Origin of the sequence: Rhodanobacter sp. DHG33 (assembly GCF_014843005.1) — a bacterium.
In the GTDB taxonomy this organism is placed as follows: Bacteria; Pseudomonadota; Gammaproteobacteria; order Xanthomonadales; family Rhodanobacteraceae; genus Rhodanobacter_A.
This window is the reverse complement of record NZ_JACYXM010000004.1, coordinates 1-230,686: the sequence shown is the minus strand read 5'-3', so window position 1 is coordinate 230,686 and position 230,686 is coordinate 1. Positions and strand designations below refer to the sequence as shown.

General features: G+C 64.7%; 191 protein-coding genes, 3 tRNA genes and 5 pseudogenes (1 of these 199 cut by a window edge). 77 read left to right on the top strand and 122 right to left on the bottom strand.

Translation table 11 applies throughout. The features are described 5' to 3' along the window. Window positions 1-76: the end of a DUF4126 domain-containing protein gene (locus IHE46_RS08885; RefSeq protein ID WP_192164275.1), read on the top strand. It extends 533 nt beyond the left edge of the window; only the last 76 of its 609 coding nucleotides appear in the window; its start codon lies beyond the left edge, outside the window; the stop codon is at window positions 74-76. A 134-nt stretch (window positions 77-210) separates the two neighbouring features. Here IHE46_RS08885 and IHE46_RS08880 read toward each other — a convergent pair whose 3' ends face one another. The 5 genes from IHE46_RS08880 to IHE46_RS08860 all read right to left on the bottom strand — a co-directional run bounded on the left by IHE46_RS08880 (window position 211) and on the right by IHE46_RS08860 (window position 7,291). Continuing rightward, on the bottom strand, window positions 211-1,950 hold the full coding sequence (locus IHE46_RS08880) for a M1 family metallopeptidase (RefSeq protein WP_192164274.1): 1,740 nt from the start codon (window positions 1,948-1,950) through the stop codon (window positions 211-213). 241 nt (window positions 1,951-2,191) lie between these two features. After that, window positions 2,192-3,574: a leucyl aminopeptidase family protein gene (locus tag IHE46_RS08875; RefSeq protein WP_192164273.1), complete on the bottom strand. Its 1,383-nt coding sequence runs from the start codon at window positions 3,572-3,574 to the stop codon at window positions 2,192-2,194. Window positions 3,575-3,747: 173 nt separating this feature from the next. Next, on the bottom strand, window positions 3,748-4,449 hold the full coding sequence (locus IHE46_RS08870) for an HAD family hydrolase (RefSeq protein ID WP_192164272.1): 702 nt from the start codon (window positions 4,447-4,449) through the stop codon (window positions 3,748-3,750). A gap of 24 nt (window positions 4,450-4,473) precedes the next feature. Continuing rightward, on the bottom strand, window positions 4,474-5,688 hold the full coding sequence (locus IHE46_RS08865; protein WP_192164271.1) for a substrate-binding domain-containing protein: 1,215 nt from the start codon (window positions 5,686-5,688) through the stop codon (window positions 4,474-4,476). Window positions 5,689-5,902: 214 nt separating this feature from the next. After that, window positions 5,903-7,291, bottom strand: a complete 1,389-nt coding sequence (locus IHE46_RS08860) for a DegQ family serine endoprotease (RefSeq protein WP_192164270.1) — start codon at window positions 7,289-7,291, stop codon at window positions 5,903-5,905. A 262-nt stretch (window positions 7,292-7,553) separates the two neighbouring features. Here IHE46_RS08860 and IHE46_RS08855 point away from each other — a divergent pair, with 262 nt between their 5' ends. The 5 genes from IHE46_RS08855 (at window position 7,554) to IHE46_RS08835 (ending at window position 14,778) form a co-directional block, all read left to right on the top strand. Continuing rightward, window positions 7,554-9,716 (top strand): adenosylcobalamin-dependent ribonucleoside-diphosphate reductase, encoded by a 2,163-nt coding sequence (locus IHE46_RS08855; RefSeq protein WP_192164269.1) that lies wholly within the window; start codon window positions 7,554-7,556, stop codon window positions 9,714-9,716. A gap of 45 nt (window positions 9,717-9,761) precedes the next feature. Then, the gene (locus IHE46_RS08850; protein WP_192164268.1) at window positions 9,762-10,406 is read left to right on the top strand and encodes a hypothetical protein; all 645 of its coding nucleotides are present in this window, start codon (window positions 9,762-9,764) and stop codon (window positions 10,404-10,406) included. 97 nt (window positions 10,407-10,503) lie between these two features. After that, window positions 10,504-11,250: an NrdJb gene (locus tag IHE46_RS08845; RefSeq protein WP_192164267.1), complete on the top strand. Its 747-nt coding sequence runs from the start codon at window positions 10,504-10,506 to the stop codon at window positions 11,248-11,250. Between the two features lie 265 nt (window positions 11,251-11,515). Then, window positions 11,516-12,391, top strand: coding sequence for a LytTR family DNA-binding domain-containing protein (locus IHE46_RS08840; RefSeq protein ID WP_225562922.1), 876 nt, complete (start codon window positions 11,516-11,518; stop codon window positions 12,389-12,391). A gap of 149 nt (window positions 12,392-12,540) precedes the next feature. After that, the gene (locus IHE46_RS08835) at window positions 12,541-14,778 is read left to right on the top strand and encodes a CocE/NonD family hydrolase (protein ID WP_192164265.1); all 2,238 of its coding nucleotides are present in this window, start codon (window positions 12,541-12,543) and stop codon (window positions 14,776-14,778) included. A 296-nt stretch (window positions 14,779-15,074) separates the two neighbouring features. On the opposite strand, the gene IHE46_RS08830 is transcribed toward IHE46_RS08835, so the two are convergent. Then, window positions 15,075-15,698, bottom strand: a complete 624-nt coding sequence (locus tag IHE46_RS08830; protein ID WP_343230011.1) for a PadR family transcriptional regulator — start codon at window positions 15,696-15,698, stop codon at window positions 15,075-15,077. Window positions 15,699-15,794: 96 nt separating this feature from the next. Between IHE46_RS08830 and IHE46_RS08825 the strand changes: the two genes are divergently transcribed. From IHE46_RS08825 to IHE46_RS08815, 3 genes are all read left to right on the top strand, one after another. Further along, window positions 15,795-17,003 carry an FAD-dependent monooxygenase gene (locus IHE46_RS08825; protein WP_192164264.1) on the top strand — a complete coding sequence of 403 codons (1,209 nt, stop codon included), beginning with the start codon at window positions 15,795-15,797 and terminating at the stop codon, window positions 17,001-17,003. Between the two features lie 62 nt (window positions 17,004-17,065). Then, a complete protein-coding gene (locus IHE46_RS08820; RefSeq protein ID WP_192164263.1) occupies window positions 17,066-17,644 on the top strand; it encodes a TetR/AcrR family transcriptional regulator in 579 nt (192 codons plus the stop codon). Then, window positions 17,641-19,041 (top strand): nitrilase-related carbon-nitrogen hydrolase, encoded by a 1,401-nt coding sequence (locus tag IHE46_RS08815; protein WP_192164262.1) that lies wholly within the window; start codon window positions 17,641-17,643, stop codon window positions 19,039-19,041. Before IHE46_RS08820 ends, IHE46_RS08815 begins: the two co-directional genes overlap by 4 nt. A 138-nt stretch (window positions 19,042-19,179) precedes the next feature. Here IHE46_RS08815 and IHE46_RS08810 read toward each other — a convergent pair whose 3' ends face one another. Beyond that, window positions 19,180-19,479 (bottom strand): helix-turn-helix transcriptional regulator, encoded by a 300-nt coding sequence (locus tag IHE46_RS08810; RefSeq protein ID WP_192164261.1) that lies wholly within the window; start codon window positions 19,477-19,479, stop codon window positions 19,180-19,182. A gap of 227 nt (window positions 19,480-19,706) precedes the next feature. Further along, window positions 19,707-20,048, bottom strand: a complete 342-nt coding sequence (locus IHE46_RS08805; protein WP_192164260.1) for a helix-turn-helix transcriptional regulator — start codon at window positions 20,046-20,048, stop codon at window positions 19,707-19,709. Between the two features lie 253 nt (window positions 20,049-20,301). On the opposite strand from IHE46_RS08805, the gene IHE46_RS08800 reads away from it, so the two are divergent. Together IHE46_RS08800 and IHE46_RS08795 are read left to right on the top strand one after the other, a co-directional pair. After that, window positions 20,302-22,728, top strand: coding sequence for a TonB-dependent receptor (locus IHE46_RS08800; RefSeq protein ID WP_192164259.1), 2,427 nt, complete (start codon window positions 20,302-20,304; stop codon window positions 22,726-22,728). 237 nt (window positions 22,729-22,965) lie between these two features. Then, window positions 22,966-25,032: an Atxe2 family lasso peptide isopeptidase gene (locus IHE46_RS08795; protein ID WP_192164258.1), complete on the top strand. Its 2,067-nt coding sequence runs from the start codon at window positions 22,966-22,968 to the stop codon at window positions 25,030-25,032. Here the strand turns inward: IHE46_RS08795 and IHE46_RS08790 are convergent. From IHE46_RS08790 to IHE46_RS08760, 7 genes are all read right to left on the bottom strand, one after another. Continuing rightward, a complete protein-coding gene (locus IHE46_RS08790) occupies window positions 25,013-26,797 on the bottom strand; it encodes an asparagine synthase C-terminal domain-containing protein (protein WP_192164257.1) in 1,785 nt (594 codons plus the stop codon). The genes IHE46_RS08795 and IHE46_RS08790 overlap by 20 nt on opposite strands. Then, entirely contained in the window at window positions 26,797-27,462 is a 666-nt protein-coding gene (locus IHE46_RS08785; protein WP_192164256.1) for a lasso peptide biosynthesis B2 protein, read from the bottom strand. The genes IHE46_RS08790 and IHE46_RS08785 overlap by 1 nt, the downstream gene beginning before the upstream one ends. A 55-nt stretch (window positions 27,463-27,517) precedes the next feature. After that, a complete protein-coding gene (locus IHE46_RS08780) occupies window positions 27,518-27,658 on the bottom strand; it encodes a benenodin family lasso peptide (RefSeq protein WP_192164255.1) in 141 nt (46 codons plus the stop codon). Window positions 27,659-27,828: 170 nt separating this feature from the next. Beyond that, window positions 27,829-28,458 (bottom strand): GntR family transcriptional regulator, encoded by a 630-nt coding sequence (locus IHE46_RS08775; protein ID WP_192164254.1) that lies wholly within the window; start codon window positions 28,456-28,458, stop codon window positions 27,829-27,831. 179 nt (window positions 28,459-28,637) lie between these two features. Next, on the bottom strand, window positions 28,638-29,423 hold the full coding sequence (locus IHE46_RS08770) for a DoxX family protein (protein ID WP_192164253.1): 786 nt from the start codon (window positions 29,421-29,423) through the stop codon (window positions 28,638-28,640). Between the two features lie 40 nt (window positions 29,424-29,463). After that, a complete protein-coding gene (locus tag IHE46_RS08765; protein ID WP_192164252.1) occupies window positions 29,464-30,657 on the bottom strand; it encodes a serine hydrolase in 1,194 nt (397 codons plus the stop codon). Between the two features lie 107 nt (window positions 30,658-30,764). Continuing rightward, a complete protein-coding gene (locus IHE46_RS08760; RefSeq protein ID WP_192164251.1) occupies window positions 30,765-31,190 on the bottom strand; it encodes an acid-shock protein in 426 nt (141 codons plus the stop codon). Window positions 31,191-31,438: 248 nt separating this feature from the next. Between IHE46_RS08760 and IHE46_RS16990 the strand changes: the two genes are divergently transcribed. Next, window positions 31,439-32,119, top strand: a complete 681-nt coding sequence (locus tag IHE46_RS16990; protein ID WP_225562921.1) for a DoxX family protein — start codon at window positions 31,439-31,441, stop codon at window positions 32,117-32,119. A 6-nt stretch (window positions 32,120-32,125) separates the two neighbouring features. Here the strand turns inward: IHE46_RS16990 and IHE46_RS08750 are convergent, their stop codons facing one another. Beyond that, a complete protein-coding gene (locus IHE46_RS08750) occupies window positions 32,126-32,536 on the bottom strand; it encodes a GFA family protein (RefSeq protein WP_192164250.1) in 411 nt (136 codons plus the stop codon). A 615-nt stretch (window positions 32,537-33,151) separates the two neighbouring features. Here IHE46_RS08750 and lldD point away from each other — a divergent pair. Continuing rightward, complete coding sequence (gene lldD, locus IHE46_RS08745; protein WP_192164249.1) at window positions 33,152-34,288, top strand: FMN-dependent L-lactate dehydrogenase LldD; 1,137 nt, start codon at window positions 33,152-33,154, stop codon at window positions 34,286-34,288. Between the two features lie 202 nt (window positions 34,289-34,490). After that, window positions 34,491-35,189 carry a tRNA (adenosine(37)-N6)-threonylcarbamoyltransferase complex dimerization subunit type 1 TsaB gene (gene tsaB / locus IHE46_RS08740; RefSeq protein ID WP_192164248.1) on the top strand — a complete coding sequence of 233 codons (699 nt, stop codon included), beginning with the start codon at window positions 34,491-34,493 and terminating at the stop codon, window positions 35,187-35,189. Between the two features lie 77 nt (window positions 35,190-35,266). Here the strand turns inward: tsaB and IHE46_RS08735 are convergent. The 6 genes from IHE46_RS08735 to IHE46_RS08710 all read right to left on the bottom strand — a co-directional run bounded on the left by IHE46_RS08735 (window position 35,267) and on the right by IHE46_RS08710 (window position 45,485). Beyond that, a tRNA-Thr gene (locus IHE46_RS08735) sits at window positions 35,267-35,342 on the bottom strand. An 18-nt stretch (window positions 35,343-35,360) separates the two neighbouring features. Next, window positions 35,361-37,304, bottom strand: a complete 1,944-nt coding sequence (recD, locus tag IHE46_RS08730) for an exodeoxyribonuclease V subunit alpha (protein ID WP_225562920.1) — start codon at window positions 37,302-37,304, stop codon at window positions 35,361-35,363. 4 nt (window positions 37,305-37,308) lie between these two features. Beyond that, on the bottom strand, window positions 37,309-40,956 hold the full coding sequence (gene recB, locus IHE46_RS08725; protein ID WP_192164246.1) for an exodeoxyribonuclease V subunit beta: 3,648 nt from the start codon (window positions 40,954-40,956) through the stop codon (window positions 37,309-37,311). Continuing rightward, a complete protein-coding gene (gene recC, locus IHE46_RS08720; RefSeq protein ID WP_225562919.1) occupies window positions 40,953-44,459 on the bottom strand; it encodes an exodeoxyribonuclease V subunit gamma in 3,507 nt (1,168 codons plus the stop codon). The genes recB and recC overlap by 4 nt, the downstream gene beginning before the upstream one ends. Window positions 44,460-44,639: 180 nt before the next feature. Next, the gene (locus IHE46_RS08715; RefSeq protein ID WP_192164245.1) at window positions 44,640-45,008 is read right to left on the bottom strand and encodes a YXWGXW repeat-containing protein; all 369 of its coding nucleotides are present in this window, start codon (window positions 45,006-45,008) and stop codon (window positions 44,640-44,642) included. A gap of 138 nt (window positions 45,009-45,146) precedes the next feature. Beyond that, the gene (locus tag IHE46_RS08710; RefSeq protein ID WP_192164244.1) at window positions 45,147-45,485 is read right to left on the bottom strand and encodes a YXWGXW repeat-containing protein; all 339 of its coding nucleotides are present in this window, start codon (window positions 45,483-45,485) and stop codon (window positions 45,147-45,149) included. A gap of 205 nt (window positions 45,486-45,690) precedes the next feature. Here IHE46_RS08710 and IHE46_RS08705 point away from each other — a divergent pair, with 205 nt between their 5' ends. Both IHE46_RS08705 and IHE46_RS08700 read left to right on the top strand, forming a co-directional pair. After that, entirely contained in the window at window positions 45,691-46,293 is a 603-nt protein-coding gene (locus IHE46_RS08705) for a TetR/AcrR family transcriptional regulator (protein WP_192164243.1), read from the top strand. Between the two features lie 220 nt (window positions 46,294-46,513). After that, the gene (locus IHE46_RS08700) at window positions 46,514-47,431 is read left to right on the top strand and encodes an alpha/beta fold hydrolase (RefSeq protein WP_192164242.1); all 918 of its coding nucleotides are present in this window, start codon (window positions 46,514-46,516) and stop codon (window positions 47,429-47,431) included. Window positions 47,432-47,752: 321 nt separating this feature from the next. On the opposite strand, the gene IHE46_RS08695 is transcribed toward IHE46_RS08700, so the two are convergent. Then, window positions 47,753-49,225 carry a PLP-dependent aminotransferase family protein gene (locus tag IHE46_RS08695; protein ID WP_192164241.1) on the bottom strand — a complete coding sequence of 491 codons (1,473 nt, stop codon included), beginning with the start codon at window positions 49,223-49,225 and terminating at the stop codon, window positions 47,753-47,755. 91 nt (window positions 49,226-49,316) lie between these two features. Here IHE46_RS08695 and IHE46_RS08690 point away from each other — a divergent pair, with 91 nt between their 5' ends. From IHE46_RS08690 to IHE46_RS08675, 4 genes are all read left to right on the top strand, one after another. Next, window positions 49,317-50,306, top strand: coding sequence for a transporter (locus IHE46_RS08690; RefSeq protein ID WP_343230010.1), 990 nt, complete (start codon window positions 49,317-49,319; stop codon window positions 50,304-50,306). Between the two features lie 150 nt (window positions 50,307-50,456). Continuing rightward, a complete protein-coding gene (locus IHE46_RS08685) occupies window positions 50,457-51,518 on the top strand; it encodes a hypothetical protein (protein WP_192164240.1) in 1,062 nt (353 codons plus the stop codon). Between the two features lie 32 nt (window positions 51,519-51,550). Then, window positions 51,551-51,958: an SRPBCC family protein gene (locus IHE46_RS08680; RefSeq protein WP_192164239.1), complete on the top strand. Its 408-nt coding sequence runs from the start codon at window positions 51,551-51,553 to the stop codon at window positions 51,956-51,958. A 135-nt stretch (window positions 51,959-52,093) separates the two neighbouring features. Further along, window positions 52,094-52,321: a ChaB family protein gene (locus IHE46_RS08675; protein WP_192164238.1), complete on the top strand. Its 228-nt coding sequence runs from the start codon at window positions 52,094-52,096 to the stop codon at window positions 52,319-52,321. Between the two features lie 95 nt (window positions 52,322-52,416). Here the strand turns inward: IHE46_RS08675 and IHE46_RS08670 are convergent, their stop codons facing one another. Beyond that, complete coding sequence (locus IHE46_RS08670; RefSeq protein WP_192164237.1) at window positions 52,417-53,241, bottom strand: energy transducer TonB; 825 nt, start codon at window positions 53,239-53,241, stop codon at window positions 52,417-52,419. Window positions 53,242-53,299: 58 nt separating this feature from the next. Then, the gene (locus tag IHE46_RS08665) at window positions 53,300-54,136 is read right to left on the bottom strand and encodes an energy transducer TonB (protein WP_225562918.1); all 837 of its coding nucleotides are present in this window, start codon (window positions 54,134-54,136) and stop codon (window positions 53,300-53,302) included. Between the two features lie 341 nt (window positions 54,137-54,477). On the opposite strand from IHE46_RS08665, the gene IHE46_RS08660 reads away from it, so the two are divergent. From IHE46_RS08660 to IHE46_RS08650, 3 genes are all read left to right on the top strand, one after another. Beyond that, window positions 54,478-58,011 carry a methylmalonyl-CoA mutase family protein gene (locus tag IHE46_RS08660; RefSeq protein ID WP_192164235.1) on the top strand — a complete coding sequence of 1,178 codons (3,534 nt, stop codon included), beginning with the start codon at window positions 54,478-54,480 and terminating at the stop codon, window positions 58,009-58,011. A 67-nt stretch (window positions 58,012-58,078) separates the two neighbouring features. Next, complete coding sequence (locus IHE46_RS08655) at window positions 58,079-61,183, top strand: ATP-binding protein (RefSeq protein ID WP_192164234.1); 3,105 nt, start codon at window positions 58,079-58,081, stop codon at window positions 61,181-61,183. Next, window positions 61,183-61,659, top strand: coding sequence for a hypothetical protein (locus tag IHE46_RS08650; RefSeq protein WP_192164233.1), 477 nt, complete (start codon window positions 61,183-61,185; stop codon window positions 61,657-61,659). The genes IHE46_RS08655 and IHE46_RS08650 overlap by 1 nt, the downstream gene beginning before the upstream one ends. A gap of 279 nt (window positions 61,660-61,938) precedes the next feature. Here IHE46_RS08650 and IHE46_RS08645 read toward each other — a convergent pair whose 3' ends face one another. Beyond that, entirely contained in the window at window positions 61,939-62,229 is a 291-nt protein-coding gene (locus IHE46_RS08645) for a helix-turn-helix transcriptional regulator (protein WP_192164232.1), read from the bottom strand. Between the two features lie 115 nt (window positions 62,230-62,344). Here IHE46_RS08645 and IHE46_RS08640 point away from each other — a divergent pair, with 115 nt between their 5' ends. Continuing rightward, window positions 62,345-62,560 carry a hypothetical protein gene (locus IHE46_RS08640; RefSeq protein WP_192164231.1) on the top strand — a complete coding sequence of 72 codons (216 nt, stop codon included), beginning with the start codon at window positions 62,345-62,347 and terminating at the stop codon, window positions 62,558-62,560. Between the two features lie 175 nt (window positions 62,561-62,735). Here IHE46_RS08640 and IHE46_RS08635 read toward each other — a convergent pair whose 3' ends face one another. Both IHE46_RS08635 and IHE46_RS08630 read right to left on the bottom strand, forming a co-directional pair. Continuing rightward, a complete protein-coding gene (locus tag IHE46_RS08635) occupies window positions 62,736-64,241 on the bottom strand; it encodes an amidohydrolase family protein (RefSeq protein WP_192164230.1) in 1,506 nt (501 codons plus the stop codon). A gap of 109 nt (window positions 64,242-64,350) precedes the next feature. Beyond that, window positions 64,351-64,527: a hypothetical protein gene (locus tag IHE46_RS08630; RefSeq protein ID WP_192164229.1), complete on the bottom strand. Its 177-nt coding sequence runs from the start codon at window positions 64,525-64,527 to the stop codon at window positions 64,351-64,353. 252 nt (window positions 64,528-64,779) lie between these two features. Between IHE46_RS08630 and IHE46_RS08625 the strand changes: the two genes are divergently transcribed. Together IHE46_RS08625 and IHE46_RS08620 are read left to right on the top strand one after the other, a co-directional pair. Beyond that, on the top strand, window positions 64,780-66,546 hold the full coding sequence (locus tag IHE46_RS08625; RefSeq protein ID WP_343230009.1) for a DUF2339 domain-containing protein: 1,767 nt from the start codon (window positions 64,780-64,782) through the stop codon (window positions 66,544-66,546). Window positions 66,547-66,715: 169 nt separating this feature from the next. After that, window positions 66,716-67,717: an RDD family protein gene (locus tag IHE46_RS08620; RefSeq protein ID WP_192164227.1), complete on the top strand. Its 1,002-nt coding sequence runs from the start codon at window positions 66,716-66,718 to the stop codon at window positions 67,715-67,717. Between the two features lie 653 nt (window positions 67,718-68,370). Here the strand turns inward: IHE46_RS08620 and IHE46_RS08610 are convergent. Both IHE46_RS08610 and IHE46_RS08605 read right to left on the bottom strand, forming a co-directional pair. Further along, on the bottom strand, window positions 68,371-69,540 hold the full coding sequence (locus tag IHE46_RS08610) for an alpha/beta hydrolase (protein ID WP_225562917.1): 1,170 nt from the start codon (window positions 69,538-69,540) through the stop codon (window positions 68,371-68,373). A 442-nt stretch (window positions 69,541-69,982) separates the two neighbouring features. Beyond that, the gene (locus tag IHE46_RS08605; protein ID WP_192164225.1) at window positions 69,983-70,168 is read right to left on the bottom strand and encodes a hypothetical protein; all 186 of its coding nucleotides are present in this window, start codon (window positions 70,166-70,168) and stop codon (window positions 69,983-69,985) included. Window positions 70,169-70,326: 158 nt separating this feature from the next. Between IHE46_RS08605 and IHE46_RS08600 the strand changes: the two genes are divergently transcribed. From IHE46_RS08600 to IHE46_RS08590, 3 genes are all read left to right on the top strand, one after another. Next, window positions 70,327-70,926, top strand: coding sequence for a TetR/AcrR family transcriptional regulator (locus IHE46_RS08600; protein ID WP_192164224.1), 600 nt, complete (start codon window positions 70,327-70,329; stop codon window positions 70,924-70,926). Between the two features lie 178 nt (window positions 70,927-71,104). Continuing rightward, window positions 71,105-71,506 (top strand): VOC family protein, encoded by a 402-nt coding sequence (locus IHE46_RS08595; RefSeq protein ID WP_192164223.1) that lies wholly within the window; start codon window positions 71,105-71,107, stop codon window positions 71,504-71,506. A 292-nt stretch (window positions 71,507-71,798) separates the two neighbouring features. Then, window positions 71,799-72,635: a hypothetical protein gene (locus tag IHE46_RS08590; protein ID WP_192164222.1), complete on the top strand. Its 837-nt coding sequence runs from the start codon at window positions 71,799-71,801 to the stop codon at window positions 72,633-72,635. A 68-nt stretch (window positions 72,636-72,703) separates the two neighbouring features. Here IHE46_RS08590 and IHE46_RS08585 read toward each other — a convergent pair whose 3' ends face one another. The 7 genes from IHE46_RS08585 to IHE46_RS08555 form a co-directional block, all read right to left on the bottom strand. Next, window positions 72,704-73,279, bottom strand: a complete 576-nt coding sequence (locus IHE46_RS08585; protein ID WP_192164221.1) for a type 1 glutamine amidotransferase domain-containing protein — start codon at window positions 73,277-73,279, stop codon at window positions 72,704-72,706. Between the two features lie 263 nt (window positions 73,280-73,542). After that, a complete protein-coding gene (locus tag IHE46_RS08580) occupies window positions 73,543-75,624 on the bottom strand; it encodes a beta-L-arabinofuranosidase domain-containing protein (RefSeq protein WP_192164220.1) in 2,082 nt (693 codons plus the stop codon). Between the two features lie 330 nt (window positions 75,625-75,954). Next, a complete protein-coding gene (locus IHE46_RS08575) occupies window positions 75,955-76,812 on the bottom strand; it encodes a hypothetical protein (protein WP_192164219.1) in 858 nt (285 codons plus the stop codon). A 232-nt stretch (window positions 76,813-77,044) separates the two neighbouring features. Next, entirely contained in the window at window positions 77,045-77,890 is an 846-nt protein-coding gene (locus IHE46_RS08570; protein WP_225562916.1) for an MBL fold metallo-hydrolase, read from the bottom strand. Window positions 77,891-77,987: 97 nt separating this feature from the next. After that, window positions 77,988-78,632 (bottom strand): glutathione S-transferase family protein, encoded by a 645-nt coding sequence (locus IHE46_RS08565; RefSeq protein ID WP_192164218.1) that lies wholly within the window; start codon window positions 78,630-78,632, stop codon window positions 77,988-77,990. 275 nt (window positions 78,633-78,907) lie between these two features. After that, window positions 78,908-79,603 (bottom strand): hypothetical protein, encoded by a 696-nt coding sequence (locus IHE46_RS08560; RefSeq protein WP_192164217.1) that lies wholly within the window; start codon window positions 79,601-79,603, stop codon window positions 78,908-78,910. Window positions 79,604-79,808: 205 nt separating this feature from the next. Next, on the bottom strand, window positions 79,809-80,795 hold the full coding sequence (locus IHE46_RS08555) for a hypothetical protein (RefSeq protein WP_225562915.1): 987 nt from the start codon (window positions 80,793-80,795) through the stop codon (window positions 79,809-79,811). Between the two features lie 697 nt (window positions 80,796-81,492). On the opposite strand from IHE46_RS08555, the gene IHE46_RS08550 reads away from it, so the two are divergent. Further along, window positions 81,493-82,149: a hypothetical protein gene (locus tag IHE46_RS08550; protein ID WP_192164216.1), complete on the top strand. Its 657-nt coding sequence runs from the start codon at window positions 81,493-81,495 to the stop codon at window positions 82,147-82,149. A 643-nt stretch (window positions 82,150-82,792) separates the two neighbouring features. On the opposite strand, the gene IHE46_RS08545 is transcribed toward IHE46_RS08550, so the two are convergent. Further along, window positions 82,793-84,436: a hypothetical protein gene (locus IHE46_RS08545; RefSeq protein ID WP_192164215.1), complete on the bottom strand. Its 1,644-nt coding sequence runs from the start codon at window positions 84,434-84,436 to the stop codon at window positions 82,793-82,795. 294 nt (window positions 84,437-84,730) lie between these two features. Here IHE46_RS08545 and IHE46_RS08540 point away from each other — a divergent pair, with 294 nt between their 5' ends. The 3 genes from IHE46_RS08540 to IHE46_RS08530 all read left to right on the top strand — a co-directional run bounded on the left by IHE46_RS08540 (window position 84,731) and on the right by IHE46_RS08530 (window position 86,827). Further along, complete coding sequence (locus IHE46_RS08540) at window positions 84,731-85,399, top strand: glutathione S-transferase (protein WP_192164214.1); 669 nt, start codon at window positions 84,731-84,733, stop codon at window positions 85,397-85,399. A gap of 226 nt (window positions 85,400-85,625) precedes the next feature. Further along, the gene (locus IHE46_RS08535; protein WP_225562914.1) at window positions 85,626-86,345 is read left to right on the top strand and encodes a hypothetical protein; all 720 of its coding nucleotides are present in this window, start codon (window positions 85,626-85,628) and stop codon (window positions 86,343-86,345) included. Window positions 86,346-86,482: 137 nt separating this feature from the next. Continuing rightward, window positions 86,483-86,827, top strand: a complete 345-nt coding sequence (locus IHE46_RS08530; RefSeq protein ID WP_192164213.1) for a RidA family protein — start codon at window positions 86,483-86,485, stop codon at window positions 86,825-86,827. A 71-nt stretch (window positions 86,828-86,898) separates the two neighbouring features. On the opposite strand, the gene IHE46_RS08525 is transcribed toward IHE46_RS08530, so the two are convergent. Next, window positions 86,899-87,795 carry a hypothetical protein gene (locus IHE46_RS08525; protein ID WP_192164212.1) on the bottom strand — a complete coding sequence of 299 codons (897 nt, stop codon included), beginning with the start codon at window positions 87,793-87,795 and terminating at the stop codon, window positions 86,899-86,901. A gap of 225 nt (window positions 87,796-88,020) precedes the next feature. Here IHE46_RS08525 and IHE46_RS08520 point away from each other — a divergent pair, with 225 nt between their 5' ends. After that, window positions 88,021-89,055 carry a sensor domain-containing diguanylate cyclase gene (locus tag IHE46_RS08520; protein WP_225562913.1) on the top strand — a complete coding sequence of 345 codons (1,035 nt, stop codon included), beginning with the start codon at window positions 88,021-88,023 and terminating at the stop codon, window positions 89,053-89,055. 154 nt (window positions 89,056-89,209) lie between these two features. Here the strand turns inward: IHE46_RS08520 and IHE46_RS08515 are convergent, their stop codons facing one another. The 3 genes from IHE46_RS08515 to IHE46_RS08505 form a co-directional block, all read right to left on the bottom strand. Further along, window positions 89,210-91,141 (bottom strand): CocE/NonD family hydrolase, encoded by a 1,932-nt coding sequence (locus tag IHE46_RS08515; RefSeq protein ID WP_192164211.1) that lies wholly within the window; start codon window positions 91,139-91,141, stop codon window positions 89,210-89,212. Window positions 91,142-91,237: 96 nt separating this feature from the next. Continuing rightward, the gene (locus tag IHE46_RS08510) at window positions 91,238-91,642 is read right to left on the bottom strand and encodes a lysozyme inhibitor LprI family protein (protein WP_192164210.1); all 405 of its coding nucleotides are present in this window, start codon (window positions 91,640-91,642) and stop codon (window positions 91,238-91,240) included. A gap of 353 nt (window positions 91,643-91,995) precedes the next feature. Then, window positions 91,996-92,376, bottom strand: coding sequence for a DUF202 domain-containing protein (locus IHE46_RS08505; RefSeq protein WP_192164209.1), 381 nt, complete (start codon window positions 92,374-92,376; stop codon window positions 91,996-91,998). 164 nt (window positions 92,377-92,540) lie between these two features. On the opposite strand from IHE46_RS08505, the gene IHE46_RS08500 reads away from it, so the two are divergent. The 3 genes from IHE46_RS08500 to IHE46_RS08490 all read left to right on the top strand — a co-directional run bounded on the left by IHE46_RS08500 (window position 92,541) and on the right by IHE46_RS08490 (window position 94,522). Continuing rightward, the gene (locus IHE46_RS08500; protein WP_192164208.1) at window positions 92,541-93,023 is read left to right on the top strand and encodes a DUF3455 domain-containing protein; all 483 of its coding nucleotides are present in this window, start codon (window positions 92,541-92,543) and stop codon (window positions 93,021-93,023) included. 16 nt (window positions 93,024-93,039) lie between these two features. Then, entirely contained in the window at window positions 93,040-93,534 is a 495-nt protein-coding gene (locus IHE46_RS08495) for a gluconokinase, GntK/IdnK-type (RefSeq protein WP_343230008.1), read from the top strand. A gap of 292 nt (window positions 93,535-93,826) precedes the next feature. Further along, window positions 93,827-94,522 (top strand): alpha/beta hydrolase, encoded by a 696-nt coding sequence (locus IHE46_RS08490; RefSeq protein WP_192164589.1) that lies wholly within the window; start codon window positions 93,827-93,829, stop codon window positions 94,520-94,522. Window positions 94,523-94,961: 439 nt separating this feature from the next. On the opposite strand, the gene IHE46_RS08485 is transcribed toward IHE46_RS08490, so the two are convergent. Then, a complete protein-coding gene (locus IHE46_RS08485; RefSeq protein WP_192164206.1) occupies window positions 94,962-95,846 on the bottom strand; it encodes a LysR family transcriptional regulator in 885 nt (294 codons plus the stop codon). 117 nt (window positions 95,847-95,963) lie between these two features. On the opposite strand from IHE46_RS08485, the gene IHE46_RS08480 reads away from it, so the two are divergent. Together IHE46_RS08480 and IHE46_RS08475 are read left to right on the top strand one after the other, a co-directional pair. Next, window positions 95,964-96,341 carry an SgcJ/EcaC family oxidoreductase gene (locus IHE46_RS08480; protein ID WP_192164205.1) on the top strand — a complete coding sequence of 126 codons (378 nt, stop codon included), beginning with the start codon at window positions 95,964-95,966 and terminating at the stop codon, window positions 96,339-96,341. Between the two features lie 11 nt (window positions 96,342-96,352). Beyond that, window positions 96,353-97,339, top strand: coding sequence for a zinc-binding dehydrogenase (locus IHE46_RS08475; RefSeq protein ID WP_192164204.1), 987 nt, complete (start codon window positions 96,353-96,355; stop codon window positions 97,337-97,339). Between the two features lie 73 nt (window positions 97,340-97,412). Here IHE46_RS08475 and IHE46_RS08470 read toward each other — a convergent pair whose 3' ends face one another. From IHE46_RS08470 to IHE46_RS08460, 3 genes are all read right to left on the bottom strand, one after another. Then, window positions 97,413-98,813 (bottom strand): amino acid permease, encoded by a 1,401-nt coding sequence (locus tag IHE46_RS08470; protein ID WP_192164203.1) that lies wholly within the window; start codon window positions 98,811-98,813, stop codon window positions 97,413-97,415. 222 nt (window positions 98,814-99,035) lie between these two features. Continuing rightward, window positions 99,036-99,443, bottom strand: a complete 408-nt coding sequence (locus IHE46_RS08465) for a DUF4259 domain-containing protein (protein ID WP_192164202.1) — start codon at window positions 99,441-99,443, stop codon at window positions 99,036-99,038. 567 nt (window positions 99,444-100,010) lie between these two features. Continuing rightward, on the bottom strand, window positions 100,011-100,388 hold the full coding sequence (locus IHE46_RS08460; RefSeq protein WP_192164201.1) for a hypothetical protein: 378 nt from the start codon (window positions 100,386-100,388) through the stop codon (window positions 100,011-100,013). A 637-nt stretch (window positions 100,389-101,025) separates the two neighbouring features. Between IHE46_RS08460 and IHE46_RS08455 the strand changes: the two genes are divergently transcribed. Further along, window positions 101,026-101,382, top strand: a complete 357-nt coding sequence (locus IHE46_RS08455) for a hypothetical protein (RefSeq protein ID WP_192164200.1) — start codon at window positions 101,026-101,028, stop codon at window positions 101,380-101,382. 1,061 nt (window positions 101,383-102,443) lie between these two features. On the opposite strand, the gene IHE46_RS08450 is transcribed toward IHE46_RS08455, so the two are convergent. Further along, the gene (locus IHE46_RS08450; RefSeq protein ID WP_192164199.1) at window positions 102,444-102,878 is read right to left on the bottom strand and encodes a hypothetical protein; all 435 of its coding nucleotides are present in this window, start codon (window positions 102,876-102,878) and stop codon (window positions 102,444-102,446) included. 181 nt (window positions 102,879-103,059) lie between these two features. Further along, window positions 103,060-103,242 (bottom strand): hypothetical protein, encoded by a 183-nt coding sequence (locus IHE46_RS08445; RefSeq protein WP_192164198.1) that lies wholly within the window; start codon window positions 103,240-103,242, stop codon window positions 103,060-103,062. A 108-nt stretch (window positions 103,243-103,350) separates the two neighbouring features. Between IHE46_RS08445 and IHE46_RS08440 the strand changes: the two genes are divergently transcribed. Next, entirely contained in the window at window positions 103,351-104,400 is a 1,050-nt protein-coding gene (locus IHE46_RS08440) for a serine hydrolase domain-containing protein (RefSeq protein WP_192164197.1), read from the top strand. 94 nt (window positions 104,401-104,494) lie between these two features. Here the strand turns inward: IHE46_RS08440 and IHE46_RS08435 are convergent, their stop codons facing one another. Beyond that, a complete protein-coding gene (locus IHE46_RS08435) occupies window positions 104,495-104,854 on the bottom strand; it encodes a YciI family protein (protein ID WP_192164196.1) in 360 nt (119 codons plus the stop codon). Between the two features lie 111 nt (window positions 104,855-104,965). Next, a complete protein-coding gene (locus IHE46_RS08430) occupies window positions 104,966-106,132 on the bottom strand; it encodes an AAA family ATPase (protein WP_192164195.1) in 1,167 nt (388 codons plus the stop codon). A gap of 1,519 nt (window positions 106,133-107,651) precedes the next feature. Here IHE46_RS08430 and IHE46_RS08425 point away from each other — a divergent pair. Together IHE46_RS08425 and IHE46_RS08420 are read left to right on the top strand one after the other, a co-directional pair. Further along, entirely contained in the window at window positions 107,652-109,271 is a 1,620-nt protein-coding gene (locus tag IHE46_RS08425) for a DUF6531 domain-containing protein (protein ID WP_192164194.1), read from the top strand. Window positions 109,272-109,277: 6 nt separating this feature from the next. Then, entirely contained in the window at window positions 109,278-112,091 is a 2,814-nt protein-coding gene (locus IHE46_RS08420; protein ID WP_192164193.1) for an RHS repeat domain-containing protein, read from the top strand. Window positions 112,092-112,825: 734 nt separating this feature from the next. Here the strand turns inward: IHE46_RS08420 and IHE46_RS08415 are convergent. Then, a complete protein-coding gene (locus IHE46_RS08415; RefSeq protein ID WP_192164192.1) occupies window positions 112,826-113,278 on the bottom strand; it encodes a VOC family protein in 453 nt (150 codons plus the stop codon). Between the two features lie 118 nt (window positions 113,279-113,396). On the opposite strand from IHE46_RS08415, the gene IHE46_RS08410 reads away from it, so the two are divergent. After that, a complete protein-coding gene (locus tag IHE46_RS08410) occupies window positions 113,397-114,359 on the top strand; it encodes a GlxA family transcriptional regulator (protein ID WP_343230007.1) in 963 nt (320 codons plus the stop codon). Window positions 114,360-114,472: 113 nt separating this feature from the next. Further along, window positions 114,473-115,582 (top strand): VOC family protein, encoded by a 1,110-nt coding sequence (locus IHE46_RS08405; protein ID WP_225562954.1) that lies wholly within the window; start codon window positions 114,473-114,475, stop codon window positions 115,580-115,582. A 304-nt stretch (window positions 115,583-115,886) separates the two neighbouring features. Here the strand turns inward: IHE46_RS08405 and IHE46_RS08400 are convergent, their stop codons facing one another. The 9 genes from IHE46_RS08400 to IHE46_RS08360 form a co-directional block, all read right to left on the bottom strand. After that, window positions 115,887-117,005 carry a TraB/GumN family protein gene (locus IHE46_RS08400; RefSeq protein ID WP_192164190.1) on the bottom strand — a complete coding sequence of 373 codons (1,119 nt, stop codon included), beginning with the start codon at window positions 117,003-117,005 and terminating at the stop codon, window positions 115,887-115,889. Window positions 117,006-117,331: 326 nt separating this feature from the next. Further along, entirely contained in the window at window positions 117,332-118,564 is a 1,233-nt protein-coding gene (locus tag IHE46_RS08395; protein WP_192164189.1) for an FtsX-like permease family protein, read from the bottom strand. Between the two features lies 1 nt (window position 118,565). Continuing rightward, window positions 118,566-119,864 carry an ABC transporter permease gene (locus IHE46_RS08390; protein ID WP_192164188.1) on the bottom strand — a complete coding sequence of 433 codons (1,299 nt, stop codon included), beginning with the start codon at window positions 119,862-119,864 and terminating at the stop codon, window positions 118,566-118,568. A gap of 182 nt (window positions 119,865-120,046) precedes the next feature. After that, entirely contained in the window at window positions 120,047-120,787 is a 741-nt protein-coding gene (locus IHE46_RS08385) for a LytTR family DNA-binding domain-containing protein (protein WP_192164187.1), read from the bottom strand. Beyond that, entirely contained in the window at window positions 120,784-121,893 is a 1,110-nt protein-coding gene (locus IHE46_RS08380; protein ID WP_225562911.1) for a histidine kinase, read from the bottom strand. Before IHE46_RS08380 ends, IHE46_RS08385 begins: the two co-directional genes overlap by 4 nt. 262 nt (window positions 121,894-122,155) lie before the next feature. Next, the gene (locus tag IHE46_RS08375) at window positions 122,156-122,590 is read right to left on the bottom strand and encodes a hypothetical protein (protein ID WP_192164185.1); all 435 of its coding nucleotides are present in this window, start codon (window positions 122,588-122,590) and stop codon (window positions 122,156-122,158) included. 92 nt (window positions 122,591-122,682) lie between these two features. Beyond that, entirely contained in the window at window positions 122,683-123,060 is a 378-nt protein-coding gene (locus tag IHE46_RS08370; RefSeq protein WP_192164184.1) for a hypothetical protein, read from the bottom strand. A 115-nt stretch (window positions 123,061-123,175) separates the two neighbouring features. Next, a complete protein-coding gene (locus IHE46_RS08365) occupies window positions 123,176-123,556 on the bottom strand; it encodes a VOC family protein (protein WP_192164183.1) in 381 nt (126 codons plus the stop codon). A 60-nt stretch (window positions 123,557-123,616) separates the two neighbouring features. Next, a complete protein-coding gene (locus IHE46_RS08360; protein ID WP_192164182.1) occupies window positions 123,617-125,875 on the bottom strand; it encodes a glycoside hydrolase family 3 C-terminal domain-containing protein in 2,259 nt (752 codons plus the stop codon). Between the two features lie 161 nt (window positions 125,876-126,036). Here IHE46_RS08360 and IHE46_RS08355 point away from each other — a divergent pair, with 161 nt between their 5' ends. Continuing rightward, complete coding sequence (locus IHE46_RS08355) at window positions 126,037-127,839, top strand: peptide-N4-asparagine amidase (protein WP_225562910.1); 1,803 nt, start codon at window positions 126,037-126,039, stop codon at window positions 127,837-127,839. A gap of 137 nt (window positions 127,840-127,976) precedes the next feature. Here IHE46_RS08355 and IHE46_RS08350 read toward each other — a convergent pair whose 3' ends face one another. Together IHE46_RS08350 and IHE46_RS08345 are read right to left on the bottom strand one after the other, a co-directional pair. Then, entirely contained in the window at window positions 127,977-128,192 is a 216-nt protein-coding gene (locus IHE46_RS08350; RefSeq protein ID WP_192164181.1) for a hypothetical protein, read from the bottom strand. A gap of 240 nt (window positions 128,193-128,432) precedes the next feature. Next, on the bottom strand, window positions 128,433-129,620 hold the full coding sequence (locus IHE46_RS08345) for an amino acid deaminase (protein ID WP_225562909.1): 1,188 nt from the start codon (window positions 129,618-129,620) through the stop codon (window positions 128,433-128,435). Window positions 129,621-130,186: 566 nt separating this feature from the next. Between IHE46_RS08345 and IHE46_RS08340 the strand changes: the two genes are divergently transcribed. Further along, the gene (locus IHE46_RS08340; RefSeq protein ID WP_192164179.1) at window positions 130,187-131,770 is read left to right on the top strand and encodes a carbohydrate-binding protein; all 1,584 of its coding nucleotides are present in this window, start codon (window positions 130,187-130,189) and stop codon (window positions 131,768-131,770) included. Between the two features lie 51 nt (window positions 131,771-131,821). Here the strand turns inward: IHE46_RS08340 and pyrC are convergent, their stop codons facing one another. Continuing rightward, window positions 131,822-132,859 carry a dihydroorotase gene (pyrC, locus tag IHE46_RS08335; RefSeq protein ID WP_192164178.1) on the bottom strand — a complete coding sequence of 346 codons (1,038 nt, stop codon included), beginning with the start codon at window positions 132,857-132,859 and terminating at the stop codon, window positions 131,822-131,824. Window positions 132,860-133,018: 159 nt separating this feature from the next. Here pyrC and IHE46_RS08330 point away from each other — a divergent pair, with 159 nt between their 5' ends. The 5 genes from IHE46_RS08330 (at window position 133,019) to IHE46_RS08310 (ending at window position 136,808) form a co-directional block, all read left to right on the top strand. After that, window positions 133,019-133,609: a 2'-5' RNA ligase family protein gene (locus tag IHE46_RS08330; protein ID WP_192164177.1), complete on the top strand. Its 591-nt coding sequence runs from the start codon at window positions 133,019-133,021 to the stop codon at window positions 133,607-133,609. A gap of 80 nt (window positions 133,610-133,689) precedes the next feature. Continuing rightward, window positions 133,690-134,139, top strand: a complete 450-nt coding sequence (locus IHE46_RS08325; RefSeq protein ID WP_192164176.1) for a helix-turn-helix transcriptional regulator — start codon at window positions 133,690-133,692, stop codon at window positions 134,137-134,139. Window positions 134,140-134,168: 29 nt separating this feature from the next. Then, window positions 134,169-134,579, top strand: a complete 411-nt coding sequence (locus IHE46_RS08320; RefSeq protein WP_192164175.1) for a VOC family protein — start codon at window positions 134,169-134,171, stop codon at window positions 134,577-134,579. Window positions 134,580-134,627: 48 nt separating this feature from the next. Beyond that, complete coding sequence (locus IHE46_RS08315) at window positions 134,628-135,113, top strand: DUF1801 domain-containing protein (protein WP_225562908.1); 486 nt, start codon at window positions 134,628-134,630, stop codon at window positions 135,111-135,113. A gap of 99 nt (window positions 135,114-135,212) precedes the next feature. Beyond that, window positions 135,213-136,808, top strand: a complete 1,596-nt coding sequence (locus tag IHE46_RS08310; protein ID WP_192164174.1) for a carboxylesterase family protein — start codon at window positions 135,213-135,215, stop codon at window positions 136,806-136,808. A 394-nt stretch (window positions 136,809-137,202) separates the two neighbouring features. On the opposite strand, the gene cls is transcribed toward IHE46_RS08310, so the two are convergent. From cls to IHE46_RS08290, 4 genes are all read right to left on the bottom strand, one after another. Beyond that, window positions 137,203-138,582, bottom strand: a complete 1,380-nt coding sequence (gene cls, locus IHE46_RS08305; protein WP_192164173.1) for a cardiolipin synthase — start codon at window positions 138,580-138,582, stop codon at window positions 137,203-137,205. Between the two features lie 16 nt (window positions 138,583-138,598). Beyond that, the gene (locus IHE46_RS08300) at window positions 138,599-139,969 is read right to left on the bottom strand and encodes an FAD/NAD(P)-binding protein (RefSeq protein WP_192164172.1); all 1,371 of its coding nucleotides are present in this window, start codon (window positions 139,967-139,969) and stop codon (window positions 138,599-138,601) included. A 23-nt stretch (window positions 139,970-139,992) separates the two neighbouring features. Continuing rightward, window positions 139,993-140,565: a cysteine dioxygenase gene (locus IHE46_RS08295; protein ID WP_192164171.1), complete on the bottom strand. Its 573-nt coding sequence runs from the start codon at window positions 140,563-140,565 to the stop codon at window positions 139,993-139,995. A gap of 96 nt (window positions 140,566-140,661) precedes the next feature. Further along, window positions 140,662-141,321, bottom strand: coding sequence for an energy transducer TonB (locus tag IHE46_RS08290; protein ID WP_192164170.1), 660 nt, complete (start codon window positions 141,319-141,321; stop codon window positions 140,662-140,664). 204 nt (window positions 141,322-141,525) lie between these two features. Between IHE46_RS08290 and IHE46_RS08285 the strand changes: the two genes are divergently transcribed. Continuing rightward, window positions 141,526-142,191, top strand: a complete 666-nt coding sequence (locus IHE46_RS08285; protein ID WP_192164169.1) for a hemolysin III family protein — start codon at window positions 141,526-141,528, stop codon at window positions 142,189-142,191. Between the two features lie 10 nt (window positions 142,192-142,201). Here IHE46_RS08285 and IHE46_RS08280 read toward each other — a convergent pair whose 3' ends face one another. The 15 genes from IHE46_RS08280 to IHE46_RS08210 all read right to left on the bottom strand — a co-directional run bounded on the left by IHE46_RS08280 (window position 142,202) and on the right by IHE46_RS08210 (window position 155,925). Beyond that, on the bottom strand, window positions 142,202-142,690 hold the full coding sequence (locus tag IHE46_RS08280) for a DUF456 domain-containing protein (protein WP_192164168.1): 489 nt from the start codon (window positions 142,688-142,690) through the stop codon (window positions 142,202-142,204). Between the two features lie 229 nt (window positions 142,691-142,919). After that, a complete protein-coding gene (locus IHE46_RS08275; protein ID WP_192164167.1) occupies window positions 142,920-143,381 on the bottom strand; it encodes a DUF1456 family protein in 462 nt (153 codons plus the stop codon). Window positions 143,382-143,547: 166 nt separating this feature from the next. Continuing rightward, window positions 143,548-144,333, bottom strand: a complete 786-nt coding sequence (locus IHE46_RS08270) for a DUF2968 domain-containing protein (protein WP_192164166.1) — start codon at window positions 144,331-144,333, stop codon at window positions 143,548-143,550. A 138-nt stretch (window positions 144,334-144,471) separates the two neighbouring features. After that, a complete protein-coding gene (locus tag IHE46_RS08265; protein WP_192164165.1) occupies window positions 144,472-146,220 on the bottom strand; it encodes a pilus assembly protein TadG-related protein in 1,749 nt (582 codons plus the stop codon). A 3-nt stretch (window positions 146,221-146,223) separates the two neighbouring features. Further along, window positions 146,224-146,685, bottom strand: coding sequence for a DUF3613 domain-containing protein (locus IHE46_RS08260; RefSeq protein ID WP_192164164.1), 462 nt, complete (start codon window positions 146,683-146,685; stop codon window positions 146,224-146,226). Continuing rightward, complete coding sequence (locus IHE46_RS08255; RefSeq protein WP_192164163.1) at window positions 146,682-147,647, bottom strand: Flp pilus assembly protein TadD; 966 nt, start codon at window positions 147,645-147,647, stop codon at window positions 146,682-146,684. The genes IHE46_RS08260 and IHE46_RS08255 overlap by 4 nt, the downstream gene beginning before the upstream one ends. Window position 147,648: 1 nt before the next feature. Beyond that, window positions 147,649-148,599 carry a type II secretion system F family protein gene (locus tag IHE46_RS08250; RefSeq protein WP_192164162.1) on the bottom strand — a complete coding sequence of 317 codons (951 nt, stop codon included), beginning with the start codon at window positions 148,597-148,599 and terminating at the stop codon, window positions 147,649-147,651. Further along, complete coding sequence (locus IHE46_RS08245; RefSeq protein ID WP_192164161.1) at window positions 148,596-149,519, bottom strand: type II secretion system F family protein; 924 nt, start codon at window positions 149,517-149,519, stop codon at window positions 148,596-148,598. The genes IHE46_RS08250 and IHE46_RS08245 overlap by 4 nt, the downstream gene beginning before the upstream one ends. Then, window positions 149,516-150,871: a CpaF family protein gene (locus IHE46_RS08240; RefSeq protein ID WP_225562907.1), complete on the bottom strand. Its 1,356-nt coding sequence runs from the start codon at window positions 150,869-150,871 to the stop codon at window positions 149,516-149,518. Before IHE46_RS08240 ends, IHE46_RS08245 begins: the two co-directional genes overlap by 4 nt. Next, window positions 150,868-152,202 carry a fimbrial protein gene (locus IHE46_RS08235; protein WP_192164159.1) on the bottom strand — a complete coding sequence of 445 codons (1,335 nt, stop codon included), beginning with the start codon at window positions 152,200-152,202 and terminating at the stop codon, window positions 150,868-150,870. The genes IHE46_RS08240 and IHE46_RS08235 overlap by 4 nt, the downstream gene beginning before the upstream one ends. 14 nt (window positions 152,203-152,216) lie before the next feature. Next, window positions 152,217-153,533 carry a type II and III secretion system protein family protein gene (locus tag IHE46_RS08230; RefSeq protein ID WP_225562906.1) on the bottom strand — a complete coding sequence of 439 codons (1,317 nt, stop codon included), beginning with the start codon at window positions 153,531-153,533 and terminating at the stop codon, window positions 152,217-152,219. 17 nt (window positions 153,534-153,550) lie between these two features. Then, on the bottom strand, window positions 153,551-154,558 hold the full coding sequence (gene cpaB / locus IHE46_RS08225) for a Flp pilus assembly protein CpaB (protein WP_192164158.1): 1,008 nt from the start codon (window positions 154,556-154,558) through the stop codon (window positions 153,551-153,553). Window positions 154,559-154,596: 38 nt separating this feature from the next. Further along, the gene (locus tag IHE46_RS08220) at window positions 154,597-155,118 is read right to left on the bottom strand and encodes a TadE/TadG family type IV pilus assembly protein (RefSeq protein WP_192164157.1); all 522 of its coding nucleotides are present in this window, start codon (window positions 155,116-155,118) and stop codon (window positions 154,597-154,599) included. A 5-nt stretch (window positions 155,119-155,123) separates the two neighbouring features. Then, window positions 155,124-155,636 (bottom strand): prepilin peptidase, encoded by a 513-nt coding sequence (locus IHE46_RS08215; RefSeq protein ID WP_255430884.1) that lies wholly within the window; start codon window positions 155,634-155,636, stop codon window positions 155,124-155,126. A 103-nt stretch (window positions 155,637-155,739) separates the two neighbouring features. Continuing rightward, window positions 155,740-155,925 (bottom strand): Flp family type IVb pilin, encoded by a 186-nt coding sequence (locus tag IHE46_RS08210; protein ID WP_192164583.1) that lies wholly within the window; start codon window positions 155,923-155,925, stop codon window positions 155,740-155,742. A gap of 587 nt (window positions 155,926-156,512) precedes the next feature. On the opposite strand from IHE46_RS08210, the gene IHE46_RS08205 reads away from it, so the two are divergent. The 4 genes from IHE46_RS08205 (at window position 156,513) to IHE46_RS08190 (ending at window position 165,175) form a co-directional block, all read left to right on the top strand. Next, window positions 156,513-157,478: a helix-turn-helix domain-containing protein gene (locus tag IHE46_RS08205; protein WP_192164156.1), complete on the top strand. Its 966-nt coding sequence runs from the start codon at window positions 156,513-156,515 to the stop codon at window positions 157,476-157,478. Between the two features lie 29 nt (window positions 157,479-157,507). After that, window positions 157,508-157,780 carry a hypothetical protein gene (locus IHE46_RS08200; protein ID WP_192164155.1) on the top strand — a complete coding sequence of 91 codons (273 nt, stop codon included), beginning with the start codon at window positions 157,508-157,510 and terminating at the stop codon, window positions 157,778-157,780. Between the two features lie 106 nt (window positions 157,781-157,886). Beyond that, on the top strand, window positions 157,887-164,285 hold the full coding sequence (locus tag IHE46_RS08195; RefSeq protein ID WP_192164154.1) for an ESPR-type extended signal peptide-containing protein: 6,399 nt from the start codon (window positions 157,887-157,889) through the stop codon (window positions 164,283-164,285). Between the two features lie 47 nt (window positions 164,286-164,332). Next, on the top strand, window positions 164,333-165,175 hold the full coding sequence (locus IHE46_RS08190) for an OmpA family protein (protein WP_192164153.1): 843 nt from the start codon (window positions 164,333-164,335) through the stop codon (window positions 165,173-165,175). A 232-nt stretch (window positions 165,176-165,407) separates the two neighbouring features. Here the strand turns inward: IHE46_RS08190 and IHE46_RS08185 are convergent, their stop codons facing one another. The 3 genes from IHE46_RS08185 to pdhA all read right to left on the bottom strand — a co-directional run bounded on the left by IHE46_RS08185 (window position 165,408) and on the right by pdhA (window position 169,007). Further along, window positions 165,408-166,763 (bottom strand): dihydrolipoamide acetyltransferase family protein, encoded by a 1,356-nt coding sequence (locus tag IHE46_RS08185; RefSeq protein ID WP_192164152.1) that lies wholly within the window; start codon window positions 166,761-166,763, stop codon window positions 165,408-165,410. Between the two features lie 174 nt (window positions 166,764-166,937). Further along, complete coding sequence (locus IHE46_RS08180) at window positions 166,938-167,918, bottom strand: alpha-ketoacid dehydrogenase subunit beta (RefSeq protein WP_192164151.1); 981 nt, start codon at window positions 167,916-167,918, stop codon at window positions 166,938-166,940. Between the two features lie 3 nt (window positions 167,919-167,921). Next, a complete protein-coding gene (pdhA, locus tag IHE46_RS08175) occupies window positions 167,922-169,007 on the bottom strand; it encodes a pyruvate dehydrogenase (acetyl-transferring) E1 component subunit alpha (RefSeq protein WP_192164150.1) in 1,086 nt (361 codons plus the stop codon). Between the two features lie 245 nt (window positions 169,008-169,252). On the opposite strand from pdhA, the gene IHE46_RS08170 reads away from it, so the two are divergent. Next, window positions 169,253-170,104, top strand: a complete 852-nt coding sequence (locus tag IHE46_RS08170; RefSeq protein ID WP_192164149.1) for a tryptophan 2,3-dioxygenase family protein — start codon at window positions 169,253-169,255, stop codon at window positions 170,102-170,104. Window positions 170,105-170,257: 153 nt separating this feature from the next. Then, a complete protein-coding gene (locus tag IHE46_RS08165) occupies window positions 170,258-171,760 on the top strand; it encodes a peptide MFS transporter (protein WP_343230006.1) in 1,503 nt (500 codons plus the stop codon). A gap of 112 nt (window positions 171,761-171,872) precedes the next feature. Here the strand turns inward: IHE46_RS08165 and IHE46_RS08160 are convergent, their stop codons facing one another. After that, window positions 171,873-172,352, bottom strand: coding sequence for a MarR family winged helix-turn-helix transcriptional regulator (locus IHE46_RS08160; RefSeq protein ID WP_192164147.1), 480 nt, complete (start codon window positions 172,350-172,352; stop codon window positions 171,873-171,875). 320 nt (window positions 172,353-172,672) lie between these two features. Here IHE46_RS08160 and hppD point away from each other — a divergent pair, with 320 nt between their 5' ends. From hppD to IHE46_RS08140, 4 genes are all read left to right on the top strand, one after another. Then, window positions 172,673-173,767: a 4-hydroxyphenylpyruvate dioxygenase gene (hppD, locus tag IHE46_RS08155; protein WP_225562903.1), complete on the top strand. Its 1,095-nt coding sequence runs from the start codon at window positions 172,673-172,675 to the stop codon at window positions 173,765-173,767. A gap of 85 nt (window positions 173,768-173,852) precedes the next feature. Beyond that, window positions 173,853-175,142: a homogentisate 1,2-dioxygenase gene (hmgA, locus tag IHE46_RS08150; protein WP_192164146.1), complete on the top strand. Its 1,290-nt coding sequence runs from the start codon at window positions 173,853-173,855 to the stop codon at window positions 175,140-175,142. A gap of 19 nt (window positions 175,143-175,161) precedes the next feature. After that, entirely contained in the window at window positions 175,162-176,148 is a 987-nt protein-coding gene (locus tag IHE46_RS08145; protein ID WP_192164145.1) for a fumarylacetoacetate hydrolase family protein, read from the top strand. A gap of 70 nt (window positions 176,149-176,218) precedes the next feature. Continuing rightward, on the top strand, window positions 176,219-176,602 hold the full coding sequence (locus IHE46_RS08140; RefSeq protein ID WP_192164144.1) for a VOC family protein: 384 nt from the start codon (window positions 176,219-176,221) through the stop codon (window positions 176,600-176,602). Window positions 176,603-176,608: 6 nt separating this feature from the next. On the opposite strand, the gene IHE46_RS08135 is transcribed toward IHE46_RS08140, so the two are convergent. The 8 genes from IHE46_RS08135 to IHE46_RS08100 form a co-directional block, all read right to left on the bottom strand. After that, complete coding sequence (locus IHE46_RS08135) at window positions 176,609-177,250, bottom strand: DUF6348 family protein (RefSeq protein ID WP_192164143.1); 642 nt, start codon at window positions 177,248-177,250, stop codon at window positions 176,609-176,611. Window positions 177,251-177,277: 27 nt separating this feature from the next. Further along, entirely contained in the window at window positions 177,278-177,604 is a 327-nt protein-coding gene (locus IHE46_RS08130) for a hypothetical protein (RefSeq protein WP_192164142.1), read from the bottom strand. After that, complete coding sequence (locus IHE46_RS08125) at window positions 177,604-178,950, bottom strand: tryptophan--tRNA ligase (protein WP_192164141.1); 1,347 nt, start codon at window positions 178,948-178,950, stop codon at window positions 177,604-177,606. Before IHE46_RS08125 ends, IHE46_RS08130 begins: the two co-directional genes overlap by 1 nt. Before the next feature lie 25 nt (window positions 178,951-178,975). Then, window positions 178,976-179,890 (bottom strand): arginase, encoded by a 915-nt coding sequence (rocF, locus tag IHE46_RS08120; protein WP_192164140.1) that lies wholly within the window; start codon window positions 179,888-179,890, stop codon window positions 178,976-178,978. 59 nt (window positions 179,891-179,949) lie between these two features. Then, a tRNA-Thr gene (locus tag IHE46_RS08115) sits at window positions 179,950-180,025 on the bottom strand. 27 nt (window positions 180,026-180,052) lie between these two features. Beyond that, window positions 180,053-180,766 (bottom strand): SPOR domain-containing protein, encoded by a 714-nt coding sequence (locus IHE46_RS08110; protein WP_192164139.1) that lies wholly within the window; start codon window positions 180,764-180,766, stop codon window positions 180,053-180,055. Window positions 180,767-180,799: 33 nt separating this feature from the next. Then, window positions 180,800-181,537 (bottom strand): type III pantothenate kinase, encoded by a 738-nt coding sequence (locus IHE46_RS08105; RefSeq protein ID WP_192164138.1) that lies wholly within the window; start codon window positions 181,535-181,537, stop codon window positions 180,800-180,802. Next, a complete protein-coding gene (locus IHE46_RS08100) occupies window positions 181,534-182,523 on the bottom strand; it encodes a biotin--[acetyl-CoA-carboxylase] ligase (protein WP_192164137.1) in 990 nt (329 codons plus the stop codon). Before IHE46_RS08100 ends, IHE46_RS08105 begins: the two co-directional genes overlap by 4 nt. A 134-nt stretch (window positions 182,524-182,657) precedes the next feature. Here IHE46_RS08100 and IHE46_RS08095 point away from each other — a divergent pair, with 134 nt between their 5' ends. Continuing rightward, window positions 182,658-183,002 carry a hypothetical protein gene (locus IHE46_RS08095; protein WP_192164136.1) on the top strand — a complete coding sequence of 115 codons (345 nt, stop codon included), beginning with the start codon at window positions 182,658-182,660 and terminating at the stop codon, window positions 183,000-183,002. Between the two features lie 18 nt (window positions 183,003-183,020). Here IHE46_RS08095 and IHE46_RS08090 read toward each other — a convergent pair whose 3' ends face one another. The 6 genes from IHE46_RS08090 to IHE46_RS08065 form a co-directional block, all read right to left on the bottom strand. Continuing rightward, window positions 183,021-184,430 carry an ATP-binding protein gene (locus tag IHE46_RS08090; RefSeq protein ID WP_192164581.1) on the bottom strand — a complete coding sequence of 470 codons (1,410 nt, stop codon included), beginning with the start codon at window positions 184,428-184,430 and terminating at the stop codon, window positions 183,021-183,023. Then, window positions 184,399-185,088 (bottom strand): response regulator transcription factor, encoded by a 690-nt coding sequence (locus IHE46_RS08085; RefSeq protein WP_192164135.1) that lies wholly within the window; start codon window positions 185,086-185,088, stop codon window positions 184,399-184,401. The genes IHE46_RS08090 and IHE46_RS08085 overlap by 32 nt, the downstream gene beginning before the upstream one ends. Then, window positions 185,088-185,426 carry a hypothetical protein gene (locus IHE46_RS08080; protein ID WP_192164134.1) on the bottom strand — a complete coding sequence of 113 codons (339 nt, stop codon included), beginning with the start codon at window positions 185,424-185,426 and terminating at the stop codon, window positions 185,088-185,090. Before IHE46_RS08080 ends, IHE46_RS08085 begins: the two co-directional genes overlap by 1 nt. A gap of 76 nt (window positions 185,427-185,502) precedes the next feature. Then, window positions 185,503-186,483, bottom strand: coding sequence for a tRNA dihydrouridine(20/20a) synthase DusA (gene dusA / locus IHE46_RS08075; protein WP_192164133.1), 981 nt, complete (start codon window positions 186,481-186,483; stop codon window positions 185,503-185,505). A 97-nt stretch (window positions 186,484-186,580) separates the two neighbouring features. Further along, window positions 186,581-187,747 (bottom strand): M23 family metallopeptidase, encoded by a 1,167-nt coding sequence (locus IHE46_RS08070; RefSeq protein ID WP_192164132.1) that lies wholly within the window; start codon window positions 187,745-187,747, stop codon window positions 186,581-186,583. Between the two features lie 90 nt (window positions 187,748-187,837). Next, window positions 187,838-188,485 (bottom strand): TMEM175 family protein, encoded by a 648-nt coding sequence (locus IHE46_RS08065; protein ID WP_192164131.1) that lies wholly within the window; start codon window positions 188,483-188,485, stop codon window positions 187,838-187,840. 206 nt (window positions 188,486-188,691) lie between these two features. On the opposite strand from IHE46_RS08065, the gene IHE46_RS08060 reads away from it, so the two are divergent. Beyond that, window positions 188,692-189,468, top strand: coding sequence for a ferredoxin--NADP reductase (locus IHE46_RS08060; RefSeq protein WP_192164130.1), 777 nt, complete (start codon window positions 188,692-188,694; stop codon window positions 189,466-189,468). 53 nt (window positions 189,469-189,521) lie between these two features. Beyond that, window positions 189,522-190,022, top strand: coding sequence for a thiol peroxidase (tpx, locus tag IHE46_RS08055; protein ID WP_192164129.1), 501 nt, complete (start codon window positions 189,522-189,524; stop codon window positions 190,020-190,022). Window positions 190,023-190,821: 799 nt separating this feature from the next. Here the strand turns inward: tpx and IHE46_RS08050 are convergent. Both IHE46_RS08050 and IHE46_RS08045 read right to left on the bottom strand, forming a co-directional pair. Then, window positions 190,822-191,271, bottom strand: coding sequence for an FKBP-type peptidyl-prolyl cis-trans isomerase (locus tag IHE46_RS08050; RefSeq protein ID WP_192164128.1), 450 nt, complete (start codon window positions 191,269-191,271; stop codon window positions 190,822-190,824). 50 nt (window positions 191,272-191,321) lie between these two features. Further along, entirely contained in the window at window positions 191,322-192,059 is a 738-nt protein-coding gene (locus IHE46_RS08045) for a glutathione S-transferase family protein (RefSeq protein ID WP_192164127.1), read from the bottom strand. Between the two features lie 186 nt (window positions 192,060-192,245). Between IHE46_RS08045 and IHE46_RS08040 the strand changes: the two genes are divergently transcribed. The 6 genes from IHE46_RS08040 (at window position 192,246) to IHE46_RS08015 (ending at window position 199,993) form a co-directional block, all read left to right on the top strand. Continuing rightward, the gene (locus IHE46_RS08040; protein WP_192164126.1) at window positions 192,246-194,243 is read left to right on the top strand and encodes an oligopeptide transporter, OPT family; all 1,998 of its coding nucleotides are present in this window, start codon (window positions 192,246-192,248) and stop codon (window positions 194,241-194,243) included. A 75-nt stretch (window positions 194,244-194,318) separates the two neighbouring features. Then, the gene (gene mprF, locus IHE46_RS08035) at window positions 194,319-196,946 is read left to right on the top strand and encodes a bifunctional lysylphosphatidylglycerol flippase/synthetase MprF (RefSeq protein WP_343230005.1); all 2,628 of its coding nucleotides are present in this window, start codon (window positions 194,319-194,321) and stop codon (window positions 196,944-196,946) included. Continuing rightward, the gene (locus tag IHE46_RS08030; RefSeq protein WP_192164125.1) at window positions 196,943-197,761 is read left to right on the top strand and encodes an AcvB/VirJ family lysyl-phosphatidylglycerol hydrolase; all 819 of its coding nucleotides are present in this window, start codon (window positions 196,943-196,945) and stop codon (window positions 197,759-197,761) included. Before mprF ends, IHE46_RS08030 begins: the two co-directional genes overlap by 4 nt. Before the next feature lie 54 nt (window positions 197,762-197,815). Further along, entirely contained in the window at window positions 197,816-198,154 is a 339-nt protein-coding gene (locus IHE46_RS08025) for a carboxymuconolactone decarboxylase family protein (RefSeq protein ID WP_192164124.1), read from the top strand. A 52-nt stretch (window positions 198,155-198,206) separates the two neighbouring features. Beyond that, window positions 198,207-199,277 carry a methyltransferase gene (locus IHE46_RS08020; RefSeq protein WP_192164123.1) on the top strand — a complete coding sequence of 357 codons (1,071 nt, stop codon included), beginning with the start codon at window positions 198,207-198,209 and terminating at the stop codon, window positions 199,275-199,277. Then, entirely contained in the window at window positions 199,274-199,993 is a 720-nt protein-coding gene (locus tag IHE46_RS08015) for a pseudouridine synthase (protein WP_192164122.1), read from the top strand. Before IHE46_RS08020 ends, IHE46_RS08015 begins: the two co-directional genes overlap by 4 nt. A 42-nt stretch (window positions 199,994-200,035) precedes the next feature. On the opposite strand, the gene IHE46_RS08010 is transcribed toward IHE46_RS08015, so the two are convergent. Together IHE46_RS08010 and IHE46_RS08005 are read right to left on the bottom strand one after the other, a co-directional pair. Next, window positions 200,036-200,111, bottom strand: a tRNA-Ala gene (locus IHE46_RS08010). 57 nt (window positions 200,112-200,168) lie between these two features. Then, window positions 200,169-201,281 carry an HRDC domain-containing protein gene (locus IHE46_RS08005; RefSeq protein ID WP_192164121.1) on the bottom strand — a complete coding sequence of 371 codons (1,113 nt, stop codon included), beginning with the start codon at window positions 201,279-201,281 and terminating at the stop codon, window positions 200,169-200,171. A gap of 100 nt (window positions 201,282-201,381) precedes the next feature. On the opposite strand from IHE46_RS08005, the gene IHE46_RS08000 reads away from it, so the two are divergent. Beyond that, a complete protein-coding gene (locus IHE46_RS08000; RefSeq protein ID WP_192164120.1) occupies window positions 201,382-203,319 on the top strand; it encodes a formylglycine-generating enzyme family protein in 1,938 nt (645 codons plus the stop codon). A gap of 104 nt (window positions 203,320-203,423) precedes the next feature. Then, the gene (locus tag IHE46_RS07995; protein WP_192164119.1) at window positions 203,424-203,819 is read left to right on the top strand and encodes an HU family DNA-binding protein; all 396 of its coding nucleotides are present in this window, start codon (window positions 203,424-203,426) and stop codon (window positions 203,817-203,819) included. 423 nt (window positions 203,820-204,242) lie between these two features. Here the strand turns inward: IHE46_RS07995 and IHE46_RS07990 are convergent, their stop codons facing one another. From IHE46_RS07990 to IHE46_RS07950, 9 genes are all read right to left on the bottom strand, one after another. Beyond that, complete coding sequence (locus IHE46_RS07990) at window positions 204,243-205,079, bottom strand: sulfotransferase (RefSeq protein WP_192164118.1); 837 nt, start codon at window positions 205,077-205,079, stop codon at window positions 204,243-204,245. Between the two features lie 51 nt (window positions 205,080-205,130). Continuing rightward, the gene (locus IHE46_RS07985; RefSeq protein ID WP_192164117.1) at window positions 205,131-206,144 is read right to left on the bottom strand and encodes a LacI family DNA-binding transcriptional regulator; all 1,014 of its coding nucleotides are present in this window, start codon (window positions 206,142-206,144) and stop codon (window positions 205,131-205,133) included. A 16-nt stretch (window positions 206,145-206,160) separates the two neighbouring features. Continuing rightward, window positions 206,161-208,869: a sugar-binding domain-containing protein gene (locus IHE46_RS07980; RefSeq protein WP_225562902.1), complete on the bottom strand. Its 2,709-nt coding sequence runs from the start codon at window positions 208,867-208,869 to the stop codon at window positions 206,161-206,163. A 4-nt stretch (window positions 208,870-208,873) separates the two neighbouring features. Beyond that, on the bottom strand, window positions 208,874-210,262 hold the full coding sequence (locus IHE46_RS07975; RefSeq protein ID WP_192164116.1) for an APC family permease: 1,389 nt from the start codon (window positions 210,260-210,262) through the stop codon (window positions 208,874-208,876). Between the two features lie 181 nt (window positions 210,263-210,443). Next, on the bottom strand, window positions 210,444-213,644 hold the full coding sequence (locus IHE46_RS07970; RefSeq protein WP_192164115.1) for a TonB-dependent receptor: 3,201 nt from the start codon (window positions 213,642-213,644) through the stop codon (window positions 210,444-210,446). A 197-nt stretch (window positions 213,645-213,841) separates the two neighbouring features. Next, entirely contained in the window at window positions 213,842-216,208 is a 2,367-nt protein-coding gene (locus tag IHE46_RS07965) for a family 20 glycosylhydrolase (RefSeq protein ID WP_192164114.1), read from the bottom strand. Further along, window positions 216,205-217,248: a glucokinase gene (locus tag IHE46_RS07960; protein ID WP_343230004.1), complete on the bottom strand. Its 1,044-nt coding sequence runs from the start codon at window positions 217,246-217,248 to the stop codon at window positions 216,205-216,207. The genes IHE46_RS07965 and IHE46_RS07960 overlap by 4 nt, the downstream gene beginning before the upstream one ends. A gap of 290 nt (window positions 217,249-217,538) precedes the next feature. Then, window positions 217,539-218,345, bottom strand: coding sequence for a 2,5-didehydrogluconate reductase DkgB (gene dkgB / locus IHE46_RS07955; protein ID WP_192164112.1), 807 nt, complete (start codon window positions 218,343-218,345; stop codon window positions 217,539-217,541). 15 nt (window positions 218,346-218,360) lie between these two features. After that, entirely contained in the window at window positions 218,361-219,539 is a 1,179-nt protein-coding gene (locus tag IHE46_RS07950) for an MFS transporter (protein WP_192164111.1), read from the bottom strand. 75 nt (window positions 219,540-219,614) lie between these two features. Between IHE46_RS07950 and IHE46_RS07945 the strand changes: the two genes are divergently transcribed. Then, window positions 219,615-220,517 (top strand): LysR family transcriptional regulator, encoded by a 903-nt coding sequence (locus tag IHE46_RS07945; RefSeq protein ID WP_192164110.1) that lies wholly within the window; start codon window positions 219,615-219,617, stop codon window positions 220,515-220,517. Between the two features lie 413 nt (window positions 220,518-220,930). On the opposite strand, the gene IHE46_RS07940 is transcribed toward IHE46_RS07945, so the two are convergent. Further along, window positions 220,931-221,281 (bottom strand): hypothetical protein, encoded by a 351-nt coding sequence (locus IHE46_RS07940; protein ID WP_192164109.1) that lies wholly within the window; start codon window positions 221,279-221,281, stop codon window positions 220,931-220,933. A gap of 441 nt (window positions 221,282-221,722) precedes the next feature. Between IHE46_RS07940 and IHE46_RS07935 the strand changes: the two genes are divergently transcribed. After that, window positions 221,723-222,469 (top strand): 4'-phosphopantetheinyl transferase superfamily protein, encoded by a 747-nt coding sequence (locus IHE46_RS07935; RefSeq protein WP_192164108.1) that lies wholly within the window; start codon window positions 221,723-221,725, stop codon window positions 222,467-222,469. Window positions 222,470-222,478: 9 nt separating this feature from the next. On the opposite strand, the pseudogene IHE46_RS07930 reads toward IHE46_RS07935, so the two are convergent. Beyond that, window positions 222,479-223,480: pseudogene (locus tag IHE46_RS07930) on the bottom strand (IS1595 family transposase). A gap of 131 nt (window positions 223,481-223,611) precedes the next feature. On the opposite strand from IHE46_RS07930, the pseudogene IHE46_RS07925 reads away from it, so the two are divergent. Beyond that, window positions 223,612-224,705, top strand: a pseudogene (locus IHE46_RS07925) (transposase); the annotation flags it as partial. A gap of 50 nt (window positions 224,706-224,755) precedes the next feature. On the opposite strand, the gene IHE46_RS07920 reads toward IHE46_RS07925, so the two are convergent. The 7 genes and pseudogenes from IHE46_RS07920 to IHE46_RS07905 all read right to left on the bottom strand — a co-directional run bounded on the left by IHE46_RS07920 (window position 224,756) and on the right by IHE46_RS07905 (window position 230,675). Further along, complete coding sequence (locus IHE46_RS07920) at window positions 224,756-226,366, bottom strand: cyclic peptide export ABC transporter (RefSeq protein WP_192164107.1); 1,611 nt, start codon at window positions 226,364-226,366, stop codon at window positions 224,756-224,758. Window positions 226,367-226,530: 164 nt separating this feature from the next. Then, window positions 226,531-226,863 (bottom strand): annotated as a pseudogene (locus IHE46_RS16985) (transposase); the annotation flags it as partial. 3 nt (window positions 226,864-226,866) lie between these two features. Beyond that, entirely contained in the window at window positions 226,867-228,060 is a 1,194-nt protein-coding gene (locus tag IHE46_RS16980) for a thioesterase domain-containing protein (protein WP_343230003.1), read from the bottom strand. Between the two features lie 220 nt (window positions 228,061-228,280). Beyond that, window positions 228,281-228,568, bottom strand: a pseudogene (locus IHE46_RS17215) (hypothetical protein); the annotation flags it as partial. A gap of 527 nt (window positions 228,569-229,095) precedes the next feature. Further along, window positions 229,096-229,413 (bottom strand): hypothetical protein, encoded by a 318-nt coding sequence (locus IHE46_RS17210; protein WP_343230002.1) that lies wholly within the window; start codon window positions 229,411-229,413, stop codon window positions 229,096-229,098. 126 nt (window positions 229,414-229,539) lie between these two features. Further along, window positions 229,540-229,626: pseudogene (locus IHE46_RS17205) on the bottom strand (hypothetical protein); the annotation flags it as partial. Then, entirely contained in the window at window positions 229,596-230,675 is a 1,080-nt protein-coding gene (locus IHE46_RS07905; RefSeq protein WP_225562945.1) for an amino acid adenylation domain-containing protein, read from the bottom strand. The gene IHE46_RS07905 and the pseudogene IHE46_RS17205, both read right to left, overlap by 31 nt. Window positions 230,676-230,686: the final 11 nt, after the last annotated feature.

The following is a 230,686-nucleotide window of genomic DNA, read 5'->3' as shown; positions in this document are numbered from 1 at the left end:
GAAGCTGCTGCGCGGTCTGCGCACGTTGGGGCAGCGGCTGCGCCGGATCGGTGGTTTCCTCTCCGGCGCAGACTGATCGTTTGGCGGCTGCCGTTCCGCGCAGCCGCCCTTCAGCTCATCGCTGGTGTTCGGCGGGAATGCATCCGGCGTGCGTTCTCTCTGGCCTGCATGCGCCAGCGCATTCGTACCCCGGACGCGCTCCCCGCAGCATCACTGCTTCGCACCCTTGTGCTGCGCGCGCTGCTGCTTCATCCATTGCTGGAACTCGGTGATGCGCGGCTCGTCGCGCAGCAGCACCGAGTGCGGGTCGATCGTCACCAGTGCGCTGGCCGGCACGGCCAGGCTGCCGTGGCCACCGTCCATCGCCACGGTATGCACGGTGTCGTCCACTTGCACCTCCACCGGCATCGGGAACGGCAGCTTGTCCGGCGCCTGCCAAGTGAGGTCCAGCGTGTCGCCGTGGCGCTGCACGTCCAGCTTCGGCAGCGCGGCCTGGTACAGGTAGACCTTGAAGAACCAGTCGTAATTCTTGCCGGTGACCTGGTTCACGATGCGCATGAAGTCGGCGGTGGTGCGGTACTGCGGCTGGAAGTTGCCGGGCTTCGGATCGGGCCGGCCGTACACCAGCTCGCGGGTGCTGTCGTAAAAAGCCTTGTCGCCGATCAGGTGCTGCAGGGTCTGCAGCATCAGCGCGCCCTTGTTGTAGATGTCCTGGCCGGGGCCGCCGCGGCTTTCGTCGTACACCGCCTCCTCGGTGCGCTGCGTGCCGGACACCACCGGATAGCGGTTCGCGATCATCATGCGCAGGCGGTTGATCCAGGCGTAGTACTCGGCATCGCCGTCGAGGTATTGCGCATACAGCGGCTGCATCAGGGTGGCGAAGCCCTCGTGCAGCCACATGTCGTCCCAGTTGGCGTTGGTCATCTGGTTGCCGAACCACTCGTGCGAGAACTCGTGCTGCAGCAGCCAGTCGAAGCCGGTGCCGTCCTTCGCGTAGTTGTTGCCATAGGCGTTGATGGTCTGGTGCTCCATGCCCTCGTACGGGGTTTCCACCACGCCCATCTTCTCGTCGCCCCAGGGGTAGGGGCCGACCTTCGCCTCGAAGAATTCCAGCATACGCGGGAACTCGGCGAACAATGCCTTGGCCTGCTTCTCCTCGCCGCTCATGTACCAGTACTGCAACGGGATGGTGTTGCCGTAGCGGCTTTTGTACTCGCCGGTGAGCTCCTTGTACGGGCCCACGTTGATCGAGATGGCGTAGGTGGTGGGATGCTTCGCGCGCCAGTGGTAGGTGCTGGTGCTGCCCTCGTCGCTGACGCCGACCAGCACGCCGTTGCCCGGTGCCACCAGCGGCTTGGGCACGTTTACGTAGAGGTCGACGAGGTCCGGCTTGCCGTCGGGCTGGTCCACGCAGGGCCAGAACAGGTCGCAGCCTTCGCCTTCCACCGCGCTGCCGACCCAGGGCTGACCATCCTTGGTATGGCTCCACACGAAGCCGCCGTCCCACGGCGCCTTCTTCGCCACGTGCGGCTTGCCGCCGTAGGTGATGGTGGCGCTGACCTTGCTGCCCTTGGCCACGGCTTGCGGCAGCTGGATGCGCAGGCGGCCTTCCGGATTGCTCCATGCACTGGCGGCCAGCGCGTGGCCGTCCACGCTGATCGCACTTACCGGCAGGTTGCGGTCCAGGTCCACCATCAACACGTCGGTGGCTTCCAGCGCGCTGAAGGTGAGCGTGGCCTTGCCGTCGATGCTCTGCGTGTCGGGATGCACCGCGATGTGCAGCTCGGCGTGGTCGAAATGCACGCGCTTCTGTTCGGCCGGCTCCGGCGTGCCGGAGTCCTTGGTCAGCGCGGTGAGCGGCGGTTGCGACGGCGGCGTGGTGTCGGCGTGGGCGAAGGCCGTGCCGCCCAAGCCAAGGGCGAGGCCGAGCGCGAGCAGGGTGGGGCGCATGGGCGATTCCTCTGTGGGAGTTCAACCTCGCACCATGCCACTTTGCGCCTGGGTGTGACATCGCCGGAAGTCATGCGTCGGGCGGCTTTTTGTCGAATACCGTTGGCGAGCCACGGAGCGGTTTCGCCCGCCTGCCGGCGTCCGGGTCCGCGCGTGGCCTGAAACCAGTCCCAGGCCCGAGCCCAAGAGCTCAGGCAGTCACGCGCAAGCGCAACAGCGAAGGCGAGGAAGCCCCCGAGGCTCAGCGCTTCCCGTACCGCTGCTGCAGCAGCGCGAACAGCGCCCTCAGCCCCATCGCCTCGCCTCCGCGCGGCCGCCCGGGGCGGTCTCCATCGTTCCACGCATAGGTGTCCAGGTGCAGCCACGGCAGACCCTCGGGCACGAAGCGTTCGAGATAGAGCGCCGCGGTGATCGCACCGGCATGACGCGAGGGACCCGCGTTGGCGAAGTCGGCGAGATAGGAGTCCAGCATCTTGCGGTAAGGACGCCACAGCGGCAGCCGCCACAGCGGATCGCCCACGGCCTTGCCCGCGGCCAGTGCGGCATCGGCCAGCGTGTCGTCGTTGCCGAACAGCGCAGGCAGGTCTGGTCCGAGCGCCACGCGCGCGGCGCCGGTGAGCGTGGCGAAGTCGACGATGAGTTCGGGCTGCTGCTCGGCGCCGTAGGCCAGCGCGTCGCACAGCACCAGGCGGCCTTCGGCGTCGGTGTTGTCGATCTCTACGCTGTGGCCGGCGCGGGTGACGACGACTTCGCCGGGGCGCAGCGCGTTGCCGCTCACCGCGTTCTCCACCGCGGGCACCAGCAGGGTGAGGCGCACCGGCAGCTGCGCCTGCATCACCAGTCCGGCTAGCGCGATCGCATGCGCGGCGCCGCCCATGTCTTTCTTCATCCAGCGCATGCCGTCGGAAGGCTTGAGGTCGAGGCCGCCGGTATCGAAGCACACACCCTTGCCCACGATCACCAGCTTCGGGTGATCCGACTTGCCCCAGCTCAGCTCGATCAGCCGCGGTTCGCGATGGCTGGCGCGACCCACGGCATGGATGGTGGGGAAGTTCGCCTTCAGCAGTTCGTCGCCCACCCAGTCGCGCACCTTGGCCTTGTGCGCCTTGCCGAGGTGCTTGATCGCCTTGCCGAGCTGTTCGGGTCCCATGTCCTCGGTGGGCGTGTTGACCAGGTCGCGCACCAGCGCGGTGGCTTCGACCAGCGGCTGCACGACGGCCAGCGTGGCGGCGTCCACGGCCAGCGTGGCCGGCGCGCGTTTCGCCTTGCGGTAGCGGGTGAACTGGTAGGCGCCGAGCGCCCAGCCCAGTGCGGCGTGCACGGGATCCAGCGCCACGCCCTCGTCGGCCATCCGGTACGTACCTTCCGGCAATGCCATCGGCAGCGCGGCGAGCGCAGCCAGCGGATCGGCCGCGTCCACGCCGACCAGCACGCGCACGAACTTGCCCTGCGCGTCGGCGAGCAGCAGCGTGCTGCCGGGTTTCGCGTCGAAACCGTTCGCGTCCAGCCAGCGGCGCTGCGCTCCGTTCAACCGTTTCCGCGTGGCGGCGAGCCGGCGGCCGTCGGTGGCTTCGATGGCAACGAGGTTGCGGGGGACGGCAGAGCGGTCGAGCAGGGCGGACATGGGTGGCCTCGCGTGGCGTACGGATTGCGCAAACCCCAATGATGCGCCGATGCCGCCGTGCGGTCACGCCGTGGTGCGGTGCCGACAACGGAAATATCCGGAGTGGAGCGTTTCACCGCGGCGCGGCTGGCGGGCACGTGCGTCGTGCAATGCTCGCTTGAAGCGAGCGTCCGTTACCGCGCGGCCCCTTGGGCTTCCAGCCAGTCGGCCAGTTCGGACAGGTCGCGGAAGGCGAGCTCCGGCGCTTCGCCGAGTTCGGCGGGCCACGCTTCATCGTGGCGATTGATCCATGCCGCATGCAGGCCGGCGCGGCGTGCGCCGATCACGTCGAGGTGGGGATCGTCGCCCACGTGCAGCACTTCGTGCGCGGCCATGCCGAACTGCGCGACGGCGGCATGGAAGATGCGCGGATCGGGTTTGGCCGCACCCACGTCGCGCGAGCAGACATGGTGGGCGAAATGCATCTGCACGCCGGTGCGCGCGAGGTCGGCGTTGCCGTTGGTGAGGCTGGCCAGCGGCCAGCGTGCGGCGAGGCGCTGCAGCGCGGGGATGCTGTCGGGCCAGGGCTCCACCGCGTTGCGCGCGGCGAAGTAGATCTCCCACAGCGTGTCCAGCGGCGCATCGGCGATGCCGCAGGAGGCGAACACGTGCTGCTGGGTGAGCCGGCGCTGGGTAGTGAAGTCGTGGGCGAGGTCGGGCCGCGATTCGGCCACCTGTGCCCGCAGCTCGCGCATGGCCGGGATCGGCCATGCGCGGGCCACGTCGGGCCAGTGTTCGCGCAGGTAGTCGTCCACCGCCCGATCCGCGAGTTCCAGCGCCGGCAGCACCGGCCACAGGGTGTCGTCGAGATCGAGCGTGACAGCGCGGATCGGCACGATCGGAGCCTCTCGGGCTCGCGTTTAGTTGCTGCTGACCTTGAGTACCTGGCCCAACCGGATGTTGTCGTTCTTCAGGTCGTTCCAGCTGCGCAGGTTGGCCACTGTCACGCCGCGCTTGCTGGCGATGCCGGACAGGGTGTCGCCCTTGACCACGGTGTAGGTCTTGGATGTGTCGCTGGCGGCGGCGGTGATCTTGGCAGCGGTGGCCAGAGCCTCCGAAGGCGTTGCCGGCGCAGGGACCGGGGCGACGTCGGGCGGCAGGATCGGTGCGGCGGTCGGTGCCTTGGCGGTGCTGGCCATGGATTCGGCGTAGATCTTGTCGCGACGCTCCTGGTCCTTCGCCACCAGCGCGATGCCGTCCTGGAACGGCAGCACGGAGTGGCTGCGCAGGATTTCCTTGGCCTTGTCACCCTGCACGAAGTCGATGAATTCCCTCGCCGCCGCGATCCGCGGGCTGTTCGGGTTGCTCACCAGATACAGCGCGATGTACAGCGGGTAGCTGCCGTCGCTGACGGTGGCCAGGCTGGCCGACACGCCGTTGATCGGAATGGGGCGCAGCTTCGGGTTGCCGACCACGTTGGACAGCGTGGACAGGCCCAGGCCGTTCGGGTTGAGCGCGATGCCTTCCTGCAGCGCCTTGGTGTTGAGGTACAGGCGCGGCGCGGAGATCTGCTGGTCGCCGTGCCCGTACAGCAGGCTGCGCAGGCTGTATTCCACGCCGTCGTTGGGGCTGAACACCGAGTACAGGTCGATCGGCGCGTCGTTGCCGCCGACGTCTTTCCAGTTGGTGATCTTGCCGAAGTAGATCTCGTGCAGCTGGCGCAGGGTGAGGTTGTGCACCGGGTTGGCAGGGTTGGTGATCATCACCAGTGCGTCCCAGGCCACCGGCGTGAAGGTGAGGTGGCTGTCCTCGGGGCTGCCGTCGCTGCCGCGTGCGCTGCCGGCGAGGTCGGCGGTGCCGGCGGCGACCGCGTCGATGCCCGAAGCGGTGTTGAACGGCTGCGATTCGATGCGGGGATGGCCGCTGTGCTCCCATTCCTTTTCGATGTCGATCACCACCGCCTGTCCGGTGGTGACGTCGCCGCGCCAGATCAGCGCAGGCGTCTTGCTGCTCTTGCTGGTGGTCTTGTGGCGGGTGGTGTGGTGGGTCGTCGTCGTCGTCGCGGCGAAGGCGGGAGCGACGAGGAGGGCGCCAAGCAGCAGCGCGGGCAACAGGCGGACAGCACGAACGGACATGGTGACGGAATACCCCGGCGGGAATTGGGTGATGAAAGGATGTGGGTGGCGGCGCGTGATCCCGGCCGGCGCACAACGTGGACGATCGCTGGATATTTCAACGGCTTGGGCGGAAAACATCAAGCGCACGCCCGCGCCGGCGTGACGCACGGCCGTCCGCGGGGGTGCTCCCGTTCACGGATGTGGTCCATGCGTCGACGCATGGACGCAACGTTCACTGAACGATGACGTAGTGGAAGTGCGTGCCGTCGTCGTCGGCCACCGCCAGCGCCAGCTGCCGCGGCTGCACGCCGGCGAGCTCGCGCAGCATGTGCAGATCGGAGATACGCGCGTTGCCCACGCCGATCACCACGTCGCCGGCATGCAGCCCTGCGACGGCCGCGCGGCTGTTCGGCCGCACCGTGCCAACCGCGACGCCGTACATGCCCTGGCTGCGCAGGTTCTGGTCGAGCTGGGTGAAGGTGACGCCGGCGAGGCGCGGATCGAGCTTGGCGCCATCGATGCTGGCGAGCTGCTCCGGGCGCAGCGTGGCGCTGACTTCGCGCGGCTTGCCCTGGCGCAGCACGTCCAGCTTCACCGTGCTGCCCACCGGCAGCAGGCCTTCCGCGTTGCGCAGGTCGTTCACGTTCTGCAGCGGCTTGCCGTCGAGCGCGGTGAGCACGTCGCCGGGCTGCAGGCCGGCCTGTTCCGCGGGCGAGCCCGCGTCGACGCCGGTGACCACCACGCCCTTGTCCTGCGCGATGCCCAGCAGCTGCGCGATGCGCGGCGTGATGTCCTGCGACTGCACGCCCAGCGTGCCGCGCGCCACCTTGCCGTGCGCGATCAGTTGCTGCATCACGCCGGCGGCGAGGTTGCTGGGGATGGCGAAGCCGATGCCCACGTTGCCGCCCGAGGGCGAGAAGATCATGGTGTTGATGCCCACCAGTTCGCCGCGCAGGTTCACCAGCGCGCCGCCGGAGTTGCCGGGGTTGATCGAGGCATCGGTCTGGATGAAGTTCTGGTAGCCCGACTGGCTCAGCCCCGAACGACCCAGCGCGGAGACGATGCCCGAGGTCACCGTCTCGCTGAGCCCGAACGGTTCGCCCACCGCCACCACGAAGTCGCCCACGCGCAGCTTGGAGGAGTCGGCCAGCGGCAGCGCCTGCAGGTTCGGCGCGTTGATGCGGATCACCGCCACGTCGGTGTCGGGATCGGTGCCCACCAGGGTGGCCTTGTACGTGTGGCCGCCCTGCAACGTCACCGTGATGTCGTCGGCGCCGCCCACCACGTGGTTGTTGGTGAGGATGTAGCCCTTGGCCGCGTCCACGATCACACCCGAGCCCAGGCTCTGCTCCACCCGTTCGCGCGGCACCGCGGGCAGGCCGAAGAACTGGCGGAACACCGGGTCGTCCAGGTAGGGGTTGCGCACCTGCACGCGCGTCTTGCTGGATATGTTCACCACCGCCGGCGTCACGTGTTCCAGCATCGGCGCCAGCGAGGGCAGCGGCTGGCCGTCCACGGCCGGCGGCATCGTGGCGCGGCCGGCGCAGGGCAGGGCCACGCCGAGCAGCAGCGCGCAGGCGCCGGCGATCCGTAGCGGGAAACGTGGGTGACGGACTGACATGCGGGCTCCTCCTGCCGGGCGCGTGAACGGACGCGCCTTCGACTGCCGACGGTGGATCGTGGTTCCCGGGAGCAAAGCGATCCGGGGCTTCGATGTCACTTTACATCGGACCTTCGCGGCGGTACCTTGCCATTCGTTCGCAACCACAACATCTTGTGCCTGTTCACGGACGAGCAGACAAGCACTGGTGGGGCGAGCCGTCGTACAGGGGCTAAATACAACAACAAGGCCGCTAGGGCCGCACTGGGAGGTCAGGGAACCGATGAGCACAGCACGTGCGCCCGCCACGGGTTCGGAACTGCAACGCGACGCCGCCGCGGCGATTCCGCTGCAGCCTGCTTCGCAGGACATCTGGGACAAGAAATACCGCCTGCGCACCAAGTCGGGCGCGCCGGTGGACGCCGACATCGACGGCACCTGGCAGCGCGTCGCGCGCGCCTTGTCCGAAGTGGAAGCCACGCCCGAGCTGCGCGAGCAGTGGAACGAACGCTTCCTGTGGGCGCTGCGCCGCGGCGCGATCCCGGCCGGTCGCATCACCTCCAACGCCGGCGCGCTGGAACACAAGCCCGCCACCTCCACCATCAACTGCACCGTGTCCGGCACCATCCGCGATTCGATGGACGACATTCTGGAGAAGGTGCACGAAGCAGGCCTCACGCTGAAGGCTGGCTGCGGCATCGGCTACGAGTTCTCGACGCTGCGTCCGCGCGGCGCGTACGTGTCGGGCGCGGGTGCGTACACCAGCGGCCCGCTGTCCTTCATGGATATCTACGACAAGATGTGCTTCACCGTGTCGTCCGCCGGCGGCCGCCGCGGCGCGCAGATGGGCACGTTCGACGTCAGCCATCCCGACGTCAAGGAATTCATCCGCGCCAAGCGCGAGGACGGCCGCCTGCGCCAGTTCAACCTCAGCCTGCTCGTCACCGACGGCTTCATGCAGGCGGTGGAGCACGACCAGGACTGGCCGCTGGTGTTCCCCATCCACGTGAAGGAGCGCGACGAGCTCGACCTCGACGACGCCGCCAAGGTGGTGTGGCGCGAGTGGCCCACGCACGAGAACTACGTCGACCGCGAAGACGGCCTGGTCGCCTGCAAGATCTACGGCCACATCCGCGCGCGGCACCTGTGGGACATGATCATGGTCTCCACGTACGACTACGCGGAGCCCGGCTTCATCCTGATCGACAAGGTCAACGAGATGAACAACAACTGGTGGTGCGAGCACATCCGCGCCACCAACCCCTGCGGCGAGCAGCCGCTGCCGCCGTACGGCTCCTGCCTGCTCGGCTCGATCAACCTCACCACCTTCGTGCGCGACCCGTTCGGCCCCAAGGCGCGTTTCGACTGGGACGAATACCGCGAAGTGGTGAAGGTGTTCACCCGCATGCTCGACAACGTGGTGGAGATCAACGGCCTGCCGCTGGAGCAGCAGCGCAACGAGATCATGAGCAAGCGCCGCCACGGCATGGGGTACCTTGGCCTCGGCTCCACCATCGCCATGCTCAAGATGCGCTACGGCAGCACCGATGCGGTGTCCTTCACCGAGGACGTCTCGCGCGAAATGGCCGTGGCCGGTTGGGAAGTGGCGCTGGACCTGGCGAAGGAGAAGGGCACCGCGCCCGTGCTCGCCAAGGACTACACCGTCACCGGCGACATGCTGCGCCGCCGCCCGGAAATGGTGCGCGACGGCTGGACGATCGGTCAGAGCATCCCCGGTCGCGTGCTGCACGCCAAATACAGCCGCTACATGCAGCGCATCGCCGAAGTGGCGCCCAACCTGGTCGAGCAATTGGCCGAGACCGGCGCGCGCTTCACGCACCACAGCTCGATCGCGCCCACCGGCACCATCTCGCTGTCGCTGGCCAACAACGCCAGCAACGGCATCGAGCCCAGCTTCGCCCACCACTACTCGCGCAACGTGATCCGCGAAGGCCGCAAGACCAAGGAAAAGGTCGAGGTCTACAGCTACGAGCTGCTGGCCTACCGCGCGCTGATCAACGCGAACGCGATGCCGTTCACCGACGATGCGCAGGCCAAGCTGCCCGAGTATTTCGTGGCCGCCGACGACATCAGTCCGAAGCAGCACGTCGACATCCAGGCCGCCGCGCAGAAGTGGGTCGATTCGTCGATCTCCAAGACCGCGAACGTGCCGACGGATTACCCGTACGAAGACTTCAAGGACATCTACTTCTACGCATACAAGCAGGGGCTGAAAGGCTGCACCACCTTCCGCTTCAATCCCGCGGCTTTCCAGGGCGTGCTGGTGAAGGAATCCGACCTTGCCAGCACCCTCTACCACTTCGAGCTGGAAGACGGTAGCGTTGTCGAACTTCGCGGCAACGAAGAAGTGGAATACGACGGCGAGACGCACACCGCCGCCAACCTCTTCGATGCCTTGAAGGAAGGCTATTACGGCAAGTTCTGATCCACAGTCCACGACGCAACGATCACCGCACGAGGGAACACCAGCATGTCCATCGATACCGAAGTCGAAGTGCAAGAAAGTGTTTTGACGGTTGTTCCCGCGGCGCCGGTGATCGAGGCTCCGGCCGCCGCCGCGCCCGCACCGGCCGCCGCGCCGAAGAAGGCGGCAAAGAAAAAGGCTGCCAAGAAGGCTGCGCCGAAGAAGGCGGCAGCGAAGAAGGCTGCGAAGAAGGCCCCGGCCAAGAAGGCTGCCGCGAAGAAGGCAGTCAAGAAGGCCGCCGCCAAGAAAACGGCGAAGAAGGCCGTGAAGAAGGCCGCCGCCAAGAAGACGGCGAAGAAGGCCGTGAAGAAGGCCGCCGCCAAGAAGACGGCAAAGAAGGCCGTGAAGAAGGCAGCAGCCAAGAAGGCCGCGCCGAAGAAGGCCGCAAAGAAAGTCGCGAAGAAGTCCGCCGCCAAGAAGGCGGCGAAGAAGTCCGCGAAGAAGGTTGCCGGCAAGGCGAAGAAAGCCGCCAAGGCCGCAAAGAAGGTCAGCAGCAAGAAGACGGCAAAGAAAGCCGCTCCCAAGAAGACAGCCAAGAAGGCTGCCGTGAAGAAGGCCGCCAAGGCGGTCAAGAGGTCCACTGCCAGCAAGAAGGCGCGCGTCAAGTCGGCGAAGAAACCCGCCGCCAAGAAGGCCGCCCGCAAGAAGTAAGTCCAGAAACAGCCGGCCCGGCCACGCGCCGGGCCGGCTGTTTTTCTCTTAGCTGCTAGCTGCGTGCGCCGCCATCCAACCCAGGAAGACACACCCCATGGCGATCAAGATCGAAAAGAAGATCAAGGGCTACAACGTCGTCAAGCCCGAGGACAAGGCCGCGCCCGCCGCAGCACCCGTCACCGACATGGCCAAGGCGGAACCGCGCCAGGCCGAAGTCATCCAGATGCACGAGAGCCTGGAGCGCCCCGAGCAGCTCATCGGCTCCACCTTCAAGATCAAGTCGCCGCTGTTCGAGCACGCGCTGTACGTCACCATCAACGACATCGTGCTCAACGCCGGCACCAAGCACGAACAGCGCCGCCCCTTCGAGATTTTCATCAACTCGAAGAACATGGACCACTTCCAGTGGATCGTGGCGCTCACCCGCATCCTCTCCGCCGTGTTCCGCAAGGGCGGCGACGTCACCTTCCTGGTGGAGGAGATGAAGGCCGTGTTCGACCCGCGCGGCGGCTACTTCAAGGCCGGCGGCGTCTACATGCCCAGCATCGTGGCCGAGATCGGCGCGGTGATCGAGCAGCACATGAAGAACATCGGGCTTATCCACGACCCCGAGATGAGCGACAGCCAGCGTGCGCTGATCGCCGAGAAGCGCGCCGCCTACGAGGCGGCCACCGCTAAAAAAAACTCTGAAGTGAGCGCAGCCCCGGCGGTCGAGAGTACCGAATCCAACGGCAGCTTCCCGCCCGGCGCCACGCTGTGCCACAAGTGCAATACGCAGGCACTGGTGCTGATGGATGGGTGCCAGACCTGCTTGAATTGCGGGTACAGCAAATGCGGGTAAGCGGCGGCATTTGAGGATGATCGAACAAGAGCGGCAGCGATGCCGCTCTTGTTATTTGCGTTGCGTAAAAGTGGCTACGCCTCGATTGCGGTTGTACGGTTGAGCTGCTTGGGGGTGCTATGGCTGCCGAAGGGTTTAGCGGCTGTCCCGACGCGGCGTGTTCATATATATGCCCGGATGATGGTGGGCCTGACTCCGGGGCCTTGCCTGCCTTGCAAGCAGGCTTTCTTTTTCGATGGGCACTGAAGCAAAGGCTAGGCGGGGAATGAGGCAGCGCACTTTCGATGTCCTGGCGATCGTTGGCGTCTTCGCGGCCTATACGGTCACGATCCGGCTGGCCATGGGGCTCGATCTTGCGGGCTGCCTGCTGGGCGGCGCTGCCAATACGATACCCGTGGTCATCTTCGGGGTGGCGGTGCGCCGCATCGTCGCGCAGCGCCTGGTTGGGCGCTCAGCCGGAATCCAACTCGTCGCCCACTTGTTGCTGTGCGCCGCGTTCACGGCGCTCTCGTACCTGTTGCTGATCGTGCTGCTCGGCCTGTTCAGCGGTGCCGGTCCCGATGGTTTTGTGGTGCGTCCCTTCTCGCTCGGCGGAGCCGCCTGGCAGTCGCTGGAGAACGTGACGACCTACGCCTTGATCGCAGCCGTGTCCTACCTGCAGGTGCCGGACCGGGCCCAAGCCGCGCTGCGCCGTGGGCCGACCGACGATGGAGCGGCTATCGCAGCCGCGGCGCTCCCGGCCAGCGCCGCGGAGGAGGGGCTAGTCGTGGCGCCGGGCGCCCCCGCGGCGGAGCCCGAGGCGCGCGCCGAAGGCAGTCTCTCCCGTTATTTCGTCCGGATAGGCGACGAGCTCAGGCCGCTCGACATGGATACCGTGGTGAGCATCGGCGGCGCGGACGACTACGCCGAAGTGCGTACGCAGAACGGCAAGCACCTGGTCCGCGTGACGCTGGCGGAATTCGCCAAGTCGCTCGATCCGGCGAAATATGTCCGCGTCCATCGCTCGTGGATCGTGAACACCCATCGCATCGCCCGTGCCGAGCCGGCCGGCGGCGGGCGTCTGCTGCTGCACATGGAAAACGGCCAGACCATCTCGACCAGCCGCGATGGAGCGAAGCTGCTGCGCAACCGGGTCATCTGACCATCTCGCCGTTCCCGTTCGCCGTGGCGTAGTGTCCATTCGCCGATTTTCCGGCCTTTCCTTTCCGGATCCCGCGACCATCGCGCCGTCCTGGCCCCCTGGCCCGGGACGAACCGACCTTGGCTCGAATGATCCGGAGAAGGAACCACATGAAAGTCTTCGCACTGCCCATCCTGCTTGCCTGGGGCCTCGTCGCCACCGGTGCCCATGCCAGCACGGCCCCGTCCAAGGAGGCTGCGTTGCCCGGCATCGCGGCGACGCTGATCGCCAGCCATGCCGCGGCCGCGAAGCCGGCCGAACTGATCGTGCTCTACCGGCTGCAGCTCGCCGCCGGGCGCTATGTCGATGCCGAGGCGACCCTCGATCGACTGGCCGCCGCCTACCGGTCCAGCGAGCCCAGGCTGGTTCCCTCGGTCGTGCCCTGGCAGACCTATGCGCGTGCGAAAGCCTACGAGGCGAACGGGAGCGAGGCCTCTGCCGCCTTGCGCCGCGCGTTTTCCGAACTCTACGGCTCCCTCCCGGACGACCAGGCCGTGGACATCGGCCCCTGGTACGAAGTCGACCTGGACGCCGTGCGCGCCAATGTGGCGGAGCAGGAAAAGGCCTGCACCGGGATGCAGCTGGCGGATTGCCCTTCCGCCGCGAAGCTGATTGCGGCTCGCCAGGGATTGGCCGCCTGGACCTATCTGGTGCCCGCCTTGAAGCCGCTGCTCGAGGCCGATACGCAGCGCCGGTTCCTGGTCGACGACCAGATCCTGATCCCGACGCCGGATGGCGCGAAGATCGCCGCGATCCTCGTGCGTCCGCGCTCCGCCCAATCGACCAAGCTGACCGCTCTGCTGAATTTTACGATCTACGCCAATGATGACTGGAGCATGGACGATGCCAAGAAAATGGCCGCGCATGGCTATGCCGGCGTGGTCGCCTATACGCGAGGCAAGGGTCGCAGTCCCGGTGCCGTGGTGCCTTACGTCCATGATGGCGAAGACGCGTCGACGGTGATCGCATGGCTGGCACGCCAACCTTGGAGCGACGGTCGCGTCGGCATGTTCAGCGGCAGCTACAACGGCTTCACCCAATGGGCCGCCGCCAAACACCATCCGCCGGCGCTGAAGGCGATCGCCACCCACGCCACCAATGCCCCGGGTATCGATACGCCGATGCAGGGCAACGTGTTCCAGAGCTTCATCTACTACTGGCCGTTCTACACCACGGACACCAAGGGCCTCGACGACAAGGCCTTCGACGATCGCGCCCATTGGGCCGGGCTCGAGCGCCAGTGGTACGTCAGCGGCAAGCCCTATCGCGACCTGGACAAGATCGACGGCAGGCCAAACCCGATCTTCGATACCTGGCTGAAGCATCCGTCCTACGACGCCTACTGGCAGCGCCTGATTCCCTATGGCCGCGAGTTCGCCGACATCGACATTCCAGTCTTCGTCGAAACCGGTTATTACGACGGCGGCATGGTGGGCGCGCTGTACTACTTCCAGCAGCATCTCAAATATCGCCCGTCGGCCGACGACCGGATGCTGATCGGCCCTTACCATCACATCGCCATGCAGACCGGCGTGTTGCCCGAGATCGATGGCTACGTCGTCGACAAGGCAGCGCTGCTCGATCTTCAGGACGTGCGGCTGAAGTGGTTCGAGCACGTGTTCCGCGGCGCACCGCTGCCCGACCTGCTCAGCGACCGGGTCAACTTCGAAGTGATGGGAGCGAACACCTGGCGGCACGTGTCCACGCTTGCCGACATGGCTGCGAGCTACCGGCGCTTCTATCTCACCGGCCGTCGCGAAGCCGATCGGTTGTTGTTCGACGGCGCTTCGGACAAGCAGTCCCTTCCGCCCGAGCTCGTGGTGAATTTTGCCGACCGCAGCGATGCGGATTTCAGTCCACCAGCAGGCATGCCCGACACGCGCAACGCCTTGGTGTTCGAGACACAGAAGCTGACCAAAGCGCTGGAGATCGACGGCCTGTTTCAAGGACGATTCGAGATCGTCACCAACAAGCGCGACTTCGATCTGGCGGTCAACTTCTACGTGTTGACGCCTGACGGAAAATATCTCGACCTGGCCTCCTACCTCGGCCGAGCGAGCTACATGCAGGACCGCACCCGGCGGCATTTGCTACAGCCTGGCCAGCCGAACACCCTCGCATTCCAGAGCCAGGTGGTGACCGCGCGCCTGCTCCCGGCGGGAAGCCGCATCGTGGCCGTGGTTGGCGTGCCCAAGACTCCCCAGACTCAGATCAATTACGGCACGGGCCGCGACGTGAGCACCGAATCGATGGCCGACGCGGGCGACCCCTTGCGGATCCGCTGGCTGGCCGGCAGCTATCTCGAACTTGGTATGCGCGGAAGTTTTGAATTCGTGCGTGGCCGCTAACTTCATTTCTTAGCTGCCGCGGCTTTGCCGCAAGAACGGATGACAAGAGCTGCAGTCGGTTTCCGGTTGCGTCCACGGCAAGCATTCGATGTGTTGGCTTGCCGTGGACGCTGGAGCGCTGCCTGGGTCAGAGTTCTTTCGTTCAAGCTGAGCCGTTTCTTCGGTTGCGGGTGGCGTGCTGATCTGGGGGCCAATCCAGCATCTGAAGAAGATTGGACGTGAGGCGGCGGTTTACCGAGGAACGGGTTGCGGGCGTCGAATCGAACGCATTGCGCGATCGATCGTCGACAGGCGTATCAATCGGCCTTACCTGTTTCGAATTGCGCCGCCAATTGGCGCAGCCACTTTTCTGTCCAAGTCATTTCTCCGGATTCCAGCTCTGCAATCAATCCGTCTAGCCATTTGATCTCGGCCTTTAGCAATACTTGCTTGTACTCGTCATCCAGCAAGACCAACCGCGGCAAACCTCTCTTGAGGCATTCTTTGAAGTCGGACACGGACTCATCCAACTGCTGCTTGAGAGTCTGGCGTCGCCGTTGCAGTTGCACGGCCACCGCCTCGGGCGATAACGCCATCACCGTGGCCAGCGCGGCGGGGAATTCGTTGTATTCACGCCGCGGCTCGCCCAGCATGCCTTCCAGCCAGGCATAGAACGTCTTCTTGCCCAGCGGCGTAATCTCATAAACCACGCGTTCGGGGCGTCCTTCGTTCTGCTGCGTTTCGCGCACGCGTATGAGTTCTGCAGCCTGCAGCTGGGCAATCGCTTGATAGACGCTGTTGCGTTGCGCCACGTTGACGATCTTGTCCTTGCCGCGCTGCTTGATGAGCTCATGCATGCGGTAGGCATGCGAGGGGGTCTCCAGAACGAAGCCGAGAACCACCATCGCCAAAGGCGATCGTTGTCGTGGGCGAGTCTTCACGTGCGCATCCTGATGCCGGACCTAGGGTCATCTTGCATCCATAGTCATTCTATGTCTATATATAGTCATATTATGACTTATGAGAAGGGTGGACACATGGCAGCCGTAAAACATGCACTGGTAATCGGCGGCGGCATTGCCGGGCCGGCCGTAGCACTCGCACTCGGAAAAGCCGGTATTCGTTCGACGATCTACGAGTCGTATCCCGCAGCGGCGGACGGCGTAGGAGCCGGCATGATGCTGGCGCCCAATGGTCTCGAAGCGCTGAAGATCATCGGTATCGATACCGAGCTGCACGCGGTCAGCCGGCCGATTTCGCACATGGACATCGCAGACAGCCGCGGAAAAGTTCTATGCCGCTTCAGCGGCCTGGCAGGCATGCAACCTGGCAGGGTGGTGTGGCGTTCCGATCTCTACAAAGTACTCAGGAACGCGGTCGAGGCTGCCGCCATACCGATTGTCTACGGAAAGCGATTGGTTAGCGCTAGCGAGACGGCCGATGGCGTGTGCGTGCAATTCGCCGACGGCAGCCACGCCAGCGGCGATATCCTGATTGGAGCGGATGGCATCCGCTCCGCCGTGCGCGAATTGATCGATCCGAACGCCCCGGCACCCCAATACACGGGTCACCTGGGGTTTGGCGGTGGTGCGCCGTGCGGAACGGTGGAAGTGTCATCCGACACGATGACCTTTGTATTCGGCAAGCACGCTTTTCTAGGCTATTGGCTGGATCCAGACCTGGGCATCTGCTGGTTCACCGCCCTTCCGCACGATACGCCACTGACTTCGGCAGAGGTCCGCAAGGTACCTGCCTCCCAATGGCTGGATCGTCTGCGCGATCTTTGCCGGGACGACCATCCCGCCCAAACCCTGCTGCGACAGGCCGATGCGGACCAACTCATCGCCACGGGCGCAAGCGAGATGATGCCGCCCGTTCCTCGCTGGCACAGCGAAAGAATGGTGTTGGTCGGCGACGCCGTGCACGCGCCGTCATCCAGCTCCGGGCAGGGCGCTTCACTCGCGATAGAAAGCGCTATTCAGCTCGCGCGTTGCCTGCGTGACTTTCCGGAGCCTTGCCAGGCTTTCGCGTGTTACGAACAGCTACGCCGAGAGCGTGTCGAAGGAGTGGCTGCCAACGCCGCCCGATCCAACAGCAAGAAAGCCTCTGGGCCTTTGGCGAAAGCGGTGTCGCACATCCTGATGCCGATTGCACTGAAGACGTTTTTCAAGCCGGACAAGATGTTCGGCGGGCAACATGGTTACCGGATCGATTGGGCGGCATCGGCGCTTGAGAAGCCGCGCTAGGGCGGATTGATCAGGATAGGATCAGCTTGTGTACTTAGTACTCATTAGTGTACGGTGTACGCATGACCAAGGACCGCATACTCTCAGCCGCGAAAGCCGTGCTCGAATCCGCTGGTTTCGAGGGGCTGACCATCCGCAAGGTCGCCCAGCGGGCGGGCCTTTCGCCGATGGCGCTCTACCGCCATTTCAAGAACAAGGACGAACTGCTCAACGCCCTCATGCAGGACGGCATCTCCGCGTGGGAGGCGATCGTTGGCGGCATCCGAGCCCGGGACCCGGTGAAGTGGCTGGAGGCGCTTTCGGAGGCCTATCTCGATTTCGCTCTCGCGCAGCCACACAAGTTCGACGCGGCGTTCTTCCTGCCTGCTCCTGCGGCGCGCCGGTTCCCCGATGATTTCGCTGCAGGCCGCTCGCCGGCGATTGCGCTGGCGATGGCGCGCATCGATCAGGCGAAGGCCGATGGCCAGTTCCGCGACGAGCCCACGCTCGGGATCGCGGTGGCGCTCGCGGCCTACGGACAAGGATTCGTGTCGATGCACCGCGCCAAGCGTTTCGGCAGCGACAAACAATTCAAGGCGCTGTACCGCGCGGCGCAACACCAGTTTCTCGATTCCCTCAAACCGTCCGGGAAAAGCAAATGATCACCCTGCTGGCCGCCGTGCTGAGCGGCATCATGTTTTATCTATCCCAGGGATACGACCACGTCTGGGCCCTGATCTGGCTGGCGCCCGTGCCACTGTTGTGGCTCGCCTATGGCAATACGCGCACGTGGCAGGTGATGGGAGCCTGCGTCATCGCACTCCTCGGCGGCGCCGGCTATATCTTGCAATCCCCTTATCTCCACCTCATACCGCCGCTCGTCTTCGCGTCGGTGCTGGCGGTCGATATCGGACTGTTTTGCGTCGCGGTAGGGTTTGCGCGCTTCGTGCAGCGCCGGGCATCGCCGCTGCTCACGCTGTTTGCGTTTCCGGCGTGCTGGACGGCTTTCGAATTCCTGATTGAACTGCACTCCCCAAACGGCACCTATGGATCGCTCGCCTATAGCACGATGTCGGCGCCCATCCTGATTCAGGGCGCATCGCTCCTGGGCATGTATGCCGTCACGTTCCTGATCTGCCTCTTCGCCAATACCGTCGCCATGGCGCTGCGGTTCAAACGGAACACGGCTGCAGTCGGCCTCGGGCTGGCGATCTGTGCGGCCAATCTGGTGTTCGGCATCGTGCAGTTCGCGCACCCGCAGCCCGACGTGCTGCGGGTGGCCGGCATCGTCGATGAGACGGCCGTAGCGGATTCCTGGCGGGCGAAGACCGTGCCTGCCGCTCTCGCGGTGACCGAAACCTATGCGCGCGAGATCCGTGCAGCCGCCCAGGAAGGCGCCAGATTCGTGGTGACGCCGGAAGGCGGCATGGCATCGATCCCAGCCGGACAGAGCGCAATCGTCGCGCCGCTCGTTGCCGCCGCCAGGGATACGGGTGTGCAGATCATTGCCGGCTTTCACGCCGTGGCGCCGGCCACCGACTTCGCGCTGGCGATCACGCCCGATGGCAGGACTCGGCGCTACGACAAACGCCACCCGGTGCCGGGCCTCGAGGACAACCTCACACGGGGCCGTGTCTCGGGCTGGCTGGGCGATGGCCGTGCCGAGGAGATCTGCAAGGACATGGATTTCCCCGACACCATTCGTTCCGATGCCGCCAAGGGCGCCCGCCTAATGGGCGTGCCCGCGGGCGACATGGGCATCGATGGCTGGCAGCACGGCATCATGTCCGTGATGCGCGGCGTCGAAGGCGGATTTTCGATTGTGCGGGCTGCCAATGACGGCCTGGTATTCGCCAGCGACGCGCAAGGGCGTCTGATCGCGCTCAAGCAGGATGCGCCTACGGGCCTGACCATGATCGTCGCCGACCTGCCGCTAGGGCCCGGGCCAACGCTCTATACGCGGATCGGCAACGTCTTCCCGTGGCTCTGCGGGATCTTCGCTCTCGCGCTTGGTGCAGTGCTGCTGGCTAGGCGGCGGCTGCGAAGCGTCGCTCCTTAATCCTTGTTTGGTCGCTGCAGCTTGTAGGGGGCGTTTTCGTCGTCGACGACGGGGTGCGATTCCCAGTGCTGCAGATCCGTACCTTCAGTTTTGGGACGGGCAAGGGGCGAGCTAGAAGCTGGCCGCGCGTATGCCACTTCAACTGCGATCCCGTCGGCGCTTGCCCTTGCTTTGCCCTTTGAAGTCAGCAATCAGCTGCGCGAGTTCGTCATCTTCAGCGTAGAAGTAGGCCACCGGTAGCTTGAGGATCGCTGCAAGGCGTTGCATGGTCTGCAGATCTGGCTGGTGCACACCCTTTTCATAGCGGTTGACCCGCGTACTGGCGACGAATTCATCCAAGCCAGCCTCAATGCCCAGGGTGCGTTGCGAGATGTCACGGGCTTCGCGCGCCTCACGCAGCCGACGGCTATAGATGGGAAGCGATCCCTTGTCAGCCACGATTGCATGTGTCCCGAACTTCCATGCGTGGAAGCTTCCAGGTACACACATGGACGCGATACTACGTTAAACGTAGTTATGGGCGAATCGATGCAGCTCGGCTGAATCTGGGGCGAATTCGGGCAGCGGCGTGCTGCCAGCAATAGATAGAAAGCGAGAAAAGAGTGCTGGACGTCGTGCTTATCGGTTTGTACTCGAGGCAGAGGTAACGACCGAGTACGCCACGGTCACCGCTTTGTCCGGACGCGCCCCTTCCGCTTCCTCTTGTTCTTGATCTCAATCTGTCTTTGAACCGGTTTGTCGGAACGAGCTGAGTCCGCGATCAGCCGCGCCGCTTCGTTGTCCTCGGTATAGAAGTAGGTCAATGGCAATTCCAGGGTCCGTGCGAATCGCTTCTGCAACCCCGGTTTCGCTTGATGGACGCCGGTCTCGTAGCGACTGATGAGGGAACCCGCCCCGGACTCATCAAGCCCTACCGCTATCCCCAGGTCCGTCTGAGAGAAGCCGTAACTCTTCCGCGCCTCGCGTAGGCGGCGCCCGTAGATGGTGTTCGGTCGCTTCTCAGTCATGCGTGCATATCTGATTCCGATATGCAGAAGCTTCCGGATGGCTGCTTGACATCGATACTACGTAAAACGTAGTGTTAACATTGCTACGTTTATCGTAGTTGTGGGGGCTTTTTACTGGTGATTGGCGCAGGCGTATTCACGCCGAAGCTGGCTAAGGGGGAGACAACGGGCGGCTGCCAGGAAGTGCAGTCCGGATCGTTGGTCAAGCAGCTGCAGGCAAGGCGCCAACCAGGGGGACAACAAAGGACGCAGCATGAAGACAAGTACGTTACGTAAGGCCCTTCCCATCGCCTTGCTCGCTGCTGCCACCGGCGCAAGCGAGTGCTCCGTGGCTCAGGACGCCAAGCTGGACACGAGCACAAAGAGCAGGGCACCGGTGGCCAGTGCCGCGGCCAAGGGGAAGCCCAAGAATGCAGCCGACACATCGCCCGCGCCCGCGCCGGCGGTGACGAACCTGCAGAGCATGACCGTTACCGGCACGCGCATCCGCGGTGGAACCACGCCATCGCCGATCATCACTATCGGCAGCGAGCAGATCCAGCAGGAAGGTTTCACCGATCTCGGCGAGGTGGTCCGCAGCGTGCCGCAGAATTTCTCCGGCGGACAAAACCCCGGCGTGGCCGTCGGGGCGACCGCGGGCGCCGGTGGCATCGCCAACCAGAACGTTACCGGCGGCTCCTCCCTGAATCTGCGCGGCTTGGGTCCGGACGCGACCCTGACGCTGCTCAATGGTCGGCGGCTGGCCTACGGTGGCATTGCGCAGGCGGTCGATATCAGTGCGATACCTGTCGAGGCGGTAGACCGCGTCGAAATCGTTCCCGATGGCGCCTCGGCCATCTACGGCTCCGATGCCGTGGGCGGCGTAGGCAATGTGATCCTGAAGCGCGACTACGAAGGGGTGACGGTCGGCGCGCGCTATGGCGGTGCGACGGATGGGGGATTGGCGACGCACGAGTACAACGTTACCGCGGGTGGCCGATGGTCCACGGGCGGATTGATCGCGACCTACAAGGATGTTTCCACCGACCCCATCTACGCCCGCCAGCGCAGCTACACGGATTACATGTTCGATCCCACCACGCTCTATCCAGGGAGCGACCTGCAGAGTGCTCTGGTTAGCGTTCACCAGTCGATCGGGGATGCCGTGGAGCTGCAGATGGATGCATTGCAGACCCAGCGTCGGCAGTACATCTACCCATGGAACACGGGCCTTCAGCCTTATTACTACCGTGTCGCGCCGGACACCACGACCACCCTGATCTCGCCCGAATTGGAGATTTTTCTGGCAGATGACTGGACGCTTTCGATAGCCGGGAGCTGGGGCAGGGATAGACATATCCAGAACCAGTCGCAGGTGGATATGGCGACGGGCGCGCAGGCGACGCTGATCCGCGACTGCTATTGCAACGATGCCTATTCCTACGAGGTCAGTGCCGAAGGTCCATTGTTCACTATGGCCGGTGGCGATGCGCGGCTTGCAGTGGGCGCCGGCAGCAGGAGCAATACGTTCGATCAACGCAACTACCTCACTGGTACCAGGGAGGTTCACGGCGAGGAACGCAACCGGTTTGCGTATGCCGAGCTCAACCTTCCTCTCATCGGATCGGACGCGGGTGTCGCGGGTGTCCGTCGCCTGGATCTGACCGCCGCGGTGCGGGGTGAAAACTACGACAGCTTCGGCAGTGTCACGACGCCCAAGGTGGGGCTGATCTATGGCCCCAGCAGCGACGTCACCCTGAAGGCGTCCTGGGGCAAGTCGTTCAAGGCACCGACTTTGTTTCAGCTGTATCAGGCACAGACTGCCGAACTGGATCCGGCAAGCTTCTATGGCGGATCGGCTTATGGCCCCAAGGCGACAGTGCTTTCCGTCTGGGGAGGCAACCCGGACCTGGGTGCGGAGCACGCCACCACCTGGACCGTGTCGTCGGCGTTCCACCCCGAAGCGCTGCCGGCGCTCGAGGCGGAACTCACCTGGTTCGACATCGACTACACGAACCGCGTGGTGCAGCCGATCACCGATTATGCCCAGGCGCTGGTCAATCCAAACGACGCTCCCTTCATCGACTATGCGCCGACCGGGCAGAAGCTGGCGGCGGTGCTGGCATCCGCCAATGCCTTCTACAACTATGCGGGCAAACCCTATAACCCCAGCGATGTCGCGGCGATCCTGTATGCACAGTACGTCAATGTCGCCCGCCAGCACGCCAGGGGCCTTGATCTATCGTCGTCGTATCGATTCGATTTCGGGGCGGGGCATCTGGCGCTGCGCGGGTCGGCTACCTGGCTGGACAGCACGCAGCAGAACACACCTGCGCAAGATGGCTATGCGGTGGCCGGCACTCTATTCAATCCGGCCAAGGTGAAAGGCCGTTTCGGTGCGATATGGACGCAAGGGGGATTCACCGCATCCACCTTTGCCGATTACACGGCGGGAGTTACGGATCATGTGAACGGCCGGAAGACCGCATCGTTCACCACCATCGATGCCACCTTGCGCTATGCCACTGGAAAGGATGCTGGCGCTTTCTCCGGACTCGAGTTCGCGCTGTCCGCGCAGAACCTTCTGGATCGCAATCCGCCCGGTTACTTGCCGGCTACGCGCGATCAACCGCCCTATGACTCCACCAACTATTCGGCGATCGGCCGGTTCGTGAGTCTTTCGGTGTCGAAACACTGGTGATGCCGCCGCCAGATACATGGAGGCGGTCGAGTGGCATGCCGGCACACGCCCGGTAGGCGACGTGGACCGGGAGGATAGGGCGTGTGCTTGTGCCGAAGCGCAGGTCCATCGGCATCGGAGCAAATGCGGGATGAGGCCTTCTGCTGCCCATGGCGGCAGTGCATAACGACTGAAGAGGTGGCCGTGTACAGGAACAGGGCAAACACTGCAGGATTCGTGCGTGCTGCAGGATGGGCCGTGGCATGGGGCCTGATGGGGCAGGTGCCGTGCGCAGCATCGGCGGCGGCGCCGGACACGGCATCGGTCTCCATCCGGCAACTGGTGGAAGTGGTCGACTTTGACGGCGTGTCGGTTTCCCCGGATGGGCGGCTGGTGGCGTTCCGCACCGAGCAGGCGTCGGTCGAACGCAATACCTACGACACGTTCTGGTATGTGCAGCCGATCGATGGCTCGTCGTTGCCGAGGCGCCTTGGCGAAGGTGGTGCGCCGTTGCGGGACAGCGGCGGGGGCTCGGTGCCCGAGGTCGCGGCGTGGTCGCCGGACGGGCGCTGGATCTTCTATCGCACCGTGCTGGACGGCCGGGTGGAGGTGTGGCGCGCGGCGGTGGATGGATCGCGTACCGAGCCGGTGGTGCGCGATCCCGCCAATGTCCGCCGATTTTCAGTGGGCGCCGACGGCACGATGTTGGAATACAGCGTCGGCGCGACGCGCGAGGCCGTGGTCGATGCGGAGCAGGCCGAGTACGACCATGGGGTGCACATTGACCGCACGGTGCCGCTGGGAGACGACCTGTTTCGCTCGGGATATCACGAGGGGCGCCTGGCGACACAGCGCCTGGTCGACAACGAGCTGGAGCGCTTCCCGCTGCTCTCCCAGGCACCGGATCACTGGAAAGCGGTCGATGTGGCGACGGGAGCAGGCAAGGATCTTCCGTTGGACGAGGTGCCTGCGAAGCCGCTTGCGACAGCCGATCTTCCATCGGAGCTCGGGGTGGTCTCGCAGCTTTCAGTAGACCGCGGCAGCGGGCGCGTCGCCCTGCTCATTCGGCCGGACCGGCCGGATGACCGAGCCGGGCGGTCGGCGGTCGAGCTGGCCATGCTGCCAGGGCCGCGGGCTGGGCACCCCGTGAAGTGCGCGGCGGAGCCATGCGTGAACAAGGTGGTCACCGACATCGGGTGGCGACCGGGCAGCGACGAGATCGTTTTCACCGTGACTGCACCGGATAACGGTCAGTCGATTTTTCTATGGAACGTCGTCAATGGTGCCGTGCGCCCCGTGATCCAATCGCGCGGACAGATAGGTGGAGGCGGACGCTGGGAGCCGGGCCCGTGTGGCGTATCGCCCGATGCGTTGGTATGTGTGGCTGCGGATGCTGACCGTCCGCCGCGACTGGAGCGCATCGACCTTTCATCGGGGAGCCGTAGCGTCTTGTTCGATCCGAATGCCGCCTTGGCGCAAGACATGGCGCACTCCGTTTCCGTAAGTGAGATCCACTGGACCGACGTGCGGGGAGAGAGTTTCACGGGCGAGTTCTATCCTGCGGCAACCCAAGGCCACACGCCGCCCGCGCTTTTCATTGCCTATTACCGGTGCTCGGGCTTTCTGCGTGGAGGCATGGGAGACGAATGGCCGCTCGCCATGTTGGCCCTGAACGGCATTTCGGCGCTATGCATCAACGCGGCCCCCACCCAGGACGATGCCATTGCGCGCTACGAGCAGGGGCAGGCCGCCGTCGAGAGTGCGGTTGACCATTTGGCTTCGCATGGCGACATCGATCCGGCGCGCGTAGGGATGGGCGGGCTGAGTTTCGGCGCGGAAGTTGCCATGTGGGCCGCCATGCATTCCCGCGTTCCGCGTGCGGTATCGGTGAGCACGCCGGTGATTTCGCCATCGCTGCGCCTGTTGCTTGGCTTGTGGGGCGACGTCTACTTCTCGCGGCTGAAGCGATTCTGGCAATTGGGGTCTTTCGAAGAGACGCCGGAGCGCTGGAAGCGGATCTCGCCTTACTACCATGTCGAGCAGGTGAAGGTGCCTGTGCTGATGCAGATGTCGGAGCAGGAATACCGTTTGGCGCTCGACTATGCGGTGCCTTTGATCCGCGAACATCGTGCCGATGTCTACGTGTTTCCGAACGAGTCGCACCAGAAGTTTCAGCCGCGCCACAAGCTGGCCGTCTACGAACGCAACCTGGACTGGTTCCGGTTCTGGTTGTTGGGCGAGGAAGACAGGAACCCAGCCAAGGCCGGTCAGTACGCCCAGTGGCGTCGCATGAGGCAGGGCATGGTTAGTGGGCAGTCGAAGTAGGCGTGTGCTCTGCCGATGGCGACTGTTGGCGAATCCAGTTTTCGAGCGCGCACAGCTGGAATATCCGCATGAAGGAGCCTGCATTTCGCGGCACCTCGCCTCCGGCGAGCTGGCGTAGTGCGTCAGCGTCCAGGAGGCCGTGCGACTGCAACTCGCCGTCGAGAAGGAAGGCGAGCATCGCGTCAGCCTTTCGGCGATACAGGGCGCCCAGATAGGCGGTGAATGTGCCCTTGCTCTTTCGCGCCACTATGGCGGGCGGAAGAACATCCGCGAACGCTTGTCTGGCGACGGCGCGGTTGTGGCCGCCGGCGAACCACATCCAGCTGGGCACGCGCAGACAGGCTTCGATGACTGGTTGTGACAGCAACGGCATCCTGACGGGCCGGGTCAGGCTGCGGGGGCAGCTGTCGCGAAAGAACTGCGTTGCGCTGAGCTCAAAGATGCGTTGGCGGTCGCCAGGGAGGGCCGCTGCAGGTGGCGACAACCACGGATGAAGTTGTGCCTCGGGTAGAGAGAGGCGCGGAGAAAGCCATGAGCGGTCGACGCCGTACGATGCCCGCTCCGGCTGGAGCAGCTTGCGCAAGGTGAGCCGGCTGGCCTTCCAGTAGGTGCATTGGTGAAACATGGACAAGTCGTGGATCGCCCGTATCCCAGTCAAGAATCCGCCTTCGCGAAAGGCGTCGGCAGCGGGCGCGGCGCTGGTGAGATAGCCGAATATCGTGTCGCCGCCGGCGCCGGAGAAATAGCTTTTTGCACCACATCGCTCGGCGGTCGCCTGCATGATCCTGTCGACCGCGTACTGCAGGGGCCCGATGGCGGGAGTGATCAGCGCTTGCGCAACGGGAAACTCGAACAGTGCGTCGTCATAGCCAAGCTCCACCGCCTGAAGTTCGGTGCCGAGCATGGTGGCGATCAGTGCCCCATACTCTCGCTCGTCCGCACCTGGGACGGGCGTCGTCAACGTGCAGCACGCCACCCTGGCCTGTGACTGCGCAAGGGCGGCGCCCACGATGGAGGAATCCAGCCCTCCGGATAGCTCAAGCAACACGGACTCGTCGTGTTCTGCCCAGGCGCGGATGACCGATACGACGGCATGCTTGATCGTCGCGGCGGCCTCATGTGCATCGGAGTAGCGTTGGTCGATGCCGACGAAGTTCCAGGGATTCCATGCCTGGTCGACGTGAACAGTCGCGTGGCGAAACCGCAACGTGCAGCCTGGCAAGAGCTCGCTGACCCCCGTCATACCGGTGTGGCAGGTCTTCAGGTCTGGATAGATCAGGCGATGGGTGATGTAGTCGAAGTCGATACGTCTGCGATAGAGGCCGAGTCGTGCCGCGATGGAGATATCGGACGTTATGAAGCCGGTACCGCGGGTCAGCGAATAGAAGCATGGCAGGGCGCAGGTATGGGACGGGCTGCGCGTCACGCTGAACGTAGACGGGCCTTCCGCCCCCGGCAGAACAAGAATGTAGTCGCCCCAGAAATTCGCGAGGATATGGTGTTGTACGGTCGTGTTGGATGACATCCCAGCCAACGGGCCGACGTCACGGATGCGTTCGCCGCGATGAGAGTACAGATCTCCTGCGATGACGCCACCGCCAGGCAGCAATAATGTGGGTGTACCGCATGATGTGAAGACGTGAGTTGCTCCGAATGTCGCCCGGAGGTGCATGCCTCCGTTCTGCAACGCGGCGGTCAGATCGGCAGTGGGCCGGTCATCGGGCTGGTCAACACCGTCGACCAACAGAAAATAGTCATGGCTCATCAGATCACCCGGATGATGTTATAGGCCCGGGTGTTTCCGATCGTATCGTTCAGGACGATGCTGTCCGACTGGGCCCAGCAGTGCGCAGAAAATGGGTCGCCGGTGACGCCGAAGACGATGTTGGCCAGGAGGTTCCGTCTCGCGAGAAAGGTGGCGATCGACAGAGAGTCGAGAAGGCAGCACGTCTGTATGGGCACGAATTTGCGTGCCTTGAGGAAGACGAGGGCCTCGTTCAGGAGGTACGTTTCATTCCCGGCTTCCTGCGATGCCTTCCGGCGTCGAAACTCGGTGACGTCTTCCAGTATCGCTTTCAGCTTGCGTGTTTTTAGCTGGATCTGTGTCCAGAAGACCGTCGCGGCGGTCTCTGCCATGTCGCTGATGCCGCACGTTGCAGAAGTGGAAATCGACTCCAGTGCACTCCGGGAGGCGGCAGTGACCGCATCGGGGGCGATGCTCGGGTGCGGCGGTGCGTCCGTGAGGATGCGGCTTTCGATCAGCGGTGTGAAGCCGCCGGGAGCATCGTCGGCACCATCGACATAATCGAGGAACATCCGCTCCAGCGTGTCTGAGAGACGAAAGTATCGATCGTTCAGCGTATCCAGAAATATGGGTCGCCCGTCGATACGGCAGAAGGAAAGCCCGTCGTTCAATCGGTAATTTGGCATCTTTGCATCTCTCCAAAGTAACGAGGCGCACCTTGCGGTGCGCCTCGTGGTTCGGTTACTCGGAGATGCCGAGTTCGTTCTGACGGCCGATCGTTTCATTGAGGGGTACGCCGCTTCCCTTCGTCTCGACACTGGCGACGCCGAGCTCGACGATGTCTTCCGACGCATTGGTGCGGCTGTTCTCGTTCGTGTTCATTTCGCTCTCCTGCAGTGACGTCATGGCAGTCCCATGACGCGCGGAGCGTAGGAGGCGGAATTTTTGATTTTCCAATGATTATTGCGCTGTCATCCGGTGATTATTCCGGGAGCGTGATGGCCGTCCCGCTGTGTAGGGCTTGCCTGCTCCGACGCTCTGAAACTGGCGCGCTAATGCAAGTAGTCGCTGCGGTCATAGAGCAGCGCCACGATGCTCGGAACGAGCTGCTTCCGATGCTTGTGGTAGTCGCGCAGGGCGGACTTCAAGGCCGGCATGTCACGCGCCTGCCAATGCCGGTTCAGTTCCGAAAGCTCCTCGAAGCTGTGTTCGAGCAACCCTTGCTTGGCTTGGCGTATCGGTGCCAGCCGATCATTCGCCTGTTTCACGGCCTGATACAAGGGGTGGTGCGCCGTCGCGCGGGCGATCGCGTCGAAGAGTTGCCACGTCGCCTTGGCCATGTCGTCGTCACGGGAAGCAATCGTCAACGGCTCCGCCTTCTGAGTTGCCAGCGCTGCGCCCATGTCGCAGGCCATCAGCAACAGGCGTTCCATCCAGTCGTAGAGGTTGCGCATGGCGACTTCGGTAAGCAGCGGAACATGCAGTCCGCCGCGGGCATGATCCACGAGCAGGGATTCGCCGACCAGGCGATACAGGGCAAACCGAACGGGCGTGGGGCTGATGTGAAACTCGGCAGCGAGCGTGGCTGGATCGATCCGCTGCCCGGGTGCGTAGCGTCCGGATCGCAGGGCGCGCCGGACTTGTCCGTATACGAATGCACTTTTGGAGTGGATTGCATCCATAGCTGGACTCCATGTCTGCGGATGGTTGCCTCCTCGGCCGGATGGTACACGGACTGATTGCGTGCAAAAGTCGGATGCTCGGCGGTTTTGTACTCTCTCTCGTCGCGGCTGGAGTAGGTTTTTACCTACAGAAAGAAGGTCGTTGTTCCATGCAAGCGAGCGCTGCCGAGAGGCCTGCGCTATGGATGCAGGCGTGAGAACCAAGGCATCCCGCGATACGAGTCCGCCACCACCCACGCCGCCGCCGTCAGCACCCAGGTCGCATACGTCTCGCCCCAGTTGAAGGCGCTGATATGGCCGGCGGCAACCATGGGCAGCCAGATCAGCAGCAGGAACAGGCCCATCATCAAGGCCGAGAGCGTGGCGGCGAGACGTGCAAGCACGTTGAAGATGATCGCCACGCCGGCGGCGAGGTAGGCGCCACCAGTCAGGTAGGCCCAGAACACCGGTGCATGCAGCCAGTGGGGAATCAGCGGGGCGGTGAGGTTGAGATAGACGAAGTGCGAGAAGCCGAAGCCGATCAACGCCAGGCCGTAGAGCACGCGCGCCAGGCGCAGGCCCCGGTCGCCGACGGCGAAACCGAGCAGGCGGCGATCCGCATCGGTGGCAAACCACGCGTGCAGTACCCATGCGCCCGCCACGATCACCGCCATTTCGCTGCAGTATTGATACGAACCTTCGGTGAGCGGCGCCTTGGCGATCAGCGGCAACTTGAAAGCCAGCAGCCATGCCAGCGTGTAGAAAAACAGCACGCGCGCAGCCAGCGGAGTCGAGCGTGGCCAGAACAGGCCGAGGCCGCACGCCAGCGAAACCACGGCACAGAGATAGGCAAGGAACGTTGCAGCCGGCACGTGATCGAACACCGGTTGCCATATCACGGTGAAGCCGCCCTCGATCACGCCCAGAATGCCGAGGGCGATCAGGGTCGCCGCAAACACTGCATGCCCTACGCTGGCGATACGCATCGCTTGATCCTCCCGATGATGTCGTGGTGTCACCCAGGTACTAGTGCGCCAACTCTTCTTCCACCGCACTGAAGGTCGATTTGCCGCCGGTGCGCTGGTCCGGCATGCCCGTGGCGAACCACACTACGCCCGTACCGCTCTTGCGATCCATCCATAGCCCGGCCTGCAATCCGTAGGCGGAGCCGGAATGCCCCACGCGCGCCACGCCGTCGCCGAACGGATCGTCGTGACAGCCTTGCACCGGCGTGGCCAGCGTCTGCACGGCGAGGCCGTAGCGGCAGAAGAAGCCTTGGTCGACGTCGCCGCCATCTTCTTCGTAGGTGAGGCCATTGCCGGCATGGTATTGCCACTCCGGCGTGCTCATCGCCTGGATGGAGCTGGGCTTGAGCAGCCGCTTGCCGTCGATGCTGCCGTTGCCGAGCAGCAGTTCGCCGATACGCGCCAGGCCCCTGGCGGAAATGCGCAGGCCGCCTTGCGGCGAGAACAGCGCGCCGTTGGTGCCGGCACGCCAGCGCGACAGGTCGCAGCTGCCGTCGCTGGCCGGCGTCACCGGGCAGGCGGGTTTGCGGCCGTGGTTGTCGTCCTTCACCGCTTTGCCATCGGCGTCGTACAGCACCACAGCATGGGCGGCGGTGGCGTCGCTGCACAGTGCCCAGTTGAAGCAGGCGTCGATGCCCAGCGGGCGCAGTACCAGGCGCGCCATGAGTTGGTCGAAGCGCTCGCCGGTGGCGCGCTCCATGATCTGCGCCACCAGCGGGAAGTTGAGATTGGTGTAGTGGAAGTAGCTGCCCGGCGCGTGTTTCGTGTCCCAGGCGCGCGGATCCTTGAGGATGTCGCGCAGCTCGCCGCCCAGCGGCGTCTGCCAGTAGCCGGCGTCGTCGGTGAGGCTGGAGCGGTGCGACAGCAGCATGCGCAGGGTGATCGGCACCTGCGGAAACGCCGGGTTGCGCAGCCGCCAGCCGAGCAAGCCGGAGGCATCCGCATCGAGGTTCAGCTTGCCCGCTTCCACCAGGCGCATCACGCCCAGCGTGGTGACCATCTTGGAGATCGAGGCGATGCGCACCGGATCGTCCGCGCTGACTTCGCGGCCCGTGGCCTTGTCGGCATAGCCATGCACGCGGATGGCGGTGATGCCGTCGCGGTTGAAGGCGACGCGTACCGTGGCAACGGGGCCGCCGGCCCACGCGTCGGAGCTCAGCAACAGCAACAGGCAGACGATCCAGCGCACGGCCATGATCCACTTCCCCCGCGGCGACAAACGCCGGAGGGGATTAAGGCATACAGGAGCGGCGATGGGAACCCGAGGTTTGGCCATCTACTCCGCGATGACCCATGCAACGTTCAGTGCGCGCCGCCCGCGGAACTAGTGGAAGCCGGCGTGCTCGCCGGTGCGCTGGCGGCCGCCGGGGCGCTGGCAGGCGTCGTGTTCTTGTGCGACTTCTTGTGCTTCGATCCCGCCTTCGCCGCTTTGGTTTTTTGCTTGCTGGCCTTCGCCGCCTGCTTTTGCGCCTTGCTGGCCTGCTTGGCAGCCTTCCGCTTGGCTTTTTCGGCTTGCTTGTTGGCTTTCGCGGTCTGCTTGGCTGCCTTCCTGGCCGCTTTGTCAGCGGCCTTGTCGGCCTTGGAAGGAGTGGCATTCGATGCCGTTGTCGCTGCCGGTGCCGCGACAGGAGCGGGAGCGGATTGAGTCGGCTGGGTCTGGGCCAGCACCGGGCCGGAAAGAGCCACGCTTGCGGCAAGCAGGGAAGCGATTGCAAGGTTGCGAATCATGGGTATCGGTCTCGAGGTTTGAGTTGCCGCAGAGCTGGCTTGATAGGGAGGCAGGGGCAGCGTGCCCCATCCACAGTGCATGGGTGTCGGCATACTGCAACTGAACCGCTAACCAAAGGAAGCGCAAGGTTTTGCAGCAGGCGCGAAAGAGGGTCGCAGGTAATTGGATTCTTCTGTGAGCCAGGCCCGCATTAGTATCCCGGTAGCGCATGAGTCCAACGGAAGCGTTCCTACGCAGAGGCATCGGCATGACCGACACAGCAAGCTTTTTTGCGTCCCTTGTCGCGATTGTGCTGGTGGCCCTGGTCGGGCTTTCCGGTCGCCGCGAAGCTGCGTGGGTGAGCCGGTTCGTGTGCACGTTCGCCGTGTCCTGCGTTGCCGTCGCGGCGGTGGGCGTACTCGCTCTTGTCGGGCTGACTTTCCGTCTGCCGCCATCGGCAGCGTTCTATCGTGCGGTCATCGGTGGTGGCGCGGTCATCGGACAGCTTGTTGCGGGCGTGGCGGTTGCTGTGGCGCTGGCTGCGTGGCAGTTCAGCGATCGCCGGATGGCCATGACTTTCGCCGATTCACCGTGCCTGATGGCCGGGTTGGCGTGGTACGTGGCGCTTGCCTTTGCCGGCTTCGAGATCGGCAAGGCAGCGCATGATGCGGAGATGCGCCAGTTCTTCCTCGGCTCGGGTTACCCGGTGGCCTTCATGTATGCGGTGATGGCGGTGGAGATTGTCGGCGCGCTGGGATTGCTGGCCGCGCGCCTGCGCATCGCGGCCGCCGTGCTGCTGGGCCTGGTCATGCTCGGCGCCATCGCCACGCATGCGCGCAATGGCGATCCCTTTTCGGACTCGCTGGATGCCACGCGCATGCTTCTGCTGGCCGCGAGCATCGTCGCGCTCGGTGCGTATCAGCATGGCCGGCGTACCGTGGCTGCCTGAAGATTGCTACAGGTGCCGCGTCTCGGCAGGCCTCTCGCCCCAGTTGTCGTTGAGGCCGTCGTAGTACGCCACCGGCGCGCGCATCAGTTCGTCGATATCGAGGCCATCGAGGCACATGACGTTGATGTTGTAGTACTTGCTGCCGCTCATGTTCGGCATGTCGACCCATTCGAACGCCCGGACGCCACAGTGTTTGCAGAACGTGTGGTGCGCGACCGAGTTTCCGCGTCCGCGGTAATCAGTGAGATCGCTCTCGCCTGCCAGCAGGCGGAAGGCCTCCGGAAGGACATTGACCGACCACAGGCGCATCTTGGTGCAGATCGTGCAGTTGCACTTGCCGGTGCCGGCGCCGATATCGAGATCCGCCTCGAAGCGGACGGCGCCGCAGTGGCAGCTTCCGGTGTACGTCTTGAGCATGGAGTCCTCCCGATCTTCTTTTCGACATTGCACAACGGCCCGAACGGCCGTGGCATCACCTTTCGCATGATCCACTTCGCGTCAGGAGCGGCCGGCCGATGAGGTGGTCCAGCCGAAAAGGCAGTCTAGAGCGCTAGAACGGGTACGCAGAGTGCAATCTGCAACCTGGACCGCTGTCGCCTGTGGTGACCACGCGCCGGCTTAGTGAAGTGGTCGAGCCCTCAGTTTCCAGATACGGCGCGGCATGGCTGCTGTGCAGGACGTGTCGCCGAACGTGATTCCAACCTCCTCGACACAGCCTGCTCGTAGTTCCGGCAGATTGAGCCAGGCCATTTCTCTGGGTTACTTCTCTTGACTCCGGGCATCCTGCCCTCCGCCCTTCGGGCCAGCTTCGCTGTTTGCCACCGCTCCTGCGGTGGCGTGGGCCAGCAAAGAGAAGTAACTCGGGCGCCGGCAGGCGACCGAAACCGCTTTGAAACTTGCGACAAAGCCACAACCCACTTCAGTAAGTCGAAGCGAACTTCTCAAAGGAGGCGCGATTAAAGACGCCGCGCAGACTGGAAGATCGCCCCCCATCAAGGCACGATGACGCCTGACGCGCAGCCGAGTGCCCCCATGATCATCTCCTCCGCCCAGGACTACCGCGCGGCCGCGCAGCGCCGGTTGCCGCCCTTCCTGTTCCACTACATCGACGGCGGCGCCTACGACGAGCAGACCTTGCGCCGCAACGTAGATGACCTGCGTGGCCTCGCCTTGCGTCAGCGCGTATTGAAGGAAGTCGGCAACGTCGATCTTTCCACCGAGTTGTTCGGCGAAAAACTGAGCCTGCCCGTGGCGCTGGCGCCGGTGGGGCTCACCGGCATGTACGCGCGGCGCGGCGAAGTGCAGGCCGCGCGCGCCGCTGCGGCGAAGGGCGTGCCGTTCACCCTGTCCACGGTGTCGGTGTGCCCCATCGAGGAAGTGCAGGCGCAGGTGGCGCGCCCGATCTGGTTCCAGTTGTACGTGCTGCGCGACCGTGCCTTCATGCGCAACGCGCTGGATCGTGCCTGGGCCGCCGGCGTGCGCACCCTGGTGTTCACCGTGGACATGCCGGTGCCGGGCGCGCGCTACCGCGATGCGCATTCGGGCATGTCGGGGCCGCACGCCCCGACGCGCCGCATCTGGCAGGCGATGTGCCATCCGCGCTGGTCGTGGGACGTGGGCCTGCTGGGCCGGCCGCACGACCTCGGCAACGTGTCCGCCTACCTAGGCCATCGCATCGGGCTGGAGGATTACATCGGCTGGCTGGGCAATAACTTCGACCCGTCCATCGGCTGGCGCGACCTGGAATGGATACGCGAATCCTGGAAGGGTGCAATGCTCATCAAGGGCATCCTCGATCCGCAGGATGCCAAGGAGGCGGTGCGCTTCGGCGCCGACGGCATCGTGGTGTCGAACCACGGCGGTCGCCAGCTGGACGGCGTGCTGTCATCCGCGCGCGCCCTGCCGGCGATCGCCGATGCGGTGAAGGGCGAGCTGAAGATCCTCGCCGACTCCGGCGTGCGCAACGGCCTCGACGTGGTGCGCATGCTGGCACTGGGGGCCGATGGCGTGCTGCTGGGCCGCGCCTTCGTCTACGCGCTGGCCGCGAAGGGCGAGCAGGGCGTCGCTCATCTGCTGGATCTGATCGCCAGCGAGATGCGCGTGGCGATGACGCTGACCGGCGCGAAGTCGATCGCCGAAATCACCCGCGACAGCGTGGCCGCCGCGTAAAAGCCACGCACCGGCCCGCTCGTGGCCCGCATCTGCCCGCTGACGCGCTTCCCGGGCTGGTGTGATCCGTGCTCCGGTAACGAAGGAGCGCGATCATGATTGAACGTGGGAGAAAACCCGTGTGCGCCGCGGCACGCGAAAGCCGCACCATGAACGGCCCATGGGCATGGCGGGCGCGGGCAGCGGCTATCATGGTGAAACCATGAACCTGCTCGCCATCGAAACCGCCACCGAAGCCTGCTCCGTCGCCCTGGTCCACGGCGACGAAGTGATCGCCCGCAGCGAACTCGCGCCACGCCGCCACGCCGAGCGCGTGCTGCCGATGGCCGACGAACTGCTGGCCGAGGCCGGCCTCGCCCGCCATGCGCTCGACGCCATCGCGGTGGGCCGCGGTCCCGGTGCGTTCACCGGCGTGCGCCTCGCCGTGTCGCTGGCGCAGGGTATGGCGCTGGCGCTGGATCGCCCCGTGGTCACCGTGTCATCGCTCGCTGCGCTGGCACTGGAGGCGCCCGACGACGGCGATGACGACACCGCCATCCTCGCGGTCATCGATGCCCGCATGGGCGAGATCTATGCCGCCAGCTACCGCCGCGACGGCGCAGGCGGCCTGCTGTCGCTGGATCAGGAACGTGTCTGCACCGCCGACACATTGCTCCTGCCCGAAAGCCGCCACTGGCAAATAGTCGGCAGCGGCTGGGCCACCTACGAAACCGTGCTGCGCGAGCGGCTGGGCGCGGCGCCGCGCTTTGCGGACGGCGCGCGCTACCCGCAGGCCGTGCACGTCGCCGAGCTGGCCGCTCGCGAATTTCGGGCCGGCCGCGCGCAGTCGCCGGAGCAAGCGTTGCCGGTCTACCTGCGCGACAAGGTGGCGCTGACGCTGGTGGAGCAGGGCAAGGCCTGAAGCGGCCCGCTGCCTCGGACGGACACAAAAAAACGCCCAGCCGGGCGTTTTTTCGTGGGATGGCTCCCGTGAATCGATGGTGCCGGAAACAGGAGTCGAACCTGCGACCTACGCATTACGAATGCGCCGCTCTACCAACTGAGCTATTCCGGCGATGCCGAACGGCGGATTTTACGGGGCAGCCGGGTGGGGCGCAAGCCGAGCGGCCAGCCCGGAGTGGCGCCGGGTGCGCCGGGCGATGGTCTGCTCGACGATGGCGGCGCTGCCGGCCAGGCTGAAACGGCGGCGGGCGCGGGTGATCGCCGTGTAGAGCAGCTCGCGGCCGAGCACGCCGTTGGGGTCGGGCGGCAGCAGCAGGGCCGTGTGCTCGAACTCCGAGCCCTGCGACTTGTGCACGGTCAGCGCCCAGGCGGTTTCCGCGTCGGTCAGCCGCGAGGGCGGCACGAAGCGCAGCCGCGTGCCGCCCGCATGGCCCGTGGCGGCGGCGAGGAAGGCCACCATCGGCCGGGTGCCCCCGGCGCCGTCGGGCAGGCGCAGGCACAGGCCGATGTCGCCGTTCATCAGGCCCAGGCTGTAGTCGTTGCGGGTGAGCAGCACCGGGCGTCCTTCGTACCAGCCGAGCTCGCTGTCGATCAGCCCGCGTGCGCGCAGCCCTGCGGCGACCTGGCGGTTCACCCCGTCCACGCCGTGCGGGCCACGGCGCAGCGCGCACAGCAGTTGGAAGCGGTTGAAGGCTTCCAGCGCGCCGCGCGCCCAGTCCGCGTGCGCGGCCTCGCCGGCGTCGCCGCCCGGGCGATGCGCGTGCAGCCATTCGAGGTAGTGGCGATAGCCGGGCGTGTCGCCACCGTCCGGTGTTGCCGAGCCGTCGATGGCCAGGGCCGTGAGCGCAGCGGCATCGACATCGGGCTGCCAGGCAAGGTCGGGCGCGGGCGTCTGCAGCATCGTCAGTGCGGCGGGCGCATCGCCTGCGTTCACCGCCTGCGCCAAACGGCCGATGCCGCTGGCCGCACCGAAGCGATGGCTTTCACGCAGCATCGCGATGCGCTGGTCCAGCGGCTGCGCATCGGCCTGCACGAAGGCGGCGATGTCGTCGCCGGTGGTGGCAGCGATCCATTGCGCGGTGCCGCTGTCGTAGTGGCCGGCTTCTGCGCGCCGGCACAGGTCGCCGAGCACCGCACCGGCTTCCACCGAGGAGAGCTGGTCCTTGTCGCCGAGCAGGACCAGCCGCGCCGACGCCGGCAGCGCATCGAGCACGGCGGCCAGCATTTCCAGGTCGACCATCGACGCCTCGTCGATCACCAGCACGTCCAGGTGCAGCGGATTGCGGCGGTCGTGGCGGTAGCGGCGCGTGTCCGGCCGCGCGCCCAGCAGGCGATGCAGGGTGAGTACCTCGGAGGGAATGGCCGCGCGCACGGCATCGTCCACGTCGAGGCGGGCGAGCTGCGCGGCGATCGAGGCGTTGAGCCGCGCCGCGGCCTTGCCGGTGGGCGCGGCGAGGCGGATGCGCAGCGGTTGTCCCTGCTCTCGCAACTGCAGTGTCTGCAGCAGACCGAGCAGGCGCACCACGGTGGTGGTCTTGCCGGTGCCGGGGCCGCCGGTGATCACGCCGAAGGCGCCGCGCGCGGCGAGCGCGCAGGCGATGCGCTGCCAGTCGGGCGATGCGGCAGCGGGGAACAGCCGCGCGAGTTCGGCGGCGAAGTGTGCGGTCGGTGCTTCCGTGTGCGCCACGCGGTCGAGGATGCCCTGCGCCACGCTGCGCTCGTGGTTCCAGTAGCGACGCAGGTAGAGCCGCGTGCCGTCCAGCACCAGCGGCGCATCGGCCGGCATGCCATTGCTGTTGGCGGCAAGCAGTGGCGAGGCGGGTAGCTGCAGATGGCCGTCTTCATGCAGCGAATCGGCGAGTGCGTGCCAGTCCTCGGGCCAGTCCTGTTCTTGCGCCAGCGTGGGCAGCAAGGCCAGGTCGAGGCAGAGATGGCCGTCGGCCAGCTGCCGGCTGAGCAGGGCGGCCAGCCATGACAACGCGGGCTCGAGCTGCGCGTCGCGTTCGGCGAGGAAGTGCGCAAAGGCCACGTCCAGCGGACGCAGGCGCTGTTGTTCCAGGGCACGCTGGAGCAAGGCGTCATGCCGCATGGGCGGTGCCTCCCGTGGCGAACAGGCGGTCCAACGCATCGACCAGCGCGAACGGAAGGCGCTCGCCATGCACGCCGTGGCCTTCGCCGTCCACACCGCGCAGGTAGAGATAAAGCACGCCGCCCATGTGGCGTTCGTAGTCGTAGCCGGGCAGGCGGGCCTTGAGCTGGCGGTGCAGCGCCAGCGTGTAGATGGCGTACTGCAGGTCGTAGCGGCTCTGCAGCACCGAGTCGCGCATGGCCTCGGCGGTATAGGCGGCGGCATGGCCGCCCAGCCAGTTGGATTTGTAGTCGACCACGTACCAGCGCCCCTGGTGTTCGAACACCAGGTCGATGAAGCCCTTGAGCATGCCGTTCACGCGATGGGGCGGCAGCGGGGGGCGTGCCAGGCCGTCCAGTGTGTGCGCAGTGACGATGCGGTCCAGCGCGGCCGCATCGACGCGGTTGGCCTCGAACCAGAACTCCAGCTCGGCGCGGTAGCGCGCGGCATCGGCGAGCGCGGCCAAGGGCATGGCGCCGTCATCGGGCAGCGGCAGCGGCGTATGCAGCAGCGCAGGCAGCCATGCCGTCAGCGGCTTGATCCACGATTGCCAGCCGCGCGCCTGGCAGCGTCGCGCGATGGTGTCGCGCAGGCCGACGGAAGGTGCGGCGGCACGCGCGAAGCCTTCGTCGGCGCAGCTCTCCAGCAGGTCGTGCAGGAAAGTGCCGGCGTTGGCACCACGGTGGAAGGCGTGGATGCCGTGCGCGTCCGTGTCGGATGCTTCCGCGTTGCTCGAAGCGACGTTCTCGGCAAGCGTGGACTGGCCGGCGGTCTCGGGCGCGTGGCGTGGCGCGGCACTGTCGTCGCCATGCGCAAGTGCGCTGTAGCTGGCAATCCACCACGGCTCCGCCGGTTTCAGCGAAAAGCTGCGCGCAGGGCGGGTGAGCGCGGTCGATGTGATGTCGTGATGGCGATGCTCGTCGGCGAGATCGGCCAGTTCGACGACCTGGATAGGCGTGTCCTCGCCGGCGAGCGAGCGTACGTGCGCCAACAGTTCAGTAGGCGCAATGGGGGCGCCGCCCGCAAGCACGTAACCGAACGCGGACTTGTGCAGGTCGGAGTCCTTCCTGTTGCCGTGCTTGAGGTTGGCTACGCCCAGCCAGCAGGCATGGCGGGCACGGGTGAGCGCCACGTAGAGCAGGCGTAGGTCTTCCTGCAGGCGTTCGCGGTCGGCTTCGCGCAGGGCGTCCTCGTCCGGCTGCAGGTCGAGCTGCGCGCGGCCATGACTGTCGCGCGTCTGCACGGCATTGTCGGCATCCACTTCGCGGAAGCCGCAGGCGAAGGGCAGCAGCACCACGGGGTATTCCAGGCCCTTGGACTTGTGCACGGTCACCAGCTTGATCAATGCCGCTTCGCTTTCCAGCCGCACGAGCTGCGCCTCCGCGCTTTCGCCGCTGCCAGGGCTGGCAATCTGCGCGGCGAGGAAGCGGATCAGCGCGTGTTCGCCATCCAGTCCGGTGGCGGCCTGCTGTAGCAGTTCGGCCAGATGCAGCAGGTTGGTGAGTGCGCGTTCGCCGCCGTCGCGGGCGAGCAGGCGCGCGGGCAGGTCGAAACGGTGCAGCAGTTCGTGCAGCATCGCCAGCACGCCGTGGCGCTGCCACAGCGCGTGCGACTGGCGGAAGTGTTCGTCGCAGGCTTCGCGTTCGGTATCGTCGTCGAGGCTGGCCAGCTCGGCGAGGTTGCGCGCCATGCTGGGCGTGGCTAGTGCGGCGCGCATGGCGCGGTCGTTGCCGGGGCGGGCGCAGGCATGCAGCCAGCGCAGCAGGTCGGTGGCCTCGTCGCTGGCATATACCGATTGCTGGTCGGACAGATAGACATGGGCGAGGCCGCGCCGGTGCAGAGCGTCGGCCATCGCGGCGGCGTCGGTCCTGTCGCGCACCAGGATGGCGATGTCGCCGGGTCGCAGCGGCGCGAGCGCGCCGTCCTCCGCCATGAAGCCGGAGCGCCCGGCCTGCGCAGCCCCCAGCCATGCGACCAGTTGCGCGGCTGCATGGGCTGCCATGCTTTCGCGCCACGCACCCATGCTGGCGGGTTCGACGGACGGATGGACGGCCATCTGCATCGCGGGCAATGGTTCACCGTCGAGCTGAAAGACTTCGTTACGACCCTTGGCCTTCACCGCCACAAAGGGCAGCGCCGTGCCGAAGCAGAACGCACCTTGCGGGTAGGTGTCCGCATGCCCGAACACGCGGTTCACCGCAGCCACCAGCGCTTTGCTGGAACGGTGGTTGGTGTCCAGCGTCCAGTGCGGCCGCGCGGCGCTTTCGCGGGCGCGCAGGTAGGTATGGATGTCCGCGCCGCGGAAACCGTAGATCGCCTGCTTGGGGTCGCCGATCAGCAGCAGGGCCGTGTCTTCGCTCCCGCCGTAGATGCGTTGCAGGCTGCGCCACTGCAGCGGATCGGTGTCCTGAAATTCGTCCACCAGTGCCGCCGGGTATTGCACGGCGATGGTATGCGTCAGTGCATCGCCGTTGGCGCCGTGAAGAGCGGTGGCGAGGCGCTTCAGCATGTCGTCGTAGCCGAGCACGGCGCGCGAGCGGCGTGTTTCGTCGAGGCGCTGCGCGATCCAGGTGGCGGCATGGGCGAGCAACAGCGGTTGCAGCGTGTCGGTGCTGGCTTGCGTCGCCAGTACGGCGTCGATGGCCGCGAAGAACGCGTGCGTTGGAGTGGGCTGGTTCTTGCGCGTCGCGCTCTGCAGCTTGGTGGTGGAATGGCGTTCCAGCGTCTTGGTTTTGGCGAGTTCGGCGGTGCTGTTCCATGCGTCGAAAGCGGCATGGTCGGTAGCCAGCGTGGCGGTTTTGTAGCTGGCGGCATTGAGCGCGCCGCCCTCCACCGCATCGCGCATCAATTGCGCGATTTCCGTGCCGTGCTCGCGCCACAGTGTGCGCGCCTGCATTTCGGCGTCGCGCAGCGATGCGGTAGCCGCATCCAGCATGTCGGCAGGATCGGCGATGACCGGCACCGGCTGGCCGCCCAGTCGCAGCGTGTCGGGTGAGCCGGCAAGCAGCGGTTTGACCGCGCGGCGCAGGGCGTCGGGTTCCTTCCACAGTTGCGCGACCAGTCCGGCGGCCTCGCGATCCAGCGGAAAGAAGAACCGCCGCCAGTAGTCGCGCACGGCCTCGGCAAGCAGTTCGTTTTCGTCGGCGATGCCGTCCTCGCTGGCTGCCTCGCCGCTGTCGAAGGCGTGCTGGACGAGCATGCGCTGGCACCAGCTGTGGATGGTGAATACCGCGGCCTCGTCCATCCATTGCGAGGCGAGTTCCAGCTTGCGCGCGGCGGCCGTGCGCGCCTCGTCGTCCGGGTATTCGGCGATCAGCGCGTGCAGGAAATCGTCGGCCATGCGCTGGCCGCGGAAGGCACCAGCAGCCTCGGCAAGCCGCTCGCGGATGCGCTCGCGCAGTTCCGCGGTGGCGGCCTTGGTGAAGGTCATCACCAGGATCTGCGCGGGCAGCAGCGGCTCGGCGCGGCCGTGGCCAAGCACCAGGCGCAGATAGAGCGCGGCGATGGTCCAGGTCTTGCCGGTGCCGGCGCTGGCTTCGATGAGCTGCGTGCCGGCCAGCGGCAGGCGCAGCGGAGACAGCGGCTCGGGCGCGCTCATGCGGCGTCCTCGTCTTTTCGTGCGGCGGCGAGCAGCGGCCGGTACAGGTGCAGCCAGTGTTCGAAACCCGCGCTGAGCAGCGCATCGAAATCCGGCCATTCGCGCTGCAGGCAAAGGTCGTCCTGCACTTCGCCGTGGCCATGCTGATGCCCGGCCTGGTCGTAGTTCTGGCGTGCGGCGTTGGCGGGATGCTTCCGTTTGTCGTCCGGCAGGTTCTGGTTCGCGGCCTCGACCCGCAGCCAGGCGAAGGCGGTCTTGCGCGCGACGGGCAGCGGCGACTGCATGCCGGCGCGCAGCGCGGCGCACAGCTCGTCGAGCAGAACGGAAGCCTCGGCCGTGGCCAGCGACGGAAGCACCAGCGTGGCATCCGGACCGACGATGCGGCTGGTGAGCCGCAACGCATTGGCATTCGCGAGCAGGTGCACCACCCAGGCGTCGAGCAGCTTGTCGTGATGGATGCCGTCGTCCCTGGCCAGCGTGCTGGCCGTGGGGATCAGGCGCACGTGGCCGCCTTCGCCGTCGTCGCGCAGGTCGCCTAGCCAGTCCTCGATGCAGAGACCGTGCGCCTCGTGGCGCAGTTCGCGCATGCCGGTGGCGTGCGGCCAACGCGCATCCAGCGAATGCCATGCGGTGCCGGCGTCGCGTGCGGCCTGTTCGACCGGCTCCAGCGCCAGCGTGCCGAAGCTGCCGGGCGGCAAGCTGCCTTGTTCGCGCAGGCGTTGTGCAGCAGGGCCGAGCGTATCCGTGCCGGCGGCGATGGCGGTGCGCAGCAGGGCATCGGTGGCGAGGTGGCGTTGGAGACCGTCGAGCGCGAAGGCCTCCTGTTCCGCGTCGGCGTCGTCGAGCGCGTCGAAGCGCACGCCCAGGCGTTCGGCATAGAAGGTTTTCGCGGGCGACTTGAGGAATCGTTGCAGCAGGCCGGTGTCGAGCGCGCCCTCCGGTTGCCACGCGGACAACGAAACCTTCTTACCTAGAGAGAGGGACTGGCGCGCACGCTGCCATTCGCCGGCATAGGTGAACAGGCGCGCGTCGCCGGTGGCATCGAAATAGCGCTGGCTGAAGGCCTGCAACGGGTATTCGGTGGTGAGCGCAGCGAGCAGCTTTTCGGCGGATTTCGGGTCGTGGGCATCGTCGTCCGCGCGGCGCCAGCCGGCGGCAAGGTAGTCGCGCAGTTGGCCCACCAGCACCGAGGGCGGCAGCTCGGCGTTGTCGCGCGCGCTGCGGCCCACCCAGCTCACGTGCAGCGTGTCGCGGGCGGAGAGCAGGGCTTCGAGGAACAGGTAGCGGTCGTCCTCGCGGCGCGAGCGGTCGCCGGGTCGCTGCTGTTTCGGCAGGGCCATCAGGTCGAAGTCGGGCGCGTCGTGGCGGCGCGGGTAGTCGCCGTCGTTCATGCCGAGCAGGCAGACCACGCGGAACGGAATCGCGCGCATCGGCAGCAGGGTGCCGAAGCTCACCGCGCCGCCGAGGAAGCGCTGCGACAGGCGGCTTTGGTCGATGGCGGCGAGCCAGTGCTCGCGCACCACGCTCAGCGGCAGCGTACCGTCGAAGCCGGCCTCGAGGCAGGACTGTCCCCACTCGGCCAGCGCATCGTCGAGGCGCTGTAAGGCCAGCGCATCGTCGTCGTCGCGACCGGCGTCGAACATGTCGGCAAGCAAGTGGCGCAGGCGTTCGATCCATGGCGCGGGCGCAGTCGGCGTGGCAAGCAGGCGCCACCAGTGTTCCAGCCGTTCGAGCAGGGCGGCGAGCGGGCCGACCAGTGCGGCGTCGAGGCCGCCGACCTCGGCGTAGGGCGCGATGCCGTCCAGCGATGTGCCGTCACCCACGGCATAGCCCAGCAGCATGCGGCGCAGGCCGAAGCGCCAGCTGTTCTGTTCCTCGGGGGGCAGGCCCAGGGTTTCTTTCTGCGCCCCGTCCAGGCCCCAGCGGATGCCGGCACCTTCGATCCAGCGGCGCAGCACCGGCAAGTCGGCTTCATCCAGGTGGAAGCGGCGGCGCAGCGCGGGTGCGTCGAGCAGGTCGAGGATGTCGCCCGCGGCGAAGCGCGATTCGGGCAGACGCAGCAGCTGTTCCAGCGCCACCAGCAGCGGCGCGCTGCCGCGCGCGGGGCGGTCGGCGATGCTGCACGGCAGGTAGCGCGGATCGTCGGGCGAAATACGGCCGAACACTGCCTGCACATGCGGCGCGTAGGTCTGGATGTCCGGCACCATCACCATCACGTCGCGCGGCGCCAGCGATCGGCCTTCGCGTGCGGCGCGCTCGAACAAAGCCAGCAGCTCGTCGTGCAGGATCTCCACTTCGCGCTGCGGGTTGTGCGCCACGTGGAAGCGCAGCGATTCGTCGCCGTCCTTCCACGGCTGGCGCTGCGCGGGATCGGCAGGCAGCGGTTCGAGATCGAGGATGGCCTGCTGCACCTGGTGCAACAGGCTGTCGCGACCGGGGTCGGCGAACAGATCGATGTCGCGGTTCAGCGCGGCGAAACGCGCGCGGTAGATCTCCGGCGCGTCGAAGCCGTCGAGCAGGCGGATGTAGTCGCGACCCTGCTTGCCCCACGCGGCGAGCAACGGGTTGGCGTGCAGGTGCAGTTCTTCGTACTGCGGCGTTTCGGGTGCGCCGGGTTTGGCCGTCTGTCGGTGCCGCTCGGCCTTGAGCAGTTCGCGGTCCTCGATGATGTCGGCCCAGTAGTGCCGGCACGGGTTGGCCACCAGCAGGAACACCTGGCACACGCGGCCCAGCGCGGTGAGCGCTTCCAGCGTCTGCTGCGGCAGCGAAGAAATACCGAACACCACGATGCGCCGAGGCAACGCGGCAGGTCGAGTTTCCAGCGCCGAGGCACGCGCAAGGAAGGCGCGATGCACGCCGGCGCGATGGCTGTCGCGTTGCGCGGTGCCCACGTCGCGCAGCAGCGCGCGCCACAGTTGCGCCTGCCAGCGCTGCGTGGCGGGCAACGGCAAGCGTCGTCCGCGCGGGTCGTCGCGCAGCACGTCCCGGCCGTGTTCCCAGTCCTCCAACCAGTCGGCGCGGTAGACCTGGTACTGGTCGAACAGATCGGCGATCTGCTGCGCCAGCTGGAACAGCCTGGCCGGGTCGACGCGGCCTTCGCCGAGAAAATGGCGCAAAGGCGCAAAGGCCTCATCGCCCAACTGCGCGGGCAGCAGACGCATCAGGCGCCATGCGAGGCGCGACTTGTCGAACGGCGAATCCGCCGGCACGGCTTCGCGGCCCAGCACGGCGCGGTACGCACGCCACAGGAAGCGGCCGGGCAGTTGCATGTCCACCGCCGCGCTGATGCCCATGCCGCCCGCGTCGCGCGGCCGCGCCAGCGCCAGCTTCAGCCACTGCGCGATGCCGTTGCTCTGCACCAGCATCAACTCGTCTTCCAGTGGCGCCAGCGGCGCGCGCGCCAGCCATTCGACCAAGAGGTCGCGCAGGTCTTCCAGGCGGTTGCCGTGCACGACCATCAGGCCGGGCTGGATGTCTTCCGTGATGGGCGGGGGTGTCGGCATCCGTCGATTTTGCCGTCCTTTGGTCTCGCCGTCTGCGATGGCCTGGAGAGCGGGCACGAAAAGCCGGCGATCGCGAAAACGAAACGGCCCGGAATGCCCGGGCCGTTTCCTTGAACCATGCGGCCATGGATGGCCGCCCGCGTGATCTTCGCGATCAGGGATGATCGCAAAAAGACAGCCTCAGCCGGTCACCCACACGCCGGCGCTGAAATGCCAACCGTCGTTGCGCTGCACCCAGCGCGGATGCACATAGTGATAGCCGGGGCGCACCACTTCCCAATGACCGGGCACCGTGACATAGCGGCCGCCGTACCAGCGCCAGTAGCCACGCGCCCAGACGTAACCGGGACGCGGCGCCGGTATCACTTCCACCACGGGCGGCGGCGGGGGCTGCGGCGCGACCACTTCCACCACTTCCGGTTGCGGCGGCGGCGGTGGCGCGTAGTAGACCACCCGGTGCGGACGCGGCGGCGGTTCGACCACGCAGCCTGCGGCGGTAGCGGCGGCTGCGGTGACGATCAACAAACCCGCAAGGCGACGTAATGACATGAGGTTCCTCCCTCTGTTTGGTGTGATGGATCAAGATTGCGCGGCGTTGCCGTACCGCGAGGTGGCTGGAGTCTAGAGGCGATCAGTACGGCGGAAAGTGGCGCTGTGTCGCCGCTCTCGTCGCAGGTTGTTGCATGTTCAGCGCGCCCAGTAGCCGTTGTTGAAATGCCAGTTTCCGCGCGGTCCCTGCGACCAGCGCGGCGGCAGGTAGCGCCAGCCCGGACGCGAATGCATCCAGCGGCCGGACACCCACACGTGGCGGTGCATGCGCGGGCTCCACACCCAGTAGCCGGGTGCCCACACGTAGCCGTAGCGCGGCGGCGGCACACGTTCGAAGCGCGGCGCCGGCGGAGCTACGCCGATGCCCACGCCGACGCCGACCGATACCTGCGCCTGTGCGGCGGGCGTGGCGACGAAACCGATGCCGGCCAGCGCCAGGGTGGCGGAAAGAATCAGGGCAGAAGACTTGCGGCTCATCAGTGCTCTCCATGGTCGCCGCGAGTGGCGGCGTGCAGTACGGAAAACGCCGCTTGGCGAAAGCGTGTTGACGCAAGGTCGACGATGCATTCAGGAATGGGTGGGACTTCGTCTTTGACGAGGGTGCGATGGCGCGGAAGAGCCACCGGTAACGGCGCGCGAAAAGTGTTTGTAAAAGAACGAACGATCGTGCTATTTTCTGCCCATGGAAACCCTCGAATCCACCGGCAAGCGCGCCGCCACGCGCGGCACCATCCTCGATCACGCCTATGTGCTGGCGCGCCGCGACGGGCTGGAAGGCCTGTCCATCGGCGCGCTGGCGACCGGCGTGGGCATGTCCAAGAGCGGCGTGTTCGCGCACTTCGGTTCGCGCGAGGAGTTGCAGCTGGCCGTGCTCGAGCTGGGCGCACAGCGCTTCATGGCCAACGTGTTGCTGCCGGCGCTGAAGCAGCCACGCGGCCTGCCGCGCCTGCGCGCGATCGTGGCGAACTGGTTCGTCTGGGCGCGCAAGCACAAGAGCGGCTGCGTGCTGCTCTCCGCCGCCAGCGAGTACGACGGTCGCGACGGTGCGCTGCACGACGCCGTGGTGGCGCAGCAGGCGGGCTGGCGCGGCGAACTGGAGAAGGCGATCACGCAGGCCGTGGGCGAAGGCCACCTGCGCGCCGACACCGATGCCGACCAGCTTGCCTTCGAGGTCTACGCATTGCTGCTCGGCCTGCATCACGACGGCGGCCTGTTCGGTTACGACGAAGCCGAGCGCCACACCGCGGCCGCGTTCGAGCGCCTGTGGCGCAGCTGGCAATCATGAGAGCCTGCTTCATGCCTTTGCTCAGCTCGCGTTGCCAGTGGATGGCCGTACTGCGGCCATCCACTGGCAACCCTGCGGGCCGGGTTTGTTTGCGTGCTGGCCCGCGTCATCACTCGGTCGTGGACGGACGTCCACTCCTTCGTTCTTCCTTGGCCAGCGCGCAAACCATTCCCGGCGCGAGCCACGCGAAGGCATGAAACAGGCTCTGAGGAATTCCCCCATGTCCACGCATGCCGTTTCCGTTTCCGCCCGTCTGCGCCTCAATGCCTTGCGCGCCGGCTTCGTGCTGGGCGGCCGGCTGGCGCCGAAGCACACCGCCGACCGCGCCGCGCGCCTGTTCGCCACACCGTTCGCCAGCAGCCGCAGCCGTGCGCTGGCGACGCCGGACGACGCGGCGATGCAGCGCGGCGAACTGCACATCGGCGGCGAGCGCATCGCCACCTATGTCTGGGGCGATCCCGCCACGCAGCCATATGTCTTGCTCGCGCATGGCTGGTCCAGCTTCGGCCTGCGCTACCAGCCATGGGTGGAAGGATTGCGTGCACAAGGCTATGCGGTGGTGACCTTCGACCAGCCCGGTCACGGACGCAGCAGCGGCCGGCTGTGCACGCTGCCCGAGTTCGCCGCCACCATCCGTGCCGTGGGCCGTCATTACGGCGAAGCGGCGCTGGCGGTGGGGCATTCGCTGGGCGGCGCCGCGCTGGTGCTGGCGCAGGACGAAGACTGGCATGCGCAGCGCCTGGTCCTGGTGGCACCCGCCGCGGACATGCGCGACGCGGCCAGCCGCTACTTCCGTTTCGTGCGCCTGGGCGAACATCTGCGCCAGGCCTTCTACGACTGGCTGCTGCGCCGTACCGGCATCAGCGTCGAACAGCTCGAAGTGCATCGCTACCTGCCGGCGCTGGGCCAGCCCGCGCTGGTCGTGCACGACCTCGACGATGCCGACGTGCCGTGGAGCGAAGGCGAACGCTACGCACGCTACCTGCCCGGCGCGCGACTGCTCAGCACGCAGGGACTGGGGCACCGCCGCGTACTGGACGCACCCGCGGTCATCGCCGCGTCCCTGGCCTTCCTGCGCGGCGAGCGCGTGGGCGAGCGCGTGATCGGCACACCCAACCTGCCATTTGGCGTGGCCTGAGTACCTGTTCAAAATCTCCGCGCCGCCACACAGAGAGAGATAGCGAACTCGAAATCCCTCAGTTTCCAGATACGGCGAGGTGTGGCCGCTGTGCAGGACGTGTCGCCGAACGTAGTTCCAACATCCTCAACACCGCCTGCTCGTAGTCCCGGCGGATCACACCAGGCCCTTTCTCTGGGTTACTTCTCTTTGGGCCAGCAAAGAGAAGTAACTCGGGCGCCGGCAGGCGACCGAAACCGCTCTGCTCCTTGCGAAAACGCAGAGCGCCCACCCATCACAAATGTGAGCAGTAGGCGAGGGGTCGTGAGCAGACCTAGGTCGTCACAAGCAATCCCGTAGTCGACGCACCCCTTCGTCGATGGCCTGCGCATCCACGCTGCCGTAGCCCAGGATCAGCCCGCTGCACTTCACCGCACCGCGATAGCACGGCGACAGCGGCCGCACCGACACACCGGCCTGCGCCGCGCGCAGCGACACGGCGACATCGTCCGTTCCCTCAGGCAGCAGTGCGGTCAGCTGCATGCCCGCCTCCGCGCCCACCACCTGCAGCGTGTCGGAAACATGCCGCTGGATCGCCGCCTGCAGCGTCGCGCGCCGCGTCGCGTACAGCATGCGCATGCGGCGGATGTGCCGCGCGAAATGTCCCTCGCGGATGAAGTCGTGCAACGCGCGTTGCGGCAGCATCGGCGAGCAGGTGTCCAGCGCATCGCGCGCGGCGCGAAAGGCGGGCAGCAGATCCTTCGGCACCACCAGATAGCCGAGCCGCAGCGCAGGGAACAGCACCTTGCTGAAGGTGCCCACGTAGATCACCCGCGCGTCCGCATCCAGCCCTTGCAACGCGGCGATCGGCTTGCTGCCGTAGCGGTACTCGCTGTCGTAGTCGTCCTCCACGATCCAGCTGCCCGTGCGCGTCGCCCATTGCAGCAGTTCGATGCGCCGCGCCGCGCTCATCGTGGCGCCCAGCGGAAACTGATGCGAGGGTGTGACGTAGGCCAGTCGCGCCGCCGGCGCACGATGGATGCCTGCGGCCACATCCATGCCATCGCCGTCCACCGGCACCAGCACGGGCAACGCGCCCACGGCGCCCAGTGCCTGGTGTGCGCCGGGGTATCCGGGCTCCTCCACCCACGCGTGGTCGCCGGGATCGAGCAGGGCATGTGCGCAGATCTGCAGGCCATGCTGCGAGCCGCTGGTGACCAGGATCTGTTCGGCATCGGCATGCACCGCGCGCACCGTCGACAGATATTCGGCGATCGCCGCGCGCAACGGCGCGTGGCCCATGGTGTCGCCGTAGACCAATGCATCGGTGCCGACGTGGCGCGCATGCCGGCTCAGCAGGCGCGACCACACGCCGTGCGGAAAGTGGTCGAGCGCGGGCACGCCCACGCGGAACGCGGCCTGGCTTTCCAGCCAGGTCTGCGGCGGCGAGGCCATCGCCGCCACCCGCGCGGCGACCCGGCGCGGCGCGGGTGCGACGGATGCCGCCGGTGTGCGCTGCGCACGGCGGCGCGGGGCAGCCGCGCCTTCGTGGGGAATCGCTGCGGCCACGCAGGTGCCGGCGCCGGTGAAGCTCTCCAGATAGCCCTCGGCATGCAGCTGTTCGTAGGCGCCCAGCACCGGCAGGCGCGACACGCCGAGCTCGCCGGCCAGCGCCCGGGTGGAAGGCACGCGTTGGCCGGGGCGCAGCTGGCCCTCGGCGATGGCGCGGCGGAACCACTCCGCCAGTTGCAGGTAGATCGGACCGCCGCCTTCGAGTGCGATCGACGGTACCAGGCTGGCGGAAACGCGCTTCATGACGATCTCCCGAGTGGTCATGCCATTTAGTCGCAAGGTGGCTATTTGTTCAAGCCACTTGGCTGCCTAGTCTGCGCCCGACGAATGAACGGTGGGGGTATCGGTGGTCACACACGGGCGGGCGACCAAGGTACGGCGGCTGGGGCATGGCCTCGCGCTGCTGCTTGCCCTGCTGGCGGGCGCCGGCGCGGCTGCGGCGCAGGACGCCGAACCCGCGCGGCAATCGCTGGACGACGCCTGGTGGACCGGCCCGATGCTGGCGAATTCCGCCGAGACGCTGCCGCAAGGGCACATGCTGGTCGAACCCTATTTCTACGACGTCACCTCGAAGGGCTCGGACGCCTTCGGCTCGCGCGCCTACGTGCTCTACGGGCTGACCGACCGGCTCACCGTGGGCCTGATCCCGATCATCGGCTACAACCGCGTGAGCAACGGGCCGAGCAGCTCGGGCATCGGCTTCGGCGACCAGATTCTGCAGGCGCAATACCGGCTCACCCGTTTCCACGAAGGCAGCTGGCTGCCCACGCTCGCCGTTCAACTGCAGGAAACCTTGCCCACCGGCCGCTACGACCGGCTCGCGCGCGCCAGCGACGGCATGGGCGGCGGTGCCTGGGCCACCACGTTGGGCCTCAACGGGCAGAGCTATTTCTGGTTGCCGAACGGCCGCCTGCTGCGCGTGCGGCTCAACCTCACCCGCACCTTCAACGGCGATGCCGACGTGACCGGCGCCAGCGTCTACGGCACCGCGCCCGGCTTCCGCGGCACGGCGCGGCCGGGCGACGCGTTCTACATGGGCACCTCGTTCGAATACAGCGTCACCCGCCGCTGGGTGCTGGCACTCGACCTGTTCCGCAGCTACGGCGCGGCCACCCGCGTCGACGGCAGCACGGACCCGGTCGATGCCTTGCCCGTGCCGACGCACCTGCAGGCCGGTTCCAGCGACGTCTACGGCTACGCGCCTGCGGTCGAGTACAGCTTCAACTCGAGCCTCGGCGTGTTGCTCGGCGCGCGCGTGATCGTGGGCGGGCACAACGCGACGCGTTCGGTGACGCCGGCCATCGCGATCAACTACGTCCACTGATGCGTGTCGCGCAAGACCGGAAACCTTCCGGCTGAGAGCTGATGACAAATGCAGGGCGGCGTGCGATCGCGGCAGCCCTTGGAGTTTCGGCTATGGCGCAGGGACGGCACCGCGCGCCGGCATGTCTTCCCATCCAGGAGAGCGACCACGATGCATACAAAGATCCTTCTGCGAGCCAGCCTGCTTGCCCTGGTGTCGGTGATCGGGTGGCCGTCGCCATCGCTCGCAGGCACGGCGCAGGCCGGCGATCAGCAGCACGCCTTCGATTTCCACTTCGGTACGTGGAAGACCGAGATCATGAGCCGCGACGTCACGGCGTCGGGCGTCGGTGCCTGGGGCAAATTTACCGGCACCGTGATCGACCAGCCCCTGTGGAACGGGCACGCCAACATCGAGAAGATCGAAGCCTCCGGCTCTGGCGGCCACTTCCAGGGCGTCACGCTTTTTCTCTACAACCCTAAGTCGCAGCAATGGAGCGAGCAGTTCGCAGGCAGCGATGACGGCACCATGCAGGAGCCTTCGTACGGCGAGTTCAAGGACGGGGTCGGTGTGTTCCACGCCTGGACCGAGTCCGGCGGCAAGAAAGTTCTCCAGCGCGACATATGGTCGAACATCACGCCGGACTCCTACCATTACGAAATCGCCGTCTCGCTCGACGGCGGCAAGACCTGGACCGCGGACTTCGTCGCGCAGCTCACCCGAGTGAAGCAAGCGCCGGACTACGACGTGCACCACACTCAGGGCAGCGGGCCGGAGCACGGCTTCGACTTCAACATGGGGCAGTGGACGACGCGCATACGCGCCGTGCTGAATCCGCTGTCCTCACCCAACGCATGGAGCAACTTGAACGGCACGCATGCGGTGTATCGCCTGTGGGAGGACTGGGCCAACGTCGGGCAGCTCGAAGTCGACGGACCCGGCGGCCGCATCGAAGACCTGGCGCTTCGCTTGTACGACCGCAAGACGCAGCAATGGCGCGTCTACTTCGCCAACAGCAAGACCGGCACGCTGGCTGAGCCGATGATCGGCACGTTCGAGAACGGCGCGGGCACCTTCGTCGGCATGGACGAAGTCGACGGCAAGACCGTGCTGAACCGCAACGTCTGGTCGGGCATCGGCGCGAAAACCTGCCGGCAGGATTGGGCCATCTCGACCGATGGCGGCAAGACCTGGATACCCACCTGGACATCCACCGACACGCTGGGCGGCTGATTACGAGACGTCGCCTTCGACGAGGAAACACGATGGCTTCGATACACCGGGAAATACGGCTGGATGCAGACCCCGCGGACGTGTGGGCCGCCATCAGCGCCATCGGCGCGCCCCACGAACGCCTTGTGCCTGGCGTTCTGGTGGACACACAGATGGACGGCGACGCCAGGGTCGTCACGTTCGCCAACGGCCTGGTGGTGCGCGAGCTGATCGTCACGCTCGACCACGATGCGCGCCGCTTCGTCTATGCCTCCGTCGGCGGTCGGGCCACGCACCACAACGCATCCTTCCAGGTGTTTGCGGACGGCGCGCAACGCACGCGTCTGGTCTGGATCACCGATGTTTTGCCGGACGAACTGGCCGGTCCCATCGGCCAGAACGTGGAACTGGGCATCGCCGCCATCAAGCAGACGCTGGAAAGAAAGCCCGGCGCCTCATGAAGTCGGCCACGGTCTGCGCCGCTGTCGCGCAAACGACACCATCGTCACCCATGTGTACAGAGCCATCGCGCCCGCTTGACGGCCCCTTTATCACGCACCTCCCAGGCTGACAGTGCCGTCCCCGCGGAGCCTGTCATGCCCTATCAGAGCCTCAGCCAACTACCTCATGCGGTACGCGACAACCTGCCGAAGCACGCCCAGGAGATCTACAAGGAAGCCTTCAACCACGCCTGGGATGAATACGCCGACGAGGACAAGCGCCGCGGCGACGAATCCCGCGAAGAAACCGCCCGCAAAATGGCCTGGTCGGCGGTGAAACATGGCTACGCCAAGGGCGGCGACGAACACTGGCACGCGAAATAGACCGGCCGGCGCTGCCGTGTCTGCCTAGGTACTCAAGCGAATCGAGTACGGCGTAGCTCTGCAGGCATGACGCCTGCAGAGGACTTCACCGCTTGTCAGCCATGGTTGAGCAGGGTCGGTCCCGCACCATCCGTCCGCAGGCCGTCGTCGGCCAGGGCGTCGGCCGCATCCACGTCGGGCCTGTCGACCCAAGGGGCGGGTGTGTAAGGACCGGGGACGTAGGTTTGCCACACGTGGTTGGACTTGGGAGCCCCCACGACATTCAAGTTGTAGGTAACGGGCACATGCACCGTCCAGCTGTCGTCCTTGGACAGCTTTCCCGTCGTGGGAGGCAGGAAGGTCCACTTCTGAATCGTCGAGAGCGCCGAGTGCGCCAAGACTTCGCGGTAATGGGCGAGCACACCTTCCTGGCCCTGCACGCCGAGGTTGACCTGTTCGGCGACGGCCTGAGTCACGTGGCCACTGCGATCAACGTGCAAGGCCACGTATACCGTGCCCTGCACGCGGGCACGTATCGCGTCCTGCGGGTAGTGCGGAATGATCTTCTTGTCCGCGCGCAGCGTGCTGGTGTCGTTCGGGTCGGGGTCGCCGAACGTGACGCCCTTGATGCGCGCGCTGTAGTTGCCGTCGGGCTTCTGCGTCAGCACCACGCGGGCATGCATGCTGGCCTTGGCGACCACGGGCTGGCCATCCTGCAGCACGGGCTGGAAGTGCCACTGCAGCGCCGCGTTGCGCACCATGTCCGCGATGGGCTGGCCGTACTTGGCCGGGTCGTCGACGACCGCGGTCTGCACCGTGCCGTCCTTGGCCAGCACGATGGTGCCGTTCACGACCGCGGACGACTCGACGGCCGGTTTGGTAGCAGCCTGGGTGCCCATCGCTGCCATGGCGAGTAGGGCGCTGAGCATGACCTTCTTCATGCGATTTCCTTGGTTGGCATTGCAGTCAGTCGATTCGACGGTAATGCTGCTTAGTGTGTTAGCCGTGGTCGGATGCGGTGGGGATCAGGGTCGGCCCCGCGCCATCTATCCGCAGGCCATCGTCGGCGAGGGCGTCGACCGCATCCGCGTCAGGCTTGTCGACCCAAGGGGCTGGCGTGTACGGCCCGGGGACATAGGTTGTCCATACGGGCAGCGCGTCCGGGTTTGCCCCAGACAAGAATACGAACGGGACATGGACCGTCCAGCTGTCTTCCTTGGCCAGCTTGCCAGTCGTGGGGACCACGAACGTCATCTTGCGTGCTGCCGCAAGCGCCGGGCGTGCCATGAGCTGACGGTAATGCTCGAGCATCCCCTCCGTACCATCGATGCCATCAGCGTGGAGGTTCACCTGCTCGGCGGCGGCGTCGACCACACGGCCACTGCGATCCACGCGCAGCGACACGTAGACCGTTGCCTGCACGTGGGCAATGGCCGCGACCGCGGGGTACCCCGGCCGAATCTTCTTGTCGCGCTCGGCCTCATGCAGCGTGCCGGTGTCGCTCGGGTCGTCGTCGCCGAACGTGACGCCCTTGATGCGCGCGCTGTAGTTGCCGTCGGGTTTCTGCGAAAGCACCACGCGGGCATGCATGCGGGCCTTGGCGACCACGGGCTGGCCATCCTGCAGCACGGGCTGGAAGTGCCACTGCAGCGCCGCGTTGTGCACCATGTCCGCGATGGGCTGGCCGTACTTGGCCGGGTCATCGACGACCGCGGTCTGCACCGTGCCGTCCTTGGCCAGCACGATGGTGCCGTTCACGACTGCGGACGACTCGACGGCCTGGTAGGTCGCGGCTTGGGCGCCCATCGCTGCCATGGCGAGCAGGGCGCCAAGCATTGCTTTCTTCATGCGATTTCCCCTGAGTTGCGTTGAAGTCCATCAACCCCACCGAGGCAGGCAGAGAACCAGCTGTTCGCACGCGCCACGCTCGATGGCATCGTGTCTGGCATGGCGGCCATGTCCTGCTTTCGGATGGTTTGTCCCCTTGGCCGGCCCCGGATGGCGCCATGCCGTTGCCGCAGTATGTAGGCAATTCATGGCCGGCGTAAGCCGGTTCGGGGGCCAAATACGGTCCGAGGCCATCGCCCCATACGCCCCGGTACACGCGCTGCAGCAAGCTCTTGCGACCGATCCCCATTAAAATCGTCCGGTTCATCGCACACGATGTCGGAGTCGCCATGAGTTCCCCCGCCAAGCACGTCCCCGTCGGTTCCCCCCAGGCCGAGACCACCCCGCTGCGCTTTGTCACCGCGGCCAGCCTGTTCGATGGCCACGACGCGGCCATCAACATCATGCGCCGCATCATCCAGAGCCAGGGCGCCGAGGTGATCCACCTGGGCCACAACCGCTCGGTGGAGGACGTGGTGCGCGCCGCGCTGCAAGAGGACGCCGACGCCATCGCGCTGTCGTCCTACCAGGGCGGCCACGTCGAGTACTTCAAGTACATGGTCGACATGCTCAAGGAGCGCGGCGCCGCCCACGTCCGCGTGTTCGGCGGCGGTGGCGGCACCATCACGCCGGAGGAGATCAAGGAGCTGCAGGCCTACGGCGTGGAGCGCATCTACCACCCCAACGACGGCATGAAGCTCGGCCTCACCGAGATGATCGAGGACGTGATGCAGCGCGCCGGCCGCGCCGCCGCGCAGCGCGCGCCCGACACCGCCGAATCCAAGGTGGACGTGGACGACGAGATCTCCATCGGCCACATGCTCAGCGCCATCGAAGAGGGCAAGCTCTCCGCCACCGACCTCGACCACCTGCGCAAGCAGTGGAAGCTGGCCGGCAAGGCCACCCCTGTGCTCGGCCTCACCGGCACCGGCGGCGCGGGCAAATCCAGCGTGGTGGACGAGCTGCTGCTGCGCTTCCTGCACGCCTTCCCGCACATGCGCATCGCCGTGCTCGCCATCGACCCCACCCGCCGCCGTTCCGGTGGCGCGCTGCTCGGCGACCGTATCCGCATGAATGCGCTGCGCAGCCACCGCGTCTACATGCGCTCCATGGCCACGCGCCGCCAGCACGCCGCCACCAACGAAGTGCTGCACGACTGCATCGACTTCCTCAAGGCGCAGCCCTACGACCTGGTGATCGTGGAAACCGCCGGTATCGGCCAAAGTGACTCCGAGATCGTCGACCTGGTGGATTTCCCGGTCTACGTGATGACCAGCGACTACGGCGCGGCCAGCCAGCTGGAGAAGATCGACATGATCGACTTCGCCGACCTGGTGGTGCTCAACAAGTTCGACAAGCGCGGCGCGGAAGACGCCCTGCGCGATGTGCGCAAGCAGTGGAAGCGCAACCACACCGCCTTCGCCGTCAAGGACGAAGACGTGCCGGTGTACCCCTCCATCGCCAGCCAGTTCAACGACCCCGGCGTCACCTGGATGTTCGCCAACCTGTGCCGGCTGATGCGCGACAAGCTGCACCTGCCGGTGGACAAGTGGACACCGCAGATCGACACCACGCTCAAGGAGCCGCGCGCCACCGTGCTGATCCCCGGCAGCCGCGTGCGCTACCTCGCCGAGATCGCCGAGCAGGGCCGCGGCATCAACGCCGCCGTGCTCCACCAGGCCGAAGCCGCCAGCAAGGCGCAGCACTATTACGAATCGCTCAAGGAACTCGGCGACGACAAGCTGCCCAAGCCGCTGGAGCTCTACCACGCCGACGACCTGCACCCGCAGGACACGCACGCCGCCGACCGCACCCTGCTGCTGCTCCGCCAGCGCTACAACACCGCGCTCAAGGAACTCAGCCACGAGTCCATCCACCTGCTGCGCGACTGGCCCAAGCTGCGTGAGTCCGTGACCACGGACGTCAACGAATACAAAGTGCGCGACAAGACCATCCGCGTCGAGAACTACCGCGTCTCGCTCAGCCACCAGAAGATCCCCAAGGTGGCTCCGCCCAAGACCGAAAGCTGGGGCGACCAGCTCGTGTTCCTCGGCAAGGAAAACCTGCCCGGCTACTACCCCTACACCGGCGGCGTGTACCCGTATCGCCGCAGCGGTGAGGATCCCACCCGCATGTTCGCGGGCGAGGGCACGCCCGAGCGCACCAACCGCCGCTTCCACTACCTCAGCCAGGGCGGCGCGGCCACGCGCCTCTCCACCGCGTTCGACTCCGTCACCCTGTACGGTGAAGACCCGGCGCCGCGCCCCGACATCTACGGCAAGATCGGCAACTCCGGCGTCAACATCGCCACGCTGGACGACATGAAGAAGCTGTACTCCGGCTTCGACCTCAGCGCGCCCACCAGCTCCGTGTCGATGACCATCAACGGCCCCGCGCCCATCATCCTCGCGATGTTCATGAACACCGCGATCGACCAGAACATCGAGAAACACCTTAAGGAAGACCCCGCCCGCTGGGCCGCGGCGGAAAAGCAGATCGCCGCCATGTTCCCGAATGGCCGCCCGCAGTACTCCGGCGAGCTGCCCAAGGGCAACGAAGGTCTCGGCCTCGGCCTGCTCGGCGTCACCGGCGACCAGCTGGTGGACGCGGACACCTACGCCCGCATCAAGGCCGAAACCCTCAACACCGTGCGCGGCACCGTGCAGGCTGACATCCTCAAAGAGGACCAGGCGCAGAACACCTGCATCTTCTCCACCGAATTCGCCCTGCGCATGATGGGCGACATCCAGCAGTACTTCGTGGAGCACAAGGTTCGCAACTTCTACTCCGTCTCCATCTCCGGCTACCACATCGCCGAAGCCGGGGCCAACCCGATCAGCCAGCTCGCCTTCACCCTGAGCAATGGCTTCACCATCGTGGAGTACTACCTCGCGCGCGGCATGAAGATCGACGACTTCGCGCCCAACCTGTCGTTCTTCTTCTCCAACGGCATGGACCCGGAGTACACCGTGATCGGCCGCGTGGCCCGCCGCATCTGGGCCCGCGCCATGCGCGAGCGCTACGGCGCCAGCAGCCGCAGTCAGATGATGAAGTACCACATCCAGACCAGCGGCCGCTCCCTGCACGCGCAGGAAATCCAGTTCAACGACATCCGCACCACGCTGCAGGCCCTGTACGCGCTGTTCGACAACTGCAACAGCCTGCACACCAACGCCTACGACGAAGCCATCACCACGCCCACGGAAGAAAGCGTGCGCCGCGCCGTGGCGATCCAGATGATCATCAACAAAGAGCTGGGCCTCAACTTCAACGAAAACCCCTGGCAGGGGAGCTACATCGTCGAAGAGCTCACCGACCTGGTGGAAGAGGCCGTGTACAAGGAGTTCGAAGCCATCAGCGAGCGCGGCGGCGTGCTCGGCGCCATGGACACCATGTACCAGCGCGGCAAGATCCAGGAAGAGAGCCTGTACTACGAGCACAAGAAGCACGACGGCTCGCTGCCGCTGATCGGCGTCAACACCTTCCTGCCCAAGAACCACGGCGGCGAGATCGCCACCGAGATCGAGCTGATCCGCTCGACCGAGGAGGAGAAGGGGCAGCAGATTGCCAATGTGCAGGCCTACCAGAAGGCGCGCAACGCGCTGGCGCCTGCTGGCGAGACCTCACACGCGCACGGCACCGACTCCACCGACGCGCCTGTGACGCAGGTGCACGACAACCATGGGCTGGCCTACCTGCAAAACACCGCGCGTGATCGCAAGAATGTGTTCAATGCGCTGATGGAGGCGGTGAAGACGCATTCGCTGGGGCAGATCAGCCATGCGTTGTATGACGTGGGTGGGGAGTACCGGCGGAATATGTAATGCTCATGCTTTCAAGCGCTCAAGTATGGATTGAGCTAACTTTGCAGTTAAATAGGGGGAGGAAGGGATGTCAGATATTGCTTGGGGGCACTTGGAGAAGATGGCGTTGGGAGCAACTGAGCTTCCAAGTTTTCCACTCAATCTGCGTGAGGTTCGTGAGACTGTCGCTTTATTGTTGAATGAAGTGCGGCGGTATGGTTTCTTTGATGAATATACTGATCATAGCTTCGCTCACGTAGAAGGTATGCTTCGTACGGCTGAGTGGTTAATTCCGAGCGATGCCAGGTTGCTAATGACGCCTGCGGATTACCTTATGCTGGTACTTGGAATTTATTTTCATGACGTCGGACTCTTGATAAGTCGCGATGAGTTTTCTGCGCGCGCTTCTAATGCTGATTTTCAGAAATTTAAGAATGAGCCTGTCATATCGGCGACTCAGCAAGCAGAGTTGCGTGCTCGTTTAGAACTTCTCGATCCCAAGGAGGCTGATAGAATTTGGTATCAAGAATTTGTTAGGTTTCATCATGGTCAACGAATTCGAATATGGGTAGAAGGGGGAGCAAAAGATTCAAATGATTCATCGGCTCCGATTCGAAAAATTATATTTGGCTTATTTGAAAAATTAGGAATTACTTTCAGAAGGGATTTGGCTCTTCTTTGTGAGAGTCATACGCGTGATGACATAAATGACACAGCTAAATACAAGCTGTCTCAGCCATACGGCGATCTCGAGCAAGAGTCAGTCAACCTGCAGTACGTCGCAGCGATTCTTCGTACCGTAGACCTTCTGCAAATAACAAAGAAACGGGCTCCGTCAGTTCTTTATCAGATCATCAATCCCACTGACCCGCTTAGTCAGGTGGAATGGCAAAAGCAGAACGCCGTAAGAACCGTAAGGGCAAGGCCGGGCAGTGATCGTGACGGCAACGCTTCCTTGGAAGTTCAGCCGGACACGATTGAAGTGCACGCGGAATTTGAACATGCCGATGGATTTTTCGGATTGACTACATATTTGGCGTATGCTCAGCGTGAAATTCTAAGCTGCTTCAATGCAATCGCTAAGTCCGCAGGCAAGATTGCGCGCCCGCTCGTTTATCCTTGGCGATTTATTGATTCTTCCAATGTGGAGGCTGTCGGCTTTCTCACCCAGTCCTTCGGCTTCACTTTAGATCAGCAGAAGATACTTGATCTTCTCACTGGACACACCCTTTATAACGATACGACGGTCGTTCTGCGGGAGTTAACTCAGAATGCTCTAGACGCAGTTCGCTTGCAAAAAAATTCTGAAGCGAGCGAACTCTGTGATGAGGGCGAAATTAATATAGTTTGGCGCTCTGCTAGTAGAGAGCTGATTGTTAAGGATAACGGAACGGGAATGTCCCAGGAAGTTATTGTTAATCACCTCTTAAAGGTGGGCTCGTCGCGCTATCAAGATCCGCAATTCAAGGAAAAGCACCCGGGCTTTAGTTCTATCAGTCGCTTTGGCATCGGAGTGTTATCTGCGTTTATGGTTTCCGACGATGTCGAAATCACGACTTGCAGCCCCGACGATGATCAGGCGCGTCGAATTGCGCTGCGCTCTGTTCACGGAAAGTATTTAATTAAATTGCTGGATAAGATTAAAGATAAGGGGGAAATTCAAGTTTTTCCGCACGGAACATTGGTGCGGTTAGTTGTTCGGCCCACGGCGGCAATTGGGGATGTCTTGGATATAGCTAGGATGTGGCTCATGTTTCCAAGATGTCGTGTGACGGTTCAGATAGATGAGAATCCCCCCCAGATAATTGGCTACGCTTCACCGAAGGATGCAATCCAATCTTACTTGTCTACCTCAATGGCGGCTCGCGCTCGCGCTGGGGGGGAGTATGAGGTTCGGGAAGTGGAGGAAAATGGAGTTACTCTGGCATTTGCAGTTTCAAAGAATAAATTGTTCCGAGATTGGAGTTTCGTACAGGCCGATAGCGATTCGCGATCTACATCGCGATCTACATTGCGAAATGAGCGTCCGCCTATCGCTACTTGCATTGAGGGTGTCGGAGTGGAGTTTGCGACTCCTGGATTTAAGGGGGCCAGCATTTTGGCCATAGCTAACGCGACTGGGCCGAATGCTCCAAAAACTAACGTGGCGCGATCGGCTTTAGAGGATACAATTGAACAGCGGGAGATGATTTCCTGTATTTATCGCCTCTATGCTAGGCACGTTACAAATGAGATAGAAAGGCTTTCTAGCCAGGAGGGCTATTCACTCACGAGGGCAGTTGGTGAGGCGCCATTCATTGCGTCGAGTTTGATTCCTAGCAACGTGCCACCAGTGCGTTCGTCTGCGTTGCAGGAGGCTATTGCAGAGATTCCGATGCTGGTGGCTGAGTCAGGGGGAACTGGAAGAAGCAAAGTTTCCTTTAGAGATGTCGAGCGCGCTGAGGAATTTTGGACAGTCGAGTCGCCCCTGTCGAGATCGATTGAATACCTTGTTAGAGAGGCGCCAGAAAATGTGACTGCGCGTACGCTGCTTGGCGTAATTGGGCGTCAAGATTCTTACCCTGACGGACTGACTGTTTTAAATTTCGGAGCATCAGGATATATATCCGAAATGCTTGATGGTGGGTTTGAAATTTCGGAGGTCGTGGCTTCTGAAGCTTCTAGGCGAATCAGTTTGCGATGGAATAAGAAAGGGGAGTCATCGAGATGGTTGCGCTCGGCGGATATTTTACGCGCGGTATCGCAATTCGATAGAAGGTTTGTGGCGTTGCTGGCTGATGCGCGAGAGGCTACAAGAGTAGGGCGTTTGCGAGCCGGCACGGCGCGCGCTTTTATTCCAATTGGTAATATTAAGACCGCAGGCTTAGATGCGGCGACGGGATTTTCTTTCAACCAGGGTTTTTATTTTAAATCAGAAGAGCCTGTCGCGGCTTTCTTCAATGATCTATGGTCAGAACAAAACGATGATAATCTGAGAGGTTTGGCGCTTTACTTTATGATGTTGGAGGTATGGCTTGGTAGTGGTTGGAAACTTAAGGGTATGGATGAAGATAATATAAAACGTACCTTTGACGTGGCCGTATATCAGCACTTCGCTCCCTATCTCCAGAAGATGTCAGGTTTTCTGGCGGCTGCGCGGGGAAGTGATGTCACTTTCTTTAATCCTTACGCTTGGGATCGGAAGAGTGCCTAATGAATAAGAAGCAATGTGTTGATCAAGGTGGCGATTTTGCGCTGGAGCGTTATAAGTATGTACTGGAACAAAAGAAGTACTTAAATGGAGTGAGTTTTAAGATTGTGTCGATTTATCAAGCGGGCATGGCGCTGCTCCTTGGGGGGTGTTATAAGATTGTCGTCGCTACGCGGGGCGGCTCATTGAGTTGTGAGTCTGCTGACCTTTTTCTTCGTGGTTTGTTTCTATTATTTATAATTTTAACGATTTTCTCTATTTTAATGATTTCGTGCGGAATTTTGGCTTGGCTGGGGTATCGTCGGGACGAGTCTGATCTGGAGTCGGCTGTTGGCGTTGCAAGTAAGCCGTTGCCGCGTTTTCGCGATATGTTTCGGTGGTATGAGACTTATATTTTACTGGTCGTTGTGGTGGTAGCAATTTTATTTGGCTTCTACTTACATGGCGTTCAACTCGGCATAGCATTGTGCGCATCTTAATAAGAATTGGAGGCGGTAGCGAAGCGTCAGGGCCTGGCTTCTACCAAAACGGGGTCGGATTCACTTCTTGATTCATAGCAACGCGCACCGGATTACCCCGGCACGTTTTCGTTGAAAGACACGGGCAGGGGTATTCTGTAACTCAGAAAGCTGAACTCTGTCGCGCAAAACCGGGGCCAGAGTGGATTTTATGTATGTTAGTGCCCCGCGAATGGTGAGTTGCAGGCTGACCCAAGGCACTCTTAGCCGCATTTCGACTGATGTTGGAATAGAGCTGATTCACTTGATGAGACGGCCGTTTCGGTAGCTTCGAGTAGGTTTCGCTTGTTCCAACTCTTGTTCGAATTCATCGACGAACTTGGTCAGTGATTTGCCACATGCACTGCAGAATTCCTGCAGCTGCAGCAGATCCATTCGGCGTGAGCCTCGCTCGACATCGCTGACATAGGATTGAGGGCGCTGCAATGCTGCGCTTAACTCAGCTTGGGTCAGGCCGGCTGCTGTGCGTAGTGCACGTAGGTGACTCAGCAGCACCAAGTACTCGCTCTTATGTATGGACTTCGCGGGCATGGTGACGATCCGTGGAGATCGTCACGACGCTATATCTGCTTTTCAAATATCTGAAAAACGGATATTCTTGATGCGCGGATGACCGAGCCCGCGAGATCGCCAAAGGACGGACGCCATGACACACGATCACCTTATTTTCGGAGTCACCGTCGACCAGATCGACCGGCTCAACGCACTGCTCCGCACGATCACAGCCAATGGAGATGCAATCACGTTCTGCGACACGGAGCACCTGCAACCCCAAAGCGTGTCGACGCTGGGGGAGGCCATCTTTGACGCGGCTCTCGCCGTGCAAGATATCCTCGATCAGGTCGACGAGCAGAAGCTCTGAATAGCAACGGGTTGGCGGTGATGTCTTCCGTTGCCACCCGTGAGCAGCATTACTTCGGTGTGTGCTGTGCCATCCCCAGCGCCTGTATGGCCGCCTTCAAGAAACCGGGGGCGGGGTGCATTTTACTCTCAACAGGGACGCCCTGACGCCGGTTCTTGCTTCTGCGCGGGTGCCGTCAATACTCGCCGTACCGCCCCTGCACCGATTTCAGCAGCGCCTGCGTGTCGTAGCCAACGCCGTCCTTGAACACGGTTTCGACCTGTTCGATGTCGTCGATGTGTTGCGAAGGGTCGCCTTTCACGACCACCAGGTCGGCATCCTTGCCTGCGGCGATCGAGCCGATGCGGTTCTGCAGCCCGAGATACAGCGCGCCGTTGTAGCTGGCGATGTGGATCGCCTGCTCGGGCGTGAAGCCTTCCTCCACCAGCAGCTCCACTTCGCGCAGGTCACCGAAACCGGGCACCACGCCGCCGTTGCCGGTGGGGTCGGGGCCGGCCAGCAGCAGGCCGCCCGCGGCGACGAACTCGCGTTCCATCGCCATGCCGTGCTGAAACGTGAGGGCGTTGGTCTGCGCGCGGTCGGCCGGCAGCGCGTCGGTATACGCGCGCAGCAGCAGGTAGTCCTGCTTGGCCTGCGGGCTCAGCGTGGCCATGGCCTGCGGCCACAGCGGCGAGTGGTGCGGCACGTCCTGCTCGAACACCGGCAGCGTCGAGGTAACGGCCACATGGTGCGCCACGAGGTCGCGGATCAGGCTCTTGGCATCGCTGCCCTGCGGATCCATCGCCTGCAACGTGGCCATGCCGTCGGAGTCGGTGCACTTGTCCGGCGCCTTGCCGGGGTCGTGCTCGGTGTTGACGAAGAAGCCATGTTCGAGGTCGTCGATGCCGGCCTCGGCGGCTTCGCGATAGGTCACCGCGCACAGGTGGCCCGTGATCTTCAGCCCCAGGCTGTGCGCCTCGTCCACCGCGGCCTTCAGTTCGGCGCGCGTGATGTTCATGTAGGCCTTGAACGAGGTCACGCCCTGCTTGGCCCAGAACGCCACGGTTTCCTTCGCGTCTTCGGAATCGCGGAGGGGATGCATCTGGATGAAGTACGAACCCGGGCCTTCCAGGTACGGCCCGGTCACATCCATGTGCGGGCCGGGCAGGTCGCCGGCATCGATCGCATGCTTGAGGTTGATGTCGGTGTACGGCTCCACGCTGCCGGTGGTGCGCAAGGTGGTGACACCCATGGCGAGATAGAGCCGGGGGGCGGAGAACGCCATTTCCGGCACGATCAGCGGTTTGTCGGCGTGCAGTTTGCCGTTCTGCATGCCGAGGTTGGGCCGCGCCACGTAGAACAGGTGGTCGTGCATGCCCACCAGCCCCGGCAACACGGTGTGGCCGGAAAGATCGATGCGCTTGGCGTCGGCGGGTATCGGCATGCCATCGGCGCCCACGGCGGTGATCTCGCCGTGCTCGATCAGCAGGGTCTGGTCGGCACGCGCGGGGGCGCCGGTGCCGTCGATCACGCGCGCGTGGATCAGCGCGATCACGGGTGCACTCACCTGGACGAAGGGCTGCGTCGCTTTTCCAGGCGCCGCTGCCGGCGGCAACACGATGGGGGCAAGATCGCGCGTCGCGGCGCACGCCGCACCCGCACAGATCGACAAGACTGCCGCAACGGCCGTCATACGTCGCATGGGGTTCCCTCAGTCAGGTAGCGCCAAAAACGAGGTCAGGTTTATTTGACCCAAAAACGAATCCGATTCCGTTTCATAAGGCGAGGTGCGCGAAGCGTGCTTGCCGCGATCACCGAAGCGATGGGAATCCGATCAAGGCATAGATCACGTAAATCCACGACAGGAAGAAATCGATGATCGCCCAGAAGATCGAGTGGTTATGTGACCAACTGATCAGCACGGCCAGCAGGCTGCCCAGGGTGATGCCGGTGCCGGTGTAGCTGTAGTTATAGCTGTAGCGACTCATGGCGATGTCCTGTTCCTTGAAGAGGAGGCACTTGGACGTTTACGAACAAAACTGGGGTCAGAGTGTAATTTTCATGTCGATCGCGTGCATCGCTGGATAATCCGACGTTGCCGGCCGGATCGCCATCGCCGGGGGGGATTCATGGCGAGGAGCATAGGCAACCGTGGGGGCGAAGCCTCTACAGTGTGCTGCACGCAGGCTCTGTTTGCGGCAGCTTGATCGGCACTATCGTTGTGGAACAGGGGAGATGCCATGTCGACCGAGAGTGTGGAAGAACGGCTTGCGGCATTGGAAAGACGTCTGGCTCAGATCGAGGAGCGCCTTGATGTGCGCTTCGTCTGGCCGGAATCGTCGCGCACGATGCCGCCCCAGTCGGAATCGCCGTCAGTGCAGGCCCGGCAGGCATCACCGCCGCCCCTGCAGCCGCCGCGGGCCCAGCCAGCCGATCCACAGGCGTCTGTCGCGCCATCGCCGACTGCCCGAGCGGCCGTTGCGGCAAGAAGCGCATCTGCCCAGGGTGCGCCGACGCGCGCACACGCGGCCCCCGACAGCCCTTCGTTCGCCACGAGCATCCTGGGCTGGGGCGGTGCAGCGGCCTTCGTGCTGGCGGCGGCGTACCTGATCCGCCTGGGGGTCGACAGCGGGTGGCTGACGCCGCTGGTGCAGATCGCCGCGGCCGTGGCGGGTGGCCTGCTGCTGATCATCGCGGGCTTTCGGTTGCGCGGCTCCCACCCGCGTTACGCAGGCTACCTGCCGGCGTGCGGCATCGTGATTCTGTTCCTCGCGATCTATGGCGGCCACCTTTTCTACGCGTTGATTTCGGTGAAGACGGCGGCGTTGCTTGTCATAGGTGTATGTGGTTTGTCGCTATGGCTGTGCCGGGTCTTCGAAAGCGACCTGTATGCCTTGTTCGCGGTGGCGGGGTCGTATTCCGCGCCGTTCCTTCTTTCCGGCGTCGAGGCTTCCATAACCGACCTGGTGATCTATTACTCGGCCTGGAGCGTGGTGTTCAGCATCTACGCCGTGTGGTGCGGGCGGCGCTTGATCTACCTGCTCGCGCTTTACCTGGCGCTGATCGGGTTCGACGCGATCTGGCAGATACACGCCTCGAAGGAATGGATCGCGGCGCTTGCGTTCCAGACAGCACAGTTCGTGATTTTCGGTATCGCCACGGTGGTGTTCTCGGTGCGCCGGCAGCAACCGCTGGACGAGACCGTGGCGATGCTGCACTTGCCGCCGCTGCTGCTGTTCTACGCGCTGCAATACGTCGTGCTGGCCCAGCACGTGCCCGCCCTGGCGCCATGGATTTCGTTCGCCAGCGTGGCGGCGGTGGGGTTGCTCTACCTGATCGCGCGCCGGCTGACGCAGGAGCCGCTTCCGGGCGGCGAGTTGCTGCTGTGGTGCTATCTCTCCGTGGCGCTGCTGCATGCCGGCTACCTGGAAGCATGGCCGAGCGACTGGGCGCCATGGGCCAGCTTCATCCTGGTGCCCGTGGCGTTCTGGCTCACGCTCAGGCGCGCGGGCAGAGTAGGGCCGCTGTGGGCGTTGTGGGCGGCGGTGGGCGCCATCTTCCTGCTCAACTATGTCCGCGTCGTCGTCGGTTTCAAACTCGACGCCGTGCCGGGACACCAGATCCTGGCCATCGCCAATGCAGCGATGCTCTACCTCGGGTACGCCATGGTTTCGCGTAGAGAGGGCGGCCGCGAAACACGCATGCTGCTGGTCTACGCCGGCCATGTCAGTGCGATGGCGGCAGCCGTGCACTTGCTCGATGCGCCCATCATCGTTTCCACCGCCTGGGGATTGCTGGCGCTGGCATGCCTGGGCATCTCGATGTGGCGGAGCGACCGGATGCTCGGCCAGTCTTCGCTGCTGGTGTTCGGCGCCACCGCGGGCAAGGTGCTGCTCTATGACCTGAGCGGTGCACAGCCCCTGGCACGCATCATCAGCCTGGTGGTGTTGGGCGCGACGTTCTACATCGGCGGGATGTTCTATCAGCGATTGGCGGGAGCCCGCTGAGCGGGTTGGAGCGGCTTGCCCAATGGTGTCCGAACAGGGCAAGCCCCTGCCTTGATCAGAGCGGCCATCGCGCAGTAACGCGGTCGCAGTCAGGAGTGGCGCTGATACAGGCCACTCGCCGCGCGCCCCGTCTTTGCGGCACTATGCCCCCGGAATAGGGGAGACAACTATGGATACGTCTGTAACGGAAGGCAGGCAGGATCTCGTCATTGCCGGCTTTTGGCGCCGCCTTGGCGCCTTCGTCATCGATAACCTTATTCTCGCCGCCATCGGGCTGACCCTTGGCGCTCTGTGCTTCGATCCACTCGCGCGCATGGGCACGCCGACGGCACAACTGATCGGTTTCGCCATTGCGCTGGCGTATTTCGGTGTACTCAACAGTCGCCTCGGCAATGGGCAGACGCTGGCCAACCGCTGGCTTGGTATCCGTGTGGTGAATGCGCAGGGGCAGCCACTGTCGCTACCGCGTGCCCTGCTTCGCTACATCGTGTTGGACGGACTGTTCCTCTTGAACCTTCTGCCGATCCAGTCTGCGGTAGTGCAGCCAGCCAGTATCGGGGTGCTCATTGTCCAAGCGCTGCTCGCAGCACTGGTGATGGGTGGCAGCTTCGTCATCGTCTATCTCGCCATCTTCAACTGCCGCACGCGACAGTCCCTGCATGACCTGGTGGTGGGCTCCTACGTGGTGCGTGCGCAGCCGCAGACGGGGGAGGCGCATTTCGCGCATGTCTGGCGTGGTCACTTCGTGGTGGCGGCCCTGATCGCGCTGCTCTTCCTGGGCACGCCCTTCGCCATCAAGCGGTTCGCCCAGAACGAGTATGCAGAGTTGCTGCCGTTGGAACGAACGCTCCAGGCCCAACCGCATGCTATGGACGTACAAGTGATACGTGAGACGCGGTTCATCGCGCCCTCTGGCTACGGCCGTTCAACTTTCCGTTACCTGACGGCACAACTGCGCATCAATGCTCCGATGATTCACGATGCCGGCTATGCCCGCGGAGTCGCGGAGATACTGGCCAAGGGCGATCCGCATCTGGCTCAGGAAGACATGGTCACGGTGACCCTGATCTATGGCTACAACCTCGGCATCGCATCGTGGTCGAGCAAGCAGATCTATTCGTACAAGCCGAAAGAGTTGCTGGATGTGGGGAGTAGTGGGACTGGTACTTAAGGAAACATCAGTGTTAGGGGAGGCGAGTTTGAAGATGGCTTAACGGCCTTTGGCCTTTTTGCCAGAAACTCAAGCACAAGATTAGGTGAGTGTGCTTTCCGGTGAGTTGGGTGTGCAAACCACACCTCGACTACAGCCTGGATTTGGATAATTCAACGCGAGGGAGCTATGTTATTGCGACGCATCGGCATTGCGGGGGCGCTAATGCTATTGGCTGGTTGTGCGCCGGTGAAGCATGACCCTGTGATGGTTCCAGTAACCATTGTTAGTCGCACACAGGTGCATTACCCGATCCTGGCGATTCGGGAAGCTCATGAGGGGACGGCTGTTGTTCTTGTTCTGGTTGGTGCGAATGGGCAGAACATGGACATGCGAATAGACAAGAGCAGCGGATATCGTGAACTTGATAGAGCCGCCCTTGCTTGTGTGCACGAGTGGGTGTTCAGGCCAGAGACGGTCGACGGTGTGCCAACCCAATCTTACGCACGAATCCCGGTCAGGTTCGATTTCGGCGTGCAAAGGAAACAAATTCAATTGAATGCGGCTAATCGTCCAATACTTCAGTACTTTCCGAACTCCACCACGCCGCCTCCACCTCCACCTCAACATTAAGGTGGAGAAGGATTAATGGCGCATGGTCTCGGTTGCCCGCATTACTTCGATGCGGGCTGCACCATCTCCAGTGCCTGCACGACCGCCTTGACCACCGCATTCGGCTGATCGATCTGGATCTCATGCGAGGTATCCGCAACATGCACCAGCGTGCCACGGGAGGAGGTGGCGACGATCTGCGCTTGCGTGTGGGCCCGAGCTTCTTCCAGCCCTTTGCGGTCGCGCGGCAGCGCATCGGCATAGGTATTGGCGGCGGACAGCACGATCAGCGGCGTCGAGCCGTGCGTCTCCTGCTTTGACACCGGCGGCTTGAACACCGCGAGATTGTTTTGCAGCACCGACACCACGGTGCGCCAGTACGCAGGCTTCGACATCAGAGCCAGATTCACTGCATTGAGCTTGGCGCTGGCATTCGGATCGGGGCCGCCGAGACATTGGCTCAGTTCTTTGTTGGTGGTCGTCAGCTCGTGCTTTTCGGCGGCAGCCTCGCACTGGTGAAGAAACGCGAACCGCTGTCCCGAGAGCGTGTCCTCATCCTTCTGCCAGGCGGGGGCAAACCGGCCGATGTCCTGCGCGGGCGGATCGAGCAGCACCATCGCGCTCACGTCCGCCGGGTAGCGGCTCGCGTACTGCCGAACGATGTTGCTGCCCAGCGAATGCCCCACCATCACCAGCGGGGTCGCCAGGGCGGCGTGCTGGATCAGCGCGTGCAGATCCGCCACGTCGGCGTCGAGGTCGCGCGGCAACGGCCCCTCGCTGCTGAAGCCGAAGCCGGCCCGGTCGTATGCGCAGACGCGCGCGTGGGTGGCCAGGAGCGGCTGCACCTTGAACCACGTGGAGGAATCGGCAAGCGCGCCAGCCTCCAGCAAGACTGTCTGCGGGCCGCTGCCCGAACAACGCAGGTTGAGGACGCGGCCCTGGCCAAGGTCGATCAACTTCGCTGCTTGCGCATAGCTGTCCGGCATGCGCTGCTGCTTGGCGGCGTGGCTGGCATCGGTAGCCTGGGCCTGGCCGAACAGCATGACCAGCAAAAGGGCGCTGCCCGCTTTCAGGTGCATCGTGTTCAAGGCATGTCTCCCGCTGATGGCCCGGAGAGAGTGCCGGGCAGGCTTTTTCATCGACTGGAGGCGGCGCAGGAAGTTCAGGGGCTTCGGGCCACTTGGACAAAGCGAGCGGCACTTCGTGCAGTTGACCCGCGAAACTTCGGTCAAAGCGAGAACCAGGGTCAGCGTGAACTTTCCTACCTCGAAAGGGCCCCCTTGATCCGGCTTCTCCGAGCTCTGAGCTCCACGTGCCGAGCTTTTTTCTCCAACGACCGAGCTTTTTGCTCCACGCGCCGAGCAAAAAGCTCGGCGGCCCGAGTTCCAGAGCTCGGCCGTTGGACAAATTTTCAGCAACCGCCGAGCAAAAAGCTCGGGCGCCCAGGCTCGGAGCTCGGCGGCCCGAGCAAATGGCTGCATGTACCGAGCAAAAAGCTCGGCTCGCGGAGCAGATGATCTCGGTGGCCCGAGCTCATGACTCCACCGCCCGAGCTGCGAACTCGGCCAACGCCGCTCGAATCCCCAGCGATCGCGGGTCCTGGGCAAACGCTGCCGCTTACCGGCACACCGTCGCTCTTCAATAGCCCGCGGCCGGTGAGCCGCTGCCCGCCGATCAGCGGTGCGGGCTGCGCTTCTTATCCTTGGGGTTCTGCGGCGCCTGGCCCGTATGCGCGGGGTCGCGCGCAAACCGCTTCGTCGAGTGAAACTGCCCCGCATCCTCGGTCACAGCATTGACCTTCTTGCTGGAGTACACCGCGTGGATGTCCGCGATAGTCATAGCCTGGGGTGCTTTGCTCATGCTGGCCACACGGTGGAAGAGGAATGTCCAGCCACCATACTCTCAAACGGTTGTCTGCGTGACGGCAAGGGAGTGGCCTCTCCGCGCGGTGTCCGTGATGCGCAACGGATGCGGGTGTTGTGGGTTTTGATCCGCTTCGCTCGTAGAATTTCACGGGTATGAGTGAATCGCCGCCCTCGCTGCATCCGCGCAAGAAACCCGTGCAGCCACGTGCGGTCGAAACCTATGCCTGCATGCTCGAGGCGGCGGCGCAGGTCATCGAGCAGTATGGGGTAGGGGCTTTCAACACCAACGTGGTGGCCGAGCGGGCGGGCGTGAGCATCGGTTCGCTCTACCAGTATTTCCCCGGCAAGGATGCGTTGCTGATCGCGCTGATGCGGCGCGAAAAGGAGCGCTTCGGCAAAGACGCTGCGGCGGCGCTGGAGGCATCCGATGGCCGCGCCGCACTGGTGCATTTGGTGGGCGCAGCTGTTCGCCACCAGTTCGAGCGTCCGGAGCTGGCACGCCTGCTGGACGTGGAAGAGGCGCGGCCCGAAGCGGAGCGCGAGGTGAAGGCGGCCAGCAACTATCGCGAGCTGCTGCGCGCCACGCTGGATCGCCCGGATCTGCCGCCCCAGCCGGATCCGGAAGTCGCCACCGACCATCTCGCTGCGCTGGTACGTCTGCTGGTCGACGACGCCGGTGCGCGGGGCGAGTCGGACACGGCACGCCTTGAACGGCGCGTGCTGGGCGCGATGCTGGGTTACCTCAACGCGTAGCCCGGCATGGCGCGCGACGAAATGTGAGCAATGGCGTTGCGCGCAGGCGTGCGGTGCGGCTTCGCGCCTGTGCTGGCGCGGGTTGCGCGCGATGGGGTGTATGCGAGTTGGCCGACGCGGAGGCGTTCGACATCATGAAACCTCCCGAATCACCCGATTCGTCACGCCCGGAAATCCCATGTCTGACGCACTTTCCCCCATGAAGCTCAACCATCTCAGTTTCCCTTCCAGCGACCCGGCGCGCACGGCCGATTTCTTCAAGACCTACCTCGGATTCACGATAGCGCCGATGTCGGGGCACTGGATCCTGAAGCGCCCCGGTTTCGACGTGGTCATCGAGGATGTGGAAGCGGAGGCGCCGCAGTGGCCGAGCAGTTTCCACGTGGGCTTCGAGCTGCCGTCGCGCGCCGATGTCGAGTCGCTGTACACAAGGATGCTGGCCGATGGCGTGCCGATGGAAACGGCGGTCATCGACCACGAACGCGGCTCACGCTTTTTCTGCCGTGCACCCGGCGGAGTGATGTTCGAGTTGAACACCCGTGCGGATGCGGCGCCGGAATACCGCGGTACGTTCGACTGAGGCAAGGTCACGCGGGACGAAGGGTAGGGGAAGGACGGGTAGGGGAAGGTTCGCTTTCTTCCCGCGTGTACGTCACGCAACGTTCGATGGGTAGGCCGGACACTGACGAAACGTCGGGCCTAGGCTTCGACCACGGCACGAAAAATCATCGCAACAGGTCGCGTGTCGCGCGCTCTTCGGAACTGCATTGCGCGACGCCACTTCACGCCCCATCAACTTCCAGTTCACTGCGAGGCGACTCCCTGATCGCGATAGTCGGGTCCATGTGTTTCCCGACGACAGAGGATGGATCGTGGCGCTTCCCCAACACAACGCACGCACTTTCTCCCTGCTGGCCACGGCCGTGGCGCTCGGTGTGGCATCCACTGCCGCATCGGCCCAGCAGTCTCCCGCACTCGATCGCGTCAGTCTGTGGCTGGGCGGTTACTACTCCAACAACGACACCACGCTCACGGCCCAGGGGCGCAATGCGTTCACGGGTCTCGAAGGCAAGCTCAACTTCGAGAACGACCTGGGGCTGAAGAAGCGCAGCCTGGACCCGCGCATACGTGCGGATTTCCTGCTCGGCGACAGCCAGGGCTTTTCGTTCGACTATTACCAGATCCACCGCAGCCGCACTGCCGATTACAACGAGCCCATCCCTGTGCTGAATACGGACGTGGGCGCACACCTCAAGGGCATCGCCGATTACGACTTCGGTTCGGCGTCGTACAAGTGGTGGTTCGGCCACCAGAACGACGTGTTCGGCCTGGGCGTGGGCGCGGCCTACTACAAGGTGGATTTCAGGGTGAACGGCTCGGCGTACCTTGGCGACCTGAGCGGCTCGGCCTCGGCGGGCTACGACAAGAGCGAATGGGCGCCGATGCTCTCGCTGGGCTGGCGCCATGCGTTCAACGACCAGTGGCGCATGTATGCCGACGTGTCCGGCGTGAAGAAGAACGGCGGCGATCTCAGCGGACACATCTGGAATGGCGCGCTCGGCGTCGAATGGTTCCCGTGGCAGCACCTTGGCCTGGCGCTGGAATACTCGGCATCCCACCTGTACTTGAACAAGCGCTACCAGAACGCCACCGCCAAGCTGGATCTGCAGTCCGACGGCCCTGCGCTCTATCTGCGTGCACGCTTCTGATGTTGAACAAATGGCATCGCCATGCCTGAGGCTTGAGTTGGCTTTGAAGAGATAGCAGGCCTGAAGACCTAGGCTGCCTTGGCAAGCGCGCCGATGACGGCATCGGTGAACGCCGGGATATCCGCTGGTTTGCGGCTGGTTATCAACTGGCCATCGCGGACCACTTCGGTGTCCTGCCACTGCGCGCCTGCGTTTTCCAGATCCGCGCGCAGCGATGGCCACGAAGTCACCTTGTGCCCGCGGACCAAGCCTGCATCGATCAGTGTCCAGGGGCCGTGGCAGATCGCCGCGATCGGTTTGCGGGTGTTGCCAAATGCCTTGATCAAAGCGATGACGTTCGGCTCGAGCCGCAGCCTGTCGGGATTCATCACGCCACCAGGCAACACCAGTGCGTCATAGCGATCCATCATGGTATTTATGAGTTCGGGGTCTTTCTCGCTCCCCAGCACCACATCCACTGGCACGCGGCCGTACCAGTTTCCGTCGCGCCACCCACGGATCTCATTCGCGTTGCCAGGTGCGACTACGCTTGTCTGCGCTCCTGCCTGCTCCAGCAGTCGTTTTGGTTCCGTCAGTTCGGAATGTTCGAATCCGTCTGTAGCAAGGATCGCGATCCAACAACGCGCCAAGTTGGTCGAGGACATAGCATTCTCCTGCTCAAAAAAAGCAGGATCGACGCTTCCATGTGTGGGTGGCGTCACTCGCTAGTGAAAGGCGGCGTCACCTGATTAAAAGCAGCACGCGCGATGCTTATGAAGCCAATGCGCACGCATCCTTCGTCCTAGAGCGAAAAAGCCCGTGGGTCGCCCGCAGGAGGAAGCAGGCAAATACTCGCTGACACAGGCAAGCGCATTTGGGCTTGCGGACGCGATGGGAAGTTCTTGAACCTGAGACGCCGCTGCATGCCTCAGCTCACATGGTCATCCTTGGGATGCTCGTCGCTGCCCGGCGCTAGCAGCGGGAAGGCGGTGATACGGAGCTTGGGCGCGGCATAGGGCAACAGGGTGAGCATCTCCGGCGTGTCGGCCGCATCGGCCTGAGGGCGTCGCGGCACCGGATCGGCAGCACCTTCTTCGGCTTTCCAACTGGCCACTGCGCGACCTTGCACGCTGAGCGTCACCGGCGGTTGGTGGCGCGAGAACGGTATGGCGCCGACCGGTTGCTCGGTTCGGTGGAAGCTCGCGTTTTCCGGCAGGCCCATGTTCCAGCGCGAGGCTGGATACACCTGCCAGTCGGCGGTCAGCCCGCGCTGGCGCCACTTGATCCACGACTCCGCGATGGGCAGCGCGAACACCAGCGCACCGTCGCGCACGCTGACCGAGTCGTTGAAGCCCGGCACCGTTGTCGGCTTGCTCGCAAACGTCAGCGCGATCGTGTCGCCCGGCTGCCACGCGCGGTGCAGCGTGACGAAACGCCCGGCTTGCTCTGTTGCTTGCGCATGGCCATTCACGGTCAGGGTCGATGCGGTGGCCCAACCCGGGATGCGCAGCTTCAGCGCGAAGGCGGTGGCTTGCGCCGGATGCAGGGTGATTTCCACACGCGAGCGGAACGGGTAGTCGGTGTTCTGCTCGATGCGCAGTGGCACGCTCTGCACGGCGGTCTGCACGGTGCAGGGCGCATAGACCATCGCAGCGATGCCGCCGTCCGCCGTTGCCATCCACAGGCTGGCGGTGAGCTTGGGCCAGCCCTGGTGGAAGTTGGCGGTGCAGCAGCCGAAGTGCGGCTCCAGCCCGAACAGGTTGGCCTCCGGGCCGTTGCTGGTCCACGGGCGCCGATGCAGGCTGCATTCCACCTGGTTGGATTCCTGGTCGTACTGATGCGCCCACATGTCGTCGGTGAAGGTGCCGGGCAGTGCGTTGTAGGCAATCGTCTCCAGCCGGTCAGCCAGGGCCGCGTCGCCGGTGATGGCCAGCGCCACTTCCAGCGAAAACATCGTCTCCACCACCGTGCACAGTTCGGTGCCCTGCGATGGGTTGCGGCCGGCGAGGTGCTCGTCGGCCGAGAACATGCCGTTCGGCATGCCGTGGTAGGTGTCGAGCATTGCCAGTTGGTGATGCACGGCTTCGCGATCCTGCGCGCTGCCCGAGACCAGCGACCACACGGGCGAAGACTTGATCGACATGCCGATGTTGACGCCATGCACGCGCTGGCCGAGGTCTTTCATGAAGACCGCGTCGCCGCCCTTGGCTTCGAGCGCGGCCACATCGACTTTTTCCTTGAAGCGGAAGTCGGCGAACATGCCCTGCCAGTCGAAGCCCTGTTGGTGCAGCAGGTTTGCCAGTTGCAGCAGGCGCGCATCGCCGGTGCGGTCGTAGAGCCACAGCACGGAGAGCAGTTCGTCCTGCCAGCGCGAGCGGCCCCAGTCGCGCAGCGGCCGCTGCGGCAGCGCGCCCAGCTGGTAGGCGAAGTAGTTCGTCATCAGCGGTATCACCCGCGCATCGCCGGTGAGCTCGTGGTACTGCGTGAGCACCTTGAGCATGACCATGCGCGGCCACCAGTCGTCGTTGCTGCGCGGGCCGAACATGCCGTTGGGCCACGGATGCTCCAGCGTCCAGTCGATGAACTTCTGCGCTTTCGCCTTGAGCACGGGCGAATCCAACTGCCAGGCCAGCGGCAGCAAGCCGTCGAGGAAGTAGGGTCCGCGTTCCCAGGATTCGCCGGTGCCGCCCAGCCAGCCGCTGTTGGGGCCCACGTCGGCCCAGGTTTCGTCCAGGTGGCCGCCGAGCCCGGACGCCTGAATTTCGAGCTGGCGACGCAACCAGCCGGCAGGCTTGATGGCACCGGCGGGCAATCGACGGAAAGGTTGCTGCGCCAGCGGCGCGCGTGAGGGTAAGGGCGCACCCGCAGCGACGCCGGCATTAGCCTGCGGTGCCAGGCCGGGTGTGGAGCTCGCCGCACGCACGGCGCCGGGCAGCATCGCCGCCAGCCCCAGTGCGCCCGATGCGCGCAGAAAATCGCGTCTGCCTTGTAGCGGATCACGCTGGGTCATGCAGGGTCTCCGTGCTGAATCTGACGATTCTGCGGCGCGTGAGGAGAGCGCCTGTCATCGCCATGAAGCGCTTATCGACGGAGCGATAATAGTACGACAATTGGGTTTCTTGATTCCCCGAGTCCTCTTTGGGACCGAAGGGCACACGCATGGGTGCACCGAACTGAAAAAGGGACGGGGCCATCAAAAGCGCTTGATGACCCCGTCCCTATTGTCGCCGTGATGGCAGCAGCTCCATCCACCGGCTAGCGAGTTGAGCCAGGGCTCCCGGTTTGCCGCCGGAAGTGATCCTGGCCCGTTTTGATCCCGACTGGCGGCGGGTGCTGTCGCTTATTTGGAGGCCGAAGGCTGCACGGCCGAGCCTGCCGCCGCGGGCGGCGCGGCCGTGGTCGCGCCGGCAGGCTGTGCGCCTGCGGGGAATTGACCGACCTGCAGGGCGAACGGTGCCTGTTGCCCGGACGGCAGCGCCGTGGGGTCGGCGTACACCTCAATCGTATAGGTCGTCGCCGCGGTCGACGCTGGCGCGGACCAGGTGTTCGAGCCGGTCGTGCTGCTGTCGACCAACTGCTTCGGCGTCGCGTCCTGCACCTTGAAATGCACCTGCGGATTCTTCGAGACGAGATTGACCGAGACCGTCATGCCCGCCGCAATGGAAACGGTGAAGTCGTGTGCGGCGGCGCCGGCCGCCAGGCTACCGTCCTGTTCCGCCCAGGGCTTGTTGGGCTGGAAGGTCACGGCGGTCGTCGGGGGGCGCAGGTCTTCAGCGCCGTATTCCCCGATCTGCAGCGCGTATTTCGCGGTCTCCTCGCGCTTTACCGCATCAGGGTCCAGGTAGACCTGGATCGTGTACGTGCCGGCCGCCGCAATGGGCGTCGACCAGTTGGAGGCACCCGTCTTATGGGAGTCGACCATTTCCTGGCTGCTGCCCTGGTCGGTCACCTTGAAATACGCGTTCGCGTTGTTGCTGATGAGCTTGATCTGCAAGGTCTTGCCCGTCGCGACCGCCACCGCGTAATCGTACGAGCTGCCGTCATGGTCGAGTTTGCCGATTTCCTGCGCCCAGACGCTGTTTGCCGGAAAGGTCACCGTGTCCGGCGTGGCGGCAAAGGCCGGCAGCGCCATGCAGGCAGCGGCCATGCCGAGGCCCACGCTTAGGGCGGTGCTGCGGAGAAAAGGGGAGCGTGACATGGGTGGAATCCTCGAGTCGTTGGGTATGCGGTGATCAAACCGGGGAAAGGCGGCCATGACAATTTTTGATGACGGCTGGGGCTTGGAGCAAGAGCAGCAGGGGGTGGCGGCCATTAAACCGCCGTAACAGGGGCAGGTTCAGGGGTCTCGTGCCCTTTGCCTGGTGCCTTGTTCCGCCCCCATGCGTTGCTCCCCTGTTGACGGCCACCCGCACGGAGCGGTGATCCCGCCCTTACACCACAAACCGGAAAGCTGCGCCATCGCGAACCACGCGGCCAGCGGTTGGGGCAGCGAAATGGGTGCCGATGACCAGCACGGGCTGGTCGGCCCATTCGGCGAAGAGGCGCCAGCGGGTGTGAATGGCCGCTTCCGGGTCGCTGTCGCCGAACCGCCAGTCCGGATGCCCCAGCTGGCAAGGGTGGTGGGTCATGTCGCCGGTGATCACCGCACGCGCGCCCTCGGATTCGATCATCACGCTGACGTGCCCCGGCGTGTGGCCGAGGGAAGGCACGAGCCGGATCTCCGGCGATATCCCATGGTCCAGCTCCACCAGTTGCACGAGCCCGGCATCGAAGACCGGCTGGATGCTGTCGCCCATCATCGCCTGCTGCTCTTCGTCGTCGTGGTTGCGCCAGTAGTCGTATTCCTGCCGGCCGATGAGGTAGCGCGCCTTCGGGAAGGTGGGCACCCACTGGCCGTTCTCCAGCATCGTGTTCCAGCCCACGTGGTCGACGTGCAGGTGCGTGCATACCACGGCATCGACGCCTTCGCGCGACCAGCCTGCCTCGGCCAGGTGTTGCAGAAACGGCGTCGACAGCGGCTCGTCGCCGGTGATCTCGCGCGGCCGGTCGTTGCCGACGCAGGTATCGACGACCAGCTTCAGCCCGGGTGCCTCGACCAGCAGCGCATGGACGCTGAGATGCAGCGTGCTGTCGTCCTCGCTGACGAAATGCGGATACAGCCACGGCAACTTGCGCAGCTCTGCCGCCGTGGCCTGCGGCAAGCACGCGGCCGGCACCGGCAGATCCATCTCGACAACGCGGGTGATCTTCACGCGACCTACTTGCCAGCTCAGCATCGCACTCACCTCATCGCAAGGTTCGACTCCCGAACGGAGTCACGTTCACGGCTTGGCCTGGTACTCGAAACGGCGTGTCGGGACTGAAGAAGCGGAGTCATGGAACAGGTGTTCTGGCAAACCATGCCTTTCTGGATTGGCAGGTTTCCATGGCGCGCCGGTAGCCTTCGCGCGCGGTGGTGCGAGCCATATAGGATCGCTCTATTTCGCCAAGGACGACACCGGCGCCGTGCTGCGCCAGTTCCAGCGCGTAGGTGACCGAAATGTCGGCGGCCGTGAACCGCTCGCCGGCGAGATAGGGCGTGCGTGCCACCTGTCGCGTCACCAGACCGAGCCGGGTCTGGAAGACGTCCATGGCTTGGTCGGCACTCCAGTTCTGCCGTTCGGACTCCGGCGCAAAATTGCGTGCACCCACGACGAAGTAGATGGAGGCCGCGAGGCCGGCTTCGCCAAGGTGGAGGAACTGCTGGTAGGCGGGGAACGCAGGGTCGTGCGGGGCGGGCGCCAGCGGCGTGGGCCCGTAGCGGGCCATCAGATACTCCATGATCGCGATGGACTCGACCATGGTGACGTCGCCGTCCCGGATCGCGGGGATGAAACCGGCAGGGTTGATCGCCAGGAACTCCGGGTCTTTCTCGACGCCGGCTATGAGGTCCACCGGCCTCAACCGGTGCGCTAGCCCCATCTCTTCCAGCAGCCAGATGACCCGAAAGCCTCTACCTTCGCCATAGACCGTGATCATCGTCAGCCATCCTCCTGTGGTTCGGCCCTATCGGCCCTGTGACAGGAAGACGAACGGGGCCTTCGGAAATCGACATGGGCTGTTCGTCTGCTGCCCTGCGGTAGGGGGATTAAACAGAACAGGGGGCAACGAGGCTTTTTGAACAGCGGGTATAGGGGCGGGAGGGAATTAAACAAAACAAGAGGCGGGGCAGTCTTTTGAAGAGTTTGAGGAGGGCAGGCCGTCTCCCGCTCACCGCCCCGGCTTCCTTGGTGGCCCAAGCCTCGTCGGGCCGCCTATGTAAGCGCCTTGCTGAGCAAAGTCTCGTAAAGCTGAAGCCGCAGCCTTTCGCTGATTAGCCGCACGCTCGAGTAGTAGCCATAAACCAGCGCAAAAATCAGGACGATCTCTATCCAGCTGGGGTGGGGCGGCCAATGCATATCCTTGAACTGCAGATAGAGCGCGATAAGGACGGGTAGGGCACCCAGCTTTTCGATGCTGCCGGTGAATAGAGGGAGCTTCTCTTTCATGCGCGCATGCCGGTAGGTGACGAACTCGCCCAATGTCTTCCGTTGGTCGACTGGGAAGGTGCGCAACCACGTGACCAGCTCCATATGATGGGGCAGATCGAAATCCAGCTGCTCGGCGAACTCGCGCCGTTGCCTGGCGAATGTCGGCCACTTCTTTGGCAGATCGGAAAGGATGGCTACAACGACGCCTACAATCTCTACGAGTATGCCTATAGAGGCGAGAATGAATGTGTAGATTGCATTGCTCGGAAGCAACTTGACGCTGAGCAAGCCAACCAGTGCGCCGGTGGCTGCAGCTATGAATCCCCATTTGGGGTTGATCGGTAGGATCGTGGGCGTTTCTGGAAATTGGGGCAGTGCGTCGATCTTTGCGTTCAACGCAGCGAACGTGAGCGTCGGAGAATCCGCCACGTCGTAATGCACCGCCGCACCGGCGTCTTCGCCTTCCTTGTCCGTGGCCATGTCTCCCCCCCCCGAGCTTTGGCAGCCAGTGAGACATGACCCTGTGCGAAATCAGGAAGGTTTGCAACCGGTGCCGCAGGTACAGGGTTGCTGCCCGCACCCCCGACCTGCGGCTACCCGGCTGCAAGCCTTCCTGATCTCACACGGGTATCTATGACTGCCAAGACGCGCCGTGGTTCCCGCATGGAAAACGCAGGGAAGTGCATCAGTGCGAACTTGCGCTCGCGGCAGCCGCCGGCGCTGCCGACTCGGCGGCCGCGCGCTTGGCCGTATCCGCCGGACACCAGGTCTTGAGGCGCTTGCCGGCGCGGAACAGGTCGATGCATACGCGCATCTCGGCCTGGAAGGCCAGGTCGGGCGTATTGATCGGGCAGCCATCCGACAACGGCTTGCCGTCGTTGTATTCGGCAATGCAGCTCGCAAGCGGCGGTGCCTTGATCGCGTGCGTATCGCCGGCCAGCGGTGGCGGCGGCAGGTTGAGGCGCTCGTCGCGATCCTTGGGCGAGGGCGGCGGGGGAGTCACGCCGCACAGCAGGTTGGTGGCCGTGCTGCGCTTGGTGGGGTCGCACACGCTGTTGGCGATCGCATGGATCGCATCGCCGATATGGCGACCCACCGCGCCACCGGCGGTCTCGTTCGGTGGCGGGAAATACTTTTCGAAGCGAGTGGGCTTGTAGTGCATGTGGTTGCTGTCGTGCTGCATGATCTGCCGATCGTCCGCAGGCTTGGCCGGTTTGGCCGCGGCGCTCGTCGCCACCGGGATGTTGGTCAGCGAGGGCGGCAGCCGTATCGAGCCGTCCTTGGCGAACACGCTGCTGGCGGCTGGCGTGGTTGCGGAGGCCGCCGTCGCAGGGTGCGCTTCATGATTCTGCACGACCATGGCGTCGCGCCGCGGCTTCTCGTGCGACACGGGGCGAACGCGCGGGGGCGCCGCCGGTTGCGGCGATACCAAGGCGGGCAACGTGGGTGGCGCAGGCGGCGGTGCGGTGTGCGGCGTGCTGGCGTCATCCAGCAGGCGCACGACCAGCATCTGGTCCTCCTTGCCAGACGCCGTCGCCAGATCTTGCGGCTTGGGCTGCATCGCAGACCACAGCATCAGCGCGAACAGCACGTGCAGTGCCAATACCAAGGCCAGCACGAGCACCCGCGCCCCGCGCGTCAGCGCGGGCTGTCGCCAGCGCCGGAGGCTCAAGCTCTCGCGCGTGTCGCTGTCGAGCCACGCCAGGCCGCGCGCACGGTCCTCTTCCTGTTGATGTCGATCCTGCCCGAAACGTTCGATGACCCTGCCTCATTCAAACCCATGATCCGCGCAAACTTGCGCATGCCGTCAGCACGCGTTGTGCGCCAACCGCGCGTAGACAGGTTCTTTCATCAAGGGTTCCCTGGAAGCAGGACGACGAACGAGGGGCGGTTCACTTGGAGGTAGGCTCTGCAATACCAACCTGCTACCTTTCGAGAGGGATCGGAAGCATCAGCTTTCAACTCCAAAAGGGCTCTATGGGTTGTCGGTTGCGAGATCTAGTTATCAAAATTTTCCAATCTTCAGCGTGTTTGCGGTTCTAAGTGATCTTATGCTTTCTTTCTGCGCGAATTTTGTTCATTTGGACAAGGCTGAGTATTTTCGATAGGGGAAATTATCTTGTGGCTGCAGCAACCATTGTGATGGCTTCGTTCTTGATCTGCTTCCTTGTGTTTCATCTGATATGGTGCGTCGAAATGGATGAGCAGTTCATGACGCATTCGTATCTGTGAAGATAATTGCCAGTCGCAGGCGATTGCTTCGGATAGAAAAATCTAGTGTGACCGTGCGTTTCTCGCTGTTTCAATTGGCACTTCTTTTGTATAAAGCGCAAACCGATGCCCTGCGCCTCATCTGAGATATTTTAATCATGAATATAAAAGCAAAAATCCGAAAGCTTGAGCAACTCGCTTTGGGGGTGCTCCACGAGCCAGGTGTGGCAATGACGATCCCATCGTTCGCTTTGCATCCTAAACAATCGAATTGGGATGTTGGCATGCCATGGTGGAATCCGCGTGCCATTAAATACCTTAAGCGAAACTTGCCGTTGTCAGGAAATGTCTTCGAGTGGGGATCTGGTGGCTCAACTGTTTGGTTTTCGAACAGGGGGCTCACGGTGACTGCCATCGAATCTGAACGCGAATGGGCCGATAGGGTAAAGGGGCGGTGCCCCACTGCAGATGTTCGTTTCATTCCAGGTATGGCTGTTGGTGAATATCGTTCTGAGCCACAATTGCGGGATAAAGGTCAGCACTTCTTCGATGATTATATTGCAGCTATCGATGAGTTCCCCGATGACAGTCTCGACATTGTCGTAGTTGATGGAATTTGCAGGGTCGAGTGCGCCCGCCGCGCTGCCAAGAAAGTGAAGCCGGATGGCTTCGTAATCGTTGACGATACGAACTGGAAATTTCTACTTCCCCGTCCGGAGACTTTTAAAGGGTGGAAGTGTTTGACGTTTAGTGGCTTGAAGTCAAATAGTGGCCTTGAAATTTTCTCGACAACTTTTTTTCGTCGTCCGAAATGAATCGTGGAATGACAGAGAGTACATGCGTCGTCATTCGAAAATTGCATTGAGTTTATTCTCGTGTCGTATATTGGTGAGCCGATTATTCCAGACGATTTGTTGGGGGTCATCCGCTCGTTGAACAGCGAGCTTCACGTTGTACTGCGTGACCCGCAGCGCTTGGAGTTGGTTTTGACACGCGTTGTCTTGGCGGGCGTGGAAGGCTCTTATGTCATAAGCTTCGCGGCGCCTCGCGGCGCACGGGCAGCGGAGTGGGACTCTTCGTGTTCCCGATGGAACGACCGTCCCGAGCTTGCCAGTCCCGTCGCGGGCTGATCGCCGAGGCCTTTGTGAAGCCGGTTCCAGGCGGGTATGCGGTCAGCTTTTCGGATCGCAGTGACCCGTTGGTGCGATGGGGGTTTACTGCTGACGCCATCTCAATCCGCCCGTGGACTCAGGGCTGATCACTCATTTCTCGTGGGCGCGCCGGCAATTTGAAGATCCGCTTCCGATCCGAAGCGTACCGAGGCCGTCCGAAAGGGCGCTGTCACACCATTCTTTTGATGGGTGGCGATCAGTGGCCGCTTGGATGTTGGCGAAACGCAGGATCCTGGCTGCGACCGACCGTAGCGATCATTTCGCGCTTTGCCGCAACTTGTACACCTCAACGCACCCGCAGATAAGCGCGCAACGCCAAGTCGCCGGCGGCACCAGGCGCATCGAGCAGCTGATCCAGCGTGGCCATTTGCTGGGTGCACATGGCCGACCAATGCGCCTCGTCGGCCAGCTCGCCTTGCGAGGACCAATGCTCCGCCTGATGCTTGCGCAAGGCATCGATCAAGCTGGTGCGCCATGCCTGGTCCGGCAACTGGACGGTGTCGTTGCCGGAGAACAGGGCGAGGTAGCCGGGGGCGAGGGTGCCCTTGAATGCGCTCGCCTGGTTGCCGAGGCTGATGGCGACGCCGCTGGCGTAACGGCCGCAGGCCGACGGGGAAAGTCGCTGGCGCAGCATCGCCAGGGCCTGCCGCTCGCTCACTGCATAGCCGCGCACGTCCTGCGTCGATGCGCGCTCGAGCTGGTGCCTGCGTGCGTTGTCGAGGGCATGCCAGAAGTTGGTGTTGCGCTGTTTTGCCGCCGCGTCGAGCGGATGCCGCGGCACGGCCAGGTCGTTTTGCAGCCATTGCTGGTAGATCGTCGGCTGCACTACGGCAATCCGGTCGAATGCCTGCGCCAGACCACGGCTTTGCGGATCGCGGCGCAGTGCGTCCAGGAACTGTTCGCTCTGCCAGGCATCGGCTTGCCAGCGTTGTCCGTCGGCATCGACCGCATCGATGATGTGGTTCTTGAAAAGCTCGTCGCTGTCGGGGACGAATACGTCGCCCCCCTGTTTGGCGAACGCCAGCCGGATGAAGTCGGGGCTGGCCCCGAGCTCGCGCAATTCCTGCTTGAAGTCATCCTGCTGCGTGGTCACGTAGTCGGTCGAGAAGGCGTTGGCCAACAGCGAACGCATCTGGTGGAAACCGAACCACGACCGCGGCGTGGCCCAGCGTCGGGCGGCGCCGATGAAGGCGCGCGTGCACGAGCTGGCGCACAGGCCATCGGCCTCGATCGTGATGTCCGGATGGGTGTGCAGGAATTCGTAAAGTGCGGCGCCTTCGTTGACGCTGCCGCCGCGGCTGGTGATGCGCAGCATGTGGATGCCGGCATGGTCGGCGAAGGCTTGTTCGATCTGATCGGTGAAGCCCACGCCCATGGTGCCGGTGGCGGCGATGGCGCGGCCGTCCGGCGACACGCCGACATGGAAGTCATCCCAGGTCCGCTGTATGGCGACCGCGTGCGCCATGTCGGTCAGGACCCGGGCGTTGTTGAGCGTGGCGAAGCAGCTGCCGAGGCAGCCGATCACCACGAGGATGCGCGCGACCACACCCCAGCCGCTGCCGCTGCGTTCGGCAGCACGCCAGACACCGACGTATTGCCACGCTGCGATCAGCAGGCTGACCAGCACGGAGATCGCGGTGCAGGCGAAAGCCCAGGTCAACGGATGGCGCTGCCAGTCGAAGCCGCTCAACCCGACAAACAGGATGCGGACGACGATCGTCACCAGCACCAAGTTGACCCAATAGCTCAGCGCTAGCGAGAGATCGCCATGCCAGTGCGCCGCTATGTAGCCGCGTCGAATCGGCGTTGCCGGCCTGGTCGGCGGGTAGGGCGATGGCGGTCGGAGCGGAGGGGGCAGCGGCGGCGGTACATGCTGGCTCGGAGCCGCCGAGGGGATGCTGCCGTCAGCTTGGCCGTCCAGGGTATTCATCGCCGTCCGCTCCGCGATTCAAAGCATGGCCATGGCGGTATGGCGCGCAACGGAAACGGCGCCGGTAGAGATCGACGGTTCGTGCGCGATGCCAGCATGCATTCGATGCCTTGCGGCCGCCCCCGGACCGCGGCGGGCCACTCCCCCATGGCGTGACCGCGCGCCATTTCTAGCAGGAACGGGACCAGCCGCGCCAGTCGTGTCCACGGCGGCGGCAGGTGCCTTCGCCGCCCGTCACGGAGTCGCCCGTCACCCCATGCTAGCCTCCGTCATCCACCCCGCCGGCGACACGCCATGCTGACCGTCCACCACCTCAACAACTCCCGCTCCCAGCGTGTGCTGTGGCTGCTGGAGGAATTGGACGTCCCCTACGAGATCCGCAAGTACGAGCGCGATCCGAAGACATTGCTGGCGCCGCCGGAGCTGCGCGCCATTCACCCGCTGGGCAAGTCGCCGGTGATCGAGGACGACGGGCAGGTGATCGCGGAGTCGGGGGCGATCATCGACTACCTGGTCGACCGCTATGACACGGGGCGGCTGGCGCCGCCGCGCGGCACGCCGGAAAGGCTGCGTTTCAACTACTGGCTGCATTACGCCGAGGGCTCGGCCATGCCGCCGCTGCTGCTCAAGCTGGTGGCGTTGCGCATCGCCAACGCGCCGATGTCGTTCTTCGCCAAGCCGATTGCGCGGAAGATCGCCGGCAAGCTGCAGTCGACCTTCGTCGATCCGCAGCTGGCATTGCACCTGGGTTACGCCAACGACGCGCTGGCGAAGACGGGCTGGTTCGTGGGTGACGCGTTCGGCGCGGCGGACATCCAGATGAGCTTCCCCATGGAGGCGGCCATGGCGCGCAGCGGGTTGGCCGACAGGCTGCCGCATGTCGCCGCGTTCGTGCAGCGCATCCAGCAGCGGCCGGCGTACCGTCGCGCGTTGGAACGTGGCGGCCCTTACGCGCTGGGCTGATAGTGTCGGTTCGATAGCCGTACCTTTCGGGCTGGAACCGGGGACGGTGGCCTCGGCCGTCGAACGGGTGTTGGTCGTGGCCGCGGAGCCCCCTGCGCCGGCCTGTCGATTTCCCGCCACCCCGTTCGTCGTGGACGAGGATCGCGCACTGGCGCCTTGGGTTGGGCCGCCGTAGGGTGCGATCCGGATCGAGTCCAAGCTCAACCATCCGAAGGGGAGAACTGCGATGAAGCAAGCTACCGGTCGCTGGAAGTTCGGCGTGACACTGGGTGCGCTGTTGGCCATGGCCGCGACTTTGGCCCAGGGCGCGTCGGCCGAGAAACCGCCACACGCCTATCCGAGCATGGCGCCCCTGTCGCAATACCTGATCGCCGACCGCAACGCGGAAATCGCCCTGGCGCGCAGCGCGGCGCCCGTGTCCATTTCCGGGAAGGCCACGGTGCTGGTGCTCGGGCCGCATGGCTATATCACGGCGGTCAAGGGCAGCAACGGCTTTGTGTGCATGGTCGACCGCGGCTGGTCGGCGCAGTTCGATTTCACGGAGTTCTGGAACCCCAAGCTGCGCGGGCCCACCTGCTTCAACCCGCAGGCGGCGCGCTCGATCCTGCCCATCGTCTACAAGCGGACGGAGCTGGCGCTGGCCGGGCAGTCCAGGGAGCAGATCATGGCGGGCATCAAGGCCGCGCTCGCCAGCAAGGCGTTCCCGCCGCTGGAGCCGGGGGCAATGTGCTACATGATGTCGAAGCAGGCCTATCTGAACGACGACGCGGGCCACTGGATGCCGCACCTGATGTTCTACGTCCCATTCGGTACGGACTGGGGCGCCGACCTGCACGGCTCGCCGGTCATGCTGAACCCGCAGTTCCATGGCGTGCCGGAGCCGATCACCGTGTACATGGTCCCGGCCGGCCAGTGGTCCGACGGCACGCCCGCGCCGGCGATGTAGGAAGCCCCCAGTAGTGCGTGGCCCCGCAGCGCAGCCTTCCGGCTGCGCTTGCCGGCCAGTGCGCGGTGACCGATGCTCCGTGGGGGCGCCGGCGGATACGCGCCGGCGCTTGCCCATTCCCTGACGGAGCTTCCCGCATGATCCACCGCATCGACGCCGGCCCGCGCATGTCCGAGGCCACCCTCCACAACGGCATCGTCTATCTCGCCGGCCAGATTGCCGATGACGACACGGCGGACATCGAGGGGCAGACGCGCCAGGTGCTGGCGGCCATCGACGCGTTGCTGGCGCAGGCGGGCAGCGACAAGACGCGCATCCTGCGTGCGCAGATCTACCTGGCCGACATCGCCGATTTCCCGGGCATGAACCGCGTGTGGGACACCTGGGTGGTGCCCGGCCAGGGCCCCGCGCGCGCCACGGTGGAGGCCAAGCTGGCCCGGCCGGAGTGGAAGGTGGAGATCGTGGTGACGGCGGCGATCTGAAACGGAAAGGGCGCGGCCATTCGGTCGCGCCCTTTTTCACAGCCGCTCTTGCGCGGGCGTGATGGTGCGGGTCAGGCGATCAGCGGTGGCGGCATGGCGACTTCGCCATCGCCGCCGCATACGTCGCGCCACAGGAAGTACGACAGCCCGAACATTCCGGCGAACATCAGCAGGAAGAATACGGCATAGATCAGAATCGCCCCCACGATCATCAGCCAGAGGCCCAGGAGCTGAGCGAGCAGGGCAAGCACCATCATCCCGATGGCAAGGACGATGATCAGTACGACCGAGGCAATAAGGAAATTCAACGCAAGCACGAGCAGCGGAAGCACATTCTTCAATGCGCCGATGAGTCCCTCACCGATGGCGCTGAACACGCGACGCTGGTTCAGTACGACCTGGCCCAGGCTGACTGCGTAGCAACCCATCATCAGAAAGCAGAACGTCGTGATCAGTGTCAGGGTGGTCCAGAGACCACCGGGTAGCGCTGGCGGCAACTGGTGACTGGCCTGTGACGCCATCACCTGCGTGTACCAGTGGATAAGGCCTCTTCCCGTTGCTAGGACAATGGCGGCGGTTCCAGCGATGTAGATCACATGGGTCAACAACCCGAATCCGATCAACCGCAACGCTTCGCCTTGTCGATAGAGCTCGAAGATATCGGATGTGCGAACCGCCTGTTTCCGCTGGGCCGCGTCGAGCATCTGCAGGTAGCCCGCGTAGAGCGGAACGATCAGAAGCCCGAGCGGGATGGAGATCGCCATCCCGACGATAGTGATGGTTGTATTCGGGACACCCGCTTTCGTCGCAAAGAACTGCATCGGAAGCGTGATCAGCGACGGGAGCAGGCACGCCGCCACCATCCACGCAGCGCCACCGAAAAAGGGCTTGGGTTGGCTGAAAACCAGGCGGATGCCATCCATCAGCCAGCCGAACCCCGCGCCCGGCCCTCTCGCTCGTGTCGTCATGGTGTCGCTTCCCCGGTGATCGGCGCCCCCGCGCCGTGTGGACAGAGCATAGCGGCTGGCCGCGGCATTCAGCCAAGCATTTAGGGACGGTAAGGGGTGGCCGCCCCGCGGCGCTGTAGGATGCGCCCCAAGGAAGGGGACGTAACTGATGAGTGTGCTGGTCCTGTTTCCCCCGTTGCAGGGGGAAGGCAGGGTGGTGCGAGGTTTCCGGGCGGAGGGGCGGCGATGAATACCACGATGGCGGAGGCAGGCCTCCACGATTTCGTCGGCAAGATGGCCGAATCGCTGGCGCGCGCGGGCACGCTGGAGGAACTGGTGCGGCCGTTGCTGGAACTGCTGGAAACGGTGACCGGTCTGGAGTCGACCTACCTCACCACCATCGACAGCGAGGCCGGCCTGCAGCACGTGCTGTATGCGCGCAATTCGCGGCAGCTGCAGATCGCCGAGGGCCTGGTCGTGCCGTGGGGCGATACCTTGTGCCGCCGTGCGCTGGAAGAACGGCAACCGTATGCCGACGACGTGAGCACGCGCTGGGGCGATTCCGCAGCGGCGCGCGAGCTGGGCATCGCCACCTACGTGAGCACGCCGGTGCGCACCGGCGATGGCGGCCTGTATGGCACCCTGTGCGCGGCCAGCGACGAGCGCCGGCCGCAGACGCCGGCTGCCGCACCGGTGCTGGAAATGTTCTCGCGCCTGATCGCGCAGCAGATCGACCGCGAACGCATGGTGCATTCCCTGCGCCAGGCCAACGACGCGCTGACGGTGAGCGCGCACACGGATGCCACGACGCGTTTGCCCAACCGTCGCGCGCTGCTCGACGAGATGCAGCATCGCCTTGCTGCCGCATCGGATGACGACGCGCTGCTGGTGGCCTTCATCGACCTGGACGGCTTCAAGGCGATCAACGATACCCACGGGCACGATGCCGGCGACCGTTTCCTGATCGCCATCGGCGGGCGTCTGCAGGGTGCCCTGCGCGAGGGCGATTTCGTGGCGCGGCTGGGCGGCGACGAATTCGTCGTGCTGTCCGGCACGCGACGTAACGTGGCGTCGGAAGCGGCCGGCGCGGTCGCCATACGCCTGCAGGTGGCGACCAGCGGCCACTATGCGCTGGATGGCCTGGCGCTCGACTACGCCGGCCCCAGCATCGGCGTGGTGGTGACGGAAAAGCGCGAAGCCGATATCGAAGCATTGCTCGCCCGCGCCGATGCCGCGATGTATGCGGTGAAGCGCCAGCGCAAGAGCGGGCGCATGCACTGAAAGCGCTGGTTGCGCGCGCCGTTGCGTTGCCGGCGCGCACAGCGAAGAGGTGGCGGGTCTTTCCGCAAGAGACCCATAAAGAAAGCCCGGCCCGCGAAGTGTGGGCCGGGCTTTCTTGTTTTGCAGGCTTGTGCGATGCGGACCGGAATCTAGATCAGCGGCTGGTCACCGGCAGCAGCACCGCGCTGCGTCCATCCGCACCGTGTTCGATGGTCACCGTGGCCTTCTGGTAGTCGGACGGCTTGGCGAACAGGATGTTGGGCACATAGGTCTGCGGGTTGCGGTCGTAGAGCGGGAACAGGCTGGACTGGATCTGCACCATGATGCGGTGGCCGGGCTTGAACTCGTAGTTCACGGTGGGCAGGCGGAACTTGTATTCCTGCACCGTGTTTGCCGGGATGGCCTCCGGCTCGGCGAAACTCTTGCGGTAGCGGCCGCGGAAGATGTCCAGCGACACCGGCAGCTCGTAGCCGCTCATGTCGGGATCGATGGCATCGGTGCCGGGGTAGACGTCGATCAGCTTGACCACGAAATCGCCGTCGGTGCCGGTGGTGCTGGCGAACAGGTCGGCGATCGGCGCGCCCTGCACGGTCACCGTCTCGGTCAGCACGGGCGTGGTGTAGGACAGCACGTCGGAGCGATCGACCGCGAAGCGCTGGTCGTGCACCAGCCAGGTGCGCCAGCGGTCTTCGTCGTTGGCCTTGATCGGGCGCGGCAGGTAGGGCACGGGCTTGGCCGGGTCGGAAACGTAGCTGTCGCTGCCGCTGTCCGGCTTATCGAAGCCCAGCCCCATGTTCCCCTGCAGGTAGAGCGGGGTCAGCCGCTGCTCGCTGGCGGGCTTCCAGTTCGCGAAGCTGTCCCAGTGTTTCTCCACCGGGTTATAGATCATCGCCGCAGGCAGCGGCGTGGCCAGCGGCGTGCCGCGCAGGTAGTGGTTGAACCAGGGGATCATCACCTGCTGGCGGAACTCGGCCGTGGTGTCGCCCGGCCACTTGAGCGGCCCCATGTTCCAGCCCGAGCGGTTGATCTGGCTGTGCCACCACGGGCCCATCACCAGGTGGTTGTTGCTGCCGTGGCCGGCCTTGTCCAGCGCCTCCCACGCATGCACGGCGCCGTAGATGTCCTCCTGGTCCCACAGGCCCTGCAGCCACATCGTGGGCACGTCGGAAGGGTGCGCGGGCAGCAGCTTGTCCAGCGCCTGCAACTGCCAGAAGGTGTCGTAGGCGGGGTGGGCGGAGAAGCGGTTCCACCAGGGCAGCTGCTTGAAGCCGTTGGCGACGGCGTAGTCGCCGGCCGAGCCGCCTTGCAGGAAGTTGGTGTAGTCGTCGCCGCTCTCGCGCGGCACCGGCTCGCCCGAGCCCTTGGCGCTCATCTGCTCGGTGAAGTAGTCGAGGTTGATCTGGCGCAGGGCGCCGTAGTGGTACCAGTCGTCGCCCATCCAGCCGTCGATCATCGGGCTTTCCGGCGCGGCGACCTTGAGCGCGGGGTTCGGGTGGAGCAGGGCCATGGCCACGGTCCAGCCGTCGTAGGACGAGCCGATCATGCCGACCTTGCCGTTGGACTCCTGGACGTTCTTCACCAGCCAGTCGATGGTGTCCCAGGCGTCGGTGGTGTCGTCGGTGGTGGTGGGGTTGAGCGGCCCCATCGGCGGGCGCGTCATGATGTACTTGCCTTCCGAGCCGTACTTGCCGCGCACGTCCTGCCACACCAGGATGTAGCCGGCGTTGGCCCAGTCCTTGTCGCCCGACCACACCGCGTCGGCCATGTGCAGGCTGTTGCCTTCCAGGAAGCCGCTGGCGTTGTAGGGCGTGCGCTCCAGCAGCATCGGCCGGTCGTGTGCGTTCTTCGGAATCACGATCACCGTGTGCAGCTTCACGCCGTCGCGCATCGGGATCATCACGTCGCGCTTGATGTAGTCGAAGTCGCCCTGCGGCGTCTGCCAGTTGGCCGGGATGTCCGACGCGGTCTGGATCATGTCGGGCGTGACCTTGGACGCGTCCTGGCCCATCGAGGGTGTGGCGAACGCGGCGGCTGACAGCAGGCAGGCAAGCGAAAGCAGCGCCGGACGCAGAGCGGCAGTCTTCATGTGCGTGAAACCCTCTTGGTGATGATCGCGCTGAGCAACCTACCACGGTCGGACGACCCGCCGTCACTATTGGTTTCGCGCAATGGCCCGGAGGGCTCAGAACCCAAGCGTCTGGATCATTTGTTGCAGCACCTTGATGCGCCGCGAATAGGCGTCTTGCAGACAATCCTGTTCAACGTCTGCGCCAGCCGTACCCATCGTGAGATCCCCTTGCAGCTTGCAGTCCTCCGCAACCCAGGCGCGCCACTGCTTTTGATCATCTCTCAAGCGCACGGTGAACAAGTTGGGGGCCGTTCCGGGAGCCTTCCCGAAGCGCGCGTTCGCCGCCATCACATCATCGAATACGCGCTTGACTTCGAGTGACTTGAGCTGCGTTTGCTTGACCTCGCAGGCGATTTGGTCAGCGTGGCTGTTGAAGCTTTGGCTGTCGCAAACCTGCTGTGCGGAAACAAGGCCGCTGGCCGTGACGCCCCATAAAAGAATGACCACACGTTTGCGCATACGCTCCCCTCCGTTGCATATCCGCTGGTTATAGGCAAACCGGAACTACGTCGAAGGAAGTATGACGATGCCGGCTGGCAATGGAATGCCGACTTAAGGGCGGAAGCCTGCCCCTTGCCGCATCTGCCGCTACCCCGTCGAGCGTGGCCGCGGCAAACCGTTCTTTGTGGGTGCGCAGTCGCGGCTGCCTTGCAGTCGGCGATTTGATCGTCGGGGGCGCGATCAGGCTGGCGTACGCATCCTGCCCGATGGTGCGAAGCGCTCAATCGGTGGCGTATCGGGTTCGCTGTGCCGTATCTGGAAACCGAGGGCCCCCACCCCGGCATAGACGATGGGAGATCGCAAACCGGTAGTCAGCTCAGGCTGGTGAGCTGGTACCCCACGTACAGCACCAGGAACAGCGCCAACGCGACCAGCAGCGCCGTCAGCACGCGCTCGACCGCGGTGCCGTGGTAGGGCGCTTCGGCGTCGGCCTGGATCAGCCGGCCGTTGCGGTAGAAGCTGCGGGTGGCGAGCAGGATCAGCACGGCGCCGAGCAGGATCATGCCCAGGCCCAGCCATTCCGAGGCGCGCATGTGCAGGCCGTTGTTCAACACGGCGCCGCGCGTGGTGTAGACGAGGAACACGTCGAAGCGTTCGATCAGGAAGCCGAAGCCCATCAGCGACACCGCCGTGCGGATCCAGGCGAGGTAGGTGCGTTCGTTGGCGGAGAGGTCGCTGAAGTGGGGGATCATGGAGACTGCCCGCGCGGGAGGTGGCGGTCAGTCTAGCCCGCACGGTCGTGAGGGGAGCATTTTCGGGAGGGCTGTTTCATTGATGGCCGGCCGGGTGCATGCTTCGCCATCGAATGTGCCTCGCGGGTGCGACGAAGACATCGAAAGGCCACCGGAGACTTGCCATGCGGAATCCGTTGAAGTGCTGTGTCCTGATCGCGGCGATGCTTGCCGCCGCCGTGCATGCCCAGGGCGTGTCCCGGGCATCCGCCATCGAAGCGTTCGGCAAGGGCGTGCAGATCTATGCCTGCAAAGCGTCCGGCACCACCTATGCGTGGACGCTGAAGGCACCCGACGCCACCTTGTCCGACGCCAAGGGCAAAGTGCTGGGCAAGCACTTCGCCGGCCCCACCTGGCAGGCCAGTGACGGCAGCACCGTAGTGGGCGAGCTGCTGAACGCGTCGCCTTCGCCCGGTCCCGGCGCCATCCCCTGGCTGGTGCTGCGGGCCACCTCGCATACCGGCAACGGCGTGATGGCGTCCGTGCAATACATCCTTCGCACGCACACCGAAGGCGGCGTGGCGCCGGTCTCGGGTTGCGACGCGGGCCACGAGGGCGCCGAAGTGCGCGTGCCCTACAACGCGGTGTATGTGTTCTTCCGGCGGTGAGCCCTTGATGCCAGCGGTGCCGACCGTTGTGGTGATGGGTGTTTCCGGCAGCGGCAAGAGCCATCTCGGTGCTGGCCTGGCGCGTGCCTGCGGCGTGGACTTCGTGGAAGGCGACGACCTGCACCCACCCGCGAACATCGAGAAGATGCGTGCCGGCACGCCGCTGGACGATGCGGATCGCCAGCCGTGGCTGGATGCGATTGCCGCGGCGATCGTGGCGCATAGCGGGCAGGGCGTGGTGGTGGCCTGCTCGGCCTTGCGCCGCACCTATCGCGATCGTTTGCGCCGGGCGGATCCGGCGCTGCGACTGCTCTACCTGGGCGTGCCGCGCGACGAGCTGGCGCGCCGCATGCGCGAGCGCCGACACTTCATGCCGCCTGCCTTGCTCGACAGCCAGCTGGCGACGCTGGAGGAACCGGCTGCCGACGAACATGCCGTCGTGCTGGAGGCCGGTCCCGATCTGGCGGCCACGGTGGCGGCAGCCAGGCAGGCGCTGTCGTCGCCGGTGTGATCGGCCGGAGGTCGAGATCGGCGCAGGAAAGATTTTCCGGCGGGCCCGCTGCGGTAGGCGGAGGGTTTCCCAGCCTGGCGTTTCAGCATAGGACTCCGGTGTTCCGGTCAATCCGGTGTAAGGCGCCACGCCTAGATGGGTACCGCCCGTCACTGCCCATTTACCCGGACGAGCGGAGAGTACGCCTGCTTTGGAGCCGGCCTTCAGTGCGTTGTACGGGCAGGGCGTGACAAAGCAGCAAGCCGATCGGCCATCGACCTCCCTTCCACCTTATCGAGACGCGGAGAAGACCATGAGCAACAAACCTGCTGTCGTGCTGGTTCACGGATTCTGGGGCGGCGCCGCGCACTGGGCCAAAGTCATAGTCGAACTCAAGCGCCTGGGTTACGACGACCTGCATGCGGTCGAGATACCGCTGACGTCGCTGCCCGACGACGCGGAGCGCACGCGCAAGATGCTCGCCCAGATCCAGGGCCCCGTGGTGCTGGTGGGCCATTCGTACGGCGGCGCAGTGATCAGCGAAGCCGGCAACCAGCCCAATGTGCGCGCGCTGGTCTACATCGCCGCGTTTGCCCCGGATGCCGGCGAAAGCCCCGGTGGCATCACGCAGGAAAAGCTGCCGGAAGCCGCGCCGAATCTTGCCCCGGACAGCGACGGCTATCTCTGGCTGAAGCCGGACAAGTTCCACGAAAGCTTTTGCCAGGATCTGACCGCCGATGAAGGCCTGGTCATGGCGGTGACGCAGAAGGCGCCGCTGGCGGCCACGTTCGGCAACCCGGTGACCGACCCGGCTTGGCGGCACAAGCCTTCGTGGTACCAGGTTTCCAACCACGACCGGATGATCAACCCCGAAAACCAGAAGAAGATGTCCGAGCGGATGAAGGCCCGGAAGATCATCCACCTCGACGCGAGCCATGCGTCGCTGGCGTCGCAGCCGCGCGAAGTGGCCGCGCTGATCAACGATGCGGCATTGGGGACAGCCTCTTAAATCGGCGCTTCGCCGGTACGACTACTTCCGGAATGCCATGGTCGCCTTTGAACGGACCGGCCATGGCATCGTCATTTCCATGGGCGGCTAGTGCGGCTTAGATCGAAAGCGGAGACGTTCACGGAGACCGCGTTTCGAAGATGCCACCACGCGGCGCCGGCTAGCAGTCGCGCTATCCGATGCGATGGCCGCGGTCCGACCCTTCCGCGGCTCGTTGCGGGTCCGGCGCGAAGAAGATCGGACGCACTCCGATCGCGCTCGGCACGCTTCGGCGCCCTTGCGCGCATAAGGTCTGCCATGGGTCGAAAGCGGACGTCCTCAGCATGCGCGACGAACTGGCCGCTGAGCCCGGCCGCTACTTCAAGAATGTCGCCGTCGCGCACCCGTCGAAGTCCTGCGCTCGCGAGTTGGGCGCGGACGGGGCCGCCCGAAGCACGGACTACGGTGCGGCGTTCATCAACACGCGTACTTGCTCCTGAGAGAAGTCTAGGTACGCGCGGACGATGGCAGATGGATGCCGATGTGATGGATAAAGCAACTGCAAATTCTGCTCAGGCATCGGCTGCCCCGGCAATAGGGCGATCAATTCACCTGTGCGAAGCGCTCCATCCGCCAAGAATGGTGGCAACTCGGTGACGACCTCCCCGGCAAGTGCACGACTCCGCAAATGCGCATAGTCGTTGGTCGTTAGGATGCCGCGTGGCGAGATTGTGGTATCGCCCAGGCGCCAGCTGTTGGTGGCATTGCCTCCCGGCGACCAGACCGCACATGGGAATCGGTGGAGTGCATCCACCGATTCCGGCATACCCAAGCGTTCGACGAGCGCGCGACCAGCCACCAGCACATGACGATAGGAAAGCATGCGCCGGGCCACCATGGCTTCATGCACGATCGAACCAACGCGCAACGCAACGTCAATGCCGTCTTCGATGAGGTCGACGCGACGTTCCGTCGTATAGACGCACAGCTCGATATCCGGATAGCGCTGCTGAAACAGCGAGAGAAGTTCCCACCATGGCTCGAATGTCGGCGGCAAGGACAAGCGAAGGCGACCCTTGAGCCGCGCCTCGTCGCTGACCAACGCCTGCTCAGCCTCCTGCAATGCTTCAATGCCGCGGCCGGCGTGTTCGTACAGCCGCGTGCCCGCATCGGTAAGGCGCGTGCCGCGCACCGATCGCTCCAGCAATTGAACATTCAACTGCCGCTCCAAATCACGGATACGCCGGCTTACCGTTGGTAGCGGCAATCCGAGCCTTGCCGCCCCGGCCGACAGACTGCCGGCCTGGACTACGCCGACAAACATTTGGACAGCATTGAGGTCCATAAAGTCCTCTCATATTTGATAGAAATCATATCAAATATGCGCATTCTCTTGCTTAAACGATAGGTTCAAAGTGCGCTCCAGCCGCTCATTCCGACGGCATCAACCGGAGTCACCAGCATGTCTATCCAGTCTGTTCTGCAGTCCTACGAGAAGGCGCTCAACGCAAACGACACCGATGCCATTCTCGACCTTTACGGAAGCGAGCCGATTTTCATGCCACAGCATGCCTCGGCACTTGTCGGTCGCGACGCCGTGCGTGCTGGGTACGAGCACGTGTTCGCCACGATCAAGCTCGACATCCGATTCGAGATTCATGAAATCCAGGAGACAGGTGACTGGGCGTGGGCACGCACAAGCTCCGCCGGCCGCACAACCATCCTTGCGATGAACGCAGAGGTATCGGAAGGCAACAACGAGCTGTTCGTCTTCCGCCGCGAGAAAGGGGTTTGGAAGATTCACCGTTACCTGTTCGCCACCAACCAACCGCGCGCCTGAGGTCAACGATCATGCAAGCCTATGTGATCGAACGAGCGGGCGGCCCTGAAGTACTTGAGCTGCGTGACATTGATTCGCAAGAGCCCGGTAAAGACGAACTGCAAATTCGCGTGCGAGCCTTCGGCCTTAACCGCGCCGAGATCTATCGTCGCCTTGGCCGCATGGGCCCGATCTCAAGCCCGGTGGTGCCAGGAATCGAGGCCGTAGGTGAAGTGATCCACGATCCCGCAGGAGTGTTCCGCACTGGCGAATGCGTAGCAACGGCGATGGGAGGCCTACAGTTCAGTCGCAACGGCAGCTACGCAGAACAGGTCACCGTGCTGCGCCAGAATGTCGTGTCGCTGGACCAGGCCAGTCTGTCGTGGGAGGAACTCGCCGCGCTACCCGAGGCTTACCTCACCGTCTGGGGTGCTCTGGACCGAAGCCTTGCCATTGAGGCCGGCCAAACTCTATTGGTCCGGGGTGCTACGTCTTCAGTGGGCCTTGCCGCTGTGACGTACGCCAAAGCGCGGGGCCTGCGCGTCATCGCGACGACACGCTCATCGGCGAACAAGTTTCGTCTGCAAGACATGGGCGCCGACGAGGTTGTCATCGACAGCGGCGAGATTGCATCCACAGTGCGGGAAATCGTCCCGTCCGGTGTCGACGCCGTGCTGGAGGTGGTAGGCGCCTCGACCCTTCGCGACTCAGTGAAGACGGTGCGGCCATTCGGCGGAGTTTCGGTGATCGGCCTGTTGGGTGGTCCGCCCGTGGTCGAACAGTTGCATCTGATGCAGGACTTGCCCCACGCCGTACGTCTAAATTTCTTTCCCAGTGGTCTGCTGGGTACATCAGCCATGCCTCTGCAAGATTCACCGTTGAAGTGGGTTGCCCAACAGATTGCTGCTGGCCGCATGCCCTCGCTGCGCACTGCCACGTTCCGTTTCGACGACGTCCGTCACGCACACAGCCTGATTGAAAGCGACCGCGCGCTCGGCAAGTTCGTTGTTCGTCTTTAGTCCAACCGGAAAACTGGGGTCAGAGTGCACTTTTCAGGAGTTGGAAAGTGCACTCTGCTCTCGATTTATTCGATCAGCCAAGCACCTCGCTCTCAACCCCTCGCTCCCGCAACCATCCACGACGCCAAAAGCGGTAAGCGAGCGCAAGCAGCGCAAGGAACGGTACGCCGAACAACAAGGTCATGCGGAACTCGCGCGTGAAGATCGTCGTCAGGAGTGCGCCAAGCATGAGCCCCGCGCCCAGAAGCGGCGTTGCCGGGTAACCCCACATGCGAAATCCAAGAGCTTCGTCGCGATGGCGGCGACGGAAGAATAGGTGGGTGACGAAGATCATGAACCAGGTAAACATCGGGGCCACCATCGAGATCGCCAGCATCAGGATGAAGGACGTGTCCGGATGCAGTGCATTCACTACCGTAGCCAGCGCGATACCGGTGGCCGAGAGCAGGAGTGCCGCCACCGGCACGCCATGTCTGTTGAGTTGGCCAAAGCGCCGCGGAGCGTAGCCCGCTCGCGCAAGGCTGAACATCATGCGTGTCGAGGTGTAGAGCTGGCTGTTCATCGCCGAGAGTGCGGCCACGAGTATCACGAAGTTGATGACGCCGGGAGCGCCCGGTATATGCGTCGCAACCATGACTCTCACGAAGGGACTTTGTCCGGTTCCGGCTGCCGTCCAAGGCACAATGGCCAGCATCAACGCCAGGGTCAGCAGATAGAACAACACCAGGCGCAACACCGTTGCCCGGAACGCTCGAATAACGGCTTGTCGGGGCTCGCTGGCCTCGCCGGCCGCGACGGCAATCATCTCGATGCTCAGATAGCTGAAGATCGCGACGATCACGGCCACCCACATGCCCCAGACGCCTTTCGGAAAGAAGCCGCCATGCACGGTGTAGTTCGCCAGCCCGATGCCTGAACCCGAGGGCGCGCCAGCCACCATCCATGCACCTAGGACGATGAAGGCCACGATCGCCGCGATCTTGAGCATGGAGAACACGTATTCGACCGAGCCGAACACCTTGACGCTCACAGCGTTGACGCCAACGAGCGCACCCGAAAAACCGACGATCCAGTACCAGCCCGGAATGTCGGGTAACCAATATTTCATATAGACGGCAATGGCGGTCGCCTCGGTGCCTACGGCGATCACGATCGACGACCAGTACGCGTAGCGCACCATGAACCCGGCCCACGGCCCTATGTAGTACTCGGCGTACGCGCCAAAAGATCCGGAAGTGGGATGCGCAACCGTCATCTCCGCAAGGCATCCCATCAGCAACAGCGCGATCAGCGCGCCGATTGCGTAGCTCACAAGCACACTCGGGCCTGCGAAGCTGATCGCAAAGCCACTGCCAAGGAACAACCCGGTACCGATCGCGCCACCAATGGCAATCATCGAGAGCTGTGCCGTCGAAAGGCTGCGTCGCAAGCCTTTCTCTCGTTCGGCAATGACTTCGAAACTGTGCGGCTCCATGGTTGCCCCCTGTTTGCGCACACCAATGAAGTTGATCGCCTGAACCCATGGGCTTCGATCAGGGCGCTGACATCATGGTCAAGGCTACTACTACGAACGGTCACGTCTGCTTTGGGTCGAAAGCGGACCTTTCGATACGCCGCTCAGCCGTTCACCTCACAAGCGTCGTCGCGGTCAGAGCGGAGATAAGCGGCGGCGAAGCCGTCCGTCTTGAATGAGTTGTTAGGCTTGTAGCCTTGCACGCAAAGCCCCGACTTCTGCCCGCCAATCATTGAACTCATCTGACTCCTCCCACAACTCCCGAAGCTCTGAGTCCGGAGCGAGCACGCGATCGATGACTTGGACTGCTTGAGTCACGACCGCCACGTCCACGCACGGCTTAACGCGGGTCACCCACGCTGTGAGCTCTTCTTCAGATTGCGACGCGGCAGATGCGTGACCCAACACAAGCGCTACTACCTCGCAAGCTGCGATACCTTGTTGCGCCTCTGGTGCTTCCAAGTACCCTGCTGTGTCTTGTACACGCTCAATGGCGTCTTTGACGGGTGACAAGTCGGCCCCTTCGACAAGATTACCGATGAGGTCACCAGCATCGTCGTTGGCAAAAGAATGGAGTGCCCAAGTACCCATGCAATTTCTCCTACGGGCTTAACGTCCGGGTTGAGCGGCGGCGAAGCCATCCGCTTTGAACGAGGTGTTAGGTGCTCCGCGCAGAAGCTTTGCTGCGCAGGAACAACCTGGCACGAGAGATTGCCAGCACCGCAAAGGCGATAGAGGCAGCTTGGAAAAACCAAGGATGTTCTGGTGGTGTCGCCCCAAACGCCAGCCATAGGGTGCCGAGAGAGAACGCTATGAGAACGAATGAGCCCAGGACTTGGGCAGCCCGAACAGAGAAGAGCAAGACGAGGCATGGAGCTGCGAGCAGTAGAAGGGCACCACCGAGGGCATACACACTGGATCGGCCTACAACCACCGAGCCCGAAACTGCCATAGCCAGAGCGCCTGCGCCAACGAAGGCGAGAGCCAACCCGACAACGAACAAGATCACTTTGAGGATTTTGCCTGGCCGCATCCTTGAGTCCCCGATACCTTGTTTCGTGATTCTGGCGTGCATCGCGCCGCAACTGAAAGTGTCCGCTTTGGGTCGGAAGCGGACATTACGTGTCGCTCGAATCATGCCGGTCGCCGAGCTTCAACCTACTCGTTCTGTAACAACATCGAGCGCCCTGAAGACCACGGAACACCAGCCAACACAGAGAACACCCCTGCTATCACCACGCCCTTGAATGCTCCTATCAATGAGAGCAGAAATGGGGCGTAAAGGTGACTGCCGACGGCAAGAATCAATAGGGACAACAACCAGACGAGGCCGCTGGCTATACCTCCAACTACACAGAGCCCTGTGCCACTCACCGTGCGGCGAGCGCGGGCCGAGCGATAGAAGGGGTAGCCAATCACCCATGTGGCGACACTCGCGATCAAGAATTCAAAGAGATATATCGACCAGAGATCATCCAAGGGCAACCAGCGAGCGAGCCCACGCCCGCTGTCGAAGAACCGGTAGTAGACGGCCATCCAGAACCAGCTCAGGAGCGGAGCAGCCGCTGGCGCCAGCAGTGCCGCAACGACCGTTCTAACTGGAGATGGCTGACGATCCGGCAGCCCGCCTCTCGGAACCATATTGCCCCTCCTGGCCAAATGAGAGCCTGATTACAGAAACGTCTGCTTTGGGTCGAAAGCGGACCTACTCTAGCTTCTCATACGCCAAGACAGTCATGGCATGCTCGGCCGCACCTTCGAGGGTGACCGTGGAGTCCTTCGTTGCCTCTCGCTCCAGCTCTTCGTCGGCCAGCCACCTGTACGCACGACGATGGACAACGCTTAGGCCGGACGCTCGAAGCAAACGAAATCCAGGTTAGATTGGATTTTCAAAACATCAAACGAAAGTGCTCTTTGATCATCCCTTTGATTCCACCAAAACACGATTAACATATTCCCATTAATAGTCGATTGGAAGATGACAAAATAAAGTCTCATTCCTACAGATTTATTCCATTATCTGACAGATTTTCTTTTTCTCCCCACTTACTATGAAACCGCCAAGGTACCCTCGTCCTGGCTGGAGAAAACCCGCACCCTCAAACCAACGCGGGCCGCATGGGCTGTCACCCATACGACCCGCTGACCACAACCAACTAGATAGGAGTTGATCATGGCTAAGCCCGATCATACGGCAGCCGCACACGCCGCTGCGCCCCGCCCCACCAACCCGCTCTCACGCCCCTACTGGACCCGCGCCGAGGCCACTCCCGACGAGCACGACGCCGCCACCCTGGCCGGCCTCACCATCGCCATCCACGCCCTCGCCCGTGTGCTGACCAACAGCGAAGCGTTCCGCGACCAGCACGCCAACAGCCAAAGCGACACCCTCGACCCCGGCTGCAACCCCCTCGACGCCCCCACCACCGAAGGCCTCTTCGCCGCCTTGTACTTCCTCAGCGAACAAGCCGAACAACTCAGCCAGCCACTCCTGCCCCCGCAAACCCACCCGGGCGATCTGCCGTACTGACCGGCGGAGCTCACAGCTCCACCAGCCAGCCTCCGAACTCGGGCTGTCGAGCAAAAAGCTCGGCGGCCCGAGAAAAAAGCCCGGCGTGCCGAGTTCAACAGCTCGGATGCCCGAGCAAAAAGCTCGAACCGCCGAGTTCTGAGCTCGGCCAGCCGAGCAAAAAGCTCGACACGCCGAGTCCAGAGCTCCACCGGCCGAGCAAATAACTCGGCGCACCGAGTCCAGAGCTACATGCGCCGAGCAAATAACTCGAGGCGCCGAGCTTTTTTCTCCACCGGCCGAGCTTTTTGCTCCACCCACCGAGCTCAAAGCTCGGCGGGTACAGCCCAGAACTCGGCTCGCCAGGCTCTGCGGGTACCGCAGGCGATCCGCACCAGAAAAGAAAAAGCCACCTAAGCGAATCAATCGCTTAGGTGGCCGTGTTGGGGCGGCGTCTATCTAACAATCCGCTGCAAGCATTGTCCTACAACGATTTCCAGAGTTGGCATTGCGAAAATACCCGCAAACGTACCCGTTCCCGTACGCGACACCCCGTCAGCGCGACCACCAGGCAATGTCTGCTTTGGGTCGAAAGCGGACACTACTTGATCATATGGAAGGAGATGTTGCTAACGGATGTGACGTAAATGATACGTTGAGACCTGCTCACCTTAAGAACACCAACGAAATCTGCTTCGACAACTTTATCCGTGGTTCCTGGCACGCCTTGTCCATAAAGGATGTTGTCGATATCTGATAAAGCACCCTCGTCTCGAGATAGGTCAAAATCCAGGCCTCGTCTTGGGCAAGTTGGGTCCATAAGCCCCGAGCGCTCGATTCCGTCGCTCACAATGTGTGCGTGGAACCTGACCAGGGCCGTGTCGTATCTAGCAGGCTGGCTTACAAGATCGCAGAACTGAACTCGCGCAGGCACTTGCGTGCTGATAGTGCCACTACATCCGTACGCCAATACTGTCGTCAGCAACAGAAGACAAGTTAACTTCATATCTCCCCCGAAGGCAGCCACAAAGAACTCCTCAGGTGCCGCTATCCGTGTCCGCTATGGGTCGAAAGCGGACAGTTCAATGCTCGCTCGATACCTTCAGGAGAGCGGCCTTCAATGAGCCGTGTACCTCACTCCGAATATCTGAGATGCGCCAACCAAGCGCTGTTGGTCGCAAAAAATAGATCAGACGAACTCGTCCGCTACCCTCGGGCTTGCATGCCTTCCCCGGCACGCAAGGCCCAGTCATTTCGACCTTAACGATGTGCGGATCATCCGTGCCCCAAACGCTCACGTCGGAAAACCCCGAAGGATCCATGCTATCCCAGAGCGGATCGTAGCCAATCCAGCCGACGGCACAATCGCCCCCACACTTCCGGGATTTAAGCCATATGGCGACCAGATCACCGTTGAAATAATGATCAAGCGTGGCCTTTGGCGCATCGCCGATCCAAGGGTCAGGCCCAGCGATCATGACCGCCTCCCATGAGTAGTCATGATAGAGCCGTTTCACCGTGTCAGCCGCGTTTGGCGTAACCGAAGCGGCCCAGGAACTATTCATAAGCGCCATACAAGCCACAAGGAAGACCCCACGCGTTGGAAACCTCATAGCGTTTGCTTTCGCCTCCTCCAAGTAACTGTTTCATGGAGCCATCGAACAAGGTCTGCTTCGGGTCGAAAGCGGACAGTTCAGATCAGCCAATCCTATCGCCACAGGCTCGGTATTGGCTGATCTCCTCCTCCACTGGAGAGTCCAGTGTCGTCCCAGCAATCGCCGCCTTCCGCGATGGAAGATTGCTTTCGCCTATGGCGAACGGCGTTGTCGCAACCACCATCGCCCCATCGCCCGGATTAAACCCTTTCACGGCGGTGTGCATCAGACGCTCGATACGCAGTCGAGTGTGGCGCCATGTCGTGGCCACGCGGCGGCTTTGCGGTTTTTGCGAGACCCAGCAGATTCCTGGAAATCCATTCCGAGGTGAACCATGACGTTTGTTCGTAAGGGTATTCTTGCCGCCATTTTCTGGACCATCATCGGACCGTGCGCGGCGCACGCACAGTCGGCAACGATTGACCAACTTAACAGCTACCTTGACCAGGCCCACCAAGCGGGCCTGTTGAACGGAAACATCCTGATTGCGGATCACGGAAAGGTCGTTCTTCGCCGCGCAATCGGCTACGCGGACGCATCCCGCACGGTTCCCCTGAAGCTTTCGGACCGGTTCGACATCGGGTCGATCTCGAAGGAATTCGATGCCGTCGGTATCTTGATGCTTGCGCAAGAAGGGAAGCTTTCGCTGACCGATCCCGTGTCGAAGTTCTTGCCTGATCTGCCGCCCTGGGCGGCAACGGTGACGATCGACGACCTGATGCACTGCACGAGCGGATTGCCCGACATCGATTGGGACACCGTGCACAGTGACGCGGACGCCTACCGCAACCTCCGCGCGCTCAAGCAGCTCGACCATCCGGCCGGTACGCATTACGCCTACAACAATAACAACACGTTCCTGCGCCGACAGGTGATAGAGAAAATCAGCGGCATGAGCTTCGATGAGTTCATCACGAAGAAGGAATTTCCGAAGGCCGGCATCCGCGACGCCGCAATCGACCCGACGAACGCCACGCCGCGCATCGCCAAGAGTTTCGATGCGAATTTCAAGCAGGATCCGATGACGCTGGACATCAGTGGCTGGACGTCATTGACCGCGGACGACTTTTTCCGCTGGTCGAACTGCATGGCCAGCTTCTGCCTCATCACGCCCGATAGTACGCGCCAGCTCGGGATCGGTCGGCATCCCGGCTGGTCCACGGCGCTTGGGGAGTGGAGTGTGATTGGCAACCAATTGATGAAGCACGTGCACGATGGCAACAACCGCAACTTCGAAGCCCTGCTAACGATGGACGCTTCCAAGGGCCGGACGATCATTATCGAGACCAACCAGAACGATCACGTCTACGCCCTGGCCGATGCCATCAATGCCATCCTCGATGGCAAGCCCTACGTGGCCTTGAGTGCCGTGAAAGAGCACTGATATGCCAGCGCCGCATCGTGGAACCTGGGGTTAGAGCGCACTTTTCGGGAAGCGGCAAGTGCACTCTGACCCCCTGTTTTGTCCTGTTTTGTCATTACTCCGCGGCTCGCTGCGGGTCCGGCGCGAAGAAGATCGGACGCACTTCGATCGACGCGCGGCACGCCTCGGCGCCCTTGCGCGCCCACGCCAGCGCTTCGTCGAGATCGGCGGTTTCCAATATCCAGAAGCCGCCCACGTGCTCCTTGGTCTCCAGGTACGGCCCGTCGGTAATGAGCACCTTGCCGTTGGGCTGCGAGCGCACTGCCCGAGCCGGGCCCAGGCCGCAGGCGAACTTTCTGACACCGGCGGCGATCATTTCGCGATTGAGTGCGTGGATCGCTTCGATGGTCGCCTCGGTCTCGGTGGATGGATCGTAGTCGTCGGGGAGGTAACCGGAAACCAGGAACTGCGGCATTGTCTTCTCCTGAGGGTATTCAGCCGGGGCGGTTGCCCTGCCTTCATTACGACGACGAATGGCGAGGTCTGAATTCGACAGCCCGCCCGGAAAAATCCGGATTCGCCACGCTTACCTTTCCGGCCAGTACCACGCAGGCTCATCCAGCGGCCGCTGCCCCACGATGCGTGTCTGGCTGAAGTCCTTCTCCAGCGCAATCGTCTGACAGTCGGGAGCGGCCTCCAATGCGGCGATCAACCGCGGTGCATGCGACACCACCCACACCTGGCTGCGCGAAGAGGCGTGAATGATGAGGCGGGCGAGTGCCGGCAGTAGATCCGGATGCAGGCTGGTCTCGGGTTCGTTCAACACCATCAGTGGCGGCGGCCTGGGGGTGTGTAGTGCGGCGATCAGCAGCAGGTAGCGCAGCGTTCCATCGGACAGCTCCATGGCGGAGAGCGGCCGCAGCAGGTCATGCTGCGAAAACATGAGCGTGAAGCGACCACCGTCGCCAATGGAAATGCTTACCTTCGCTCCCGGGAAGGCATCCTCGACCGCCGCGTGGAGCGCTTCCGGGTTGCCGATCTCCTTGATGGTTTCCCAGGCCGCGGCGAGGTCCGCGCCATCGTGGCCCATCACCACCGTGCGCGTTCCCAATTGCGCCTGTCTCGCCGGCGCATCGCGGTCCGAGCGGAAGTGGTCGTAGAAGCGCCACGCCCGGATGGCTTCGCGCACGCGAATCGCCTCCGGCGCGCGCTCCGGATCGGCAACCTGGGTGAGCAGGCTCTCGAAGCCACTGAGATGGTCGGAAACGACCCGCCAGGCGCGCCCGTCCCGAACACGCGCCAGCGGCCCCCGGCGATCGATGAGCACGTTGGATGACCTCAGGAAGAGGCCGCTCCAGATCGCCTCGCGCTTGAACTCCGGATCGAGGGCGAAGGCCGGTGCAGTGGGCGGCGGCGGAAACCCGAGGTCCATGGCATAACCGAAATCCTCGCCGGCGAACCCCAGCTTCAAATTGACGGGCTCTTGCCGAACGACACCCTGGACCGGCACCTCGCCTCGCCGCATGCGTTCGGATACGTGCTCGGGACCGGCCCAAAGGGTGGAGGACAAACCGCCCTCGCGCGCCAACGCCCCGACCACACCACCGCAGGCCGCTTCCGCCAGCAGCCGCAACGCGCGATAGAGATTCGATTTGCCGCTGCCGTTCGGGCCGGTGATCAGGTTCAGCCGTCCAAGCGGGACGACCAGGGATCGTATCGAACGGTAGTTGGCGACAGCCAAGGTCTGCAGCATCGCATGCTCCCCAGAAGGTCCCGCACTGGAACATCGATCTCATGCTAGGAGCGGACAGTCTCTGTTTTCGAGACTGGGATGCAGGTAGCTGTCTGCTTGCTTGCGGGTTTGGTTAGGGGGGGCTGCTTTGGGTCGAAAGCGGGCGAAATCTAGGTTGCATCATGCCCGTTCTCGACTTTTCAGTTGGCCGAAAATGCCAATCTCGCAGGGCACTTCATGTCTGACTTTGCGACCAAAGGTGCGGCATGAACATGGTGCGAAAAGTCTTGGCTGTCGTCCTGGCCTTCAGCGCGGTCCATACATGCGCAGCCGTGGCTCAGTCTAACTTGTCGCCCAAGCCCGCCCCTGTCTGGCAATCCGATCCGCCACTTGAACAAGTGCCGCTATAGCCGATAGGTTTGGAGGTTGCGCGCCCACCGGTGACGGGTCCCGAGGTGATTGAAGGTCGCAACGTCGAAAATATCACTGCCCCGACGATGACCGTTTACCCGCCAAAAATCAGAGAAAACGGCACGGCCGTGTTTGTTTTTCCAGGTGGCGGATTCAATGTGCTGGCAATCGGCGACGAAGGTGTCGAAGTCCAATTGCACTCTTCGGCAACGAGAGCCCATGCGAAGCGTCGGTTGTATTGCCGCTACCTAGCCAGCTCGAGGACACCGGAGCCGACTACGCTCGAGTTGACATGAGCCTTGGCCGCCATCCGATGCGGCAGCTTCGTTCTCGCTTACGTGCGGCGCGTTGCCTGGACGGCCGAGCGCTGCGCGGTTGTCCGAACGGGAGCTGGGTGCGAGTCGCTGGATTGGTTGTCATGCGCCAGCGCCCTTCAACAACTAGTGGTGTGACCATCGTGTCCATGGAGAGCGGGCACGGCCTTATCAACTTGATTGTCTGGCGGGAGGTAGGCGAAACCTATCGTCAGATCTTTCTTACTTCGAATTTGCTCGTCGTGAAAGGCGAATGGTAGCAAGTGGATGGCAATGCGCCCGTTATCGTGCAGCACATGCGAGATCTCTCTGGGCTCTGGTCATCGCTTGAGGCAAAGTCGAGGGATTTTCGCTAGATCGGACATTGGCCTGAACTGACAGCTCCCACATCGAGTCAACCCTAGATCTCAGGGATGCTCCCTCGCATTCATTGCATAGATTTGCGCCTACAGCATCGAGCGCGGCGTCAGCTGAACATGCCGTTGTCCTGGCTGTCAGGCGACGCCGACGTGCACAAGTCAGGCGCAGGCCGGCGACCGGGACACTTCGGCCTCTGCAGCAAGGCAGAGAGGCACTCGCCAGTAAATGATCTGAACATCGGTAATCCGCTACTTTTCGCCAAGGTTCCGCCGAGTGCTCGGTACTGGGAGTGTCGGGCTTCTCACATCTGGGAATGTCGGGATTGACCTACAGCCCCCAAGGCAGAACCTGATAGATGGCGGCCGAGCGGTCGTGTAGAACTTGATCCAAGTATGTGCTCGGACCGCTGTCGCGAGCGTGAAGGAAGAGTTATCACAACCAAGGAAAGGGTAAGCATGAAACGCATCGCGTTCATTCTTTTTGCGCTGCTTGTCGCGTCGGTTGCGCACGCCGATGATCAGTATTACTACCTCATCACAGGTACAAACGGCGATGTGGCCGATGGGGTCCATTACCCCACTCCAGATGCGGCGTGCAGGGTCATGTATCCACAATTGGAGGCTGCCCTCACCCAGGAATTGGAGGGGCCTGACGAAACTGTCGCACCTTCGCCCTACACGTCACCGACATTGATTTATAGCGAACCACCTAACACGGCACTGTACGACTGCGAGGCAACAGCTACTGTCACATACCTAGTAGATGGGAGTACGCAAACTTTCACCAATGACGACACTATCTCGCAGGCTGGTGATAACTGCACGGATGCCCAGACCTATAACCCTAGTACTGGACTTTGCGAAGACCCCACAGACGATCAGAGCCGCAAAGAGTTGGGTGACTCCGATAGCGCCCAGGTGACAGGTGGTGCCATTGTCTGCAAGAGTGTCGGTGATCCGATCAATGCCGCCGTGGGCAATGTGTTTGAGTCCGAGACGGACTACCAGGATGCCGACGGCGAACTTCGGTTCGTTCGCTATTACAACTCGGGCCCGGGCTATTGGACACATAGCTACAGCACCCTTTTGGTTGCTGGAGATAATGTCCTGCAAATCTACTTCGATGACGGTCATTCCTCGCTGTTCAAAGTGAACAACAATGTGGCGACCGCCGAGCCAACCGAGTTGGGCCGCATAGATCAAGTCAACGGCCAATGGGTTTATACGTCACCGGCCAATGAGAAGTTCACCTTCAACACTTCCGGGCACTTGGTGAAGTACCAGCAAGCTAATGGATTGGCGCAGACGTTGGCCTATACGACCAATCCGGATAACAGCGGCAGCGTCACGGTCACCGATTCACGCGGTCACACGATGACGTGGAACACTTCGACGTACGGCCTGGCGACCCAGCTGGCAGCAGGTGACCTGACAGTGGCGTATACATGGAACGTCACGCCGCAGTACACCTATCAGCTCACCGGAGTCGCTAAAACTCGTGCCAACCATACCTCCACGCGTATCTATGCCTATGGTGATTCGAACAACGACGCCTTGCTGACTGGCGTCACCGACGAGCGCGGCATTGCCTATTCGTCCTGGTCCTACGATACGCAAGGTCGCGCCACCTCCAGCCAACATGCCGGTGGAGCCGATTTGACCACGGTGAGCTACAACAGTGATGGCACGAGCACTGTTACAAATGCGCTGGGGCATGGCGTTACCTTCACCTATCAGGTGATCCAAGGCGTCAAACGAGTCACTTCTATTGCCGGGCAGCCCACGGCCAGCTGCCCAGCCAGCAACTCATCCTTTGCCTATACGACCAGCGGGCAGGTGCAGACCCAGACCGATGCGCTGGGACATGTTACGGCCTATACCTATGACACCCTGGGGCGCGAAATCACGCGCGTGGAGGCACAGGGTACCCCCCAAGTCCGCACGATCACCACGACATGGAATCCCACTTGGCCCTACTTGCGCCAGACGGTGAGTACCTCGGATCGGACCACCACGTACGGCTACGACAGCCAAGGTCGCCCGACATCCACCACCGTGCACGACAACAAGGAGTAAGTCGCCATGAGGATGGCATCACGCACCTATCGCAACACGAAGCTCGCACTGAGTTTGGCCATGGTCTTTTGTGCCGATCTGGCACATGCCGCGGCATCAGAAAGCACATGGACACGTACCTATAACGCTCAAGGGTTGGTCGAAGCCATCGATGGTCCGCGTACCGACGTCACTGATGTCACACACTACACGTACGATGCACAGGGGCGCTTAGCCACCGTGACGGATGCCGTTGGTCACGTCACGACCTATGGCAGCTATGACAGCTTCGGTAACCCTGGCCAAATTACGGACCCCAATGGAGTTGTCACCACCATTACCTATACCCCACAGGAATGGCCGGCGACGACCACTCGTGACAGCACAGGCACACCATCTGCGGCCACGTTGACCTATGATGAGGCCGGTGATCTGACGCGGACGCAAGATGCTGATGGTGTCGTTCTGACGTACACCTACGACAACGCGCGACGCCTCACTGATATTACCGATGGGGCAGGGAATCACATCCACTACACCTTGGACGCGGCTGGCAATCGCACCAAAGAAGAAACGTTCGACCCATCGAACGCACTCACCAGCACGATTTCGCGCACCTTTACCAGTCTCAGCCAGCTACTAACCCTGACAGATGCGCTGGGTCATAAGCGACTCAGCTACAGCTATCCCGATGGTTATGATGCGGCGGGCCATCCAACTCATAGTGTAGACGCGGTGGGAGCACAGCACACCCAGCGTTATGACGCGTTGGAGCGAGTGATCAGCAGCGTCGACGACGCCAACGGTACAAATGCCGGAACGCAGAACACCACGACAGCCTTCGGCCATGATGCTAGCGACAATCTGACGAGCGTGACGGACCCGAGCAACCTAACGACCACGTACAGCTATGACGGCCTGGGTCACCGCACGGGCTTGCAAAGTCCTGATACTGGCGCAAGCGCTGATACCTACGACGCAGCCGGCAACCGACTGACCCATACCGATGCCAACGGCATCACCAGCACCACAACCTACGACGCGCTAAACCGCCCGACGGGTACCGCATATGTCGACACGACACTCAATGTTGGCTATGCCTATGATGAGGCCAACAGTGTTACCGGGTGCACCAGCAGCGCCCCCACCGGGCGTCTTACCCGCGTTGTGGAGAATGCTGTTACTACAGTCTATTGCTACGACGCTCTAGGCCATGTAATCCAGAAGCGGCAAATCATGATCGCCAACACCGATGTTACTAGCTATGCCTATACGCCAGGCGGTCGCTTGCGACAGATGACTGAGCCGGATAGCACCGTTGTCGCCAATACCTACAATTCTCTGGGCCAACTGACGAGTGTGCAGGTCACACCACCGAGCGGCGGTATACAAACCGTCGTCAGTGACATTACTTATCGGCCGTTCGGTCCCATCGCTAGCTACACCCTAGGAAACGGCCAGATGGTGACTCGCACCTATGACGCAACGTATGCGTTGACGGATATCACGAGTCCCGCACTGAACCTCCACTTCGCTCGTGACGCCATGGGACGCATTGCAGCCGAGGGCAACACAGTAGGCGCTTCCCCAGCAAATGAAACGTACCACTACGACGCACTGTCACGGCTGGTCGAAGTGGATGACTCCAACGGCAATCCAATCCAGACCTTAACCTACAACACAACCGGTGATCGGCTCAGTAAATCCGGCGGCATCTATGCAAACGGAGCCTATGGCTATACCTCCGATACCCATCAACTCAGCAGCGTGGGCAACAGTGTCAGGGTCAACGATGCCAATGGCAATACAACAGGTCTCAGCAACGCAGGCCTGTCTTTTGGGTATGGATACAACGGACGTAACCGGCTCACTTTGACGCAAGCCAACGGCAACACGGTTGGCACCTATATTTACAATGCGCTGGGCGAGCGCATCCAAAAGATGGCTACGCAGCTGGGCACCTCTGTGACAGAGCGCTTTGCCTATGACGAGCAAAATCACCTTGTCGGTGAGTATGGAAGCAACGCGCGCGACTACGTCTGGGCTGGTGACCTTCCGGTCGCAGTAGTCGACTCGTCCAGCGTAAGCACCACCGTCAATTATGTAACAGCTGACCATCTGGGTGCGCCTCGCGCGATCACCAACAGCGCGGGAATCCTCATCTGGCAGTGGATTTGGTTGAACAACCCTTTTGGCGAACAAGAACCAACCAGTTCAACAGGCTACACGTATAACTTGCGTTTCCCCGGCCAGTATTACGACGCGGAGACGGGGCTGTGGAGTAACGGATTCCGTGACTACGACTCGACGACTGGGCGATACATGGAAAGCGATCCATCGGGTATGTCGGGTGGTATCAATACATACGCTTACGTGGGCGGGGATCCTATCGACGCAGTTGATCCAGCTGGCCTGCGTTATGTCGATGTATACATTTGGCGGGCTCACGGTAGCAAGGTTGGGCATGTAATGGTTACTGAGGATAATTCGACGGAAGTAATTCTTAGCCAATTCCCAGCCAATGGCTTCATTTGGGGAAAAAACCAAAAGGAAGGCTTCGAAGATACCGAAAGGGATGAAGGTATGGCGCCATCCGAGATCTGGCGAATCTATGTCCCAGATGACCAAGCATTTGACCAAGCTGCAGCGCGTGAGCGGAGTCGCTATCTTTGGTCTTGGAATCCGTCAAGTTTCACCACGCAATGCTCCATCGCCGCATCACGAGCGTTGCAAGCTGGTGGCGTGGGGATCGATGCTCAAACCAACGGAGTTCTTCCGCCCGGATTTTTTGCCAACAATCTCTTGTTGCATAGTGGCCCCACCATTCAACGCATACACTAAAAACATAGTCGCAGATGGAGTTCTGAGAGATGAGGTACTTTGCAACCTTGTATTCAATAGTCTTCGGCGTTTTTGCGTCGTGGGCATGGATCACTGTCTTGATATACCACGGATCAACACAGGAGCATTTGCTTCCAAGCGTTTTGTTAGGCATCGTAACCTTGCCATCATCACTTTTGATGGGCAGCATTGTGTCAATGCATCCTAGTCTCTTGGATCACACGATCGCCATGTTGTCTATGTTGACGGCGTTTGGTCTAATCCAAGTGGCGCTCGTATGGATATTAGGTATCCTTATTAGACGCATGCGGGTACAGGCAAATCGAACCGGCCGGCCCTAAGCAGCTCAGGGTCTCTAAGCTGGGCGAACTAAGTTTTTACAGCAAGGGCGAAACGGTTCAGCACCCTTGCGCAAGCCGACCCACAATGTCAGGCGAGGGCCGATCTCCGGGGCCCATCAGCGCGGCACACGAATTGAGGAGCCGCGCAGCGCCTCCTCACGCTCCAGTCCCTCGGCGCAATCGATGGCCTCGCCGTCCAGGTCGCACGGTAAGGGCTTTGGCATGTGATCGGTGAGTTTGCTCTGAGGTGGCTGATCGGCGCTAGCAGGTCGGTTGCTCGAAGTCATTCAATTGGTCTCAGGATGCGAGCTATACGGCATTGTGTAGTGGGTGTCGCATAAGGTCCGCTTTGGGTCGAAAGCGAACATTGCGTCGTATGTATCACGGCCGCCGCTAGTGCTTAGACTCCCAGAGCTCGACCTTGTTTCCCTCAGGATCCAGGATCCACGCAAAACGCCCATTGGGATCGCTGTCGTCGCGCTTGAGCACCTTGACGCCCTTGGCTTGCAGCCGCGCAAGCAACGCATCCATGTCGTCGACGGCGTAGTCGATCATCAAACCACTCGTCGATGGTGCGAAGTACTTCGTCGAGGCGGGAAACGCATTCCACGCCAGCGCAGGCGGATGCTTGGGCGCGTCGTAGCGGAGCGCCGCGCCGCCCCAGGCTTCCACCGGCATGCCGAGGACATCGCGATACCAGGCTGCCAGCGCTTTGGGATCTTTTGCCTTGAAAAAGATGCCGCCGACACCGGTGATGTGCCCGGCCGGCGGTGTGGACGCAGCCGTTGCCAGGCCGGCAACGGAAAACACGGTCAGGCACAGCAGGAATATCGATCGCCGTTTCATCCCAGTCCTCCCCCGTTGGTTGGCCGGCTCATTCTGACATGCCGGCCCGTGCGCGCCGGGCCGAAAGAGGCCATCAGTCACCTTGACGCCCGCGCCACAGTTACGCCAATTTCCGGACATGGAATCTAGTCATGCGACGGCCGCCATGCGACGCGAAATCGCCATCGTCGTTTTCCCCGGGTTTCAGTTGCTGGATGCCGCCGGCCCGGTGGCCGTGTTCGAGATGGCGGAGCGCTTCCGGCCGGACAGTTATGCGATCCACGTGGTGGCTCCGGGTGGAGGCATCGTGCGCAGTTCGTCGGGCGTCTGCCTGGCCGCCGCGCCGATGGAATCGGGGCATTTCGATACGGTCATCGTGGCGGGCGGCAATCTGGCCCAGCTCGAGGAAAGCCAGGCCGGCATCGTGGCGTGGCTGGTCGGCGATGCGTGGCGCCGCGTGGCGGGCGTCTGCTCGGGCGCGTTCTTCCTTGCGGAGGCCGGGCTGCTGGACGATCGCCGCGCCACCACGCACTGGGCGGCGGCCGAAGGTTTCCGGTTGCGCTATCCCAACGTGCGGCTCGACGCCGACCGGATGTTCGTCAGGGACGGGGATGTGTGGACCTCGGCGGGCATTTCCGCGGGGATCGATCTGGCGCTGGCGCTGGTGGAAGACGACCTCGGCCCCGGCATTGCACGTCGCGCGGCCCAGCAGCTCGTCGTGCATCAGCGGCGGCACGTGGGTCAGTCGCAGTATTCGGTGCTGGTGGAGCAGGGCGGCAAGACCGGGCGGTTCGGTGACCTGATCCGCTGGATGCGCGCGCGCCTGGCCGAGCCCATGACGATCGAGCGGCTGGCCGAACGCGCGGCGATGAGTCCCCGGCATTTTGCACGCGCCTTCGCGGCGGACATCGGTGCGACGCCGGCGAAGGTCGTGGAAGGTCTGCGGCTGGAAGCCGCGCGCGTCGCGGTCGAGACGAGCCATCTCAACCTGGACCACATTGCCGCCTCGACCGGTTTCGGCGATGCGAGTCGCATGCGTCGCGCCTTCGTGCGTGCCTTCGGCGCGTCGCCCCAGTCGTTGCGGCGCAGTGCCGGAGCCTGACGGCGGCAACGGTCGGCAAGCCTTTTCTGCGTTGACTGTTTTTGTCCGGAAATTGTCCTTGCGGGCGGCGGTCCGAGCATCGATAAAAGAGCAGGGCGGCCGGCTTGCTTCGAATGCCCTGTTCACCGGGCGGCCGGTCGTCCGGCATCGATAGCTGTGGGCGCGAGCGTCATGAGGTTCGTGGCCGACGCAAGGAAACCGTTCTTCACGTGAGGATTCGCATGCGCCTGATTCCGCTTCTTTCCGCATGGCTTCTGTGTGCCGGCGCCGTGCAGGCCGCCACGACGGCACCTGCGCCGACGACTGCCGGTACACGGCTGGATCACATCCTGCTGTGGGGGCGGGGGATCGATCAGGTCACCTCGATCATGGCCGTCAAGCTGGGTTTCCAGGTTCGCCCGGGGCACGATCCCGGTGGCGTGGCCAATCGCTATATCCGGTTCTCGGACAGCAGCTTCATCGAGCTGCTCGGCATCACTCGTCCGGACCCCGCGTTCGATCCGGGCATGAAGCAGGATCAAGAGGCTCTGAAGGGTGGGCCTGGTTCGCGCACGTTCGGTTTCCGCACTTCGTCGCTGGATACCATCCACGCTTCGCTGCAGGCGCTGCATTACGCCGTCACGCCTTTCTTCTCCGGCCCGGACAGTGCGAAGCCGGGCTGGCGCCTGTTCGCGTTCGATCGCGCGCCGTTGTCCAGCAATACCTTCTTCATCGACTACGCCGCGGGCTACGCCCCCGATCAGTTCGATCCTGCCAATGCCGACGACTACCGCCTGACGCGCGAGCACCCCAACGGCGCGCGCGAGCTTTCGTCGATATGGCTGGTGTCTGGCGACGCCGATGCCGACCGCCAGCAGCTGGAAAAGATGGGCTTCGGCCACGCGGTGCCGGTGAAGTTGCCGCAGGTCGGCGCGAAGGGATACTGCATACCGGTCGGGCCAACCGCGCTGCTGGCGCTTCAGCCCGATGGCAATGGCCTCGCCGAGCGAGTCATGGCAGGCGGCCCGCGCATTCTGGGTGTCAGCTTCGGGGTGGTCGACCTCGAGCGCGCACGACGCTGGGTCGAGCGTGGTTACGAAGGCAAGCTGGCGACCTATCGCGGCCTGTCTGGCGAATCCTTCCTGGCGCCTACGCAGGACGACCTTGGTCTGTCCATCGAATTCCATGCAATGCAGGCGGGCCGTTTGCCCTGTGCCATGGCGACAGCGTCACGCGATAGGTGAAATGGCCGCGCCGATCGGACCATTGTCGTGAATTGCACGGGGTAGCCATTTGGCCTTCGGCTTGTGGCGCTGTGCGAAAGTCTCTAACGATGAAGCGGCGTCTGAACACGCTTCGTACAGTCTTCGATGAAAGCCCTGGCAACTGCGAAGCCCGCTTCGGGTCGAAAGCGGACATACTCGCTCTGAAGTAAAAGGGATCGACAGGTCCCATGCGGTGCAGGCGACGATGAGCGCCGCCAGAACCAAGGCGATCCTGTTTCCTGCAGGTGGAAGGTGTCAGCCTGCCCGGCAAACAGCGTGCTGGTCACTCACTCGGCGCCTGCACGCTATAACCATCGGAACGCAGTACGCTCAGATAACCATCTGGCGCAAGCAACTCATGCATAGGCAGCACTGCAAAAGTCCGCTGATTTTTATCGATCGCATGCTCCGCGCTATCGATCCAGTTTTCCCTGACGCGGCCTTCGATGTCGTTGATTCCGAGCGCCCTGGCGAATTGCGAGTCGTCCAGCGTCGACAGGCACGAGTCCTCCTGCGCTTGCGACATGATCGACCGAAGCATGCCGATATCGCCCGTCGCCCACGCATTCGCTCGTACCGTCGCCTGGGCAAGATCGTGATCGAGTGCGTCCAGTACGTCGCGCAGGCAGCGCTGATCGTTCAGCGATGTTTCGCTCAAGGTGCGGATGGTGTCGTGCGGGTCTTTCAGCAAAAGATGGTACGAGGTCTCGACGGCCTGGACTCTGTCGTGTGTGGCGATCTTGTAGACGATGTTCTCCACGCCGTAGTCATCGACCAGTCCGTAGTGCGTTAGCGCGGCCTCATAAAGTTCGTGCCCCGCCAGAATCGGCCGCAAGCGCTCCACGCGGCTGTCGCCTTTGAGATACCTGGTTTTCTGAGCCAACCAGTGCCGGTAGAGCTCCGGTGTCAGCACGTCCCGCAAGGTCTGATGATCGGGATTCGTTCCGAACTCCTGGGGCGGTGGCATGATCGAATTGTCGGTCGGCATCATCGAGTCGAGGTAGAAATTCGTTGGCACGCCGATCTTCAGGCTTGGCAGCTTCAACACCGCTTGCGATGCAGCAATCCGGCTCTCGACATCCGCCGACTTCCACTGCATGTTCTTTGGCACCGGCGACGTAAGGCCGAGCACCCACATGACGTGGTTTCCCTTGCTCACCTTCCACAGGGCGGGGCCGGGCAGGACACCGGTGACCACCACTGGCGCGAGTGTGACTGCCGTGCTCGATGTCGGCGCTGGTGCCGACGAGGATTGCACATCCGCCGCGCTGCTCAGGCAGACAACCAAGCCCGCCGCGAGGGAAAGGGCAAGGATGAATCGCTTTCGATTCGCGTGCAGATTGAGCCCAAGTCCCCCGAGCGTCATGGCGATTTCTTCATGGCCGCATCCGCCCGCCGACATGGGCATAAACCCTATTACCGACTTGGTCAGCAGGTCAAACTACCGCCGTTTTCATTTTAGCGGTGCCAGTCGCAAGCGACATCGGGGTGGACGTCTCGATATAAAAGTGTCCGCTTTGGGTCGAAAGTGGACACCTCGATCAGCCTATGCGACTGCTCTAGCCAACAAGCCGAATTAGCCAGTCACATTGAAAGTAGATCGGCTCAGCCACGGAGTCCGATCAGCCTGTACTTCGCGGGTGGGCCTGTCGCGACACGCGTGCTGTTGCACGATGCCTCTTCTTTCGTACCGGTCGCATGGCCTTCACCGGAGGGAAAGGGAACGGCTCACACGCTCCTCGTTGCCACTACAGGCGGTACGTGCGAAGCACGAAGCGCTGGGCCTAACACGGCGAGCTGGCCGATAGTCCATAGTGCCAGTGCGCCAACCGGCAAGTAGACGCCCGGCAGCCGCGGCAATTCGTAGTGCATCATCAATAGCAGGTTGATGCCGTAAGCCAGCGCCATGCCCAGCGCGATACCGATCGTCGCCAGCAGGAAGTTCTCGGTCTGGAAGTAATGCAGGATGTCGCTGCGCGTGGCGCCCAGCGCGCGACGCACGCCGATGGTGCGGCGGCGTTGTCCGACCCAGAAACTGGATAGTCCCGCGATGCCCAGCGCGGTGACGATGAGCAGCGCTATGATGACGCCTGCCAGCATGCCTGCCATGGCACGATCGTTCTCGAAGAACCCATGGCGCAGTTCGTCATAGGTGCGCTGCTCCAGCACGATGCGATCGGGGTCGAGTTGCTTGAGTGCGGCCAACGCGGATCTCAGCACACGTTCGCGATCCCCCGGAGCGGTGCGGATCACGTAGCTTCCCCCTTCCGTCGCGGTCAGGCGTATTGGCAGCACGACGCTGTACTGGGCGCCCATCTGCAGGTTGTCCGGCCGCGCCAGTGGCGCGCTCACGCCGATCACCTGCAGCGGTATGTCGTCGCCCACGTAGATCGTCTTCCCCAATGCGTTCTCGCCTGGCCACAGGCGCGCGGCGACCGCCTGGGCGACGATCACGGTGTGCGGCAGGTTTTTCATGTCGCCGCCGTGCAGCGCAGGCATCACGGCTTTCAGGTCGAGCAGTTCATCGGGCTGGAAATCGCGCCCCGAAATCAGCCGCACGCCCAGTGTGGGCAGCAGGTTCTGGCCGTAGTAGCTCGCCGCCTCCAGCGAATTCTGTTGCTGGTGCGGGTGCAGCTTGAGGCCGCTGCTGGACATGTCTTCGCCGCTCAGCGGCAGTTGGTTGGCCAGCGCCACCGACTGCACCCCGGCGACCTGCCGCAATGTCGCGAGATCGGTTTGCGCCTGCGCGTAGGCATCCGGCCGATCGCCGATGTACGCAAAGCGGATCTGCACGAGTTCGTGTTCGGCAACGCCGCTGGCGATGTCCATCTGCTGCAGGCGTTGATGGATCAGGAACACCGCGTTGCACACGATGGCGCAGGTCAGCGCGATCTGCAGCACCAGCAGGCAGGTGGTGATCCTGTGCCGGTTGAGGGTGGAGAGTATCGGTCGGATATCCATCTCAGGGACTCTTCAGTTGCAGGCCGGGGGCGATGCGACAGGCGCGCCAGGCTGGCAGGCCGCCAGCGAGCAGGCTGGCGCCTATCGCGAGAAGAAAGGTCATCAGCAGCATCGCGCCATCCAGATGCGCCAGCGGCGCGTAGTCCGTCGGTTGCCGGCGCACCAGCCACAGCCCCAGATACGCCAGCAGCAGGCCGCCCAGGCCACCGGCAACGCCGATCACGCCGGACTCCACCAGCAGCTGCATGAACAGCGCACGCCGCGATGCACCCAGTGCGCGGCGCACACCCAGTTCGGCGGAGCGGCGCAGGAACTTGGCCAGCATCAGGCCCACCGTGTTGACCAGGCAGACGAGCAGGAAACCCAGCGCCAGCCAGGTCTGCAGCTGCACGTCGCCGGGCACGACCTGTTCGTAATCCAGCCACTGCATCAGGTTGCGTAGGCGTACGTTCGGCGGGCGCTGGAAGCGGCCCAGCGATTTCTGCTCTTGCGAGTAGTGGATCAGGAACTGCCGGTACGTGGCGGTCTGCTCCGGCGTGTCCAGCTGCACCCAGAACTGCAGCCACACGCACGGTGCCGTGGGCGTGGCGTCGGCGCCGCCATTGCCCCAGCAATTGGCGCCTCCGAGATGCGCCAGATGCAAAGCCTGCGAGGTGGACAACGGCAGGTAGACGCCTTCGCTGCCGCCATAGTTCTTCACGTTGAGGTCGTAGAAATGCGGGTTCGGCCGCCAGTCGCCCAGCACGCCGATGATGCGCAAGGCGTGGCCCTCGACGCGCAGCATCCGTCCGCTGCTGTCGCTGCCGCCGAACAACTTGTCGTTGAGCTTGCTGCTGATTACCACCACGGCCGCGCTGTCCGCGTCTTCGGAGACGCCCCAGCCGTGGCCGTATTGGAACGGCACGCCGAACATGGGAAAGAAATCGGCCGTGGTGTAGCGCGCGGTTTCGTAGAACGGATCGAGCGCGGCCTGCGCCGGCTGGATGGCCACCGAGCCGCCGGTCATCAGTGCCTGATGGTCTGCCCGCTTCGCCTGCAACAGGTTCATGCCGTCGATCCAGGTGACCTGATCCGGCGGTTCGCCCTGTGCCTGATAGTCGCCCATGTCGCGCGGATCGAGCTGCGGCACATACAGCGTGCTACTGCGCCCCGGCAACGGGTTGCCGGACAGCACGTGCAAGACGGTCAGCGTGGTCATGCTGGCGCCGATGCCCAGCGCAATGGCCAGCACCATCAGCGCAGTGAGCACCTTGTTGCGCCGCAGGCTGTGCACGGCGAGGTCGAAGTAGTAGCCGAACATTCCTTTCCTCCTCGTATCGCTTCCGATGCCCCGGTCGGAGCTTGGCTAGCCCGCACGTTTCGCATCGCCGCCGATGGAAGCGGCGATGTGCGTGCCGGGCGACAGGCAGCAGCCTGATCCGCCCGCGATGAGTCGGCAGCAGATTGGGGGTGAGCGGAGACGGGGGCGTGGCGAAGCGGACGCTATCCGCCCATGCGGGCGAACAGCGCTTCGCGGTATCGGCGGCTGAGCCGGACCATGCGGCCGTTGTGCAGGTGGATTTCGTAGTCGCCCTTGAAGAGGGGCGTGAGCGATCCGATGGCGCCGAGGTTCACGGCAGCCGACTTGTGCACGCGCACGAAGCGCTGTTCGCCCAGCTGCGACAGCAGGTCCTGCAATGTCCTGCGCAGCAGATAGCTGCGCGCGGAAGTGTGGACGTGGACGTAGTTGTCGTCGGCTTCCAGCCATTCGACGGATGCCGCATCGATCAGCTGCAGCCGTTCGCCATCCGGTACGAGCAGACGCTCGCAAGTAGGCGCCTGGGCCCGTCCGATCGCCACCGCGGCGGCGCCGGACTCGTGAATGTCCAGACGTTCCCTGACACGCTGCACGGTGCGCGCGAAGCGGTCCCGGTCATAGGGCTTGAGCAGATAGTCGATTGCATTGAGGTCGAACGCATTCACCGCGTGTTCGTCGAACGCGGTCACGAACACGATCAGCGGCGCGCTCGACGGCTCGAGCTGCGCTGCGACCTGGAGCCCCGACAGCGTGGGCATCTGCACATCGAGAAAGGCCACATCCGGGCGAAGCCGTTCGATGCACTGCGCCGCGGACAGGCCGTCCTCGGCGGATCCCACCACGGTCATGCCCGGTTGCTCGGCGACCCAGCGTTCGAGCTTCTCGCGCGCCGGCGCCTCGTCGTCGGCGATCACGGCGCGGATCACGGAAGGCTCTCCGCGAGCGGCAGGGAGACGCGCGCGGCAACGCCGTCGCCCTCGTTGCGGACGAGCAGGGATGCCGCGTCGCCGTAGATGATGCCCAGCCGCTCTCGGCAGTTGCGGAATCCCACGCCGTCGCGGTGCTCCGGCGCCAGCGTGGAGCCTGAGTTGCTGACGACGATTTCCAGGGAGCCGTTGTCGCGGCGTGCGCCGATGAGGATGTGCACGGGCGCCACCGTGCGCTCGACGCCGTGCTTGAACGCATTCTCGAGCAAGGGCTGCAGCAGCAGCGCCGGAACGGGGATATCGAGAACGGTTGAGTCGATCTGCCAGTCCAGCGTCACGCGATCCCGGAACCGCTCGTGCATGATGCCCGCATACAGCTCGAGCGTGCGCAGCTCCTCGGCTAGCGGCGTCATGGCATGCTCATTGGAGCGGAGGCTGATGCGCAGCAGGTCGCCCAGCGCCGCGACCAGACGGTCGGCCCGCTCCACATTCGTATGCATCAGGGCCGAGACGGTATTGAGTGCGTTGAACAGAAAATGCGGCCGCAGTTGCCCCTGCAGCTGTGCAAGCTGCGCTTCGGCCAGCGCTTTCTGCGTGTGCAGCAAGCGGCGCCCTTGGAGCTGCCATTGCCCGTAGGAATCGATGCCGAACAGCACCCCTAGCCACAGTCCGGCGATGTACGTAATTTTGAGGCTCTCGTATACAACGACGAAGCCCCAGCTTGAGTGTTCGTAGGTACGGCCCAAGGCGGCGTAAACGCCGAACCGTATCGCGTACACGGCCGTGATCCACGTGACGAAGATCAACGGCAGCCAGCGCAGATAACTGGCAAACCAGAGCAAGGGCTTGTCCAGATACCGTGCATGGCGTCCACGGGCACGGACCGCAAGCCACATCCATCCGGTCGAGACCAGCGCCGAGCTCCCTTCTGTCAGGATGGGCTGCCACCACCGAGTAAGCGGATCGCGCAGCTGATCCTCGATGGCGGTGCCGATCATGAGCAGCCAGAAAGCCGCCCACAAGATCCACAGCGCAGCCATGCTTTTACGGGAGAACACCGCCTCGTGGTCGGCGTGGACACCCGGCGAAGATTGGCGAGGAAGCATGTTCATCGGGGCCGAGTGTAGCCGTGCCCGCGGCGACGGATGCCTTCCCTGTGGCAAGCGGGACCTGGGTGGGGCAAGACGGATATTGGGGAGGCATCGAACGTCGTTCGTCGGCGCTCTGATGGCTCAATGCCTTTCGCCGTTGCCAAGGGCAGTGGCCATTCCGAGTCGCGGGCGGTGGCGCCGCAAGTCATGAGCGCGCCAGTCCGCGCCCTGGGTCCATCGACTTCTCGGTCAGGGAGCAAGCCCGGCTTCGGCTCGATCAATGGTTTTGAAACCAGGCCGCCAATGTCTTTACGGCGTTGGCGTTCCCATCGAATGCGCAGCCAGTCACATCCAAGGAAAGCTTGGTGCCGTCGCTGCCCACTACCTCCAGCGTTTCGAAGACATCGTTGGGCGGAGGCGGGCAGGTCGAGGCTTGTTGCCTGGCCGCGTTGATCATTGCTTCCAGCTGAATCCATTCCTGATCCGACAGCTTGTAAGGAGCCATGGCCTTCGACCCTTCTTTCCGCACGATGCTGTGCGTCGCACGATCCGCCAGCCACTCCGAACCGCAGTTTTCGCCCGGTGGACACGGCCCCCATGCGCTGATGTAAGTGGCGCTCTTCCAGTTTGGATGTTCGTCGCCAGCAGCGTACCCGCTCGCCAACAGGGCAGAGGCGGCGGCGATAAATGGCAAAAGCCGGGAGGGGTTCATCCGATACTCTCCAAAAGCCGATGAGCCTCGAGGAAGGGTGGGCTTAGCGTCTGCCGATGGTGTTCGCCAATCTGAAATTTTTCTTCAAACGACTATAGGCGGTCTACGCTCTCAAGCGATATGTATCGCTCCGATCCTTTCACGGTAACAACGAGTGAAAATTGGACTAAGGAATCGCCGGCCAGGTAAGTCTGGCAGTCGATCGCCGCCAGTAACCCAGTGCTGCTTGTGGCCTCATTGTTGAAGTATTTGATGTCGATGTAAGACGGCAGGCGTTCTACGTTGTCCCACCCAGGCAATCTGTTGCAGAGATCGCTTTCGATGGCATCGGCTGGTGCTCTGCCATAAGCCAAGGCATAGCCAAAGCGTTCGGCGAGGACGGCAAAATCCCCTCGTTGTAGAAGCAGCGCGGCTTCTTTCGCGAACCGCTCGAGTGATTCCCGATCCGTTTCGGATGCCGATATGCGCATGCACCTTGCGTCCTATTTTTCGCTAGCGTCGAAGGTGGGTGTCTTGGGGATCAAGGAAAGGCTGCCAGCACCACGTAACTTGGACTCGATGTGCTTACCGACTGAGTAAAGAAATCTAATCCCAGCGATTGGCGTTCTTGGGAAACCCGGGCCGCTGCACGCGCACCACGCAGAACCGCTGCCCGGTGGGCGCCTGCATCACCACCCAACGCTCGAGGCGGTTGACGACCGTGGCGCCAAGCTTTTCCAGGCGAAGCACCTCCGCGGGGATGTCATCCGTCTCGATGTCGAGATGAACGCGGCTCTCGTGAGTGACGCGTTGAATCTGCACGATGGGCTCGTCGGGCGGCGTCTCCAGCATGCGGTAGTTGCCGCGCGTGCCGGGATGATCGGGATCGACGGCGCGCCCCAACGCCGCGGCCCAGAAGCCCGCGGCCTCATCGACATCGGGACTGTTGCAATCGATGAGCACGGCACAGAGTCGGGAGTGATGCATGGCCTGGACGCCTCTAGTTGGGAGCCGCCGCACCATCGCAATGGTGCGGCAGTACTCGTGTCATTGCGCGCCCGTGCAGGGTTGCGATGTGCCTGCCGGTGCCGCATCCGCGGCCCAGCTCGCCATGGGCAACGTCACCTTGCCGTCGCCCTGGAACGACGTCGCCGAATGCCCCAGCTGCAGCTGGTAGTCGCCCGCGGCCTGCTGCCAGTGCTGGCTCTTGCCGTCGAAGCTCACCAGCAGGCGCGGATCCGCAGCGACCGTGAGGTGTGCGGACTGGCCGGGCTTGAGGTTGATGCGACACCAGCCGGCCAGCCGCCGCACTTCGTTCGAGCCGGGCAGCGTCACATAGAGCTGCGGCACGTCCACACCTGCGCGCGTGCCGCGGTTGGTCACGGTGAACGAGGCGGTGACCTTGCCGTTCGCCACATGCGGTGCGAAACCGCTGTACTCGAAATGCGTATAGGTGAGGCCGTAGCCGAACGGGAACAGCGGTTCGAGATGCTTGCGCTGGTACCAGCGGTAACCCACGTCGGCGCCTTCGACGTCGTAGTCCACGTCCTGTGCCGGCTGACCCTGCGGGATCAGGCCGATGGAGGGGAGGCCGGCGCCGGGGATTTCCGGGCGCGGCAACTGCGATTCGTCGCGCGGCCAGGTCACCGGCAGGCGGCCGGAGGGATCGACCTCGCCGTACAGCAGCCGTGCGATGGCTTCGCCGCCACCGGCGCCGGGGTACCACGCTTCTAGCACGGCATCGACCTTGGCCAGCCACGGCATCGCGACCGGGCCGTTGTTTTCCAGCACCACGACGGTGTGCGGGTTGGCCTTGGCTACGGCCTCGACCAGCGCATCCTGGTTGCCCGGCAGGGCGAGGTGCGGCGCATCGAAACTTTCCGCCGCCCACTGTTCGACGAACACCACGGCGACCTTGGCCTGCGCGGCCAGTTTGGCGGCGGCGGCAATGTCGTCGCCGCTGATGTAGCTCACTGCGCCATGGGCGCGCTGCTTGATGGCGGCCAGCGGGGCGGAGGGTTGGTAGATGCGCGGCCCCGGCCATTCCGAGGGCGGCAGGCCCGGCACCGCGTTGCCCTGCGGCGACTGCACCGCCGAGGAACCGCCGCCGGTCAGCACGCCCTTGTCGGCATGGCCGCCGATCACCGCCATGGATTGCGCGGCGGACAGCGGCAGCAGCGCGTCCTGGTTGCGCAGCAGTACCGCACCGGCTTCCTCGGCGTGTTGCGCCACCTTGCGATCGGCGTCGAAGTCGATGGCCGACTGTGTGGCCGGATGGTCCATCACGCCGGTCGCGAACAGGCTGCGCAGGATGCGCCGGGCCATGTCGTCGATGCGCGCTTGCGGCACCTCGCCGGAGGCCACGGCGGCGCGCAGCGGCTTGTCGAAGTACACCTCCTTGTCGAAGGTTTCGCCGGCTGATTCCTGGTCCAGCCCGGCCAGTGCGGATTTCGCGGCGCTGTGCACCGCGCCCCAGTCCGACATCACGAAGCCGGGGTAGTGCCAGTCGCGTTTCAGCACATCGTTGAGCAGCCAGTCGTTCTCGCAGGCGTAGGTTGCGTTGATGCGGTTGTAGGAGCACATCACCGAGCCGGGGTGACCGGCCGCGATGGCGATCTCGAAGGCGAGCAGGTCGGACTCGCGTGCGGCGGTCTTGTCGATGTTCGAGCTCACCGCGTTGCGGTTGGTTTCGAGATCGTTGAGCGCGTAGTGCTTGATGGTGGAAACGAGGTGCTGGCTCTGGATGCCGGCGATGGCGTTGCCGGCGATCAGGCCCGCCAGCAGCGGGTCCTCGCCCGCGTATTCGAAATTGCGGCCGTTGCGCGGGTCGCGCACCAGGTCCACGCCGCCGGCCAGCATCACGTTGAAGCCGCGGCGGTGCGCCTCGCCGCCGATCATCGCGCCGCCGGCATAGGCCACCGCCGGATCGAAACTGGCTGCCGTCGACAAGCCCGAAGGCAGCGCGGTGGCGCCGATCTTCAGTGGTTTGGCCACGCCGAGGCCGGCGTCGCTTTCCTGGATGGCAGGGAGGCCCAGCCGCGCGATCGCCGGGCCGTAGCCGGCGGAACCCAGCGCGCCCGGCGCCATGACATGACCGTTCTCGGTGTCGCCGAAGTCGACGCGGATGAGGCGGAACTTCTCGTCCTGCGTCATCGCCTTCAGCACGAGTGCGGCGCGCTGGTCGGGCGTCAGTTTGGGGTTCATCCATGGGTGCGCATCGCTCCCTGTGGCGGCGGCACAGGTTCCGCCGAATGCCAGTAGGGCCATGCCGATGAAGGATGCGGTGCGAGTCTTGCGAAGTCTCATGACGTCCCCAGTCGTTTTGCCTGCCAGGACGCAAGCATGCGCACAGCATGCATGGGATGACAAGCGTGCCATGCCCGATCTTTGCGTTACCCTGCGGTGAAGTTGCTCGGGAGCAGGTGGTGATGAAGAGGCAGATGGAAAGCATGGGGCGCGGATGGTCGATGGCCGTCCTGATGGCGGCGTGTGCCGCTCCGCTGGCGGGATATGCGGCGACAGCGCAATACGAGATCGGCTCGCGCGTGGTGGCCACGGCCGAGCTGCCGGTATCGCGGCCTGCGGGCAAACCGTGCGTGGCGGCGCTGTTCTCGCACGAAGCCTTCGACGACCAGGGCGACGGTTCGTCGATGGAAGCCCGTCCGCATGCCTTCCATTTCGCGCCGCCCGCGGGATGCAGCGGCCCGTGGAGCAAGGTGGTGCTGGAGGCGGACTTCTCGGTGCCGGCCGGCCGCCAGTTCGACCGCACCGCGGCCCTGTGGCTGGGCGGCGTGAATCTCTACTTCGGCACCACCATCGAACCCGAGCCGGGCGTCGCGCAGCACTGGCATGTCGAGCGCGATCTCAGCGACTACGCCGCGCTGTTCCGACAGGCGCAGGCGGGGCAGATGATCCTCAATAACTGGATAAGCCCCGCGACCAGCCAGCCGATCTACCTGGACATGCGCCTGGTGTTCTATCCGGCGGCCGACGGGCAGCCGGCCGTGGCAGCCGCTGACCGCGTCTATCCGATGAGCGCCGATCCGCGTGGCCAGCAGGCCGCGCTCGACAATCCGCAGCAGAGCTTGTCGCGCGAAATCACTTTCCCGCGCAACGTGGAGCGCGCGTATCTCGACGTGATCGCGCAAAGCCAGGGATTCGACGAGCGCTGGTACATCTGCGTGGACAAGCCTTATCTGGAGAAGACGCGCGACTACTCGCTGGAGTCGTTCGAAGCCTGCGACGGCGGCAGCTTCCGCGGCGTGGAAGTGCTGGTGGATGGCCAGCCGGCCGGGCTGGCGCCGGTGTATCCCTGGATATTCACCGGCGGCATCGAGCCGCGCCTGTGGTTGCCCACGCCAGCCTTCCAGACGGCCAACTTCATTCCGACGCGGGTGGACCTGACGCCGTTCGCCGGCCTGTTCGACGATGGCAAGCCGCATGCGGTGGCGGTGCGCGTGCCGGGTGCACACCATTTCTTCAACGTGGCGGCGAACCTGCTGGTCTATCTCGATCCGAAGGCCAGCCAGTTGAGCGGCGAGGTGACGCAGAACACCCTGGCGGCGCAGCAACCCGCCGGGCTGGTGGTGCACGACACCCTGCATGCCGATGCCGCGGGCCGCACCGTGGGCACGATAGACACCGACCAGTCGCAATCCGGAACGATCGCCGGGCGCCTGCACACGCCGCACGGCGATCTGACCACCACCGTGCAGTACACCGGCGGCTTCCACAATCACATGAATTTTTCGCGGCCGGGCGACAAGCGTTACGACGAAACCGTCGACCAGGTAGGCACCATGAAAGTGGTCATGGAGCGCCGGCTGGATGGCAAGCATCTGGACGGCTATATGGTGGAACAGCGTGATCCGCTGTATCTCTCGGTGCAGAAGACCATGATCACCACGGGGCAGGACTTCACCGCCTTCGTGGCGATGAAGCAGGGCCATCGCATCGAGACCCGGCGCACGGACACGAAGGGCGCGGACTACCATGGGCTGCTGGACGAAAATCTCGCCACCCGCGACCACGCACCGGGCAAACCCATTCCCGATCCGCTGGACCATACCGACTTCGCGTACAACGAAGTGGGCGACGAGCAGGCGACGTTTACCGACTCGCTGGGCAGTTGCTACCGCACGGCCATCCAGTCGCGTGACGGGCGGCTGATCAAGGCGAGCGAAGGGGCTGGGTGCCCCGGCAACGCCAACCGCTTGGACGGCCGTTCGCGTCCCGACCATCCGTGGTTGATGCCGCTGGATCCGAAGTAGCCGGATCCAGCCCGAGGCTCCGCTTCGTGCCAAACGTGGAAATCGCGAAGGTTTGCAACCGGCGCCGCAGGCAGGGACTTGCCGCCCGCACATCCGGCCAGCGGCTGCCGGCTGCAAGCCATCGCGATCTCAGGGGATTACCGGCGCCGGTGGCGGGGCGGGGCGAACAGGCGGCGCTGGCCGAGGCACAGCACCAGATACAGCGACGACAGCGCGAGTCCGCGCCACGTTCCGGCATCGCTGCCGGCGCGCAGCATCAGTTCGGCGACGGAAAGCGCGAACAGCCCTATCGCGAGGGCGATGCCGGCGATGCGCCAGCCGAACCTGCGTGAATTGTGCGAGGCGATGTCCATGCGGGCATTGTCGAGGGGGCCTCGTAAAGATGCGATATCGCGCCGCTCAAGGTGCGTATAGATCGCATAAAGAAGCGCATCGTTGCGATCAAGGCTTGAAGGATCGGCCGCCCATCTGCATTCATCGTTGCACGGGTCTTGCCGTCCGCATCATGCGGATGGCGCATCGCGGCTCGAGCAGGGAGCTGCGGATCATCGCCGCGGATACTAAGACACCGTTTGCCTGAAGGTCGGCGGCCGCTAGAAAAAGGTGGGCATCGCTTCCAGCACCCGCAGTTCGTCATCGACGCGCAGGATCTGCCGCCATTTGTCGAACGTCAGGCAGGGGTGGGACGCGCCGAAGGAAAGGATGTCGCCGATGCGCAGGTCGAGGCCGTCGGGGATCACGAGCATGGTGTGCTGGTCCATCACCTTGCGCACGGCGCAGTGCCGCAGCGGTTGTGCGGGTTCGCCGGTACGGTGCCGTTGCAGCGGGATGGGCAAGTCGGGGTCGCAGGAGATGTCGCGTTTGCCCATCGCGATCACCGCTTGGCCGGGCTCGGGCAGCGACTGCACATGGGCGAACACCGCCAGCGCGGGTTGCAGGTTGCCTTCGAGTTCCGGATGCCGCGCCTTCACTTCGGCCAGCGCATCGAGGTACGAGCGATGGTCGTGGGCGACGTAGCAGCCGGGTCGCAGCACGGGCGTGCAGCGTTCGCGCAGGTCCGCCTGGTCGAACGCCTCGGCGATCAGGTCGAACCATTGCGAACCCGCCGCGGTGACGATCGGCTTGCGACCGGCAAACGCACGCGAATCCATGAGCGCGCGCAAGGTGGCGACGAGTTGCCCGGCGTAGGCGCGGACGCGATCGACGGCGTGCTCGCCGCCGATCAATCCTTCGTAGCCTTCGATGCCGCAGAGCGTGACGGCGGGCGCGGCCGCGATGGCATCGACCAGGGCGGCGAGGGCGGATGTGTCGCGCACTCCGCAGCGGCCGCCGGATACGCCGAATTCGATCAGCACCTGCACGGTCAAACAGCGTTTTCCGAAGAACTGATTCAGCGCCTCGACATTGGCCGCGCTGTCGACCAGGCAGCAGTAGTCCGCGCCGCGTTCGATCAGGCCGGCGACGATAGTCATGTTGGGTCCGCCGACGAGCTGGTTCGCCATCAGCAGGCGTGCGACGCCATGTTCGAAGGCCGCGGCGCACTGGGTCGCCGTGGCCAGCGTGATGCCCCAAGCACCGGCGTCGAGCTGGCGCCGGAACAGCGCCGGCGTCATCGTGGTCTTGCCGTGCGGCGCGAGTTGCGCGCCGTGATCGTCGGCGAAGCGCTGCATCCACGCGATGTTGTTGGCCAGCGCCGGTTCGGAGATTACTGCAGCCGGCAGGCTCACGCCTTCGAGCAGCGACTGGCCGGTAATGGTGCTGCCTTTTTCGAGCTGCGGCATGTGGGGAGCCATGGAATCGGTTCGATGATCTCGGGGAGTGCGCCAGTTTTGCCCCATGCGGAATGGCGCGCAATGGCCGCTGAGTGGCGCGATCCAAAAGCTTTGGGCTCGCGCTCTGGTCTGCGCGCGTCGCCGAATTGGCTGGTGCCGCCCGTGGGCAATGCCGTTTCAGTCACTTTCAGACAACGGTGTCACGAAAGTCCTCGACAAGTCGCATTGGACGTCCAAACGTCTGAATCGATCTAGTTGCGACGCACCATTGCGGTCATGCTGAAAATGCCGCTTTTCCGTCGGCATGGACGCTGCATCGCAGTAATTTTCACGCGATCTTCGAGCTAGGCAACTTCCATCGTCTGCGTTGCGTTTCCACGATGGCGATCACAGTTTGCGTCGTCCAATTTAGACAACGTTGTCATTACGAGACATCCAGGCGCCGCCGTTCCGGTTTCGGCAGGCCGTGGCGGGCAGGGTGTTCGAACAGGGGAGTACCGCCAGGGACCGCAAGCCGTTCGCCACGGAGAAGACCTTTCGCCTCAAGTAACGCAACTCAACCAGGAGACGCTTTCATGCACATGAAGAAGTCGGTTGTTTGGCTACGCACGGCACTCAACGCAGTCGGTACCACCGCAGGTGGCGCGATGGCGATGAGTTTGATGACGGTGGCACCCGTGCAGGCGGTGCATGCGCAAACCACGACGGCCTGTGCGGCAGCGTGGAATGCGAGCACCGCCTATAACGGTGGCGCCGTCGTCAGTGAGAACGGCACCAACTACGTCGCCAACTGGTGGACGCAGGGCAACGATCCGAGTACCAACAGCGGCGCGACCGGTTCGGGCGAGCCCTGGACCTCGCAGGGCGCGTGCGGCGGTTCGAGTTCCGGCTCCGGTTCGAGCGGCAGCGGCGGCTCCAGCGGCAGCGGCAGCGGCTCGGGAGGCACCTGCGCCGCCGCGTGGAATGCGGGCACGGCCTACAACGGTGGTGCCGTGGCCAGCGAGAACAGCATCAACTACGTCGCCAACTGGTGGACGCAGGGCAACGATCCGGCCACCAACAGCGGCGCGACCGGTTCGGGCGAGCCCTGGACTTCGCAGGGTGCGTGCAGCGGCGGCAGCTCTTCCGGTGGCGGTTCGAGCGGCGGCGGCAGCAGCGGCGGTGGCGGCACCACTGGCGGTGGCGGCACGGCGAATCCGCCGGGCACCGGCGCCAACCTGTTGTTCAGTCCGTACAAGGACGTGACGATCAACATGAACTGGAACACCGACACCATGCAGACCGACGCGGCGACCGGCTCGGCGATTCCGGTGGTCGGCGCGGGCAGCCTCTATTCGAACTATGTGTCCAACCTCAGCGCGATCACGCTGGCCTTCGCCACTGGCGAATGCGGCAGCGAGAACTGGGGCGGCGTGCCGGGCGCGAGTTTCGCCAGCGCCAATATCCCGGCACTGTCCAGCGCGGGGCTGCCCTATGTGGTCTCCACGGGCGGGCAGGCGGGCACCTTCACCTGCGGCAGCACGGCGAACTTCGCCACCTTCCTGTCGCGCTACATGTCGCCGCAGATGGTGGGCGTGGACTTCGACATCGAGGGCGGCCAGTCGCAGGCCGACATCAACAACCTGGTGGCGGCCGCGGTCTACGGCCAGTCGCTGTATCCCAACCTGCGTTTCTCGTTCACCGTGGCCACGCTGGGCGCGTCGGACGGCAGCTACGGCGGCGTGAACAGCCTGGGCGACGAGGTAGTAAAGGCGGTGAAGGCCTCCACGCTCAGCAACTACACCATCAACCTGATGACGATGGATTACGGCGCGGCCGGCTCCAGCGTGTGCGTGGTGTCGAACGGTTCGTGCGACATGGCGCAGACGGCGATCCAGGCGGCAGTGAACCTGGAGCACACCTACGGCATCTCGCCGAACAAGATCGAGCTGACCCCGATGATCGGCGTCAACGATGTCTCGAGCGAGAATTTCACCGTCGCCAACGCCGGCACACTGACCAGCTACGCCGTTTCCAATGGCCTGGCAGGCATCCACTTCTGGTCGCTGGACCGCGACACGCCGTGCAGCCAGACCACCGCGTCGCCGACCTGCAACTCCGTGTCGACCAGCACGCCGCTGCAGTACACCAAGAGCTTCCTTGGCGATCTGGGGCGGTAATCCAGGAAGGGTTCGTCACGGGCACTGCAGCAATGCAGTGCCCGTTTTCGATCAGGCGATCGACCAAGCCACGGTCTGCCCCGCGCGGAACGGCACGCATCGGCTTTCGCCGAAGGGGAAAGTATCGGGCACCGTCCACGGCTTGCGTTCCAGCACGATGGTGTCGGTGTTGCGCGGCAGGCGGTAGAAGTCCGGGCCGTGGAAGCTGGCGAAGGCTTCGAGCCTGTCCAGCTTGCCGGCCTGCTCGAAAGCCTCGGCGTACAGTTCGATGGCGGCGTGCGCGGTATAGATGCCGGCGCAGCCGCAGGCGGCTTCCTTGGCTTCCTGCGCATGTGGCGCGCTGTCGGTGCCGAGGAAGAAATGCGTGTCGCCGCCGGTGGCGGCTTCTACCAAGGCGGTGCGGTGCGTTTCGCGTTTCAGCACGGGCAGGCAGTAGTGGTGCGGACGGATGCCGCCCTCGAAGATCGCGTTGCGGTTCAGCAGCAGATGGTGCGCGGTGATGGTGGCGCCCACGTGCGCGGGTGCCTCGCGGATGAACTCCACGGCGGCGCGCGTGGTGATGTGCTCCAGCACCATGCGCAGGTTGGGGTAACGCTCGCGCAGCGGGATCAGGTGGCGCTCGATGAAGGCATGCTCGCGGTCGAAGATGTCCACGGTCGGGTCGGTGACTTCGCCGTGCATCAGCAGCGGCAGGCCCTGTTGTTCCATCGCCTCCAGCACGGGATACACGTGCGCCAGGTCGCGCACGCCAGCCTGCGAGTTGGTGGTGGCGCCGGCGGGGTAGTACTTCACCGCATGCACGATGCCGCTGGCCTTGGCGCGTGCGATTTCCTCCGGCGTGGTGGCTTCGGTGAGGTACAGCGTCATCAGCGGCTGGAAATGCGTATCCGCCGGCAGGCCGGCGAGGATGCGGCGGCGGTAGTCCTCGGCCTGGGTCACCGTGGTCACCGGCGGCTTGAGGTTGGGCATCACGATGGCGCGCGCGAACTGCCGCGCAGTATCGGCCACCACCGAACCCAGCGCGGCGCCATCGCGCAGGTGCAGGTGCCAGTCGTCGGGACGGGTGATTTCGAGGCGCGCGGACGACATGGCGGCAAAGCTCCGGGGATTCGGGAGAGGGTGGGCGGCAGCCTCAGGACGCGTTAGTGGGCGTACACCGCCGGGCGGGTGTGTATGGTATCGGAACGAGACCGAGGCGTCGCCGCCGGCCGCGGCGCATGGCTTTGCGCGCATGTGCGAAAGTGGCGCATGGACGATCTCTTCCCCACATCGTTGCAGCCGGATGCCGTCGACCTTGACGTCTTGCCGCATCAGGCGACCGTGTTCTTCGCGATTTATCCGTCGGCGGAGGATTTGCCACGTGTGACGGCCTGGCAGCGGCGCATCTGCGGGCGCACCGGTGTCGCGCTTCGGCCGCCCAGGTTGCTGCATGTCAGCGTTGCGCTCTGCGGTACTCCGCGGCGATTGCTGCAGCCCCTGCGCGAGGCTTTGCGCTTCGTTGCCGAACGATTCACCTCTTCAGCCTTCGAGCTCACGCTGGATACGGCGACGGGCGGCTTCGGCAAGGATGGGCGTGCCTTCGTCGCGCTGGCGGATGCGGCCGGTGCACGCGCCGTGCACGGCTTGCGCGTGGCCCTGGCCGAAGCGCAGCAGCACGTCGGCCTCGTGGCGACGCGTGGCATGAGCGAGGCGCACCTCACGCTCGGCTATGGCGACGGCCTGCCGGCCGAGCGCAGGTCGGTCGAGCCGCTGAGCTTCCGCGTCGCGGCGGTCGACCTGGTGGCCAGCTTTGAGGGTCGCTCGGAACACAGGCTTCTCGAGCGCTGGCCATTGAGATGAAGCATTTCCTGTACGGTGCGCATCCGTAGAACGGGCCCTGCCGCTTGAGGGTCGCCGGCCGGAGTGGGACGATTCCCCCGATGAGCGACAAGCCTGCTCCGCCTCAGCATCTGCGTGACCTCGCCCGATTGCGCCGCGTGCGCGACCGCATCGACCGCGAATACGCCCAGCCGCTGGACGTCGAGTCGCTGGCGAACGCCATCGGCATGTCGGCCGGGCATCTCAGCCGCCAGTTCAAGCTCGCCTTCGGCGAGTCGCCGTACAGCTATCTGATGACGCGGCGCATCGAGCGCGCGATGGCGCTGCTGCGCCGCGGCGACCTCAGCGTCACCGAGGTCTGCTTCACGGTGGGCTGTGCCTCGCTGGGCACCTTCAGCACCCGCTTCAACGAATTGGTCGGCATGTCGCCCGGCGTCTACCGGCGCGAGGCGGCGCGCGCGACGGCGGGGCTGCCGTCCTGCATCGCGCGGCAGGTGACGCGACCGATCAGGAATCGAGAAGCGCCGGCCACCGAACCGGACCTAGCATGACGTCTCCACCCACGCTCCCCAGGACAGTCATGGACATCAACATTCACGCCAGCTTTCTCCCGCACAGCGATCCGGATGCTTCGCTGGCGTTCTATCGCGACACGCTCGGCTTCGAGGTGCGCAACGACGTCGGCTACAACGGCATGCGCTGGATCACGGTCGGTCCCGTCGACCAGCCCGGCACCGCCATCGTGCTGTACCCGCCGGTCGCCAGCTCCGGCGTCACCGACGACGAGAAGCGCACCATCGCCGAGATGATGGCCAAGGGCACCTTCGCGATCATGCTGCTGGCCACGAAGGATCTCGACGCCGCGTTCGAGAAGATCCAGGCCAGCGGCGCCGAGATCGTCGAGGAGCCGACCATGCAGCCGTACGGCGTACGCGACTGCGCGATCCGCGATCCCGCAGGCAACCTGCTGCGCGTGCAGGAACGGCGCTGAGCCTTTCGATATCGACCACTCCGAATCGATCACTCCGAGGAATTTCCGATGAGCCCTGCTGCAAAGAAACCCGCAAAGAAAGCCCCATCCAAGACCGCCGCGGCATCCGGCAAGAAAGCCACCTTCAGCGCCGAGGAAAAGGCGGCGATGAAGGCCTATGCCCAGGAACTGAAGGCGCAGGCGCGCGCCGACAGGACCAGGGAGGACGGCGAGCGCGAAGTGCTGGCGGCGATCGCCAAGATGCCGCAGGCCGATCGCACCCTGGCTACACGGGTCCATGCCCTCGTCAAGGCCCATGCCCCGGCACTGGTGCCGAAGACCTGGTACGGCATGCCGGCGTATACCCTCGACGAGAAAGTCGTCTGCTTCTTCAAGGATGCGCTGAAGTTCAAGGACCGGTACGCCACCCTCGGCTTCAACGACAAGGCCAAGCTCGACGATGGCGCCATGTGGCCCACCGCATTCGCGCTCAAGACCATCAATGCCGACGTGGAGAAGCGCATCGCCGCGCTGCTGAAGAAGGCGTTGGGCTGAGCGGTCCATTCCCGGCCGACATGCGGGCGGCGGGATGTTTCCCGCTCGCCCGACGATCTCCTTAAGATGGGGCTTTGCTCCCGACCAAGGCAGCTCGCCATGCGCAAGGCTCTTCCGTGTTCGTACCGCGTCCTTCTGGGGCTGGCGCTCGCATCGCCCGCGCCATGGGCCGCAGCCGCCGATGCGGCACCCACGGTGCACATCGACACCGGCAGCCTGTCGGGCATCCACAACGCCAAGGCCGGACTGGACGAGTTCAAGGGCATCCCGTATGCCGCGCCGCCGGTGGGTGCATTGCGCTGGAAGCCGCCGCAGGCCGCAGCTGCGTGGAGCGGCGTGCGCGCGGCCGACCGCTTCGGCCCACGCTGCATGCAGCGGCCGCTGTACGGCGACATGGTGTTCCGCTCCAACGGCATGAGCGAGGATTGCCTCTACCTCAACGTGTGGACGCCCGCGCATCGGGAAAAAGGCAAGCTGCCGGTGCTGGTGTATTTCTACGGCGGCAGCCTGCTGGCGGGCGATGGATCGGAGCTGCGCTACGACGGGGCCAGCCTGGCGCAGCACGGCATCGTCACCGTCACGGTGAACTTCCGCCTCGATGTGTTCGGCCTGCTCGCCTTGCCCGCACTGGCGGCCGAGTCGCCGCAGCGCGCCACCGGCAACTACAGCCTGATGGACATGACGGCGGCACTGCGCTGGGTGCACGACAACATCGCCGCGTTCGGCGGCGACCCGGCACAGGTCACCATCGGCGGCGAATCGGCCGGTTCGATGGCGGTGTCGGCACTGATGGCCTCGCCGATGGCGAAGGGGCTGATGCAGCGCGCGATCGGCGAGAGCGGCGCGGTGCTCGGCAACCTCAAGCCGATGTCGCTGGCCGAAGCCGAGCAGAAGGGCACCGATTTCATGCGCAAGGTAGGCGCGCACTCGCTGGCGGACCTGCGCGCGATGCCGGCGGACGAACTGATGAAGGCGCTCGGCACCTCGGACAGCGGCGGCTTCGACATGACCATCGATGGCGCCGTGCTGCCGCGCTCGCCGGAAGACATCTACGCTGCGGGCGAGCAGGCGCACATCCCGCTGCTGGTCGGCTCGAACTCGCAGGAAGGTTTCTACGCGGGTCTGCTCGACCAGCAGGCGCCCACGCCGGCCAACTATCGCGCCGCCGTGCAGCAGCAGGTCGGAGCGGCCCATGTGGACGAGGCGCTTAAGCTCTACCCGGGCAACGACGAAGCCGAGGTGAAGGCCTCAGGCACCGCACTGTCGGGCGACCAGTTCATCGCCTTCTCCACCTGGCGCTGGATGGATTGGCAGTACCGCACCGGCGATGCGCCGGTCTATTACTACTACTTCGACCAGCCGCGTCCCGCGAAGCGCGATGGCAGCGCGGGCCCGGGCACCGGCGCGGTGCACAGCGGCGAGATCGAATATGCGCTGGGCAACCTCGCCGGCAACGATGTCTATGCGTGGACCGACACCGACCGCCGTGTCTCCGCCACGATGGAAGGCTACTGGGCCAACTTCATCAAGACCGGCGACCCCAACGGCGCAGGCCTGCCGCATTGGCCCGCCGTGGCTGCGAAGGACGGGGGCCTGCTGCGCCAGGCGATCGGTGCGGACACGCACAGCTTCGTCGACCACAAGGCGCCGCGGTACGAGTTCCTGCAGCGCGTGGAGCCGGATGCACATCTGTAGGATGCCGCCCAACAATCTCCTCGGATTCTTGCAGCAAAAGCTTTTTAGATCCGTTTGTCAGCGGCTCCGGTTCGCCTGGAGCCACGGGCGTTATGCCCTCAGTTTTCAGATACGGCGCGGAGTGGCCGCTGTGCAGGACGTGTCGCCGTGAGTGGTTCCAACCTCCTTGACACAGCCTGCTCGTAGTTCCGGCGGATTGAATCAGGCCATTTCTCTGGGTTACTTCTCTTTGGGCCAGCAAAGAGAAGTAACTCGGGCGCCGGCAGGCGACCGAAACCGCTCCGTTACTTGCGATAGCGCAGAACCTTCTGTCTGCAAATCGGCGAGCGTCGATCAATGCTAATGATGAGCAGGCCTTCACGAATCATGCCTGCCACCCGCCTCCGCAACGCGATCAGAGCACCGGATCGAACAGCCGCGCCACATGCATGGCCACGCGGCGCAGGTAGGAAGCGTCCGTGTATTCGCGCGCGTCCACCTCGCGCGACTGGGCGAAGTCGTTTTCCAGCATCGCCTCGACCTGCCCGGCGAAGTCGCGGTCCAGCACCAGCGCGCTGGCCTCGAAGTTGAGCCGGAACGAGCGCGTGTCGAGGTTGAGGCTGCCCACCGCCGCGCAGTCGTCGTCCACCAGCACCACCTTCTGATGCATGAAACCGGGCTGGTAGCGGAACATGCGCACACCCGCACGCAGCGCGTAGTAGGCGTGCAGGGTGGAAGCGAGGAACACGGTGCGGTGGTCGGGCCGCGACGGGATCAGCACGCGCACGTCCACGCCGCGCAGCACGGCCAGCTGCAATGCGGCACGCACCGAATGGTCGGGCACGAAGTAGGGCGTGGCGAGCCAGATGCGCCGCTGCGCCGCGTTGATCGCGGCGGTGATGAAGAGCGAGCCGGTTTCCTGCGGGTCGGCAGGCCCGCAGGCGACCACCAGCACGCGTGCGTCGCCATCCGTCGCCGGCGCCGGGTGCTGCGGCAACGGCGCACCGGTGATCCATTCCCAATCGTCGGCGAACAGTTGCCGCAAGTCGGCCACGGCGGGGCCCACCAGCTCCATGTGGGTGTCGCGCCACGGCGCCAGCGGCGGTTTCAGCCCGAGGTATTCGTCGCCTACGTTGAGGCCGCCGATGAAGGCGCGCTCGCCATCCACCACGACGATCTTGCGGTGGTTGCGGAAGTTGAGCTGGAAGCGGTTGCGCAGCCGGTGGGTGGCGAAGGGATGGATGGCCACGCCGCCCGCGCGCAGCGTTTCCACGTAGCGGCGCGGCAGGTCGTGGCTGCCTACGCCGTCGTACAGCACGCAGACGCGCACGCCGGCGGCAGCGCGTTCCAGCAGCGCCTGCTGCATGCGCCGGCCCAGGTCGTCGTCGTGGAAGATGAAGAACTGCACCAGCAGCGTATGCCGTGCCTCGGCGATGGCCGCGAAGATCGCCTCGAAGGTCGCGTCGCCGTCGATCAGCAGGCGCAGGCGATGGCTGGGGCGGAACGGGCGGCCAAGCAGCGCCACCAGGGCGGCGTAGCGTCCTTCCTCCTCGCCCGGCGGGTTGGCGAGCCGCTCGCGCGGCACGGTGCTGGGATGCCGCTTGAGATAACCGCGGAAGCGGCTCGCGCCCAGGAACAGGTAGGGCACCAGGGTCAGCTCGGGCAGCAGCAGCAGGCCCAGCACCCAGCCGATCGCGCCCTGCGGCGTGCGCGTGTGCATCAATGCGTGCGCGGCGGCGATCACGCCTAGCACTTGCAGCAGCAGGATGAGGGCGCCGATCAGGCTGAGGCTCATGCAGGTTGGGGCCGCGCTACTTCGCCAGCAACTGGTCGACCACGGTACGCGCCTGCTGGCGGATTTCCGGCATCGCCGTGGATTCCCACAGGGTACCGCGCAACAGGCTGCCGATGGCGAACAGGCGCGACCAGGTGCCGCCGTCGTGCAGCAGCCGCCCCTGCGGGGTGGCCTGGCAGCCTAGCCCTAATGGGTCGGGCAGCACGTGCCGGTTGATCACCAACTGGCGCATGAGGGGATGCGGCGTGTGCGCCACGTCGAAATCCATGCCCACCGATTGCACCACCAGATCGGCGTGCAGCGTCTGCATCTTCGACGCATCGCGGTCGTGCGGATGCAGTTCGAGGCGCAGGCCATCGCCATCGACCTCGACGCGATACAGCTGGCCGCGCTGGCGGTGCAGGCGGCCTTCGCGCTCCAGCGCGGCCAGGCTTTCGTGCACCGGCGGCGGCATGCGGTGGCGGGTGCGTTCCCACGCCCAGCGCACGTGGCGCTGGAAGCGTGCCCGTTGCTCCAGCGGGAGCGCCGCCCACAGCGCCTGCGTGTGCGGGCGCAGGCTGTCGATCACGCTGCGCCAGTCGTCTTCCTGCGCCACCGCCTCGCGCAGCAGGTGCAGCCATCGGCGCACATCGGGCTCGTCCAGCATGGCCTCGATCACTTGCGCGCTGTCCTCGGCGGGCAGCGAGGTGGTGTGCAGGTGCGGCTCGGGCAGCTGGCCATGGCGGGAGATCGCGGTGAAGCGGGTCTCGGGCCAGCGGGCGGAGAGTTCCAGCAGCACGTCGGCGGCGGTGAGCCCGAGGCCGACCACCATCACGTGCCTGGGCGCTTCGGCCGGCGGGTTGGCCAGCAGCGGCCAGGGGTCGACCACGTAGCGGCCACTGGCCAGCGCCTCCTTGCTTACGCCGGCAAGGGGCAGCGGCGGCAAGGCGCCGATCGCCAGCACGGCGGCGTCCGCGCGGTGGGATTCTTCGCCGCGGAACACGGTGACGCCATGGGTTTCCGGCACCACCGCGTCGGCGGCAAACGGCACGATCTGCACGTCGTGGCCGTGCGCCTTGCCCAGCGCCAGCGCGCGCGCCACTTCGGCCTCGAGATAATCGCCGTAGCGGCGGCGCGGCAGGAAATCGGTGCCGGCGATGGAAGGGTCCTCGCGCTGCACGAAATCGAGAAAACTTTGCGGCTTGCCGGCGAACAGGCTCATCGAGGCCGCGCGCACGTTGAGCAGGTGGCGGTCGGACTGCGTGCCGTAGGCCACGCCACGGGCCAGTGTGCCGCCGCCGGTGTACCAATCCAGGTGCAGCGGTTGCGGCGGCCGCCGTTCCAGCAACTCGCCGAGCAGCGCGGCGGCCGCGGCGCCGCCGCCGATAATGGCGACACGTCGATGCATGCGTTGCTCCAGTCGGTTTTGGATCAGTGGGCGAGCGTGCCGGCAAACTGGCTGCGTTGCGCCTGCACAAGCCACGCGGGCGCATTCGCGCGCGATTCGCTGTCGCGGCGGTCCGGCAGCTCGCCGCCGTAGACATGCAGCGTATAGGCGGTGTCGTGGCGCGACAGGTTGCGGCAGCGATGCGCGTAGCTCGCGTCGCGCTCGAACCAGTTGGCGTCGCCCGGGCCCAACCAGTTGCGCCCTTGCGCATCCAGTTCGCCGCTGTGCGGATCGCGCCGGTAGGCCTGCCATTCCAGGGCGCCATGCAGCGCGAGCTCGAGGCCCCAGCAATCCGTATGGTCGAGCAGCGGCATGCGCTGGCCGGGCGGCCATGCGCGCACCAGCACGCGCAGCGCGGGCTGCCGACGCTCGATCAGCACGCGCGTGTCGATGCCGCGGCGATGTACGGCAGCCAGTCGTGCGGACAGGGCCGTCGTATCGCCATGCACCACGCGACCGAGTTCGCGCGCCATCGACGCCAGATCGGGGTGTTCGACGCGGGCATATTCCAGCGCGATGTCGCGCAGGCTCTTCAAGCTGTGCATGTACTTGCCCATGCGTAACTCGGCGTGGATACGTCTGCCCAGTGGAGCATGCGCACCGTTAAACGGCCGTAAGGCACGAGCATGCGCCTTACGGCCGCTTTCTTTACATCACAGATTGTTCAACACGAAGTTCACCGGCACCTTGGCCCAGGCGCGCACTGCATGGCCATTCACCATCGCAGGCTGGAAGCGCCAGTGCGCCAGCACCTGTTCGCGTGCGCTGCGGTCCAGCACGGTGTAGCCGCTGCCGTGCTCGATCTCGACCTGCAACGGCACGCCGCTCTCGTCCACCAATACACGCAACAGCACCGTGCCCTGCATGTGCTGGCGCAAGGCGAGCGTGGGGAATTGCAGCGGCGACGAGCGATAGGCCAGGGTGGCTTCGACCGGCTCGGCGGTATTTGCATCGCTGGGCGTCGCGCTCGGCGGCACCGCCTGCGGCATGGGCTGCGTACCTTCCGTACTCGGCGTCACTATCGGCGGCGTCACGGTGGGCTGCGGTTGCACGTGCACGGGCACGACGACGGGTGCTCGCGGCAACGGCTTCAGGTCGATGGGCGGCGGCGGTTTTACGGGGGGCAGTGGCTTGATGAAGGTTATTTCCGGCACCGTGGTGACGCGGTGGATCAGATCCATCGCCTGCGGCGCCAGCGGGCGGGTGAGGATCAGCAGTGCGGTGAGGTTGAGCGCGATGGCCGCACTGAGGGCGGCGATGCGCACGGGGTCGGGGTGGGGGCGAACGGCAACAGCCAGGCTTGCGGACGACATAAGCGACCTCCTGACGGCGTTTCGGTTTTTGGGTTGTGGCGCCGGCGACGCTGCCTAGGCAGGGGGACCGTCGTGGACGCGGCCTGAGCGTATGCCTCCGGCCAATGGCGCGCAAGTGATCGGAATGGACGTCCATTGCGGTGGTCAAGCGCGGCCGCTCCCGCTATGGTGCAATGCGGGATCGTCCTCTCCGCCGGAACCGCCATGACCGCCGCCACTGCCGCCTTGCCGCGCTATCACCGCGGCGACGAATTCGCCAGCAGCCTCCTGCACGGCCTCGGCATCGTGCTCAGCATCGGCGGCCTCGCCACCCTGGTGGCATTTGCGGCGATGCGCGGCGATGCGCGCGAGATCGTCGCCTGCGCGGTGTACGGCGTCACGTTGATCCTGCTCTACACCGCATCCACGCTGTACCACGCGATTCCCGTGGTCGCGGCCAAGCCCTTGCTGCGCACGCTGGACCACATCGCGATCTACCTGCTGATCGCCGGCACCTACACGCCGTTCACCCTGATCGCGCTGCCGGGCGCATGGGGCTGGAGCCTGTTCGCTGCGGTGTGGGCGATGGCGCTGGTCGGCAGCGTGCTGGAGCTGGGTTGGTTCCGCCGCTGGCACAAGCTCGCCGTACTGCTCTACGTGGGCATGGGCTGGATCGGCATGCTCGCCTTCAAGCCGCTGGCCGCGCATCTGCAGGTCGGCGGCATGACGCTGCTGATCGGCGGCGGCGTGGCCTACACGCTCGGCGTGCCGTTCTACCTGTGGCGCAGGCTGCCTTATCACCACACGCTGTGGCATGCCTTCGTGCTAGCCGGCAGCGTGCTGCATTACTTCGCGGTACTGCTGTACGTGCTGCCGGGAAAAATCGGCTGAAGCCCGGCGATCAGCCCAGCAGCATCGCCACTCCGAACAGACCTACCATCACCAGCGAGATCACCAGCTTCACCAGCGTGCCGCACAGCAGGCCGATCCAGGTGCCGATGCCGACGTGGGTGGAGCGCAGCACGCTGGTGCCGGAAGAAAGCTCACCGAGCAGCGCGCCGATGAACGGGCCGAGCAGAATGCCCGGAATACCGAAGAACATGCCGACGAAGGTGCCCAGCGAGGCGCCCCACAGCGCGCGCTTGCTGGCGCCGACACGCTTGGCGCCCAGCGTGCTGGCGATGAAGTCCACGATCACGGCCACGGCGCCCAGCGCGCCGATCAGCAGCAGCCACCACAGGCCGAGGTGGCGGTAATCGTCCACGGCGGCGATCAGCCAGATGCCGCCGAAGATCATCGGCACGCCGGGCAGGCTGGGCAGGATCGCGCCGACCAGTCCGCCGATGATCAACACGGCGCCGAGGGTGTAGAACACGGTGTCGAACAGCATGCGTGCTCCTTGGGATGCTTTGAACAATCTGCCTTTTACTCGCCATTCCTGCGCAAGCGCTAGCGCTGTTCAACAGTGAAGTTGGCCAATCCAGTGCCTTGGTGGCAATCGCTTGAAGGCGCTGGATCCCGGCTTGCGACGGGATGACGAGCAAACCCTGACCTCGCCTTTGCGATCATCCTTGATTACGAAATCGCACGGGCGGTCATCCGCGGCCGCACTCTTCCATTCAACTGCGTAGCCGCTGGGTGAGGCCGCGCAGGAAATGGCGCAGCAACTGGTCGCCGCAGGGGCGGTAGTTGGGATGCTCGGGTTTGCGGAACAGCGCGGTGAGTTCCGATTTCGACAGCGGAAACCCGGAGGCGGCGAGGATGGCGTGCAGGTCGTCGTCGCGCAGTTCGAAAGCCACGCGCAGCTTCTTCAGCACGAGGTTGTTGGTGACGCGTTTCGCCACCGGCTGCGGCGGCCGGCTTTCGTCGCGGCCCCGCAGGTGCACCACCAGGCCGTCGAGGAAGTGCGCCATCACCTTATCGGGGCAGTCGCGGTAATCGGGTTCGTCGTCTTTCTTCAGGAATGCGTCGAAGTCCGTCTGCGCTACCTCCAGTCCGGCAAGCGCAACGATGGCCGCGAGTTTTCCGTCGGGCAGGTCGAGCATGTAGCGCACGCTGCGCAGTACGTCGTTGTTGATCATGCGCGCATTGTATCGGGTGCCCGCCGATGCCGTTCGCGTCGGCAGCACTGCAGGTTGCATGGCCGAGGCGTGCTCTGCGACTGCGTGCGGGGCGAATGGTTGATGGCTGGGCGGAAACGAACGAGGCGCCCGCAGGCGCCCCGTTGCCCATCGTGCTCCAGCCGCCTTACTGCGCAGGCGTGGCTGGTGCGGGTGAGCTGCTTGTCGATGCGGGCGCCGGCGTCGGGGCGGGCGGAGGCGGCAGTTGCAGCTGCGGATTGGACTGCTGCTGCTCCAGTTCGTTGATGCGCTGCTTCATGGCGTCCAGCTCGCTGCTGGAGCTGTGCAGGTTGGCGCTCAGCGCCACCGCCTGCTGTTGCGCCTGCTGCTGCGCGGCCGCCACCTGGCGCGCCTGCTGCTGCTGGTAGCTGGCGTCCTGCTGCAGGTTCTGCAGGTGCGTGCGGTTCACCTGGATCATGCGTTCGGCGTAGGCATTGCCGGCTTGCAGGCGGATGGTGTCGATGTCCACCTGGGCCAGTTTCTGCGTCTGCTCGGCGAAATTCTTGTAGAGGCCTTCGGCGCTCTCGTAGGAGTCCGTCTGGATCACGCGCCAGAACTGCTTGCCGTGGAACAGCGCCACGTAATAGCCCAGCTTGTTGCTGTCGAACAGCAGGCTGGCGCCGTAGGAGGCGTTGTACGTCGTGCGCAGCTCGGTGAGCTGGTGGCTGTCGATCAGCTGCTGCAGGCCGGCTACCGCGGCGCTGGGCGGCGTGCTGGCATCGCCTGCCGAAGGCAGCGGCGAGGATGGCGAGGGCGGCGTCGGTGCCGCCTGAGCCGGTCCGCTGGGCTGCGCCGGGGCAGCTGCGGCGATCGGTGCGGTCGCGCAGGCCGACAGGGTCACGCATGCCAGCGCCGTCGCGATGGCCAGCACCACATGGCGCCGTAGATGCGCGCTGCGAGTCGTTCGATTCATCACCCAGCATCCCCCATGTATCACGTTCGATCTGACGACCTTGCACCTGCCGGCATATCCGTTGCCCAGCATAACTTGATGAAGTCTAAAGGTCGCAGGCTCGGGGTCAAGGGGCCGTGGTGTGACGGGCGGGGCAGGTCAGTAGACCAGTTTGGCGCCGGCGTTGCAGTTGACGTCGATCAGGTTGACGTCGGCGGCGCCGATCTCGACGCCCGTCGCTTGCAGCAGCGGCGATATCAGCAGGCTGTCCAGCGACGACAGCACGGGAGACAGGGCACTCGACAGAGTCAGCAGCAGCGGCGACAGCGTCGAGGCGGGCAGGGTTATGGGGATCCCCAGCAGGGTAACGGTGGTCTGCAGGTTGGTTGAACCCAGCAGGCTGGTGACGACCGTGCCCAGGCTGGTCGTCGACGGCGAGCCCGCCGTCTGCGCGAGAGGCGGGTTGAGCGGATGCGAGACAGGAGTCGGCACGCCGAAGGTCAGCAGTTGGGCGGGATTGGCCGCGACCTGCACATTGGACGAAGCCGAGATCACGACCAGGCCGGTTAACAGGACATTCGCATTGATGAGTTTGGCCTGGGTTCCACTGGCGATCAGCGACGGCCACGAGGTTGTCGTGTTGGCGAAGGCCGTCGAAGTCAGATTGCCCAGGAAGGCGTTCAACACGCCAGGGGTCGCGGTGATCCCCACGGTATCCTGCGCGCCTCCGCAGGTGATGGATGAGAGGGTTGCGTCGGTGGGCGCGACTTCCACGTAAAGGGGTAGCCCCAGAAGGCTTTCGCCACCGGTGAGCGGCGTGGAGAGCGCCGTCACGTTCAGCCCCAGCCGTATCTGCGCCGTATGCGCCGTGGCCCCCACGTTGCCGACGGCGATCTTTGGTGGTTCGATGACGGCCAGCTGCAGGCTCACGGTCGCCACGCCCGGCACGTTGATGCTGCCGCCGTTGAGCGCAACGGCGTTCTGGCTGTCGGCGGCCAGCAGCACGGCGTTGAGGACGTCGAGTGCGCTGACATAGGTGTTCAGCGCGACATTGGGATCGGTCGTGTTCGCGTTGACGTTGAGTATGTCGCCGAGGTTGAGGGTGGTGTTGCCGATCTGCGCCTCGATCAAGGCGACCTGCGAATTGACGAAGCCCAGGTCGATATTCGCGGCGTTGGAGCTCTGCTGCAGCACCTGCACGTAGGCATTGAGGAAATCGCTGACGGTGATGGGGGCGTTGAGCACACCGTTGACCGTGCCCGTGTTGATGTTCAGCTGGTTCACCAGGCCAAGCAGGGAGATGTTGGTATTGGTGATGCCCTGGTAGCTCAGCAGCTGCAGGCCCAGCGATGTACCGAGGGTGTTGCTGAGCAGCTGGTTGAGCGGGCTGGTCGAACTGATGCCGACGAGCCGGGATCCGACGGAAAAGGACGCTGTGGGCTGCGCATTGATCGCCACCGCCGTGGCCGGGACCGCGTGCGTTCCCGTCCAGGCCATGCCGGCGCCGAAGAGATGATTCACGTTGCGGACCACGTCCACCTTGATGGCGGCGACGCCGCCGGCCGATGCGGCTGCCAGGACGCTGGAGCCGCTGGCAGGCTGGCTGCCGCAAGTGATGGCGATGGTCGAATAGCCGTTGGCCGTCGTGCCGCCATTGGCGACGGCATTGTGGGACGCTGAGGTGTAAGGCGCCGAGCCAGTTGGGCAGGCAGCGGCGCTGGTCATCTGCTGTACGCCCGTCAGCGCCGCCAGGTCCGCCACTTTCTGCGCATCGCGTTTGGCGGAGTACAGGTAACCCACCTCCACGATGCCGAGGATGGTGATGAGGCCAAGCAGCATCAGCATCATGGCCACGGCCATGGAGCCGCGCTGGCGCCGCTGCAGTGGACGGGGGCCAAGGATCTGCATGACTCAGTACCCGCTTCCGCTGCTGCCGCTCCCGTTCTTGCTTACGGTGGACTGGAAGAATTCGGGAATGGGGTGGTTGAAGCTCTGCATGTAGCGGCGGTAGGCGGCGGTGGCTTCGTCGCCGAGCATGGGGGACGACTGGCCGGCCTGGCTCCCGCTGGTCTGCATGCGCAGCAACTGGCGGGTGGTGGAGCCGACGCCGCCGTTGTCGCCGACATCGGCCAGCGGCGGCGGCGCTTCGGCGCTGGCATCGTCGCCGGGTGGCGCGACCTGTTGCGGTGCCTGCGGCGCAGGCGCGGCGCTGACGGGTTGCGGGGGCTGCGGCTGGGGCGCGGCCGCCGGGGCGGGGGCAGGCGTCTGGCCATCCATCATCTGGCCGGTGAGCGGAGCCTGCTGGGCGACGGCAGGCAAGGCCAGCGACAGACCGAATGCGACGAGCAGGGTATGGCGGATAGGCAGGTTCATGGGTTGGCCCCGCTGGTCGAAGAAGAGGATGAGCTGAAGCGGTCGAGCACGCCGCCGGGAATGCCGTTGATGGCATTGGGAACGGGCACGCGGTGCGGGTAGTTGCCGCCGGAGGCGTTGCCGGCGGTCGACGTCGAAGCGGTTTCCGCGGCGGTTGCCGCAGTGGCCGTCTCCGCCGTGGGAGCCGCGGCGTTGTCCGCGATGCTGGCGCGCAATTGCGCGGCCAGCTGGTATACGGCGTCGCGGGTGGTCTGGGGCAGCTTGGCGCGTTGCATCAGGTCGTCGGCGAGCGGCAGCTGGTTGTCGAGGATGGCCCACACCGCGAGGTTGGAAATGTCCTTGGCATCGTCGGGCGCCAGCTGTGCGGCCATCGACAATGGTTCGCGCGCTTCGGCGATGCGGCCGGCGCGCAGGCGGGCATAACCCAGGTCGCTGAGATAGGCCGAATTGATCGGCTCCAGCTGCACGGCCTTGGCCAGATCCTGCTCGGCTTCCCCTTGCTGGTTGGCGGCCGCGGCGATCAGGCCCAGGCCATGCCATGCCGCGGCTGCCTGGCTGCTGTGCAGCAAGCTCTGGTAGATCGGCACGGCGGCATTGCCCTGGCCGGTTTCGCGCAGCGCGTCCGCCCGCAACTGGCTGAGTTCGGGCGAATCGCCGTAGCGCTGGCGATAGGCATCGATGTGCGCCAGCGAGGCGTAGTAGGCGCCTTGCTGCTGCAGCTTGTGGATGAGCTGCAGGTAGACGTCCTTGTTGTCGTGCGGCGTGGTGCCCGGTTCCGCCAGGCTCGGCGCAACGACATGGTTGGGGTAGCCATTGCGGACGCCGCCGCAGCCGGCAAGCAGCAGAGCAGCGACGGCGAGCAGGGGCCATGCGACGAAGCGGTGCGTCGACGGCAGTTCGCGCGGCCGCGTGGTCACTAGGGCGGAGCGAGAGGGAAAAGTCTGCGGTTGGCCGATGCGCATGTCAGTGCCCCCCGAGTTTCGAGATGGTGCCGATGAGCGAAACGATGGCGGGGCCGGCCAGTACCAGCATCAGCGCGGGCAGCAGGGTGAGCATCATCACCATGGTCATCTTCACCGACAGCTTGCCGGTCTTTTCCTTCATGCTCATCTTGCGCTGCTCGCGTAGCCGCTCCGCGAACTGGCGCAGCGGCTCCTGTACGGCGCCGCCGTGTTCGTGCACCTGCACGATGACCTGCACCAGGCTACGCAGGTCGTCGTTGTCGAACGACCCCGCGAGCCGGTGCAGCGACTGCTCGCGTGACCGACCGTGCATGTAGCTGGTGTTGGCGTCGCGCAGCTCGCGACCCAGCACGGGCAGCACGGTGGGGAAGCGTTCCGCGATGGTCTGCAGGCTCTGGTCCATGCTGAAGCCCACGCCCTGGAACAGCCGCAGCAGGTCGATCAGCAGCGGCAGTTCGTCGCTGGCCTGGCGGCGCAGACGTTCGGCCCATGCACCGAGCACGAACTTGGGCAGCAATACGCCCGCGGCAAGGCCGGCCATCAGTTCGATCATGGCGCGGACGCCGGTGGGCCGCAGCCAGAGTGTCACCGCCACGGGCAACAGCAACGCCAGCACCAGGCGCACGCCGAGGTAGGTGGCGCGGCCGGAAGGCGTGTTGCGGTTGGCCTGGTCCAGCAAAAGGCGATCTTCCGGCGCCAGCAATGCCTTGCCCAGCCCCCCATTTTCGAAACGGCGGCCCACCGCCTGCAAAGCATCCAGCAGGCGTTGCCACGGATTGCGGGTGTCGCGTTCGCCATCGGCCAGTGCCAGCGGCTGATGATGCAGGGCGCGTTCCATCACGTGCGCCTGCTGTTGGCCGCTGCGATGGCGTGCGAATGCGCCCAGCGCAAACACCACGGCGCCAAGCGCCAACAGCACCAGGGACAGCACGAACAAGGTCGAGGCGCTCATAGCGATTTCGCCAGGCGGTACAGCAGGAAGCTGCCCAGCAGTTCCAGCCCGAGTGCGATCAACAGGATGGTGTGGCCCAGCGGTTGGTGGAACATCGGGTTGAAGAAGGTGGGATTGGTCAGCGTCATGAAGGTGGCCGTTATCACCGGCAGCAACCCGAGCACCCAGGCGGACATGCGCGTTTCGGAAGTGATGGCGCGCAACTCCTGCTGGGCCTGCTCAAGGTCGCGCATGAAGTCGCTCATGCGCTGCAGGATCTGGTCGGCGCGGCCGCCCATGCGCATGCCGGTGCCCAGCACCACGTGCAGCAGTTCCAGTGCGTGCAGGCGGTACGGACGCGCGGCGAGCTGCAGGGCGCGGTCGAGATCGTGGCCGGCGCGCACCGAGCTCATCGCGCGATCGAGCACGGCCCGCAGCGGCATCTGCACCGAGTTGGTGGTGACCTGAAACGCCATCGGCAAGCTGTTGCCGATGCTGGCCAGGCGCACCATGCCGTCGAGGAAGTCGGGCAGTTGGCGCAGGATCTGTTTCTGCTGCTTCTCGATGCGGGCGCGCAGCCATAGCCATACCAGCACGGCGTACAGCGCAAGCATCACCGGGAACGCCCAACCGGTGCCGATGCGCCACGTGGCCAGCAAGGCCAGGGTCACGCCGACTACAGCCACCGTCAACGGCATGCGCAAGCCGGGCGGCAGGCCCGCACGCAGACACAGATCGTCGGTGGGTAAGCCGCTCGACGGTTGCGGTTGACCGGGCAGTGCCCCCGGCAGCGGCGGCGCATGCGGCATGCCGCCGAGGCTCTGCTCCATCCGCGTCAGGCTGCGGCGCTGCTGCTCGCGCGCCATGCCGCTGGACCACAGCTGCGCGGCGGCCGCGAACATCAGCATCACCAGGCTGAGCAGGGCGAGCGCCTGGATCATAGGGTGATCCCGCTGGCTTCGCGCAGGAACTGGCGGAACTGCTCGAGCTTGTGCGTGTGCGGGTGGAAGCCCAGGCCCGGCCAGCGGTCGCGCTCCTTGCCGTCCGCGTCGACGAAGGTTTCGTGGCGGTACATTTCCTGCGTGGTGATGATGTTGTCGCCCACGCCGGTGACCTCGGCGATGGAGGAGATCACGCGGCGGCCGTTGCTGAGGCGCGCGATCTGAATGATGAAGTCGATGGCGCTGGCGATCTGCCGGCGCAGGCTGCTCTCGCTGCCCTGGAAGCCGGCGAAGCCGGACAGCATTTCCAGGCGGTACAGCGCGTCGCGCGGCGAATTCGCGTGGATGGTGGACATCGAGCCGTCGTGGCCGGTATTCATCGCCTGCAGCATTTCCAGCACTTCGGCGCCGCGCACCTCGCCCACCACGATGCGGTCGGGGCGCATGCGCAGGCTGTTGCGCACCAGGTCGCGGATGCTCACCGCACCGCTGCCGTCGAAGCCGCCGAGGCGGCTCTCGAGGCGCACCACGTGCGGATGGTTGAGCGACAGCTCGGCGGTGTCCTCGATGGTGATGACGCGTTCGGTGTGCGGAACGAAGCTGGCCAGCGCGTTGAGCAGCGACGTCTTGCCCGAGCTGGTGCCGCCGGAAATGATGATGTTGCAGCGGCCCAGCACCGCCGCCTGCAACAGGCCGCGGATGGCCTTGTCGAAGGCGCCGCGGGCGAGCAGCTCGTCGGGCGTGAACGGGTCCTTGCGGAACTTGCGGATGGAGACGCTGGGGCCGGAAACCGACAAGGGTTCGATGATCGCGTTGAGGCGGCCGCCGTTGGGCAGGCGCGCGTCCACCATCGGGCTGGACTCGTCCAGCCGCCGTCCCAGCGGAGCGAGGATGCGCCGCACGATGCGCAACAGGTGGCGCGAGTCGCTGAAGCGCACGCCGGGCTCGCGCTCCAGCACGCCGCCACGCGAGACATACACGTCTTCGTGGCCGTTGATGAGGATGTCCTCGACCTCCGAGTCCATGAGCAGGTCGTCGAGCGGGCCGAAACCGGTGATCTCCTTCACCAGCGCGATGGCGACCTTGCGCATCTCGGTCTCGTTGACCGGGATGCGCCATTCCTGCACGAAATTCGCGGTCTCGACCTCGACGTACTTCGTCACCGTGTCGGTTGCCCACGAGCCGATGTCGAGACGCTGGTCCTCGATACGGTTGAGCAGGAACTCGTGCGCGGCGGACAGCATGTCGTGGAAGTGCCGGGTCTGCTCGAACGGCAGATCGGGCGCGTCGACGCGCGGCGTCTCCGCGACGCGCTGCAAGGCGGCGGACAGGCGTGCACTCGGTTGGTTCATCGTGTTTTCCATGGGACACCTCCCGCGCGCGTGAATAATTTCTTCCACCACGGCAGGGCGGAAGCGGGCGGCATGTTGGCGGTATGCAGGCGGTCGCGCAGCGGGGCCAGTGCGCGGATGTAGGGGTCGCGCGGCGCGGACTGGTGCAGCAGCCTGCCCTGGTTGGCATGGATGAGCAGGGTGTGCGAGCGGTTGGGCAAGGTGGCCAGCAGCGGCAGTTCGAAGCGTTTGGCGATCTGCTGCGGGGTGAGGCCGCAGTCGTCGTCATGGCGGTTCACCACCAGTCCCAGTCGCTGGTCGCGCACGCCGGCCTGCTGCAGGTCGCGCAGGCAGCGATCCAGCGACACCATGGTGGCGATGCCCTGGTCGACCACCAGCCAGATCTCGCTGGCTGCACGCAGCATCGATGCGGACATCTGCTTGACCGACAGTCCGCCGAGATCGCAGAGCACGAGGTCCACGTGCTCGCGCAGGCGTTCGATCAACAGGCCTGCCTCCGCCGTGTCCAGCGAAGGCAATGGGGCCTTTGCGTCCTGCGACAGCACCGCCAGCTGGCTGGCGCCGTGGCGGGGCAGTGCACTGCGAAGCAGCGTGGCATCGATGCGGCTGGCGTTGTGCAACGCCTCGGCATAGTGGAATTCGCTGGTCACGCCCAGGTACAGCTGCGCGTCGCAGGCGGGCAGGCCGAGGTCCAACAACAAGGCTTGCGGCGCCGGTCCTTCCGCCGTTGCGGTTTTGTCAGCGGTGGAGATTGCGTTGCCTGCAGCAGACTTGGGCGGCAGCGGTGCGGCCAGCGCGCCAAGGTGGGCGGCCAGCGTGCTGCAGCCTACGCCGGGGCGCACGCCGAGCAGCAGCACCAGCTTGCCCAGTTGGTGCGGTGCCACCGCGGGCGTCGTTCCAGGGCGCGTATCGGCGGGCAGCTTCGCGGCATGTTCCAGCAGCTCGCGGATCTCCGCGTCGCTGGCGTCCATGTCGAAAAAGTCCAGCACGCCTGCGCGCAAGGCCGCCAGCACGCCGGCGGCGTGGTCGGACGCGGTGGAGCCCACGCCGAACAACGGCAGGCCGGGAACCATGGTCAGCAAATGGTGCGCAAGCTGGGTGGAGATGGGCGCATCGTCGTTGGCGTAGTCCAGCAGCACCAGGCAGCGCCCCTGGTACTGGGTGCGCCACGATGCGACCGAAAACAGCCGGCTGTCTTCCCAGTGCACCCGCGCCAGGTCGCGCAACCGGGCAGCCAGTCGCTGTGCCCGTTTTTCGTCCGATGAATAAAACAGTACGTCCACGCCGGGCTCCAGCATGCTCATGGGAAGAATGGAGGCGGAGGCAGTCATGGGCAGCAAGCTACTCAACGGGAGAATCCTGGCATCTGGTCGGGACTGGCGGGGCCGAGCAGCCACGAACCCCAGACCGCGGGGTCGCCGGCCGTCTCGCGTTCGCCCGGCAGCGGCAGGTTGGTGCCGCGGGCTATCGGCTTCACCAGGTGTGGCGTCACCATGATCACCAGTTCCTTGTCTTGACGGCTGTAATTCAGGTCACGGAAAAAGGCGCCGATGACGGGGATGTCGCCCAGCAGCGGAATCTTGCTCACCTGCGAGGTGATGCTCTGGCTGACCAGGCCGCCGATCACGAAGGTTTCGCCGTCGCCCAGTTCCACCGTGGTGTCGGCGCGGCGGGTACTGATGGCGGGTACGGATACGCCATCGAGCACCACCGCGTCGGCGTAATCCAGATCGCTGGCTTCCGGGGCCACTTTCAAGGCGATGCGATCCGGCCCGAGCACCGTGGGCGTCACAGTAAGGCCAATGCCGAACTGCTTGTAGGCAATGGTGGTGGTGCCCAGTCCCTGCGGTTCGGGAATCGGCAGCTCGCCACCGGCCAGGAAGCTGGCGCTTTGTCCGGACAGCGCCACCAGGGTGGGCTCGGCCAGCACGCGTGCCATGCCGTCGGCCGTGAGAAGGTTGAGGTTGCCGTTCCACAGATGTTTGCCGTTGGCGCTGGTATGGCCCATCACCAGGTTGAAGGCAGAGGAAACCGCGCCGCTCGATGTGTTGCTGGTCGTGCTTGGCGCAGTGAAGCCGTAGTGGAAGCCGTTGTTGGTACCCGAAAAGCTGAAGCCGAACTGGTCCATCGCGGTCTTGTCCAGCTCCACCACCTTCACGTCCACCTGCACCACGCCGCCGCTGGCTACGGTGGAGGTGTCGGTCACGCTGCCCTTGTTGCCAGCGGCGTCGGTGGCGGCACTCAAAGCTTGCTGGTGATCGAGCAGAGTAGGCGTGCTGCCGCTGAGCAGGGCCTGGCCGCCATGCGCGCTGACCTGCGCGCCGGTGTCGGCCAGCAACTGCTGCTGCAGCGCGCCGCGCACGCGAACGGTCAGGCGTTGCGGCGCCGATTCACCGCGCCGCCACAGCAAGAGGGTGGTTTCGCCGGCCTGCTTGCCCACCAATAGCGCCTCGCGGCTGTTGCCCTTCAGCGGTACCAGATCCGCCACCGACGGATCGGCGATGGCGACGCGCAGTAGATCCGCAGGCAGGCGCCAGGGGCGTTGCTCATGCGGCTGCAGCGTGACGTCGGCGTCCGCGGCGTTCGCCACGGCAAGCATGTTCGGCATGGTCACGGCGAGGCCCGTGAGCAGCAGGTAGAGCGGGCGGGTTCGAAAAGCCATGGCAGGAATCCGTCGCGTCAAAGGGAATTGGTCTGGGCGCCGCGGATGATCTCCACGCGCGGCGAGTTGTTGCGCGCCGTGCGCGCGGTGGCGGGCGGCGAGGCATGCGCCTGGCCCGCCAGGCCGAGGCCGTCGATGCCGGCAAAGGCGCGGTTTTCGGGCGACTGCAGCGCCTGACGCTGCTCGGGCGTGAGCATGGCGACCGGCGACAACGCGTCGCGCGGCTGCGGGAACAACGTATCGTCGGGTTGGCCGGGATCGCCCGGGTGGCGCAACGCCAGCACCAGCTTGCCGTCCTGCGTGCCCAGCAACAGGCGATCCACATCGGCCAGCGGCACCGCCAGCACGGCGGTCCGCGCGACCTGGTTTTCGTTGGTGGCAGCGGCAGCCTTGTCCGCGGCCTTGTCGTCGGTTGCCGTGGCGTGGGCCGACGGCACCGGCTTGGGCAGGTCGTGGCTGCCGAAGGCCAGCACGCGCAGGCGCGACACCAGCAGGCGGGCCTGGCTGGGCAGCGGTTTGCTGCCGCTAACGTAGCCTTCCGGGGACGCGGACTTCAGGTTGAGGAATACATCCACATAGTCGCCCGGCAGGATGCGGCTGCCCGCACTGCTCTGCTCGTCCACCGGTACGGCCAAGGCGCGCTCGCCCGGTTTCAGGGCCATCGCTACGCCGTGGGCAAGCAGGTTGGCGGTGATCGCGCTGCCTGCGGGAATGTCCACCAGCGGCACGTCGCCGGCCACACCGTCCACGGACGTATAGCCTTCCGGCAATGCCTGCGCCGCGGGCGCCAATTGCAACGACGCGGCGGCGATCGGCTGGCCGGCCGGCAGGGCATTCGCAGCGACGACGATCGACGTCGTGGCGGCCTGTACGGTCTGCCCGGCCGATGCAGGCGCGGCATTGGCGGGCGCTTGCGCCACCAGGTTCGATTGTGCGGCACGCCGGCCCAGCCCGAACGCTGCGATGGCCAGGATCACGGCCACCACGACCAGCAGCAGCGCGGCGATGCGGGTGAACTTCTGCATCGTGAATCTCCTTTGCCGGGACGTGCGCCCGCGGCTCCCTAGTTGTTGTAGATCTGGATCACGGCCGTGCTTTGCAGCGGCGCGCTCATCAGCCAGCCGTAGAGCGTGCCGGTGCCGAGGATCAGCGGGCTGTTGTTGTAGTCGTAGGTAGTGGTGACCAGCACGCAGGTGGCGTTCGTGTCCGCCGTGCAGTTGCTGGTCACGGCGATGGTGGCGATGTTGTTGGTGATGCTGGCGGACGTGCAGGCAGTCGGTGCGGGCGAGGTGCTGCTGGCCGACAGCGCAAACAGCCAGTTCATCGACTGCAGCGCGGTGCTGCAGGCATCGGTGAGATTGCCGCCGGCGGTGCCGTTGGAGTGCAACGCTGCGCGTGCGCCGTTGTCGGCGGCCAACGTCAGCGACTGCTTGGCGGTGAAGATCAGCACGCCTGTCAGCGTGAGCAGGAGCAGCGGCAGCATGCCGAACATGAACATCAGCGCAAACTCGATCGTCACTGCGCCATGCTGTCTGCGGCGACAGTTGGGCAGCGTGGGGCGGGCAATGGCAGTCTCGATGTTCATGGCATTCACCAATGCATCAGTGCCGGGTCGAAGATGACGATCAACGCACCCACTCCCAGCCATGCGGCGTAGGGCAGGCCTTTGCGGCCCTGGCGCGCGGCGAGCATGCGCTGGGCGAAGGCCGAGTTGGAAAACCGGGTTTGTGTGATTTCCCATGCGGGTATGGCCTGTGACAGCCAGTGTCGCGACAAAAGAACCAGCGTGCTGTGCACGCCTGCGATCAGGCTGCCGATAATCCAGATGGGCAACAGTGCTTTCGCACCAAGCAGAAAGCCAAGCAAGGCAAAAAACTTCACGTCACCGGCCCCCATCCAACCGAAAACGTGAAATGGCAGCAATGCCACCAGCCCTATTAAAAATCCAAGTAGAGCGGGCCATGGCGGCCCGCTCATGCCTTGAATCCAGCTAATGGCCGTTAAAGCAATGCCCAAGCAAAGCGCCGACAACAGCCATATGTTTGGTACGCGGCGTACATATAGGTCATTGCCAATGACCAATATGCATAAGACCGCAGCCAACGATGGCAGGTAGCTAGCCAATGGCTGACCTCGAGATGGCTGTCAGTAACGGATGCAGCTGATTGGATTTCGATTTGTGGTTGTGTGGACGGCCAGCCGAGAATCAGGTGCTGCTGACGGCAGCGCTGACCTTGCCCAGGAGGGTCGTGAGTATGGTTCCGAGCCCGCCCGTGCTGGTGGTGCCGATCACGGCCAGGATGACCGTTGCCACCAATGCTGCGAGAACACCGTATTCCAGCGCCGTAATGCCGTCTTCTTCTTTCAGGAAGTTGCGAATGGACGTGTTCATTTGCCTTTCTCCAAGGAGTCCCTCGACCCCACATGAGTTGATGCACGCGCCGTCTCCCCCTTCGGGTGGCGGCGTGATCGACCGCGGCTCCTGCCGCGGCTTGGCCCGACCGGGCCGTGGCACAGCCGCGTTGCGCGACAGTGCCGGATACGTGGTATCCGGTAATTGCGATGCATAGGGTGTGCCACTCGCAGCGGCGATGCGGGGAAGTGCCGCGCACAGGCTCATGGCGCCAAAAGGCGCGGATGCCGCGAAAAGCCTGTCTTTCGGCCATTGAGCCGTATTGATTGCAGTGTCCATGACACCCCCCTGATCGCCGGGGTCACTCAGTACGCCCGGCAGGTCTTGGGTCAAGTGTCATCGGGCAAATGGTGCGGCGGTACACAAAAACGGCACATTTCGACCAAAGCGGGGTGAACTTCTGGGTTCTTGTGACGCATTACATGTAAACGGGTGTAAATCGTGCCGAAAAAGTGCATGTGACCAAGGCGGTGTCGGCTTAAATGTTGCATCACTGATAGGAGTGCAGGGAGGTCTGCGTGACGGGAAGTCGCGCAGGCGCATCGTGATGGGGGGCTACACGAGTCATGACAGTCGGCATCGGCGACAACACGCAGTCGTGCGACTTGGTTTCGCTCGGTGGCGCGCTCCGCGTGTGCGAAATGGAAGTGGTGCTCCTGAACTCCGCTGGCCCTCAGGTTGCGGTGGAGTCGCAGGCGTTGAGCGAGGCCATCTTCTGCAGCGGCGAGACGAATTTCTCGTTTCGCGGTCGCTTTGTGCTGCCGGTCGACTGGTGCATGATCGGCTACATCCACCATACGTGCGATGGAAGCTGGTGCCACGGCACGGAGCTGCGCACGGGCATGGCGTTCACCGTGATGCCGGAAGGCATCAGCGAATTCATGCTGCGCGTCGGCAGCCGGGTCAGCGCGATGCTGGTGCCGCTGGAGCGCCTCCGTCGAAAAGTGGCCGAGCTGGATCTGCACCAGGCCGAGATATCGGCGCGCCTGCTTTCATTATTTATGTTGTCCGGCAGCGATGCCGCGCGCGACCTCGCCGCGGGCTTCGAGCGGGTGAGAGAACGTCTGACGAGCGGAAGCGCACTGAGCGATGACGACGTGGATGCGCTGCTCGCGAGTCATCTGCAGGCCGGCTTGTCTGCGCATGCCGAAGACCGCCCGCAGTGCACGCGGGGGCGGCGCACGCACTACATGATCGTGCAGCGCGTCGAGCAGTTCATGCGCGCCAACATGCGCCAGGACATCTATCTGAGCGAGATGTGCAATGCCGCGGGCGTCAGCGAGCGCGCATTGCGCTATGCCTTCGAGGATCTGCTGGGACTTTCGCCCAACCGCTACCTGTCGATGCTGAGGCTGTGCACGGCTTGTCGCAGTTTGTCACTTTCCGATGCCAGCCGACGTTCGGTGAAGTCCGTGGCGCTGAGCTGCGGTTTGTGGGATCTGTCGCGCTTCGCCGACCACTATCGCCGTGTCTTCGGCGAGTTGCCCAGCGACACGCTGATGCGTGCGCCGGCGCTGGAGTTCGCTTCCTGAGAGAGCCGGCACCGGTCGTTTATTGACGCGTGCAGAAGGCTGTTTGCGAACGAGCCGAGAAGATAGGCGAGGCTGCCGGAGGCGAGAGTCGCCACAAGATTTTTGCGACGCGCATTGCGATCGAAGCGGCGATGCGCATCGACGTTCACGAGGCAAAAGTTTCGGTTGCGGCCGGTTTAGGCACGGTATTTCCGGTATTTGCCGCATATGTGCATGGCTTGCCGTTTTCGCGCAGCACCTTGCCGGATACACATAGGGCGATGCCGGTTCGGCGCATTGGCAGGGCAATCAGGGCGATTTAATCATCCCCGACGCGTCTGCATGTGCAGGCGTGTGTCCATGTCAATCCGTGCGTTGACCCGCATCGCGATGCCAGAGGGTATCGCCGGCCGGTCAAGGGGGTAAATCATGAACCACATCTATCGCCTCGTCTGGTGCAAGTCCCGCAATGCCTTGGTGGTGGCCTCCGAGTTGTCTTCGAGGTCGCATGGCGGCGTTTCCGTTTCGCCAGGCAAGATGAAAACAGTCAAGCTGATTTCGCTGGCCATGCTGGGCGCGGGCAGCTTGATCTATGCCACGGGCGCATTCGCGCAATCGACAACCGGCAGTGCGCAACTGGACGACCTGCAGTCGCTGGTCAGCAAGTACCAGGCGCCGGTGGTGGGATCGTCCGCCGCATCGAGTGTGGCGGGTGTGGTTGGCGCACCGGTGACGGTGATTCACCAGGTGGCGGGTTCCACGCTTTCGGCGGTACAGCCGGCGTATGTCGGCGTCCATGCCGCAGCCACGCCGACGCACGTGCATGCTGGTGCACATGTATCCGTGCCGTTGGCACAGGCGGGCGCCGGCGTTCGGCTCAGCAGGCACGATGCAGGCATCGGTGCAGGCCTGACCCTGCATCCGTCGATCGTGGGTCATGCGGTATCGGGCGTGGCGCAGGCTGCCGGCGGAGTGCCGGTGCTCGGCAAGACCTTGTCGGGCGCGGACGGCACGGTGGTTGCCGTGACCTCTGCCGTGCCGACCATCCATGTGGGTCTGGGTGCGACCGTGCAGGCTTCTTCTGTGATCGAGCCGCTGGTGGCCGACCGGCGCCGCGATGCCGCGGTTTCCGATCTTGCCCATTCGCTGGGCATCGCCGATGGCGAGGGTGGCGGAGTGCCGCCGGTGCGGGCCGTGGCGGGCGATGTGATGGGCGATGCGTCGAAAGTGCCGGTGGTCGGCACGGTGGTGACGCAGGTAAGCAGCGTGCTCGGCAACACCCCTGCGGGCGGCCATGACCTTGGCACGGCGTTGGGGACGGTGGTCGGCGGCGTGGTGAACAACGGCGAGAAGCTGCCGGTGCTCGGCACGACCGTGGCCAGCGTGGGCCAGAATCTGAAGGGGCTGACCTCCGGCGGCAGCGCCGGTGGCGGCGTGGTGGGCGGACAGCTCGGCGAGGTGGTCGGCGAGGCGGTGAATTCGCTGTCGGGCACCGCGGGTGTCGGCAAGGTGGTATCCGCCGTAGGCACGACGCTGCAGGAAACCACGGCGCAGATCAATACGAGCGGGACCGGTGGCGGCGTTGGCAGCCTGACCGGTGTGGTCGGCCAAGTGGTGGACGGCGTCGCGGGTGCGACTTCGAAGGTGCCTGTGGTCGGTACGGTGGTGGGCGATGTCGGTCAGGCGCTCGGCTCGACGACGTCGGGCAGCGGCGGCCTTGGTAATTTGTCGGGCACCGTCGGCCAAGTGGTGAATGGGGTCGCCGGTGCGACCTCGAAAGTGCCCGTGGTCGGCACGGTGGTGAGCGATGTGGGCCAAGCGCTCGGTTCGACCACGTCAGGCAGCGGCGGCCTTGGCAATTTGTCGGGCACAGTCGGCCAAGTGGTCAATGGCGTCGCGAGCGCGACGTCGAAGGTGCCCGTGGTCGGCACGGTGGTGGGTGATGTGGGCCAGGCGCTCGGTTCGACGACGACGGGTAGCGGCGGTCTTGGCAATTTGTCGGGCACGCTGGGTCAGGTAGTGAACGGTGTTGCGAGTGCAACGTCGAATGTGCCCGTGGTCGGCCCGGTGGTGGGTGATGTGGGTCAGGCGCTCGGTTCGACGACGTCAGGCAGCGGTGGCCTTGGGAATCTGACGGGCACAGTCGGCCAAGTGGTCAATGGCGTCGCGAGCGCGACGTCGAAGGTGCCCGTGGTCGGCACGGTGGTGGGTGATGTGGGCCAGGCGCTCGGCTCAACGACGTCGGGTAGCGGTGGCCTTGGCAATTTGTCGGGTACCGTCGGCCAAGTGGTGAATGGGGTTGCCGGTGCGACCTCGAAATTGCCCGTGGTCGGCACGGTGGTGGGCGATGTGGGCCAGGCGCTCGGTTCGACGACGACGGGTAGCGGCGGTCTTGGCAATTTGTCGGGCACGGTGGGTCAGGTAGTGAACGGTGTTGCGAGTGCAACGTCGAAGGTGCCCGTGGTCGGTACGGTGGTGGGCGATGTCGGCCAGGCGCTCGGCTCGACCACGTCGGGTAGCGGTGGCCTTGGAAATCTGACGGGTACGGTCGGCCAGGTGGTGAACGGTGTTGCGGGTGCGACGTCGAAGGTGCCTGTAGTCGGCACGGTGGTGAGTGATGTCGGCCAAGCGCTCGGTTCGACCGCGTCGGGTGGTGGCGGTCTTGGGAATCTCACGGGCACGGTGGGCCAGGTAGTCAATGGCGTCGCCGGTGCGACCTCGAATGTGCCCGTGGTCGGTACGGTGGTGGGCGATGTGGGCCAGGCGCTCGGCTCGACGACGTCGGGCAGTGGTGGCCTCGGGAATCTGACGGGCACGGTGGGCCAGGTAGTCAATGGCGTCGCCGGTGCGACGTCGAAGGTGCCCGTGGTCGGCACGGTGGTGGGCGATGTCGGCCAAGCACTCGGCTCGACGACGTCGGGTAGCGGTGGCCTTGGAAATCTGACGGGCACGGTCGGCCAGGTGGTGAACGGCGTCGCCGGTGCGACGTCGAATGTGCCCGTGGTCGGCACGGTGGTGGGCGATGTCGGCCAGGCGCTCGGCTCGACCACGTCGGGTAGCGGTGGCCTTGGAAATCTGACGGGCACCGTCGGCCAGGTGGTGGGCGGTGTGGCGAATGCCACATCCGGCGTGCCGGTGGTCGGCACGACCGTGGCACAGCTGGGCAGCGTGCTCGGCAATGCGCCCACGGGCGGCCATGACCTTGGCACGGCGTTGGGAACGGTGGTCGGCGGCGTGGTGAACAACGGCGAGAAGCTGCCGGTGCTCGGCACGACCGTGGCCAGCGTGGGCCAGAATCTGAAGGGCCTGACCTCCGGCGGCAGTGCCGGTGGCGGCGTGGTGGGCGGACAGCTCGGCGAGGTGGTCGGCGAGGCGGTGAATTCGCTGTCGGGCACCGCGGGTGTCGGCAAGGTGGTATCCGCCGTAGGCACGACGCTGCAGGAAACCACGGCACAGATCGACCCGACTGGCAGCAGCGGTGGCGGTCTCGGCGGCCTCGGCGGCCTGACGGGTGTGGTCGACCAGACGGTGGATGGCGTTGCCGGCGCAACGTCGAAGGTTCCGGTGGTTGGCCCGGTGGTGACCCAGGTGAGCAACGTGCTGGATTCCGCCGGCACCGCAGGCAATGGCAACCCGCTTGGAGTGGTGAGCCAGGTGATCGATGGCGTGACGGATGCCACGTCGAATGTGCCGGTGGTCGGTCCGGTCGTCGGCCAGCTGGGCAGCACGCTCGGCGGCGTGACCTCCAGCCAGGGCGGCGGCCTGCTGTCCGGCTTGGTCAGCAGCCTCACTTCGACGACAACGCCTTCGCCCTCGGGAGTGCCGACGGTGCCCCCGCCCAGCAATACGCCGAGCGGCGTGATCGTCGGCAACGGCGGCGTGGTGGGCGCAGTTACCACATTGCTGGGCCCCACCACCAATGCGCTGTTCGGCAACAACAGTACGGACGGCTACATCACGGACGGCAGTCTGAAGGTGAGCACCGCCAACTTCACCCAGGGTTATTCCACGGTGAACGCGCTCGGCATCCCGGTGATCAATTCGACGCCGGTGGGTACCGTGCTGACGACGGTGGGCGGCACGGTGCTGGGCGGTACGGGCCAGAACTCGAACCTCACCCTGGTCGGCGGCGTGTCCTCGAACAGTTACATCACCAACATCAACAACGGCGAGGTCAACAGTGGCTTGCTGGGACTGGTGCTGCCAAGCAGCGCGCCGGCATGGGCATCCACCTGCCTCAACGTGCTGGGCGTGGTGAAGGAGTCGTGCTGGGCGGTGAACGCCGCGCAGAACAACCAGGTGCTGGTGGGCGACGGCGCCAGTGCGAACGGCTCGGAAGAAGTGGTGATCGGCACCAACGCCAGCCACACGCTGCCGTCGGTGACCGCCTGCTCGGTGTTCACTGGCAGCGGTTCGCCGACGGATCCCTGCGGTGTGCCGGATGCCAACTACGCCGATCGCGAAGGCCACTCGGTGGTGATCGGCGACAGCGCCTCGGGCACGGCCAATGCACAGACCATCCTCGGCGCCAACGCCACCTCGAGCGTGGCCAACAGCGTGGCGCTGGGCTATGCGTCGGCGGCCAACCGCGGAGCGCAGGCGAACTACACGGCCTTCGGTCTGAGTGCGCTGCAGAACTCGGCGGGTGAAGTGTCCATCGGCTCGCCGGGCCAGGAGCGCCAGCTCACCAATGTCGCCGCGGGCAGCGCGGCGACCGATGCGGTGAACCTGGCGCAGCTGGAAGGCGTGGCCACCACCGCCAACAACGCGGTGCAGTACGACAACGCGAACAAGACCTCGGTGACCCTGGGCGGCACCACCAGCACGGACGGTGGCGTCACCGGCGGCACGCTACTCACCAATCTGCACCAGGGCGCGTTGAGCGCCACCAGCACGGATGCGGTGAACGGCAGCCAGCTGTTCGCCACCAACCAGTCGCTCGCGACCTACATGGGCGGCACCACCAACTACAACGCGACCACGAACACGTGGACGGCGCCGACGTTCAACATCACCTCGGTGGCGGTCGACGGCAGCACCACCAACGGCAGCTACAACAACGTGACCTCCGCCTTCGATGCGGTGAACGGATCGCTGAACAACCTCAACACGCACATCAACAACATCGACAACAGCGCGGCCATCAAGTACTACCAGGTCAATTCCTCCCTGGCGAATGCCCAGGCCTCGGGCACCAACAGCCTTGCTGCAGGTCCGGCTGCGATAGCCAGTGCGGCCAACAGCATGGCGGTAGGCCAGTCCGCCACGGCCAGCGGTGCGAACAGCATGGCGGTGGGATATGGCGCCACCGCGAGTTCCGACAACGCGTTGGCGGTGGGCGAGAACACCACGGCGAAGGACGGCAACGCGGTAGCGATCGGCTTCGGCAACACGGCCAGCGGCGACGGTGCGGTGGCGTTGGGCGATCCGAACACGGCCACCGGCCAGGGCGCCGTGGCCATCGGCTACAACAGCACCGCCAACGGCCAGAGCGCGGTGGCGCTGGGTTCGACCACTACGGCCAACGGCGCCAGCGCCCTTGCCATGGGCGACACCGCCAGTGCTACGGCGACCAATGCGATCGCGTTCGGTGCAAACGCCACGGCGAACTTCGCGAACTCCATCGCGCTGGGTGCCGGCTCGGTGACCACGGTCGGCGCGCTGACCAACTACCAGGGCTATGGATTGACCGCGCCGCAGACCTCCAGCGGCGAATTGAACGTGGGCAACCGCCAGATCACCGGCGTGGCCGCAGGCAGCGCCGCCAACGACGCGGTGAACGTGGCTCAGTTGGAGGCGGTGAGCGCGCAGAGCTCGTCGACCGACAAGCTGGCGGTGAAGTACGACGCCGACCCCAGCGGCAACCCGACCAACACCGTCACGCTGACCGGCGACGGCAGCGGTGCGCAGGTGCTGGTCACCAACCTGGCTGCAGGCGCGGAAACGGCCACCAGCACGGATGCGGTGAACGGCTCGCAGCTGTGGCACTGGACGCAGGACACCAGCAACGTCTACAGCAACTACAGCCTGTACAACGACATCCAGAACATCCAGACCGGCGGCGGCGGTTCGGTGAAGTACTTCAACGTGAACTCCACGTTGGCCAATTCCTCGGCGTCCGGCAGCAACAGCATCGCCATCGGTCCGCAGGCAACCTCCAGCGGCACGAACAGCGTGGCGATGGGCAACGGCGCCAGCGCCACCGCCGACAACTCGGTGGCGATCGGTGCCGGCTCGGTGGCCGACCGCGCGAACACGGTGTCGGTGGGCAGCGCCGGCAACGAGCGCCAGATCACCAACGTGGCAGCCGGCACGCAAGCCACCGACGCGGTGAACCTGGGCCAGATGGATTCGGCGATCAGCGGCAGCACCCAGGGCAACGTGCGCTACGACACCAACAGCGACGGCACGACCAACTACAACAGCGTGACCCTCGGCGACGGTACCGGCGACACCGCCATCCACAACGTGGCGACCGGCACGCTGGCCACCGATGCGGCCAACGTCGGCCAGGTGCAGCAGGCGGTGAACTGGTCGAAGACCTATACCGACCAGCGCTTCAGCCAGGTCGAAGGCGACATCCAGAACGTCAACAACCGCGCCAACGCAGGCGTCGCGGCGGCGATGGCGAGCGCCGGCCTGCCGCAGGCCTACGAGCCGGGCAAGAGCATGGCGGCCATCGCGGGCGGTTCGTTCCGCGGCGAGTCGAGCATCGCGGTCGGCGTGTCCACCATCTCCGAGGGCGGGCGCTGGGTCTACAAGCTGACCGGTTCGGCGGATTCGCGCGGCGATGCGGGCGTGTCCATCGGCGCAGGCATGCAGTGGTGAGCGCCATGGACCGCACTGGCCGGAATAGTCATCAAGGGGGTTCCATCATGCGCAAGACGATCGAGTGCAAACGGGTCGCGTGGCCGGCGGTGCTGCTGGCGGGTGCGCTGCTTGCGGCAGGGTGCAGCACGGCTGGCAGCAAGCCGTCGGCAGGTCCGGAAGAGGTGAGCTTTCCCGACCCGAGCCATTCCACCGTGCCCGAGGGCATGTTCGTGAACCTGGAGAATCTGCGTAAGGTCGCTCCGGGCATGACCAAGGAACAACTCTACGGCCTGCTGGGCACGCCGCAGTTCAACGAGGGCGTGTTCGGCGTGCACCGGTGGAACTACATCTTCAACTTCCGCAAGTCCGACGGCAGCGGCAACTACTTCAGCTGCCAGTACCAGATCGTGTTCGACAAGCAGCACCTGGCCGAGCAGTTCTACTGGAAACCGGAAGCCTGCAAGGCGGTGCTGGATACTCCGCATCCGGACGTGCCGCAACCGCAGCCGCCGCAGCCGATGCCGGTGCAGCCGATACGGCTGTCGTCCGATGCCCTGTTCGGCTTTGACAGCGCCACGCTCACGGCAGAAGGCCAGCAGAAGCTCAACGGCCTGCTGCAGCAGGTGCGCGAGGCCAGCCAGGTGCAGAACATCGACGTGGTCGGCTACACCGATCGTATCGGCAGCGACGCCTACAACATGGGCCTGTCGCAACGGCGTGCGGCAGCCGTGCGCGACTACCTGGTGCAGGGCGGCGTGCCCGCCGCTGCCATCCAGACTGAAGGACGCGGCAAGGCCGACCCGGTGGTGGAGTGCCAGGACAGGAAGCGATCCGCGTTGATTGCTTGCCTGGCGCCGAACCGGCGCGTGGAGCTTTCCGGGATGGCCCGGGCCGCGATGGCGCATTGAGTCTGTTTGCGACGAATCTGCCCTGATCGGCACCGTGGGCGACACAAGGAATCAGCAGTCCGTGTCGTAGGCGTTGTGCGCGCCCCCCCCTGTCGCCGCGCTCCACGGTGCCGATCAGGGCAGATTTGTCATCACGCGGCATGCTCTGTCGGATGGGCGCCGCCTCGATCCCCAAAACGAAACAAGGCGCCCGGTGGGCGCCTTGTTTCGTTTGCGGCGATGACGCCACGGTTCAGTTCGGCAGCGACAAGTCGTCCAGCAGCGCCTTGAGGAAGCGTGCGGCTTCGCCGCCGGTGGCGGCGCGGTGGTCGAAGGTGAGGCTGATCGGCATGCGGCGATGCACCTCGATGCCGCCCATCACGGCCACCACGTCGTGGCACAGCTTGCCGGCACCGATGATGGCGACGGTCGGCGGTACCACCACCGGGGTGGCGTAGCGGCCCGCAAACATGCCGAAGTTCGACAGGCTGATGGTGTAGCCCGAGAGCTCCGACGCCGGGATGGAGCGGTCTTCCACCGAGGTGCGCAGGCGCTTGATGGCGGCACGGATACCGGCGCCGTCCAGCACGTCGGCATTGCGCAGCGCCGGCACGAACAGGCCGTCCTCGGTGTCCACGGCGATGCCGATGTCCACGTGCGGGTGCAGGGTGCGGGTGAGGTTCTTGCCGTCGAACCACGCGTTGAGCGCCGGCACGGCCTTGCAGGCGGCGACGATGGAGCGGATCAGGCGGGCGGTGATGTCCTGCTTGCCGATCCAGGCGTGCAGGTCGGCGTCGTCCACCAGGGTGGTGGGCACTACGTTGGCGTGGGCCTCGGCCATCACGCGCGCCATGTTGCGGCGGACGCCCTTGAGCTGCTCCGGCTGGCCGCTGGCGTGCACGCTCGGCGGTGCGGTGCGCACAGCCTTGCCGGCCAGCGACACGGTGGTGCGGCCCGGCGCCTCGCCCGGTTCCGGCAGTTCCGGCGCCAGGTGGCGGCCGGCCGAGGCGGGCACGGCGCGCGCCGGGGCGGCGCCCAGCGCGGCGCTGCCGCTGGCGGCGGCGTCCTTCACGTCCTTCATGGTGACCACGCCGTCGGCGCCGGTGCCGCGCACGCGAGTGATATCCACCTTGAGCTTCTTGGCGAGGGCGCGCACGGCGGGCACGGCCTTGACGCCGCCCGCGCTGGAGGCCTGCTCCACGTGCACGTGGCTGCCGCTGACCATCGCGCCGACCACGGTGCCTTCGTCCTCGCGGTCGGCGGTGGCGGCCTTGGCCGGCGCGGGAGCCGGTGCAGGCGCCTCGGCCTTCTTCGGGCCGTGATGGTGGCCGGTGGATTCGGCTTCGGCACGCTGCTTGGCGTTGGCATCCGGTTCGAAGTCGGCCAGCGCGGCGCCGGTCTCGATGATGTCGCCGGGGGCGCCGTGCAGCTTCTTCACCGTGCCGGTGTAGGGCGACGGCACGTCGACCACGGCCTTGGCGGTCTCCATCGAGCACAGCGGTGCGTCGAGCTTGATGTAGTCGCCTTCCTTCACGTGCCACTCGACGATGGTGGCGTCGGGCAGGCCTTCGCCGAGGTCGGGCAGGTGGAATGTCTTGATGTCGGCCATGAGTGAGCTTCCAAGGTTTGGTTTTCGCCCTCTCCCCGCCGGGGAGAGGGCCGGGGTGAGGGGCTGGGCCTGCGGTAGCGTGCATTGAAGCTGTGCTTCGTTGCATTTTGTCGCAAGTCGTGGCCCCTCATCCGCCCCTTTCGGGGCACCTTCTCCCCGGCGGGGAGAAGGGAGTCAGGATGCGGCGAGCGTGCGCTGCGCGGCCTCGACGACGCGTTCCATGCTGGGCAGGTACTTCATTTCCAGGCGGAACAGCGGGATGTGGGTGTCGGGGCCGGTGACGCGCTCGACCGGCGCGAGCAGGTCGTACAGGCACTCCTCGGCCACGCGCGCGGCGATCTCGGCGCCGAAGCCGGCGGTCTTCGGGGCTTCGTGCACGATCACACAGCGGCCGGTCTTCTGCACCGACTCGGCGATGGTGTCGAAGTCCAGCGGCGTGAGCGTGGCGACGTCGATGACCTCGGCGCTGATGCCCTGCTTGGCGAGTTCGTCGGCGGCCTCCAGCGTTTCCTTCACCTGCGCGCCCCAGGTCACCAGGGTGACGTCGGTGCCGTCGCGCAGCACGAAGCACACGTCCAGCGGCAGCGCCTCGCCGTCGTCCGGCACCTCTTCCTTGTACTGGCGGTAGATGCGCTTGGGTTCGAGGAAGATCACCGGATCGGGATCGCGGATCGCGGCCAGCAGCAGGCCGTAGGCGCGTGCGGGCGAGGAGGGCAGCACCACGCGCAGGCCGGGGATGTTGGTGAACAGGTGCTCGTTCGCCTCGGAGTGATGCTCCGGCGCGCGGATGCCGCCGCCCCACGGCGCGCGCCACACGGCCGGCACGGTGAGGCGGCCGCGGGTGCGGTTGCGCATGCGTGCGGCGTGGCAGGCGATCTGCTCCATCATCGGGTAGATGAAGCCTTCGAACTGCGCCTCGGCCACCGGCTTCATGCCGGCCACGGCCAGGCCCACGGTGACGCCGGCGATGGTGGTCTCGTCCAGCGGCGTGTCCAGCACGCGCAGTTCGCCGAACTTTTCCTGCAGGCCCTGGGTGGCGCGGAACACGCCGCCGTTGACGCCCACGTCCTCGCCCAGCACCACGACGCTGTCGTCGTGCTTCATTTCGTAGGCGAGCGCCTGGGTGACGGCTTCGATGAGGGTGATCTGTGCCATGGCTCAGTGCGCCTTGTTTTCGTACGAGAGGACGCGATCGCGCTGCTTGGCGAGATCGGCGGGGACTTCGGCGAAGGTGTAGTCGAACATCGCCGTCACCGGCTGCGTCTTGGTCTCGAGGTAGGCGTTCACCTCGTTGTCCATCCACTCGTCGCACTCGGCCTTCCAGGCCTCTTCCTTCTTGTCGTCCCACACTTTCTTGGCCACCAGCCAGTTGCGCAGGCGCTTCATCGGCTCCTTCGCCCAGGCGTCCTTCACTTCCTGCTCGCCGCGGTAGCGGCGGGCGTCGTCGGCGGTGGTGTGGTCGCCGAGGCGGTAGGTCACCGCCTCGATCACGCTGCCGCCCTGGCCGTTGCGGGCGCGCTCCAGCGCGTCTTCCATCGCCTTGCGCACCGCGATGATGTCGTTGCCGTCCACCTGGATGCAGTACAGGCCGGCGGCGATGCCCTTCTGCGCCAGCGTGGGCGCGCCGGACTGGATCTTGCGCGGCACCGAAATGGCCCACTGGTTGTTGACGATCACCGCCACCATCGGCAGGTTCTGCGCGCCGGCGATGTTGATGGCGCCGTAGAAGTCGCCCTTGGACGAGCCGCCGTCGCCGATGGTGCACACGGCCACGCGCTTCTCGTTGCGGATCTTGAACGCCAGCGCGGTGCCCGCGGCGTGCAGGCACTGCGTGGCGATCGGCACGCTCCACGCGAAGTCGTGGCGCGCGGGCTCGTTCTGGTAATCGTTGCCGCGCTCGTCGCCGCCCCAGTACATGTACACCTCGCGCGGCTGCACGCCGCGGTACAGCTGCGCGCCGTATTCGCGGTAGCTCACGGCCAGCACGTCTTCCGGCTTCATCGCGCTGCCGATGCCGACGTGCGCCGCCTCGTGGCCCAGGCAGCTCGCGTAGGTGCCGAGCTTGCCGGTGCGCTGCAGCGCCACCGACTTCGCGTCGAACACGCGGGTGGACAGCATCAGCTTGTACAGTTCGACCATGTGGTCGAGGTTCTTGGCGAAGTCAGGCAGATCATCCCGAACCTGCTTGCCCTCGGCGTCGAGATACTGCAGGTATTCGATTTCGAACTTGGCGGCGATGGACACGACGCGCTCCCGTGAGTGACGAATGGGGTGGGGGCGGTGGCCCATCCAGTGGGGCCAGACACGCGAAGCTCCCTTGCCGGCGACCATCGTGGCGGTCAAAACGGCCGGGAAAAGCCGCATATTGATAGCAGGCGGGCATGTTGCGTCGCAAGGCACGCCGCAGCATGCGGGCGGGTACGGGGTTCGCAAGAAACGGCGGCGACGCCAGCGGTTACCATGGTCGTTTCCGACCATCGCGATCTTTCATGACGGACAACCAGCGCGAGCTCGAAGCGGGCATCGAACGCGACCTCTCCGGGCGCATGACCTACGCGGGTTACCTGCGGCTGGACACCCTGCTGTCCGCGCAGCGGCCGGTGTCCGATCCGCCGTACCACGACGAGATGCTGTTCATCGTGCAGCACCACGTGTCGGAGCTGTGGCTGAAGCTGCTGATCCACGAGCTGCGCGCGGCGATGGAATTCATGCGCGGCGAGCGTATCGGCCCCGCGCTCAAGGTGCTGGCGCGGGTGAAGCAGATTCAGCGCCAGCTGTTCGAGCAGTGGGCGGTGCTGGAGACGATGACGCCGCACGAATACCTCGCCTTCCGCGATGCGCTGGGGCCGTCGTCCGGCTTCCAGTCGGCGCAGTACCGCACGGTGGAGTTCCTGCTCGGCAACAAGAACGCCGACATGCTCGCGGTGTTCGCGCACGACCCGGCGATCCAGCAGGGCCTGCGCGACACGCTGGATGCGCCCAGCCTCTACGACGAGGCGTTGCGCTGGCTGGCGCGGCACGGCCATGCGGTGCCGCGCGACATCCTGGAGCGCGACGTCAGCCAGCCCTGGCGGCGCCATGACAGCCTGCTGCCGGTGTTCCGGCGCATCTACGAGGCGCCGGAAAATTTCTGGAGCGAATTCCACCTGTGCGAAACGCTGGTGGACATCGAGGAGAGCTTCCAGCTCTGGCGCTTCCGCCACATGAAGGCGGTGGAACGCATCATCGGCCACCGCCGCGGCACCGGCGGCTCCTCCGGCGTGGGCTTCCTGAAGCAGGCGCTGGACCTGACGTTCTTCCCCGAGCTGCTCGACGTGCGCACGGTACTGGGCACGAAGTAGGGGGATGCAGCGGCCGGCGACTTCGCGCGCCGGCCATACGCATTGAAGCTGGCTTGATGCGGCCACGCCCTGGCCGCGGGCCTACGAACCGTTTGACGCCAGATGACTCCGACGTTACATCTGGCGTTTCGCGAATCATCCGAAGGGGGCAGTGTGAACGACACCTCGAACGCCGCCGGCGCCGCGCCGGACTACCCGCAGCTGCTCGGCCATCCGCGTCCGCTGTGGATGCTGTTCATGACCGAGTTCTGGGAGCGCTTCGCGTTCTACAGCGTGAGCTGGGCCGTGGCGCTGTACGTGGTCGCGCAGTTCTATCACGGCGACTCGGCGGGCCAGGGCTGGGCCGGCACGATCTTCGGCACCTACACGGCGCTGATCTTCGGCACCGGCATCTTCGGCGGCTACGTGGCCGACAAGCTGATCGGCTACCAGCGCGCCATCCTGATCGGTGCGCTGGTGATGGCGGCGGGGCTGTTCGCGCTGATGGTGCCGAGCAAGACGGTGTTCCTGCTGGGCCTGTCGCTGGTGATCGTGGGCGACGGCCTGTTCAAGCCGAATATCTCCTCGATGGTGGGCCAGCTCTACGGCCGCGACGACCCGCGCCGCGATCGCGGCTTCACCCTGTTCTACATGGGCATTAACGCCGGCGCCTTCATCGCGCCGCTGCTCACCGGCTGGATGGCCGGCTACTTCACCGATACGCCGGCGCAGCAGAACTACCGCGTGGTATTCCTCGCCGCGGGCATCGGCATGCTGCTGAGCCTGGTGTGGTTCTGGTTCGGCCGCCGCCAGCTCGGCGCCGTGGGCCGGCCGCTGCCCGGCATGGAAGGTCGCGGGCGCGCACTGCTGGTGCTGGTGGGATCGCTCGTGGCGGTGCCCCTGGTGTACCTGCTGCTGTCTAGCGTGGGCACCATCGGCCTGCAATGGCTCATCGGCCTGCTGGCGGTGTGGGTCTCGGCGATGCTGATCACCGAAGCCATGCGCCACGACCGCATCCAGCTGGACCGGGTGTGGGCCATGCTCATCATCTTCGGCTTCAACGTGCTGTTCTGGATGTTCTATTACCAGCTCGGCAGCTCGTTCAATTTCCTCGCCGAGAACCTGGTCGACCGCAACATGTTCGGCTGGGTGTTCCCGACGAGCTGGTTCCAGTCGGTGAGCCCGCTCACCATCATCGTGCTGGCGCCGGTGATCAGCCTGATCTGGGCGTGGCTGCAGCGGCGGCGCGCGGAGCCGTCGATCCCGCGCAAGTTCGGCTTCGGCCTGATCTTCAATGGACTCGGCTTCCTGGTGCTGATGTACGCGCTCAAGAGCCTGATCGACCCGCACGGGATGATCCCGTTCTGGCCGCTGGCGGCGTGCTATGCGCTGCAGACCGTGGGCGAGCTGTGCCTGTCGCCGATCGGCCTGTCGATGGTGACCAAGCTGGCGCCGCCCCGGCTGGTGGGCCTGGCGATGGGCGGCTGGTTCCTGTCCACCGCAGCCGGCGGCAACCTTTCCGGCCTGCTGGCCAGCTACATCGCCGGCAAGAACGGCATGACGGCAGCCTCGGCCCTGTCGGGGTTCACGTTCGGGTTCTGGGTGCTGGTCATTTCCGGGGCGGTGCTGCTGCTGATCGCGCCGCTGGTGAACCGCCTGATGCACGGGGTGAAATAAGCCGGCCTTGGATGGCCCGTCGCCGGGCCGGTGGAGCCTCGGTCAGGCCGCGCCTGATCGAGGCGAGTCCTGGCAGGCGGGAGCCCTGTCGGGGCATCGATCAAGGTGCTAGTCAGCCTTTCGCTGCCGTTTGCCCGGCCGTGTCCGGCGGCATCAGCTTGTCCAGGATCCCGCGCAGCCACGCCTGTTCCTCCGGCTCCAGCCGAGCCAGCAGGTCCCTTTCCCTTTGGCGCGCCATCGGCGCCACTTCGTCGTGGATGCGCCAGCCTGCAGCCGTGAGGCCCAGCACCGAGCGGCGCTTGTCGCTGGCATGGATGTGCCGGCGCACGCGGCCGGCGGCAACCAGCCGGGCCAGTGCGCGGCTCACCGCCACCTTGTCCATCGCGGTGCGTTCGGCCACTTCGCGCGCGGAAAGGCCGTCGAAGCGCGCCAGCACCGCCATCACCCGCCATTCGGTGACGCTGAGGTCGTGGCGCGCCTGGTAGTCGTCGGCGATCGCCTGGCTCACCGTGTTGGACACGATGGAGAGCTGGTAGGGCAGGAAGCGTTCCAGTTCCAGCGGCGCGTGGTCGGGATGGCGTTTGGCGGGCACTTGTGCGGTGTTCCTTGCAAATGGTTTCAAGTGAAACTATAAATGGTGCGATCGTCCATGACCGCGAAAGTCACACGGGCGGCCATCCATGGCCGCACTCCTCATGGAAAGCACGCGCTGGACGTGGCGTCCAGGCAGCGTGGTGGAGCATGGTTGCACCTTCACCAGAAACACGCGCCACGTTAGCGCTCGTTGTGCCAAAAGTGTTTCAGTGGCCCGGTTTGTGCGGTCGTCCATGACCGCGAAGATCAGGCAGGCAGCCGCCCATGGCTGCCCATTCCAGCAAAGCTTCCCCCATCGTAGCCCGTCGGAGAAATCGCATGACAGCCCAGCCCAACCTCGGCATGCAGGTCACCACCTTCGAGAACCCGATGGGGATCAACGGTTTCGAGTTCGTCGAGTTTGCCGCGCCGGCCGGCCGCGCGCACGAGCTGCACGAACTGTTCCGCAAGATGGGCTTCACCGCGGTGCTGAAGCACAAGTCGCGGCCCATCACGGTGTACCGCCAGAACGACGTGAACGTGCTGGTCAACGAGGCGCCGGATTCCTTCGCGGCCGATTTCGCCGCCAAGCACGGTCCCTGCGCCTGCGGCTTCGCCATCCGCTTCCGCAAGCCGGCCAACGAGGTGTTCGACGCCGTGCTTGCCAACGGCGGCGAGGCGGTGGGCGACAAGGCCGACAGCAAGGCTGTCAACGCGCCGGTGGTGAAGGGCATCGGCGATTGCATGCTGTACCTGGTCGACCGCTACGGCGACAAGGGCAGCATCTACGGCGACGACTACGAACCGGTGGCGGGCGCGGCGCAGAACCCCGCGGGTTTCGGCCTCACCTTCATCGACCACCTCACGCACAACCTGTATTTCGGCAACATGCAGAAGTGGTCGGACTACTACGAGAAGCTGTTCAACTTCCGCGAGATCCGCTACTTCGACATCAAGGGCGCCAAGACCGGCCTGGTGTCCAAGGCGATGACCGCGCCGGACGGCATCGTGCGCATACCGCTCAACGAGTCCAGCGACCCGAAGAGCCAGATCAACGAATACCTCGACGCGTACCACGGCGAAGGTATCCAGCACATCGCGATGTTCACCGACAACATCTACGACACGGTGGAAGCGATGCGCGCGCAGGGCGTGGAGTTCCTCGACACGCCGGACACCTATTTCGACGTGGTGGACCTGCGCATCCCGGACAACGGCGAGGACGTGCCGCGCCTGCGCAAGAACAAGATCCTGATCGACGCCGATCCGGAGACGAAGCAGCGCAAGCTGCTGCAGATCTTCACGCAGAACAACATCGGCCCGATCTTTTTCGAGATCATTCAGCGCAAGGGCAACGAGGGTTTCGGCGAAGGCAATTTCCAGGCGCTATTCGAGAGCATCGAGCGCGACCAGATGAAGCGCGGCGTGCTGTAAGCCGGCACGCTCCCGGTTTTCGCAGTTTCGCCAAGCGCGAACGGTGGGATGCCGTCGCGCGTCAAACCAGACGGGAAGACGACGCATGAACTACCAATCCGGCTTCGCCAACGAATTCGCCAGCGAGGCGATTCCGGGCGTGCTGCCCAGGGGGCAGAACTCGCCCCAGCGCGTGGCGCACGGATTGTACGCGGAGCAGCTTTCCGGCACCGCATTCACTGCGCCGCGCCACGAGAACCGTCGCAGCTGGTTGTACCGCATCCGCCCGGCGGCGATGCACAAGCCGTTCGAGCCGCTGGCGCACGCCGCGTTCCACAACCGCTTCGACGAGGCGCCCGCCACGCCGAACCAGTTGCGCTGGGATCCGTGGTCGCTGCCCGAGTCGCCCACCGACTTCCTCGATGGCCTGGTCACCATCGCCGGCAACGGCAGCGCGGCCGAGCAGGCGGGCGTGGGCATCCATGTCTATGCGGCGAACCGCTCGATGGAAGGGCGCTATTTCTACGACGCGGATGGCGAGCTGCTGATCGTGCCGCAGCAGGGCCGCCTGCGCATCGCCACCGAGCTCGGCGTGCTGGAAGTCGCGCCGCTGGAAATCGCCCTGATCCCGCGCGGCGTGCGCTTCCGCGTGGAGCTGCTGGATGCCGCCGCGCGCGGTTACGTGGCGGAGAATTTCGGCGCCTTGCTGCGCCTGCCGGACGCCGGTCCGATCGGTGCGAACTCGATGGCGCTGCCGCGCGATTTCCTCACGCCGCAGGCGGCCTACGAAGACATCGAAGGCAGCTTCAAGCTCGTCGCCAAGTTCCAGGGCGCGCTGTGGCAGGCGGACATCGGCCACTCGCCGCTGGACGTGGTCGCCTGGCACGGCAACTACGCGCCGTGCAAGTACGACCTCACGCGCTACAACACCGTGGGCTCGATCAGCGTGGACCATCCCGACCCGTCGATCTTCACCGTGCTGACCTCGCCATCGGACACGGCCGGTACGGCGAACATGGATTTCGTGATCTTCCCGCCACGCTGGCTGGTGGCCGAGCACACCTTCCGCCCGCCGTATTTCCATCGCAACGTGGCCAGCGAGTTCATGGGTTTGATCGAGGGCGCCTACGACGCCAAGGTCGGCGGCTTCGCGCCCGGCGGCATGAGCCTGCACAACTGCATGAGCGGACACGGCCCCGACGCGGCCAGCTTCGAGAAGGCCAGCGGCGCCGACACGGGCAAGCCCGACCATCTCATGAACACCATGGCCTTCATGTTCGAGGCGCGCAAGGTGATCCGGCCCACGGCGCAGGCGCTGGCGGCGCCGCAGTTGCAGCAGAATTACTACGAGTGCTGGCAGGGCATCCGCAAGCACTTCGATCCGTCGCGCGCATAAACGATTTGGAGCACATGCAATGAAGCTTGGCAGTTTGAAAGAAGGCGGCCGCGACGGCACCCTGGTCGTGGTCAGCCGCGATCTCGCGCGTGCGGTGAAGGCTGCGGGCATCGCCCCCACCCTGCAGGCCGCGCTGGACGACTGGTCGAACGCCGCGCCACGGCTCAACGCGCTGTCCGATGCGCTGAATGCCGGCCCTGTCGATGGCGTGTTCGCGCTGGACATGGCGCAGCTTGCCGCGCCCCTGCCGCGTGCCTACGAATTCGTGGACGGTAGCGCCTACCTGCCGCACGTGGAGCGCGTGCGCAAGGCGCGCGGTGCCGAAGTGCCCGCCTCGTTCTACACCGATCCGCTGATGTACCAGGCCACCAGCGCCGGCTTCCTCGGCCCGCGCGATCCGGTGGTGGTGCCCAGCGAGGATTACGGCATCGATCTCGAGGCCGAGGTGGTGGTGATCACCGACGATGTGCCGATGGCGCCCACGCCGGGGCAGGCCGCCGCGCACATCCAGTTGGTCGGCCTGGTCAACGACGTGAGCCTGCGCGGTCTGATTCCGGGCGAGCTTGCCAAGGGTTTCGGCTTCCTGCAGAGCAAACCGCGCTCCGCGCTGTCGCCGGTGTTCGTGACGCCTGACGAGCTGGGCAACCTGTGGAAGGGCGAGAAGCTGCTTCTGCCGATGCGTACCTGGTTGAACGGTGCATGGTTCGGCGAGGCCGACTGCGGCGTGGACATGCAGTTCAGCTTCGCCGAGCTGGTGGCGCATGCGGCGAAGACGCGTCCGCTGACCGCCGGCACCATCGTCGGTTCCGGCACCATCGCCAACCAGGACACTTCGAAGGGCGCCTCCTGCCTCGCCGAACAGCGCACGGTGGAAACGCTGCGCGACGGCAAGCCGAGCACGCCGTTCCTGAAGTTTGGCGACACGCTGCGCATCGACGTCACCGATGCGCAGGGCGCCTCGATCTTCGGCGCCATCGAGCAGCGCATCGCGCCGCTGGCGCGCTGACCGCGCACGAGATGCGCCGGCCATCGTGCCGGCGCAGACTGGACACCTCTGCCCCGTTGCGAGGTGTCCCATGCATCACAGCCGCCTGTGCGCCCTGGTGTTGGACTGCAAGGTCGCCGACCTGGGCGATGCCGCGACGTTCTGGAGCGCGGCCTTGGGCAAGCCCATCGCGACGCTGGACCAGGATGGCGACGGCCGTTACGCCGAATTGCGCACGGCCGACGACGAGCCGCTGATCCTGCTGCAGAAGGTCGAACACGAGAGCCGCGTGCACCTGGACATCGAGACCGACGACCTCGAGGCCGAGGCTGCGCGGCTGGAGCGCCTGGGCGCGCAGCGCATCGCCTTCGTCCGCCGGCGCTGGTGGGTGATGGAAGCACCCAGCGGCCAGCGCTTCTGCGTCGTGCGCAAGCAGCGCGACGCGTTCGGTCCGCACCTCAACCGCTGGGACTGAGCCGCGTCAGTAGTCGCGGATGTCCAGCATCATGAAGCAGCGCACGCTGTAAGACTCCGCTGCCGGCGGCCACGCCACGGCAGCGAGGGCGCGGTCGCCCGCCGGCCACGACTCGTTGTCGAGCAATGCTTCGACGGTGGTTTCGCCGTTCGCTTCCCGGCGCAGGAACACCCGCACCCAATGCATCCGGGGCGCCAGTACTTCGTTGCGGAGCGCGGCGAACAGCGGCGCCAGTGCATCAGCCGGCAGTGCCACCTCCGTACCCTGCACGACGAGCGGGCCGATGAACGCATCCCAGCCGTGCACGCCGATGTTCCACGACTCCAGCTGCAGCTTGCGCGCATCGGTGACATACCAGCACGCGGCCAGCAGCACGTGCAGGCTGCCCTGTTCGAACCGCTGCAGCGCGTCGCGGCAGGCCGCGTCGCCAGTGCCGGTGCCGGCATAGCTTTCCTCGACCTGCTGGTCCTCGCCGAGCACGATGTCGAGATCCAGCCGCCCCGGCACCCCTGCCGCGGCGTCGCGCCAGCTGGCACGGATCGCGGGGAAGTCGCCGTCGGTGAGCAGCCAATCCTCGTCGGGTTCGAGCTCCACTTCGTGGCGCTCGAACAGGCGAAGCAGATGGTGTTGCAGTGCGGTGATGTCCATGGTGGCGATTCCGTGTGTGCGCGTGCGTCAGCGCGCGCGATGCCAGAGCAGGCGACGCAGCAGCAGCGCCAGCGCGAGCACGCCGGCGAAGGCGCCGTAGCCGCACAGCGCCGGCAGTACCTGCTGCCAGATCGCGCCGCTGGCGCGTCGCCCGGCCTCGTCGAGCAACGGCAGCGGCACGGCGTCGAAGCCTTGCAGCCCGGCATAGATGGCGGCAGTGAAGGCCAGCAGCAACGCCGCAGCGTCGAACCCGCGCCGTGCCGCCGTGCGCGGCAGCGATTTCGGGTAGTTCGCGTAGGCCCAGCCGAGGATCAGCAGCCAGGGTGCGAGCAGTAGCAGGGCGAGGTAGCGCATCAGTCCTGTGCGGCGAGCTGTGCCAGCGCTTCGCGCACGCGCGCCTGCATCGCGTCGCTCGCCTGCGACGCACGTGCGACATCCGCGCCGTCCAGTTCCAGCACCAGCGCGTCGCCGTCCGCGCGCAGCGTGGCGCCGTCGCCCAGCGCGCGGATGCGCTGCTGCATGGCGCCGGCGGCCTTGGGATCGGCGAACGGCATGGACAGCAGCAACTCTTCGCCGTCGGCGGCGAAGAGGCGGAAGCGGAAGCCGGCATCGCCATCGCGGAAGCTGGCGAAACGGGGCGCCTTGCCCACCTTCGCCGTCGCGTGCTTGTCCGATTTGGCGGCGGGCGCGGCACCCATCGCACGCAGGCCGATGGCATCGCGGATCGCGGCCAGCTTGGGCATGGCGATCGCGCGCGCCTTCGCCGCGCCTTCGCGCAGGATGGCCTCGATCTCGTCGGGTTTGGCGATCAGCGCTTCGTAGCGCTCGCGCATCGGCGCCACTTCCGTCTCGATGCGCTCGAACAGACGCTGCTTGGCCTCGCCCCAGCCGATGCCGTCGAGCAGGGACTGTCGGAACGCCGCGCTTTCCGCCTCGTCAGCAAAGGCGCGGAAGATGGTGTACAGCGACGAGCTGTCCGGGTCCTTCGCCTCGCCCGGTGCGCGCGAGTCGGTGACGATGCGCATGATCGCCTCGCGCAGCGCCTTCGCGCCGCCGGCGAACAGCGGCACGGTGTTGTCGTAGCTCTTGGACATCTTGCGGCCGTCGAGGCCGGGCAGGGTGGCTACCTGCTCCTCGATCACCACCTCGGGCAGCACGAAGAAATCGCGGCCGTAGATGTGGTTGAAGCGCTGCCCGATGTCGCGCGCCATCTCGATGTGCTGGATCTGGTCGCGGCCCACCGGCACCTTGTGCGCGTCGAACGCGAGGATGTCGGCGGCCATCAGCACCGGATACATGTACAGGCCGGCGGTGACGCCCGCGTCGGGGTCCTCGCCTGCCTCGGCGTTCTTGTCCACGGCCGCCTTGTAGGCATGCGCGCGGTTGAGCAGGCCCTTGGCGGTGACGCAGGTGAGGAACCAGGTCAGCTCGGGAATCTCGGGGATGTCCGACTGGCGGTAGAAAGTAACGCGCGCAGGGTCGAGCCCGGCGGCCAGCCAGGTCGCTGCGATCTCCAGCCGCGAGCGCTCGATGCGGGAAGCATCGTCGCTCTTGATCAGCGCGTGGTAGTCGGCGAGGAAGAAGAACGCATCCACGTCCGCGCGGCGGCTGGCGTTGATCGCAGGGCGGATCGCACCGACATAGTTGCCAAGGTGCGGAGTGCCGGTGGTGGTGATGCCGGTGAGGACTCGGGTCTGCATGTCTCGATTTCGGTGGGTGATGCGCTCAGCGCAGCAGGGTGGACTTGCCGAACAGCGATTCGACCAGGTCCACCGCGAGTTTCGCGGTCTGGTTGCGCTTGTCGAACGCGGGGTTGAGTTCCACGATGTCGAGCGAGGAAAGCCGGCCGCTGTCGGCGATCATTTCCATGCACAGCTGCGCTTCGCGGTAGTTCGGGCCGCCGCGCACCGTGGTGCCCACGCCGGGCGCGATGAGGGGGTCGAGGAAATCCACGTCGAAGCTCACGTGCAGGTGAGTGTCGTCGTCCATGCCGGCGAGTGCCTGTTCCATCGTGCTGCGCATGCCCATTTCGTCGATGCTGCGCATGTCGTGTACGACGATCTGCGCTTCGCGCACCAGCCGCTTCTCGCCCTCGTCCACCGAGCGGATGCCGATCTGGCGGAACACGTCGGGCGTGGTCGCGGGCACGTGGCCGCCGATCTGCACCAGTTCCTTTGGGCCATTGCCGCATAGGCAGGCCACCGGCATGCCGTGGATGTTGCCCGAGGGGGTGATGGTGGCGGTATTGAAGTCGGCGTGCGCATCCAGCCACAGCACACGAAGCTGCTTGCCCTTTTCGCGACAGTGACGGGCGATCGCGCTGATCGTGCCGATGGCGAGGCAATGGTCGCCGCCCAGCATGATGGGCAGGCGGCCATGGGCCAGTTCATCGTAGATCGCCGCATGCGTCACTTCGTTCCAGGCCACCACTTCGGCGAGATGGCGGTAGCCGTTCACCGGCGGCAGCCACGGGTTGTGCGGGCCGTGCAGGTTGCCGCGGTCGACTACATCCAGCCCGCGTGCGCGCAGCTTTTCGGCGATCTGCGCCACGCGCAGCGCCTCCGGCCCCATCGAGGCGCCGCGATGGCCTGCGCCGATGTCGGTGGGTACGCCCACCAGGGCGATGGTCTGCTTGCTCATGATTCGATGTCCACGTGGCTGACGCGCGGCCGCAGCGGGGATCGAGAGGAGGCCGCGAATGGTGCCGGCAGCAGGAATCGAACCCGCGACCTACTGATTACAAATCAGTTGCTCTACCAACTGAGCTATGCCGGCGCAAAGGCCCATTCTAGCAGGGGATTCTCAAAAGCATGAGGTGCTGTGCGAACCCACGCCGTCAGAACGGATGCGGCGATGCCAGTCGAAGCCGCGGCCTTCGGCGACCAGGTCGAGCCAGTATTGCGGCACGGTTTCGGTGCGCTCGGCAATGCGGGCGGCAAAGCCGGCGGTGGCCACTTCGGTGCGGCGTTTGCGCGCGTTGTCCTGGTCCTTGAACAGGCCCAGCGAGACCGTGTTGGGCTGGTCGCCACCGCCGACCACGAAGTAGTCGTTGATGCCGTGTGCGGCGAGCTGCTTGGTGAGCGCCAGCGCCTGCGCGCGGCTGCCGGATGCGGGCAGGTAGACCCACCAGCTGCGCGATTGGGCGACCTGTTCCTGGCGCGAGCGCATGCGTCGCGTGACGGGCGTAAGCGCGGTGCGCGCCTGCTGCAGGTCGTGCGGCGTGGCGAATGGCCCCAGGGTGAGGCAGCGAAGTTCCACGGGCGCGTTCGCGTCCGACGTGTTGGCGCCATCCACGTTCGTCGCTGCGGGAGCGGGTGCCGGTGTGGCCGAGGTGGCGACGCCGGCGGCGGGCTCGGTTGTGGCTGCCTGCGCAGGCAGTTCCGACAGCAGGTGGAGCTCCGGCACGCCGGGATCGGTGGCCATCGGCACATGCGCATACGGCTGGCCGAGCAGCAGCCAGGCGCCGGCCACGATGTTGAGCATGACCAGCAACACGAACAGCAATCGCAGAAACATCCATCCCCCGTCATTCACGCCAGCGGCGTTTGCCTATTGTGCCGCGGCCCAGGCCGCCAGTCCGCGCAGCACGCCATCGTGGACGAGCTGCGCCGGCATGGCGAGCAGCGGCTGCAGCGTTTCCGCATCCCCGCCGCCGAGGCGCAGCTCCGGCGCGCCGCCCAGCGCCGGCGCCATGCGCGCCGCGAAGCGCTCGACCAGCGCCGCCGCCGCAAGCCAGCAACCGGAAGCCACCGCGTCGGCGGTGTTGTCCGCCGCTTCGACGATCGTACCTGCGTGCGCTGGGCGCACCTGTGCAGTGGCGCCCAGCAGGGACTCCTGCATCAGGCGCGGCCCCGGTGCGATCAGGCCGCCCAGATGGCGCCCGTCGGCCGCCAATGCATCCAGCGTGAGCGCAGTGCCCACGCCGACCAGCACGCACGGAGCGGGGCCGTCGGCATGGGCGGCGACCATGGCAAGGAAGCGATCCACGCCCAGCCGTTGCGGTTCGGCATAGGCATTGCGCACGCCGCAGGCTTCGGCCGGCGTGCGCAGCCATTGCGGTTCGCGTGCGAACGCGGTGGCGACGCTGGCGGCGACGAGCCGCTCGCGCGGGGCGTCCACCACCGAAGCGCCGAACACGGCGGCAGGCGCGGTCAGGCCCGCCCAGGCGGCGGCCAACGTTTCCGCCACGTTCTCGTTCCATGCCACTGCGCCACTGGCGAGCACGTTGCCGTCGCGACGCAATGCCCACTTCAGGCGGGTGTTGCCCAGATCCAGCAGCAGCTTCATGCGCGGCGCACCGTGACGTCGGCGCTGTCGATGCGCTGGATTCCGCCGTCGGGCAGGCGCAGCAGCAGGGCGCCGCGGTTGTCCACGCCGTGGCCGACGCCGTCGCGCTCGCCGCCTGCGCCGCTGAGTCTCAGCGGCTGGTCGCGCAGCAGGTCGTGGCGGGCGTACTCGTCGGCGAACGCGGCGAAGCCTTCGTGCTCGAACTGGCGCAGGCCCTCGGCCAGTGCGGCGATCAGCGCGGCCGCTGCGCGGTTGCGCTCCGGCGGCGCGCCGCCGGCCAGCGTGGCGAGGTCGCAGGTCGGTTGCCCGGCCTGCTCGCGCAGCGCGTCGGTGAGTCGGAGGTTGAGGCCGATGCCGATGATCGCAGCGCACGGCCCCTGATATTCGCCGCTCAATTCCACGAGGATGCCGGCCAGCTTGCCAGGTGCGTTGCCCGGCGCGACGGCCAGCACGTCGTTCGGCCATTTCAGGCCGGCGCCGGCGATGCCCAGCGCAGCGAGCGTGCGGAGCACGATCACGCCCATCGCCAGCGAGAGGCCCGACAGCGTGGCAAAGCCGGTGTCGAAACGCTTCACGCAAGACAGATAGATGTTCAGTCCCGGCGGCGACAGCCAGCGGCGGCCGCGCCTGCCGCGGCCTGCGCTCTGTGTCTCGGCCAGCATCATGGAGAGGTCCGCAGCCGCAGCCCCGCGCCGCTGCAGTTCGCTGGAGGTGGAGTCGAGCTCCCAATGCACTTCCAGCGCTCCCAGTTGTTTGGCGACGGCAGTGGGCAGCGCGGCGCGGATTCGCGCGGCGTCCAGCAGCTGCACGGGCCACGGCAGCCGGTAGCCGCGGGCGCCGCCGGCCTCGATCGGTACGCCGCGCGCGCGCAGCGCCTCGATCTGTTTCCATACCGCGGCGCGGGTCACACCGGCCCCGGCGGCCAGTTCGACGCCGGAGCGCGGTTCGCCCGCGGATAGTTCGGCCAGCAGTTCGGCGGCTTGCATCAGGAGGGTATGTCGTTCACGGGCATCCGGCGATTTTAGCGGGGCGCGACGTCCTGAGGCAGGGGCACTGGCGCCGGCGCCCCGGTTTCTGCGAGGATCGGGAATCTCGCCTGCGCGTCAAGGGGTGCCCAGCCATGAGTGCCAGACACTGGATGATCGGTTGCCTGATCGGTTTGGCCGGCATGGGCAGCGCCATGGCGGCGGATGCGGGCATCCGCGACATCGCCGCGACCGGCCGATCCACGACGGACACGGGTACCCACGACACCGCCAGCAACAGTGGCAGCGATGCGCTGGGACTCAACCGTGACTGCCCCTCGCCCCGCCATGGCAGCGATGCGGAAAATGGCGACGCCGACAACCACGGCGGCGGCGGTACGGCTGGAGGCGGCGGGCACGAAGGGCGCATTTCCGCACCGGTGGCCGCCAAGCCGGCCACGCTGGGCTGGCAGTCGCTCTTGCCGGGTTCGATCCAGTAACTCGCCCGGCGCCGGCCGTTATTCCGGCGGCAATTTCACGCTGAAGCGCGCACCGCCGAAGTCGGGCGAACGGTCCACCACCAGTTCGCCGCGATAGGCGCGCACGATGTCCTGCACGATGGACAGGCCAATGCCGTGGCCCTGCACGCGCTCGTCGCCGCGCACGCCACGCTGCAGCACCTTTTCGATCTTCTCTTCGGCGATGCCGGGGCCGTCGTCTTCCACGCTGAGCAGCAGCCCGGGGCGGGGTCGGCCATGCTGGGGCTGCTTCTGCACTACCAGCAGCACGTGGTGGCGCGTCCACTTGAAGGCGTTTTCCAGCAGATTGCCCATCAGTTCGAGCAGGTCGTTGAGTTCGCCGTGGAAGGAGGCGCCGTCCTCGATGTCGAACTCGCACAGCACGTTCTTGGCGGCATAGACCTTTTCCAGGCTCTGCACCAGGTCTTCGGCGTGGCTGGCGATGGGAATGGCGGCGGCGAAGGTCTGGCGGCCCGAAGTGGCGGCGCGCGCCAGCTGATAGGCGACCAGCTCGTCCATGCGCCGCACCTGGTCGAGCACGCCGCGCCGCGCGGAGTCGTCGCTGGCGGATTCCATCTGCGAGCGGATCACCGCCAGCGGCGTCTTCAGACTGTGCGCGAGGTCGGCCAGGGTGTGGCGGTAGCGCGTGCGCTGTTCGCGTTCGCTGTTGATGAAGGCGTTGATGCGCTCGGTGAGGCCGGTCAGCTCCAGCGGATACTGGCTGTCCAGATGGTCGCTGTCGCCGCGTTCGACGCGGCTCATGTCGCTGGACACCTTGCGCAGCGGGGTGAGGCTCCAGCGCAGCAGCAGCAACTGCAGCACGATCAGCATCACGCCGAGTATCGACAACCACAGCGCCAGCGTGCGCTGGTACACCGCGTTCTCGCCTTCGAGCTGCTGCTCGGTCTGCGCCACCATGACCGTGGCGGGCGTCGATCGGGTGCCGTCCAGGGAATCGAAGGACACACCCCTGGCGTAGTAGTAGACGCGCCCCATGCGGGTGTCGACCGGGCCGGCGAACAGATGGTCGCCCGGCTGCAGCGGCTGCAGGAAGCTGAAATTGCTGTCGAGCGCCGAGTTGGATTTCCAGCGATAGCCGTCCGGTCCCAGGATCACCGCATACAGGCCGGAGCCGGGCTGGGAGAATTTCTGCGGCGGCGAATCAGGCGGCAGCAGGCGACCGTAACGGTCGACGTCGGTATGGGTGATGATGTCGGCGACGGCGGAGTCCTGCAGTCGTTCCTGCAGATTGTTCAGCGCGGTGCCTTTCCTGGCCACGGACATGGCGACGCCGACCAGCCCGAGGAAGGCAGCCAGTACGAGTCCCGTGGTGATGGCCGAGCGCGCCGCCAGCGAGAGCGGGCGGCGCGGCGAGGGCTCACTCGTCGCCGTCGGTACGGGGGATGGCAAAGCGGTATCCACGGCCACGCACGGTCTCGATCGGCTTCAGGGCGCTTTCCGGGTCCAGCTTGCGGCGCAGTCGGCCGATGAAGACTTCCAGTACGTTGGAGTCGCGGTCGAAATCCTGCTGGTAGATGTGCTCGGTGAGGTCGGCCTTGGAGACCAGCTCGCCGGCATGCAGCATCAGGTATTCCAGCACCTTGTACTCGTAGCTGGTGAGGTCGACGATCTTCTCTTCCACCGTGACCGTCTGCGCGGTGGTGTCCAGCTTGATCGGGCCGCAGGCCAGCACCGGCTTGGACCAGCCGCTGGCGCGACGCACCAGGGCGTTGATGCGGGCCAGCAGTTCCTCGACGTGGAACGGCTTGACCAGGTAGTCGTCGGCGCCCTGCTTGAGACCTTCCACCTTGTCCTGCCAGCCACCGCGCGCGGTGAGGATCAGCACCGGGTAGCGCTGGCCGTGTTCGCGCAGCGCCTTGATGAGATCCATGCCCGACATCTTGGGCAGGCCCAGGTCGATGATGGCGAGGTCGAACGGCACTTCGCGGCCGAGGTAGAGCGCCTCTTCGCCGTCCTGCGCCGCGTCGACGGCGAAGCCGTCGCGCTTCAGTCGCGCCGCCAGCGTTTCGCGCAGCGGGGCCTCGTCTTCCACCAGGAGGATGCGCATCAGTGTTTCTCCTTGCCCCCGGCGCGTCGGCCGGGCGGGTTGCGGTTTGGTTGGACGGGTTGCCGGAAGCCTTCGCCGCCGTTGGCGGGGATGGTCATCATCCGCACGTGGCCTTCCGGCGTGAGCACCTTGATGTGGTACTCGGTGCGGCGATCATAGTGTCGCGATTCGGCCGACAGTACCTGGCCGCGGCTCTCATGCTGGGCGCGGCTCACGGCCTCGCCGAGGCTGAGCTCGGACGGCTTGCCCTGCTGCGCACGCACTATCGCCGGGCTCATGCCCAGCGCCAGCGCCAGCGGCGCGAGCAGCAGGAGAGTGCGGCGGGTTTTCGTCGTCATGTTTCGGTCGGGATCTGTCTCGGCCCGTTCAGTTTGGGCGGGCTGGCCTGAATACTGACCGGACGGGCGATCACTGTCACGCGGCCCGCCGCAGGGGCTCGATGGCCTGTGCGATCAATCCCCAGCCTGCGCCTGGCAGGTGCGCACCCTCGCTGAGCACGCGGCGGAAGCCGCGCGCGCCCGGCTCGCCCTGGTACAACCCCAGCAGATGGCGGGTGATGTGCTTGAGCGCGGTGCCGCGTTTCAGCTCGGCCTCGATGTAGGGGCGCAGGCGCAGCAGCACGTCCTCGCGGTCGGGCAGGGGTGTGCCGTAGAGGGCGTGTTCGAGCCGGGCCAGGATGTACGGGTCGTGGTAGGCGGCGCGGCCCAGCATCACGCCGTCCAGTTCGGCGAGTTGGGCCTGCACCTGCTCCACCGTGGTGATGCCGCCGTTGATGGCGATCACCAGTTGGGGGAACTCGCGCTTGAGCCGGTGCACGCGAGGGTAGTCCAGCGGCGGGATCTCGCGGTTCTCCTTGGGCGACAGGCCCTTGAGCCAGGCCTTGCGGGCATGCACCACCAGCACTTCGACGCCGGCTTCCAGCATGGTCTCGGTGAAATGCTGCAGGTCGGCGTAGTCGTCTTGGTCGTCCACCCCGATACGGCATTTCACCGTCACCGGCACGCTCACTGCGTCGCGCATCGCCTTCACGCAATCGGCCACCAGCGCGGGCTCGTACATCAGGCAGGCGCCGAAGCGGCCGGACTGCACGCGGTCGGACGGGCAGCCCACGTTGAGATTGATCTCGTCGTAGCCGGCGGCGGCGCCCAGCCGCGCCGCCTCGGCCAGCTCGGCCGGTTCGCTGCCACCCAACTGCAGCGCCACCGGGTGCTCCTCATGGCTGTGTTCGAGCAGGCGCAGCTGTTTGCCGCGCACCAATGCCGCGCTGGTGACCATTTCGGTGTACAGCCGCGCGTGGGGGGAGAGTAGGCGGTGGAAGAAGCGGCAGTGCCTATCCGTCCAGTCCATCATCGGCGCCACGGATAGCTGGAAGTCGTTTCGATTGATCACACGCATGCCGGATATTTTACCTGCATGCCTGGGGCGGCGAAGCCATGCAGGCCGGCTCGATGAATCATCCGCCCTGGCGGTCGCCGCCGCGGTTTAGTCTGGATTATCGGTCCGGAAATTGGATCACCACGTCGTTCAGCGGCATCTGCAGGCGGCGTTGCGCAACCGTTACCGCTTTCCATGGCGTCCCCTGTCCGAACAACTGGGCTTCGGACTCGGGCCCGAGATAATCGAAGCGTTCGAATACGTAGGGCATGCCTTCCGAACCTTCGAAGGTCGCCTTGTCGGATACCTGGAAGTGCAGGTGCGGCGCCGCCGAGTTTCCGGACTGGCCAAGCTGCGCCAGCACCTGGCCGCGATGCACGGATTCGCCCGGTTTCACCTTGACGCTGCCCTTCTGCAGGTGAGCGTAGCTGGCGAAGACCCCCGGCGCGATTTCCAGCACGACGTAGTTGCCGAACAAACCATGTGCCGTGAGGGATGCGGGCTCGGGCTGAGGGCTGAGCGGCGGGTGCTCTTCCTCGCCATCGCGGGCATCGCGCACGATGCCATCGGCGACGGCGAGCACCTCCGCGCCGTAACCGACCCAGTCCGGATGGACCGATTTCTGGATGTCCTTCACGCCTGGGCGCATCGCATGCCCCGATGCATCGATACCCACGAGATCGAGAGCGTAGCGCTGGGGAATCGTGAGGTCGCCGTTGACGGCCACCAGGCTACCCCAGTGATGCGATTGGGCGGCGCCGGGACCTTCGTGCGCAAGCCAGCGTCCCCCGCGCAATGGCGGTCCCAGTTTGACCGGTGTCTGGCCGTCGATCCGCGTCCTTGCCCCGTCGAGCGTTACCACGGTCTGCTTGTCGGTTTCGAATTCGATGCGATGGCGAAGGGTATGCGGTACGGCGGCTACCGAAGGCAGCGTGATCCACACGAAGATGACCGCGCGTTTCCCCGGCGGAATCGATACCGGCGCATGGTCCGAAGGGATGGGCCGAACCATCCGGGACAGCGCGTCCTTGTCCAGGACCAGCAGCGGTGTTTTCGAATCGTCGCCAAAGACCTGCAAGCCCTCGGGTTTCAACGGACCGGTGTCGCCGTAGAAGTTGGTGATGTGCAACTCGTAAGCCAGATGGACCAGACCATCCGTGCCGGTGAACGCGCCGGGGGCGAACGGCACCCGCGCCTCCACCGGGGCAAGCGCCTCTTCCGCATGGATGCCCGGAACGCAGCAGGACAAGGCCAACAGGGCTGCAACGACAAAGCCACGGATCATTCGTCGATTTCCTTCAATGGGGTGGGCATTGGGCTCGAACCGTGGATGTCGCCCTGGGATCGTGTACCGGTCGGAGCGGTGCCTTGGAGATCAATCCGATGCAGGCGTCTCGTCCTTGCGTTCCAGGCGCGCCGAGGCGATGCGGGCGGCCAGTGCCAGCGCCACCATCAACGCCACCATCCACACCAGATGCAGGAACCAGCAGGCGATGGCCGCCCATACCAGGGCAGGGAACAGGTCGTGCATCAGCCAGCTCCAGGCTTTCGACCTCGGCATGTCCGGCACCAACTGGCCGATGAAGGCCGCATAGCCCCAGCCCACCGTTAGGCAGAGGTTGATCAGCAGCAGCGAGAACGCATAGATCACGAAGCCGCTGGTCGAGTCCACGCCGCCGTCGTTGGTGATCATGGTGCGGATCACCACCGGCATCAGCGCGATCATGCTCAGCAGCACCAGGGTGATCAGGGTCAGGGTGTTGTCGGTGCGGCGCAGTTGCGCCAGCGCGCGGCGGTGTTGCAGCCACGCGATGCCGATGATGAAGAAGGTGAGGAAATAGGCCAGCAGCGGCAGGCCCCAGATCTGCACCAGGGTCTGGCCCGGCTTCGCCTCCGGGCGCAGTTCCACCGCCGACAGGGTCATCGCGATGGCGAACACGCCGTCGGACAGCATCACCAGCCGGTCGAAATGGCGCTGGTGGACGTGGTGTTCGCGCACGGGGTGCGCGTAGTTCTGCTCCATGGTCGTTTCCCCGGTTGGACTGCATGCATTCTGCCGCAGAAACTTTCGGGCAGCGATGGCACGGATCGCGTAAAATGGCAGCACGGCCTCGCCCCTGCGCGTGGCCACTCGCCAGGTCCACCGGCCCCCGCCGTCCCACGCGAGTCCCGCTGCCGCGATGATGCGGCGCGCTTTCCCCGACACGCAAACCCGAGACGACGATACCCATGGTGGCTTTCGCGACCGAGCACGTGATCGACGTGCAGCACTGGAACGACACGCTGTTTTCCTTCCGCACCACACGCGACCCGGCCTTCCGCTTCGATAGCGGGCAGTTCGTGATGATCGGGCTGGAAACCGAGGGGCGCCCGCTGATGCGCGCCTATTCCATCGCCAGCGCGAGCTGGGAGGAACACCTGGAGTTCTTCTCGATCAAGGTGCCCAACGGCCCGCTCACCTCGCGGCTGCAGCACCTCAAGCCGGGCGATCCGCTCATCGTCACGCGCAAGCCCACCGGCACCCTGGTGCTCACCGACCTCAAGCCCGGCAGGCACCTCTATCTGCTCGGCACCGGCACGGGGCTGGCGCCGTTCATGAGCATCATCCGCGACCCGGACACCTACGAGCGCTACGACAGGATCGTGCTGGCCCATGGCGTGCGCCACATCAACGACCTCGCCTACGCGCAGTACCTCGAACACGAGCTGCCGCAGCACGAATACCTGGGCGAGCTGGTGCGCGAGAAGCTGATCTACTACCCCACGGTGACGCGCGAACCGTTCCGCAACCGCGGCCGCATCACCGACGCCATTGCCGACGGCGCGATGAGCGAGGTCACCGGCCTGCCGCCGCTCAATCCGGAGACGGACCGCGTGATGCTGTGCGGCAGCCCGGCGATGCTGGACGATCTCTGCGCCTTGCTCGACGGCCGCGGCTTCCATGCTTCGCCGCGCACCCGCGAGCCGGGCGACTACGTGATCGAACGGGCTTTCGTGGAGAAATAGCGGGCGGCCGTGTTCTACTTGCAGGCCCACTTTCCCACAGCGCGAGGTGTGTCATGTCCACAGTGAATTTCAAGGGTCAGCCGGTGCGTGTCGACGGCGGCTTTCCCGCACCCGGCCATCAGGCGTCGGCGTTCCGCCTGGTCGGCGGCGACCTGTCCGACGTCACGCTGGCCAATCATGCCGGCAAGCGCAAGGTGCTGAACATCTTCCCCAGCGTGGACACCGGCGTGTGTGCCACTTCGGTGCGCCGCTTCAACGAGCTGGCTGCGGGGCTGAACAATGCGGTGGTGCTGTGCATCTCGGCCGATCTGCCGTTCGCGCAGGGCCGCTTCTGCGGTGCCGAGGGCATCAAGAACGTGCAGATGCTGTCGCTGATGCGCGGCCGCGAATTCCTGGCCGACTACGGCGTGGCGATCGCCGAGGGCCCGCTGGCCGGCGTGGCTGCACGCGCGGTGGTGGTATTGGATGAGCACGACAAGGTGATCCATGCCGAACTCGTGGATGAGATCACCCATGAGCCGAACTACGACGCGGCTCTGAAGGCCTTGGGTTGAGTTTTTTCGCAAGGGACAGGGCGGTTTCGTCCGCCTGCCGGCGGCCGAGCTACTTTCTCTTTGCGTGCTCAAAGAGAAAGTAGCCAAAGAGAAAGAGCACCCCGATGCGGCGCTCTCCGGGCATCCTGCCCTGCGAGTGCGTGAGGCGGGGCCGGGCTTTTCGGCCGGACTCCTGTCCGGTCGAAAAGGCATCGCCCTCCATGGCGATGCCCGCTGCGCGGCCTGATCGTCCCCGCCTCACCGCCGCATAGGGGCCCCGGAAGAGCAGCGCGCTCCCAGCGCGCAGAAGCCACGGCCAGAGCAGAATCAAACCAAAGCTGAGTCAAGCTAAAGCAGAGACAAGCTAAAGCGGGGCAGGGTACCAACGTCTCTGCTCGTCATCCCGGCGCAGGCCGGGATCCAGTAGCAACCAGGCCTGTTCGAGCATCACGGCCACTGGATTCCGGCCTGCGCCGGAATGACGAGCAAAAAATAAGGCACAGCTAAAGTGCCCCAGGATCCCGCCCTCAGTTCCCAGATACGGCGCGGTGTGGCCGCTGTGCAGGACGTGTCGCCGAGCGTAGTTCCAATCTCCTCGACACCACCCGCTTGTAGTTCCGGCGGATTACATAAGGCCATTTCTCTGGGTTACTTCTCTTTGGGCCAGCAAAGAGAAGTAACTCGGGCGCCGGCAGGCGACCGAAACCGCTCTGTCGCTTGCGAAAGACCGAAAGCAAAACTTCCGCTCTCCGACCACTCTTCGCAGATGGAACAAAGAGGCTTTCACTAAAGCGAAGGCGCGCCATGGGCGCGCCTCGTGTCACTGCCCCACGCCCACCAGCTTCACATCAAACACCAGCGAAGCATTAGGCGGAATCACATCACCGGCACCGCGAGCACCATAGCCAAGCTCCGCAGGAATCAGCAGAGTGCGCTCGCCCCCCACATGCATGCCGGCCACACCCTGATCCCATCCCTTGATGACCTGCCCCTGCCCCAGCGGGAAGGAGAACGACTGGCCGCCGTGGTCGTCGGTGCTGTCGAACTTGGTGCCGTGCTTGTCCTTGGCGCGGTCGTCGTACAGCCAGCCGGTGTAGAGCACCTGCACCGTCATGCCCGCCTTTGCCTCGGGACCGGTGCCTACCTTGGTATCGATCGTGGCGAGCTTGTCCACCTGGCCATGGCCGGCCGGCGCAGGCGGCGGCGGAATGCGGTTGCAGGCGGCGAGGACCAGAACGGCGGTGGCAAGCAGGGCGAAGCGATGGCGCATGGGTGGGTGTCCGCGATGATGAAGACCCATCATCGCAGATCGCCCGTGCTTCAGGCCGCCAGCGGCTGCTGCCATGCGTGCGCCGGATAGTAGAAGCGCATCATGCGCGCTACGTAGGCGACCAGGTTCGGATGGCGTTCGGCGGCCGCGCGCAGCGGCGTGTCGAAGAACGGCGTGAGGATGGCGGCGAGCACGCTGAAGCCGATGGCGTCCACGCCATGCGGCCGGTCGCCGAACAGGTAATCCTGCTCGCCCAGCAGTGCGGCCAGGGCGTCGATGGAGCGCGTGCCCAGTTCGGCGATCTGTTCGCGCGAGTGCCGGCCCAGCCCGTGCGCGTGCAGTTCGTTCTGCTTGGCCGCCTGCATGTCCTCGCGCAGCCGCTGGCGCATCGCCTCCGGCGCGCGGTCGACGAAATGCGCCGGGCCCTTGGCGAAATTGTCCGCGTCGATCCAGCGGAACCACACCATCGCCCAGTACAGGTGGTCTTCCAGCAGGCGCTCGACGGCCCACGCCTCGGCGCGCTGGCGCGCATCGAGGCCGGCATCCAGGTCCAGGGCGTATTTGTGCTCCAGGTGGGCGCGGATGAAGCTGGAGTCGCACACGGCGTCGCCCGCGTCGTCGATATAGGGCAGCTTGCCCTTGGGCGCTTCGGGCGGAATAGCGAACACCTTGCGGTAGGGCAGGCCGGCCATCTGCAGCTGCACCTCGGTCTTGGTGACGAAGGGGCTGGGGTCGGGCAGGCCGAAGGCGGGGGCGCAACCGTACAGGGTGATCTGGGGCGTGGTCATCGCAGGGCTCCTCGTGTGGATGGAGCGCAGTCTGGCGGGGGGCTGCTGACAGCCTGTTGTCAGCAGTCGGGCCGTGCCGGCGCCGTCGCGACCGGCCCGCAGGGGTCGCAAACAGGCTTCCAAGATGGGCAGGGAGGGCCAATCCACGCTATCTTGCGCGCCAGCGTCCATCCGGGGAGTACCAGCGTGAACCCATCCGCATCCAGCGCGTCGCCGCGCTCCGAGCTGACCCTGCGTGGCTTGGTCATCGGCATCGTCATCACGGTGGTGTTCACCGCGGCCAACGTGTTCTTCGGGCTCAAGGCCGGCCTGACCTTCGCCACCTCGATCCCGGCGGCGGTGATCTCGATGGCGATCCTGCGGGCGATGAAGAACTCCACGATCCAGGAGAACAACATCGTGCAGACGGTGGCATCGGCCGCCGGCACGCTGTCCTCGATCATCTTCGTGCTGCCGGGCATGATCATGATCGGCTGGTGGGCCAACTTCCCGTTCTGGACTTCGTTCGCCATCTGCGCGCTGGGCGGCATCCTGGGCGTGATGTATTCCATCCCGCTGCGTCGCGCGCTGGTGACCGATACCGATCTGCCGTATCCGGAAGGCCTCGCCTGCGCCGAAGTGCTCAAGGTGGGTACCGGCGACGATGCGGATGCCGGCAGCGAGGAAGAGAGCCGCGCCGGCCTGCTCGCCGTGCTGTGGGGCTCCATCGTCTCGGCGGTGTTCGCCGTGGTGGTCGCCACGCAGGTGTTCGCGTCGGATTTCGTGCGCAATTTCCGCGTGAACGACAAGGGTGCGGTCAGCGGCTTCGATTTCAATCTTTCCTTCGCGCTGTTCGCCATTGGCCATCTGGTGGGCCTGTCGGTGGGTATCGCGATGCTCATCGGCGCCGTCATCGGCTGGGGCTGGGGCGTGCCGCATTACTCGGTGCTGGGCGACATGGGCCAGTCCGTGGCGGATCTCGCCAACGGCACCTGGAGCCACAAGGTGCGTTTCGTCGGTGCCGGCGCCATCGGCGTGTCGGCCATCTGGACGCTGGCCAAGCTGGTGAAGCCGGTGATCAGCGGCCTGACGTCGGCGATGGCGGCTTCGCGCGTGCGCAAGTCCGGCAAGGCCGATTCGCTGCCGCGCACCGAGCGCGACATCCCGATCGGCATCGTGGGCCTGATCACGCTGGCGTGTTTCGTGCCGATCGCCTGGCTGCTCGGCTACTTCGGCTCGATCAGCGGTCTGGGCGACCAGGTCGCCGTGCTCGCCATCGGCGGCGTGGCCTTCGTGGTGCTGATGGGCTTCTTCGTGTCCACCGTGTGCGGCTACATGGCTGGCATGATCGGTTCGTCCAACAGCCCGCTGTCGGGCGTGGGCATTCTCGTGGTGATCGCCGCCGCGCTGCTGCTGGTAGCGTTCGTGAAACCGCATGTCAGTCCGGAAGAAGGTAAGGCGCTGGTGGCGTTCGCGCTGTTCATCACCTCGGTGGTGTTCACGGTGGCGGCCATCGCCAACAACAACCTGCAGGATCTCAAGACCGGCCAGCTGGTCGATGCCACGCCGTGGCGCCAGCAGGTGGCGCTGGTCATTGGCGTGATCGCCGGCGCCGCGGTGATTCCGCCGGTGCTGAACCTGCTCAACAAGGCCTATGGCTTCGTGGGTGTGGCCGGCGTCGGTGCGCATGCGCTGCCGGCACCGCAGGCGGGCCTGATTTCCGCGCTGGCGCAGGGCGTGATCACCAACAACATCGACTGGAGCCTGATCATCACGGGCATCTGGATCGGCGTCGGCATCATCGTGATCGACGAAATCCTCGCGCGCACGACCAAACACATGCGCGTGCCGCCGTTGGCGGTAGGGTTAGGCATCTACCTGCCGACCGTCAGCACCTTGATGGTGGTGGTGGGCTCGGTGGTGGGCTGGCTCTTCGATCGCCGCGCGGATCGTCGTTCGAAGAAGCCGGAGGCCACCAAGCAGCTAGGCGTCCTGCTCGCTTCGGGCCTCATCGTGGGCGAGAGCGTGATGGGTGTGGTCATCGCGTTCATCGTCGGCTTCTCCGGCAAGGCGGCGCCGCTGGCGCTGGTGGGCGAGAGCTTCGGCGGGGCGGCGCAGTGGATCGGTGGCATCGTGTTCGTGGCCCTGGTGGTGGTGATGTACCGCTGGATCGCGCGCATGGGGCAGGGCACGTCCGCGCGCTGACTGCGGCAACGTTGTTCACCGCCTGCAACACGGCGTGCCTTAAAATCGGTTGTCCCAAGGGAAAACGAGCGTCGCGTGGAGCAGCAGGAAAAAGTCGAGCAGATACCACGCACGGATGATGTCCTGAGCCCGACCAGCCCGCGGGTGGCGGTGCTGCGCCGTGTCGCCGGGCCGTTGCTGTCGGTGGCCCTGTTGGTGCTCGCGCTGTGGGGCCTGCGCCAGTTCGCGCGCCACGTCACCTACCAGGAGATCCGCGAGTACGTGGCCAGTGTGTCGCGCATGCGGCTGCTGCTGGCGATCGTGCTGACCACGCTGGGCTTCGGCGTGATGTCGCTCTACGACCGTTTCGGCCTCGAGTCCATCCACAAGTCGCTGCCCTGGCGGCGGGTTACCCTGATCTCCTTCATCAGCTATGCCTTCAGCAATGCGGTGGGCATGTCGTTCCTGGTGTCGGGTTCGATCCGCTACCGCTTCTACGTGCAGAACGGCCTCTCCACGGCCGAGATCGCCAAGCTGGTGCTGTATTGCACGCTGAGCTTCTGGCTGGGCCTGCTGGCGCTGACCGGGGTGACCCTGCTGGTGGAGCCGTTGCCCGCGCTGGTGCAGATCGGCGAGTGGCAGATCCACATGAGCTACTGGCGGATTCCGCTGGCCATCGCGCTCGCGGCGATACCGCTGGCGTGGATACTCGGCGGTTTCATCCGCAAGCCGATCAAGCTGTGGCGCTGGCGTGTGCTGCTGCCGCGGCCGCTGATGGCGTTGCGCCAGGTGCTGGTGGGCGCCCTGGACTGGTGGCTGGCGGCGGCGGCGATGTACGTGCTGATGCCGGACAGCCTGCACGCCAGCTTCGGGCACTTCCTGGCGATCTTCGTGATCGCGCAGATCGCGGGCCTGATCAGCCACGTGCCGGGCGGCCTCGGCGTGTTCGAGACGATGCTGCTGGCCTGCTTCCACGCCACCAACGACAAGCACCTAACGGCGCCTATCATCGGCGCGCTGGCGATGTTCCGCGTCGTCTACTACCTGATGCCGCTGTGCGCGGCGACCATGCTGGTGCTGCAGCGCGAGGCGCGCGGTTTCCGCAAGCAATCGCTGTGGTCGCCGTGGTTCAGCGGCCTGCTGCCGTCGTTCTTCGCGGGACTGACCCTGGTGTCCGGCGCAGTGCTGCTGTTCTCCGGCGCCACGCGCGCGTTGCCGAGCCGCATGGAGATCCTGCGCGACGTGCTGCCGCTGTCGGTGCTGGAGGTGTCGCACTTCATGGCCAGCGTGATCGGCATGCTGCTGCTGATCCTCGCGCGCGGCCTGCAGCGGCGGTTGGACGTGGCGTACTGGGCGACCCTGGTGCTGCTGGTGGTGGGTGCGGTGTTCTCGCTGCTCAAGGGCATCGACTACGAGGAGGCCTCGCTGCTGGCCCTGCTGGCGATGGCGCTGGCACCAGCGCACCGGCTGTTCTACCGGCGCGCCTCGCTGTTCAACACCAACTTCTCGGTAGGCTGGATCCTGGCGATCCTCGCGGTGTTCGGCTGCGCCACCTGGCTGGTGATGTTCAGCTACAAACACGTGGAGTACAGCAGCAGCCTGTGGTGGGAATTCAGCTTCCACCAGGGCGCCTCGCGCGCGCTACGCGCGCTGGTGGGTGCGGCGGCGGCGGGCCTGCTGTTCGCGCTGGCGACGCTGATCAAGCCGCAGCGCCTGCGCCGCGATCCGCCCAGCGAGACGGAGCTGGAGCGCGCGCTGCCGCTGATCCGCAACTTTCATTCTGCGCAGGCGCACCTGGCGCTGATGGGCGACAAGCACCTGCTGTTCGACGCCGACGGCAAAGCCTTCCTGATGTACGACACCGAGGGCCGCAGCTGGGTGACCATGGGCGACCCGGTGGGCGAGGAGGAAGACGCGCGGCGCGAGCTGGTGTGGAGCTTCATGGAGCAATGCGAACGCGCGGGTGGCTGGCCGGTGTTCTACCAGGTGAGCCCGGCGGACCTGGACATGTACCTCGAAGTGGGCATGAACCTGCTGAAGATCGGCGAGGAAGCGCGCGTGCGCCTGGAGGATTTCAACCTCGACGGCAAATCGAAGAAGACCCTGCGCGGCACCGTCAACAGGCTGGTTCGCGACGGCCTGCGGCTGGAGATCGTGCCGGCGGACGCGGTGGCGCCGCTGCTGCCGCGGCTGAAGCAGATTTCCGATGCATGGCTGGCCGACAAGAACGCGCGCGAAAAGCGCTTCTCGCTGGGTTCGTTCGACCCGCGCTACCTGGTGCGCACGCCGATGGCGCTGGTGTGGCAGGGCGAGAAACTGCTGGCCTTCGCCAACCTGTTCCTCACCGACACGCGCGAAGAGGCGTCGCTGGACCTGATGCGCTTCGCGCCCGAAGGCCCGTCCGGGATCATGGACTTCCTGTTCATCGAGCTGATGCAGTGGGCCAGGCTGCACGGCTACCGCTGGTTCAACCTCGGCATGGCGCCGCTGGCCGGCCTCACCAGCCGGCGGCAGGCTCCGTTGTGGAACCGTTTCGGCGCGCTGGTGTTCGGCCGCGGCGAACGCTTCTACAATTTCCAGGGCCTGCAGCGCTACAAGGACAAGTTCGACCCCGAGTGGGAGCCGCGCTACATGGCCGTGCCCGGCGGCATCGCGCTGCCGCTGATCCTTACCAACGTGGCCAGCCTCATTTCCGGCGGCATCACCGGGGTTGTGCGTCGATGAGCAAGTCGAAGAGAGGCAAGTGGATCATGTGGTCGGGTGTGGGTGCATGCGTACTGGGCCTGGCCCTGCTGGTCTGGACACCGTTCTCCAAGCCCAGCCTCGAGGATTCCACCATCGTGCTCACGCCGGCGGCTGGCGTGCAGGCGCCGGCGGGCAAAGGCGACGTGCTCACCATCCTGTATTCGGGCGACGGCGGCTGGGCCGATCTGGACAAGCAGCTCGGCAACGCCTTCGTCGCGGACGGCATTCCGGTGCTGGGCATCAACGGCTTCAAGTATTTCTGGCGCAACCGCACGCCCGACGAGTCCGCGGCGCAGCTCGATGCGCTGATGAACAAGTACGTCGACCAGTGGCACAAGCCGCGCGTGTGGCTGGTCGGCTTCTCCTTCGGCGCCGACGTGCTGCCCACCATCATCAACAAACTCAGCCCGGCCAATCGCGCGCGCATCGCCCAACTGGTGCTGCTCTCGCCCAGCCGCGACACCAGCTTCGAGATCCAGTTCGAGGGCTACATGATCACGCAAGGGCGCTTCAAGGCCTTCGTGAAGACCGTGCTGGAGAAATTCAACAAGGTGGATCACTACGATGCGATGCCGCCGCTGGTCGCGCTGAAGAACCAGTTCCCGGTAGTCTGCTACTACGGCAAGGACGAGGCCGACGACGCCCTGTGCACTGACTCCGGCTTGCCCGCTTGGGTGACGGTGCACGCCAAGAACGGCGACCACCATTTCGAGGGCGGCTACCAGCCGCTGGCGGCGCAAATGGTCGAGGAACTGCCGGCGGCACAGGCGGCGGCCGACAGCACGGGCCATTAACGCTTTCTCTGCAACACTGCCGCCCGTTTCATCGTCCGGAACAGGAGGCACGTCATGCTCGATTGGCTCGCATACCGCAAAGAACTGCTCGCGCGCATCGGCGAGATCGGCAAGCTCAGCCCCGGCACGCTGGCCGGCTACCAGACCCTGTCCAAGGCGGGCGCCGAGACCGGCCACCTGGACGCCAAGACCCGCGAGCTGATCTCGCTGGCGGTGGCCGTCACCACCCGCTGCGACGGCTGCATCACCGTGCACACGGGCGAGGCGCTGAAGCATGGGGCGTCGCGCGAGGAGATCGCCGAGGCTCTGGGCGTGGCCGTGGCGATGAACGCCGGCGCCGCCCTGGTGTACTCGGCGCGCGTGATGGATGCGGTGAGCCAACACAGCGCCTAGCACCGCAGTCACCGCCTACAATACGCAGCGATTCCCACGACCCGGACCTGCTGTGAGTGCTGGCGGTTTTTCCGCGGCCGCGCCCGAGGCGGCGCTGGCCGCGTTGTGCGTACCCTTCGACACCGGCGTGCTGCCGCTGCCGGCCGACGGCCGCGCGCTGTTCCTGCGCGCCCGCGCCGGCGTGCACCTGCGCGAGCTGGCGCAGCCCGGCTGGCTGTGCGAGCAAAGCTTCCTGCCGTTCGCCGACGAGCTGGCACGCTGCGGCCTACGCGTAGGCGAACCGGACGAGGGTGAAACGTTCCCGCTCGTGCTGCTGCTGCCGCCGCGCCAGCGCGACGAGGCGCGCGCGCTGTTCGCCCGTGCGCTCGATCATCTCGCGCCCGGCGGCACGCTGGTGGCCAGCATGGCCAAGGCCGAAGGCGCGAAGTCCGGCGAGGCGGATCTGGCGCGGCTCGCGGGTGCGGTGGGCAACTTGTCCAAGCATCATTGCCGCGTGTTCTGGAGCGTGCCGGAACTGCAGGCCATCGACCGTGCCCTGCAGGACGAATGGCGTGCGCTGGACGCGCCGCGCGAAACCGCCGACGGCTGGTGGAGCCGCCCCGGCCTGTTCGCGTGGGATCGCGTGGATCGTGCGTCCGCTTTGCTGGCCGAGCATTTCCCCGGCGACCTGCACGGCCGCGTGGCTGATCTCGGCGCGGGCTACGGCTACCTCGCCACGCAGCTGATCGCGCGCTGCCCGCGCATCGCCGCGCTGGACCTGTACGAAGCCGAGTCGCGCGCGCTTGAACCAGCGCGCCGCAACGTGGCGAATGCGTTGCGCATGGCTGGCCGCGAACTGCCGGTGGGCGTGCATGGGCACGATGTCACGCGCGGCTTGTCGCAGCGCTACGACGCCATCGTCAGCAACCCGCCGTTCCATCTGGGGCGTGCGGACCTGCCGGAACTCGGCTGCGCCTTCATCACCAGCGCCGCCGACGCGCTGGTGGCGTCGGGACGCCTGCTGATCGTGGCCAACCGCCACCTGCCTTACGAAGCCCTGCTCGCCGCGCGCTTCGCCGAGGTGCGCATGCTCGCGCTGCAGGATGGCTTCAAGGTGATCGAGGCTTGCGGAGTGCGCGCATGAAACTGGTCAAGCTGATCGCCAACCTCGGCTACGGTAGCCGCAAGGACGTGGCGTGGATGTTCCGCGAGGGTCGCATCACCGACGCCGCTGGCGAGGTGCTGTACGCCGACGACAAGGTGGATCCCGCGCAGATCCACGTCGACGGCGAGCCGCTCGATCCGCCGCCCGGCCTGGTGCTGATGATGCACAAGCCGCTGGGCGTTACCTGCTCGCGCAAGGATCCCGGCCGCGTGGTCTACGACCTGCTGCCGCCGCGTTACCGCATCCGCGAGCCCGCGCTATCCACCGTGGGGCGGCTCGATCGCGACACGTCGGGTCTGCTGCTGTTCACCGATGACGGCGCGCTGCTGCACCGGATCATCTCGCCCAAGGCGGAGGTGACCAAGGTCTACGAAGCCACGCTGGCGCAGGATCTGCGCGGCGACGAAACGGCGTTGTTCGCCAGCGGCACGCTGCTGCTGGAATCCGAGACCACGCCGCTGGCTCCCGCTGCACTTGAAGTGCTCGGTCCGCGCCACGCGCGCCTCACCGTCACCGAAGGCCGCTACCACCAGGTGCGCCGCATGTTCGCCGCCACCGGCAACCATGTCGAAACGCTGGAGCGCGTGGCCGTCGGCGCGCTCACGCTCGGCGAACTGCAACCGGGTGCGTGGCGTGCGCTGGATGCGGAGGACGTCGCGCGCCTTTTTGCCGCGGCACCGGCCAGGGAGCGATGACTCCCCATAAAAAATGCCGCGCTGAGGCGGCATTTTTTATTTTGGTGGAGCCAGGGAGGATCGAACTCCCGACCTCGTCATTGCGAACGACGCGCTCTCCCAGCTGAGCTATGGCCCCGAAAGGGAAGGCGCATGATAGCCATACGGGCTGGGGCGGGCAAGCCGACCGGGGCGTTCAGCCGGGCAGCAGGCCGGGCAGGCGTTCGTGCAGCACCTCGCCGCGCCAGCCATCGAGGAAGTCGGGCCATTCGGCGGTGACCACGTATTCCTCCAGCACCTTGCGCGGGCAGAGCAGGCCGGGGGGCAGATCGAGTTCGGCGGCGCGTTCGTCGACGAGCACCTTCATTTCGCCCAGCGCCTTCTTCGCTTCGCCCTGCGGATGGGCCGGGATCGGGCGCGTAGCGGCGATTTCGTCGTGGTCGACCGGTGCGCGGAGCAGGGCGAACAGTTCGCTGCGCTGGGCGCCGCGCAGGGCGCGCTGGCCGCGGCCGCGCTGTTCGAGTTCGGCGAGGCTGGCCGGCGGCTGCTGGGCCAGGCTCATGGCGAGCGCATCGTCGAGCAGCCAGGGGCGCGGGCGATCCAGCGTGCGCGCGCTGCGGTCGCGCCACAGCAGGATGCGGCGCAACAGGGCCTGCCGTTCCGTCGGCCACTCGGCGGCGCCGCGCAGGGTGCGTTGCGGCTGGGGATCGCCTTCGTGCTGGCTGGCGCGGCGCTTCAGGCGTTCGCAGTCTTCGGCAAACCAGGCGCTGCGGTCGCGCTGCTGCAGGCGTTCGCCGAGCTGGCTGTGGATGGATTCGAGATACACCACGTCCAGCGTGGCGTAGCTGCGCTGCGAGGCGGTGAGCGGGCGCTGCATCCAGTCCGAGCGCGTCTCGCCCTTGTCCAGTTCGTCGCCGCAGAGTTCAGCGACCAGCGCGCGGTAGCTCAGCCCCAGGCCCATGCCGACGAAGGCGGCGGCGATCTGGGTATCGAACAGCACGCGCGGGCCGTCGGGCAGCATCGGCGCCAGCGTCTCCAGATCCTCGCCGGCGCTGTGCATCACGGTGACGGCATCGCCGTCGCCCAGCCTGGGCCGCAGCGCATCGTCGATCGCGAAGGCCAGCGGATCGACCAGTGCATGGCGGCCGCGGCAGCCCAGCTGCAGCAGGGCGAGCTGCGGATGGAAGCTGTCGCGGCGCATGAATTCGGTATCCATGCCGACCACGGCGCCCGCCGGCACTGCATCCAGCCATGCTTGCAGCGTGGCGCGGTCGGCGATCCAGTCGGCAGTGGCGTCGAACGGGGGCATGCGGAAGTCCTTGGAAAGTAGGGGCGCGGATTGCCCCGTCATCGGTCGTGGCATATGGTGGGCGGAGGACGATAACAGGCCGATCCGGGAACGCCCAAGCATGCCGAGCAACAGCACGCTGCAACGCCAACGCACGCTAGGTGGCATGGTCGGCATCGTCGTGCTGGTTTGCGGGCTGGGTTATCACTTCTTCCCGCGCCTGTTCCATGCCGAGCCGGTCGAGGTAGCGCGCCGCAATGTGCCGGCCGCGCCCGTGGCGCCCGGCAATACGGCGGCTGGAAACGTGCTGGAGGACGATCAGTTGAACGCCGGGCCGCCGCTGACGCTGGCGCCCACGGCGGTGATCGCGGCGCGTCTGGCCCACGAGCACACGAAATTGCCGAAGCAGCTGACGCCCGACCCGCCGCAGCTGCGCGCGTTGCTGGAGCGTGCCGACAAGGCGCTCGCCGCCGGCGATCTGACCGGCGAGCCGGGCAGCGCCGCGACGCTGTTCCTGCAGGCGGCCAAAGACAAGCCCGACAGCCGCCGCGCCGCGCAGGGCCTGATCGACGTGCGTTCGCGGCTGGTGGCGCAGATCCAGCGCGACATCGCGCTGGGCAACGCAGAGGACGCGAACGACCAGCTGACGGCGCTGCAGCAACTGCCGGACAGCGCCGACGACGTGGCGCACCTGCAGGCCGCGCTGAAGATCCTCACCGAGGTGCGTCCGCTGCTGGCGAAGGCCGCGGGCCTGCTGCAGAAGGGCGACGCGGACCAGCCCGCCGGCCGCAGCGCGCTGGACATCTACCGGCAGGTGCAGCAGATCGATCCGCAGAACGCGGTGGCGGAGCAGGGCGTTCTCGACGTGCAGCATGCGGTGCTGGATCGCGCGCTGGCCGCGGTGGCGCAGGACGATTTCGCCAGCGCGGACAAGGTGCTGGCCGAGGCGCAGGCGATCCGCCCCGGCTCGCAGCAGGTCTACGACGTGCGTCAGCGCGTGAACGACATGCGCGCGACCCGTGCCGGAGGCATCCTCGACCAGGCACGTTCCGCCCTGGATGGGGGCAACCTCGTGATGGCGAAGCAGCTCGCCGCGCAGGCGCGCGCCACCTGGCCGCAGCTGGACGACCTCGCCGCGTTCGACCAGCAGCTGCTCAGCGCGCAGCTCTACGACAGCCGCAAGCCGGGCCAGGTGTTCAGCGACCGCTACGTGGACGTGACGGGACAATCCCCCGCGATGGTGGTGATCCCCACCGGCAGCTTCCTGATGGGGGCCGCCGGCGACGAGAGCGACCGCAACGCGGACGAACAGCCGCAGCACAAGGTCGACATCGCGCGCGGCTTCGCGATGTCGCGCAGTGCGATCACGGTGGGCCAGTTCCGCGAGTTCGTGCGCGAGAGCGGCTACGTGCCGGATTCGGTGAAGCGCGGCGGCGCCAGCGTCTACGACGAGCGCAGCGGCGCCATGCACGACGACGGCAGCGCCACCTGGCAGGACGACTATGCCGGGAGCAAGGCCGCCGACAACCTGCCGGTGGTCAACATTTCCTGGAGCGACGCCAAGGCCTATGCCGACTGGCTCAGCCAGCGCACCGGCAAGACCTACCGCCTGCCCAGCGAGGCCGAGTTCGCCTACGCGCTGCGCGGCGGCACCACCACGCGCTATTGGTGGGGCGACGGCACGCCCAAGGGCAAGCTGGAAAACCTCACCGGCTCGCGCGACCGCTCGCCCAGCGGGCGGCGCTGGAACAACGCGTTCCGAGACTACGGTGACGGCTACTGGGGGCCGGCGCCGGTGATGAGCTTCGCGCCCAATCCGTTCGGCCTCTACGACATGGGCGGCAACGTTTCCGAATGGACGGCCGACTGCTGGCACGACAATTACATCCACGCTCCCGTGGACGGCGGCGCGTGGCTCAATCCCGGCTGCAGCGTGCGCGTGTTGCGCGGCGGATCGTGGGGCAGTTCGCCCGACCAGGCGCGTTCGGCGTGGCGGCAGGGCACCGACGGCGGCCTGCGCAGCGGGCGCGTCGGTTTCCGCGTGGTACGCGAACTTTGAATTTGTCGCGCCGCAACTACACCAAACACCTAAATTTCGCGTAGATTGTGCATGCCGCATGGCCACCGCCTCGTTGGAGGCGGTGCCTCAATCACCATAGATGGATGCCCATGGCTACCAAGACCACTGCCAAGAAAGCCCCCGCCAAGGCCGCCAAGCCGGCGCCGAAGGCTCCCGCCGCCGTCAAGCCGATCAGCGATTCGCTGAGCAAGTCCGGCCTGATCGCCCACATCGCCCAGCACGCCGGCGTCGAAGCCAAGCACGTCAAGGCCGTGCTCGCCTCGCTGGAGCACGTCGTGCTCGGCTCGCTGCACAAGAAGGGCGCCGGCCAGTTCACCCTGCCGGGCCTGTTCAAGGTCAACGCGGTGAAGGTGCCGGCCAAGCCGAAGCGCACCGGCATCAACCCGTTCACCAAGCAGGAACAGGTGTTCGCCGCCAAGCCGGCCACCGTGAAGGTGAAGGTGCGTCCGCTGAAGAAGCTGAAGGACGCCGCGCTCTAAGCGCGCCGCCACCACGCCGCCCGCCCTGCGGGCGGTGCGGTTCCGGATACGACAAAGGCCGCGCAAGCGGCCTTTGTTTTGCAGCAATCGTATGTCTATGGGGCCTGCGCACATCCCCCACATAGGAATGACGAGCAAAAAGCAATGCGAGGCGCGGCAAGGTTCGCTCCTCAGTTTTCAGATACGGCGCGGTGTGGCCGCTGTGCAGGACGTGTCGGCGGGAGTGGGTCCAATCTCCTCGACACAGCCTGCTCGTAGTTCCGGCGGATTGAACCAGGCCGTTTCTCTTGGTTACTTCTCTTTAGGCCAGTAAAGAGAAGTAACTCGGGCGCCGGCAGGCGACCGAAACCGCCTTGTAACTTGCGACAAAGCAGGTTCCCCCATACAAACGCGAGCAAGCGAACCCAAACCGCGAACAGCTCCCTACACGATGGGCACCTGGTTGACGTTGTTCTTCGGGTCCATCCAGAACGCCTCGTTCGCGAAGCGGCCGAAGATCTCGCGCGGCAGGACGGGCTGTCGTTCGACGGCCTCCACCTTCGGCCGCACAGAATGCAGCCCGGGCATGCCGACGCGGGCGTCGAATTCGTCCGCGTGGTATTCGATGCGCTCGAAGTCGTGCTCGAACCAGGGTTCGTCGAGGAAGCGGTAGACCGCACGCATCGCCGCGGCCGGGTCGCGCACCAGGTTCTCGTAGGTCAGCAACAAGAGATGGTCCTGCGCGTGCTGGCCGTAGAACGCGTCCTTGGTGGCCTGGTAGGCGAAGCCCACCATGCCGCGCGGATCGGTCAGGGCCTCGATGCGCGAATATACCGTGGTGTTGGTGTCGAAGCGGAACACCTTGCTGACGCTGACCGGCTGCCTGCGCACCAGCCGTTCCATGCTGTCCAGCACCCACGCCAGCTGGCGCACGCAGGCGATCACCTTCACGCCGGGGAACAGCGTGTCCAGCAACTGCATGCGGCTGCACCACAGCCGACTGGTGTCGAACACCACCCCGGCATTCGGCTGCACCGAATAGAAGTTCTCGACCAGGCCGCGCAGCAGCGCGACGCGCTGCTCGTCGGAAACGTCGAACGAGAAATCGTTCTTGCTGCTCGCTTCCGCCATCACCGCCCCCATGATGTCGGCCAGCGGGCTGGTCATGCCGGCGCGAAAGCGGGGGTTCTGGTTGAGGATGGCGGCCAGCAGTGTGGTGCCGGAGCGCGGCAGCCCGGAGATGAAATGGAATTTCCGCGGCGACTGGCTGGCGTCAGGCATGTAGGCATTCCCCTCGTGAGAGACAGTGTCGATGGCAGGATAGCGTCCGCTTCATGGCGTGGGCGCGGGCGCGGTCGAGGCACGTAGGCGCATTTCGTAGCCGACTTCGACCATCCTGGCCTCTCCCTTGCCCTGCACGCGCAGCAGGAGTTCCTCGGTGGCGAGCTTGCCCATCTCGCGCACCGGCTGGTGGACGGTGGTCAGCGGCGGCCATACCTGCGTCGCGATGGTGGTGTCGTCGAAGCCGCAGATGGAGATTTCGCCAGGCACCGGCACGCCGGCTTCGGCGGCGGCCCAGATCGCGCCGGTGGCCATGTCGTCGTCGGCGGCGAAGATGGCGGTGGGGCGCTGCTTCAGCGCCAGCAGTTGACGTGCGGCAGCCACACCCGACTCGAACGAGAACCGGCCCTGCACCATGTACGCCGGGTTTTCCTGCAGCCCGGCGCGCTTCATGCCGTCGCGGAAACCGGCCAGGCGCCAGACGCCGGCGCCGTGCTTGGGGTCGCCGATGATGTGGGCGATGCGGCGATGACCCAGCGACACCAGGTGCTCCACCATCGCGGCGGCGGCCTCGCGCTCGCGCAGTATCACGCCGATGCAGTCTTCCGGATGATGCGGCGCGATGGATGCGAACGGCAGGCCGTTCTGGCGCAGGTGCTCCAGCAACTGCGGATGGTCGGTGATCGGCGGCGTGAGGATCAGTCCGTCGGGCCGGTGCCGCGACAGGATGTCCTCGACGCGCTCGACGAGGTCCGGCGCCGTCGAGACCAGCGGCTGCACGATCATGCTGTAGTGCTGCGCCTCGCACGCCTCCAGTACGCCGGCCTGCACCTCCATGATGTAGCTGGGCGACAGGTTGTCGTACAGCAGGCCGATCATGAAGGAGCGGTTGGTGGCCAGGCTGCGTGCCGAGGTGAGCGGACGGTAGTTGAGCTCCGCCATGGCGGCCAGCACGCGGTCGCGCACGGTGTCGCGGACGTTGGGTTCGTTGTTGAGCACCCGCGACACGGTTTTTTTCGACGTGCCCGAGGCGTGGGCGACATCGTTGATGGTCACGCGCGACATGGGAGGATGTCCGTATTCAATGCCTGGTTTCCTGCATGGCGGCGGTAACGCTCCGGGTTGGAACGTTCCAGCCGCTCACTTCGACGACAGGGGCCGCGGTTGCCTGCGCAGCATAGCGTGCGGTCAGGACGATGGACTCGCCCGGCCACAGCGTGACGTCGTTGTCGTTCCACAGGATGGGGAGCGCGAGGTCGCCATGTGCGCCGTACCTGATCGACACGTGCTGGAACAGGGCCACGGCCTTGGAGGATGCGGGCACCGACAGGGTCACGGTGGTGACGTCCTCGTCGCCGTCGCGCTGCGTCGACGCATGGATCTCGCCCGTCGCGGCCGGCAGAGATTGCAGGGCGGTCAGGTCCGCGTACTGCGTGAGCGGCGTGAGGTACCAGTTCGAGTGCGTCCAATCGAGTTCGTCCTTCCGGGCGGAAAGCCAATAGACGTTGCGGCTGACCGGCTTGCCGTCGGAGGAAGCGAGGTCCAGCTCGACGAAATAGGTGCGCGACAGGTCGGCGACGGCCGGCAGCACCGTCAGTTGCCGCGTGCGGTTGCCGGCAACGTCGATGTCCTGCAGATGCTTCTCGTAGCGCACGCTGCCGTCCAGGTTGCGCACGCGGATGTCCGCCTGCAGGCCGTGCGCATCGTCCAGCGTGTGGTTCACCAGCACGATGGCGTTCGAGTCGTACGCATATTGGATGTGCAGCGGCTCGTTGGCCTTCTTTGCGCCGAAGTACGCGCCCGCCGGATTCATGTAGTAGTCGTACAGGTGCCAGTGCAGCGACGGCCAGGCGTTGTTGAGCATCCAGTAGATCACGCCGGTCGACGGCTTCGGCGCGTCCATGTGCGCGCTGAACGCCTCGAACTGCGCGCGCACGTTGTCGTAGTTGTCGAGCTGGGCCTTGGCGGCATAGTCGGCGAGGCTGGTGGGTGCGCCGTAGCGACGGGCCAGCGCGTTGTCGAACGGCGTCAGCACCGCGAACGGCGACCACGCGGCGGAGGCGTGGTACTGGCGCAGGTCCGGGTACTTCCACAGCGCTTCCTGTTCCTGCGGCGACAGCATGCGCTGCAGGTCCTCCAGCCGCGGGATGTCGGCGCCCGCGCTGACTTCGGAGTCGAAGCCGAACGCACCGCCCAGTTTGTTGGCATACCAGTACGCGGGAGGGATCCAGTCGTACGGACCGGCCATCTTCATGCCGGAAGGTCCGGTTTCGGCGGTCGCCTGGTCGGAAGCCGCCGAAACGACAGGCAGCGACCAGTCCGCCTCACGCAGCGTGGCTACGTACATCTTCGCGAGGGCTGGCGGTGGCGCGTTGTCGCTGCCGATCAGGAAGCCGATCACCGAGGGATGGTTGCGCAGCAGGCGCGCTTCACTGGCCATGGAATCCGTGGCCACTTTTTCGTCGGCGGCATCCCATGGTTTTCCGCCGGTCTTGGCCGCCGATTCCCATTTGTCGCAGCACTCCCAGCCGGCGAGGATCAGGATGCCGTCGCGGTCGGCGAGGTCGTAGAAGCGCTGGCTCTCCAGCTTGCCTTCGCTGCGGATGGTGTTGAGGCCCAGGTTGCGCACGTAGCTGAACTCGGCCGCCATGCGCGCGGGATCGTCGCGCAGGAACATGTCCGGCGCCCAGCCCGCGCCGCGGATCAGCACCGGTTTGCCGTTGACGAAGAACTGGCGATAGCCCTGTTTCGTGAGGCTGGAACTGACGCTGCGTATGCCGAAGGTCGCGGCGGCCTTGTCGGATGCCGCGCCATCGACCGTGGCGCTCAGATCGAGCCGGTACAGCGGATGGTCGCCCATGCCGATCGGCCACCAGATTTTCGGATGATCCAGGGCAAGGCCGGGGGTGGTCTTGGGCGAGAACGAAACCACCTGCGTCTGCCCGGGCGCGAGGTGGACGACTTGTTGCAGCGAAACGCCGGCCACCGTGCCGGCAATGGTCGCATCGTGCGCCACTGTGTCGAGGTTCTTCGCCTCCACCTTCACGGTGAGGTCGGCATGCGAGAGGTCGGGCAGCGGCAGCGACGAAACCACCTGCGGGTAGCTCAGTTCCACCGGCCCGGTCTGCACGATGTCCACGCCGCGCCACGGGCCCATGTTGTTGTCGGGCGGCGTGGGGTTCCAGTCCACCCAGCTCGTCGTCAGCGCCATCCGCGGGTCGGCCGGGTGCACGTCCAGGGCGAGGACGTTGGCGCCAGCTTGAACCCACTGCGTCACGTCGATTTCGTGCACGGGGTAGGCGCCGGCGATAGCAGTGCGGTCGGCCACCTGGTGCCCGTTCAGCCATACGTCGGCACTGGCGATGATGCCGTTGCTGCGCAGCAGGGTGTGCAGGCCTTTCGCGCCGGACGGCAGCACGAATTCGCTGCGATACCACCAAGGCGTCACGAACAGGCTCCCGCTGGAGTCCGGCACCTGCACCGCGCGCAGGTTGTCGCTGTGGAACACGTCCTTGTACGTGCCGTTTTCCAGCAGTCCGGCCATGACGGTGGCGCGGCCGCTGACCGGGTACCAGTCCTTGGTGATGAAGCCATGGGCGGAGATTTCCGCGCCGCCCTGCGGGGCTTTTGAGCTGTCCTGGATCTGCCAGTGGCCGATCGCTGCGCTGCTGCCGGCACCGCCGGCCATCTGCGTGGCGGCGTAGGTGACCTGGGCGTGTGCAGGCATGCCCGCTGCCGCCAGGGCCAGGGCGGCCATCGTGCCGAGTGCGTGCTTGATCGGTGTATGCATGGCATCAGTTCTCGTCGAGATAGGCTTCGCGTACTTCAACCGGCGCGAACGGCCACGACCGGTTGGCCCTGGCCCAGATCACGAACACCGCGATGCCCGCGAGTATCCACACGCCGGACAGGATCAGCGACGACGTGGACGCGGACACGTAGACGTAGATCCATCCCAGCAGGGCGACCACGCACGGCACCGGATAAAGCCATTGTTTGTACGGGCGCACGAGCTTCGGCTGGCGCCTGCGCAGCACCACCAGCGCGGCGATCTGCGCCACCGACTGCACGATGATGGTGGCCGCCAGCAGCATGTTGATGACCTCGGTGAGATCGAAAAACGTGCCGATGGCGGTAACCACGCCCATCGTGAGCAGCGCCACGTGCGGGAAGCCGTGCCTGGCGTGCAGGCGCCCGAACACGGACAGGAACACTTTCTCGTGCGCCGCCTGGAACGGCACGCGCGATCCGCCCAGCAGGCCGGTGAATACCGAGGCGAACGCGGTCACGATGATCAGCACGGTCATGACGGCCGCCGCCGCATGCCCCCAGCCGCGCTCCACCACCAGCGAAGCCACGGACTTGGACTGAGCGATTTCCTGCCACGGCGCCACGCCGAGCACGCTGATGTTGAGCGCGAGGTAGACGACCATCATCGCGATCACCGAGACGATGATGGAGCCGGGCATGGTGCGGCCCGGATTGCGCAGCTCGTCGCCGATGTAGGCGGTGGTGTTGTAGCCGAGGTAGTCGTAGATGCCGATGACCAGTCCCGCGCCCAGGCCCATGAAGAAGCGGCCGCCGAACAAGCCGGCCGGATAGGCGAAGGCGTAGCCTGCATGGAAGTGCGAGAAGCCGGCCGCCGCCACGCCGACGACGGACACCAGCATGATGATCCACAGCGCGATGGTGATCGCGCGCACCGATTCGATCCGCCGGTACAGCATCCAGGTGACCAGGGCGGTCGCCGCCAGGCCGATCAGGTGTACCGGCCACCAGCCGAGGTCCGGGAAGAAGAACTCCAGGTACTCCACCATGCCGATGATGCCGGTGGACATCAGCAGGGGAATCGCCAGCAGCATCGTCCAGATGAACAGGAAGGGCATCAGCTTGCCGGTGCGGTACTGGAACGCTTCGCGCAGGTAGACATAGGTGCCGCCGGAGCCCGGCATGGCCGCACCGAGCTCGGCCCAGACCAGGCCGTCGGCCATCGCCAGGATGGCGCCGGCGATCCAGCCGATCACCGCCTGCGGCCCGCCCATGGCGGCGACCATGATGGGGATGGTGATGAACGGCCCGATGCCGCACATCTGGGTCATGTTGATCGCGGTGCCCGAGAACAGGCCGATGGAGCGGTGGAAGCCGCTGTCGCGGGCGGGCGGGGGCGCGCTGGAATCCTGCATGGCTGCCTTGTCGTTGTCGGTTGCGGTGCGTGCGCCGATGAAGTGTGTCGCTTTTTTGCCGTCATTCCGGCCTGCGCCGGGACGACGAGCGGATTGTCGAGGACTCATCCCCGTTGGTGCGGGGATGAGTCCATCGCCAAGACCGCGGCAGCGAGGGGGACTGCCACGGTCACCGCCACGCTCACCACTGACCGCGTATGCCGAGCATGACCATGCGCTCGGAGAAGTTCGAGTGCGCGGGCTGGTCGGGCCACACGAGGTAGTAGTGCTGGTACTCGTTGGTGAGGTTGGTGCCGTCCAGGAAGATTTCGGCGTACTTGTTGAGCTTGTACGACACCGACGCGTCGAGGTACTTCTGCGGCGCCTCGTACATCTCCATGCCGGTGATGCCGCCTACCTGGTCCTGCACCGCGCGCCGCGAGCGGTAGTTGTAGGCGAGGCGTGCCTGGAAGCGGTCGTCCTGGTACCACAGGATGAAGTTCCCGGACTTGGTGGAGTTGTCCTGGAACGGAATCTTGGCGCCGGACAGATCCCTTTCGCCCGTGTTGCTGGGCGCGTAGGTGGCGTTCACCTCCATGCCCGTCTTGGACAGGATGCCCGGCAGGAAGGTGAAGCCCTGGCGGTAGTCGAATTCCGCACCATGGATGCTGTTGCCGGAACCTTGCACCGGTTCGTTGATCACGATGCAGTGGTCGCGCACCACGCCGTCCTCGTCCGGGTAGCCGCAGTTGGTCACGCTGCCGTTGTTGATGAAGCTCTCCATGTTGATGCGGAACAGCGCGAGGCTGACCATGCTGGTGGGATTGATGTAGTACTCCAGCGATGCACCGTAGTTGGTGGAGCGCCACGGGTTGAGGTTCGGGTTGCCGGTGGACTGGCCGTTGGAGACGCGGTAGATCGGTCCCTGCGGCGTTTCCATCAGCGAGTAGTTCAGCTGCAGGCCGCCGCCCCACTGGCTGAGGTCGAGCGGCATCATGTTCTTGGAGTAGGCCAGGCGGAACTTCAGGCTGTCGGTGATATCCAGCGAGAAGTTGGCCGACGGCAGCACGTCCTGGTAGCTGCGGTCGGTGATGGCCGTGCCGTTGGGGGCCGATACGTCGCCGTAGGCGCCGGGCGCGCCGACCAGGTGCTGGGTCACGTTGAGGTCGGTGTGGATCATGCGCACGCCGACGTTGCCGCTGTACGGCATGTCGCCGATGTTGCCGCTGAAATCTCCCTGCAGATAGCCGGTCAGCTCGCGCAGGCCCACGCCCCAGGTGGTGCTGGGATCGTCCGCGATGATGGTGTCGGGGTAGAGCGACTTCCAGTAGCCGATGGGGTTGATCATCGCGTTGGGGTTGACCGCCCAGTAGTTGATGCCGGAGCCGAGCAGGTTGGTGTATTCCTTCCAGTTGCTCGACAGCGGCGCCGCGGTGTTCGGCATCGAGATCGCGGACAGCGGCCCTGCGCGGTAGTAACCCTCTGCATTGCCCGCGGTGCACGAGCCGGTGTTCATCACCACGTCGGCGCCGACGTAGCGCACCAGGCAGCCGTTCGGATCGGTGGCGCCCATGCCGGCGTAGACCGGCGTTTCCAGTGTCCAGCCCACGTTGTTGGCGCTGCGGATGCTGTCGCGCAGGCCGAATTCGAGCTGGATGCCGTCCTGGAAATCGTACTTGCCGTCGAAGCGCAGCGCGTTGAGGCTCACCTGGCGGTCGTAGTCGCCGGAGGATTCGATGGTCTTCATCGTCCAGCCGGCGGGGTTGGCGAAATCATTGGCCAGCGCTTGCGGCATGCTGATGGTGAGGTAGTGCCCGCCGAAGTTCGCGATGATCGGCATGGTGTTCTGCGGCACGCCGTTGGCGTTGAACACGCGGTCGCCGCCCAGTTGCGACGGGTAGATCATGGTGGTGCCCGGCGTGGTGCTGCCGTCGTTCAGCACGTTGGGCCAGAGGCCGCCGTCGGAATCGGAGATGTTGAGGTCGGTTTCCACGTTCGACTGGAACGCCGTGTCGTGCACGCCGCGCAGGCCGAAGGTGAACGAGCCGCCGTTGTCGTAGTCCAGCTGCAGATTGAAGTTCTTCGCGTTGGAGCTTTTCTGCGTGATCTGCGAGAACGACTCCACGTCGCCCGGCCACTTCTCGTACACCTGCGTGGTGTACAGCTGCGAGCCTTCCCAGCCCGGCTCCGGCGTGCCGTAGGAGCCGAGCGCGGGGCTGCCGGTATTGCGCGACTGCAGCGGCACGTAGGTCGCGCCCTGCCAGTTGGTGGAGTTGAACTGGATGCCGACGTTGGTATCCCACTCGCGCTGCTGCGAGTAGAAGAAGTCGCTGGTCAGGCTGAAGCCGTTGCCGAGATCCGCCTGGAACGACATGTTGCCGGACTTGCGCTTGCGCTGGGTGATGGTGTCGTAGAGGCCGATGTTCTGGCTGCCCATGAACACGCCGTTGGATTTGCCGTCGCCGTTGACGTCCACGCTGCCGTCGGCGTTCTGGTGGATCTGCGACGGAATGGGCGCGCCGTTCCACGACGTCAGGAAGCCGCCATAGCCGCCCGCGCTGGTGGCGTTCTCGCCGTTCAGCACCACGCCGTACTGGTCGAGGCCCTCGGAGGAGTTCTCGCGAGTGGTGTTGGAGAAATCGGCGGAGATCAGCAGACCCCACTTGCCGTCGTCGTTGTACGAGATCAGGCCGTTGGCCTCGGGGCCCCAGCGGTCGGTGGTGCTGCCGCGTTCGCCGTTGGCGGAATAGCTGTAGGTGAAGCCGCTGGGAAGGTCCCAGGGGCGGTAGGTGTGCAGATCGATCGCGCCGCTGATGCCGCCGTCGGTCTCGTTGGCCGTGGTCGACTTGACCACGTCCACGCCGTGGAACAGCGTGGACGGCAGCATGGTGAAGTCGGGCTGCTGCGAGTCGATCTGGTCGGCCGTGATGAACACCTCGCCGTTCAGCATGGTGCCGACCTGCGGCAGGCCGCGCACGTCCACCGAGGTGCCCACGCCGGCGTCGCGGTTGATCTGCACGCCGGTCACGCGCTGCAGGGAGTCGGTGATGGTGGTGTCGGGCAGCGCGCCGATGTTTTCGGCGGTGATGCTGTCCTGGATGTCCGCCGCATCGCGCTTGATGTCGATCGCGCGCATCTGCGACGCGCGCACGCCGGAAACGTTCACGGTGGACAGCGTGACCGCGTTCTTGTCCGCGGCGGTGTTCTTGTTCTTGGCATCGGCCTTGTCGGTGCCGGGTGCCGGCGATGTCGCCGGCGCGTTCTGTGTCGTGCTGGTCTGCGTCGTCTGGCCGTCCGTTTGCGCGTCCGCGAACGGCGACGCCGCGGCCGACGTCGAGACGACGGCGAACAGCGAAACGGTGATGGCAAATGACAAGGGATGCTTGCGATGTACGGTGGACATGGGCCTTGACCTCGTTGTTGATGCCTGGCGAACCTCGGTTGCTCCGCGATGTTTCATTCAAAGCGTGTAGCTGGACGACACCTGCCGCAGGGCAGGCATCGCCGCGATGCGATGTCTCGATCTCCCGGGCCATGGCCTTGCGGGCCATGGCTTTCCCTCTCGTCTTCCCCGCGCGGGATGCGCATCCCGCGTACTGCCTATTTCGAAAACGTCATTCGTTCCAGCGCCCACTGGCCATCGCGCGGATCGCCGGTGGCAAAGACACACAGATCGCGGAGGCCGGCCCCCGCCGGCACCGCGAGCTCTGCTTCGAGACGCGTTTGCCCCGTCGCCTGCGCCGCGCGTTGCAGCGGCACGCTGGCAAGCAAGGGACCCATGCATGAGCCGGTGTGGATCTCGAACTCGCCCGCTGCGCTGGACTTGCGGCGCGCGACGGCGTCCTTCGCTTCGTCACCGAAGCGCCAGGCCATGCGTTCGACGACCAGGGCGACATGCCTGACGCCATCCAACCGTGCCCGCGGCCACAGCCAGCACGCATTGCCGATGTCGACGGCATAGACGGGCTTCGATCCCCCCGGCGAACGGCTGCCGTCCAGACGCGAGGCCGGTTGATGGGAGCATGTGGCGAGCGCGCTGCCGTCGCGGCCCAGCAGGGTCGTTTCATCCAGCGCCTGCATGCGTGGCGCGGCGAGTTCGAAACCGTCCGGTGCGAACGTCGCGGCCTGCAGGCTCGTCTTGGCCGGCAAAGTCAGTGGACGGGTGTAGGGCGCGGAGCGGTCGGTCGGGGCGGAGCCGTTCGTGGTGTAGCGGATCGTGCCGAAGTTCGCCTGGTTGGACAGTTCGATCCGGAACTTGCCGTCGGCCGCCGCTGCCACGCGGAAGGCGGGAGCGAATGCGCTGTCGGCATAGTCGATGCCGAGTGCGCGGTAGCGCGCCAGTTCGGCCGGCATGCGTCGCAGGAAACCATTCCAGTCATGCGCCCCCGCCGGTGACCATCCGAGTTCCGACAGCGCCGCGAGGCGCGGGAACACCGCATGCTGGTCGTGCGCGAACGTGGGCATCTGCTCGGTCCACAGGCCGCCCTGCACGCCGATGATGTGTTTCGCTTCGGCCGCGCTCGCACCGTTCGGAACGACGATGGTGTCGTAGGCCTGCCGCAACGTTGCTGCGGGCGGCGGTCCTGCCCATTCGTCGGGCAGGTCGGACTGGTAGTGGTCGAAATACAGCGATTCCTGTGGCGTCATCACCACGTCGTGGCCTTGGCGGATCGCTTGCAGCGCCACGCGTTCGTGGTTGTCGCCATGCCACGACATCACGACCTGCGAGGCCGGCAGCGTGGCGCCGGCAACCAGCTCGTCGTCCCAGCCGACCGGCGTGCGTCCGTGTTCGATGAGGTGTGCGGCGATCTCGTTGGTGAACCAGCCCTGCAGCTGGTCCATGTTCGCGAGGCCCAGCGTCTGCATCTGTGCGCGTACTTCGGGCGATGCGTTCCATTGCTGCTTGTCGGCTTCGTCGCCGCCGATCGAGATGTAGCGGGAAGGGAACAGGCGCATCACTTCATCGAGCACGTCGTCGACGAAACGCAAGGTTTTTTCGTTGGGATTGAGCAGCCACGGGCTGACGCCCCACTCGGTCCACACGGGCGGCCGCGTGCCGGTGACGCCCAGCCACGGATAAGCCGCGATGGCCGCCTGCGAATGGCCGGGCAGGTCGATTTCCGGCACCACGTCGACGTAGCGCTCGGCGGCGTAGCGCACGATGTCGCGCACTTCGGCTTCGGTGTAGTAGCCGCAGTAGGGCTTGTCGGGGGAACCGGTCAGCTCGCTGTCCAGCCCCACCGCCTTGCGGCATGCCCCGACTTTCACGAGTTCGGGATAGCGGGGGATGTCGAGCCGCCAGCCCTGGTCTTCGGTCACGTGCCAGAGCAGCACGTCGAGCTTGTTGAGCGACATCCAGTCGATCAGCTTCTTGATGTCGGACGCGCTCTGGTAGTGCCGTCCGGAATCGAGCAGCAGCGCGCGCCATGCGAAGCGCGGATGGTCGTCGATGGTGCCCTCGGCCACTTCTGCCGGTGCGCCGCTCTTCCAGCCCGGCGGAGTCAGCAGCTGCCATAGCGTGACGCTGCCGTAGAACGCGCCGCGCGCGGTGCGTGCGGTGATCACGATGCCGTGGCCATCCACCGCGATGCGATAGCCGGCGTCGCCTGCAACGTCAGCGTGCGGATCGACCTCGAATGTGATCGCGGTATGCGTACTGTCTGCAGCCGCCATGTGCAGGTGCAGGCCGCGGGTGCCGGCCAGCAACTGCAGGAAGCGTTGCGCGATGGATTGCACCTGCGCGGGTTCGGCGCCGTGCACCGCGACCTCGGCGCCATCCGCAATCTCGAGCGTGCCCGAAGCGGGGCGCACCCGTGCAGGCTGCGGCATCAGCGACCACGCAGCCTGCGCAGGTGCGGCGGGCGCTGCCGCTGCCGCCGTTGTTGCCCCTGTTGCAGTCGCGCCGCTTGCCGCCAGCCATGCGGCGGCCACGCTCCGGCAAAGCTTTGCTGGCGTGATGCGGCTCATGCGGCCATCCCATCGGCCATGGCTTCGCTCGACAGGACGCGCTGGAGATACCAGCGCGCCGCGCCCAGCACGCCGTGGTGGCCGTGTTCCGTCACCCATACCGGCACCTGCGACAGCAGGGCGTGCGCGCTGCGTCCGTGCAGGAAGCGCGCTTCGAAGGCGCTGTGCTTGAGCAGTGCGTACATCGACGACAGGAATCCGCCGGCCAGGTACACGCCGCCGGTGGCCATGAAGGCGAGCGCGAGGTTGCCGGCCACGCTGCCCAGCGATGCGCAGAAAATTTCCACGGCTTCCACGGCATGCGCGTCGCTGCGTGCGGCGGCTGCGGCGGTGACGGCTTCGGGCGTCGCCAGCTTCGGTATCTCGCCATCCAATGCGCACAGGGCCGTGTACGCGGTCAGCAGCCCCGGACCCGAGACGATGCGCTCGCACTCCACGTAGCCGCCGTCGGGCGCCAGGTGCGCGAGGATTTCGCGTTCGCGGACCGAGCTCGGTGCGAAGTCCATCTGGCCCGCTTCCGTGGTCAGCACGAAGCCGCCCGCGGGGCCCGGCACGTGCGCTGCTGCGCCAAGGCCGGTGCCCGGGCCGAGCACCAGGGTCGGCCCGCCGCCATGCGTGTCGGGTCCGCACAGGTGGCGGCCGCCACGCGAGAGCTCGCCATCGAGCGCATAGCCCAGCGCTTCGAAGTCGTTGAGCATGGCGACGTCGTCCAGCGCCAGCGCCTGGCGCAAGGGCGACAGGCGGATGGGCCAGGCCAGGTTGTCGTTCGCGACCTCGTCGCCCAGCAGTTGGCCCGCACAGGCCAGCACGCAGTGGCGCACCGGAACCTGGACCTCGGCATCGACGAAGGCCTGCAGCAGTTCCGGCACCCCCGGGTACTCCGCGCACACGAACTTGCGGTAGGCGAGCGTCTCGATACCCTGGCGCTCGCCGCGCGCGGCACGCACCAGCGCAACACGGGCGTGCGTGCCGCCGATGTCGGCAGCCAGAAACGGCGTCGTCGTTACCCCCGCCAGTCGATCCGAATGGTCGATTGCCACGTCCAGCGCGCTCCCCCGCAATGGATTCGCCATCAGCTTGAAACGTAATTGACACCGGTGTCAAGTCATGACGCAACATGGGCGGAATGGCCCTGGTGAAAGGGCGCTTCAACGCCTTGGGCCGTATCCGCGGCCCGGTGGAAGATGGCCTTCCGATGCGAAAAAGCCCGCAGTTATGCGGGCTTTTTGCGCTTGCGAGTGATGGCCGATGGCAGCTTTCGGGTCCTGTGCCCGGGCGGAAAATCCGCTGCATGGCCTGGAGGGCCCGCATCAATGCTGCATACGTCGCCTCAGTCCCATGCGGGCGACAAACCCTTGGAGCTGACTTCGCGGCCGTTGCGTTCGAGCGCGGCGATCTGCGCCATGTCGTCGGCATCGAGTTTCAGGTCGCGGGCGAGCAGGTTGCTGGCCAGGTTCTCGCGCTTGGTCGAGGACGGAATCACCGCGTAGCCCAGCTGCAGCGCCCAGGCCAGCGCGACCTGCGCCACGGTGGCCCGGTGCTTGTCCGCGATCTTCGCCAGCACCGGGTCCTTCAGCACCTTGCCGTAGGCCAGCGTCATGTACGAAGTCACGACGATGCCCTGCTCCTCGAGGAAGGCGGTCAGCGTGCGGTTCTGCAGATAGGGGCTCAGCTCGATCTGGTTGGTGGCGATCTCGCCCTTGCCGACCACGGCCAAGGCCTGCTTCGTCAGCTCGATGTTGAAGTTGGAAATGCCGATACGGCGGGTCAGGCCGAGTGCCTTGGCTTCGGCCAGCGCCCCCATGTATTCGGGCAGCGCCACGCCGTTGCCCGGCGCGGGCCAGTGAATCAGGGTCAGGTCCACATGGTCGGTGCGCAGCTTCGCCAGGCTCTCGCGCAGGCTGGGTATCAGCTTGGCCCTGGCGTAGTTGTCGGTCCAGATCTTGGTGGTCACGAACAGCTCGGAGCGCTGCACGCCGCTCTCGGCGATCGCCTGGCCGACTTCGGCCTCGTTGCCGTAGATCTGCGCCGTGTCGATGGCGCGATAGCCCACGTCCAGCGCGTTGCGCACCGAGTCGATCACGGTCTGGCCGGTCAGGCGGAATGTGCCGACGCCAAAAGAGGGGATGGTGTTCATCGAGGCTTCCTTCGCTCAGACAGAAGAAGAGGGCAGCGGCATACGGCGGCGGGCATGGCTGTGGCCGAGCCAGACCAGGCCGAAGCCGCCGGCGGCGAGCGCCGCACCCGCCCAGAGCACCGCGGAATAACCCAGCCCTTGGCTGATGACGGCTCCGCCGAGCGCGGCGCCGACTGCGTTGCCGAGGTTGAATGCGCCGATGTTGACGGACGATGCCAGCCCCGGCGCCTGCGCCGCAGCCTGCATCACGCGCATCTGCACCGGCGGCACGATGCCGAAGGACGCGGCGCCCCAGACCACCAGGCCGATCGCCGCGCCCACATGCGTGGTCAGCACCAGCGGCAGCACGGCCATGATCAGCGCGAGCGACGCAAGGATGAGCTTGGCGGCGCCATCCAGCGACCAGTCGGCCAGGCGGCCGCCCAGGCTGTTGCCCAGCGTGAAACCGACGCCGATCAGCACCAGCGCGAAGGCCACGAAGCCCGGGCTGGCATGCGTGATATCGGTGAGCACCGGCGCCACGTAGGTGTAGAGCGCAAACATGGCGCCCGCACCGAGCACGGTGGTGCCCATGGCCAGCAGCACCTCGGGACGCGTCAGCACCGTCAGTTCGCGGCGCACGTCGGGACGCGTGCCGGGCTCGCCCTTGGGCAGCGCCAGCCACAGCGACGCGATGGTGAGCAGGCCGAGCATGGCCGTGCCGCCAAAGGCGAGGCGCCAGCCCACCTGCTGCCCGACCCAGGTCGCCGCCGGCACGCCGCCGACGTTGGCCACGGTCAGGCCCATGAACATGGCGGCGATCGCGCTGGCCTGCTTTTCCCTGGGCACGACGCTGGCCGCCACCACCGCGCCGATGCCGAAGAAGGCGCCGTGATTCAGGCTGGTGATGAGGCGCGACAGCAGCAGGGTCGTATAGCTGGGCGCGAATGCCGACAGCAGGTTGCCGAGGGTGAAGATGAGCATCAGCGACATCAGCGCCGCGCGCTTGCCGAAGCGGCTGAACAGCAGTGTCATCACCGGCGCGCCGACCATGACGCCCACCGCATAGGCGGAGACCAGCATGCCCGCGCGGGGAATGCTCACGTGGACGCCGTCGGCGATCACGGGCAGCAGGCCCATCGGGGTGAATTCGGTGGTGCCGATGGCGAACGCACCGACGGCGAGGGAGAGCAGGGCTAGGCGTGGCGATTTCATGCCGCGTAGTGTGCCCGGTTAATATTTGCGGATTAAGTCAGGTATCGGCCAAATTCATTTGACTTGGAATCAACAATGAAAACGACCCTGGACGAACTGCAGGCCTTCGTGGCCATCGTGGACACGGGCTCGATCACCGCCGCGTCGGAACGGCTGGGGCTGACGATCTCGGCCACCAGCCGCACGCTGGGCCGGCTGGAGGAAAAGCTGCAGACCACCCTGCTGCGCCGTACCACGCGACGCCTGGAGCTGACCGAGGAGGGCGACAGTTTCCTGCAGCATGCGCGCGCCATCCTGGCCTCGGTGGACGAGGCCGAGGAGCACATGGCGGCGCGGCGGATGCGCCCGGCCGGGCGGCTGCGCGTGGATGCGGCCACGCCCTTCATGCTGCACGTGCTGGTGCCGTTGCTGGCCAGCTTCCGCGCGCGCTACCCCGAGGTGGAGCTGGAGCTGAATTCGAACGAGGGCATCATCGACCTGATCCAGAAGCACACGGACGTGGCCTTCCGCATCGGCGTGCTCAAGGATTCCAGCCTGCATGCCCGCCCCGTGGGTGTCAGCCGCGTGCGGGTGTTGGCGAGCCCTGCGTATCTCAAGCGCCATGGCACACCGGCGGGGCCTAGCAAGCTCGCACAGCACACCCTGCTCGGCTTCACCCAGCCCGAAGCCTTGAACGACTGGCCGCTGCGCGACGCGTGCGGCGACGTCCTACGCATCCGGCCGGCGCTGGCTTCCTCCAGCGGCGAGACGCTGCGGCACATGGCCCTGGCGGGCCTGGGCATCGTCTGCCTGTCGGACTTCATGACGCGCGAGGATCGCCGCAGCGGCAGGCTGGTGCAGCTCTTCCCGCGGCAGACGCTGGACGTGCGCCAATCGATCAACGCGGTCTACTACCGCAACACCGCGCTGGCCGCGCGGATCACCTGTTTCGTGGATCACGTGACCGAGATGCTGGGCAAGCGGCCGTTCGACGCGTGATGGATCCGTGGGCCGCTACACCGCCGAGCGGTGTGCGACGAGAGTCCGCCGATTGAGCCATTGGGCCTGGATTGCGGGCCAGCGCGGTCATGGCGGAGCAAAACAAAAGCCGCTCGATGGCGGCTTTGTGGATGCAGCTGTGTGCTTTCTCACTTGGTACCGGTGATAGGACTCGAACCTACACTCTGTCGCCAGAAGCGGATTTTAATTCCGTGCGAAAATCGTTCCTGGTCATGTGCTTGTACTGATTTGCGTTCCGCAATATGTCGTTTCGATAGGGCTAGCCGTCTTTGCCCAAGCTAGAGGTTGGAAGAATTGCGGAATGGTTTTTAGCGCGTCGGTGTGACCTTCGAGCCGTGCTGGTTGTGTATGTAGTGTTCCATCATCGGTGGGTTGGCATGCCACAGTTGCTGTTATACCTCGCGGAGGTTGTTGGCGTTGGTCATGTCGGCGCCAGCTTTGGCGCACAGGATGCGAATCTGGAACAACGCGGGTTCGCCTTGCGGGCAATGATGTGTGGCGGCCACCGTCAGAGGTGCCGCCCTTGCCAGCCATTTCACTGGTCGTGGATTGCAAGAAAATGGGTTGGATCCGAACAAGATGCAGGCTGGATCTGCTATTCGATCATCGTGATAGATAATTGAGCACAATGGGCGATCAAGAAAGGCAAGGATGCTCCAGAAACTCTGTTCACGCTCGTCATAGTCGCGATCCTCGCGTCGACATATAGCGTTGCTGACGATGGCTGACGTCTTCTTGGACACGTGGTGATCCAGAGGGAGTGCCCGGACACCACCGGTTGGCTGCGTACCATGACGTCAAGGCAACTCCGAAGGTCACGCCTTCCGATCCCGCGGTTGCATCCGATTTTGTCCGAAAGGCGAAGACAGATGTGGACGCGAGCAACGTCATTGCGATTGAATTTCCCAAACCGTCCTAAAAGGCGATTGGGCACGCAAAGTCCATTGACGCGAGCAACCAGGCTTATCTAAAAGGCTACATGGCCGCGTATGGCTTCCCGAGTGTAGCCACCATCGGTCTGCATTGGTAGATTGTCCACATGTCGATGCCAACAGAGGCCTGCGGCAGAGTGTTCCCGACGCTCTCAAGGCGATCATTGATGGGAGTATCATTGTCGCAGCTGCGAGGCGAAACTTAACAATTTGTCAGGGCACGTTATCGTGATACGAAGGGCGAATTTCGGCTTGGAGCAATCTTCGAATGCCCCATTTATGTCCGTCCCTTGTTTTGAATCTGTAGGATTGGTGTGCCGACAAGTTGCAATTGCGAAAGAATCGGTTCCCATTCTTGCGCATATCGTCGAGTTTCTGCCCGATAGCTTCACGCATGCTGCGTTTGCCCAGGCCGGTATCGCCTATCCTGAATCTATCCAGAGCAGCGTTTATAAGCGACAGGCGGAATTTTTTTTTGGCCGCTTTGTCACTCGCAATGCGCTTTCAATGCTTGGATTAGCGGGCGAGCAAGTTCCAATCGGCGCGCAGCGGCAGCCTGTCTGGCCAAGTGGTGTGATCGGTAGTATTACGCATACACACGGGATTGCAGCCGCGGTGACGACGTGGCGTGGCGTATACCAGGGCATCGGAATTGATGTGGAGCAAGTGATAGACCAAGAAACCTGCCAATCTGTCTCCAAAGTGGTAGTCGGGGAGCATGAGTTGGACTATTTGGATTCTTTGCAGGAGCTTTCGTTGCAGATGGCACTCACTATCGTTTTCTCTGCGAAGGAAAGCTTCTATAAGGCCGCTTATGCAACGGTTGGCCGCATTTTCGATTTTTCTGTGGTACAAGTGGTTGAGCTGGATGCCCGAAAACAGAGATTGGTTCTTGTTTTGAATGAAACATTAAGTGATCAGTTCTGCCGTGACCAAGCGTATGTAGCTGGGTTCACATTTGTTCGCCCAGATACAGTACTTACCTACGTTACATGGTGATAGTGAGGCTCACTTACTTCTGATTAGCGGCGAACCTTCACGAAGAAAATCGTCTGCCCCGCAGAGTCTACTCGGACAAGGAGCGCAGAGCGTTATGGCCCATGCCAGTCGCGGTAATAGCGCGTGCAGGCGAACCAGTGGTCGAAGCGGTATGCGGCTTTGGCGAGATAGTGCCGTGCATACTTGGCTTGACGGATGGCATGATAGCAGCCGCTGATCGCCCGTTTGACGTTGCCGAGCACAATGTTCGCCCAACGCGCCTTTCGCTTCGGTCGCCGCTTGACCGCCACTGGCGTCCAACACTGTGTGCGGATATTTAGCATCGGTGAAGCATTCGGAATGTTCACAACCCACCGATGAATACCTGGACTCGGGAGTGAGATGCCATTGGTCGAAATCGCGCAGCGAGGCGTCGTCGAACGCCTAGACCGGTTTGATGACGACAGGCATAGGATGTTCAGGGGTAGTGCCGATGGCCGCCAAGATCAGGATGGGCTGCTTGTTTTCCAAACCGTATCCGGGCTTACCGCCACCGCGCTGGCTGCCCAGGTTGCATCGTCTATTTGGACAAAACTGGCCAGCCTGCAGGCTTCTTCGCGTTCATCATGATTTGCATGATCTTGTGCTTGAACCACCGCGTCGTGCAATGGCAGGCCCTCAACTGGCGTATCAGTTTGAGCGCGGCCACATTAGTTTACTCGCGTTCTAGGCATAGATTGCGATGAACCATATGCGCAACGGTAGTTTGGTAGACGCGAACGCTGTGCTTGTGATTAGTGTGGTCTGGTATTGGCAGGTACGGCACTGGTAATAAGCCTGTCGATCGCGGCGGAACATCGAGCAGCGGCAACTGCCTCAGGCGGGGTAGCGAAAACCTTCGGGCGAGCTCTGTACAGGGCGCGACGGCACTTGGTTTTAGTTGTACTGCCCGACGAACGCGGCTAGCGATAAACCGGCTTGGACCGAATGGGATTTATTGCCATGAGAAGACTCTTGTGGACTACAGTGGATTCATCCTCCTTCTATGCTGCCGCGTACCCCTCCGTTAGATTGACATCTCCTAAGTAGAGCTTTCCGGCATTGTTCCCGAGCTAGGAGGTTTCATGAAGAAATTGAAGTTTGTGGGATGTAGATCATCTTGATCTTTAAGTCAGGCTAATGCCAGCTTGCCAGTCAAGGGCATCTGTCGGCTGACTGCGTCAGCGCGTCGATGTGCTGCCAGTGGAGGAGTAAGTATGGCGGTACCACGGCCGTCCGACCTCAAGCGTAAAGGGGTTCAAGACCGAGAACGCGCAATGAAGCGAATGTAGGTCCGACAACGTTGCGATGAAAGATCTGATCGCAAAATGTAAGACTGACGGACAAGCGCGAGGCGGTGCGGTACCCGGTGAAGGTGACACGCGGCGGTTACGCGGGTTCTGCGAGTGCGTTGGGTTATCGCAGGCTGCGCACCGCCGGCAGGCATTAGGCTGAACGGTGTGTGATGCCGAGCTCATCACTGCTTTAGCCAGGCTGCTGGTCGAAAAGTACCTCAGTCGAGGCTTCTGGGAGGCTGCTCGCAGCTGTGAAAGACGCGACTGGAGTGGAATCCCAAATGGGTCTACCGGGTATACAAGGCGATGAAACTCCATCTCTGGCGTGCCGCCCGGCCTAGACTTCACAAACGCGAACGCGAGCTCTGAACGTGCTGCAATTATCTGGCCTGGTGTGGTCGATCGATTTCATGAGTGAAATGCCGGCCTGCGGCCGGAGCTTCAGTGCCTTCAACGTCGTGGATGGCTTCAACCAAGAGGCGTTGCATATTGAGGTCGACATCTCGATCACTGCGACGCGCTCGGTACGCACCTTCGAGCAGATCAAGCAAGACTATGGACTATCGTAGGTGCTACGGTCGGACAATAATCCGGAGTTCCAGGGTGAGATTTCTATCCAGTGGCTCAAGGTAAATGGCGTAGCCATCCAATACATCCAGCTCGGTATGCCTAATCAGAACGCCTATATCTAACGCTTCGCCGCATCTTCCGCGAGGGGGGGCGACCAACGCCCATTTGCCTGCCTGAAGGATATGCATGAAGCTGTTTACTGGTGGATGCTCGACTACATAGAGCAGCGCCTCCATGAATCGCTCGGCGACCTGGCGTTTGACAAGTGTCGTCAACAAGTCAGCAGCGGTTCTACTTTGGAGGTGTCTGCTTGGCATGGTGGAAAGATTTCCTTGACTGAGGTTCAACCCTAATCAGGAGGCGTCAATAGATATATTTTCAAGTAATGCCATGACGCTACTGGTTAAACACGGACATGATCGTAACGGATGCGTCCCGCTTCCAGTTCGATGATGCGATCGGCAACATCGAAATAACGATCGTCATGGCTAATGGCAATGACAGTCTTTCCGGCAGCGCGAAATTCTGGGATCAATTCGCGATAGAAAATGGCTCGAAAATCGACATCTTGGTCGGCCGCCCATTCGTCGAAGAACAGAATATCTCGACCTTCTGCAAGACATTGAATAAGGGCAAGTCGCTTGCGCTGTCCCGTCGAAAGCGCCAAGTTTGAGAAAGTACCTTCACACACGGTTACCCGCTCTGAGAGACCAAAGCGACCTAAGAGCGCACGTAGATAAACGTCTGATGCGTCGACATCTGGAGAGCGCACGATATCAGGGAAGAGGTGGAAATCATCAAAGACTCCGCAGAAAAGTGCGCGGTAACTCTCTTGCTCCTCAGCTACTGGGCGCCCGTCAATTGTTAGGCTGCCAGATTCAGGAGTTAGAAGGGCGCTCAGTAAAAGAAGCAGCGTCGATTTTCCGCTACCATTACCGCCCACAATGAACAATACTTCGCCGCGTCGCACCTTCAAATCGATAGGCCCAATCACCACGCCGACCTCGCCGGGTTGACTATAGCGATATACGAGGTTCCGTGCTTCAATCTGCCGCCACGAGCCACCCGGCGTGCTGATGATACTATGTAATGGTAGCTCCGTCTCAAGATCTAAACCAGCTTTGTTGAGGTGACGAATGCTAGCTAATCCCGCGTTGATTTGCGGCCCAACACTTATAAGTGAGCTGATGGGGCCGGACAGAAATAGCCCCGAGATAACAAATTTAACAATGGTTTCAACGGGGAGCTTCAAATACTGGCCAACGGCCAGTGCAAACAAGACAGATCCAAGAGTCACCACCGAAGCAAGAGCCGACATCGTTCCCCAGCTTAGGTGAACCCCCGCCATGTGCTGGCGTGCTTCGCTGATCGCCGGGTTAAGCCCCTCAGCCATAAATTGCCACGCACGCTGCCTGTTGAGAGTCATTTCTTTCTTGCCTCCACTAATGGCATGCAGTTGCGAGAGCACTCGTTCTTCGACCGCGCGGAGTACGTAGAAGCGCGCATTGACCTTCCGAGCAAACACTAGCGCTCCAATAATTGGAATCGGCAACAGTGCAAGGATGGCACAAGCCAACACAGGGGAAACGGACAACAGATAACCTGTACACAAAACCGTCAGCACGGCGTTGTAAGCAAGTTGTGGGCCTATCAGCACGAGCGGTGCAATTCGGCCAAGATCTTGCACAAGGGCGGCGGCTACAACATGTCTTTGCATGACCAATCGCTCATAATCGAGACGAACGAACCGCGCGGAGAGTTCCTTGCGGAGATGAGCAACGAGATCTGCGCCAAACACCGCGAGCAGTGCCTGGAGGGCAATGTTTATGAGAAGCACGAGCAAGAGGATGCCGCCGCAATATAACCAAGGTGATAGCTTGTCAACAGTTGACACGGTACCCGCCAAGCGATTGATCTGACCAAGAGCCAGCATAGTGGCGACAGCACTGGCGAGCGATAACAACACGATGGCGCCACACCGGTATCGGTAGCAGCAAACGAAACGAAATAGCATGGTAAATCCTTCTTCGTAAGGCGGTATTAGATTGACCGGGCTTTATATAGGCATTCATTGTACGCTTAGCTTTAGCGTGCAGCGTCGCTCAAATTTCTATCGATAACGGGCTGACGGCGAAACGAATTGCCCTGGCTTTTGTGGGGGGCTGATTGGTTTACTCGTAAGTCAGAAATATGGGCGACACTTGGATGCCTGAAAAACGAGCACGTCAATTGTGGTCGAGCAGCGATGTCGGGCAGTTGCACATGTACACGGTCGGCTGGTTTCTCGACTGCCGCGCAGCGGACTGCGCATCATGCCGATGCGCTTAGCTTAACTCAATGCCGGCTGGTTGGAATTTAAGTCCGAAACGTGGCTCGGCAGGAAGCGCAAGGTCAGCTTGCCCTCCAATTCATCGACGTAATCGTGTACACCTCCAGTTTATACACAGGCAGTCCATCCAGTATCAGGTGGATCGACAGGCGCCGACCTTTCATTATCTGACGCATCACGACAATTCAGCGCGCCTCAAGTATTTCCGACAAGTAATGACCTAAAACAGCCCGGTTGCAAGAATCCATCATCATCGTGAGATGGTTTCCGGGAATAGGGGTTAGATGAATACTGGATATTGGTAGCACGCGTTCCCAGCCTTTTGTGGGTAACTGCAGTTCTGTTATCGTAGTGTTGGCTGACGCGGCGACTTCGTCGCTGTGAAAAATTCTTTCCTGGGCTAATGGCAGAGCTTCAATTGCATAAAATTGGTGAATTGTTACAGGCAATGCTGGTATTTGATATGATGGGATTATATTCAAATTGAAATGACTGGCTCGTTCCCAAAACATGTTCTCGTCTTGTGCGTCGTGAAATTTAGGTGATAGAGCTGCATTTAGTTGCTGGTTTTCTTTGATCAATTGTTTGAATGATAATTCATCGGTCAACTTATGAGAGTCGTCAAAATGCTCATTCGACTCAATCCGATTGAACACCATGTGTTTGTCCGTTGTTGGCGATTGAGTGGGCTTTTCAGGAAGCAAGCTTACATCGATCAGGCCGATAAATGAGACTGTCTGATCAATGTTCAGCAAATGCTGGGCGACGGCATATGCCAATATTCCACCAGATGAGTAACTAGCTAACCGGTATGGTCCTTGTGGCTGAATTACTCGTATCATAGCCACCATTCGGGCCGTCATGACCTCCATGGTAATAGGGGGCACTTCATGTATCGATTGCCATGGCAATGCATAGACGGGGAGATCTATGTTGAGATCTCGCGCCAATTCGAAGGCATAGGAATAGTCGCCTGTACCCGATGGTAAGAAGAAAAGTGGCGATTGAGTGCCAGTTGTTCGAATTGGGATTGCATTGATCTCATTGGGATGCGAAGGGCTCTCCGTAATTATTTTTGCTAGTTTTTTTAGTTGAGGGCTTTGGAATATCTGGTTTACGTTGAGCTTGAGGCCATTGCTCTTGGCTTGGCTGGCAAGTTGCACGGCGATCAGGGAATGGCCACCGACCTCGAAGAAGTTGTCGTGGCGACTGACCTGCTGGAGGCCGAGCAGCTCTTCCCAGATGCCGGCGAGGGTTTGTTCGATCTCCCCTTGGGGTGGCTCGTAGGCCTGGCGTGCGTAGGCCGTGTCGCCGGGTGCAGGCAAGGCCTTGCGGTCGAGCTTGCCGTTGGGCGTCAGGGGCAGCGCGTCCAGTTGCACGAAGGCTGCCGGGACCATGTAGTCGGGGAGGCAGGCACTGAGGTGGGCACGCAAAGTCGCGGCCAGCGCGTCGGACGCGGTCGTGTCTTCCAGTGCANGGCTCGTAGGCCCGACGGGCGTAGGCCGTGTCGCCCGGTGCGGGCAAGGCCTTGCGGTCGAGTTTGCCGTTGGGTGTCAGGGGCAACGCGTCCAACGGCACGAAGGCCGCCGGGACCATGTAGTCGGGTAGGCAGGCACCGAGGTGGGCGCGCAAAGTCGCGGCCAGCGCATCGGACGCGGTCGTGTCTTCCAGTGCAGTAGTGAGATAGGCGACGAGGCGTTTGTCGCCGGTGACGTCTTCGCGGGCGAGGACGACAGCCTCACGCACCGCCGGATGTTCCGTCAGGCGTGCTTCGATCTCGCCGGGCTCGATGCGGAAGCCACGAATCTTGACCTGGTGATCGTTGCGGCCCAAGAAGACGAGATTGCCGTCGGGCAGGTAGCGGGCCAGGTCCCCGGTCTTGTACATGCGCGCGCCGGGCAGGGCGTTGAACGGGTCGGGCAGGAAGCGTTCGGCGGTGAGGTCGGGACGGTTCAGGTACCCGCGGGCGACACCGGCGCCGCCGATGTACAGCTCACCGGCGACCCCGAGAGGANTCAGGGGCAGCGCGTCCAGTTGCACGAAGGCTGCCGGGACCATGTAGTCGGGGAGGCAGGCACTGAGGTGGGCACGCAAAGTCGCGGCCAGCGCGTCGGACGCGGTCGTGTCTTCCAGTGCAGTAGTGAGATAGGCGACGAGGCGTTTGTCGCCGGGGACGTCTTCGCGGGCGAGGACGACAGCCTCACGCACGGCCGGATGCTCGATCAGACGTGCTTCGATCTCACCGGGCTCGATGCGGAAGCCACGGAGCTTGACCTGGTGATCGTTACGGCCGAGGAAGACGAGATTGCCGTCGGGCAGGTAGCGGGCCAGGTCCCCGGTCTTGTACATGCGTGCCCCGGGCAGGGCACTGAACGGGTCGGGCAGGAAGCGTTCGGCGGTGAGGTCGGGACGGTTCAGGTANCGAAGGCCGCCGGGACCATGTAGTCGGGTAGGCAGGCACCGAGGTGGGCGCGCAAAGTCGCAGGCAGCTCACCGGAGGCGGTCGTGTCTTCCGGAGTGACGGTGAGATAGGCGACGAGGCGTTTGTCGCCGGTGACGTCTTCGCGGGCGAGGACGACAGCCTCACGCACCGCCGGATGTTCCATCAGGCGCGCTTCGATCTCGCCGGGCTCGATGCGGAAGCCACGTATCTTGACCTGGTGATCGTTACGGCCGAGGAAGACGAGATTGCCGTCGGGCAGGTAGCGGGCCAGGTCGCCGGTCTTGTACATGCGTGCCCCGGGCAGGGCACTGAACGGGTCGGGCAGGAAGCGTTCGGCGGTGAGGTCGGGACGGTTCAGGTAACCGCGGGCGACACCGGCACCGCCGATGTACAGCTCACCGGCGACCCCGAGAGGAACGGGCTGGCCGTGGGCATCGAGCAGATAAATGCGCGTGTTGGCTATCGGACGGCCTATGGGCAGGCGCTGTGTGGCAGCGTCGAGGGCGGCGACCGCGTAAGTCGTCGCAAAGGTGGTGCTTTCCGTGGGGCCATAGCAGNATTGCCGTCGGGCAGGTAGCGGGCCAGGTCCCCGGTCTTGTACATGCGTGCCCCGGGCAGGGCACTGAACGGGTCGGGCAGGAAGCGTTCGGCGGTGAGGTCGGGACGGTTCAGGTACCCGCGGGCGACACCGGCGCCGCCGATGTACAGCTCACCGGCGACCCCGAGAGGAACCGGTTGGCCGTTGGCATCGAGCAGGTAGATGCGCGTGTTGGCTATCGGACGGCCTATGGGAACCGTCGGGGCGTCATCGATATGTTCAGCGATGTCATAAACGATACAGCCCACCACAGCTTCAGTAGGCCCATATTCATTCACGATCTTGATCGTGGGTTGGATCGTGCGCCATATGTTGATCGTGGGAGGCGATAACGCCTCTCCACCGACAACAAAGACATCAACGCCACTGTGCATACGGTTGGCCATCATGTGTTGGCCTAGCAGATGCAGATGTGTCGGAGTAATTTTGACCAATCCGCAGGTTGAGCGGATCTGTGCTTCAAGCTCTTCAATTTCCTGCTCTTTGACGAGTAAAAGAACGCAGCCTCCATGAATTAGCGGGGTAAGTAAGCTTGTGACCGTGGCATCGAAGGACAGTGACGAAGAAACCACCGAGCGCGAAGGCGCATAAGCATGGCGTGCCCAGTGCAGGTAATTTGCCACTCCCCGATGCTCGACCATGACGCCCTTGGGCATACCGGTGGAGCCAGAGGTGTAGATGACGTAGGCGAGGCGGGTGGAGGTGAGGCCCAACGTTTGCGGGTCGGGATCGGCGACGGGCTGATGAGCCCACGTCGAGGGTGAGTCGAGGTCGAGCACGGTCAGGTGGGCGACCGCCGATTCGCCCAGGGCAGTTCGTCCGGTGGTATCGGCCAGCAAGAGCACGGGGGCGGCATCGTGCAGGACCTGGGTCAGGCGTTCAGAGGGGTAGGCCGGATCGAGCGGGACATAGGCCCCGCCCGCTTTGAGGATGGCCAGGAGACCGACGACCATGGCCAGACCGC

Excerpts from the sequence above, each read along its gene's own strand:
- IHE46_RS08880 (WP_192164274.1), bottom strand. The coding sequence starts at position 1,950 with ATGCGCCCCACCCTGCTCGCGCTCGGCCTCGCCCTTGGCTTGGGCGGC.
- IHE46_RS08875 (WP_192164273.1), bottom strand. The coding sequence starts at position 3,574 with ATGTCCGCCCTGCTCGACCGCTCTGCCGTCCCCCGCAACCTCGTTGCC.
- IHE46_RS08865 (WP_192164271.1), bottom strand. The coding sequence starts at position 5,688 with ATGTCCGTTCGTGCTGTCCGCCTGTTGCCCGCGCTGCTGCTTGGCGCC.
- IHE46_RS08860 (WP_192164270.1), bottom strand. The coding sequence starts at position 7,291 with ATGTCAGTCCGTCACCCACGTTTCCCGCTACGGATCGCCGGCGCCTGC.
- IHE46_RS08855 (WP_192164269.1), top strand. The coding sequence starts at position 7,554 with ATGAGCACAGCACGTGCGCCCGCCACGGGTTCGGAACTGCAACGCGAC.
- IHE46_RS08850 (WP_192164268.1), top strand. The coding sequence starts at position 9,762 with ATGTCCATCGATACCGAAGTCGAAGTGCAAGAAAGTGTTTTGACGGTT.
- IHE46_RS08845 (WP_192164267.1), top strand. The coding sequence starts at position 10,504 with ATGGCGATCAAGATCGAAAAGAAGATCAAGGGCTACAACGTCGTCAAG.
- IHE46_RS08840 (WP_225562922.1), top strand. The coding sequence starts at position 11,516 with ATGAGGCAGCGCACTTTCGATGTCCTGGCGATCGTTGGCGTCTTCGCG.
- IHE46_RS08835 (WP_192164265.1), top strand. The coding sequence starts at position 12,541 with ATGAAAGTCTTCGCACTGCCCATCCTGCTTGCCTGGGGCCTCGTCGCC.
- IHE46_RS08825 (WP_192164264.1), top strand. The coding sequence starts at position 15,795 with ATGGCAGCCGTAAAACATGCACTGGTAATCGGCGGCGGCATTGCCGGG.
- IHE46_RS08820 (WP_192164263.1), top strand. The coding sequence starts at position 17,066 with ATGACCAAGGACCGCATACTCTCAGCCGCGAAAGCCGTGCTCGAATCC.
- IHE46_RS08815 (WP_192164262.1), top strand. The coding sequence starts at position 17,641 with ATGATCACCCTGCTGGCCGCCGTGCTGAGCGGCATCATGTTTTATCTA.
- IHE46_RS08805 (WP_192164260.1), bottom strand. The coding sequence starts at position 20,048 with ATGACTGAGAAGCGACCGAACACCATCTACGGGCGCCGCCTACGCGAG.
- IHE46_RS08800 (WP_192164259.1), top strand. The coding sequence starts at position 20,302 with ATGAAGACAAGTACGTTACGTAAGGCCCTTCCCATCGCCTTGCTCGCT.
- IHE46_RS08790 (WP_192164257.1), bottom strand. The coding sequence starts at position 26,797 with ATGAGCCATGACTATTTTCTGTTGGTCGACGGTGTTGACCAGCCCGAT.
- IHE46_RS08785 (WP_192164256.1), bottom strand. The coding sequence starts at position 27,462 with ATGCCAAATTACCGATTGAACGACGGGCTTTCCTTCTGCCGTATCGAC.
- IHE46_RS08780 (WP_192164255.1), bottom strand. The coding sequence starts at position 27,658 with ATGAACACGAACGAGAACAGCCGCACCAATGCGTCGGAAGACATCGTC.
- IHE46_RS08775 (WP_192164254.1), bottom strand. The coding sequence starts at position 28,458 with ATGGATGCAATCCACTCCAAAAGTGCATTCGTATACGGACAAGTCCGG.
- IHE46_RS08770 (WP_192164253.1), bottom strand. The coding sequence starts at position 29,423 with ATGCGTATCGCCAGCGTAGGGCATGCAGTGTTTGCGGCGACCCTGATC.
- IHE46_RS08765 (WP_192164252.1), bottom strand. The coding sequence starts at position 30,657 with ATGGCCGTGCGCTGGATCGTCTGCCTGTTGCTGTTGCTGAGCTCCGAC.
- IHE46_RS08760 (WP_192164251.1), bottom strand. The coding sequence starts at position 31,190 with ATGATTCGCAACCTTGCAATCGCTTCCCTGCTTGCCGCAAGCGTGGCT.
- IHE46_RS16990 (WP_225562921.1), top strand. The coding sequence starts at position 31,439 with ATGACCGACACAGCAAGCTTTTTTGCGTCCCTTGTCGCGATTGTGCTG.
- IHE46_RS08750 (WP_192164250.1), bottom strand. The coding sequence starts at position 32,536 with ATGCTCAAGACGTACACCGGAAGCTGCCACTGCGGCGCCGTCCGCTTC.
- lldD (WP_192164249.1), top strand. The coding sequence starts at position 33,152 with ATGATCATCTCCTCCGCCCAGGACTACCGCGCGGCCGCGCAGCGCCGG.
- tsaB (WP_192164248.1), top strand. The coding sequence starts at position 34,491 with ATGAACCTGCTCGCCATCGAAACCGCCACCGAAGCCTGCTCCGTCGCC.
- recB (WP_192164246.1), bottom strand. The coding sequence starts at position 40,956 with ATGAGCGCGCCCGAGCCGCTGTCTCCGCTGCGCCTGCCGCTGGCCGGC.
- recC (WP_225562919.1), bottom strand. The coding sequence starts at position 44,459 with ATGCCGACACCCCCGCCCATCACGGAAGACATCCAGCCCGGCCTGATG.
- IHE46_RS08715 (WP_192164245.1), bottom strand. The coding sequence starts at position 45,008 with ATGTCATTACGTCGCCTTGCGGGTTTGTTGATCGTCACCGCAGCCGCC.
- IHE46_RS08710 (WP_192164244.1), bottom strand. The coding sequence starts at position 45,485 with ATGAGCCGCAAGTCTTCTGCCCTGATTCTTTCCGCCACCCTGGCGCTG.
- IHE46_RS08705 (WP_192164243.1), top strand. The coding sequence starts at position 45,691 with ATGGAAACCCTCGAATCCACCGGCAAGCGCGCCGCCACGCGCGGCACC.
- IHE46_RS08700 (WP_192164242.1), top strand. The coding sequence starts at position 46,514 with ATGTCCACGCATGCCGTTTCCGTTTCCGCCCGTCTGCGCCTCAATGCC.
- IHE46_RS08695 (WP_192164241.1), bottom strand. The coding sequence starts at position 49,225 with ATGAAGCGCGTTTCCGCCAGCCTGGTACCGTCGATCGCACTCGAAGGC.
- IHE46_RS08685 (WP_192164240.1), top strand. The coding sequence starts at position 50,457 with ATGCATACAAAGATCCTTCTGCGAGCCAGCCTGCTTGCCCTGGTGTCG.
- IHE46_RS08680 (WP_192164239.1), top strand. The coding sequence starts at position 51,551 with ATGGCTTCGATACACCGGGAAATACGGCTGGATGCAGACCCCGCGGAC.
- IHE46_RS08675 (WP_192164238.1), top strand. The coding sequence starts at position 52,094 with ATGCCCTATCAGAGCCTCAGCCAACTACCTCATGCGGTACGCGACAAC.
- IHE46_RS08670 (WP_192164237.1), bottom strand. The coding sequence starts at position 53,241 with ATGAAGAAGGTCATGCTCAGCGCCCTACTCGCCATGGCAGCGATGGGC.
- IHE46_RS08665 (WP_225562918.1), bottom strand. The coding sequence starts at position 54,136 with ATGCTTGGCGCCCTGCTCGCCATGGCAGCGATGGGCGCCCAAGCCGCG.
- IHE46_RS08660 (WP_192164235.1), top strand. The coding sequence starts at position 54,478 with ATGAGTTCCCCCGCCAAGCACGTCCCCGTCGGTTCCCCCCAGGCCGAG.
- IHE46_RS08655 (WP_192164234.1), top strand. The coding sequence starts at position 58,079 with ATGTCAGATATTGCTTGGGGGCACTTGGAGAAGATGGCGTTGGGAGCA.
- IHE46_RS08650 (WP_192164233.1), top strand. The coding sequence starts at position 61,183 with ATGAATAAGAAGCAATGTGTTGATCAAGGTGGCGATTTTGCGCTGGAG.
- IHE46_RS08645 (WP_192164232.1), bottom strand. The coding sequence starts at position 62,229 with ATGCCCGCGAAGTCCATACATAAGAGCGAGTACTTGGTGCTGCTGAGT.
- IHE46_RS08640 (WP_192164231.1), top strand. The coding sequence starts at position 62,345 with ATGACACACGATCACCTTATTTTCGGAGTCACCGTCGACCAGATCGAC.
- IHE46_RS08635 (WP_192164230.1), bottom strand. The coding sequence starts at position 64,241 with ATGCGACGTATGACGGCCGTTGCGGCAGTCTTGTCGATCTGTGCGGGT.
- IHE46_RS08630 (WP_192164229.1), bottom strand. The coding sequence starts at position 64,527 with ATGAGTCGCTACAGCTATAACTACAGCTACACCGGCACCGGCATCACC.
- IHE46_RS08625 (WP_343230009.1), top strand. The coding sequence starts at position 64,780 with ATGTCGACCGAGAGTGTGGAAGAACGGCTTGCGGCATTGGAAAGACGT.
- IHE46_RS08620 (WP_192164227.1), top strand. The coding sequence starts at position 66,716 with ATGGATACGTCTGTAACGGAAGGCAGGCAGGATCTCGTCATTGCCGGC.
- IHE46_RS08605 (WP_192164225.1), bottom strand. The coding sequence starts at position 70,168 with ATGAGCAAAGCACCCCAGGCTATGACTATCGCGGACATCCACGCGGTG.
- IHE46_RS08600 (WP_192164224.1), top strand. The coding sequence starts at position 70,327 with ATGAGTGAATCGCCGCCCTCGCTGCATCCGCGCAAGAAACCCGTGCAG.
- IHE46_RS08595 (WP_192164223.1), top strand. The coding sequence starts at position 71,105 with ATGTCTGACGCACTTTCCCCCATGAAGCTCAACCATCTCAGTTTCCCT.
- IHE46_RS08585 (WP_192164221.1), bottom strand. The coding sequence starts at position 73,279 with ATGTCCTCGACCAACTTGGCGCGTTGTTGGATCGCGATCCTTGCTACA.
- IHE46_RS08580 (WP_192164220.1), bottom strand. The coding sequence starts at position 75,624 with ATGACCCAGCGTGATCCGCTACAAGGCAGACGCGATTTTCTGCGCGCA.
- IHE46_RS08575 (WP_192164219.1), bottom strand. The coding sequence starts at position 76,812 with ATGTCACGCTCCCCTTTTCTCCGCAGCACCGCCCTAAGCGTGGGCCTC.
- IHE46_RS08570 (WP_225562916.1), bottom strand. The coding sequence starts at position 77,890 with ATGCTGAGCTGGCAAGTAGGTCGCGTGAAGATCACCCGCGTTGTCGAG.
- IHE46_RS08565 (WP_192164218.1), bottom strand. The coding sequence starts at position 78,632 with ATGATCACGGTCTATGGCGAAGGTAGAGGCTTTCGGGTCATCTGGCTG.
- IHE46_RS08560 (WP_192164217.1), bottom strand. The coding sequence starts at position 79,603 with ATGGCCACGGACAAGGAAGGCGAAGACGCCGGTGCGGCGGTGCATTAC.
- IHE46_RS08550 (WP_192164216.1), top strand. The coding sequence starts at position 81,493 with ATGAATATAAAAGCAAAAATCCGAAAGCTTGAGCAACTCGCTTTGGGG.
- IHE46_RS08545 (WP_192164215.1), bottom strand. The coding sequence starts at position 84,436 with ATGAATACCCTGGACGGCCAAGCTGACGGCAGCATCCCCTCGGCGGCT.
- IHE46_RS08540 (WP_192164214.1), top strand. The coding sequence starts at position 84,731 with ATGCTGACCGTCCACCACCTCAACAACTCCCGCTCCCAGCGTGTGCTG.
- IHE46_RS08535 (WP_225562914.1), top strand. The coding sequence starts at position 85,626 with ATGAAGCAAGCTACCGGTCGCTGGAAGTTCGGCGTGACACTGGGTGCG.
- IHE46_RS08530 (WP_192164213.1), top strand. The coding sequence starts at position 86,483 with ATGATCCACCGCATCGACGCCGGCCCGCGCATGTCCGAGGCCACCCTC.
- IHE46_RS08525 (WP_192164212.1), bottom strand. The coding sequence starts at position 87,795 with ATGACGACACGAGCGAGAGGGCCGGGCGCGGGGTTCGGCTGGCTGATG.
- IHE46_RS08520 (WP_225562913.1), top strand. The coding sequence starts at position 88,021 with ATGAATACCACGATGGCGGAGGCAGGCCTCCACGATTTCGTCGGCAAG.
- IHE46_RS08515 (WP_192164211.1), bottom strand. The coding sequence starts at position 91,141 with ATGAAGACTGCCGCTCTGCGTCCGGCGCTGCTTTCGCTTGCCTGCCTG.
- IHE46_RS08510 (WP_192164210.1), bottom strand. The coding sequence starts at position 91,642 with ATGCGCAAACGTGTGGTCATTCTTTTATGGGGCGTCACGGCCAGCGGC.
- IHE46_RS08505 (WP_192164209.1), bottom strand. The coding sequence starts at position 92,376 with ATGATCCCCCACTTCAGCGACCTCTCCGCCAACGAACGCACCTACCTC.
- IHE46_RS08500 (WP_192164208.1), top strand. The coding sequence starts at position 92,541 with ATGCGGAATCCGTTGAAGTGCTGTGTCCTGATCGCGGCGATGCTTGCC.
- IHE46_RS08490 (WP_192164589.1), top strand. The coding sequence starts at position 93,827 with ATGAGCAACAAACCTGCTGTCGTGCTGGTTCACGGATTCTGGGGCGGC.
- IHE46_RS08485 (WP_192164206.1), bottom strand. The coding sequence starts at position 95,846 with ATGGACCTCAATGCTGTCCAAATGTTTGTCGGCGTAGTCCAGGCCGGC.
- IHE46_RS08480 (WP_192164205.1), top strand. The coding sequence starts at position 95,964 with ATGTCTATCCAGTCTGTTCTGCAGTCCTACGAGAAGGCGCTCAACGCA.
- IHE46_RS08475 (WP_192164204.1), top strand. The coding sequence starts at position 96,353 with ATGCAAGCCTATGTGATCGAACGAGCGGGCGGCCCTGAAGTACTTGAG.
- IHE46_RS08470 (WP_192164203.1), bottom strand. The coding sequence starts at position 98,813 with ATGGAGCCGCACAGTTTCGAAGTCATTGCCGAACGAGAGAAAGGCTTG.
- IHE46_RS08465 (WP_192164202.1), bottom strand. The coding sequence starts at position 99,443 with ATGGGTACTTGGGCACTCCATTCTTTTGCCAACGACGATGCTGGTGAC.
- IHE46_RS08460 (WP_192164201.1), bottom strand. The coding sequence starts at position 100,388 with ATGGCCGTCTACTACCGGTTCTTCGACAGCGGGCGTGGGCTCGCTCGC.
- IHE46_RS08455 (WP_192164200.1), top strand. The coding sequence starts at position 101,026 with ATGGCTAAGCCCGATCATACGGCAGCCGCACACGCCGCTGCGCCCCGC.
- IHE46_RS08445 (WP_192164198.1), bottom strand. The coding sequence starts at position 103,242 with ATGCACACCGCCGTGAAAGGGTTTAATCCGGGCGATGGGGCGATGGTG.
- IHE46_RS08440 (WP_192164197.1), top strand. The coding sequence starts at position 103,351 with ATGACGTTTGTTCGTAAGGGTATTCTTGCCGCCATTTTCTGGACCATC.
- IHE46_RS08435 (WP_192164196.1), bottom strand. The coding sequence starts at position 104,854 with ATGCCGCAGTTCCTGGTTTCCGGTTACCTCCCCGACGACTACGATCCA.
- IHE46_RS08430 (WP_192164195.1), bottom strand. The coding sequence starts at position 106,132 with ATGCTGCAGACCTTGGCTGTCGCCAACTACCGTTCGATACGATCCCTG.
- IHE46_RS08425 (WP_192164194.1), top strand. The coding sequence starts at position 107,652 with ATGAAACGCATCGCGTTCATTCTTTTTGCGCTGCTTGTCGCGTCGGTT.
- IHE46_RS08420 (WP_192164193.1), top strand. The coding sequence starts at position 109,278 with ATGAGGATGGCATCACGCACCTATCGCAACACGAAGCTCGCACTGAGT.
- IHE46_RS08415 (WP_192164192.1), bottom strand. The coding sequence starts at position 113,278 with ATGAAACGGCGATCGATATTCCTGCTGTGCCTGACCGTGTTTTCCGTT.
- IHE46_RS08410 (WP_343230007.1), top strand. The coding sequence starts at position 113,397 with ATGGAATCTAGTCATGCGACGGCCGCCATGCGACGCGAAATCGCCATC.
- IHE46_RS08405 (WP_225562954.1), top strand. The coding sequence starts at position 114,473 with ATGCCCTGTTCACCGGGCGGCCGGTCGTCCGGCATCGATAGCTGTGGG.
- IHE46_RS08400 (WP_192164190.1), bottom strand. The coding sequence starts at position 117,005 with ATGTCGGCGGGCGGATGCGGCCATGAAGAAATCGCCATGACGCTCGGG.
- IHE46_RS08395 (WP_192164189.1), bottom strand. The coding sequence starts at position 118,564 with ATGGATATCCGACCGATACTCTCCACCCTCAACCGGCACAGGATCACC.
- IHE46_RS08390 (WP_192164188.1), bottom strand. The coding sequence starts at position 119,864 with ATGTTCGGCTACTACTTCGACCTCGCCGTGCACAGCCTGCGGCGCAAC.
- IHE46_RS08380 (WP_225562911.1), bottom strand. The coding sequence starts at position 121,893 with ATGCTTCCTCGCCAATCTTCGCCGGGTGTCCACGCCGACCACGAGGCG.
- IHE46_RS08375 (WP_192164185.1), bottom strand. The coding sequence starts at position 122,590 with ATGAACCCCTCCCGGCTTTTGCCATTTATCGCCGCCGCCTCTGCCCTG.
- IHE46_RS08370 (WP_192164184.1), bottom strand. The coding sequence starts at position 123,060 with ATGCGCATATCGGCATCCGAAACGGATCGGGAATCACTCGAGCGGTTC.
- IHE46_RS08365 (WP_192164183.1), bottom strand. The coding sequence starts at position 123,556 with ATGCATCACTCCCGACTCTGTGCCGTGCTCATCGATTGCAACAGTCCC.
- IHE46_RS08360 (WP_192164182.1), bottom strand. The coding sequence starts at position 125,875 with ATGAGACTTCGCAAGACTCGCACCGCATCCTTCATCGGCATGGCCCTA.
- IHE46_RS08355 (WP_225562910.1), top strand. The coding sequence starts at position 126,037 with ATGGCCGTCCTGATGGCGGCGTGTGCCGCTCCGCTGGCGGGATATGCG.
- IHE46_RS08350 (WP_192164181.1), bottom strand. The coding sequence starts at position 128,192 with ATGGACATCGCCTCGCACAATTCACGCAGGTTCGGCTGGCGCATCGCC.
- IHE46_RS08345 (WP_225562909.1), bottom strand. The coding sequence starts at position 129,620 with ATGCCGCAGCTCGAAAAAGGCAGCACCATTACCGGCCAGTCGCTGCTC.
- IHE46_RS08340 (WP_192164179.1), top strand. The coding sequence starts at position 130,187 with ATGCACATGAAGAAGTCGGTTGTTTGGCTACGCACGGCACTCAACGCA.
- pyrC (WP_192164178.1), bottom strand. The coding sequence starts at position 132,859 with ATGTCGTCCGCGCGCCTCGAAATCACCCGTCCCGACGACTGGCACCTG.
- IHE46_RS08330 (WP_192164177.1), top strand. The coding sequence starts at position 133,019 with ATGGACGATCTCTTCCCCACATCGTTGCAGCCGGATGCCGTCGACCTT.
- IHE46_RS08325 (WP_192164176.1), top strand. The coding sequence starts at position 133,690 with ATGAGCGACAAGCCTGCTCCGCCTCAGCATCTGCGTGACCTCGCCCGA.
- IHE46_RS08320 (WP_192164175.1), top strand. The coding sequence starts at position 134,169 with ATGGACATCAACATTCACGCCAGCTTTCTCCCGCACAGCGATCCGGAT.
- IHE46_RS08315 (WP_225562908.1), top strand. The coding sequence starts at position 134,628 with ATGAGCCCTGCTGCAAAGAAACCCGCAAAGAAAGCCCCATCCAAGACC.
- IHE46_RS08310 (WP_192164174.1), top strand. The coding sequence starts at position 135,213 with ATGCGCAAGGCTCTTCCGTGTTCGTACCGCGTCCTTCTGGGGCTGGCG.
- cls (WP_192164173.1), bottom strand. The coding sequence starts at position 138,582 with ATGAGCCTCAGCCTGATCGGCGCCCTCATCCTGCTGCTGCAAGTGCTA.
- IHE46_RS08300 (WP_192164172.1), bottom strand. The coding sequence starts at position 139,969 with ATGCATCGACGTGTCGCCATTATCGGCGGCGGCGCCGCGGCCGCCGCG.
- IHE46_RS08295 (WP_192164171.1), bottom strand. The coding sequence starts at position 140,565 with ATGGGCAAGTACATGCACAGCTTGAAGAGCCTGCGCGACATCGCGCTG.
- IHE46_RS08290 (WP_192164170.1), bottom strand. The coding sequence starts at position 141,321 with ATGTCGTCCGCAAGCCTGGCTGTTGCCGTTCGCCCCCACCCCGACCCC.
- IHE46_RS08285 (WP_192164169.1), top strand. The coding sequence starts at position 141,526 with ATGACCGCCGCCACTGCCGCCTTGCCGCGCTATCACCGCGGCGACGAA.
- IHE46_RS08280 (WP_192164168.1), bottom strand. The coding sequence starts at position 142,690 with ATGCTGTTCGACACCGTGTTCTACACCCTCGGCGCCGTGTTGATCATC.
- IHE46_RS08275 (WP_192164167.1), bottom strand. The coding sequence starts at position 143,381 with ATGATCAACAACGACGTACTGCGCAGCGTGCGCTACATGCTCGACCTG.
- IHE46_RS08270 (WP_192164166.1), bottom strand. The coding sequence starts at position 144,333 with ATGAATCGAACGACTCGCAGCGCGCATCTACGGCGCCATGTGGTGCTG.
- IHE46_RS08265 (WP_192164165.1), bottom strand. The coding sequence starts at position 146,220 with ATGCAGATCCTTGGCCCCCGTCCACTGCAGCGGCGCCAGCGCGGCTCC.
- IHE46_RS08260 (WP_192164164.1), bottom strand. The coding sequence starts at position 146,685 with ATGAACCTGCCTATCCGCCATACCCTGCTCGTCGCATTCGGTCTGTCG.
- IHE46_RS08255 (WP_192164163.1), bottom strand. The coding sequence starts at position 147,647 with ATGCGCATCGGCCAACCGCAGACTTTTCCCTCTCGCTCCGCCCTAGTG.
- IHE46_RS08250 (WP_192164162.1), bottom strand. The coding sequence starts at position 148,599 with ATGAGCGCCTCGACCTTGTTCGTGCTGTCCCTGGTGCTGTTGGCGCTT.
- IHE46_RS08245 (WP_192164161.1), bottom strand. The coding sequence starts at position 149,519 with ATGATCCAGGCGCTCGCCCTGCTCAGCCTGGTGATGCTGATGTTCGCG.
- IHE46_RS08240 (WP_225562907.1), bottom strand. The coding sequence starts at position 150,871 with ATGAACCAACCGAGTGCACGCCTGTCCGCCGCCTTGCAGCGCGTCGCG.
- IHE46_RS08235 (WP_192164159.1), bottom strand. The coding sequence starts at position 152,202 with ATGACTGCCTCCGCCTCCATTCTTCCCATGAGCATGCTGGAGCCCGGC.
- IHE46_RS08230 (WP_225562906.1), bottom strand. The coding sequence starts at position 153,533 with ATGGCTTTTCGAACCCGCCCGCTCTACCTGCTGCTCACGGGCCTCGCC.
- cpaB (WP_192164158.1), bottom strand. The coding sequence starts at position 154,558 with ATGCAGAAGTTCACCCGCATCGCCGCGCTGCTGCTGGTCGTGGTGGCC.
- IHE46_RS08220 (WP_192164157.1), bottom strand. The coding sequence starts at position 155,118 with ATGAACATCGAGACTGCCATTGCCCGCCCCACGCTGCCCAACTGTCGC.
- IHE46_RS08210 (WP_192164583.1), bottom strand. The coding sequence starts at position 155,925 with ATGAACACGTCCATTCGCAACTTCCTGAAAGAAGAAGACGGCATTACG.
- IHE46_RS08205 (WP_192164156.1), top strand. The coding sequence starts at position 156,513 with ATGACAGTCGGCATCGGCGACAACACGCAGTCGTGCGACTTGGTTTCG.
- IHE46_RS08195 (WP_192164154.1), top strand. The coding sequence starts at position 157,887 with ATGAACCACATCTATCGCCTCGTCTGGTGCAAGTCCCGCAATGCCTTG.
- IHE46_RS08190 (WP_192164153.1), top strand. The coding sequence starts at position 164,333 with ATGCGCAAGACGATCGAGTGCAAACGGGTCGCGTGGCCGGCGGTGCTG.
- IHE46_RS08185 (WP_192164152.1), bottom strand. The coding sequence starts at position 166,763 with ATGGCCGACATCAAGACATTCCACCTGCCCGACCTCGGCGAAGGCCTG.
- IHE46_RS08180 (WP_192164151.1), bottom strand. The coding sequence starts at position 167,918 with ATGGCACAGATCACCCTCATCGAAGCCGTCACCCAGGCGCTCGCCTAC.
- IHE46_RS08170 (WP_192164149.1), top strand. The coding sequence starts at position 169,253 with ATGACGGACAACCAGCGCGAGCTCGAAGCGGGCATCGAACGCGACCTC.
- hppD (WP_225562903.1), top strand. The coding sequence starts at position 172,673 with ATGACAGCCCAGCCCAACCTCGGCATGCAGGTCACCACCTTCGAGAAC.
- hmgA (WP_192164146.1), top strand. The coding sequence starts at position 173,853 with ATGAACTACCAATCCGGCTTCGCCAACGAATTCGCCAGCGAGGCGATT.
- IHE46_RS08145 (WP_192164145.1), top strand. The coding sequence starts at position 175,162 with ATGAAGCTTGGCAGTTTGAAAGAAGGCGGCCGCGACGGCACCCTGGTC.
- IHE46_RS08140 (WP_192164144.1), top strand. The coding sequence starts at position 176,219 with ATGCATCACAGCCGCCTGTGCGCCCTGGTGTTGGACTGCAAGGTCGCC.
- IHE46_RS08135 (WP_192164143.1), bottom strand. The coding sequence starts at position 177,250 with ATGGACATCACCGCACTGCAACACCATCTGCTTCGCCTGTTCGAGCGC.
- IHE46_RS08130 (WP_192164142.1), bottom strand. The coding sequence starts at position 177,604 with ATGCGCTACCTCGCCCTGCTACTGCTCGCACCCTGGCTGCTGATCCTC.
- IHE46_RS08125 (WP_192164141.1), bottom strand. The coding sequence starts at position 178,950 with ATGCAGACCCGAGTCCTCACCGGCATCACCACCACCGGCACTCCGCAC.
- rocF (WP_192164140.1), bottom strand. The coding sequence starts at position 179,890 with ATGAGCAAGCAGACCATCGCCCTGGTGGGCGTACCCACCGACATCGGC.
- IHE46_RS08110 (WP_192164139.1), bottom strand. The coding sequence starts at position 180,766 with ATGTTTCTGCGATTGCTGTTCGTGTTGCTGGTCATGCTCAACATCGTG.
- IHE46_RS08105 (WP_192164138.1), bottom strand. The coding sequence starts at position 181,537 with ATGAAGCTGCTGCTGGATCTGGGCAACACCCGCCTGAAGTGGGCATTG.
- IHE46_RS08100 (WP_192164137.1), bottom strand. The coding sequence starts at position 182,523 with ATGCAAGCCGCCGAACTGCTGGCCGAACTATCCGCGGGCGAACCGCGC.
- IHE46_RS08095 (WP_192164136.1), top strand. The coding sequence starts at position 182,658 with ATGAGTGCCAGACACTGGATGATCGGTTGCCTGATCGGTTTGGCCGGC.
- IHE46_RS08085 (WP_192164135.1), bottom strand. The coding sequence starts at position 185,088 with ATGCGCATCCTCCTGGTGGAAGACGAGGCCCCGCTGCGCGAAACGCTG.
- IHE46_RS08080 (WP_192164134.1), bottom strand. The coding sequence starts at position 185,426 with ATGACGACGAAAACCCGCCGCACTCTCCTGCTGCTCGCGCCGCTGGCG.
- dusA (WP_192164133.1), bottom strand. The coding sequence starts at position 186,483 with ATGCGTGTGATCAATCGAAACGACTTCCAGCTATCCGTGGCGCCGATG.
- IHE46_RS08070 (WP_192164132.1), bottom strand. The coding sequence starts at position 187,747 with ATGATCCGTGGCTTTGTCGTTGCAGCCCTGTTGGCCTTGTCCTGCTGC.
- IHE46_RS08065 (WP_192164131.1), bottom strand. The coding sequence starts at position 188,485 with ATGGAGCAGAACTACGCGCACCCCGTGCGCGAACACCACGTCCACCAG.
- IHE46_RS08060 (WP_192164130.1), top strand. The coding sequence starts at position 188,692 with ATGGTGGCTTTCGCGACCGAGCACGTGATCGACGTGCAGCACTGGAAC.
- tpx (WP_192164129.1), top strand. The coding sequence starts at position 189,522 with ATGTCCACAGTGAATTTCAAGGGTCAGCCGGTGCGTGTCGACGGCGGC.
- IHE46_RS08050 (WP_192164128.1), bottom strand. The coding sequence starts at position 191,271 with ATGCGCCATCGCTTCGCCCTGCTTGCCACCGCCGTTCTGGTCCTCGCC.
- IHE46_RS08045 (WP_192164127.1), bottom strand. The coding sequence starts at position 192,059 with ATGACCACGCCCCAGATCACCCTGTACGGTTGCGCCCCCGCCTTCGGC.
- IHE46_RS08030 (WP_192164125.1), top strand. The coding sequence starts at position 196,943 with ATGAGCAAGTCGAAGAGAGGCAAGTGGATCATGTGGTCGGGTGTGGGT.
- IHE46_RS08025 (WP_192164124.1), top strand. The coding sequence starts at position 197,816 with ATGCTCGATTGGCTCGCATACCGCAAAGAACTGCTCGCGCGCATCGGC.
- IHE46_RS08015 (WP_192164122.1), top strand. The coding sequence starts at position 199,274 with ATGAAACTGGTCAAGCTGATCGCCAACCTCGGCTACGGTAGCCGCAAG.
- IHE46_RS08005 (WP_192164121.1), bottom strand. The coding sequence starts at position 201,281 with ATGCCCCCGTTCGACGCCACTGCCGACTGGATCGCCGACCGCGCCACG.
- IHE46_RS08000 (WP_192164120.1), top strand. The coding sequence starts at position 201,382 with ATGCCGAGCAACAGCACGCTGCAACGCCAACGCACGCTAGGTGGCATG.
- IHE46_RS07995 (WP_192164119.1), top strand. The coding sequence starts at position 203,424 with ATGCCCATGGCTACCAAGACCACTGCCAAGAAAGCCCCCGCCAAGGCC.
- IHE46_RS07990 (WP_192164118.1), bottom strand. The coding sequence starts at position 205,079 with ATGCCTGACGCCAGCCAGTCGCCGCGGAAATTCCATTTCATCTCCGGG.
- IHE46_RS07985 (WP_192164117.1), bottom strand. The coding sequence starts at position 206,144 with ATGTCGCGCGTGACCATCAACGATGTCGCCCACGCCTCGGGCACGTCG.
- IHE46_RS07980 (WP_225562902.1), bottom strand. The coding sequence starts at position 208,869 with ATGCATACACCGATCAAGCACGCACTCGGCACGATGGCCGCCCTGGCC.
- IHE46_RS07975 (WP_192164116.1), bottom strand. The coding sequence starts at position 210,262 with ATGCAGGATTCCAGCGCGCCCCCGCCCGCCCGCGACAGCGGCTTCCAC.
- IHE46_RS07970 (WP_192164115.1), bottom strand. The coding sequence starts at position 213,644 with ATGTCCACCGTACATCGCAAGCATCCCTTGTCATTTGCCATCACCGTT.
- IHE46_RS07965 (WP_192164114.1), bottom strand. The coding sequence starts at position 216,208 with ATGAGCCGCATCACGCCAGCAAAGCTTTGCCGGAGCGTGGCCGCCGCA.
- dkgB (WP_192164112.1), bottom strand. The coding sequence starts at position 218,345 with ATGAACACCATCCCCTCTTTTGGCGTCGGCACATTCCGCCTGACCGGC.
- IHE46_RS07950 (WP_192164111.1), bottom strand. The coding sequence starts at position 219,539 with ATGAAATCGCCACGCCTAGCCCTGCTCTCCCTCGCCGTCGGTGCGTTC.
- IHE46_RS07945 (WP_192164110.1), top strand. The coding sequence starts at position 219,615 with ATGAAAACGACCCTGGACGAACTGCAGGCCTTCGTGGCCATCGTGGAC.
- IHE46_RS07920 (WP_192164107.1), bottom strand. The coding sequence starts at position 226,366 with ATGCTATTTCGTTTCGTTTGCTGCTACCGATACCGGTGTGGCGCCATC.